The 230,686-nt window shown below is 44.6% G+C and carries 209 protein-coding genes, 6 tRNA genes, 2 pseudogenes and 2 riboswitches (2 of these 219 only partly in view); of the genes and pseudogenes, 75 read left to right on the top strand and 142 right to left on the bottom strand.

The genetic code is table 11. The features are described from left to right. Positions 1–566 carry the 3' portion of a LysE/ArgO family amino acid transporter gene (locus tag CVP04_RS07050; protein WP_100296794.1) on the top strand. 58 nt of this gene lie to the left of the window's left edge, so only the last 566 of its 624 coding nucleotides appear in the window; its start codon lies off the left edge, out of view; its stop codon occupies positions 564–566. 65 nt (positions 567–631) lie between these two features. Then, a complete protein-coding gene (gene parC, locus CVP04_RS07045) occupies positions 632–2,881 on the top strand; it encodes a DNA topoisomerase IV subunit A (RefSeq protein WP_100296793.1) in 2,250 nt (749 codons plus the stop codon). A gap of 54 nt (positions 2,882–2,935) precedes the next feature. Here the strand turns inward: parC and CVP04_RS07040 are convergent, their stop codons facing one another. Beyond that, positions 2,936–3,493 (bottom strand): YtfJ family protein, encoded by a 558-nt coding sequence (locus CVP04_RS07040; protein WP_100296792.1) that lies wholly within the window; start codon positions 3,491–3,493, stop codon positions 2,936–2,938. A gap of 138 nt (positions 3,494–3,631) precedes the next feature. Between CVP04_RS07040 and CVP04_RS07035 the strand changes: the two genes are divergently transcribed. Next, a complete protein-coding gene (locus CVP04_RS07035; protein WP_100296791.1) occupies positions 3,632–3,964 on the top strand; it encodes a zinc ribbon domain-containing protein YjdM in 333 nt (110 codons plus the stop codon). A 41-nt stretch (positions 3,965–4,005) separates the two neighbouring features. Here CVP04_RS07035 and CVP04_RS07030 read toward each other — a convergent pair whose 3' ends face one another. From CVP04_RS07030 to CVP04_RS07005, 6 genes are all read right to left on the bottom strand, one after another. Then, the gene (locus CVP04_RS07030) at positions 4,006–6,522 is read right to left on the bottom strand and encodes a TonB-dependent receptor (RefSeq protein ID WP_100296790.1); all 2,517 of its coding nucleotides are present in this window, start codon (positions 6,520–6,522) and stop codon (positions 4,006–4,008) included. Positions 6,523–6,743: 221 nt separating this feature from the next. Then, entirely contained in the window at positions 6,744–7,382 is a 639-nt protein-coding gene (locus CVP04_RS07025; protein ID WP_100296789.1) for an energy-coupling factor ABC transporter ATP-binding protein, read from the bottom strand. Further along, a complete protein-coding gene (locus CVP04_RS07020) occupies positions 7,379–8,029 on the bottom strand; it encodes an energy-coupling factor transporter transmembrane component T family protein (RefSeq protein ID WP_100296788.1) in 651 nt (216 codons plus the stop codon). The genes CVP04_RS07025 and CVP04_RS07020 overlap by 4 nt, the downstream gene beginning before the upstream one ends. Further along, a complete protein-coding gene (gene cbiM / locus CVP04_RS07015) occupies positions 8,026–8,634 on the bottom strand; it encodes a cobalt transporter CbiM (RefSeq protein WP_100296787.1) in 609 nt (202 codons plus the stop codon). The genes CVP04_RS07020 and cbiM overlap by 4 nt, the downstream gene beginning before the upstream one ends. After that, entirely contained in the window at positions 8,634–9,140 is a 507-nt protein-coding gene (locus tag CVP04_RS07010; protein ID WP_100296786.1) for a hypothetical protein, read from the bottom strand. Before CVP04_RS07010 ends, cbiM begins: the two co-directional genes overlap by 1 nt. Next, positions 9,140–9,829, bottom strand: coding sequence for a DUF4198 domain-containing protein (locus CVP04_RS07005; RefSeq protein ID WP_423738297.1), 690 nt, complete (start codon positions 9,827–9,829; stop codon positions 9,140–9,142). The genes CVP04_RS07010 and CVP04_RS07005 overlap by 1 nt, the downstream gene beginning before the upstream one ends. A gap of 77 nt (positions 9,830–9,906) precedes the next feature. Between CVP04_RS07005 and CVP04_RS07000 the strand changes: the two genes are divergently transcribed. After that, entirely contained in the window at positions 9,907–10,320 is a 414-nt protein-coding gene (locus tag CVP04_RS07000) for a Cd(II)/Pb(II)-responsive transcriptional regulator (RefSeq protein WP_100296784.1), read from the top strand. Positions 10,321–10,330: 10 nt separating this feature from the next. Here the strand turns inward: CVP04_RS07000 and CVP04_RS06995 are convergent, their stop codons facing one another. Genes CVP04_RS06995 through dsbC form a run of 4 tightly spaced genes read right to left on the bottom strand, consistent with a single transcriptional unit; the run spans position 10,331 to position 14,147 of the window. Next, complete coding sequence (locus CVP04_RS06995) at positions 10,331–11,020, bottom strand: 5'-methylthioadenosine/adenosylhomocysteine nucleosidase (protein ID WP_100296783.1); 690 nt, start codon at positions 11,018–11,020, stop codon at positions 10,331–10,333. Continuing rightward, entirely contained in the window at positions 11,020–11,691 is a 672-nt protein-coding gene (locus CVP04_RS06990) for a thiol:disulfide interchange protein DsbA/DsbL (protein ID WP_100296782.1), read from the bottom strand. Before CVP04_RS06990 ends, CVP04_RS06995 begins: the two co-directional genes overlap by 1 nt. Before the next feature lie 16 nt (positions 11,692–11,707). After that, positions 11,708–13,429, bottom strand: coding sequence for a single-stranded-DNA-specific exonuclease RecJ (gene recJ, locus CVP04_RS06985; protein ID WP_100296854.1), 1,722 nt, complete (start codon positions 13,427–13,429; stop codon positions 11,708–11,710). A 34-nt stretch (positions 13,430–13,463) separates the two neighbouring features. Continuing rightward, positions 13,464–14,147 (bottom strand): bifunctional protein-disulfide isomerase/oxidoreductase DsbC, encoded by a 684-nt coding sequence (dsbC, locus tag CVP04_RS06980; protein WP_100296853.1) that lies wholly within the window; start codon positions 14,145–14,147, stop codon positions 13,464–13,466. Positions 14,148–14,355: 208 nt separating this feature from the next. Here dsbC and prfB point away from each other — a divergent pair. From prfB to hypA, 3 genes are all read left to right on the top strand, one after another. Continuing rightward, positions 14,356–15,454 (top strand): peptide chain release factor 2 gene (gene prfB, locus CVP04_RS06975; protein ID WP_100296781.1). Its coding sequence is split into 2 segments (ribosomal slippage): positions 14,356–14,430 and positions 14,432–15,454, totalling 1,098 coding nucleotides; the frame shifts between segments, so codons are not numbered across the junction. A gap of 73 nt (positions 15,455–15,527) precedes the next feature. After that, a complete protein-coding gene (gene lysS, locus CVP04_RS06970; RefSeq protein ID WP_100296780.1) occupies positions 15,528–17,039 on the top strand; it encodes a lysine--tRNA ligase in 1,512 nt (503 codons plus the stop codon). Positions 17,040–17,098: 59 nt separating this feature from the next. Then, a complete protein-coding gene (hypA, locus tag CVP04_RS06965) occupies positions 17,099–17,440 on the top strand; it encodes a hydrogenase maturation nickel metallochaperone HypA (protein ID WP_100296779.1) in 342 nt (113 codons plus the stop codon). A 43-nt stretch (positions 17,441–17,483) separates the two neighbouring features. Here the strand turns inward: hypA and CVP04_RS06960 are convergent, their stop codons facing one another. Continuing rightward, positions 17,484–18,209: an MT-A70 family methyltransferase gene (locus CVP04_RS06960; RefSeq protein ID WP_100296778.1), complete on the bottom strand. Its 726-nt coding sequence runs from the start codon at positions 18,207–18,209 to the stop codon at positions 17,484–17,486. Between the two features lie 75 nt (positions 18,210–18,284). On the opposite strand from CVP04_RS06960, the gene CVP04_RS06955 reads away from it, so the two are divergent. Together CVP04_RS06955 and CVP04_RS06950 are read left to right on the top strand one after the other, a co-directional pair. Then, complete coding sequence (locus tag CVP04_RS06955; RefSeq protein WP_100296777.1) at positions 18,285–18,491, top strand: helix-turn-helix domain-containing protein; 207 nt, start codon at positions 18,285–18,287, stop codon at positions 18,489–18,491. Then, positions 18,492–19,112 carry a MunI family type II restriction endonuclease gene (locus tag CVP04_RS06950; RefSeq protein ID WP_100296776.1) on the top strand — a complete coding sequence of 207 codons (621 nt, stop codon included), beginning with the start codon at positions 18,492–18,494 and terminating at the stop codon, positions 19,110–19,112. It begins immediately after the preceding gene. A gap of 138 nt (positions 19,113–19,250) precedes the next feature. Here the strand turns inward: CVP04_RS06950 and fdhF are convergent, their stop codons facing one another. The 12 genes from fdhF to CVP04_RS06890 are packed head-to-tail and all read right to left on the bottom strand — an operon-like array spanning position 19,251 to position 32,683. Then, positions 19,251–21,404 carry a formate dehydrogenase subunit alpha gene (gene fdhF / locus CVP04_RS06945; protein ID WP_100296775.1) on the bottom strand — a complete coding sequence of 718 codons (2,154 nt, stop codon included), beginning with the start codon at positions 21,402–21,404 and terminating at the stop codon, positions 19,251–19,253. A gap of 45 nt (positions 21,405–21,449) precedes the next feature. Then, positions 21,450–21,911, bottom strand: coding sequence for a hydrogenase maturation peptidase HycI (hycI, locus tag CVP04_RS06940; protein ID WP_100296774.1), 462 nt, complete (start codon positions 21,909–21,911; stop codon positions 21,450–21,452). Further along, positions 21,901–22,308, bottom strand: a complete 408-nt coding sequence (locus tag CVP04_RS06935; protein WP_100296773.1) for a formate hydrogenlyase maturation HycH family protein — start codon at positions 22,306–22,308, stop codon at positions 21,901–21,903. Before CVP04_RS06935 ends, hycI begins: the two co-directional genes overlap by 11 nt. A 9-nt stretch (positions 22,309–22,317) precedes the next feature. Then, on the bottom strand, positions 22,318–23,094 hold the full coding sequence (locus tag CVP04_RS06930; protein WP_100296772.1) for an NADH-quinone oxidoreductase subunit B family protein: 777 nt from the start codon (positions 23,092–23,094) through the stop codon (positions 22,318–22,320). Further along, positions 23,091–23,663, bottom strand: coding sequence for a formate hydrogenlyase complex iron-sulfur subunit (locus tag CVP04_RS06925; protein ID WP_100296771.1), 573 nt, complete (start codon positions 23,661–23,663; stop codon positions 23,091–23,093). The genes CVP04_RS06930 and CVP04_RS06925 overlap by 4 nt, the downstream gene beginning before the upstream one ends. 11 nt (positions 23,664–23,674) lie before the next feature. Continuing rightward, positions 23,675–25,405 (bottom strand): hydrogenase large subunit, encoded by a 1,731-nt coding sequence (locus CVP04_RS06920; RefSeq protein WP_100296770.1) that lies wholly within the window; start codon positions 25,403–25,405, stop codon positions 23,675–23,677. A 16-nt stretch (positions 25,406–25,421) separates the two neighbouring features. Next, complete coding sequence (locus CVP04_RS06915; RefSeq protein WP_100296769.1) at positions 25,422–26,963, bottom strand: hydrogenase 4 subunit F; 1,542 nt, start codon at positions 26,961–26,963, stop codon at positions 25,422–25,424. A 4-nt stretch (positions 26,964–26,967) separates the two neighbouring features. Further along, the gene (hyfE, locus tag CVP04_RS06910) at positions 26,968–27,606 is read right to left on the bottom strand and encodes a hydrogenase 4 membrane subunit (protein WP_100296768.1); all 639 of its coding nucleotides are present in this window, start codon (positions 27,604–27,606) and stop codon (positions 26,968–26,970) included. A 9-nt stretch (positions 27,607–27,615) separates the two neighbouring features. After that, on the bottom strand, positions 27,616–29,052 hold the full coding sequence (locus CVP04_RS06905) for a hydrogenase 4 subunit D (protein WP_100296767.1): 1,437 nt from the start codon (positions 29,050–29,052) through the stop codon (positions 27,616–27,618). Between the two features lie 9 nt (positions 29,053–29,061). Beyond that, complete coding sequence (locus tag CVP04_RS06900; RefSeq protein ID WP_100296766.1) at positions 29,062–30,024, bottom strand: respiratory chain complex I subunit 1 family protein; 963 nt, start codon at positions 30,022–30,024, stop codon at positions 29,062–29,064. Between the two features lie 10 nt (positions 30,025–30,034). Next, the gene (gene hyfB / locus CVP04_RS06895; protein WP_100296765.1) at positions 30,035–32,056 is read right to left on the bottom strand and encodes a hydrogenase 4 subunit B; all 2,022 of its coding nucleotides are present in this window, start codon (positions 32,054–32,056) and stop codon (positions 30,035–30,037) included. A 27-nt stretch (positions 32,057–32,083) separates the two neighbouring features. Further along, complete coding sequence (locus CVP04_RS06890; RefSeq protein ID WP_100296764.1) at positions 32,084–32,683, bottom strand: 4Fe-4S dicluster domain-containing protein; 600 nt, start codon at positions 32,681–32,683, stop codon at positions 32,084–32,086. A gap of 354 nt (positions 32,684–33,037) precedes the next feature. On the opposite strand from CVP04_RS06890, the gene hybG reads away from it, so the two are divergent. Both hybG and hypF read left to right on the top strand, forming a co-directional pair. Then, the gene (hybG, locus tag CVP04_RS06885) at positions 33,038–33,313 is read left to right on the top strand and encodes a hydrogenase maturation factor HybG (protein WP_100296763.1); all 276 of its coding nucleotides are present in this window, start codon (positions 33,038–33,040) and stop codon (positions 33,311–33,313) included. A 9-nt stretch (positions 33,314–33,322) separates the two neighbouring features. After that, entirely contained in the window at positions 33,323–35,599 is a 2,277-nt protein-coding gene (gene hypF / locus CVP04_RS06880) for a carbamoyltransferase HypF (RefSeq protein WP_100296762.1), read from the top strand. Positions 35,600–35,632: 33 nt separating this feature from the next. Here the strand turns inward: hypF and CVP04_RS06875 are convergent, their stop codons facing one another. Beyond that, a complete protein-coding gene (locus CVP04_RS06875) occupies positions 35,633–36,631 on the bottom strand; it encodes a LacI family DNA-binding transcriptional regulator (RefSeq protein WP_100296761.1) in 999 nt (332 codons plus the stop codon). Between the two features lie 451 nt (positions 36,632–37,082). Here CVP04_RS06875 and CVP04_RS06870 point away from each other — a divergent pair, with 451 nt between their 5' ends. The 5 genes from CVP04_RS06870 (at position 37,083) to galK (ending at position 46,225) form a co-directional block, all read left to right on the top strand. Further along, positions 37,083–38,369, top strand: coding sequence for an MFS transporter (locus tag CVP04_RS06870; RefSeq protein ID WP_100296760.1), 1,287 nt, complete (start codon positions 37,083–37,085; stop codon positions 38,367–38,369). 24 nt (positions 38,370–38,393) lie between these two features. Next, positions 38,394–40,529: an alpha-galactosidase gene (locus CVP04_RS06865; protein WP_100296759.1), complete on the top strand. Its 2,136-nt coding sequence runs from the start codon at positions 38,394–38,396 to the stop codon at positions 40,527–40,529. An 84-nt stretch (positions 40,530–40,613) separates the two neighbouring features. Then, positions 40,614–43,619, top strand: a complete 3,006-nt coding sequence (locus tag CVP04_RS06860) for a glycoside hydrolase family 2 TIM barrel-domain containing protein (RefSeq protein WP_100296758.1) — start codon at positions 40,614–40,616, stop codon at positions 43,617–43,619. A 164-nt stretch (positions 43,620–43,783) separates the two neighbouring features. Then, positions 43,784–44,839, top strand: coding sequence for a UDP-glucose--hexose-1-phosphate uridylyltransferase (locus CVP04_RS06855; protein WP_100296757.1), 1,056 nt, complete (start codon positions 43,784–43,786; stop codon positions 44,837–44,839). Between the two features lie 231 nt (positions 44,840–45,070). Further along, the gene (galK, locus tag CVP04_RS06850; RefSeq protein WP_100296756.1) at positions 45,071–46,225 is read left to right on the top strand and encodes a galactokinase; all 1,155 of its coding nucleotides are present in this window, start codon (positions 45,071–45,073) and stop codon (positions 46,223–46,225) included. A 54-nt stretch (positions 46,226–46,279) separates the two neighbouring features. Here the strand turns inward: galK and hypE are convergent, their stop codons facing one another. The 3 genes from hypE to hypB are packed head-to-tail and all read right to left on the bottom strand — an operon-like array spanning position 46,280 to position 49,215. Next, the gene (gene hypE, locus CVP04_RS06845; RefSeq protein ID WP_100296755.1) at positions 46,280–47,293 is read right to left on the bottom strand and encodes a hydrogenase expression/formation protein HypE; all 1,014 of its coding nucleotides are present in this window, start codon (positions 47,291–47,293) and stop codon (positions 46,280–46,282) included. 5 nt (positions 47,294–47,298) lie between these two features. Beyond that, the gene (gene hypD / locus CVP04_RS06840) at positions 47,299–48,411 is read right to left on the bottom strand and encodes a hydrogenase formation protein HypD (protein ID WP_100296754.1); all 1,113 of its coding nucleotides are present in this window, start codon (positions 48,409–48,411) and stop codon (positions 47,299–47,301) included. Positions 48,412–48,423: 12 nt separating this feature from the next. Then, positions 48,424–49,215, bottom strand: a complete 792-nt coding sequence (gene hypB, locus CVP04_RS06835; protein ID WP_100296753.1) for a hydrogenase nickel incorporation protein HypB — start codon at positions 49,213–49,215, stop codon at positions 48,424–48,426. A 173-nt stretch (positions 49,216–49,388) separates the two neighbouring features. On the opposite strand from hypB, the gene CVP04_RS06830 reads away from it, so the two are divergent. The 3 genes from CVP04_RS06830 (at position 49,389) to rnb (ending at position 53,100) form a co-directional block, all read left to right on the top strand. After that, positions 49,389–50,144 carry a Nif3-like dinuclear metal center hexameric protein gene (locus CVP04_RS06830; protein WP_100296752.1) on the top strand — a complete coding sequence of 252 codons (756 nt, stop codon included), beginning with the start codon at positions 49,389–49,391 and terminating at the stop codon, positions 50,142–50,144. Positions 50,145–50,270: 126 nt separating this feature from the next. Continuing rightward, the gene (locus tag CVP04_RS06825; RefSeq protein WP_100296751.1) at positions 50,271–51,059 is read left to right on the top strand and encodes an enoyl-ACP reductase FabI; all 789 of its coding nucleotides are present in this window, start codon (positions 50,271–50,273) and stop codon (positions 51,057–51,059) included. A gap of 61 nt (positions 51,060–51,120) precedes the next feature. Beyond that, entirely contained in the window at positions 51,121–53,100 is a 1,980-nt protein-coding gene (gene rnb, locus CVP04_RS06820) for an exoribonuclease II (RefSeq protein ID WP_100296750.1), read from the top strand. Positions 53,101–53,159: 59 nt separating this feature from the next. Here the strand turns inward: rnb and miaB are convergent, their stop codons facing one another. Then, the gene (gene miaB / locus CVP04_RS06815) at positions 53,160–54,584 is read right to left on the bottom strand and encodes a tRNA (N6-isopentenyl adenosine(37)-C2)-methylthiotransferase MiaB (RefSeq protein ID WP_100296852.1); all 1,425 of its coding nucleotides are present in this window, start codon (positions 54,582–54,584) and stop codon (positions 53,160–53,162) included. A gap of 213 nt (positions 54,585–54,797) precedes the next feature. After that, entirely contained in the window at positions 54,798–55,364 is a 567-nt protein-coding gene (gene efp, locus CVP04_RS06810; RefSeq protein ID WP_007241760.1) for an elongation factor P, read from the bottom strand. Between the two features lie 35 nt (positions 55,365–55,399). On the opposite strand from efp, the gene epmB reads away from it, so the two are divergent. From epmB to CVP04_RS06795, 3 genes are all read left to right on the top strand, one after another. Continuing rightward, positions 55,400–56,425: an EF-P beta-lysylation protein EpmB gene (epmB, locus tag CVP04_RS06805; protein WP_100296851.1), complete on the top strand. Its 1,026-nt coding sequence runs from the start codon at positions 55,400–55,402 to the stop codon at positions 56,423–56,425. A gap of 171 nt (positions 56,426–56,596) precedes the next feature. Then, entirely contained in the window at positions 56,597–57,919 is a 1,323-nt protein-coding gene (gene oapA, locus CVP04_RS06800; RefSeq protein WP_423738296.1) for an opacity-associated protein OapA, read from the top strand. A 63-nt stretch (positions 57,920–57,982) separates the two neighbouring features. Continuing rightward, positions 57,983–58,372: an MliC family protein gene (locus tag CVP04_RS06795; protein ID WP_243385150.1), complete on the top strand. Its 390-nt coding sequence runs from the start codon at positions 57,983–57,985 to the stop codon at positions 58,370–58,372. Positions 58,373–58,462: 90 nt separating this feature from the next. Here CVP04_RS06795 and rdgC read toward each other — a convergent pair whose 3' ends face one another. Then, complete coding sequence (rdgC, locus tag CVP04_RS06790; protein WP_100296748.1) at positions 58,463–59,371, bottom strand: recombination-associated protein RdgC; 909 nt, start codon at positions 59,369–59,371, stop codon at positions 58,463–58,465. Positions 59,372–59,433: 62 nt separating this feature from the next. Between rdgC and proC the strand changes: the two genes are divergently transcribed. Genes proC through xerD form a run of 3 tightly spaced genes read left to right on the top strand, consistent with a single transcriptional unit; the run spans position 59,434 to position 62,323 of the window. Next, complete coding sequence (proC, locus tag CVP04_RS06785) at positions 59,434–60,249, top strand: pyrroline-5-carboxylate reductase (RefSeq protein WP_100296849.1); 816 nt, start codon at positions 59,434–59,436, stop codon at positions 60,247–60,249. A 17-nt stretch (positions 60,250–60,266) separates the two neighbouring features. Continuing rightward, entirely contained in the window at positions 60,267–61,427 is a 1,161-nt protein-coding gene (locus tag CVP04_RS06780) for a 3-phenylpropionate MFS transporter (RefSeq protein ID WP_100296747.1), read from the top strand. Between the two features lie 2 nt (positions 61,428–61,429). Further along, positions 61,430–62,323, top strand: coding sequence for a site-specific tyrosine recombinase XerD (gene xerD, locus CVP04_RS06775; protein ID WP_100296746.1), 894 nt, complete (start codon positions 61,430–61,432; stop codon positions 62,321–62,323). Between the two features lie 6 nt (positions 62,324–62,329). Here xerD and CVP04_RS06770 read toward each other — a convergent pair whose 3' ends face one another. The 12 genes and pseudogenes from CVP04_RS06770 to CVP04_RS06715 form a co-directional block, all read right to left on the bottom strand. Further along, a complete protein-coding gene (locus CVP04_RS06770) occupies positions 62,330–62,956 on the bottom strand; it encodes a 7-carboxy-7-deazaguanine synthase QueE (protein ID WP_423738295.1) in 627 nt (208 codons plus the stop codon). 1 nt (position 62,957) lies between these two features. Continuing rightward, positions 62,958–63,380 (bottom strand): 6-carboxytetrahydropterin synthase QueD, encoded by a 423-nt coding sequence (queD, locus tag CVP04_RS06765; protein ID WP_100296745.1) that lies wholly within the window; start codon positions 63,378–63,380, stop codon positions 62,958–62,960. Next, positions 63,373–64,059 carry a 7-cyano-7-deazaguanine synthase QueC gene (gene queC, locus CVP04_RS06760; protein ID WP_100296744.1) on the bottom strand — a complete coding sequence of 229 codons (687 nt, stop codon included), beginning with the start codon at positions 64,057–64,059 and terminating at the stop codon, positions 63,373–63,375. The genes queD and queC overlap by 8 nt, the downstream gene beginning before the upstream one ends. A gap of 1 nt (position 64,060) precedes the next feature. Then, positions 64,061–64,105, bottom strand: a riboswitch (PreQ1 riboswitch). Between the two features lie 88 nt (positions 64,106–64,193). After that, complete coding sequence (gene raiA, locus CVP04_RS06755) at positions 64,194–64,517, bottom strand: ribosome-associated translation inhibitor RaiA (RefSeq protein ID WP_100296743.1); 324 nt, start codon at positions 64,515–64,517, stop codon at positions 64,194–64,196. A gap of 265 nt (positions 64,518–64,782) precedes the next feature. Next, entirely contained in the window at positions 64,783–66,153 is a 1,371-nt protein-coding gene (locus CVP04_RS06750; protein WP_100296742.1) for an alanine/glycine:cation symporter family protein, read from the bottom strand. 104 nt (positions 66,154–66,257) lie between these two features. Next, positions 66,258–66,377: riboswitch (glycine riboswitch) on the bottom strand. A gap of 237 nt (positions 66,378–66,614) precedes the next feature. After that, positions 66,615–66,881, bottom strand: coding sequence for a GNAT family N-acetyltransferase (locus CVP04_RS06745; RefSeq protein WP_100296741.1), 267 nt, complete (start codon positions 66,879–66,881; stop codon positions 66,615–66,617). Further along, the gene (yacG, locus tag CVP04_RS06740) at positions 66,881–67,087 is read right to left on the bottom strand and encodes a DNA gyrase inhibitor YacG (protein ID WP_100296740.1); all 207 of its coding nucleotides are present in this window, start codon (positions 67,085–67,087) and stop codon (positions 66,881–66,883) included. Before yacG ends, CVP04_RS06745 begins: the two co-directional genes overlap by 1 nt. After that, on the bottom strand, positions 67,080–67,700 hold the full coding sequence (gene coaE, locus CVP04_RS06735) for a dephospho-CoA kinase (RefSeq protein ID WP_100296739.1): 621 nt from the start codon (positions 67,698–67,700) through the stop codon (positions 67,080–67,082). Before coaE ends, yacG begins: the two co-directional genes overlap by 8 nt. A gap of 14 nt (positions 67,701–67,714) precedes the next feature. After that, complete coding sequence (locus tag CVP04_RS06730) at positions 67,715–68,443, bottom strand: prepilin peptidase (RefSeq protein ID WP_100296738.1); 729 nt, start codon at positions 68,441–68,443, stop codon at positions 67,715–67,717. Then, complete coding sequence (locus CVP04_RS06725) at positions 68,440–69,660, bottom strand: type II secretion system F family protein (protein WP_100296737.1); 1,221 nt, start codon at positions 69,658–69,660, stop codon at positions 68,440–68,442. Before CVP04_RS06725 ends, CVP04_RS06730 begins: the two co-directional genes overlap by 4 nt. Positions 69,661–69,665: 5 nt before the next feature. After that, positions 69,666–71,088, bottom strand: a pseudogene (locus tag CVP04_RS06720) (GspE/PulE family protein). Between the two features lie 15 nt (positions 71,089–71,103). Then, positions 71,104–71,541: a pilin gene (locus tag CVP04_RS06715; protein ID WP_100296736.1), complete on the bottom strand. Its 438-nt coding sequence runs from the start codon at positions 71,539–71,541 to the stop codon at positions 71,104–71,106. Positions 71,542–71,662: 121 nt separating this feature from the next. Between CVP04_RS06715 and ampD the strand changes: the two genes are divergently transcribed. Then, entirely contained in the window at positions 71,663–72,217 is a 555-nt protein-coding gene (gene ampD / locus CVP04_RS06710; RefSeq protein WP_100296735.1) for a 1,6-anhydro-N-acetylmuramyl-L-alanine amidase AmpD, read from the top strand. A gap of 167 nt (positions 72,218–72,384) precedes the next feature. Here ampD and CVP04_RS06705 read toward each other — a convergent pair whose 3' ends face one another. Next, entirely contained in the window at positions 72,385–72,825 is a 441-nt protein-coding gene (locus tag CVP04_RS06705; protein ID WP_100296734.1) for a helix-turn-helix domain-containing protein, read from the bottom strand. 274 nt (positions 72,826–73,099) lie between these two features. On the opposite strand from CVP04_RS06705, the gene CVP04_RS06700 reads away from it, so the two are divergent. The 7 genes from CVP04_RS06700 (at position 73,100) to tadA (ending at position 84,119) form a co-directional block, all read left to right on the top strand. Beyond that, positions 73,100–79,066, top strand: coding sequence for a YadA-like family protein (locus CVP04_RS06700; protein WP_100296733.1), 5,967 nt, complete (start codon positions 73,100–73,102; stop codon positions 79,064–79,066). 660 nt (positions 79,067–79,726) lie between these two features. After that, a complete protein-coding gene (gene rppH, locus CVP04_RS06695) occupies positions 79,727–80,320 on the top strand; it encodes an RNA pyrophosphohydrolase (RefSeq protein ID WP_100296732.1) in 594 nt (197 codons plus the stop codon). Between the two features lie 2 nt (positions 80,321–80,322). Next, on the top strand, positions 80,323–81,114 hold the full coding sequence (locus tag CVP04_RS06690) for a sulfite exporter TauE/SafE family protein (RefSeq protein WP_100296731.1): 792 nt from the start codon (positions 80,323–80,325) through the stop codon (positions 81,112–81,114). A gap of 11 nt (positions 81,115–81,125) precedes the next feature. After that, complete coding sequence (gene lgt, locus CVP04_RS06685; RefSeq protein WP_100296730.1) at positions 81,126–81,935, top strand: prolipoprotein diacylglyceryl transferase; 810 nt, start codon at positions 81,126–81,128, stop codon at positions 81,933–81,935. Between the two features lie 6 nt (positions 81,936–81,941). Next, entirely contained in the window at positions 81,942–82,793 is an 852-nt protein-coding gene (locus CVP04_RS06680; protein ID WP_100296729.1) for a thymidylate synthase, read from the top strand. A gap of 3 nt (positions 82,794–82,796) precedes the next feature. Further along, complete coding sequence (locus tag CVP04_RS06675; protein ID WP_100296728.1) at positions 82,797–83,600, top strand: tetratricopeptide repeat protein; 804 nt, start codon at positions 82,797–82,799, stop codon at positions 83,598–83,600. Positions 83,601–83,630: 30 nt separating this feature from the next. Further along, positions 83,631–84,119, top strand: a complete 489-nt coding sequence (gene tadA, locus CVP04_RS06670) for a tRNA adenosine(34) deaminase TadA (protein ID WP_100296847.1) — start codon at positions 83,631–83,633, stop codon at positions 84,117–84,119. A 40-nt stretch (positions 84,120–84,159) separates the two neighbouring features. Here tadA and grpE read toward each other — a convergent pair whose 3' ends face one another. Continuing rightward, entirely contained in the window at positions 84,160–84,747 is a 588-nt protein-coding gene (gene grpE, locus CVP04_RS06665; protein ID WP_100296727.1) for a nucleotide exchange factor GrpE, read from the bottom strand. Positions 84,748–84,908: 161 nt separating this feature from the next. Here grpE and CVP04_RS06660 point away from each other — a divergent pair, with 161 nt between their 5' ends. Next, on the top strand, positions 84,909–85,826 hold the full coding sequence (locus CVP04_RS06660) for an NAD(+) kinase (protein ID WP_100296726.1): 918 nt from the start codon (positions 84,909–84,911) through the stop codon (positions 85,824–85,826). Between the two features lie 76 nt (positions 85,827–85,902). Next, positions 85,903–87,579 carry a DNA repair protein RecN gene (gene recN, locus CVP04_RS06655; RefSeq protein ID WP_100296725.1) on the top strand — a complete coding sequence of 559 codons (1,677 nt, stop codon included), beginning with the start codon at positions 85,903–85,905 and terminating at the stop codon, positions 87,577–87,579. Positions 87,580–87,690: 111 nt separating this feature from the next. Here the strand turns inward: recN and aroA are convergent, their stop codons facing one another. The 7 genes from aroA to serC all read right to left on the bottom strand — a co-directional run bounded on the left by aroA (position 87,691) and on the right by serC (position 92,725). After that, positions 87,691–88,998: a 3-phosphoshikimate 1-carboxyvinyltransferase gene (gene aroA / locus CVP04_RS06650; protein ID WP_100296724.1), complete on the bottom strand. Its 1,308-nt coding sequence runs from the start codon at positions 88,996–88,998 to the stop codon at positions 87,691–87,693. 47 nt (positions 88,999–89,045) lie between these two features. Beyond that, complete coding sequence (locus CVP04_RS06645; protein ID WP_100296723.1) at positions 89,046–89,345, bottom strand: nucleotidyltransferase family protein; 300 nt, start codon at positions 89,343–89,345, stop codon at positions 89,046–89,048. Next, the gene (locus CVP04_RS06640; protein ID WP_100296722.1) at positions 89,342–89,743 is read right to left on the bottom strand and encodes a nucleotidyltransferase substrate binding protein; all 402 of its coding nucleotides are present in this window, start codon (positions 89,741–89,743) and stop codon (positions 89,342–89,344) included. The genes CVP04_RS06645 and CVP04_RS06640 overlap by 4 nt, the downstream gene beginning before the upstream one ends. Before the next feature lie 2 nt (positions 89,744–89,745). Next, positions 89,746–90,840 carry a histidinol-phosphate transaminase gene (gene hisC / locus CVP04_RS06635; RefSeq protein ID WP_100296721.1) on the bottom strand — a complete coding sequence of 365 codons (1,095 nt, stop codon included), beginning with the start codon at positions 90,838–90,840 and terminating at the stop codon, positions 89,746–89,748. Positions 90,841–90,877: 37 nt separating this feature from the next. Beyond that, positions 90,878–91,294 (bottom strand): type II toxin-antitoxin system VapC family toxin, encoded by a 417-nt coding sequence (locus CVP04_RS06630; protein WP_100296720.1) that lies wholly within the window; start codon positions 91,292–91,294, stop codon positions 90,878–90,880. Beyond that, a complete protein-coding gene (locus CVP04_RS06625; protein WP_100296719.1) occupies positions 91,294–91,554 on the bottom strand; it encodes a type II toxin-antitoxin system Phd/YefM family antitoxin in 261 nt (86 codons plus the stop codon). The genes CVP04_RS06630 and CVP04_RS06625 overlap by 1 nt, the downstream gene beginning before the upstream one ends. Before the next feature lie 91 nt (positions 91,555–91,645). After that, positions 91,646–92,725, bottom strand: coding sequence for a 3-phosphoserine/phosphohydroxythreonine transaminase (serC, locus tag CVP04_RS06620; RefSeq protein ID WP_100296718.1), 1,080 nt, complete (start codon positions 92,723–92,725; stop codon positions 91,646–91,648). Between the two features lie 201 nt (positions 92,726–92,926). On the opposite strand from serC, the gene CVP04_RS06615 reads away from it, so the two are divergent. From CVP04_RS06615 to manA, 6 genes are all read left to right on the top strand, one after another. Then, a complete protein-coding gene (locus CVP04_RS06615; RefSeq protein ID WP_100296717.1) occupies positions 92,927–93,262 on the top strand; it encodes a DUF496 family protein in 336 nt (111 codons plus the stop codon). Between the two features lie 307 nt (positions 93,263–93,569). Further along, positions 93,570–94,544: a PTS mannose transporter subunit IIAB gene (gene manX / locus CVP04_RS06610; RefSeq protein ID WP_100296716.1), complete on the top strand. Its 975-nt coding sequence runs from the start codon at positions 93,570–93,572 to the stop codon at positions 94,542–94,544. Positions 94,545–94,555: 11 nt separating this feature from the next. Further along, positions 94,556–95,356: a PTS mannose/fructose/sorbose transporter subunit IIC gene (locus tag CVP04_RS06605; protein WP_100296715.1), complete on the top strand. Its 801-nt coding sequence runs from the start codon at positions 94,556–94,558 to the stop codon at positions 95,354–95,356. 13 nt (positions 95,357–95,369) lie between these two features. Continuing rightward, positions 95,370–96,206, top strand: a complete 837-nt coding sequence (locus CVP04_RS06600; protein ID WP_100296714.1) for a PTS mannose transporter subunit IID — start codon at positions 95,370–95,372, stop codon at positions 96,204–96,206. A 69-nt stretch (positions 96,207–96,275) separates the two neighbouring features. Then, positions 96,276–96,731 (top strand): DUF986 family protein, encoded by a 456-nt coding sequence (locus CVP04_RS06595; protein WP_100296713.1) that lies wholly within the window; start codon positions 96,276–96,278, stop codon positions 96,729–96,731. Between the two features lie 23 nt (positions 96,732–96,754). Continuing rightward, entirely contained in the window at positions 96,755–97,957 is a 1,203-nt protein-coding gene (gene manA / locus CVP04_RS06590; RefSeq protein ID WP_100296712.1) for a mannose-6-phosphate isomerase, class I, read from the top strand. Positions 97,958–98,240: 283 nt separating this feature from the next. Here the strand turns inward: manA and CVP04_RS06585 are convergent, their stop codons facing one another. Both CVP04_RS06585 and rnhA read right to left on the bottom strand, forming a co-directional pair. After that, the gene (locus CVP04_RS06585) at positions 98,241–98,447 is read right to left on the bottom strand and encodes a hypothetical protein (RefSeq protein WP_100296711.1); all 207 of its coding nucleotides are present in this window, start codon (positions 98,445–98,447) and stop codon (positions 98,241–98,243) included. A 200-nt stretch (positions 98,448–98,647) separates the two neighbouring features. Further along, a complete protein-coding gene (gene rnhA / locus CVP04_RS06580) occupies positions 98,648–99,118 on the bottom strand; it encodes a ribonuclease HI (RefSeq protein ID WP_100296846.1) in 471 nt (156 codons plus the stop codon). A gap of 80 nt (positions 99,119–99,198) precedes the next feature. Here rnhA and dnaQ point away from each other — a divergent pair, with 80 nt between their 5' ends. The 4 genes from dnaQ to yedE all read left to right on the top strand — a co-directional run bounded on the left by dnaQ (position 99,199) and on the right by yedE (position 101,420). Continuing rightward, positions 99,199–99,960, top strand: coding sequence for a DNA polymerase III subunit epsilon (dnaQ, locus tag CVP04_RS06575; protein ID WP_100296710.1), 762 nt, complete (start codon positions 99,199–99,201; stop codon positions 99,958–99,960). An 87-nt stretch (positions 99,961–100,047) separates the two neighbouring features. Continuing rightward, positions 100,048–100,124, top strand: a tRNA-Asp gene (locus CVP04_RS06570). A gap of 20 nt (positions 100,125–100,144) precedes the next feature. Then, positions 100,145–100,221, top strand: a tRNA-Asp gene (locus tag CVP04_RS06565). Between the two features lie 137 nt (positions 100,222–100,358). Then, positions 100,359–101,420: a YedE family putative selenium transporter gene (yedE, locus tag CVP04_RS06560; RefSeq protein ID WP_100296709.1), complete on the top strand. Its 1,062-nt coding sequence runs from the start codon at positions 100,359–100,361 to the stop codon at positions 101,418–101,420. Positions 101,421–101,489: 69 nt separating this feature from the next. Here the strand turns inward: yedE and CVP04_RS06555 are convergent, their stop codons facing one another. The 4 genes from CVP04_RS06555 to CVP04_RS06540 all read right to left on the bottom strand — a co-directional run bounded on the left by CVP04_RS06555 (position 101,490) and on the right by CVP04_RS06540 (position 106,000). After that, positions 101,490–102,188, bottom strand: coding sequence for a LutC/YkgG family protein (locus CVP04_RS06555; RefSeq protein WP_100296708.1), 699 nt, complete (start codon positions 102,186–102,188; stop codon positions 101,490–101,492). Then, entirely contained in the window at positions 102,188–103,600 is a 1,413-nt protein-coding gene (locus tag CVP04_RS06550; protein ID WP_100296707.1) for a LutB/LldF family L-lactate oxidation iron-sulfur protein, read from the bottom strand. Before CVP04_RS06550 ends, CVP04_RS06555 begins: the two co-directional genes overlap by 1 nt. A 1-nt stretch (position 103,601) precedes the next feature. Beyond that, positions 103,602–104,333, bottom strand: coding sequence for a (Fe-S)-binding protein (locus CVP04_RS06545; protein WP_100296706.1), 732 nt, complete (start codon positions 104,331–104,333; stop codon positions 103,602–103,604). 77 nt (positions 104,334–104,410) lie between these two features. Continuing rightward, positions 104,411–106,000, bottom strand: coding sequence for an L-lactate permease (locus tag CVP04_RS06540; RefSeq protein WP_100296705.1), 1,590 nt, complete (start codon positions 105,998–106,000; stop codon positions 104,411–104,413). A gap of 257 nt (positions 106,001–106,257) precedes the next feature. Here CVP04_RS06540 and der point away from each other — a divergent pair, with 257 nt between their 5' ends. Further along, complete coding sequence (der, locus tag CVP04_RS06535) at positions 106,258–107,781, top strand: ribosome biogenesis GTPase Der (protein WP_100296704.1); 1,524 nt, start codon at positions 106,258–106,260, stop codon at positions 107,779–107,781. A 296-nt stretch (positions 107,782–108,077) separates the two neighbouring features. Here the strand turns inward: der and CVP04_RS06530 are convergent. The 3 genes and pseudogenes from CVP04_RS06530 to CVP04_RS06520 all read right to left on the bottom strand — a co-directional run bounded on the left by CVP04_RS06530 (position 108,078) and on the right by CVP04_RS06520 (position 113,490). After that, positions 108,078–109,214: pseudogene (locus CVP04_RS06530) on the bottom strand (IS1595 family transposase). A 707-nt stretch (positions 109,215–109,921) separates the two neighbouring features. Further along, positions 109,922–113,152 carry a DNA methyltransferase family protein gene (locus CVP04_RS06525; protein WP_100296703.1) on the bottom strand — a complete coding sequence of 1,077 codons (3,231 nt, stop codon included), beginning with the start codon at positions 113,150–113,152 and terminating at the stop codon, positions 109,922–109,924. Beyond that, complete coding sequence (locus CVP04_RS06520; protein ID WP_100296702.1) at positions 113,152–113,490, bottom strand: helix-turn-helix domain-containing protein; 339 nt, start codon at positions 113,488–113,490, stop codon at positions 113,152–113,154. Before CVP04_RS06520 ends, CVP04_RS06525 begins: the two co-directional genes overlap by 1 nt. A gap of 161 nt (positions 113,491–113,651) precedes the next feature. Between CVP04_RS06520 and CVP04_RS06515 the strand changes: the two genes are divergently transcribed. Both CVP04_RS06515 and CVP04_RS06510 read left to right on the top strand, forming a co-directional pair. Then, complete coding sequence (locus CVP04_RS06515; protein ID WP_100296701.1) at positions 113,652–114,686, top strand: IS1595 family transposase; 1,035 nt, start codon at positions 113,652–113,654, stop codon at positions 114,684–114,686. Beyond that, complete coding sequence (locus CVP04_RS06510) at positions 114,686–115,120, top strand: DNA repair protein (protein WP_100296700.1); 435 nt, start codon at positions 114,686–114,688, stop codon at positions 115,118–115,120. The genes CVP04_RS06515 and CVP04_RS06510 overlap by 1 nt, the downstream gene beginning before the upstream one ends. Here the strand turns inward: CVP04_RS06510 and CVP04_RS06505 are convergent, their stop codons facing one another. The 33 genes from CVP04_RS06505 to trmJ form a co-directional block, all read right to left on the bottom strand. Next, entirely contained in the window at positions 115,121–115,534 is a 414-nt protein-coding gene (locus CVP04_RS06505; protein WP_100296699.1) for a transcriptional regulator, read from the bottom strand. It lies immediately after the preceding gene. 121 nt (positions 115,535–115,655) lie between these two features. After that, positions 115,656–116,813: a prephenate dehydratase gene (pheA, locus tag CVP04_RS06500; RefSeq protein WP_100296698.1), complete on the bottom strand. Its 1,158-nt coding sequence runs from the start codon at positions 116,811–116,813 to the stop codon at positions 115,656–115,658. Between the two features lie 127 nt (positions 116,814–116,940). Then, complete coding sequence (gene lpxC / locus CVP04_RS06495; protein WP_100296697.1) at positions 116,941–117,858, bottom strand: UDP-3-O-acyl-N-acetylglucosamine deacetylase; 918 nt, start codon at positions 117,856–117,858, stop codon at positions 116,941–116,943. A gap of 48 nt (positions 117,859–117,906) precedes the next feature. Then, positions 117,907–119,226 (bottom strand): cell division protein FtsZ, encoded by a 1,320-nt coding sequence (ftsZ, locus tag CVP04_RS06490; protein ID WP_100296696.1) that lies wholly within the window; start codon positions 119,224–119,226, stop codon positions 117,907–117,909. An 85-nt stretch (positions 119,227–119,311) separates the two neighbouring features. Then, positions 119,312–120,589 (bottom strand): cell division protein FtsA, encoded by a 1,278-nt coding sequence (ftsA, locus tag CVP04_RS06485; protein ID WP_100296695.1) that lies wholly within the window; start codon positions 120,587–120,589, stop codon positions 119,312–119,314. A 31-nt stretch (positions 120,590–120,620) separates the two neighbouring features. Continuing rightward, a complete protein-coding gene (locus CVP04_RS06480; RefSeq protein ID WP_100296694.1) occupies positions 120,621–121,388 on the bottom strand; it encodes a cell division protein FtsQ/DivIB in 768 nt (255 codons plus the stop codon). Beyond that, positions 121,388–122,314 (bottom strand): D-alanine--D-alanine ligase, encoded by a 927-nt coding sequence (locus tag CVP04_RS06475; protein WP_100296693.1) that lies wholly within the window; start codon positions 122,312–122,314, stop codon positions 121,388–121,390. The genes CVP04_RS06480 and CVP04_RS06475 overlap by 1 nt, the downstream gene beginning before the upstream one ends. Positions 122,315–122,324: 10 nt before the next feature. Further along, a complete protein-coding gene (murC, locus tag CVP04_RS06470) occupies positions 122,325–123,755 on the bottom strand; it encodes a UDP-N-acetylmuramate--L-alanine ligase (protein ID WP_100296692.1) in 1,431 nt (476 codons plus the stop codon). Between the two features lie 20 nt (positions 123,756–123,775). Next, positions 123,776–124,855 (bottom strand): undecaprenyldiphospho-muramoylpentapeptide beta-N-acetylglucosaminyltransferase, encoded by a 1,080-nt coding sequence (murG, locus tag CVP04_RS06465; RefSeq protein WP_100296691.1) that lies wholly within the window; start codon positions 124,853–124,855, stop codon positions 123,776–123,778. Further along, a complete protein-coding gene (gene ftsW / locus CVP04_RS06460; RefSeq protein WP_100296690.1) occupies positions 124,848–126,038 on the bottom strand; it encodes a putative lipid II flippase FtsW in 1,191 nt (396 codons plus the stop codon). Before ftsW ends, murG begins: the two co-directional genes overlap by 8 nt. Positions 126,039–126,048: 10 nt before the next feature. Next, on the bottom strand, positions 126,049–127,362 hold the full coding sequence (gene murD, locus CVP04_RS06455; RefSeq protein ID WP_100296689.1) for a UDP-N-acetylmuramoyl-L-alanine--D-glutamate ligase: 1,314 nt from the start codon (positions 127,360–127,362) through the stop codon (positions 126,049–126,051). A 9-nt stretch (positions 127,363–127,371) separates the two neighbouring features. Further along, a complete protein-coding gene (gene mraY, locus CVP04_RS06450; protein WP_100296688.1) occupies positions 127,372–128,454 on the bottom strand; it encodes a phospho-N-acetylmuramoyl-pentapeptide-transferase in 1,083 nt (360 codons plus the stop codon). Next, positions 128,448–129,830: a UDP-N-acetylmuramoyl-tripeptide--D-alanyl-D-alanine ligase gene (gene murF / locus CVP04_RS06445; protein WP_100296687.1), complete on the bottom strand. Its 1,383-nt coding sequence runs from the start codon at positions 129,828–129,830 to the stop codon at positions 128,448–128,450. The genes mraY and murF overlap by 7 nt, the downstream gene beginning before the upstream one ends. A 1-nt stretch (position 129,831) precedes the next feature. After that, entirely contained in the window at positions 129,832–131,313 is a 1,482-nt protein-coding gene (gene murE / locus CVP04_RS06440) for a UDP-N-acetylmuramoyl-L-alanyl-D-glutamate--2,6-diaminopimelate ligase (RefSeq protein ID WP_100296686.1), read from the bottom strand. A 23-nt stretch (positions 131,314–131,336) separates the two neighbouring features. Further along, positions 131,337–133,148 (bottom strand): peptidoglycan glycosyltransferase FtsI, encoded by a 1,812-nt coding sequence (ftsI, locus tag CVP04_RS06435; protein WP_100296685.1) that lies wholly within the window; start codon positions 133,146–133,148, stop codon positions 131,337–131,339. Between the two features lie 15 nt (positions 133,149–133,163). Continuing rightward, entirely contained in the window at positions 133,164–133,484 is a 321-nt protein-coding gene (gene ftsL, locus CVP04_RS06430; protein ID WP_100296684.1) for a cell division protein FtsL, read from the bottom strand. Then, positions 133,484–134,452 (bottom strand): 16S rRNA (cytosine(1402)-N(4))-methyltransferase RsmH, encoded by a 969-nt coding sequence (rsmH, locus tag CVP04_RS06425; protein WP_100296845.1) that lies wholly within the window; start codon positions 134,450–134,452, stop codon positions 133,484–133,486. Before rsmH ends, ftsL begins: the two co-directional genes overlap by 1 nt. A gap of 116 nt (positions 134,453–134,568) precedes the next feature. Continuing rightward, entirely contained in the window at positions 134,569–135,027 is a 459-nt protein-coding gene (mraZ, locus tag CVP04_RS06420; RefSeq protein ID WP_100296683.1) for a division/cell wall cluster transcriptional repressor MraZ, read from the bottom strand. 236 nt (positions 135,028–135,263) lie between these two features. Beyond that, complete coding sequence (locus CVP04_RS06415; RefSeq protein WP_100296682.1) at positions 135,264–136,772, bottom strand: carbon starvation CstA family protein; 1,509 nt, start codon at positions 136,770–136,772, stop codon at positions 135,264–135,266. Between the two features lie 130 nt (positions 136,773–136,902). Beyond that, positions 136,903–137,079 (bottom strand): DUF5363 domain-containing protein, encoded by a 177-nt coding sequence (locus CVP04_RS12240; RefSeq protein ID WP_165772778.1) that lies wholly within the window; start codon positions 137,077–137,079, stop codon positions 136,903–136,905. Further along, the gene (locus CVP04_RS06410) at positions 137,076–139,028 is read right to left on the bottom strand and encodes a tRNA(Met) cytidine acetyltransferase TmcA (RefSeq protein ID WP_100296844.1); all 1,953 of its coding nucleotides are present in this window, start codon (positions 139,026–139,028) and stop codon (positions 137,076–137,078) included. Before CVP04_RS06410 ends, CVP04_RS12240 begins: the two co-directional genes overlap by 4 nt. A gap of 29 nt (positions 139,029–139,057) precedes the next feature. Continuing rightward, positions 139,058–139,522, bottom strand: coding sequence for an rRNA maturation RNase YbeY (gene ybeY / locus CVP04_RS06405; protein ID WP_100296681.1), 465 nt, complete (start codon positions 139,520–139,522; stop codon positions 139,058–139,060). Between the two features lie 97 nt (positions 139,523–139,619). Beyond that, a complete protein-coding gene (locus CVP04_RS06400; RefSeq protein WP_207761619.1) occupies positions 139,620–140,144 on the bottom strand; it encodes a LysE family translocator in 525 nt (174 codons plus the stop codon). A gap of 3 nt (positions 140,145–140,147) precedes the next feature. Continuing rightward, a complete protein-coding gene (locus CVP04_RS06395) occupies positions 140,148–141,248 on the bottom strand; it encodes a PhoH family protein (protein WP_100296680.1) in 1,101 nt (366 codons plus the stop codon). A gap of 159 nt (positions 141,249–141,407) precedes the next feature. Continuing rightward, complete coding sequence (gene gshAB / locus CVP04_RS06390; protein WP_100296679.1) at positions 141,408–143,681, bottom strand: bifunctional glutamate--cysteine ligase GshA/glutathione synthetase GshB; 2,274 nt, start codon at positions 143,679–143,681, stop codon at positions 141,408–141,410. Between the two features lie 137 nt (positions 143,682–143,818). Next, positions 143,819–144,157, bottom strand: coding sequence for an ISC system 2Fe-2S type ferredoxin (fdx, locus tag CVP04_RS06385; RefSeq protein WP_100296678.1), 339 nt, complete (start codon positions 144,155–144,157; stop codon positions 143,819–143,821). A 10-nt stretch (positions 144,158–144,167) separates the two neighbouring features. Then, on the bottom strand, positions 144,168–146,027 hold the full coding sequence (gene hscA / locus CVP04_RS06380) for a Fe-S protein assembly chaperone HscA (protein ID WP_100296677.1): 1,860 nt from the start codon (positions 146,025–146,027) through the stop codon (positions 144,168–144,170). 11 nt (positions 146,028–146,038) lie between these two features. Then, entirely contained in the window at positions 146,039–146,551 is a 513-nt protein-coding gene (hscB, locus tag CVP04_RS06375) for a Fe-S protein assembly co-chaperone HscB (RefSeq protein WP_100296676.1), read from the bottom strand. Positions 146,552–146,563: 12 nt separating this feature from the next. After that, the gene (iscA, locus tag CVP04_RS06370; RefSeq protein WP_100296675.1) at positions 146,564–146,887 is read right to left on the bottom strand and encodes an iron-sulfur cluster assembly protein IscA; all 324 of its coding nucleotides are present in this window, start codon (positions 146,885–146,887) and stop codon (positions 146,564–146,566) included. Positions 146,888–146,981: 94 nt separating this feature from the next. Continuing rightward, positions 146,982–147,365 carry a Fe-S cluster assembly scaffold IscU gene (gene iscU, locus CVP04_RS06365; RefSeq protein WP_100296674.1) on the bottom strand — a complete coding sequence of 128 codons (384 nt, stop codon included), beginning with the start codon at positions 147,363–147,365 and terminating at the stop codon, positions 146,982–146,984. A gap of 45 nt (positions 147,366–147,410) precedes the next feature. Continuing rightward, positions 147,411–148,625 (bottom strand): IscS subfamily cysteine desulfurase, encoded by a 1,215-nt coding sequence (locus CVP04_RS06360; RefSeq protein ID WP_100296673.1) that lies wholly within the window; start codon positions 148,623–148,625, stop codon positions 147,411–147,413. A 48-nt stretch (positions 148,626–148,673) separates the two neighbouring features. Continuing rightward, complete coding sequence (gene iscR, locus CVP04_RS06355) at positions 148,674–149,132, bottom strand: Fe-S cluster assembly transcriptional regulator IscR (RefSeq protein WP_100296672.1); 459 nt, start codon at positions 149,130–149,132, stop codon at positions 148,674–148,676. A 75-nt stretch (positions 149,133–149,207) separates the two neighbouring features. Continuing rightward, positions 149,208–149,927 carry a tRNA (cytosine(32)/uridine(32)-2'-O)-methyltransferase TrmJ gene (gene trmJ, locus CVP04_RS06350; RefSeq protein ID WP_100296843.1) on the bottom strand — a complete coding sequence of 240 codons (720 nt, stop codon included), beginning with the start codon at positions 149,925–149,927 and terminating at the stop codon, positions 149,208–149,210. A gap of 162 nt (positions 149,928–150,089) precedes the next feature. On the opposite strand from trmJ, the gene suhB reads away from it, so the two are divergent. After that, positions 150,090–150,893: an inositol-1-monophosphatase gene (suhB, locus tag CVP04_RS06345; RefSeq protein ID WP_100296671.1), complete on the top strand. Its 804-nt coding sequence runs from the start codon at positions 150,090–150,092 to the stop codon at positions 150,891–150,893. 67 nt (positions 150,894–150,960) lie between these two features. Here suhB and cmoB read toward each other — a convergent pair whose 3' ends face one another. Continuing rightward, positions 150,961–151,926, bottom strand: coding sequence for a tRNA 5-methoxyuridine(34)/uridine 5-oxyacetic acid(34) synthase CmoB (gene cmoB / locus CVP04_RS06340; RefSeq protein WP_100296670.1), 966 nt, complete (start codon positions 151,924–151,926; stop codon positions 150,961–150,963). After that, positions 151,923–153,437, bottom strand: a complete 1,515-nt coding sequence (putP, locus tag CVP04_RS06335; RefSeq protein ID WP_100296669.1) for a sodium/proline symporter PutP — start codon at positions 153,435–153,437, stop codon at positions 151,923–151,925. Before putP ends, cmoB begins: the two co-directional genes overlap by 4 nt. A gap of 128 nt (positions 153,438–153,565) precedes the next feature. Between putP and rng the strand changes: the two genes are divergently transcribed. The 3 genes from rng (at position 153,566) to CVP04_RS06320 (ending at position 157,856) form a co-directional block, all read left to right on the top strand. Then, entirely contained in the window at positions 153,566–155,041 is a 1,476-nt protein-coding gene (gene rng / locus CVP04_RS06330; RefSeq protein WP_100296668.1) for a ribonuclease G, read from the top strand. Between the two features lie 78 nt (positions 155,042–155,119). Continuing rightward, positions 155,120–156,568, top strand: a complete 1,449-nt coding sequence (tldD, locus tag CVP04_RS06325; RefSeq protein WP_100296667.1) for a metalloprotease TldD — start codon at positions 155,120–155,122, stop codon at positions 156,566–156,568. 85 nt (positions 156,569–156,653) lie between these two features. After that, complete coding sequence (locus tag CVP04_RS06320) at positions 156,654–157,856, top strand: aspartate aminotransferase family protein (protein ID WP_100296666.1); 1,203 nt, start codon at positions 156,654–156,656, stop codon at positions 157,854–157,856. Positions 157,857–157,917: 61 nt separating this feature from the next. Here CVP04_RS06320 and cgtA read toward each other — a convergent pair whose 3' ends face one another. The 6 genes from cgtA to rplU form a co-directional block, all read right to left on the bottom strand. Beyond that, on the bottom strand, positions 157,918–159,090 hold the full coding sequence (gene cgtA / locus CVP04_RS06315) for an Obg family GTPase CgtA (RefSeq protein ID WP_100296665.1): 1,173 nt from the start codon (positions 159,088–159,090) through the stop codon (positions 157,918–157,920). Beyond that, positions 159,087–160,019, bottom strand: coding sequence for a DMT family transporter (locus tag CVP04_RS06310; RefSeq protein ID WP_100296664.1), 933 nt, complete (start codon positions 160,017–160,019; stop codon positions 159,087–159,089). Before CVP04_RS06310 ends, cgtA begins: the two co-directional genes overlap by 4 nt. A gap of 38 nt (positions 160,020–160,057) precedes the next feature. Next, positions 160,058–160,999, bottom strand: a complete 942-nt coding sequence (locus CVP04_RS06305; protein WP_100296663.1) for a DMT family transporter — start codon at positions 160,997–160,999, stop codon at positions 160,058–160,060. 9 nt (positions 161,000–161,008) lie between these two features. After that, positions 161,009–161,923 carry a DMT family transporter gene (locus tag CVP04_RS06300; protein ID WP_100296662.1) on the bottom strand — a complete coding sequence of 305 codons (915 nt, stop codon included), beginning with the start codon at positions 161,921–161,923 and terminating at the stop codon, positions 161,009–161,011. A gap of 192 nt (positions 161,924–162,115) precedes the next feature. After that, positions 162,116–162,373, bottom strand: coding sequence for a 50S ribosomal protein L27 (rpmA, locus tag CVP04_RS06295; RefSeq protein ID WP_100296661.1), 258 nt, complete (start codon positions 162,371–162,373; stop codon positions 162,116–162,118). Between the two features lie 20 nt (positions 162,374–162,393). Next, positions 162,394–162,705 (bottom strand): 50S ribosomal protein L21, encoded by a 312-nt coding sequence (rplU, locus tag CVP04_RS06290; RefSeq protein ID WP_078239528.1) that lies wholly within the window; start codon positions 162,703–162,705, stop codon positions 162,394–162,396. A 215-nt stretch (positions 162,706–162,920) separates the two neighbouring features. Here rplU and ispB point away from each other — a divergent pair, with 215 nt between their 5' ends. Together ispB and CVP04_RS06280 are read left to right on the top strand one after the other, a co-directional pair. Continuing rightward, positions 162,921–163,913, top strand: coding sequence for an octaprenyl diphosphate synthase (gene ispB / locus CVP04_RS06285; RefSeq protein ID WP_100296660.1), 993 nt, complete (start codon positions 162,921–162,923; stop codon positions 163,911–163,913). A 78-nt stretch (positions 163,914–163,991) separates the two neighbouring features. Then, positions 163,992–164,696 carry an epoxyqueuosine reductase QueH gene (locus CVP04_RS06280; RefSeq protein ID WP_100296659.1) on the top strand — a complete coding sequence of 235 codons (705 nt, stop codon included), beginning with the start codon at positions 163,992–163,994 and terminating at the stop codon, positions 164,694–164,696. A gap of 89 nt (positions 164,697–164,785) precedes the next feature. Here CVP04_RS06280 and CVP04_RS06275 read toward each other — a convergent pair whose 3' ends face one another. The 5 genes from CVP04_RS06275 to CVP04_RS06255 all read right to left on the bottom strand — a co-directional run bounded on the left by CVP04_RS06275 (position 164,786) and on the right by CVP04_RS06255 (position 173,469). Next, the gene (locus CVP04_RS06275; protein WP_100296658.1) at positions 164,786–166,246 is read right to left on the bottom strand and encodes a sucrose-specific PTS transporter subunit IIBC; all 1,461 of its coding nucleotides are present in this window, start codon (positions 166,244–166,246) and stop codon (positions 164,786–164,788) included. Between the two features lie 151 nt (positions 166,247–166,397). Further along, positions 166,398–168,254, bottom strand: a complete 1,857-nt coding sequence (locus CVP04_RS06270) for an ATP-binding protein (protein WP_100296657.1) — start codon at positions 168,252–168,254, stop codon at positions 166,398–166,400. Between the two features lie 145 nt (positions 168,255–168,399). Continuing rightward, positions 168,400–169,755, bottom strand: coding sequence for a glutathione-disulfide reductase (gene gorA, locus CVP04_RS06265; protein ID WP_100296656.1), 1,356 nt, complete (start codon positions 169,753–169,755; stop codon positions 168,400–168,402). Between the two features lie 93 nt (positions 169,756–169,848). Then, a complete protein-coding gene (locus tag CVP04_RS06260; RefSeq protein WP_100296655.1) occupies positions 169,849–170,694 on the bottom strand; it encodes a 23S rRNA (adenine(2030)-N(6))-methyltransferase RlmJ in 846 nt (281 codons plus the stop codon). A 126-nt stretch (positions 170,695–170,820) separates the two neighbouring features. After that, positions 170,821–173,469 carry a penicillin-binding protein 1A gene (locus CVP04_RS06255; RefSeq protein WP_100296654.1) on the bottom strand — a complete coding sequence of 883 codons (2,649 nt, stop codon included), beginning with the start codon at positions 173,467–173,469 and terminating at the stop codon, positions 170,821–170,823. A gap of 174 nt (positions 173,470–173,643) precedes the next feature. On the opposite strand from CVP04_RS06255, the gene CVP04_RS06250 reads away from it, so the two are divergent. The 8 genes from CVP04_RS06250 to CVP04_RS06215 all read left to right on the top strand — a co-directional run bounded on the left by CVP04_RS06250 (position 173,644) and on the right by CVP04_RS06215 (position 180,052). Continuing rightward, on the top strand, positions 173,644–174,426 hold the full coding sequence (locus CVP04_RS06250; protein ID WP_100296653.1) for a type IV pilus biogenesis protein PilM: 783 nt from the start codon (positions 173,644–173,646) through the stop codon (positions 174,424–174,426). Positions 174,427–174,441: 15 nt separating this feature from the next. Beyond that, complete coding sequence (locus CVP04_RS06245) at positions 174,442–174,972, top strand: PilN domain-containing protein (RefSeq protein ID WP_100296652.1); 531 nt, start codon at positions 174,442–174,444, stop codon at positions 174,970–174,972. Continuing rightward, positions 174,969–175,502: a hypothetical protein gene (locus tag CVP04_RS06240; RefSeq protein ID WP_100296651.1), complete on the top strand. Its 534-nt coding sequence runs from the start codon at positions 174,969–174,971 to the stop codon at positions 175,500–175,502. The genes CVP04_RS06245 and CVP04_RS06240 overlap by 4 nt, the downstream gene beginning before the upstream one ends. Positions 175,503–175,504: 2 nt before the next feature. Continuing rightward, positions 175,505–175,921 (top strand): pilus assembly protein PilP, encoded by a 417-nt coding sequence (locus tag CVP04_RS06235; protein WP_100296650.1) that lies wholly within the window; start codon positions 175,505–175,507, stop codon positions 175,919–175,921. Positions 175,922–175,943: 22 nt separating this feature from the next. Next, entirely contained in the window at positions 175,944–177,371 is a 1,428-nt protein-coding gene (locus tag CVP04_RS06230) for a type IV pilus secretin PilQ (RefSeq protein WP_100296649.1), read from the top strand. 191 nt (positions 177,372–177,562) lie between these two features. Further along, positions 177,563–178,090, top strand: coding sequence for a shikimate kinase AroK (gene aroK / locus CVP04_RS06225; RefSeq protein ID WP_100296648.1), 528 nt, complete (start codon positions 177,563–177,565; stop codon positions 178,088–178,090). A gap of 16 nt (positions 178,091–178,106) precedes the next feature. Next, positions 178,107–179,195 (top strand): 3-dehydroquinate synthase, encoded by a 1,089-nt coding sequence (aroB, locus tag CVP04_RS06220; protein WP_100296647.1) that lies wholly within the window; start codon positions 178,107–178,109, stop codon positions 179,193–179,195. Between the two features lie 5 nt (positions 179,196–179,200). Further along, complete coding sequence (locus CVP04_RS06215) at positions 179,201–180,052, top strand: Dam family site-specific DNA-(adenine-N6)-methyltransferase (RefSeq protein ID WP_100296646.1); 852 nt, start codon at positions 179,201–179,203, stop codon at positions 180,050–180,052. Between the two features lie 3 nt (positions 180,053–180,055). On the opposite strand, the gene CVP04_RS06210 is transcribed toward CVP04_RS06215, so the two are convergent. Then, positions 180,056–180,358, bottom strand: a complete 303-nt coding sequence (locus tag CVP04_RS06210) for a DciA family protein (RefSeq protein WP_100296645.1) — start codon at positions 180,356–180,358, stop codon at positions 180,056–180,058. A 103-nt stretch (positions 180,359–180,461) separates the two neighbouring features. Here CVP04_RS06210 and secM point away from each other — a divergent pair, with 103 nt between their 5' ends. From secM to mutT, 4 genes are all read left to right on the top strand, one after another. Beyond that, positions 180,462–180,773: a secA translation cis-regulator SecM gene (secM, locus tag CVP04_RS06205; protein ID WP_100296644.1), complete on the top strand. Its 312-nt coding sequence runs from the start codon at positions 180,462–180,464 to the stop codon at positions 180,771–180,773. Positions 180,774–180,848: 75 nt separating this feature from the next. Further along, positions 180,849–183,554 carry a preprotein translocase subunit SecA gene (secA, locus tag CVP04_RS06200; protein ID WP_100296643.1) on the top strand — a complete coding sequence of 902 codons (2,706 nt, stop codon included), beginning with the start codon at positions 180,849–180,851 and terminating at the stop codon, positions 183,552–183,554. A gap of 78 nt (positions 183,555–183,632) precedes the next feature. Then, complete coding sequence (locus CVP04_RS06195) at positions 183,633–185,003, top strand: glycosyltransferase family 9 protein (RefSeq protein ID WP_243385130.1); 1,371 nt, start codon at positions 183,633–183,635, stop codon at positions 185,001–185,003. Further along, positions 185,000–185,404, top strand: coding sequence for an 8-oxo-dGTP diphosphatase MutT (mutT, locus tag CVP04_RS06190; protein WP_100296642.1), 405 nt, complete (start codon positions 185,000–185,002; stop codon positions 185,402–185,404). Before CVP04_RS06195 ends, mutT begins: the two co-directional genes overlap by 4 nt. Here the strand turns inward: mutT and holA are convergent. From holA to purM, 16 genes are all read right to left on the bottom strand, one after another. Continuing rightward, entirely contained in the window at positions 185,401–186,438 is a 1,038-nt protein-coding gene (holA, locus tag CVP04_RS06185) for a DNA polymerase III subunit delta (RefSeq protein ID WP_100296641.1), read from the bottom strand. The two genes, mutT and holA, sit on opposite strands and share 4 nt — an antisense overlap. Next, on the bottom strand, positions 186,438–186,944 hold the full coding sequence (locus tag CVP04_RS06180) for an LPS-assembly lipoprotein LptE (RefSeq protein WP_100296640.1): 507 nt from the start codon (positions 186,942–186,944) through the stop codon (positions 186,438–186,440). Before CVP04_RS06180 ends, holA begins: the two co-directional genes overlap by 1 nt. Positions 186,945–186,997: 53 nt before the next feature. Further along, positions 186,998–189,580 carry a leucine--tRNA ligase gene (gene leuS, locus CVP04_RS06175; RefSeq protein ID WP_100296639.1) on the bottom strand — a complete coding sequence of 861 codons (2,583 nt, stop codon included), beginning with the start codon at positions 189,578–189,580 and terminating at the stop codon, positions 186,998–187,000. A gap of 121 nt (positions 189,581–189,701) precedes the next feature. After that, a complete protein-coding gene (locus CVP04_RS06170) occupies positions 189,702–190,106 on the bottom strand; it encodes a type II toxin-antitoxin system VapC family toxin (protein ID WP_100296638.1) in 405 nt (134 codons plus the stop codon). Continuing rightward, complete coding sequence (locus tag CVP04_RS06165) at positions 190,103–190,342, bottom strand: antitoxin (RefSeq protein WP_100296637.1); 240 nt, start codon at positions 190,340–190,342, stop codon at positions 190,103–190,105. Before CVP04_RS06165 ends, CVP04_RS06170 begins: the two co-directional genes overlap by 4 nt. A 171-nt stretch (positions 190,343–190,513) precedes the next feature. Then, positions 190,514–190,801 carry a heavy-metal-associated domain-containing protein gene (locus CVP04_RS06160; RefSeq protein ID WP_423738294.1) on the bottom strand — a complete coding sequence of 96 codons (288 nt, stop codon included), beginning with the start codon at positions 190,799–190,801 and terminating at the stop codon, positions 190,514–190,516. After that, positions 190,801–191,157, bottom strand: coding sequence for a hypothetical protein (locus CVP04_RS06155; RefSeq protein ID WP_100296636.1), 357 nt, complete (start codon positions 191,155–191,157; stop codon positions 190,801–190,803). Before CVP04_RS06155 ends, CVP04_RS06160 begins: the two co-directional genes overlap by 1 nt. Next, a complete protein-coding gene (locus tag CVP04_RS06150; protein WP_100296635.1) occupies positions 191,129–192,244 on the bottom strand; it encodes a transglutaminase-like domain-containing protein in 1,116 nt (371 codons plus the stop codon). Before CVP04_RS06150 ends, CVP04_RS06155 begins: the two co-directional genes overlap by 29 nt. A gap of 122 nt (positions 192,245–192,366) precedes the next feature. Continuing rightward, the gene (locus CVP04_RS06145) at positions 192,367–192,666 is read right to left on the bottom strand and encodes a HigA family addiction module antitoxin (protein WP_100296634.1); all 300 of its coding nucleotides are present in this window, start codon (positions 192,664–192,666) and stop codon (positions 192,367–192,369) included. Between the two features lie 321 nt (positions 192,667–192,987). Continuing rightward, positions 192,988–193,620: an HI_0552 family protein gene (locus CVP04_RS06140; protein WP_100296633.1), complete on the bottom strand. Its 633-nt coding sequence runs from the start codon at positions 193,618–193,620 to the stop codon at positions 192,988–192,990. 96 nt (positions 193,621–193,716) lie between these two features. Beyond that, on the bottom strand, positions 193,717–194,535 hold the full coding sequence (apaH, locus tag CVP04_RS06135; protein WP_100296632.1) for a bis(5'-nucleosyl)-tetraphosphatase (symmetrical) ApaH: 819 nt from the start codon (positions 194,533–194,535) through the stop codon (positions 193,717–193,719). Between the two features lie 3 nt (positions 194,536–194,538). Then, positions 194,539–195,405 carry a 16S rRNA (adenine(1518)-N(6)/adenine(1519)-N(6))-dimethyltransferase RsmA gene (gene rsmA / locus CVP04_RS06130; RefSeq protein WP_100296631.1) on the bottom strand — a complete coding sequence of 289 codons (867 nt, stop codon included), beginning with the start codon at positions 195,403–195,405 and terminating at the stop codon, positions 194,539–194,541. 211 nt (positions 195,406–195,616) lie between these two features. Beyond that, entirely contained in the window at positions 195,617–196,561 is a 945-nt protein-coding gene (locus CVP04_RS06125; RefSeq protein WP_100296630.1) for a peptidylprolyl isomerase, read from the bottom strand. A gap of 70 nt (positions 196,562–196,631) precedes the next feature. Next, complete coding sequence (gene pyrR / locus CVP04_RS06120; protein WP_100296629.1) at positions 196,632–197,171, bottom strand: bifunctional pyr operon transcriptional regulator/uracil phosphoribosyltransferase PyrR; 540 nt, start codon at positions 197,169–197,171, stop codon at positions 196,632–196,634. Positions 197,172–197,287: 116 nt separating this feature from the next. Continuing rightward, positions 197,288–197,926 (bottom strand): phosphoribosylglycinamide formyltransferase, encoded by a 639-nt coding sequence (gene purN / locus CVP04_RS06115; protein ID WP_100296628.1) that lies wholly within the window; start codon positions 197,924–197,926, stop codon positions 197,288–197,290. After that, a complete protein-coding gene (purM, locus tag CVP04_RS06110; protein ID WP_100296627.1) occupies positions 197,926–198,963 on the bottom strand; it encodes a phosphoribosylformylglycinamidine cyclo-ligase in 1,038 nt (345 codons plus the stop codon). The genes purN and purM overlap by 1 nt, the downstream gene beginning before the upstream one ends. A 229-nt stretch (positions 198,964–199,192) precedes the next feature. Between purM and CVP04_RS06105 the strand changes: the two genes are divergently transcribed. Then, the gene (locus CVP04_RS06105) at positions 199,193–199,660 is read left to right on the top strand and encodes a surface-adhesin E family protein (RefSeq protein ID WP_100296626.1); all 468 of its coding nucleotides are present in this window, start codon (positions 199,193–199,195) and stop codon (positions 199,658–199,660) included. 93 nt (positions 199,661–199,753) lie between these two features. On the opposite strand, the gene CVP04_RS06100 is transcribed toward CVP04_RS06105, so the two are convergent. The 5 genes from CVP04_RS06100 to CVP04_RS06080 form a co-directional block, all read right to left on the bottom strand. Beyond that, the gene (locus tag CVP04_RS06100; protein ID WP_100296625.1) at positions 199,754–200,476 is read right to left on the bottom strand and encodes a TerC family protein; all 723 of its coding nucleotides are present in this window, start codon (positions 200,474–200,476) and stop codon (positions 199,754–199,756) included. A gap of 70 nt (positions 200,477–200,546) precedes the next feature. Continuing rightward, positions 200,547–201,212: a DNA mismatch repair endonuclease MutH gene (mutH, locus tag CVP04_RS06095; protein ID WP_100296624.1), complete on the bottom strand. Its 666-nt coding sequence runs from the start codon at positions 201,210–201,212 to the stop codon at positions 200,547–200,549. Between the two features lie 10 nt (positions 201,213–201,222). Beyond that, complete coding sequence (locus CVP04_RS06090; RefSeq protein ID WP_100296623.1) at positions 201,223–201,762, bottom strand: methylated-DNA--[protein]-cysteine S-methyltransferase; 540 nt, start codon at positions 201,760–201,762, stop codon at positions 201,223–201,225. 65 nt (positions 201,763–201,827) lie between these two features. Continuing rightward, positions 201,828–203,246 carry an outer membrane protein transport protein gene (locus CVP04_RS06085; protein ID WP_100296622.1) on the bottom strand — a complete coding sequence of 473 codons (1,419 nt, stop codon included), beginning with the start codon at positions 203,244–203,246 and terminating at the stop codon, positions 201,828–201,830. A 215-nt stretch (positions 203,247–203,461) separates the two neighbouring features. Next, the gene (locus CVP04_RS06080; RefSeq protein WP_100296621.1) at positions 203,462–205,120 is read right to left on the bottom strand and encodes a putative transporter; all 1,659 of its coding nucleotides are present in this window, start codon (positions 205,118–205,120) and stop codon (positions 203,462–203,464) included. 199 nt (positions 205,121–205,319) lie between these two features. On the opposite strand from CVP04_RS06080, the gene CVP04_RS06075 reads away from it, so the two are divergent. Continuing rightward, complete coding sequence (locus CVP04_RS06075; protein WP_100296620.1) at positions 205,320–207,119, top strand: ABC transporter ATP-binding protein/permease; 1,800 nt, start codon at positions 205,320–205,322, stop codon at positions 207,117–207,119. A gap of 84 nt (positions 207,120–207,203) precedes the next feature. Here the strand turns inward: CVP04_RS06075 and CVP04_RS06070 are convergent, their stop codons facing one another. The 5 genes from CVP04_RS06070 to CVP04_RS06050 form a co-directional block, all read right to left on the bottom strand. Next, on the bottom strand, positions 207,204–208,553 hold the full coding sequence (locus tag CVP04_RS06070) for a patatin-like phospholipase family protein (protein WP_100296840.1): 1,350 nt from the start codon (positions 208,551–208,553) through the stop codon (positions 207,204–207,206). Between the two features lie 84 nt (positions 208,554–208,637). After that, on the bottom strand, positions 208,638–210,035 hold the full coding sequence (locus CVP04_RS06065; RefSeq protein WP_100296619.1) for an efflux transporter outer membrane subunit: 1,398 nt from the start codon (positions 210,033–210,035) through the stop codon (positions 208,638–208,640). Between the two features lie 15 nt (positions 210,036–210,050). Next, on the bottom strand, positions 210,051–211,178 hold the full coding sequence (locus CVP04_RS06060; protein WP_100296618.1) for an ABC transporter permease: 1,128 nt from the start codon (positions 211,176–211,178) through the stop codon (positions 210,051–210,053). 1 nt (position 211,179) lies between these two features. Next, positions 211,180–213,921 carry a ribosome-associated ATPase/putative transporter RbbA gene (rbbA, locus tag CVP04_RS06055; protein ID WP_100296617.1) on the bottom strand — a complete coding sequence of 914 codons (2,742 nt, stop codon included), beginning with the start codon at positions 213,919–213,921 and terminating at the stop codon, positions 211,180–211,182. 13 nt (positions 213,922–213,934) lie between these two features. Continuing rightward, positions 213,935–214,912, bottom strand: a complete 978-nt coding sequence (locus tag CVP04_RS06050; protein ID WP_423738293.1) for an HlyD family secretion protein — start codon at positions 214,910–214,912, stop codon at positions 213,935–213,937. A gap of 376 nt (positions 214,913–215,288) precedes the next feature. Here CVP04_RS06050 and CVP04_RS06045 point away from each other — a divergent pair, with 376 nt between their 5' ends. Continuing rightward, positions 215,289–215,843 carry a TetR/AcrR family transcriptional regulator gene (locus tag CVP04_RS06045; protein ID WP_243385121.1) on the top strand — a complete coding sequence of 185 codons (555 nt, stop codon included), beginning with the start codon at positions 215,289–215,291 and terminating at the stop codon, positions 215,841–215,843. Positions 215,844–215,994: 151 nt separating this feature from the next. On the opposite strand, the gene argH is transcribed toward CVP04_RS06045, so the two are convergent. The 3 genes from argH to argC all read right to left on the bottom strand — a co-directional run bounded on the left by argH (position 215,995) and on the right by argC (position 219,225). After that, positions 215,995–217,368, bottom strand: coding sequence for an argininosuccinate lyase (argH, locus tag CVP04_RS06040; protein ID WP_100296615.1), 1,374 nt, complete (start codon positions 217,366–217,368; stop codon positions 215,995–215,997). A gap of 66 nt (positions 217,369–217,434) precedes the next feature. Next, positions 217,435–218,208 (bottom strand): acetylglutamate kinase, encoded by a 774-nt coding sequence (gene argB, locus CVP04_RS06035; RefSeq protein WP_100296614.1) that lies wholly within the window; start codon positions 218,206–218,208, stop codon positions 217,435–217,437. 9 nt (positions 218,209–218,217) lie between these two features. Then, positions 218,218–219,225 carry an N-acetyl-gamma-glutamyl-phosphate reductase gene (gene argC / locus CVP04_RS06030; RefSeq protein ID WP_100296613.1) on the bottom strand — a complete coding sequence of 336 codons (1,008 nt, stop codon included), beginning with the start codon at positions 219,223–219,225 and terminating at the stop codon, positions 218,218–218,220. Positions 219,226–219,341: 116 nt separating this feature from the next. On the opposite strand from argC, the gene argE reads away from it, so the two are divergent. Further along, entirely contained in the window at positions 219,342–220,487 is a 1,146-nt protein-coding gene (gene argE / locus CVP04_RS06025; protein ID WP_100296612.1) for an acetylornithine deacetylase, read from the top strand. Between the two features lie 50 nt (positions 220,488–220,537). Here argE and CVP04_RS06020 read toward each other — a convergent pair whose 3' ends face one another. The 4 genes from CVP04_RS06020 to CVP04_RS06005 form a co-directional block, all read right to left on the bottom strand. Next, positions 220,538–221,317 (bottom strand): glycosyltransferase family 32 protein, encoded by a 780-nt coding sequence (locus CVP04_RS06020; RefSeq protein WP_423738292.1) that lies wholly within the window; start codon positions 221,315–221,317, stop codon positions 220,538–220,540. Between the two features lie 97 nt (positions 221,318–221,414). Beyond that, positions 221,415–221,490: transfer RNA gene (locus tag CVP04_RS06015), tRNA-Val, on the bottom strand. Between the two features lie 61 nt (positions 221,491–221,551). Then, positions 221,552–221,627, bottom strand: a tRNA-Val gene (locus tag CVP04_RS06010). A 38-nt stretch (positions 221,628–221,665) separates the two neighbouring features. Beyond that, positions 221,666–221,741: transfer RNA gene (locus CVP04_RS06005), tRNA-Val, on the bottom strand. A 172-nt stretch (positions 221,742–221,913) separates the two neighbouring features. Here CVP04_RS06005 and gltX point away from each other — a divergent pair. The 5 genes from gltX (at position 221,914) to CVP04_RS05980 (ending at position 227,549) form a co-directional block, all read left to right on the top strand. Continuing rightward, entirely contained in the window at positions 221,914–223,356 is a 1,443-nt protein-coding gene (gene gltX, locus CVP04_RS06000; RefSeq protein WP_100296610.1) for a glutamate--tRNA ligase, read from the top strand. Positions 223,357–223,433: 77 nt separating this feature from the next. Beyond that, positions 223,434–223,509, top strand: a tRNA-Ala gene (locus tag CVP04_RS05995). A gap of 197 nt (positions 223,510–223,706) precedes the next feature. After that, entirely contained in the window at positions 223,707–224,534 is an 828-nt protein-coding gene (locus CVP04_RS05990; RefSeq protein ID WP_100296609.1) for a class II glutamine amidotransferase, read from the top strand. Between the two features lie 324 nt (positions 224,535–224,858). Beyond that, positions 224,859–226,100 carry a serine/threonine transporter gene (locus CVP04_RS05985; RefSeq protein ID WP_100296838.1) on the top strand — a complete coding sequence of 414 codons (1,242 nt, stop codon included), beginning with the start codon at positions 224,859–224,861 and terminating at the stop codon, positions 226,098–226,100. An 84-nt stretch (positions 226,101–226,184) separates the two neighbouring features. Next, positions 226,185–227,549, top strand: coding sequence for an L-serine ammonia-lyase (locus tag CVP04_RS05980; protein WP_100296608.1), 1,365 nt, complete (start codon positions 226,185–226,187; stop codon positions 227,547–227,549). 57 nt (positions 227,550–227,606) lie between these two features. On the opposite strand, the gene dnaE is transcribed toward CVP04_RS05980, so the two are convergent. Then, positions 227,607–230,686, bottom strand: the 3' portion of a protein-coding gene (gene dnaE / locus CVP04_RS05975) for a DNA polymerase III subunit alpha (protein WP_100296607.1). The gene runs 397 nt beyond the window's last position; the window shows 3,080 of its 3,477 coding nt (coding positions 398–3,477); its start codon lies off the right edge, out of view; its stop codon occupies positions 227,607–227,609.

The raw sequence follows: 230,686 nt of genomic DNA, 5'->3' as shown, positions 1-230,686 counted from the left end.
CACAAAATGCCTTTGTATTAAAACAAGGTTTATTAAAACAGCACACATTTTGGATTGCGCTAACCTGTATTTTGTGTGATCTCGTGTTAATCGGCGCGGGCGTATTCGGCTTAGGCACATTAATCAGCGCCAATCCTATCGCAAGCGTCGCTTTAGCTTTGGTCGGAGCGCTCTTTTTATTGGTTTACGGCTTTCGAGCCTTCCGCTCCGCCTATAAAGGCAACGGCAATTTAGCGGTGGAAAAAACGCAAGAAAATAACACCGCACTTAAAGCCGTTTTATTAACTTTGGCAATCACCTTGCTCAATCCGCACGTTTATTTGGATACCGTCGTCATTATGGGCGGCATTGCCGGCACCTTGGCGCCGATGCAAAAAGGCTTATTTCTGATCGGCGCAATCACCACATCGACAATCTGGTTTTTTAGCCTCGCTTACGGCGCAAGATTACTGATTCCGTTATTCCAACGCCCGATTACTTGGCGGATTTTAGATATTCTCATCGGAATTATTATGTGGCTGATTGCAGGTAGCTTAGTGAGCTATGCCATAACCTTGAACGGATAAAATTTAACGAAAGGCAAATTTCGATTTGCACCGAACTAAAATAGTAACGATAAATAAAACAACCTATGACAAACGAAATTAACTATGAAGGCATTGAACAAATGCCGATTCGCCGCTTTACCGAAAGCGCGTATTTAAATTATTCGATGTACGTCATTATGGATCGCGCGTTGCCCTTTATCGGCGACGGGCTGAAACCCGTACAGCGTCGCATTATTTATGCGATGTCGGAATTGGGTTTGAACGCGACGGCGAAATATAAAAAATCCGCCAGAACCGTCGGGGACGTGTTGGGTAAATTTCATCCGCACGGCGACACTGCGTGCTATGAAGCGATGGTGCTAATGGCGCAACCTTTTTCCTATCGTTATCCGTTGGTTGACGGGCAAGGAAACTGGGGCGCACCGGATGATCCGAAATCCTTCGCGGCAATGCGTTATACGGAATCCCGCCTGTCTAAAATCTCGGAAATTTTATTGTCCGAACTTGGGCAAGGTACGGTGAATTATCAGCCGAATTTCGACGGCACCTTGGAAGAACCGCAATATTTACCGGCTCGCCTGCCGCATATTTTACTTAACGGAACCACCGGTATCGCCGTGGGTATGGCAACGGATATTCCGCCGCATAATATTAATGAAGTCGCCGACGCCGCTGTGATGTTGTTGGATAACCCGAAGGCAACTTTAGATGAATTAATGACCGCACTTCAAGGGCCGGATTATCCGACGGAAGCGGAAATCATTTCGCCGAAAGAGGAAATCCGCAAAATTTACGAACAAGGTCGCGGTTCGATCAAAATGCGCGCGGTGTGGAAAAAAGAGGACGGCGAGATTATTATCACCGCGCTTCCGCACCAATCTTCGCCGTCAAAAGTGATCGCGCAAATCGCCGATCAAATGACGGCGAAAAAATTACCGATGGTGGAAGATATTCGCGATGAAGCGGATCACGAAAATCCGGTCAGAATCGTGGTGGTGCCGCGTTCCAACCGCGTCGATACGGATGCGCTAATGGCGCATTTATTCGCCACCACCGATCTTGAAAAAAGCTATCGAGTGAATATGAATATGATCGGCTTGGACAACAAACCGGCAGTGAAAAACCTGATTCAAATTCTTACCGAATGGCTGGAATTTCGCCGCACCACCGTCACGCGCCGTTTGCAATATCGCTTGGATAAAGTATTGGCGCGTTTACATATTTTGCAAGGTTTAATGATCGCCTTTTTGAATATTGACGAAGTGATCGCTATTATTCGCAACGAAGATCAGCCGAAACAAGTGTTAATGGCGCGCTTTAATTTAAGCGACGAACAAGCGGAAGCCATTTTGAATTTGCGTTTGCGTCAGTTGGCAAAACTGGAAGAACACGAACTGCAAGCCGAACAAGACAAATTAGCCCAAGAACGACAAAGTTTAGAAGAATTATTAGGTTCGGCGCGTCGTTTAAATAATTTGATCAAAAAAGAAATCCAACAAGATGCGAAAACCTTCGCCTCACCACGTTTATCGCCGATTGTCGAGCGTGCGGAAGCCAAAGCTATTTCCGAAAGCGAAATGACACCGGCGGAACCGGTTACGGTGATTTTATCGGAAATGGGCTGGGTGCGTTGTGCTAAAGGTCACGACATTGACGTGCAGGGTTTAAATTATAAAGCGGGCGACAATTATCTCGCGCACGCTTACGGCAAAAGTAATCAACCGGCGGTCTTTATCGACAGCACGGGTCGCAGCTATGCCTTGGATCCGCTTTCTCTGCCTTCCGCCCGTTCGCAAGGCGAACCGCTGACCGGTAAATTGAGTTTACCTGCGGGCGCCGCCGTGGAACAAGTGTTAATCGAAAATGACGATCAAGCGCTGTTACTCGCCTCCGATGCCGGCTACGGATTTATTTGTAAATTCAGTGATCTCGTGGCGCGCAATAAAGCCGGAAAAGCCTTAATTTCCTTGCCGGAAAACGCCAAAGTGTTGCCGCCGTTAACGATTAAAAATTCCACCGCACTTTTAGTGGCGATTACCTCCGCCGGTCGAATGTTAATCTTCCCAGCGACGGACTTACCGGAGCTTGCCAAAGGTAAAGGCAATAAAATCATCACGATTCCGTCCGCTAATGCCAAAGCGCGGTCGGAATTATTGGTGAAATTGTTGTTGATTAGCGAAAATGCCGCGTTGGTATTCCATTCCGGTAAACGCAAAATCACGCTAAAACCGGAAGAACTGCAAAAATTCCGCGCCGAACGCGGACGCAAAGGCAGCCAACTGCCACGCGGTTTACACAGCGATGTGAAAATCGAAATCGTCGAACCGGAATAAAAAACAAATCCGCACCCAAAATTTTAAGCCTTGGGTGCGGCTCATTTCACGATATTATCGAATCAAGCCGCGCACTAAGCCAATCACCGTTTGAATCTCTTGCGGAGATAATTTGCCCTCTTTAACGAATTTCACCTTTCCGTTTTTATCCGTCACCACAATTAAACTATCTTTTTCTTTTAAATCCCACGCATTTTTCACCGCACTTTGCTGATCCAAAATCACTTGGCTGTGCGGATTCGCCTTTTTACCTTTTTCTGCGCTGCTTTTCACAAACATTCCCGTACCGACAAGGGCGTCATCCGCATTGATAATTGTGGTGGTTTGATAAACGGACGCATCAAATTTTTCCGCCCGAATCGCCTCCATTAAGGCTTCGTTTTTTTCTTTCACGCTACTGCGTCCCGCCATATGCTGAATCACGCGCACTTTGCCCGCCAACCCGCCGGATTGCCAAGGTTGATAAGTAATCTCTTGCCCTTTTAAAACCAACTCGCCCACTTGGTTCACCGCCACTTTAGGCAACGGCATTGCCGGCTGAATATTATGCGAAAAAGCATTTAGCGAAAAAAGTGCGGTGCAAATTCCCGCGAAGAAGTATGTTGTTTTCATTTTGATTCCTATTTATTTAACGAGTTTTTTATTCTACCGTACCCACTGTCCAAAACAGATCGGAACTGTCCGGTATTTTGGCAAAACGGCAATTTTTTGTTATACTTCGCGCCCAAATTAAGAAAGAAGGAAACCAAAATGGAACAAATGCCAACTTGCCCGCAATGTCAGGGCGAATATGTTTATCACGACAGCGTCAATTTCGTTTGTCCCGATTGCGGCAATGAATGGTCGGGCGATGAAGAAACCGAAAACCAAGAAAAAGTGTTTAAAGACAGCAACGGCAACATTTTACAAGACGGTGACTCCGTAATTTTAATCAAAGACTTAAAAGTAAAAGGATCGTCTATCGTGTTGAAAAAAGGCACGAAAGCAAAAAATATCCGTTTAGTTGACGGCGATCACGACGTGGATTGCAAAATCGACGGACAGAGCTTTTCACTTAAATCCGAATTTTTGAAAAAAGCGTAAAGCATAAAAAACGGACACTTCGGTGTCCGTTTTCTTTACTATTAAAATTTCATATCAAGCCCTAAGATAAAATTTCTGCCCGGTTGCGGAACATAAGGCAAGAAGGAATTATGGATATAGATTTTCTGATTAAGCAAGTTATTAATATGTAAGGAAATTCTATAATCTACACCGTTATATTGGTTATGATATGTCGCACCTAAATTCACTAAATGGTAGCCTTGTGTAGCATCTTCATAAACAGGGATTTTATCTAATTTTGCGCCCTCGACTTTATCTTCTCGATCATCTTCTTTTTCTTTCGTAAAGATCGATTCGGAGATTTTACTTTGCTTAAAGACGCGCGTATATTCAATAAAGCCACTCCAGTTTTCGTTAAATTGGCTATTAAGGCGAATACCTAATCTTGCCGGCGGTACACGTGCGGCATTACGGTTAGGACGCTGAATTTGCTCTCTGCCGACTACGGTATAATCGCATTCTTCTTCATCCCATTCATTAATGAAACATTTTTTTTCATAAATTTTATCGCCTAAAATAGTTGGCAATTTAAATAATCTACCACGCACATAATCACCGAATAAACTTACTTGATGTTCAGGCGTTATATGATAATTAATCTCACCTTCAATTCCTTGAAATTTCGCCTGAGATTGTAAATAACGGCGTACATATAAGTTACCGCTGCGGTATAAATTTTCATTATGGATATAATTTTTGAAACGGTTTTGATAAACGCTCAGTTTATAATCCAGCTTTTCACCGCTATGCGCTAAAGTAATCTCAATATTATTCGACCGCTCTTTGTTCAAATTTTTATTCCCATATTCAAAAGAGTTGGTCGCTAGATGTTTGCCGTAATAATAAAGTTCTTTTGCAGTTGGTAAACGTTCGTTATGCGATAAATTTAAAGCAATCGAATCCTCCGAGGTAAAATTCCATAATCCGGTCACGGAAGAAGAAAAAGCAGCTTGTTTATTCGTCGATAAATCCGGCTGTTCGCTACCCGGTTTATGATAAATTTTCAGTAATGTCGCATCGTAATTGATCGGAATACGCTGCTTCTCAAAACGTCCGGCGACCTCAAACATAAAATCTTTATAAATCCATTGTTCCAAGCCGAATAAACTCCATTGCTTCGTCGTATTTGCAACCAGCGGATTACGTTCGCTTATTTCACGTTCGCCGATGGTTGTCGGCACATCATCCAATCCCATCGGCGGCGCCAAACGTGCCACTTTTGTTTTTTGAAATTGATATTGCATTCCCCAACCCCCCGTCAGTGAGCCGAGCGGTTGATGATAGAACTCCACGCGGCCATTAAACCCACGGTTAGTAAATCTTGCTAACGGTTTTCCGAACAACGCTTGCGCATCTTTTTGCTTACGCGCTTTCAAAGATTCGTTATCATTCGGGCTGATATAAGCTTTGCCGTCGCCTTTTTCATCGTGATAATAATCCGCATAAGCCAAACTAAATTTCATCCGTTCGATTGCTTTTAGCGGATTTTTAATTTCTCCTTTCAAATCGACCCGTTTTGAAATCAAATCCACCCACGGCCCCGGCGAACTGTGATCGTGCTGATGTCCGTAAACATTATCGTGGCTGTGCGGTTTTGCCGAATCAACTTCCGTTCCGCAATGAAAATGGATCGTACTAATCAAATCGCTATCATCCATTAAATGCGGATAAGGCAGTAAATAATCGCGTCTTAAAACCGAATGTTTCTGCACATCATAAATATGCGCACTACAATTATCCAACATATGATTATGTCCCGGTAAGCCGTAACGATCTTGACGATGATTATAAGATACGCCGATATAACCGCGATCATTGATAAAGGATAAACCGACCGTACCAACCTTTGATCGTTGGTGTGTATCGGGCACAAATTTCAATGTTTCGCCTAAATTAATTCCCGGTACGCGATAATTATCCGAATGGCGCTGTAATCCTTCCAAACGTAAAGCGATATTTTTGTTTAATGCGAAACTGAAACCCACCGTGAGAGATTTTTCCTTGCTGACGCTATCCAAGCGCGAATAAATTTCACCTTCAACGCCTTTTTTCGGCATTTCCGCCAGAATCCGTTTATCCGCAACATTAATAATACCGGCTTGAGACGCGGTGGCATAAAGTAAGGTTTGCGGTCCACGGATCAATTCCACCCGCTGCGCCAATAACGTATCCGCCGCCACAGCGTGATCCGGCGAAATTGTTGACATATCGATCACATCGGAACCATTTTGTAAAATTTTAACGCGCACGCCTTCTTGCCCGCGAATAATCGGTGAACTCGCGCCACCACCGAAAGGATTGCTGTGCACACCAATTTCTCTTGATAATGCATTTCCCAAAGTGGCAGATGCTAAACTTAATTTTTCGCGCGACACAATTTGATCGCTTAAATTGATCGAATTTTCCACCGCACTTCCGGAAATCTTATCCATTTTCGATTCAACCGAAATTTCATCCAATACCACTTCTTGCCCATTCACGACATTAATTCCCATTCCTCCGAACAAAAGCAATGCCAACATATTTTTCTTATTCATTTTTTCCTCTTAAGAATACCACTTATTTTTCGACGAAAAATAATAAAGAAAAATAAAGCAAATTACAAATAAAAATAATTTTCAAATGTATAAAATGAAAAAAAATGACCTAAAAAATAAAAACTAATTTTTTGATGAAAAATTTTAGCTATAAATTTATCATTTACACAAAACAAAGAAGAAATTCAGCGGAATAACAAAGTAGTCAGCCAATCCGCCACTTAAAACTGCAAAGATAAATCCCTGTTCGGGTCAGTTAAGGTGCTAATAAAGACTTGATCGTGCGAAGCGATGATCATCGGTAAGGATAATTCGCGTAAAAGTGCGGTGAGTTTTGCGATATTTTTGGCGTCCAATCCGTTAGTCGGTTCGTCTAGCAATAACACTTGCGGTTGCATTGAGAGTACGCCGGCTAAGGCAGTGAAATTTTGTTCGCCGCCGGATAAGGTGTTGACGGAGCGATCTTTCAGGCGCGTAATATCTAAGCGTTCTAATTGACGCAAGGCGATGTCATAGGCTTGGTTTTTGTTTAAGCCTTGATTCAACGGGCCGAAAGCCACGTCATCCAAGACGGTCGGGCCGAATAATTGGTCGGCGGAATGTTGAAAGCAAATGCCGACGCGTCCGCCGCGTAGCGGAACAAAATCCCGTTCTTGCCGACAAAGTTGACCGAACCAGCGAATTTCGCCTTGAGCGTGCGGTACAAAACCGAGCAAGCTGTGTAATAACGTGGATTTGCCGCTACCGATGTCGCCTTGCAAAAACAAACGTTGCCGATCTTGTAAACAAAAAGACAAATCGGTAAAAATCGCTTGTTCGTTGCGGATAACCTGTAACTGATTGACGTCTAATATATTCATAGTGAATCGGATTTTATCTCATTCTCTCCGTCGTGCAAACGAAATCCGCGCGCTTTTAGCGCCATTTCGCTTCTTTCCGCTTTGATTAAGGCGTGAATAAGCAACAATGCGACGCGTTGCGCCGTGACAAATAAAGTGCGGCGATTGCATTTGGCTTGATAACCGCGTGCTTTCATTGCGATGTCCATTTTGCGATGCACCTCGCCAAGCACAGCAATATAGCGCAAGGTGAGCACAAACAGATGAATCAATTTTGCCGGCAACGGCAAGCGTCGGATACCTTGCAACAAAAGGACATCGTTCATTTTGAATAGAAAAAGCCAAATTATGCCAAGGATGGCATTCATTCGCAAACTGATCAGCCAAGCCAGTTCAATCCCTTGCGGATTAAGGTGAAAATGACCTTGATCAATTCGCCAACTTAAGGTTAACCAAATGCACAGGGTGAATAGGTTCAATTTTAACCAGCGTTTCAGATAACCGGTTACGGAAAGACAATGATGTCGCAATAAAAGAAAAAAAATGCTGAACGCCAGCGCATTAATCCCGACAAGCAGCGAACGCGAGGTCAATGCGCTGAGGAACAAGCTGATCAGAAAAATGTAAATCAGGCGAAAGTGCGGTTGAAAAAAATCAAGAAATTTCATTTTGTCGCACTTAACACCATTGGGTACATTTTTGCCAAGAGTAAAATCACGGCGACGCTAACTGCCGTATCGATCAAAAACACCGGAATATGCGAAATGATCAATAAGAAAATCAAATCTTGATAAGCTCTACCGCCGTCTAAGGTTAAAACCAAGGAAGCAAGAACTGCCGCGCCACCAACCCCGATAATTCCTGCCGCAACACCGGCAAGTAATTGCTTACGTCGATTATCCTCCACCATCCAACGGCGAAATAAATAATGCACCACAACAGCAGGCAGTGCCATTATGCACAGATTCACGCCTAACACGGCGAATCCGCCGAAAGAAAAAAATAACACTTGTAAAACCAACGCAATCAAAAATGCCGGAAAAACCGCCCAGCCGAGAAATAAACCCGCCATTCCGTTTAAAATCAAATGCACGCTGCCGATTCCCACGGGAACGTGAATGGTTCCCGCGACAAAAAACGCGGCGGCAAACAACGCGGTTAACGGTAATAGACTTTGCCGCATTGTGCGCAATCCGATTGCGATGCCCGACACGGCAAGCGCCGCGCCCGTAATAAGCGTCGGCGTATGTAATACCCCTTCCGATAAATGCATTATTGGTTATCCTTGTTCTGAGACGACTTATTTGAGCGCGACGTCCATAACGCCCACAAGCCGATAATGCCGAAAATATAACCGATTCCGCCGAGAATATCGTGTAGATACATTTTGTCTTTTAACCGCGCAATATCTTCGCGTACCAACATCAAGGCATTATCTTGGATTTGATCGTCTTTCGCTCGATCTGCGATCACCCGATCGGCAATCACCGAAGCCTTATGCCCTTCCGCGCCTTCGATGATTACTTTATAAACATAATCGCCGTTCGCCGGCAAAGAAAAGCGCCCGTCAAGATCAGTTTTGCCTTCGATCAGTTGTTGATCGTTTCCTTGTGGATGCGCTTCGATATAGGTTTCCGCCGCCGGCGTCATATCCGAATAATAGGCTTTCCCACTAATTCGACTGCCGTCGTATTGGGCGAACAAATACAAACTATGCGCCCAAAGGGATTGGGCGGAAAAAACGCCTAAAAGTGCGGTTAAAATAGCGAAAATTTTCATTATTTCACATCAAAAGTCAGTAAATATTCCACACTGCGTTCGGTATAATCCGGATTATCCGCCACTTTTTCGTCAAATTCCGCCCAAACTTTATTATAGCCTTTAACCGGCGTGAACGACGTAATACCTTTTTCATCGGTTAAATTAAACGGATGATCTTCGCCCAAGCCAAGTTTAATGCCTTGCGCGGGTTTTCCGTTCGCTAAAACTAAAATATCGAGCGGCTGTCCGGCTTTCGGTTCCGTCTGCGGGATCAATTCATATGCCATATCGTGTGCTTTAAAGGCTTGTTCGTCCCAAGTCAATATCGCCTTGCCCAATTTCACCGGATTCAAACTCAACACTGCTTCCGGCGCCTCTTGTTTGGTTTTTTCCACATATTTTCCGCTTGGCAATTTAGACCACACACCGTTATCAAAACGAATAAACACCAATGAGGTATCCGCTGCGTTAAAAGAAGCTTCACCCTGCTCAAATTGAATTTCCGCCGGACGTAATGCGCCTTGTTTATCCAACAAACGCACCGCTTTTAATTTTTCTTGCGGGTAGCTTTCCGTTTCTTCGTGGCCGAATTTCACCGTATAGCGATCGGCTTGCCCTTTCGCCGGTTCCAGCCAAACATTATGCGCATTTGCAAGGGTTGCGCCGAAAAGTGCAATCAAAATCAATGCGTTTTTTTTCATTTTTATTTTCTCCTTTTTATAATAATTGCACTTATGATAAAGTATGAAGTAACTTCAGAGTCAATAGAAAATTGAGTAAAAAAATGAAAATAGGTCAATTAGCCGACGTGGTCGGTTGCACGGTGGAAACCGTTCGATTTTATGAAAAACAAGGTTTATTAATGCCCGCCGAGCGCACCGCCGGCAATTTTCGTATTTACACCGACGAGCATTTAAAACGCCTGTCTTTTATTTGTTATTGTCGCAGTCTGGATATTTCTTTGAATGAAATCAAAATGTTACTCAATTTAGATAACGCGACGAAAGAACAAGAAAAAGAAATAAATGCGCTGTTGGATCGGCACATTAAAGAAATTGCCAAACGAATTCACGAATTGGATCATCTGCGTATTCAATTAATTCAGCTGAAAGGAAAATGTCACCGTTTTGAAAACGGCGACGATTTGATGAACACCCTATTACGCCACAGCGGGGTGAATTTTGTGCGGTTGAAATAAGCGGCGCGAATTATAAGCGCTTCAACATTTCCAACACCATTGCGGAAGATTGTTTTGCGGCAAGCGGCAAAAATTCTTCGAAAGACATTCCCGCTTCGCCGTCGCCGGCATCGGAAACGGCGCGCACCACCACAAAAGGCAGGTTAAACGCGTGGCAAACCTGTGCGATCGCGGCGGCTTCCATTTCGACGGCAATCACTTGCGGAAAATCCGCTTTAATGCGGGCGAGCGGCTCGCCGCCTTGAATAAAACTGTCGCCGGAACAAATTAAACCGTAATGTACTCGATTGCCTTGGCTTGCGGCAATTTCGGCGGCAAGTGCGGTCAATTTTTTGTCCGAAACGAAGGTCGGTGGACAAGCCGGCAACTGACCTTTGGCATAACCGAACGCGGTCACGTCCGCATCGTGATAAGCGGTTTCCGTAGAAATCACCACATCGCCGACGGCTAATCCTGCAGCAACCCCGCCCGCCGATCCCGTGTTAATCACCATATCCGGCGCAGCAATGTGCAATAATGCCGTAGTGCCCATTGCAGCGGCGACTTTCCCGATGCCGGATTGCAATAACGCCACGTCTTTATCGGCGATTCGCCCTTGATAAATCGTGCAGCTCGCCACTTGGGTAACCGTTTTATCTTGCATTAAATCCGCTAAAATTTCGACTTCTTGTGCCATAGCACCGACAATGCCAATTTTCATTATTTGTTCTCTTGCGATAGTTTATTAATTAAAAAATCCAACACGGCGAAACTGTAATCATCATTATATAAGGTGCTGGCGGTTAACACATATTTTCCGCCTACAATCACATAAGGATAGGTGAACACGCCGTAATCTTCCGTCATTTTGATCGCATCGCGCACCTGAACTCGCACGCCGACGGAATTGTATAATTTTTTGAATTCGTCAATGTTAACTTGTTGTTCCGCCAACCAATTCAATAAATTGGAAAATTTTTCCAATTCGACATAACGCGGCTTTTCGGAACTTTCGAACAACAACAAATCCGAAACAGCTTCTGCATTAAGCGCACGCAGGGTAAAGAAAATATTCGCCGTGGTATTCGCGCGTTCGGTGGCGACGGGATTTTCGCTGAATACCACTTTATCCGCGTTAATTTGGCTGTATAAACTCAAAATATCTTGCGCGACAGAGCAAACGCGGCAATCGTAATCAAAAAAGAATTGAATCGGAATTTTTTTATCTTGACGCGGCGGCAATGCGATGGGTTCTTCATAGGAAAAATAATCCCGCCCGTCTTCAAAACGTGAAATTTTGAGCGAAGGTTCGGGCGCGACATCCGCAGAATTGTCTGCCGAGGCAATTCCGCCGATACTCAATAACATAATGAAAAAGACTATCCGTCGCATTCGATTCACTCGCCCTTTAGTTGCTCATCGGTTCGATATAATCGACCAATAACTGCACGCTACGCTGTCCGCGGTATTCGTTCACGTCCAATTTATACGCTAATTTTGCGTTGCGCACCGATAAATCGGGATAATATCGCGTATCCACATTAAAGGCGATAGCGTCCAGCAGAGGTCCGCCCTGTTTCGGTTCCACCATCATTTTCAGGTGTTTTTCGCCCACTAAACGTTGCTGCAACACTTTAAATTCGCCGTCAAACATCGGTTCGGGAAAGGCTTGTCCCCAAGGCCCCGCCGATTTCAAGGTTTCCGCCGTTTGTAAGGTCATATTTTGCGGCGTTAATTCGCCGTCCGTCCAAATCACGCCACGCAGCTGTTCCTCATCCAACCATTCGCAAACGGTTTGATTAAAAATACGCTGAAAATCGCCGAAATTTTTCTCGTAAATACTCAATCCCGCCGCCATCGAATGACCGCCGAATTTCAAAATCATTTCCGGATAACGGGAATGAATACGTTCCAAGGCATCACGAATATGCAAGCCTTCGATGGAACGCGCCGAGCCTTTTAGCACGCCCTCTTGATCTTGGGCAAAGGCGATGACCGGACGATTAAAGCGATCTTTCAAGCGCGAAGCCAAAATGCCTAGCACGCCTTGGTGCCAGTCCGCCTGATAAAGTGCGATGCCCATCGGCAATTCTTGCTGAAGTGCGGTCAATTTTCGGCAAATTTCCAAGGCTTCCGCTTTCATTCCTTGTTCGATTTCTTTGCGGGTTTGATTTAAACCGTCCAGCTCCAGCGCCAAGGCGCGCGCGGTCGCCATATCCTCGGTTAACAACAATTCCACGCCGACGGACATATTATCCAACCGTCCCGCCGCATTTAAGCGCGGGCCGATAAAAAAGCCCAAATCCGTAGCACTGAATTGCGCAATATTGCGATTCGCCACTTCGGCTAAGGCACGAATACCGCAACAGCAATGTTCGGAACGAATTCGCTGTAAGCCCTGATAAGCAAGAATACGGTTATTTTGATCCAAGGGAACCACATCGGCAATGGTGCCGAGTGCGACTAAATCCAGCAATTCGGCAAGATTCGGCTGCGTTTGTCCGTCAAATGCACCGATTTCACGCAATTTCGCCCGCAGCGCTAACATTACATAAAACGCCACGCCGACGCCCGCCAAGGATTTGGACGGAAAGCCGCATTGCGCTAAGTTCGGATTCACAATCGCATCGGCGTTCGGCAAGGTGTCGGCGGGCAAATGGTGATCGGTAATGATCACGCTCACGCCGCGCGCTTTTAAAAAGGCTACGCCGTCAAAAGAAGATACGCCATTATCCACGGTGATTAATAATTCGACTTGCTTTTCCAAGGCGGCTTCGGCGACACCGACGCTTAATCCGTAACCTTGCTCGAATCGGTTCGGCACAAGATAATCCACATTGTGATAACCTAAACGTCGCAAAGCGGAAACGGTTAACGCCGTGCTGGTTGCGCCGTCCGCATCAAAATCGCCGACAATCACGATTTTTTGCTGCAATTTTCGCGCATTAAGCAATAAATTCACCGCACTTTCCATTCCGAGTAATAAATTCGGCGGTAACATCGCGGCTAAAGTGCGGTCTAATTGTTGCGTGTTTTTGACCTGCCGCGAACGGTACAAACGATCCAATAACGGATCGTCGCAAACGCGTTCGCCTTGCGGCACAATGCGACGTTGAATGACTTTATTCACCTGTTGACCTTCGTTTAATGCATTCAATCGCGTGTTATTCTTCCAATGCGCTTAATAATTTTTGCGGCTCCAAATAGCCGCCGATCACTTCGCCGTTTTGGGTGATAATGCTCGGCGTACCGCGTACACCGAATTGCAAGCCCAATTCATAATGTTTTTTCACGATTTGCGGAGTTTTCAATTCTTTCGGCGGATTGCCGTTTTCCGCTTCGTTCAAAGCAAACGCCGGATCTTTCGCCGTCCAAATGGCTTCCATTTGTTTCGCCGTGTTGTTATTCAAGCCGGCGCGCGGAAAGGCAAGATAACGCACCGTAATGCCTAAGTCATTGTATTCTTTGATTTGCTGATGTAATAAATGGCAATAATGGCAAGTAATATCCATAAACACGGTGACAACGTGTTTTTCATTTTTTGCCGGATAAACGATCATTTCTTTTTGATAAGAATTCAGTTTATCCGATAAAATTTTACCGGTTAAATCCACGGGGCCTTTGTCGGTCAATTCATAAAGCTGACCTTGTAAAACGTATTTGCCGTCTTCGGAAATATAAAACACACCTTCGTTACTGATGACGGTTTTCACACCTTTAATCGGAGAGGTTTGAATTTCAATATCGGACGCACCGAGTTTGCCGAGCTGCGTTTTAATCGTCGCGTCATCAGCAGAGGCGCAAAGGGCGATTAATGCGGCGGAAAGTGCGGTGATTATTTTTTTCATATTTAAAGTTCCTAATGTGTTCTCATTAAATTTGCCGGATTTTAGCATACTCCGACCTAACAAGCTAATCGGCGGAATATTTTTCAGCAATAGCAAAAAACAAACTTTAACGAATTCGGCGCCTTTCCGCATACGCCCGCCCTACCCAATTCCGCAAAAATAGCATATAATTCAACGTTTATGAGTATTAACGGAATAATGTAAGATTATGTTTGAAATTAATCCTGTCAAAAATAAAATCGACGATTTAGCTTCGCGCACCGATATTCTCAGGGGGTATCTTTGACTTTGACGCGAAAGTCGAACGATTAGAAGAAGTTAACGCCGAATTGGAACAACCGGACGTTTGGAACGAACCGGAAAAAGCACAAGCTTTAGGGAAAGAACGCGCAAGTTTGGAAATCGTCGTCAATACGATCAAAAACTTGGATCAAGGTTTGGACGATGTAGAAGGTTTGTTGGAACTTGCGGTTGAAGCAGAAGATGAAGACACCTTCAACGAAGCGGTCGCCGAACTTGAAGAATTAGAACATAAATTGGATGCGTTGGAATTTCGTCGAATGTTCAGCGGTCAACACGACGCGGCGGATTGCTATGTGGATTTACAAGCCGGCTCCGGCGGCACGGAAGCGCAAGACTGGACGGAAATGCTGCTGCGAATGTATTTGCGTTGGGCGGAAAGCAAAGGATTTAAAACGGAATTAATGGAAGTGTCCGACGGCGATGTCGCCGGCATTAAATCCGCCACCATACGCGTGAGCGGCGAATATGCCTTCGGCTGGCTGCGCACGGAAACCGGAATTCATCGCTTGGTACGCAAAAGCCCGTTCGATTCCAACAATCGCCGTCATACTTCGTTCAGCGCAGCCTTTGTTTATCCTGAAATTGACGACGATATCGATATCGACATCAATCCGGCGGATTTGCGCATTGACGTTTATCGCGCCTCCGGTGCCGGCGGTCAGCACGTTAACCGAACCGAAAGTGCGGTGCGAATTACGCATATTCCGAGCGGCATCGTCGTGCAATGTCAAAACGATCGTTCGCAGCACAAAAATAAAGATCAATGTATGAAACAGCTCAAAGCGAAGTTATACGAAATGGAGCTGCAAAAGAAAAACGCGGAAAAACAAGCGATGGAAGAAACCAAATCCGATATCGGTTGGGGAAGCCAAATTCGTTCTTATGTGCTGGATGATTCGCGTATTAAAGATTTACGCACCGGCGTGGAAAATCGCAACACCCAAGCGGTGTTAGACGGCGATTTGGATCGCTTTATCGAGGCCAGCCTTAAAGCCGGTTTATAGAATTATCAGGGCGCTCGCCCTTGATTTAACGTATAATGTATTCAATAAAATTTAATATTAAAAGGTAACAACAATGTCTGAACAACACAATCCAGAGCTTGATTTTCACGGTGAAATGGCGGTACGCCGTGAAAAATTAGCCGCATTACGTCAAAAAGGTAATGCTTTCCCGAACACTTTTCGTCGCGACGCCCTCGCGCAGGATTTGCACGCGCAATATGACGACGCGGACGGCGAAACCTTAAAAGCGCAAGAAATCGACGTGCGCGTCGCCGGTCGGATTATGACCCGCCGTGCAATGGGTAAAGCCACTTTTATTACCCTACAAGATATGAGCGGACGTATTCAACTTTACGTTGCGCGCGACAATTTGCCCGAAGGCGTTTATGCCGATGACGTAGGCAACTGGGATCTCGGTGACATCGTGGGCGTAAAAGGTACGCTATTTAAAACCAAAACCAACGAATTAACCGTCAAAGTACACGAAGTACAATTATTAACCAAAGCTTTGCGCCCGTTACCGGATAAATTCCACGGTTTATCGGATCAAGAAACCCGCTATCGTCAACGTTATTTAGATTTAATTTCTAACGAAGAATCTCGCCGCACTTTTATTATTCGTTCCAAAGTAATCGCCGGTATTCGTGAATATTTCATCAACAAAGGCTTTATCGAAGTGGAAACGCCGATGTTGCAAGTAATTCCGGGCGGCGCGGCGGCGCGTCCTTTCGTTACCCACCACAATGCCTTAGACATTGATATGTATCTGCGCATTGCGCCGGAACTTTATTTGAAACGTTTAGTGGTCGGCGGTTTCGAACGGGTTTTCGAACTCAACCGTAACTTCCGCAACGAAGGGGTGTCCGTTCGCCATAATCCGGAATTTACAATGATCGAATATTATCAAGCCTACGCGGATTACCACGATTTAATGGATAACACGGAAGAATTGTTGCGTAAATTGGCGTTGGATATTTTAGGCACCACCGTCGTGCCTTACGGCGAATACGAATTTGATTTCGGCAAACCGTTCGAGCGCATCACAATGCACGATGCCGTGCTAAAATACGGCGCGGACAAAGGTATCGTAAAAGAAGATTTATACGATTTGGATCGTGCAAAAGCGACGGCGCAAAAACTCGGCATCGAAGTACAAAAATCTTGGGGCTTGGGCAGCCTTGTTAATGCGATTTTCGAAGAAGTGGCAGAACATCACTTAATTCAACCGACCTTCTTAATGGCGCATCCGGCGGAAATTTCTCCGCTTGCTCGTCGTAACGACGAAAATCCGGACGTCACCGATCGTTTCGAACTCTTTATCGGCGGACGCGAAATCGGCAACGGTTTCTCCGAGCTTAATGACGCCGAAGATCAAGCGGAACGTTTTGACGCCCAAGTAGCGGCGAAAGAAGCAGGCGACGATGAAGCAATGTTTAAAGACGACGATTTCGTCACCGCACTTGAACACGGCTTACCGCCGACAGCCGGCGAAGGCTTGGGCATCGACCGTTTGGCAATGTTATTTGCAAACGCCGCGTCCATCCGCGATGTGATTTTATTCCCGGCAATGAAACACAAAGGTTAATCCGCGCAACTTAAATCGGCATTTTCCAATGCCGATTTTGCTTTTTAAGGAATCGCCCGATGCACGAAATGTCACTGTGCCAAAATATAATGGAAATTATCGAACAGCAATGTCAACGTCACCCGATTAAGGAAGTGACCGACATTTGGTTGGAAATCGGCGCGTTATCTTGCGTGGAACAAAGTGCGGTGGAATTTTGCTTTGAAATTATGCGCAAAGACACCCTTGCCGAAAATTGCCAACTGCATTTTATTCACCTACCCGCTCGCGCTTGGTGTTGGCAATGCCAAAAAGAAGTGGAAGTCGAAGCCTATCAAGACCGCTGCCCGATTTGCCAAAGCGTTCACCTCCAACGCCAAACCGGTACGGAATTTCGGATCAAAGAAATTGCGGTGAAATAAAAAATTTTAAATTCACCGCACTTTTATTTATTAAAAAATATTTTTACAACGTTTTATTTCCACAATTATTATATTCCTCTTGAGAAAGTATTTGTATTTCCGAATCCGGAATTTCCAATCCCCAATTATCCCAACCCACGTGATTTTTCCTAGCAAACAATTCGATTTTATTTTGCAACGGAAACATTTTTGTTATCCCTTCAATCACTTCTTTAGGTTTTTCACTGTGCGCGGTTCTTTTTATCGAAATAAGTTGTCGAATATTTCTTGCGCCGCGCGGACTGGGTATTCTGCCGTTTTTCTTTTTAAAGACTAAACACATTTCGGTTTGTGATAAAGTATATCGTCCCGGATTATGTATCATTTTATCCCATACGAATGCCACCGTCTTATATTCGAAACCCCAAGATTCGCCTAACGCTATCGCATTTCCCAAATGCGGCCCTGTCGTCCACATAAATAATAAACAATCGTCATTTGCTATCGATTCGACATTTAATTCTTTAAGTTCTTTTAATTTTAATGTCGGATATTTAAAATTTGCCGAACTAATAAATATTTCTTTTTCAAAATTAATGTTTTCGGATTTTATACTTGTTTTATCAAATTGCATTTTTCCGCCGTAATCCCAAGGCGGATCGGCATATATAATGTCATATTTACGTTCGGGTAAATGAGGATAAATTTCCTCCAGCGGATTGAGTTTTTTTCTTTTTTTCGCTTCCACATTGTAAATGGAATACCCGCTTATGTTGTTATTTTTTTGCATTAATCACTCCGATTGTTGCTTATAAACCGTTGTTGCATTGACAAAAAAATCCAAGAATTAAGTCTTGGAGGTTCTATGATTTTAGAAGATTTAGGTTTGCGAATCAAGCAACTTAGGGCTAGAGAAGGATTGAGTCAAGAATCTTTAGCGCTAAAAATCGGTATGGATAGAAGTTACCTTGCCTCGATTGAAGTCGGAGGAAGAAACGTATCGTTACTGAATTTAAAAAAACTGGCTGACGGATTAAACGTGAGTTTATCCGAGTTATTTGAGGATCTGTAAATGGCAAGTAACGAATTAAGAAAAAGATCAAATTGGCAGACAATAAGCGGACGTAAAGCGCTCAAAACGGAAGATATGTTTACAACGGCTCTGCAAAATGCATTGAATGCCGTTTATCCAGATCAGTTTGAGGTTATCTCTCACCCGAAAAATTTCACGACTATCTATTCCGAGCAACAACTTCCTCAGGATGTGTTAAATGAAATTTATAATGTCGATACCTCCAAATATCGTTGGGGTATTCGAATGGATTTCGCCATAAAAAATAAACTGAACGGCAAAACTTTATTCGGTGAAATAAAACGCCAAGACGGTTGGGTGGAAGAATTAGATCCCTCGGCAGGAAGAGGCAATGCGCACGAAAGAAGCTGTAAATATTTTACCCCCGGCATTCTTGATCTGTTGCGCAAGGAAAGTAAGATCGAATCACAAGATATCCTGCCGTTTTGGCTTGTACTTGTCGGTAATATCACCAGGGATCCCAAAAGAAACCGAGAAATCGCTTTTTGGTATAAAGGATATGAAAAAAATTTCTATATGTGGAGAAATACGGAAGATATCGGCAGTATGCTGGATTTCTTTGAAAATAATTTACTATCTTATCTTTGTGATCATAAATAACCCTAATGGGCTTTTAGAAAGGATGCATTTAATACGGCATCCTTTTTATTCGGCGTAATCGGTAAAATGATTAAAAACTGTACGCAAAAAAGATGCGCCATCCTCCGATAGCGCATTTTATTTGCAGAATTGCCGAAATTAAGCCACAAGTGCGGTGTGTTTTAAGCGATTTTTGAGTTTCGCATATTCGGTCACCACATAATGTTCCGCCCAATTTTGATCATCGATTTTTTCGATACGCACCGCGCTGTATTTATATTCCGGCGTTCTTGAGCCCGGATTTAAATGTTCGGCGGTAAGTTCGTTACATTTACCGATCCACCATTGGTACGTCATATAGCAAGCGCCTTTATTCGTTCTTGCACTGACGTCGGCGCGCGAAATGACTTTACCGCGCGAGGAGGCGATCCAAACCAGATCATTATTTTTAATACCCAGTTCGGCGGCGTCTTGATCATTCATTTGAACGAATCCCGGTTCGTCCGCCAATGCAGCTAAGGCGCGACAGTTACCTGTCATTGAACGACAGGAATAATGTCCGACTTCGCGCACGGTGGATAAAATCAATGGAAATTCTTCGCTGAGATCTTCCATCGGCGGCAACCAATCGCAGGCGAAGAAATCCGCTTTGCCGTTCGGACGGTCGAATATTTGTCCTTTGTACAAATATTGCGTGCCCTGATCTTCCGGACCTTCGTCATAGCAAGGCCATTGAATATACGCCAATCCTTCCATTTTTTCGTAAGTTGCGCCTTTATAAATCGGACACAAATTACGCAATTCATCCCAAATTTCTTTGGTATTATTGTAATGCATCGGATAGCCCATCGCCGTTGCCATTTCGCTGATGATTTGCCAGTCGTCTTTCACATCGCCCACCGGCTCCACCGCTTTATAGAAACGTTGGAAACCGCGGTCGGCGGCGCTGTACACGCCTTCGTGTTCGGCACACGAGGTCGCCGGGAAAATCACGTCCGCTTCGGCGGCGGTTTGGGTCATAAAAATATCTTGCACGATGATAAATTCCAGATCTCTGAAAGTTTGTTTCATCGCATTCAGATCCGGTTCGGTTTGCAAGGTATCTTCACCCATAATGTAGAAAGCTTTTAATTTTCCTTCTTTAACCGCGTGCGGCACTTCGCTTAACGGTACGCCCGGTTTTGGATTTAATTCCGCCACCCCCCAAGCTTTGGCAAATTTCGCCATTGCAACCGGATCATCCAAGCGTTGATAGCCCGGTAAGGTGTTGTATAACGCGCCCATATCGCAAGCGCCTTGAACGTTATTTTGTCCGCGAACCGGATTCACGCCCACATTCGGTTTACCTAAATTACCGGTCAACATTGCCAAACTCGCCAACGCACGCACGGTTTCCACCCCTTGACGGAATTGGCAAACGCCCATTCCCCAAAGGATCGTGGCGGTTTTCGCTTTCGCATAAGTGCGGGCGATTTCGCGTAACATTTCCGGTTCAATGCCCGTAATATGTCGGGTACTTTCCGGCGTATAATTTTTCACCACTTCATAGAAGGATTCAAAGTTTTCCGTATGTTCGTCAATGAATTTTTGATCTTGCAGATTTTCTTCCAAAATCACATTCATCATTGCATTTAAGAAAGCGACGTTACTGCCGTTTGCCAGCGGTGCATAAATATCGGCGATACGCGCGGTTTCGATTTTACGCGGATCACATACGATAATTTTTGCGCCTTTTTGTTTTGCGTGATTAATTCGTCTCGCCACAATCGGGTGAGAAGTGGAGGCGTTATAACCAAAAATAAACACGCATTCGGTATCTTCAATTTCAACGATTGAGTTGGACATTGCGCCGTTACCGACCGATTTGAGCAGACCTGCTACAGAAGGGCCGTGTCAAACGCGCGCACAACAGTCAACGTTGTTATTTCCTAATACCGCACGGGCAAATTTTTGCATTACATAGTTCACTTCGTTGCCCGGCCCGCGCGAAGAACCCGTCACCATAATAGATTCTTTACCGTATTTTTGTTGGATTTCCATTAAGCGTTTCGCAGAATACGAAATCGCCTCTTCCCAACTCACCGGAGTAAACGGCTCGCCGCGTTTATAGCGAATCATCGGCTGGGTTAAACGCGGTGTGAGAATTTTCGTATCGTGTACGAAATCCCATCCGTAATACCCTTTCAAACAAAGTTCGCCTTCGTTTGTTTTCCCGTTTGCGCCTTCCGCACCCACAATTTTGTTGTTTTCGACCAGCAGATTGATCTTACAACCGGACGCGCAATACGGACAGACAGTAATCACTTTTTTCATAATGAATGTCCTTATTATTTAAGCTAATACCCTATACGACTCATTTTACAACGCTGAAATTGTTGTAAAATCCCCCTGATTTTTTAAAAAATCATAAACATTTTGCACCGCACTTTTTACTTTTTCCGTCATCGGAAATGCGAAGGAAACAATGTCAGGTTGAATCCCCAAGAAAATCACTTGTTCGACATCTTCCTCCAACTGCTCGATTAAAAAATTAAGCGGTAAATTATGCGTGCTCATAAAAAACATTTCGGCGATACTTTCTTTATCAATCAAACGAATTTCGCCCGGCGCCAACGCCATATCCGCCGCATCCACGATTAACAGGCGTTTCGGTTTCAGTTCGCGCACAATGTGCGCGCTGTTTTCCGGTGCGGATCCGCCGTCAAGTGCGGTCCAATTTTCCAACGGATTTTCTTGCATTAATTGATAAAGCAACGGACCGGCACCATCATCGGCCATCATCGAATTGCCCACTGCCAGCATTACATTTTCATTTGTCATCGCGTCGTTTCACCATAATGTACATTACCGGTTCTTGCTGAATCGCCGCCAAGGCGTCCATTAAACAGCTCGCCCATTGTTGATGTTCCGCGCTGAAATTCGCGCGGTTGTCATCCAATGCTTTCGCTAATAAATTAACGTGGCTGCTGTCGATCATAATTTCGCCGAAACGAATTAATCCGACGAATTTGCGTTTCGCTTCGCCTTCGGCAAAACTTTCGACGAATTGTTGATAGCTTGCATAATCGCACACCAACAATTTTTTAAAGCAGTCGATTACGCCGACGTGATGCCCGATCGCGAGAGAGTAATACATTACTTGCTGCGCTTGCTCCGGCACTTGCTCTTCGTTTTCGACGAATCGTTGATTCAACAAATAAAAAATAACTTGCGACATTTGATTTCCTTATCCTGAAAACGGCAGGCTAATGGCGTGTAACCGATTTAAAATTTCGCTTAAACGCGGATCCCCTTCTCTTTCCAAATATTCGCCCAAACGCACGCCGAACGGAATATCCTGTTTTTCCGTCATCATTTGCATAAATTTGTCGGCTAAATCCCCGCCCTGACGATACCCCGCCAAACGGCGCGCTTCACGCTCAATGCTGACGCGTAAATCATAAGGAATGGTCGGGAAGCGCACTTGCGCCTGCACGTTCGGATCGGCTTTTTCTTGTTTGCCTTTTAATTTTTGATCCAACAAGCCCAACGCCATTGCAAAGCCGTAAATAGTCGCCGCCGGTGTCGGCGGGCAACCCGGAATATACACGTCGATCGGCACGATTTGATCGCTGCCGCCCCACACGCAATACAGATCGTGGAAAATCCCGCCGCCGCAACCGCAAGCGCCGTAAGAAATACAGATTTTCGGATCCGGCGCCGCTTGATAAGCGCGCATTGCCGGCGTGCGCATTGCCCGCGTTACCGCGCCGGTAAATAACAAAATATCGGCGTGACGCGGCGAAGCCACCACTTTAATCCCGAAACGTTCTGCGTCGAAAGTCGGTGTAATAGTGCTGAAAATTTCGATTTCGCACCCGTTGCAGCCGCCGCAGTCAACGCGATAAACATAAGCCGAACGTTGAATATCCTTCAATAAGGTTTGTTTCATTTTCGCCAGTTGTTCATCCACGCTGAACGGCGTAGAAATACCGTTTACCGGCATAGGAATTTGCGTATTCATTTTGATCCTCCGTTGTGCCGGAACATTGCGAGTTTTACGCGCATATGCGTTTCGATTTCTGCGGTTTTTTCCAAACTATTTTGACGTTTACAATCCGGACAAGTGTGCAACACCGCCAATTTTTGCGAAATTTGCGCAGGATCCACCGCACTTTGCCGCAATAATTCGATGGTATAATTGAGTTCTTTATCGGATGTAAACGGCTTGCCGCATTGTTGACAATTCGTCGTGCCGAAAGTGGTTTCTTGATACAAATCCTGTTTATTGCAAACCGATAATTCGAAATCTTGCGTTAACCGAATAGCTTTGGTCGGGCACACTTCTTCGCAGCGTCCGCAAAAAATACAGCGTCCTAAAAATAATGACCAAGTGCGTTCGCCGTTTTGCGTATCTGTGCGTAATGTCAAGGCATTTGCCGGACACGCCATTGTGCAGGCGCCGCACACGATACATTGCGCGGAATCCAATTCCGGTTTACCGCGAAAATCCGGATCCGTTTCATAGGGTTTAAACGGATATTTCGTGGTGGCGTCGCCGGTTTTAAATACTGTTTTAAGTAACTTAAACATTCTGCGCCTCCCTATTTCAACGGTGAATTTTTACGCTCGATGCCGTAACGTTCGATTTCTTTGTATTCGACGGTTTTGGCTTGGCGTTTGCGCACATCCACGACGGTCACGCGGTCGGTACAGGAATAACAAGGATCCACGCTGCCGATAATTAACGGCGCGTCGGAAACCGTGTTGCCGCGCAACATATAGCGCAACACCGGCCAGTTCGCATAAGTCGCCGCTCGACAGCGCCAACGGTATAATTTTTGGTTATCGCCCAACATTGACCAGTGAATATCCTCACCGCGCGGCGCTTCGGTAATGCCGAGAGCAAAACGACCCGGTTTGTAGGTGAAACCTTCCGCCAATAATTCACCGTTCGGTAGGTTATCCACCATATATTCGATAATGTTGATACTTTCGAACAATTCTTTAATGCGCACGGAAAGACGCGACATTACATCGCAATTTTGTTCGGTAAAAATGTCGAAAGGCACTTCGCCGTAACCGGAGAACGGATGCACTTTACGCACGTCGCGCGCAAAGCCGCTGCCGCGCACCATCGGCCCGACCGGACTGTAATCGCGCGCGATATTTTTTTCCAAGCGTCCGATATTTACCGTGCGTTGCTCGATATTCGGCGTGCTTAATAAAATATCGATCAAGCCTTTAGCGCCGTCGCGGATTTCGCGAATCAGTTTGATACATTCCTGACGTTGATGTTTCAACATATCGCGTCGCACGCCGCCAATTAGGTTAATGCCGTAGGTTTTGCGCGCACCGGTCAGAATTTCCGCTAAGGTCATTGATTTTTCGCGCACGCGGAAAAATTGCATAAAACCGGTATCAAAGCCGACAAAGTGGCTGGATAGCCCGATATTTAATAAATGGCTGTGTAAGCGTTCCACTTCCAACAAAATCGCGCGGATCCATTGCGCCCGTTGCGGCACTACAAGTCCCAAGGCGTTTTCTACGGAATTGGCATAGGCGACGCTATGGGTAAAGCCGCAGATTCCACACACGCGATCCGCTAAGAAAGTGACTTCATCATAACCCATTCGGGTTTCCGCCAATTTCTCCATTCCGCGATGCACATAGAATAAACGGTAATCCGCGTCGATAATATCTTCACCGTCCACAAACAAACGGAAATGTCCCGGTTCGTCGGAAGTAATATGCATCGGACCGATCGGTACGATTCGTGCTTCGCCTTTTTCATTGATGAATTCGTAAGTTTCCGTCGCTGTAGTCGGATCCGGACGTAAGCGATAATCCATCGAATCTTTGCGTAGCGGATGTAAATCGTCCGGCCAATCGTCCGGTAGCACTAAGCGGCGTTGATCCGGCAAGCCCACGGCTTTTAAACCGAACATATCGAACAGTTCCCGTTCGCCCCAAACGGCGGCAGGCACTTTCGGCGTTACGGACGGAAATTCTAAGGAAACCGGATCTACCAAGGCTTTAATCGTGACGAAGGTTTTAACTTCGCCTTCCATTGATAAAACGTAATACACCGCATAATTGCCGTGAATCGACCGTTCGTCATTACCGAAAACCAGCGGCAACCAGCCTTCGTGTTCGTAATAAAGATAGGCGACCACATCAGGCAACATATTGGTTTTTACGGTTAGCGTAACCTGATTCGGCGTGGACCATTCTTCATCTAAAAGCGTATGCGGAAATTTTGTGTGAACCGCTTCAATATAATTTTTACCAAGCATTCGGGTCGGATCGACCGTCGTATTTTTCGTTAATTCCATTTTCTCTCCCCCCGATTTACTGACCTAGGCTTTGCCAAGGTAATACCAACATTTCACCGAAAGACAGGTTTTCTTGTCCTAAAATAATGCCCACCGACGTTTTTAATAATTGCAAAATCGGCTCGCCGATATAAACCCCCATTGCCAGCAATAAAAGTAAATAAATCGCCAAGACGACCAATGAACTTTTATCGCTTTCGCCGATTTCAACGCCTTCCGTCGGTTTACCTAATACGGTTTTTAGCAGCATAGTGGTTAAACCCGCTAAGGCAATCGTTAAGAAAATTAAGCAAAGCACAGCTAATCCGACATTGCCCGAATAAATACCGGCAACCACAATGGCGAACTCACTGGCAAACATTCCGAACGGCGGCACGCCACCCAAAGCTAACGCGCCGCCGGCAAATAACACTGCAGTGATCGGTGACGCCACCCACATTCCGCGCACATTTTGAATATCACGCGAATGATATTTCAATAAAATATTGCCTGATGCGCAGAATAATAGGGCTTTCGCCAAACTGTGGGTAATGGTGTGCAATAAACCGGCAAACATTCCGATAGGACCGCCTAAGCCGAAGGCAAAGCCGATTAACCCCATATTTTCGATACTGTGGTAAGCCAATTTACGTTTAATATCGTGTTGCATAATAATGAAGAAAGACGCAATACCGGTGGATAACAATCCGAACACCAACAACAAGGTTTGCGGATAATCCGGTCCGACAGCTTTCGACACTAAAATGTAATAGCGTAACACTACCAACATTGCGCAATTTAATAACACGGCGGATAAAATCGCACTGACCGGACTCGGCGCTTCACTGTGCGCATCCGGCAACCAAGTATGCATCGGAAAAAGACCGCACTTCGTGCCGAAACCGATCAAAATAAACACGAATGCCAAATGCATTAACGTCGGATTGAGTCCTTGCGCTTGTTGATTGATTGCCGACCAGAAAATCGCTTGGCTCGGATCGCTCAATAAGGTGTTTGCATCGGAGAAGGTTAAAATCGTTCCGTATAAACCGAACGCCACCCCCACGGAGCAAATAATGATGTATTTCCACGCGGCTTCCAAGGCAGTGCGATGGGCATAAATTCCGACCAAAAACGCCGAGCTTAATGTGGTCGCTTCAATGCCGACCCACATTAAAATCACGTTGTTGGTGGTTACGGAAAGCAGCATTGTGAAGAAGAACAAATGCAAAAATCCGTGATATAAATGATTGCCTCGTTCATCCAAATGCCCGCGCGCCAATTCGGTGTTGATATAACCGACGGAATACACGCCCGCCAATACGCCGACAATACCGATTAAGCCGATAAAAATCGCCGATAACGCATCGATATAAATCCAATTATTCAAGGCGATTAAAGTGCCTTGCGATAACACGCCGGCGATCACTTTCATCGAAAAAATAAACAACAACACTAATCCGGTGAGATGAAGTGCGGTGCAAATTTTCGGATTTTTTAATTTGATCGTGGCAAAACAGGCAATCGAAACGCATAAAGGTGCGAGTAATAATGCATAGATCCAACCTAATTCAAACATAGCGTCACCCCTTCAATCCTGTCAGTTCTTTGGCATCCAACGTATTGATTTTTAAATAAATCTTATTTACCAATAACACCATAATAATCACTGCGAACAAGGCGTCCGTCGCAATGCCGATTTCCACCAGTTCCGGTGCTTTGTTGGCAAGCAAGGCAAGCGTTAAATGCGAGCCATTTTCCATTAAGCAATAACCGAATACTTGTTTGAGAATATTGCGTTGACTGACAATGCAAACCAATCCCAATAAGAAATGACCGAGAGAAACGGATAACACCGGTTTAAGCGATTCCGCCAAAGGCAGATTGATCGGGCTGACCACCCAATAGCACAACACCACGATAAGCGCGGTTATCGGAATCAACCACACGGCGTTTAGCCCGCTCGGCGTCGCGCTTTCGTTTAATTTTTTCGTGGCGTAAATCAAAATAGCGGGCACTAAAACCACTTTGGTAATAAATGCGCCGATCGACCACATATAAAGTTCGTGCGCTTGCATTTCGCCGGCAAGACAGAGAAATAACAACACCAACACGAGTGATTGTAACGCGTAGAATATTGCGGATTTTTTCGCCGTTTTCATCGCAATTACGCAAAGCGAGGTTAGAATCAATAATCCCGCCAAGGTATTAATCATCAACATAATTCCCCCTTAACCCAGCCACCACGCGGCAATCGCGCTCGAACAGACGGACATTACCATTAAAATCACTAACACGACGGTCATTGACAACGGTAACGGTTGGGCTTTCGCAACTTCATCGGACGGTTCACCGATCACGCATTGACCGAATTTATACAGCAACCAAACGAAGGTGCCGATACTTTCCAGCAAGGCGATGATCATCAACACAGTGATCCAGCCTGCGTCAGCTCCCAAAGCGAATCCGGCGGCAAATAACGGAAATTTGCTGAAAAATCCGTTAAACGGCGGCACACCGGCAATCGCCAAGGCGGCGATTCCGAAACCGACGCCGACAAGCGGCATTGTGCGCATAATGCCTTGTAAGCGCGGCATTATCCGTGTGCCTGTGGCATAACTGAGCGAACCGGCAACAAGGAAAAATAAGCTTTTCGCAAAGGCGTGGTTAAAAATGTAAGCGATGGCGGCAATAAAGGCGAGTTTAGATCCCAATGCTGCCAAGGATAACCCGATGAAAATATAAGAGAGCTGGGTAATGGTCGAATACGCCAATAAGCGTTTTAAATCCGTTTGCGGCAAATACATTAAAAAGCCGTAAATCAAGGTGATCATCGCCATTCCCATTCCGACTTCGCCGACAATGTGCGGAATTTCACCCGCCGACATTACGGCGCGAGCGAAAATATATACCCCGACTTTCACCATTGAGGCGGCGTGCAAATAAGCACTCACCGGTGTCGGTGCTTCCATTGCGTTCGGTAACCAAATTTGCATCGGTAATTGTGCCGATTTGCCCCAAGCGGCAAACATAACACCGAATAGCACGATGGTTTTGCTTGCCGGATCTAAGTGTTCTAATGCGGTAAGTGAGAATGTACCCGATTTGCTGAACAAAAAGGCGGCGGCAAGATATAAGCCGATAGCGCCGACGTGTGTGATGATCAAGGCTTTCATCGCCGAAGCCATTGCTTTCGGTGTTTGATAATAGCTGATCAATCCCCACGAACAAGCGCCGGTAATTTCAAAGAACAGCAACTGCCCGATTAAGGTGGAAGATAGCACCAAGCCCGCCATTGCACCGACGAAAACCAATAACAATGCATAAAAACGCGGCAAGCCGTTGTGCGGATGTTCGCGGTTTTTGTCGGTTAAATAGCCGCAAGAATAAAGAATAATCAAAAATCCGAGGGCGACCACCGCGAAGCAGATTAAGGTGCTGACCGCATCCAAGGTGACGCCGAAAATTACCGTTTGTCCGAATACCACCAGATCATAACTCAGGCTTGATTGACCGTTGGCATACCATTGTTGCGCTAATAATAGGCTGAACAGCGTAGCCACGGCGGCAATAACAACGGCAAGTTTGGCAAAGTGCGTTTTATTCGCACCGACCAACAACGCGCCGACAAAAGGCAACACGATTGTAATTAGAGCTAAAGATTCCATTTTTCCTCCTTACAATCCCGTGAGATAAAAAACGAACGCCAAGACGGAAATACCGAAACCGACGGCGGTAAAGCGACCTGCCAGCATAAATCTTGTACGCGCGACGCTATTTTCGATCACACACGCGATGACGTAGGCAATCAATAATTTCACGAAGAAGAAAACAACGCCGAAAATCACCGCACTTAGGCTGAGTTCCGCCGCAGCGCCGAAAGGAAACAACACGCTGACGAAAATCGCCGCGACCACCATTGATTTCAAGCTTAAGCCGATTTTGATTAAAGCGAGCGCCGGGCCGGAATATTCGGTCAACGGGCCTTCTTGTAATTCTTGTTCCGCTTCCGCCAAATCAAAGGGAATTTTGCCCATTTCGATAAACACGGCAAACGCGCTTGCGATTAACGCCATAATCGTCGCAACGGGATAGCTCCACGGTTGCGTTGCGAGTGTGGCACCAATCACGCCGAAATTGGTGGATCCGACGATTAACGCTACCACTAATAAGGCAAGCATTAACATCGGTTCGACCAACACGCCGAGGGTAACTTCGCGGCTTGCGCCCAAACCGGAGAAGGTGCTGTTGCTATCCAGTCCGGCAATGGAAAAGAAGAAACGAAATAAGGCGAATAGATAAATCGCGGTAATCAAATCGCCGCCTGCGCCGAAAGGTGAAGCCAAGGTGAATAACGGCAAGCTCATCGCAATCACCGCAACGCTGGCGATTAGCACATAAGGCATTACGTTTGAAACGAATCCCGCGTTGTCCGGCAAGACATTTTGCCGTTTCATTAATTTCGCAATGTCACGATAATCTTGTAAAATTCCCGGCCCGCGACGGGATTGAATACGCGCGCGAATCATTCGGGAAATACCGGAAAACAGTGGTGCTAATAACAGTAATAAAACCGCTTGTAGCACCGCCAAGCAAAACATTCCGGCGGAGGTTGCAACTTCTGAAGGTAATGTCATCATTCCGAACTCCTTACATCATCGCCGTGGTGAGTAACAATACGACCAACGCAATCACGAAATAGACGCAATAGACGCGGAAATCGCCGCCTTGTAACCATTGCAATTTTTCTGCAATGCGCGGAATCAACCGTCCTATCGGCATTGTGATCTGTTCTTCCCAAACCGGTTCTAATTTCGTTGCGCCGTTAACCGTCGCATTAATGCCTTTTTGTCCGAGCGGCGCCGGATCCAATAAGCGACGCAACGTATAAAGCGGTTTAAACATTGTGCGTAACGGACGCGTAAAGCTGCCCGCCGATGCCGCCATATCCGGTTCATAAGCATAACCGCACGCCCAAGGATTGCCCTTCGCCCGATCCGTAAGACGCGCTTTTTTCGTCATTGCATAATAAGCGAACGGCACCAAGAAGAAGGCGACCAACATAATGGTGATCATCGGTGTGGAAAGCGCGGTATAAGGTTTGTCGGAAGAAACCAGCAAGGTATTTTGCACCAACGGGAAGGATTCGCTATGTGAAAGTGCGGTAGAAATTTGCGCGATAATCGGGGTCACGACAGAGGCGCCAACGCCCAATAATACGCAGCAAAGCGCTAAGATCGCCATTGCCCAAACCATCGGTTTCGGCACTTCGCGGGCTTGCGCCGCTTTTTCGCTACGCGGCATTCCGCCGAAACTGATGCCATACACTTTCACGAAACACAAGGCGGCTAAGGCACCGGTCAACGCAAGCATAATAATGGCAATCGGGCCGGCGAGTTTTAAAGCGATATGTGATTCTTGGCTAAGTGAGAAAAGCGATTGATAAGTAAACCATTCGCTGACAAAACCGTTAAACGGCGGTAAGGCGGAAATCGCCATTGTGCCAATTAAGAAACAAAACGCGGTGTAAGGCATTAATTTGCCCAAGCCGCCCATTAAATCCATATCTTTGGTGTGCAGACGATACATAATCGAACCGGCGCCGAGGAATAATAATCCTTTGAATACGGCGTGGTTTAACAAATGGTACAATCCGCCGAGCAAGCCGACCACGGCAAGCACCGGATGATGAATCGCAATGCCGATCATTCCGACGCCGACGCCCATCATAATAATACCGACGTTTTCTACGGTGTGATATGCCAATAATTTTTTAATATCGTGTTCGGCAAGGGCATAAAGTACGCCGAGAACAGAAGATACCGCACCGAAACCTAAAACGATCACGCCGAACCATAAATTTGTCGCGCCGAGCAAATCGATTCCGACTTTAATGATACCGAAGATCCCGATTTTCACCATTACGCCGGACATTAATGCGGAAGCGTGCGACGGTGCCGCAGGGTGCGCTTTCGGCAACCAACCGTGTAACGGAATCATCCCTGCTTTTGCACCGAATCCGAGGAATGCGAGCATAAACACGGTAAATCCTAACGGGGAGGAAAGCTCGGTGTGTCGGAAGGCTTCAAATTCAAAGCTGTCTGCGTAGCAATAGAAAATGAAAAAGGCGATCATAATCAACACGGAACCGGCGTGTGCAATAAAGAAATATAATAAGCCGGCATTTACCGAATTATCGTCTTGTTCGGTTAACACAAGGAAATAAGACGCTAACGACATCATTTCAAAGAACACTAAGAAATAAAAGGCGTTATCACTGACCACCAAGGCAACCATTGAGGCGATAAAGATATTCATAAAAAAGCCCATTGTGCCGGCGCCTTTACCTTTGTATTCGCGAACATAGGAAAAGGAATAAAGTGCGGTCACAATAACCAATAAAGAAATCACACACACCATAAAGGCGGCAAGACCGTCTAAACGGATTGAAAATCGAGCAAATTCAAAAGGTGTGTGAAATACGTCAGTAACTGCATTGCTGCTCATTAGAACGGGGGCGCAGGCTAAAATGCCCAATGCTCCACCAATGATACCGGTCACGCCGGATATATTGATTGAAAGTTGTTCGTTTCGACTTACGCAAAGGGAAACAAACGCACCAACGATATAAATCAACAAGGCAGTGATGAGTAAGCTTATCGGATAACTCATAATTCACTCCATTGATTAAAAATCTCACTATTTCGGAATTGCCGGCGATGCGCTCATTGCCAATTCCCGTTTAGCTTGATTCGCTTGTTTGATACTTTCGTCACTAATTAAAAATAAGGTTTTTGTCGGACAGGTTTGCACGCAAGCGGGACCGTCCTCGCGGAAATAGCAAAGATCGCATTTCACCGCAACGGCTCTTACGCCTGGCTGCCACGCCAACATATTGTGTACGTCGGTATTATTCGGCGCAGTGCGAATATCGCGCGCTACTGCATCTTGAAAAGAAAAATGTTCGTAATAAGTCGGTGCATCCACCGGCGCGCTGCCGTGTTGCGTAATCGCACCGAACGGACAAGCAATCGCACAAAGTTTGCAACCGATACAAAGACTTTCGTTAAGTTGAATCGTTTGATTTTTATGCGTAATCGCGTGCACCGGGCATACCGTAGCACAAGGCGCGTCATCACAATGCCGGCATAAAATCGGCACGGTAATATCGTCGTTACGCATTACTTCCAAACGCGGATGAGATTGCAAGCCGAAGGCTTTATGAACTTCACTACAAGCAGCCATACAGGTGTTGCATCCAATGCATCCTTTAGGATCACCGATAACAAAACGGTTCATTCTCTCCCCCTTAATATATAGATATATACCAAAAAAATAACCACTCCGAGTGTAAGGATACTCCCAAAAAAAATTAAACCTCAAGAGAGAAAATTACGAATTTTTGATTGAGATCATAAATATTTTCATATTCAAAATTCGTGATCTAATTAAAGGTAAATAAATTTAATTTAATGCTAAAGAATCTTGTTTATTTTTAAAAAAATGTTAAACAAATCAAACCGTTGAATTTTCCATAAAATTTAAAATCCTTTAAATATCACCACGTTAATTTCTGTGATAAACTAATTCCACATAAAAAACCAAATAAATGTAACAAATTCGTCATCATTCGAATGTCGGTAAGGATTAATTATGTGTTTAGGTATTCCCGGACAAATCGTTCAAGTGGCGGACAGCGCTTTGCAGCTCGCTGTGGTGGATGTTTGCGGTGTGAAAAGAGAAGTCAACATTTCGCTAATTTGCGATGATGATCCCACCACATTGCTGGGCAAATGGGTATTGGTGCACGTCGGTTTTGCAATGACCGTTATTGACGAAGAAGAAGCCAAACAAACCCAAGAAGCCCTGATCGCAATGAGTCAACTGGAGCACGAAGTCGGTGATTTTCTGGGCTTAAATCAAAAATAAGGCGGCGTTATGCAAGAGATTGAATTGCGAATTAAAGGTAAAGTGCAAGGCGTCGGTTTTCGCCCTTTCGTTTGGTTGCTTGCCAACAAATATGCGCTCAAAGGCGATGTAAATAATGACGGGCAAGGCGTTTTAATTCGATTTTTTCAGCCGGAAAGCACCGCACTTGAACAATTTCTTGCCGATTTACAAAGCCAACTGCCGCCTTTGGCGCAAATTACGGAAATCATTCGTCGCGAACAAACGTGGCAGTCGGTGCCGAGCGAAGAATTTGTGATCCGCGAAAGCGAAAATAATGCAATGGATACGCAAATTATTGCCGACGCCGCCACCTGTCCGCATTGTCTCGCCGATTTGTTCGATCCCGCTAACCGCCGCTATCACTACCCTTTTACCAACTGCACCCATTGCGGCCCGCGTTTTACCATTATCAAGGCGATTCCTTACGATCGCAAAAATACTTCAATGGCATCATTTCCGTTTTGCCCGCAATGTGAAGCGGAATATAAAAATCCCGCCGATCGTCGTTTCCACGCCCAGCCGAACGCTTGCTCCCTTTGCGGACCGCATATTTGGTTAAGCGATCGTTGGCAAACGCTTGATGAAAACGAAGATGCGCTAAAACGCACCGCACTTTTATTGCAACAAGGCAAGATTATCGCAGTGAAAGGTATCGGCGGTTTTCATTTGGCTTGCGACGCAACCAATGCACAAATCGTGCTACAGCTGCGTCGGCGCAAACACAGACCGACCAAGCCTTTCGCCGTAATGGTGCCGAGTTTGGATTTTTTACGTTGCTTGACCGAACAAGAAATCGCGCAACTCACTTCCGCCGCCGCGCCGATTGTTTTGCTTAATCGAAATAAAGTGCCGAAAGTCGTGCCGGAAATCGCGCCTTATTTGCAAGAAATCGGCGTAATGTTGCCGAGTAATCCGTTGCAACATTTGTTATTGCGCGCCGTCAATCGCCCGTTGGTGATGACTTCCGCCAATCCGAGCGGACAACCGCCCGTGCTGGATAATGAAAGTGCGGTGAAAAAATTAGCCGATTTAGCCGATTTCTTTCTATGTCATAACCGCGATATTTTACAGCGCGCCGACGACAGCCTAATTCGCGTCGCCTTTGACGGCATCGAAACTTTACGACGCGCCAGAGGCTATGTGCCGGATGAAACCTCACTCGCGACGCCGAGCGAAACCAACGTGTTAGCGCTCGGTTCGGATCTGAAAAATACCTTTTGTTTATTACGCCGCAATAAAGCGGTGGTGAGCCAACATATCGGCGATACCTCAAACGAACCGGTTCAGCAACAACTGGTCGATAATATTGATCTGTTTCGCCAAATCTATCAATTCCAAGCGGACAAAATCGCAGTGGATGCGCATAGCGGTTATTTTTCCACTCAAACCGGTAAAGATCTCGCCGCGCAACTGAATTTGCCTTGTGTCGAAATTTTGCACCATCACGCCCATATCGTCAGCGTAATGGCGGAACATCACTGCAGCGAACCGGTAATCGGGCTGGCGCTGGACGGCATTGGAATGGGCGAAAACGGACAATTATGGGGCGGCGAATGTTTGTTGGTCGATTATCAACAATGTCACCATTTGGGCGGTTTACCTGCCGTCGCCTTGCCGGGCGGCGATCTTGCCGCGCAACAACCTTGGCGAAACTGGCTGGCGCATTTACAACAATTCGTGCCGCATTATCGAGAAATCTTAACCGAAACTTGCGTCGAGAAAGACTGGCAACTGCTTTCTGTCGCCGTCGAACGCGGGCTTAATTCGCCGAAAGCCTCCTCTGCCGGCAGACTTTTCGACGCCGTGGCTTACGGGCTTTACCTCATACACGATCGTTTGAGCTGGGAAGGCGAAGCAGCGTGTCGTTTGGAGGTTTTGGCGGAAAATTCAAGATTAAATCGTCATCTATTGGCGTATAAAAGTGCGGTGGAAATTCCGGTTAAAATGCCGTTGATCGGCAATCAACTGGATTTAAAAACCTTCTGGCAAACGTGGCTGAACTATCACGAAGATCGCGCGGAAAAAGCCTTCGCCTTTCATTATGCTTTAGCTCAAGGTTTCGCCGAACTCGCTGCGCAACAAGCGAAAATTCACCGATGCCGCACCATCGTACTTTCCGGCGGCGTAATGCACAATCAATTACTGCGCCGGTTATTAAAAGAAAATTTACGCGATTTTTGCGTCCTCAGCGCCCATCAATTTCCAATGGGCGACGGCGGATTAAGTTTAGGGCAAGCGGTAATTGCGGCACATCGCAAAACCTGATAACCGGCTTTTCTCTTGCCGAATCCTTTGCATTTAACAGGATGCCCGCACAACTAGTGGGCAATCCACATATTGTTTGCCCTTAGCCGTTCTGTCTTCAATCAAATGTAACGCCGCTTGTTCTCCCATTTCATAATGCGGAAGCTGCACCGTGGTTAATGGCGGCAAAAACAGCTCGGCAACGCCCACCATATTATCATAGCCCACTACTGCAACATCTTCAGGGATACGAAAACCGTGGCTTAACAGCAACTGATAAGCAAGCATTGCAATACGGTCGTTACCGCATACAATCACGTCGTAATCCAATTTTTTCCGGTTTTCGGCAAGCAATTTTTTCAGCGGATCGGCACCGCAGGTATATTCGTGCAGATCTTTCGGCATAAAAAATTGCTCTGGCATTTCATAATTTGGTTGCACAAACCACGCCTTTTCAAACCCGTTTTGACGTTCTTTAGCTGCAATCGCATTTTCAGGAATGTACAAGCAAAGCGGTTTTTTATAACCCTTCTCCACCAACAACTGTGTTAAGTTAAATTGCCCTTGAAAATCGTTGGGAATATAGCTTGCCACATTTAAATCTTCCGTAATGCAATTTGCCAACACAATCGGAAAATGAGCGAGTTTTGGCGGAATACGAATTCTGCTTAAACCGTTACGAGCAATAATAATCGCAGATGGTCGATGAGAAAGTAATGCATCAACCGCTTGCTCCACTTCATCGGGATCTTCTTCAAAGGTATTGATCACAAAAGATTGCCAGCCATATTTACGCACGGTTTGTTCAACCGCCAATAAAATCTCAACGGAAAATGGCGTTGTCGCTGTGCCGAGTGAGAGCACGCCAATGGTTTTGCCTGCCACGCCACGCATTTTTTGTGCAGAAATATCCGGCACATAGTTCAGCTGTTCTATGGCTTGTTTTACCTTTTGGTAGGTTTTTTCCGAAAGCTGTTCTGGGTTGTTGATGGCACGCGAAACGGTCATCAACGAAACCCCCGCTAATTTGGCTACGTCTTTAAGTGCGGTCATTTTTGTTCTGATTTAATTTCAATAAAATTCTAGGTTTTTGAATTTAAGATTTAGTCTATAACTGCATTTTTCAGCCTAGCACGGCAAAGCTGTACTAGGTTAATCATAAGTGAGCGACTTTGTCGCTCCTTTAAAGGTGGCAAAGCCACCAACTTATGGTTAACCGATTGCGACCGCAAGTCGCTGTCGGATAAAAAATGTATATATTACAACCATAAAAGATCAACATCCCAAATGTTATCGCTAACATTCCATTAAATTGTAGAGATCTTGTTAAAATTAACAACCTTTTCCTGTTTGCAAATCTAAAATTTGTGATCCACTTCACAAAACCTTAATGTTAAGCTTAACATTTGTGATTTAGTTCACATTTTCAGCATTTTTCGTTTGTTTATTAAAATTGATAACGTTAACATTCGCTCAATTTCTTACTGTTGACTTTGAGGTTTTTATGCAAGCAAAAGCACAAAATCAAGCCTACTACCTAACCAACCGTAATTATTTGGTGTTTAGTGGCTATTTCTTTGTTTACTTTTTCATTATGGCAACCTGCTATCCGTTTTTAGGGATTTGGCTAGGGGATATTAACGGTTTAAGCGGTGAAGAACGTGGCATTGTGTTTGCTTCAATGTCGTTTTTTGCCCTCTGCTTCCAACCGATTTTCGGTTATGTCACCGATAAATTAGGCGTGAAGAAACATCTACTTTGGGCGGTGGCTATCACACTCATTTTTTACGCACCATTCTTTATTTATGTATTTGCACCGTTGCTTAAAACTAATATTTGGCTAGGTGCGATTGCTGGCGGTATCTATATGGGCTTTGTGTTCTCAGGTGGTGCACCGGCTTCAGAAGCTTATATTGAACGCGTAAGTCGCCGTAGCAATTTTGAATATGGTCGTGCCCGTATGTTTGGAATGATTGGTTGGGCTATCTGTGCCTCTGTTGCAGGGATTTTATATAGCCGTGATCCTGAACTTGTATTCTGGTTAGGCTCTGGTGCATCAGTTGTCTTATTTGTGTTAATCGCACTTGCAAAACCTGAGCAAAATTCGACCGCTAGTGTGGTTTCACAACTTGGCGGAAACAAAAATCCAGTAAGTTTAAAACAAGCCTTTGCTCTCGCTAAATTACCACGTTTCTGGGCGTTATTAGCTTATGTTGTCGGTGTGGCTTGTACTTACGATATTTTCGACCAACAATTCGGTAATTTCTTCAACACCTTCTTCGACAGCAAAGAGCAAGGTATCGAAATGTTCGGTTATGTCACCACAATGGGCGAATTACTCAACGCGACCATTATGTTCTTCGTGCCACTTTTAATTAACCGTATCGGTGCAAAAAATGCGTTGTTAATTGCCGGCATTATTATGAGTATCCGCATTATTGGCTCATCTTACGCAACCCAAGCGTGGCACGTGGTAGTACTTAAAACCCTACATATGTTCGAAGTGCCGTTCTATCTCGTGGGCTTATTTAAATATATCGCTAACGTGTTTGAAGTGCATTTCTCAGCAACCATTTATATGGTGGCGTGCCAGTTCATCAAGCAAGTGGGCAATATGCTTGCCTCATCTATCGTGGGCAGTTGGTACGACAAAATCGGCTATCAAGAAACCTACTTTATCTTAGGCTGTATCGCACTTGGCTTTACCTTGCTATCCGTCTTCACTTTAACCGGCAAAATGTCGATTGCCGAACGCTATCAATTACAAAAACGCAATGTGCGTGGTATCTAATTAAATTTTATGAAGGAAAAGATTATGACTAACGTTATCCGTTTAACCAGCAACAAAAATGATTTAATCGTGATTGCAGACCAAAACCCGCGCATTGCTTATTGGGGCGCGCATTTAAACAGTTTTAACCCAGCGCATATCGAAAGTTTAGAAATGGGCGTAACCAACGGCGGTTTAGATATTCCTGTACACGTTTCGCTCGCAAGCGAAAACGGTCGTGGTTATTTTGAAAGCTCAAGCGTGGAAGGACACCGCAACGGGCAAAATTGGGCGCCGGTATTTAATGAAACCGGCGTACAACAAAACGGCAACCATGTGCTGATTAGTATGCTTGATAAATTGGCAGGATTGGAATTTATCAGCGAATTTGTGCTGGACGAAAACACCTCCGTACTCAAGACTCGCAATAAATTACGCAATTTAAACGAAGGCACATTTACGGTAAATCGTCTTGCGGTAACAATGCCGTTACCAGAATATGCCGATGAAGTTTGCAGTTTCTACGGGCGTTGGGTGCGTGAATTCCAACCAAACCGCCAAACGCTTAAACACGGCGGATTTATTCAAGAAAATCGTGTCGGACGTACTTCTCACGAATATCCGCCACAAATTATTGTAGGCGAAAACGGCTTTAAAGAACAAAGCGGTAGCGTATGGGGCTTCCATTTAGCGTGGAGCGGAAACCATCGTATTCGTGCCGATATCGATATTCGTGGTCGCCGTACCGTGCAACTTGAAGCCCTTTACTTCCCGGGCGAAATTCAAATCGAACAAAATGAAGAAGTCGCAACCCCTTGGGTTTACACCACTTTTGCCGAAAACGGTATGAATGAAATGAGCCAACAATTCCATGCTTATGTGCGCGAAAATTTGGTTCGCTTCCCGAAACACCACACCCGCCCGGTGCATTTAAATATTTGGGAAGGCGTTTATTTTGATCACAAACCGGATCACATTATCGCAATGGCAGAAAAATCGGCAGAAATGGGCGTGGAGCGTTTTATCATTGATGACGGTTGGTTTATCGGGCGTGATGATGATTTCGGCGGCTTGGGCGACTGGTATTTAGACGAGAAAAAATACCCGAACGGCTTAACCCCGATTATCGATAAAGTGAAATCGCTCGGTATGGAATTTGGTATTTGGGTTGAGCTGGAAATGGTGAATAAAAACAGCAATCTCTACCGTGCACACCCGGATTGGATGTTGCAAGTAGAAGGCTATGATCAACCTGAAGAGCGCAACCAATTTGCACTGGATTTATGCAATGAAGACGTGTTCAACTACCTTGTTGAGCGTATGGATTGGCTACTTGGCAACCACGACATCGACTACATCAAATGGGATATGAACCGCCGTTTAGTGCAACCTGCACACAACGGGCAAGCATCGCTTACCAAACAGACCGAAGCCCTTTACCGCCTATGCGATGTGCTTTGCGAAAAATATCCGAACGTGGAATTTGAAGCTTGCTCGTCAGGTGGCGGACGTATCGATTACGAAATTTTAAAACGCTCGCAACGTTTTTGGACATCGGACGATAACGACGCTCTTGAACGCCAAACCATTCAACGCGGGTTCAGCTATTTCTACCCGCCTGAAGTGATGGGCGCACATATCGGCGGTAAACATTGCCACACCACTTATCGTCAATTAGACGTGAATTTCCGTGGTTTAACCGCATTGTTCGGGCATATGGGCGTAGAGCTTGACCCAGTAAAAGAAGGCGAAGCAGAACGCAAAGGCTTTAGTAAATATATTGCGTTACACAAACAAATCCGCCCGTTATTACACAGCGGAAATGTCTTCCGCCTAGACCGCAAAGATCCTGCATCTTTGGTAAACGGCGTAGTGGCGCAAGACCAATCGCAAGCGGTGGTTTTAGTCAATCAACTTGCAATGTTAGATTATCTACAACAAGAAACCTTGCGTGTGCCATACCTTGCCAATGCTGATTATGCGGTGGAATTACTCGATATTCCAGAAACCTATAAACAAGGCAAACACGGGCATTTAATGAAAAAATTGCCGAACTGGTTGAATAATTTAATCAAAGGCGAGAAACTAGTGCTTAACGGTGAATGGCTGGCAAAAATCGGGCTTGCCATTCCAAACCTAGACCCAGCAACAGCGATGTTGTTGAAATTCACAAGGGTTTAAATTGTAGGGTGGGCTTCAGCCCACCTTTGCAGATATTAATTTTGCGGTGGGCTAAAGCCCACCCTATGCATTTCGGAGAACATTATGAACTTCGCAAATTTTTATCAAGATCCGACCGCTTTACGTTTAAACACAACCCCACATCACGCCTATTTTATTCCCTTCAAACAAGGGCAAAACGCAAACCAATTCGCGCGTGAAACGTCTGAATTTTTCCATTTATTAAACGGCGAGTGGGATTTCGCTTATTACACCAACGCAAACCAATGCCCTGAACTAGCTGAAATCACGTTCAACCACAAAATCCCAGTGCCGTCCAACTGGCAAAATCACGGTTTTGATCATCATCACTACACCAACATCAACTATCCGTTCCCCTTCGATCCGCCTTATGTACCGCAAAATAACCCTTGTGGCGTGTATCGTCGTCAGTTTCAGTTAGAGAAGAACGCGAATAAGCGTTATTTGCTCAACTTTGAAGGCGTGGACAGCTGTTTGTATCTTTATGTGAACCGTCAGTTTGTCGGTTTCGGGCAAATCAGCCACAGCACCAATGAATTTGATGTCACGGATTATCTGCAATCAGGTGAAAATGAGATCATTGTGCAGGTGCTGAAATGGTGCGTAGGCAGTTATTTGGAAGATCAGGATAAATTCAGAATGTCGGGGATTTTCCGTGATGTTTATCTGCTTGAGCGTGAGCAAAATTATCTGCAAGATTTCTTTATTCAAACAGAATTATCTGATGATCTTACTCAAGCGAAATTAACGGTTTCGCCAAAATTTTTAAACGAAAATCAGCCGAACCACTATCAACTGTTTGATCCAAAAGGCAATTTAATTGCCGAACAACAAAGCGAAAATCTAGCGTTAAACCTTGAAAATATCACCCTTTGGAATGCAGAAAATCCGCAACTTTACCGCCTTGAAATGCGTTACGGCGAGGAAGTGATTTCACAACATATCGGTTTACGCAAAATTGAAGTAAAAGACGGTGTGTTGTTATTTAACGGTGAAGCTATTAAATTTAAAGGCGTAAACCGCCACGACAGCGATCCGAAAACAGGCTATGCAATCAGCTATGAGCAAGCCTTAACCGATTTGCGTTTGATGAAAGAACACAACATTAACGCTATTCGTACGGCACATTATCCGAACGCCCCTTGGTTTAGCGAATTGTGTGATTTATACGGCTTTTATCTAATTGGCGAAAGCGATATTGAAGCACACGGTGCGTCAATGCAATATGTTGCCCAGCCTGAACAGAGCATTTTCTTAAATGTGCCGAAAATTAACGAAAATGAGCGTATTTTACGAGATACTGTGGATAACTTCTGCTATTTTGCTCGCCACCCTGATTATAAAAATGCGATTTTAGACCGCACTTTTGCCAATGTGGAGCGAGATAAAAACCGCACTTCCGCGGTGATTTGGTCATTGGGCAATGAGAGCGGATACGGCGAGAATTTTGAAGCGGCGGCTGCGTGGATTAAGCAGCGTGATCCGAGCCGTTTGGTACATTATGAAAGCTCGATTTACCAACATTCCGCCCACAAAAATGACTTGAGCAATTTGGATTTTTACAGCCTGATGTACGGCTCAACGGAAGATATTGATACCTACTTCAGCCAACCGCAAAGCAAGCCGTTTATTCTGTGCGAATACAGTCACGCAATGGGTAATTCCAACGGTGATTTGGAAGACTATTTCCAAAAATTCCAGCAATATCAAGGGGCTTGTGGCGGTTTTATTTGGGAATGGTGCGACCACGCCCCTTATCTGCCGGACGGTTTAGGGCGTTTGGGCTACGGCGGTGATTTTGGCGAAACACCACACGACGGCAATTTCTGTATGGACGGCTTGGTTTCACCACTTCGCCAGCCGCACAGCAATTTGCTAGAGCTGAAAAACGTCAATCGCCCTGTGCGTGCAACGCTGAAAAACGGCAAAGTTGAGCTAACCAATATGCTTGATTTCACCGATTTAGCTGACATTTTGGACGTGCATTATCAATTCAGCGAAAATGGCAAGCCAGTGCAACAAGGCGTGTTAAGCGTGAAATGTCCGCCGAAACAGACCGCACTTTTAGATTTAGAACTGCCTGAAAATAACGGCAGTTTGTGGCTGTTGGATTTAACTTATGTGCAAAAATCGGCACAGGCTTTAACGATGGAAAATCATCCGCTCGGTTTTGACCAAATTCAGTTGTTTGAAAGCACAATGCTTAAACCGCAAATGGCAGAACAAACCGAGCAACATTGGACGGTAACCGAAACCGATTGCAAAATTTTGTTGAGATCTGACCGCTTGCAATATGAATTTGATAAGCAAAAAGGGATTTTCAGCCAGCTTTCCGCCAACGGCAAAGCCATTATCGAACAACCTTTGGATTTCAACATTTGGCGAGCACCAACAGATAACGACCGTTTAATCCGTGAACATTGGCAGAACGCAGGTTATCACGATTGCTACACCAGAGCTTATCAAGTGAGCCTTAAACAACAGGCGGACGGCATTGATATTCACGCTAAATGCGGCATTGTGGCGACCAGCAAATCCCGAATTTTGAGCTTAGAGGTGCATTATCACATTGATTTATTCGGCAATATCAAGGTGAAAATTTTTGGCGAAAAAGCAGCACACCTGCCGTATTTGCCACGTTTCGGCGTGCGTTTTACGCTTCCGAAAACTGATGACGAGTTGGAGTATTTCGGCTACGGCGAGCTGGAAAGTTATGTCGATAAACATTGGGCAAGCAAGCTTGGTATTTATCACACCACGGCAAACGCCAACTTTGTGGATTACTTCAAACCGCAAGAAAACGGCAGCCATTGGGGTTGTCATTATCTGCAATATCAGGGTTTAACAATAACGGCAAACCAACCATTTAGCTTTAATCTTTCGCCTTATTCGCAAGAAGAATTAACCCGGAAATTGCACCATTATGAGCTACAAGAAAGCCCGCACAATCTGCTTTGTGTGGATTATATGATGAGCGGCATCGGTACAAACTCTTGCGGCCCGAATTTGAAGGAAGAATATCGAATGAATGAAGAGCGGTTTGAGTGGGAATTTATGATTAATCTTTAACTGATAGCGCCCGACTCTTCCGGATGCTGAAAAGGTAGGCACTCGACATAGTCGAGCGCCATCGTGATATTCAACTCCACAAAATTTGTGATCCATTTCACACACAGATTTGACTAAATTTACTATACTCCACGAGATTTAAAATATTTGCGAGGAATACTCCAATGAGTGAAAAATTTAATATCAGCGACCATCCGCATCGTCGCTACAACCCCCTTAAAGATGAATGGATTTTAGTTTCCCCTCACCGTGCGAAACGCCCTTGGAGCGGACAGGTGGATAAAGCCGAAGTGGCACAACTGCCGAGCTATGATGAAAAATGTTTCCTCTGCCCGACTAACACCCGCGTTTCAGGCGATGTAAATCCTGACTACAAAGGCACTTACGTTTTCGCCAACGACTTTGCTGCCCTAATGCAAGATACGCCAGACGCTCCTGAATCGAACAATCCGCTATTTAAAATTATGGGCGTTCGTGGTTTGGCGCGTGTGATCTGCTTCTCGCCTGATCACAGCAAAACCTTGCCTGAACTACCTGTTGAGAAAATTCGCGGCGTGGTGGATACGTGGAACGAGCAAATCAACGAATTAAGCGAAACTTACCTTTGGGTGCAAGCCTTTGAAAATAAAGGGGCAATGATGGGCTGTTCTCAGCCGCATCCGCACGGTCAAATTTGGGCAAATTCCTTTCTGCCGAATGAAATTGCGACCAAAGATAAAAATCTCAAAAATTATTACGATCATCACGGCACAAACCTACTTTTAGACTACGCTCAAGCAGAACAGAAAGACGGCACCAGAACCGTGGTGGAAACAGAGCATTGGCTGGCGGTTGTGCCATATTGGGCGGCGTGGCCATTCGAAACGATTTTAATGCCGAAACAACGCCATATTCGCCGAATGAATGAGTTGACTGAGGCAGAAAAAGATGATTTAGCGGTGGCGATTAAACAGCTCACTTGCCGTTACGACAATCTGTTTGAAGCCTCTTTTCCTTACTCAATGGGCTGGCATTTCGCCCCGTTCTTTAAAGATGGACGTGATATTGAGCATTGGCAGCTACACGCCTATTTCTACCCGCCGTTATTACGTTCAGCAACGGTGCGAAAATTTATGGTCGGCTATGAAATGCTTGCCGAGGCACAACGCGATTTGACCCCTGAACAAGCCGCGGAAAAATTAAATGCAGTAAGTGCAGATGTGCATTATAAGCAACGCTAACCCTCTCCCTGATAAAAATTCTGAACGAATTTTTATCTGTCCCAATACTCGCTTCGCTCGCTCCTTTGGAGCCGTTGGCAAAGCCAACGTTCAAACGCAAGCGTTTGTCCCGCAAGCGGGCGAGGGTAAAATCACTCTCTCCCACAAGTGGGAGAGAGACAGCTAAAAATTGCGAAGGCAATTTTTAGCAGAGAGAGGGCAAATTAAATAGAAGCAAAAGGAAGATACACTATGACCCCAATCGAACTTTCCCAACAACAATTTGAACAACATTTTGGCTATAAACCACAACAAACCGTTTTCGCACCGGGGCGTGTCAATATCATTGGCGAACATACTGACTACAATGACGGCTTTGTAATGCCGTGTGCGATTAACTACGGAATGGCGGTGAGTTTTACCAAACGAGACGACAGCATTTGGCGAGTATTTGCGATTGATATTAACCAAACTGATGCGTTTGACGTCAAAAAAGAAATCCCACAAAGCGAAGACAAATGGAAAAACTATGTGCGTGGCGTGGTGAAATATGTGCAAGAAAAATGCCCTGAATTTGTGCAAGGGGTTGATATTGCAATGACCAGCGATGTGCCAATGTCATCAGGCTTAAGCTCATCTGCAGCACTTGAAATTTCGATTGGTAAAACTTGCCAAGTGTTAGGCGATTTACCACTTTCCCTTGCTGAAATTGCGTTAATCGGGCAACGTGCAGAAAATAAATTTGTCGGTGCGAACTGCGGCAATATGGATCAACTCACTTCTGCATTAGGGCAGAAAGATCACTTAGTGCGTATTGACTGCCGTAGCCTTGAGATCGAACCAACGCCTGTGCCACAAGGCTATTCGATTGCAATCATCAATTCCAATGTGAAGCACGATTTAGTGACAGGCGAATACAACAGCCGCCGCCAAGAATGCGAATTTGCAGCAGGATTCTTTGGTGTAAAAGCATTGCGTGATGTTACTCCGGAGCAATTTATTGAGCGTGCGGAAGAGTTACAACAAGCCAATGAACTCGCCTATAAACGTGCGAAACACGTCATCAGCGAAAACCATCGCGTACTGGAAGCGGTGGAAGCACTTAAAGCCGGCGATATGCAAAAATTAGGCGTGTTAATGGGCGAATCGCACGATTCAATGCGTGATGATTTTGAAATTACCATTCCGGAAATTGATTATTTAGTCGAACTCGCACAAGTTGCTATCGGCAAAAATGGCGGTGCGAGAATGACTGGCGGCGGCTTTGGTGGCTGTATTGTCTGCTTAGTGCCAAATGACAAAGTGGAAGAGTTGCGTAAACTCATTGCGGAAAACTACCAAAAACAAACAGGTATTAAAGAAAGTTTTTACCTTTGTTCTGCAAGTGACGGGGTGAGAGTTATTTAATTTGCTACCATAGACAACAATGCGCCGAAAACTATCGGCGCATTATTTTTCAAGTTAACAAATCCGTGGGAGCGGTTCGTTGGTCGGGAGATCGAGCAAACGGCTTTGTCCGAAAATCCCAACGGAGCGAACTTTGCCGTCCGGTGTCACTTCGCCGATAACGGCGGCATTTTCACCGAGCGGATGACGGCGAAGTGCGGTCAATATTGCCTCGGTTTGTGCGGGTTCCGCGACAATCACCAATTTGCCTTCATTAGCAAAGTTTAATGCTTCCAAACCTAACAATTCGCAAATACCGCGCACTTCTTGTCGAATCGGCAACGCATTTTCTTCAATCCGAATCCCTAAACGCTGCGCTTGAGCGAATTCGTGCAACACGGCATTCACACCGCCGCGGGTTGCGTCACGCACAGCTTTAACGCCGGTAAAAGGACGCAATAGATCAATTAACGGCGTCAACACGGCGCAATCGCTATGTAAATTCGTTTGAATACCTAAATTCTCGCGTAGATTCAAAATGGTCGCACCGTGATCGCCCAAGGTGCCGCTGACAATGATGTGGTCTCCGGCACGAATCTGATGAACGCCCCAATCCAAACGATTCGGAATCACACCGATTCCGCTGGTGTTAATAAAGATTTTATCCGCCGCACCTTTTTGTACCACTTTCGTATCACCGGTCACGACACGAATATTCGCCTCACGACAGGTTTGCGCCATCGATTGAATAATTTGCTTTAATTCGTGTAGCGGCAATCCTTCTTCCAAAATAAAGCCGCAAGACAAAAATTGCGGAATTGCGCCGCACACCGCCACATCGTTCGCCGTACCGCACACCGCAAGTTTACCGATATTTCCGCCCGGAAAAAAGATCGGGTCGATCACAAAACTGTCCGTACTAAAAGACAGCTGCGTTCCTTGCGTGGCAAGATCTGCTAGCGGCAAACGCGCTTGATCTTCGCCCTGGGCTAAAATCGGGTTATCAAAGGCTTCGACAAAATAATCCCGTATCAATCGCTGCATTGCCGCACCACCGTTGCCGTGCGCCATTGTAATAAAATCCGTCATTGTTATTATTCCCGTCGATATTGATAATACGCCGCGCACGCGCCTTCGGAGGAAACCATTAAGGCGCCGTAGGCATTATCCGGATTGCATTTAACCGCAAACAGCGGGCAATCTTTCGGTTTGCATTTGCCAACAAGCACGTCGCCGCAGCGCGAATTCGGATCATCGGCGACTTGTTGCGGCGTGCTGTTAAAATAAATTTCCGCGTCAAAATGACAGTAAGCTTCCGTCAATTCCACGCCGGACTCCTCTATTTCGCCCAAGCCGCGCCATTCGCTGCGCGCTTTCAAGCGAAACACTTCGCTCATTGCTTGTTGCGCCAAGCGGTTTCCATCGGACTGCACAATGCGTTTGTATTGATTTTCTACTTCACAGCGCCGTTCGACAAATTGCGTAACCAACATTACGATAGCCTGCAAAATATCCAAGGGCTCAAAACCGGTGATGACAAAAGGTTTATGATAGGTTTGGCAAAGATTTTGATACGGCGTCGAGCCGATAACCATACTGACGTGACCGGGCGCGATAAAACCGTCGATTTGAACCTGTTCTTGCGCCAGCAAACTATGTAGCGTCGGAATAATGGTGATATTTTGGCACACCACAAAAAAATTCGACACCTGCTGTTTTCTCGCTTGTTGCAAGGTAATCGCCGCACTCGGCATTGTGGTTTCGAAACCCAAGGAAAAGAACACCACGTTTTTATCCGGATTATTTAACGCGATATTTAACGCATCCAGCGGCGAATACACAATTCGCACATCCGCTCCTTTCGCTTTAGCTTCCAACAAAGAGCCCTTCCGCCCACGCACACGCATTGCATCGCCGAAAGTACAGAAGATCACGTTGTCGCGCTCGGCGATTTCAATGCAGACGTCGATTCGCCCCATCGGCAACACGCAAACCGGACAACCCGGCCCGTGAATAAATTCGATACTTTCGGGTAACAGTTTATCCAAGCCGAATTTAAAAATCGTGTGCGTGTGTCCGCCGCACACTTCCATTAAATAAAGCGGATTTTGCTTGGTAAAGTGCGGTAGTTTTTGCATTAGTTTATGCAAATGCCCGACTAAATCTCTCGCTAATTTCGGATCACGAAATTCATCAACAAACTGCATTTTGTCAATCCTTTATGCGCGCAACCAATCCAGCCATTGCGCCAAACCTTCGCCGGTGGTCGCGGAAAGTTGAATCACTCGAATATTCGGATTCACTTGTTTGGCATATGCCAGACATTTTTCCACGTCAAAATTTAAATACGGCAATAAATCGATTTTATTGAGAATCATCAATTCGGCGGCGGCAAACATATGCGGATATTTCAACGGCTTATCTTCGCCTTCCGTCACGGACAAAATCACCACTTTGGCTTTTTCGCCGAGATCAAATTCCGACGGACAAACCAAGTTGCCGACATTTTCGATAAACAACAAACTGTTTTCTTGCGGACGAAGTTTCACCAACGCTTGCCCGATCATTTGCGCATCCAAATGGCAGCCTTTTCCCGTGTTCACCTGAATCGCCGGTACGCCGGTGGCGCGAATACGATCCGCGTCATTTTCGGTTTGCTGATCGCCTTCGATCACATAGCAAGGCAATTCGCCTTTCAACGCGTTCAAGGTTGTGGTTAACAAGGTGGTTTTGCCCGAACCGGGGCTGGAAACTAAATTTAATGCGAGAATATGGTGTTTTTCGAACAAAGTGCGGTTAATTTGCGCTAATTGATTATTTTTGCCTAGCACGTCTTGTTCGACTTTCAGTAAACGTTTCGCGCTTTCGTCCTCATTTGAGGCGCCGGAATGAAAAACGGAATGAGAAAAATTCGGTAATTTGACCGCACTTTGCGCGGCATTATCGTGAGTATGCGGCAATTCGCCGATGCGTGTTTGTTCCGGATGTCCGCAACCGCAAGTGGTACACATAATAATCTCCCTATTTCGGCTGATTATCAGAAAAATCAATGACCTTATTGTAAAAGTATTTCCGTTGAAATTCAAAAACTAATGCGAGGTATTTTGCCCGAATTACCGTCTTTCAGACTGTTTTGTGTTACCATAAGTCGCCACAAAAAAACCTTTTGTCAGCGGGGAAAATTATGAATCATCTACAACTGGAACAGATTATTAATCAAAAACTCAACAGCCACGCCATTAGCGATTATGCGCCGAACGGATTGCAAATCGAAGGCTCGGAAAATATTGGCAAAATCATCACCGGCGTCACTGCCTGCCAAGCGTTAATCGATTACGCCGTCGAACAAAATGCCGACGCAATATTGGTTCACCACGGCTATTTTTGGAAAAATGAAAATCCTTGCCTGCGCGGAATGAAAGGCAAACGTATCAAAACCTTGCAGGTGAATAACATCAATTTATACGCCTATCATTTACCCTTGGACGTTCACCCTCAATTAGGCAATAACGCGCAACTCGCCGCACGTTTAGGCATTAAAGATCTGCAACCGCTGGAAGCGCAACCGAACAGTATTCCCGTTTACGGCACCTTATCCGAACCATTGACGGCACAACAACTCGGCGCGCGAATCGAACAAGTATTACAACGCAAACCTTTAATTTGCAGCGAAAATGCACCGCACTTTATCCGCACCGTCGGCATTTGCACCGGCGGCGGCCAAGGTTATATTGATCTCGCTGCGACACAAGGTATCGACGCCTTTATCAGCGGCGAAGTATCCGAGCAAACCGTACATTCTGCGCGCGAACAAGGTATTCATTTTTTTGCCGCCGGACACCACGCCACGGAGCGCTACGGCGTGCAAGCGCTCGGCGAATGGTTGGCGGCGGAATTCGGCTTACAGGTCGAATTTAAAGATATTGATAATCCGGCATAAAAGCCAAAATGCGGTCGAATTCGCGAAAGGTCTGCTTTGTGTTCAAAGGATTTTTAGCTTATACTACGCACAATTTTTAACACCGTTCCGCGCAATTCGGCGGATGAATAAAATAGGAATCACACAATGAGTTTTTTAACAGGTAAACGCATTTTAATCACAGGTTTAGCCAGCAACCGTTCTATCGCTTACGGTATCGCCGCCGCAATGAAACGCCAAGGCGCGGAGCTTGCTTTCACCTATTTAAACGATAAATTAAAAGGTCGAGTGGAAGAATTTGCCAAAGAATTCGGCTCGGACATCGTTCTTCCGTTGGATGTTGCAACCGATGAAAGCATTACGGAATGTTTCGCGCAATTAAAACAACATTGGGAAACCTTCGACGGTTTCGTCCACGCCATTGCCTTTGCGCCGGGCGATCAATTAGACGGCGACTACGTTAACGCCGCAACTCGCGACGGTTATCGCATTGCACACGACATCAGCGCATACAGCTTTGTAGCAATGGCGCAAGCCGCTCGCCCGATGTTAAACCCGAATGCCGCATTATTAACCTTAAGCTATTTGGGTGCGGAACGTGCGATTCCGAACTATAACGTAATGTGTTTGGCAAAAGCTTCCTTAGAAGCCGCAACCCGCGTAATGGCGGCGGATTTAGGCAAAGACGGTATTCGCGTCAACGCGATTTCCGCCGGCCCGATTCGCACTTTAGCGGCATCCGGCATTAAAAACTTTAAGAAAATGTTGGCGACCTTCGAAAACACGGCGCCGTTACGTCGCACCGTCAGCATTGACGATGTGGGTAATTCCGCCGCATTTTTATGTTCGGATCTCGCTTCCGGCGTAACCGGTGAAATTTTACACGTTGACGCCGGTTTCAGCATTACGGCGATGAGCGAATTAGGCGCGGAATAATTTCCGCATTGATTATTCGGGCAGGCGCGACGTCTGCCCTTTTGTATTTCTAAGATAAAATATGTTTCAAAATAATCCGTTACTTTCTCAATTAAAACAACAAATCCGCGACAGTAAACCACACGTCGAAGGCGTGGTTAAAGGGTCGGATAAAGCGTTCGGCTTTTTAGAAACCGATAAAAAAAGCTATTTCCTGCCGCCGCCGGCGATGAAAAAAGTAATGCACGGTGACAAAATCAAAGCGGTGATCGAAACCGTGGGCGACAAAGAACAAGCAGAACCGGAAGAATTAATCGAGCCGATGCTCACTCGTTTTCTTGCTAAAGTGCGGTTTAATAAAGACAAGAAATTACAAGTTTTGGTTGATCATCCGCAAATTAATCAGCCGATCGGCGCCAATCAGGCGAATAAATTAAAAGAAGAATTGCAAGAAGGCGACTGGGTGGTCGCGCAGTTAAAAACTCATCCGCTGCGTGACGATCGTTTCTTTTTCGCTCAAATCACCGATTTAATTTGTCGTGCGGACGATGAATTCGCGCCTTGGTGGGTCACATTGGCGCGCCACGAACAATCGCGTTATCCCGTTGCCGGCGCAGAAGATTATCCGATGTTGGATCAACAACCGCGCGATGATCTCACCGATCTGCATTTCGTCACTATCGACAGCGAAAGCACGCAAGATATGGACGATGCTTTGTTTATTGAGCCTATCGAAACCGCGGGCAGCCAAACCGGTTGGCGTTTAGTGGTGGCGATCGCCGATCCAACCGCCTATATCGCACCGGATTCGCAAATCGAACAAGACGCGAAACAACGTTGCTTTACTAATTATCTACCGGGTTTTAATATTCCGATGTTGCCGCGTGAGTTATCCGACGAACGCTGTTCGTTAATGGAAAACGAAACTCGACCGGCATTAGTGTGTTATATCGAAACGGATTTGCAAGGCAATATCACGGCGAAACCACGTTTTGTTTGCGCTTCTATTCGTTCGAAAGCGAAATTGGCGTATAACAAGGTTTCCGATTATTTGGAAGGACAAGCCGACGCGTGGCAACCGGAAAATACCGAAACGGCAACGCAAATTCAACGCTTGCACCAATTCACCCTTGCTCGCATTGAATGGCGTAAAACCCATTCGTTGTTGTTCAAAGAAAAACCGGATTATTCCTTTGTGTTAGCAGAAAACGGCAAAGTTGCGGACATTAAAGCGGAACATCGTCGTATCGCCAACCAAATCGTCGAAGAATCAATGATTATTGCCAATATTTGCGCAGCGCAATATTTAGCGGAAACGGCAAAGTGCGGTATTTTTAACACGCATTCCGGTTTCGACAAAAAATTCTTAGAAAATGCCCGTCAATTTTTATTGGCAAATTTGGCGAACGATGAAAATCGCGCCGAATTGGAAGAACGTTATTCCGTGGAAAATCTTTCGACATTAGAAGGTTATTGCCGGATGCGTCACGATATCGAACCTTTTAACAGTGATTTTCTTGAATTGCGTTTACGCCGTTTCTTAACTTTTGCCGAATTTAAAGCGGAATTAGCGCCGCACTTTGGCTTAGGTCTTTCCGGCTACGCCACTTGGACATCGCCGATTCGTAAATATTCCGATATGGTGAATCACCGCTTGATCAAAGCCTCTTTAACCACGCAAGTCTATGAAAAACCGCAAGAAGCGGTGCTCGCCCGCTTGCAAGAAGCGCGTCGCCAAAATCGCTTGGTTGAACGCGATATTGCCGATTGGTTATATTGTCGTTATTTGGCTGATAAAGTGGAAATAAATACCGAGTTCGAGGCGGAAGTGCAAGACGTAATGCGCGGCGGATTACGCGTGCAATTATTAGAAAACGGCGCCTCCGTATTCGTACCGGCATCCAACTTGCACGCCAATAAAGAAGAAATGGCGGTGAATAGCGACGAAATCGCCTTATATATCAACGGCGAACGCAAATACAAAATCGGTGACATCGTGAAGGTGCGATTAACCGAAGTGAAAGAAGAAACGCGCAGTATTATTGCCGATATTCTGATTTAAGCTAAAAAAGAAGGGAAATATCGACTATTTCCCTTCTTTCGTTTCATTAGTTCGATCGACTAGCCGCCATAACGTCCGACGCCTAATTCATCTTCTTTACGCGTGCGATTCATCACGGCTTTCGGCGATTGTACTACGCGCAATCCCATTTGATCTTCGGTACGCACCACTTCGCCGCGTAAGGAATTGGTAAACACGTCGGTAATTTTAATATCGACGAATTTGCCGATCATATCGGGCGAACCGATAAAGTTCACGATACGATTCGTTTCGGTTCGACCGGTCAATTCCATAATGTCTTTTTTCGACGGACCTTCGACCAAAACGCGCTGTTCAGTGCCCAACATTGCACGGCTGAATTGTGCCGCTTGGTTGTTAATGCGCTGTTGTAATAAATACAAACGCTGTTTCTTTTCTTCTTCGGATACATCATCCGGCATATCCGCCGCCGGCGTACCGGGACGTGCCGAATAAATAAAGCTGAAACTCATATCGAAATTCACTTGTGCAATTAAATTCATTGTATCCTCGAAATCCTGTTCGGTTTCACCCGGAAAGCCGACGATAAAATCCGAACTAATCTGAATTTCCGGCCGCACTTTACGCAATTTGCGGATAATGGATTTATATTCAAGCGCCGTATGACCTCGTTTCATCATATTCAACACACGATCCGAGCCGCTTTGCACCGGCAAATGCAAGAAACTAACCAATTCCGGCGTATCTGCATATACATCAATAATATCATCGGTAAATTCAATCGGATGGCTGGTCGTAAAACGCAAGCGATCAATACCGTCAATCGCCGCTACTAAACGCAACAATTCGGCAAAAGTACAAATCCCACCATCGTGCGTCGGTCCGCGATAGGCGTTCACGTTTTGACCTAATAAATTCACCTCGCGCACACCCTGTTCCGCTAATTGCGCAATTTCAAACAATACGTCATCAAGCGGACGACTGACTTCCTCGCCGCGCGTATAAGGCACAACGCAATAAGTACAATATTTATTACAACCTTCCATAATCGACACAAACGCCGTCGGACCTTCCGCTTTCGGTTCCGGCAACCGGTCGAATTTTTCGATTTCAGGGAAACTCACGTCCACTACAGAACTTTTCCCGCCGCGAATTTGGTTAATCATTTCAGGCAAACGATGCAACGTTTGCGGCCCGAAAATAATATCCACATAAGGCGCACGAGTGCGAATATGCTCGCCTTCTTGCGACGCCACACAACCGCCGACACCAATCACCAAGGCCGGATTCTTTTTCTTCAACTCTTTCCAACGACCTAATTGATGAAACACTTTTTCTTGCGCTTTTTCACGAATCGAACAAGTGTTTAACAACAAAACATCCGCTTCTTCCGGCACTTCGGTAAGTTCCAAACCGTGCGTGCTGTTTAATAAATCCGCCATTTTAGAACTGTCATATTCATTCATCTGACAGCCCCAAGTTTTGATATGTAATTTCTGAGTCATATTTCGATTTAAATTCATTAGCCTATAAAAAATTAGTTGGCTATTTTACAGTCTTGCGCTAACTGTGGCTAGTTAAAATGAGATTTTCTTTTGTATTTAACTCATTGTAGGGAGTTTTTTTATTTTCCCAAAAATAAGCGAGGTGAACAGACAAGGAATTTAAATAAATTAAAGCCGGCAATAAAACCGGCTTTTTAATAAAAAATATGTGAATTATTTTACCCGAGAAACATATTCGCCGGAACGAGTATCTACTTTGATCACTTCGCCGATTTGGACGAATAGAGGGACTTTTACCACTGCGCCGGTGCTTAATGTTGCCGGTTTGCCGCCGGTTCCTGCGGTGTCACCTTTTAGACCCGGATCGGTGTCAATGATTTCTAATTCTACAAAGTTCGGTGGTGTAATAGAGATAGGCGCGCCGTTCCATAAGGTGACGATACAATCCGCTTGATCCAACAACCATTTTTCCGCATCGCCCACGGCTTTTGCGTCCGCGGAGTATTGCTCAAATGTTTCCGGATGCATAAAATACCAGAACGCATCGTCTTTGTAAGAATAGGTTAAGTTTAGATCCATTACGTCAGCAGCTTCGACGGAAGTACCTGATTTAAAGTTAACGTCTAACACTTTGCCTGAAATTAATTTACGAATACGCGTGCGCGTAAAAGCTTGACCTTTACCTGGTTTCACAAATTCGTTTTCAACGATGACGCAAGGTTCGCCGTCTTGCATAAATTTTAGACCCGGTTTGAAATCACTGGTAGTATATGTAGCCATATTATCCTCAAAATAAAAAGAGATTGTTTTTAAAAGTGTCTATTTTAACCCGAAATATCCCGATTAGAGAAGAACAAATTCAACGAGAAAGTTGGACGGATTATCTCGCCGAGGCGGTTTCCGATCCGAAACAGTTACTCGCGCTCCTTGATTTAGAAGAAAAAAACTTTACGGAAGATATACTTGCGCGTCGTTTATTTCCTTTGCGTGTACCGCGTCCTTTCATCGAAAAAATGCAAAAAGGTGATCCGAATGATCCGCTTTTCTTACAAGTAATGGCGGCAAAAGAAGAATTTATAAGTGCGGTCGGTTTTAGCAAAGATCCGTTGGACGAACAACACAACCCGGCGCCGAATATTTTGCATAAATACCAAAATCGACTGTTATTAATGGTTAAAAACAGCTGTGCGGTTAATTGCCGCTATTGTTTCCGTCGGCATTTTCCTTATGCGCAAAATAAAGGCAATAAAGAAAATTGGCAAAAAGCATTGGATTACATTGCACAGCATCCGGAAATCGAAGAAGTGATTTTTTCCGGCGGCGATCCGTTAATGGCAAAAGATCACGAATTGGATTGGTTGATAAAACAGCTGGAAAACATACCGCACTTACAACGTTTACGCATTCATACGCGCCTACCCGTTGTGATTCCGCAGCGCATTACGTCGCAATTTTGCGATTTACTCAAAAACAGCCGTTTGCAAATATTGTTAGTGACGCACATTAATCACCCGAACGAAATCGATGATCATTTGGCGCAAGCGATGTTTGCGCTTAAACGGGCGAATGTCGTTTTGTTGAATCAATCCGTTTTGCTCAAAAATATTAATGATAATGCACAAATTCTAAAAACCCTGAGTGACAAATTATTTCAAATCGGCATTTTGCCTTATTACTTACATTTGTTGGATAAAGTGGAAGGCGCCAGCCATTTTTACCTTGATGACCAACAAGCATTAAAAATTTACAAAGAATTACAAAGCATTACTTCGGGTTATTTAGTGCCGAAACTGGCGCGCGAAATTGCCGGCGAAACGAATAAAACTTTGTATTCGTCATAGGAAAATCGCAAAAGATCCTTTAAAATAAACAATGTTTTGACCGCACTTTTAAAGTGCATTTATTTTCCTGTTAGTATTTAAGGTATTATCGTGACAACTGAACAACAAAAACCGGTAAACGGAACCGAAAACAATCCGGCGCAAAGCGAGTTGGATTTAGGCTTTAATCAAATGGAACCTATTACACCGAAAAAACCGGTCACGCCGGAACCGTCATTTTTTAATAAAGCGAAAGATCTATTTAGCCGCAAAGAAAATCCCGAACCGCAATTCAACGTGCGTAAAGAGCCGACTTTCGGTGACGCGCCGATTAACACAAATGAAAATGTAACGAGCGAGCCGGTTATCACAACAGCGGCAACCGCGACGCCGATTGTCAATGAGGTTAATAGCAATATCGAGGCGATTCAACCGGAAGAAACAAAAGCGGATGAAATCAATCCGACCGAAGAACCGATTACAGTACAAGAAACGGAAAAAGACGCGCCGGCACAAACACAACACAGCACGACAGATTTGAAAAAACCGGAAAATTGGGCGATTTTACAAGCCTTACCACCGAAATACCGTCGTATTTTTATTGCCTTATTATTGGCAATTTTGGCATTAATCCTTATTTCTTGGTTGAAACCGAGCACGGATACCGTTCAATCTTTCGAGCAAAACAGTAATGCGATTCCGACTCAATTCCAATCGCTTGATCAAAGTCAACCGGTGGAAAATTCCGTGTTGGATAATTTAAATAATCCGCAAAATGTACAAACGGAAAATAACGCAACCGACGCAACACAACAAAATCTTACGACGGAAACGCCTGAACAAAATGCGCTGCAACCTAATGCATTAGCTCAAACGAACGAACAAGCCAATGCCCAAGGAGAAAAAGCAAACCTAGCTGAAACAAACAAACCGGCTGAAACAAACAAACCGATTGAAACGCCGGTCGTGCGTGAAAAACCGGCAGTCGAAAAACCGGTTATCGCCGAAAAACCTAAAGCTGCTGAAAAACCACAAACAGTTGAAAAATCACCGGTGGCAGAAAAACCGAAAGCTGCGAGCAAACCTGTCGTAACGGAAAAACCGAAGGCGGTGGAAAAAGTAAGCGCGCAAGATAAACCGAAAACCGTAGAACAAAAAGCACCGGCTATAAAAGTGCAAAAAACGCAAGGTGCTCCGGTTGTTGAAGCCAAACCTGCCGGTACGTCAACAGCGAAAAATACAGAAAGTGCAGTGACAAAATCCGTCAACAGTAAAACGTTAACCGTGCCGCAAGGCGTGTCCTTAATGCAAGTGTTCCGCGACAACAATCTGAATATTTCGGATGTGAACGCAATGACAAAAGCCAACGGCGCCGGCAATGCGTTAAGCAGTTTTAAACCGGGCGATAAAGTTCAAGTGTCGCTTAACGCACAAGGCAGAGTGAACGAATTGCGTTTATCCAACGGCGCACGTTTTATTCGTCAAGCAGACGGCACTTATCAATACAAAAAATAAACCGTGACACGGCGGGATAACCGCCGTTATCGGATCAATTTACCCATTTAAGAAGGGAATGCTATGCTAAAAACCGGATTGCTATTTTTCACTACATTGACGCTTGTCGCTTGCGCCGATCAGGTTATGCTTTCGCCGGTCAGCAAACCGACGACCGTTAAAAATTCACCGGCGATAGAAAAATCGACGCAGCAAGGCAAAGCAATCCGCTATCTTTGTAAGGATGATAAAGAAGTGCGTGTCGTCCGTTCAATGAAAAGCAAAAAAAGAAAATTGAATACCGTTAACATCACATTCGAACAAAACACGCAAAAACTCACGCAAGCGATTTCCGAAAGCGGTCAAAAATACACCAACATTCATTGGCATTGGATCGAACGTAATGAATTCGCCACACTAACCAATGCCGTAGGCGATATTTTAGCGGAACAATGTGTTGCACAAAAACCTTAAAAAAGGCATAGCACAAAAATTCAAAAAGACGCAAATTGCGTCTTTTTTATTGGGTGTAATAGCTAAAATCGTTACGAAAAATGACGTTTTTTATAACAGCTCTTTTTCTCCGCCGAATTCGTGCAATAAATTTTCCGTCAATTTCGCCAATATACCGGTCATTAACACAAAATCCGCGTCAAAACGTTGGGCAATATCTTCTTTCAAAATATCGTCGTTTTTCTCCCGCACTTGATCAGCGAATTTTAACCGTTTTAACGAACAATCTTCGTTTAACACAAAACTTAAATGTTCATCCCATTCCAAAGCCAATTTCGTGATACATTTTCCCGCTTGCAGTAACGACAAAATTTCTTCGCTTTCTAACGATTGTCGTTTACAGCGAATCACCGCATTATCTTGGCTACCGCATAATTCGGCATCCTCTAACGCCGTAAGCCATTGCGGAATATGATCATTACTAATCCAATCGCTCATTACCAAGGTCGGATCATTTGCAAAGCTCAACGGCACCACGGGCAAAGATCCTAAAGATTTGCGCAATAATGCCAAAATATCTTCCGCTTGCTTACTTGACGCGCTATCCACATAAATCAAATCGGCTTCGCTATCGATCCAAATCGCCGTTTGACGATTTTTACTGAACGCGCGAGGCAAAAGCGCGGCGATCACATCGTCTTTCAACGCCTGTTTTTCCGTTTTCTTTAATTTGCGCTGTTCTTTTTCTTCCAATTCGGCGATTCGCCCTTCTAATTCGCGATTTACCACCTGCGCCGGCAGGATTTTTTCTTCTTTATGCGCAAGCAATAAGATTTGTTTTCCTACGGCAAAATAAAGTAATTCGCTGCCGCGCAACGGATTCGTCCAGCCGAATTTACTCATATCCGATTGCGCACAAGGGTGAAATTCGCATTGTTGTAACTGTTGTTGTAATTGCGCCGGCGACCAATCCAAACTTTTTGTCAGGCGATAAATCATCGCATTTTTAAACCAAATCATAGTCGTTCCTCAAAATTATGCGGTACAATGTGCGCTATTGTAACTTATTCGAGAACAAAAATATGCAACATAAATCAATTACCTTTATCGGCGGCGGAAATATGGCGCAAGCGATTATTTTCGGCTTGTTAAAACAAGGCTATCCGGCACAACTTATTACCGTTTGCGATCCGAATCCTGAAAAACTCGCATTATTCGCCGCACAAGGCGTGCAAATCGGCGAAGATAATTTAAGCGCCGCACAAAAGGCGGAAGTGGTGTTATTGGCGGTGAAACCGCAAGTCATCGCCGACGTTTGCCAAGGATTAAGTGCGGTGGATTTTAACGATAAATTAGTGATTTCTATTGCGGCGGCGATTTCCGTTGCAAGATTGCACGAACTATTGCCGAGCGCCGGCAATATCGTGCGCGTAATGCCGAATACGCCGGCGTTGGTTTCTTGCGGAATGGCGGGATTATTTGCCGAAAGCCACGTTTCCGAGGCATTAAAAAGCTTCGCGCAAAACTTGCTGAACGCCGTCGGCGAAACCTGTTGGGTAGAAAACGAAACGGATATGCATTTAGTCACTGCGGCATCAGGTAGCAGTCCGGCTTATTTTTTCCTCTTTATGGAAGCAATGCAACAAGCCTTAACTCAAACCGGTTTGCCGGAAGAAACAAGCCGCTTATTAATTCAACAATCCGCCCTTGGTGCGGCGAAAATGACGGTGGAAAATCCGACGACACCGTTAAGTTTATTACGTCAAAACGTGACGTCGAAAGGCGGTACCACCGCTGCAGCATTGGCGGTTTTTAACGAAGAAAATTTATCCGCCACCGTCGAACGCGCCATTCAAGCTTGCGTACAACGTTCGCAAGAAATGGAAAAATTATTTTAAGCACAGGGTTAATTTAGATGAATATTTCGGCGTTTAACTGGCTGGCGCTCAGTTTTTTCGGTTATTACTGCGCTTACGGCGTATTTGTGCCTTTTTTTCCCGTTTGGCTGAAAGCGCAACATTACGGCGCCGAAAGTATCGGTTTGATTATCGCTTCCTCTTATTTATTCCGTTTTCTCGGCGGTATTTTCTTTTCGGCGAGCATTAAACGCGCGCACCATTTGCTTATCGCTTTACGCAGCGTCGCCTTGCTCAGCGCCTTGGTGATGGCGGCAATCGGCTTCAGTGCGCAGAATTTTCCGCTACTTTGTCTTGCCGTTTGGTTATTCGCAACGTTAAACGCCGCCGGAATGCCTTTAAGCGATACGCTTGCCGCTACTTGGCAGCAACAAATCGGATTGGATTACGGCAAAGTCCGTTTAATCGGTTCCGCCGCTTTTGTGGTGGGCGTCACCTGTTTCGGCTATCTTATCGGCTTATTCGGCGATCATACGATTATTTGGATTTTGACCGCACTTTTATGCTGCTACGCCGCCGTGCAAACGCTTTCGCCGAATCCTCCGCCGCGAGATTCCGCGGAAAGTGCGGTGATTTCTTCCGTCGGTTTTCTCGATTTATTAAAAAATCCGACCACATTACGCCTATTTATCGCTATTTCCTTAATTCAAGGTTCGCACGCCGCGTATTACGCCTACAGCGTACTTTATTGGACGGAATTAGGCTTTTCCGTTCAAACCACCAGTTTATTATGGGGATTAAGCGTCGTTGCCGAAATTTTATTATTCTTTTTTTCCACACGATTATTTAAACATTGGAAAGTCAGCTCGCTGTTTTATCTTGCCGCCGTCGCCGCAACCCTGCGCTGGGCGGTGCTAAGCGAAACGCAGAATTTATGGCTTATCGCCGCCGTGCAAACATTACACGCCTTCACTTATGCCGCCGGACATTATGCCACGGTTCGCTATATCACCACCCAACCGCAAAATACGATCGCCAAATTACAAGGGCTATATAACGGTTTGTCCGGCTGCGCGGCGGTTGCGCTGTTGACCGCGCTTTCCGGCGTGTTATACCCGATTTCCCCGCAAATCACCTTTTTAACGATGATGTGCATTGCCCTTGCCGCACTCTTTGTGATTCCGCGTCACGTTGACGCCTTTTTGATTCGGAGAAAATAAGCGTGAAAGATACCGCACTTGTGGAACTATTTCTAAACGATTTATGGCTGGAAAAAGGCTTGTCCGAAAACACCGTTCAGTCCTATCGATTGGATTTAACCGCAGTATGTCATTGGTTGGAAAAAAATAATTTGTCCTTAATTCAAGCGGATGCCGTTGACTTGCAAACCTTTCTCGGCGAACGTTTACAACAAGGTTACAAAGCGACCAGTACGGCAAGATTGCTCAGCGCACTGCGCAAATTGTTTCAATATTTATATCGCGAAAAATATCGCGGCGACGACCCAAGCGCAATTCTCAGCTCGCCGAAATTGCCGTCGCGCTTGCCGAAATATTTGACCGAGCAACAAGTGACGACTTTAATGAACACGCCGAATACAGATATTCCGTTAGAACTGCGCGATAAAGCGATGTTGGAATTGCTGTATGCCACCGGTTTGCGCGTGACGGAATTGGTCTCGCTCGGCATTGACAGCTTAAATCTCAATCAAGGCGTGGTGCGCGTCATCGGTAAAGGCAATAAAGAACGCATTGTGCCGATGGGCGAAGAAGCCGCCTATTGGGTGCGCCAATTTATTTTATACGGGCGTGCCGCGCTGTTGGACGGGCAAAGTTCCGACGTATTATTTCCCAGCCGATTGGGTGTGCAGATGACGCGCCAAACCTTTTGGCACCGAATTAAACATTACGCCGTTCTTGCCGAAATTGATTGCGATGCGTTGTCGCCGCACGTTTTGCGCCACGCTTTCGCCACCCATTTGGTCAATCACGGCGCGGATTTGCGCGTGGTGCAAATGCTGCTCGGACACAGCGATTTATCCACCACGCAAATTTACACGCACGTTGCGAAAGAACGCTTAAAACATTTGCACGAACGTTATCATCCGCGCGGATAATGGCAATTATTCAATCCCGATTAACTTGTGGGTTTGCAAGCTCAAACGCCACAAGGGTTTATCCCGCCGCGTATTCAACAAGCCGAGTTGCGTAATCACGTCGAGCAAATTCATTTCGCCGTTGATTTCGCAAGGCGATAGATAATAATTTGTCGCGCGAATGTGCGTTTCTACCCATTGGCAAAAATCCACGACATTTTCATCCGCCACAATGCGAACCTCGTCCGCCGCCGTAATATGGCGTCGGCGATATTGTTCCCAATAGGCGCGTTTCGGGCTGACGGCGATATAATCGATTTGCGGCGGCACGTTTTTCAAGCCGTTGGTTTCTATTGCCAGAAAATAACCCTCGGCTTTTAATGCCGCTAAAAGTGCGGTCAATTTCGGCTGAATTGTCGGCTCGCCGCCGGTAATGATAATATTCTTCGCCGAAAACGACCGCACTTTTTGCAAAATTCGGCTCAACGGCAAGCGCTCAAATTGATTAAAATTCGTATCACACCAAGGACAAGCCAAATTACATTTGCCGAAACGGATGAAAATACAAGACATTCCGGTGTTCGCACCCTCGCCTTGCAAGCTTTCGAAGATTTCGACGATAGGATAAATCGGCTCCTTAAGCGCCGTCGGAATGTTATTCTTCACGGTATTCACAAAAAGAGGTCGGTGTTTCCCATAAACGCACGGCGGAAATCGGTAATATCGGTTTTAAACGATTAAAGATAAAACGCGCCATTTCCTCCGCCGTAGTACGTGTCGGAATACCGAAGGTTTTCGATTGAAGCTCGGTTAATAACGCAGCAATTTTACATTCGCGCTCGCTGGTGGTGTCGTAAATAAAAGCGTGATCCATCGGATCTAAAATCTGCTGTTTGACAATTTGTTTCACATCCGCAAAATCAATCACCATTCCTTTTTTCGCGCCGGAGGAATGTAATTCGCCTTGCACTTCCACTTGTAATTTATAGGTATGTCCGTGCAAGTTTTGGCATTTTCCGTCGTGTCCGTCCAACAAGTGCGCCATATCAAAACTGAATTCTTTCGAAACTTTAAACATTTTTCACCGCACTTTTTTGTTGTAAATATTCATTTAAGCCTTTTTCACGCAAAACACAACTCGGACATTCGCCGCAACCGCCTTCCACGCCTTGATAACAAGTGTGCGTGCGGTTGCGAATATAATCTAATGCGCCCAATTCGTCCGCCAGCGCCCAAGTTTGCGCCTTGGTTAAATACATCAACGGCGTGCGCAAATTAAAGGCGTAATCCATCGCTAAATTTAACGTCACGTTCATTGATTTGATAAACACATCGCGGCAATCGGGATAGCCGCTGAAATCCGTTTCGCACACGCCGGTGATAATATCGCGAATACCCTGCCCTTTGGCATAAATAGCGGTGTAGAGCAAAAACAGCGCATTGCGCCCATCGACGAAAGTATTCGGCAAGCCGTTTTGTGCGGTTTTAATTTCTGCGCCCTCGTCCATTAAGGCATTTGACGTGATCGTTTTGATCACGGAAGTATCAATAATCGTCTGTTTAACGCCCAGATCCTGTGCAATTTGCGCCGCTTTTTCCAGTTCAATGGAATGGCGCTGACCGTATTGAAAGGTAATGGTTTCGACGTTTTCCACGCCGTAATCGGCAATGGCTTGAATCAAACAAGTGGTGGAATCTTGTCCGCCGGAGAAAATCACGATCGCTTTGCGATCGCCTTTGGGATTAATTGTATTCATAGGTTTCCTAGTTTTTTAGCGTGGGAGGGTTACGAACCACGGAATAATCGGAGCGATTATTTTACAATAAACTCTTGCGCCGACAAAGAAAAAAGCCCGTCGAAAAACGGGCTTAGTAAAAAGTTAAGAACGAATTATTCCGTAAAGGAATCTTTCAAACGCTCATCGGCGCGGCGCGCTTCGCCTTTATGTTGCAATTTATTCAGTTGTTTTTCTAATTTTTCTTCAACCTCATTAATGGCTTTGTACATATCTTCGGATTCGCTGCTGGCGAATAAATCACCGAGCGGCGTACCGATTGAAGCTTCCACCGAGAAACCTTTCGGCACTTTATTTAAAATGAAATGCGGATTAATTAATTGAGTCTGCCATTTACCTAACTTAGCAAGTCTTTCTTCAACGTGCGCGCGAATTGCAGGGGTAATTTCCATTTGTTTACTTGTGATATTTAGAGTCATAGCATTTACCTCTTTTATGTAATGATGAGTATCTCTACTCCGATGAAAATCCTTTAATGATAAAATAGCCCTGCTGCCCGCACATTTCAAGGCTTTTATACGGATTTTTATAAGAAAAACTCAAAAGTATGATCTAGGTAGAAAATTTGCAAAGAAAGGCTTTTCTTTTGGAGAAAACTTGCTATTATGGGAAAGTTTTGTAACAAAAGGGTTGCTTGTCTAAGACAAACAACCCTTTGTTTTTATTTCGAATTTCGACCGCACTTTAAGCAAGTTCTTCGTCGTTATCCTTATGGGTTAAACGCAAACGGTTGAAATAATCTTTGGTTTCGCTGATTACCACATTACGCAAACCGACCAAGGCGATAAGGTTCGGGAACGCCATTAAGCCGTTGACGATATCCGCCAAAATCCAAATTAAATCCAAATGAAGGAATGCGCCGCAGCCAACTAAGAAAATAAAGGTTAAACGATATAATTTAATGCCTTTAATGCCGACTAAGTAAACGAAACAGCGTTCGCCGTAATAGCACCAACCTAAAATCGTCGTGAAGGCGAAAAATAATAATCCCACCGTCACAATCGTTGCGCCGATGCTACTTCCCAATCCTTGCGAAAAGGCATAGTTTGTTGCCGCCGCACCTGCCATTCCCGATTGCCACGCGCCGGTCAACACTAAAACGATACCGGTCATCGAGCAGACGATAATGGTATCTAAAAAGGTTCCGGTCATTGAAATTAAACCTTGGCGCACCGGTTCTTTGGTTTGCGCCGCAGCGGCGGCAATCGGTGCGCTCCCTAAGCCGGATTCGTTGGAGAAAATCCCGCGCGCCACACCGGATTGAATCGCTTTCATTACCGTATAACCCAAAGCACCACCTAGCGCTGCTTCCGGATTAAAAGCACTGTGAATAATCAACGCAATCGCATCCGGCACACGTTGCCAGTTCAAAACGATAATCACAACGGAAGTGGCTACATATAAAATCGCCATAAAAGGGACGATTACGGATGATACCGTTGCAATGCGTTTTACGCCGCCTAATATGATTAACGCGACTAAAAGGGTCATCACCGCCGCGCTTAACACCACCGGCACGCTGAACGTATCGTGCATTGCGTGCGTAATCGCCTGAATTTGCGGGAAAGTCCCGATGCCGAAAAACGCCACCAACACGCCGCATACGGCAAAAATTTTCGCTAACCACGTTAAACCTAAGCCGCGTTCAATATAATACATCGGGCCGCCCGCCATAAAGCCTTGTTTATCGCGCACGCGATATTTTACTGCAAGCAAACATTCGGCATACTTTGTTGCCATTCCGAGCAACGCAACCAGCCACATCCAAAACATTGCGCCCGGTCCGCCGGCTTGCACTGCAGTCGCTACGCCGACGATATTCCCGGTGCCGATAGTCGCCGCCAAGGCGGTACAAAGCGCGGCGAATGCCGATACATCGCCTTTTTTGTTGCCTTGTTCTTTTTTAAATAAATACACCAAGGCGCGTGGCAAATGCACGATTTGAATAAATCCGAGTCGAAGGGTTAAATATAATCCGGTTCCGGATAATAAGATTAATAGGGGCGGTCCCCAAATAAACGAATTGATTGATGATAGAATCGATTCTAACGACATTGAAATTTCCTCGTAAAAAATAACGGTTTACAAGGAGGCGAAAAGAGTTTGGCGAATAAATAAAATAAGCGTCGCAGGCAAAATGCGCCGCATCACCTTAAGATTCTCTTGCCCCTGTCCTTTTGCCTGAGCGTTTCAAAAACAGTGAAAAAATCACCGCTCTTTTGCGCCTTCGGCGTCCATTTCGTGCTTATCACACATTGGATCTCTCCAAGGGTTCGTCCAGTAACAGTCCTCGCTAATCACATTAGCACCTGAAAGATTTTACCTCGTCGGTGCAGGGTCGATTCCCTACTCTCCAGCTACCTTCATCCGAACTTGCTTTTATTTGCATAAAAGTGCGGTAGATTTTAGCAAGATAAATCGACAATCTCAATCGCCGAAACGGAATTTTCCTTATACTTAATGAAAAACGGGCGACTTCAAGCCGCCCGTTCTTTGTTAATATCTCGGATAAAAGACTATGCCTTTTCCCTTTCCAGTTTTTTCGCAATATAGCTGCAGCTTGCCACTACGTTTAATTGTTCGGCACGAACAAAATCGCGCAATTCGCGATAAAGTTTGTCCGCAATGCCTTGACCGCGCAATGAATCCGATACATACGTGTGATTCGCATTGATCGTATGCGCATTGACAAACTCATAGGTTAATTCGGCAATTTTACACCCTTGTTCATCCGCTAAAAAAAATTCGCCGCCGCCGGCGTGACGTTGATGTTGAATTTGCATTAATGTTTACTCCAATCTTCGCCGAAATCTTCGCTCGCCGCGAAATCGGCGGTTTCGCAAGGAATAGCTTTTTCTTCGTTCGCCCATTCGCCTAAATCAATCAGTTGGCAGCGTTTGCTGCAAAAAGGGCGATAAGGGCTTTCCGCCGACCAAATCACTGCTTTGCGACAAACCGGACAAGGCACTTCAAGTATTTCTTCAGTCATTATACTGTTCCGCAAGTTGTAAATAATGTTGATGTAATTCTAGCACTTTTTGCCGCAAAATTTCTAAGGAATCCGTGAGATCGGCATTGTTATCGACGATATCGTCGGCAACACGCAAACGTTCTTCTCGACCGACCTGCGCCGCCATAATATTTTTGATCAATTCGAGCTTATTTTTATCCCGCCGAGCGGCGCGTAAAAGCTGAGTTTCCGGCAGAACATCCACCACCAAAATGCGCTGACAAAGTGCGGTCAATTTATTTTCGATTAATAGCGGCACCACCCAAAGCACATAAGGATAAGATTGCGCCCGTAAGCGAGCCTGCATTTCCTCGCGAATTGCCGGATGCAACAAATCGTTCAGCCAATTTTTTTGCGCTTCGTCATTAAACACCCATTCGCGCAAGCGAGCTCGGTTCAATTCGCCGTTTTCCAGCAACACCTCGTCACCGAAATTCTCGGCAATTTGCGCTAATAACGGCGAACCTTTCGCCACCACTTCGCGCGCCACAATATCCGCGTCAATCACCGGCACGCCTAATTCGGCGAACAAATCCGCAACGGTGCTTTTTCCGCTGCCGATTCCGCCGGTTAATCCTACAATATAAGTCATCGTGTTATTACAATTCAGGGAAAAGATAGGTTATTTTCGCATATCAAATTATACAAAAACAACGCCAATCCGCCGAAACACAAAAAAGGCGCAAAGGGCAAATAACCGTCGGCGCGCCGCAATTCGCCAATGAATCCGCCGACGCAAAGCAAACCGAGCGCCGCCATACAGCCGATAAATACCAATAAAGGCAACTGCTGTGCAGGTAAGAAAGCGCCTAAACCGAGCATTAACCAATAATCGCCGCGTCCCAAAGCTTCTTTGCCGTAATAAAATTTTGCCGCATAGTACAAGCCATAAAACGCCGCGAATCCGCAAAATGCGCTTTGCAAACGGGCACTGAGTTCCAGCTCGCTTGTCGGCAAAAAAGCGCCGAGTAATCCCAATGCGAATAATTGTTGGCACAATGCGGGCGAAATTAAGCGATAAAGCCCGTCAATCAAGGCGATCGTCAATAATAATGAGATATAACAGCCGACCCAAAGTGCGGTCGATTTTTCGATAAAAATAAGATCACATAAGCCGAACAGCAAGGCAAAGCCGTAAAAATAAAGGTAAAAACCACCGCACTTTTTGCTTATTAATGCGGATTGTGCGACGTTAAACGGCAAAGGAAAATGCGGAAAACATTCTTGAAATCCGGCATAAACTTGCTGAGAAACTCGCTGCGCAAAGCCGGAAACGTAATAATAAACCGCACACCCCGCCAGTGCCCCGAAAAATAATGCGGCAAGAAAATTCATTGAATCATCGCTCCCATATTAAAAATCGGCAGATACATTCCCAACATAATGACACCGATTACGCCGCCGATAATCACCATAAGCAGCGGTTCCAATAACTGCGACAGAAGATCCGCTTGGTGATCCAAACGGCGTTGATAATCATCGGCGATATATTGCAACATAGGAACTAATTTGCCGCTTTTCTCGCCGATTTGTAGCATTTGTTGTCCTTGACGCGGAAATAACGTCGTGCCGACGGATTCGGAAAAGGCATAGCCTTGTTGAATTCGCCGTAAAATCAATTCGATTTCATCCGTCAACACCCAATCCCCTTGTAACGACTCGATTTTGCCATAGGTTTTCGGCGGCAAAAACGAAAGTAATGCCTGATTTAACGGAATGCCGGAATGCAACATCAAATGCAAACTTCGGCTGAATCCTACAATGCGAGACAAGTGTTGAATGGTGCCGATAATCGGCAAGGCGGCAATCAATTTATGTTTCCAACGATTCAAACGGATCGAGCGACGTAAGCGTAAACGGAGGAAATACAAAGTTAAGCCGATTATTGCAATAATATGGAAAAAATACTGCTGCAATCCTTCGGACAAAATTAACAGCCCCTCGGTAATCGCCGGTAATTGCGCATTATTACCTTGATACATTTCAGCAAAACGCGGCACGACAAAAAGCAATAACAATGCCGTAAGCAGCAAGGAAACACCTAGCACGATAACGGGATAAAACAGGATTTTTTGCAATTTTCGTTGTAAAGCCAAGGCTTGCTGACGATATGCCGCGATTCGCTCGCAAACCTGCGGTAATTTGCCGCTTAACTCGCCGATTTTGATTAATTGTCGTTCTTGATAACTGAAATATTTGCCTTGTTTTTCCAAAGATTGCGAAAACGACAAACCGCTTTCAAGATCCGCAATCAGGGCATTAATCCATTGATATAAAGCTAAATTTTCGCAGTTTTGTAACAAAATGCGTAATCCTTCTTTTAACGGAATCGCCGAATCCAGCATTGTCGCCAGCTGCGTAATCAACGCATTCACATCGGTCTTTTTCACCTGTGCGGAGAATGACCAATTTCGGGATAATTTCAGTTGATTAAATCCCTGCCGTAATAATGTTTGTTGTGCCGCTTCAAGACTTCCCGCCACTAGCAAGCCTTGCTGTTTTCGCCCGAATCGATCCGTCGCTTTCCAATGATATGATTTCGATTTCGTCATTTTATCTATTCCGCCGCGCCATAAGATTGTCCCAAAACCCGCCGAATTTCCGCTAAATCCGTCACATTTTGTCGTATTTTTTCTTCTGCGGCGGCAAATAAATCGGCAAAATCCGTTTGTTTGATAGGTAATTTTTCCGCCTTGCAAATTCGGTCGTAAAAGCTGATAAACGCCGGTTCGACCTTTATAACCTTGAAAACAATCGCAATGCGTCGGATTATGCTGCGCGCATTTTTTTCGAATCAAACGCTGGGCAATCACCAGCAACAAGCTGTTATCGATTTCCCCTTGAGAAATGCCGAGCTGTCGCAAACGCGTGACGGCGGAAACGGCGTCGTTGGTGTGTAGCGTCGAAAGCACCAAATGTCCGGTTTGTGCGGCGCGCAATGCCATTGCGGCACTTTCCTCGTCACGAATTTCACCCAGCATAATAATATCGGGATCTTGACGCAAAAAGGTGCGCAACAAACGAGCAAAATCCAATCCGATCGCCGTATTTACTTGTGTTTGAATAATGCCGTCGAGTTCGATTTCAATGGGATCTTCCGCCGTCATAATGTGTTTTTCTTTGTCGTTCAGACGTTCAAATGCGGTGTAAAGCGTAATACTTTTTCCGCTTCCCGTCGGGCCGGTGACTAAAATTAATCCCTGCGGTTGCGCAAGTGCTCGTTCGAATTCCGCTTGCTGTTGCGCAGTCATCCCCAATTCGACGAAACTTTGCGTCGTAGGTTTATTTTGTTGCAAACGCAACACCGCTTTTTCCCCGAAGGAAGTCGGCAAGGTGGAAAGGCGAAAATCCAAAATATCGGAAAAGGCGGTTTTAAAATAAAATCGTCCGTCTTGCGGTAAGCGGGTTTCGCTAATATCCAATTTCGCCAAAAGTTTCAGGCGGGAAAGTAGTCTATTAGCAAACGAAGGCGGGAATCGCGGCTGTAATTGCAATACGCCGTCAATACGAAAACGAATTTGTAAACCGTTTTGCTGCGGTTCCAAATGAATATCCGAAGCTTTTTTCGCCAAAGCGGATTCGAATAGCTGATCCAACAGGCGAATCACCGGTTCGTCGGAGTGTTCCGCTTTTGCCGCCGGTTCGGCTTGTTCCTCCGCGCTATAAAATAGTTGCGTCGGTTCTTCGATTTGATTTTGCGGCGATAAAGATTGCAATAATTCCTTTAAATACGCCTCGTCGAGCAACACCGGCTCCACCACTTTCCCGCTTAAAAACGAAAAGGTTTCGCAGGCGGCAAGGTTATTCAGGCTTGCAATGCCGAGCCATAACGTCGTGTCGTTTTCTTGCACGGGAAGCGCGAAATAACGCAATAACAACGCATTTTGCAGGCGATTTTGTTGCCATAAGTGCGGTGTAATTTCGAATGTTTTTCCGTCCGTCGTCATAACGATCGGCTGCGATTCGCCCGAATAACTCATCCCGCCTCCCGCTGGTTATTTACAAAAGCCCGCCGGAAAAAGCGCTGCATTTTCGCCGCAATTCGCCGACCAACTGACGCCTTTGGAGGTGTCGCCTTCCGCCGCCAATTCATAGGAAATATTTTCCAGCGCGCCTTTGCCGACCACGGTAATCGTTCCGGCTTGCACATTGACGGATTTCACATATTTCCCGCGTTCGCCGCCGGCGGCTTGAATACCGTTTACTCCGGCGGAACAACTTTCTTTGCCGTTTTTATTGTAAATACAAAGCTCGACTTCCGAACGATAAGGCGCCGAGGCTTGTAAAAGTTCGGAGATTGCCGCTTTTTTGGTATAATTTTGATAAGAAGGAATAGCGATCGTGGCGAGAATAGCGACGATTGCAATAACGATCATCAATTCGATCAAGGTAAAACCTTTTTCGACCGATGATAAAACAGGTTGGGTTTTCATAATGTTTCCTTTTGGTTAAACTCGTTGATGCCATAACGGCATTGCCAGTATGTAACAGGAAAAAACAAAGCGAAAATCCACCGCACTTTTTTCACGATCCGGATCGCAAAAATAATATTTTATGACCACAAAACAACACAAAATTCGACAAGGTTGGCTAGAAAATACGCGAAAAATTCATTCGCCGCATTTTGACGCCCGCCCTTGCGCCGAAGATATTTCACTTTTGGTGATTCATTACATCAGCCTACCGCCGGAAGAATTCGGCGGCGGCTATATCGACGATTTTTTCTGCGGCAAACTTGATCCGAACGAACATCCTTATTTTGCAGAAATCTATCAAATCCGCGTTTCGGCACATTGCTTAATCGAACGCACAGGCAGAATCACGCAATATGTCGGCTTTAACGAACGCGCGTGGCACGCGGGTCTTTCGATGTTCCAAGGACGCGAAAAATGCAACGATTTTTCTATCGGAATCGAACTGGAAGGCAGTAACGAACAACCTTTTACCGACGAACAATACGCCGCACTTATCAAACTCACGCGCGATATAATGCGACATTACCCGCAAATTACGCGCGATCGCATCGTCGGACACAACGATATCGCCCCCGGTCGAAAAATCGATCCCGGTCAATATTTTGATTGGCAACGTTATTTATCGGCGGTTTAATGCTAGAAGGATATTATTTAATATCCTTTCAGACTGATGACAAAAAACATCCTCTTCGCAGAAAAAGACATTTACACCATATTTTGCTTGGCGTTAAGCGAAAATGTAATCATCACAACAAAAAATTCGGAGAAAAACAAAAATAGACGAGATAAAAGAGAGGAAAATTAACGACTTTCTTTCAACAACGCGACAATATCTTTTAACGCACTGATTTCATTATCTTTTTGTGCAATAATACGATTTAACAAGGTTTCTTTTTCGACAAGATTTTTCTCGGCGAAGGCGAGGGATTCTTGAGCGTGGGAAAGGGCGAGTTTTAAGCGTTCGATTTCAATCATATAATCCGATTCGCGGCTGCCTTGAAAAACCGATCCTAAAGGCGATTCGATTTGGAAACAAACATTTTTCTCTCCGCTGGTCAACAAACCCACAATATCAATATCCAGCACCTGCGCGATTTGCTCCAATTTGTCCCAATACAGTTTCACCTCGCCGCGCTCGATTTTAGCATAACCGTTTAGCGACATATTCAATTTTTCCGCCATTTGCTCTTGCGACCAATCTTTCGCTTCACGCAATTTACGGATTTTCTCATTTACTTCCATTTTTCCCCGCCTATTTTCATACCCACTAAATCAACACCCATACACCCTAATAAGGTGCCTTATATTGCCTGCCGGTTTCTACAATCACAATGATACATTTTATATCATTAGCATAGGCTTTAAAAGAGCTATATTCGCAATACCACCCTAATCACCGACGCGCACCGTGGGGACGAATCGCAATTCGAACTATGGATATTTCGCTGAAATTTATGTCGTTCGGTTCAAAAGTGCGGTGGATTTTTCATACATTTTATACAAGAGGAAACAAACAATGAAACAACTACTGCTTTCCGTCAGCATTGCTGCGGCGCTTTCCGGCGGTGCTTGGGCAACGCCGATTTCTATGGAAGGGATTGCCACTTCGCCGAATGCGGTCGCAATCGGTTCTAACAGCTATTCCACGGCGGTGGACGGCGTGGCTTACGGGCAAGGCGCCGTCGCAACGGGGGATAATTTCGACCGTGACGATTTCAAACAAAAACTCGACGAAAATAAAGCGGCGGTAGACGCCGTTAACAACAAACAAGCGGACATTAATAATAAAAACAACCAGCTCGATGCCGCTAAGGATGCGATCAAATCCTTAAATGATCAAATCGCCGATCTCACCAAACAACAAAAAGACGTTGCCGATAAAATCAAGAAAAAAGACGAATTGACCAATCAAAAAAGCAACCTAACCAACGATGTGAACAACGCTCAAAATACCTTTAACAACGCCCAAACGGAACTGGATAAAATTTTAAGCAAAGGCACGAATCTTTATTTAAACTTTACCGACGTATTAAACAGCCTTAACTGGGACGTATTAAAAGATACTTCAAAAACCGAACAACAACGGGTGCAAACCGTTGCTTCCGAATTACAAGGCAAAATCGAAACTAATTTCGCCGACTTCGCCGGTCGTTATACCGCAAGCCAATATGAAGGCATTGTGCAGGGTTATATTAACCGTCAGGCAAGTTATCAGGGGAGTTATGAGTTTTTAGCGGAGAATACGGGGAGTGTGGCGTTTGGGCTTTCTGACTTAGTTATAAGCAACAGTAGCGTATCAAGTTGGGGCATATTTTCTAAAGATCTTTTAAATATGGAAAATAAGTATTTTCTAAATAATAAAAATTATTTATTTAATCAGTTATTTTTTACTAGCCCACTAAATGAAACTAGCTATATTGATGGCTATGATGATATTTCAAAATATATGTCATTCAAAAATAGTTCTGTAGGTATTAATAATGGAGATTTTTATTTAAATAGCTGGATAAATTTAAGTAAATCAATTTCATCAGATAAATTATTACAACTTAGATTATATTATGCAGATCCGACTAAAATTTTGAGTTCCGATTATCAAAAATTACTTAACTCTAATGTTTTGATTGCGGAAAGTAGAAAACAATTAAAAGTAGATAATAAAATCGATCTTTTTCAACTCCTTTCTTTAGAAATAAATGTACAATCAAACATAAATTTAGGCTCGACATTTGTCTCATCTTATAATGCTGCCGCTAAAAAAAACTATTCCGGTACTGAAAAAATCCTCTATAACCTGAAAGGTATGAAAAGTGATACCGATGTAGTACAACTTCATACACACGACAGTAATATTGCAATTATCACTAAAATCAAAGATTATACTGCCTCTAATCAAAATTTAATTACTACTGCCGATATTGATACCTTTACCAAATACTACCAAGTATTAAAAGATTACAATGCCCAAATCGACTGGAACTTCACCGAATCCGCTATTAACTTAACGGAATACCGCAAAAGTTTAGATAAAGTCTTGGCGTATAACGAAAAAATCGATCAATTTTTAAAACTGAATCAATCTATTATCGAAGAACGTAAAAAAACCGATGCGGATGCCGATAAAATTCACCGTGAAACCTTGCAGTTAATGAACCTCAAAGCGGAAATCCTCGACGGCACAAACGATATGACCAACTTTATGGCGGGGATTGAGCTGCAATATAACGATGAATGGGCAAACTACTACCTCTTCTACGGTAAAGAGGAAGCGGATAAATATATCAAACGGATTAACGCCGAGTTAAAACTTTATGATCCGAATGATGAAATCGTGGTTGCCACAACGGATGAAGCAAAAAGAATTCAAAAGGCGTATGACGACGCTAAAGCGGATTTGGATAAAAAACAAAAAGCTTTGGACGATATTAACAAACAAATCGCCGATTTAACCTTAACGCCGAGCGAAACCGCCACCGATGAAACCAAACGGGCGAAAGAGCAAGAGCTTGCCGACCGTGAAGCGGATAAAGCCCGCCTTGAAGAAGAAATTAAAAACGGCAAAACCGAATTGGATAAACTCAAAGAGGAATTGGCGAAAACCGACTTAAAAGAGCTTGGAACGCGTTCGCAAGCTTATGGTTCCGAAGCCTTTGCTTCCGGTATAGATTCCCTTGCCGTCGGAACCCAAGCCACTGCTACCGGCGATAATTCCATTGCCGTAGGTCGCGAAAGCAGCGCAACGGCAACCGACGCTATCGCAATCGGTCGTAAAAGCACGGTTTCAAACGCAAAATCCATTGCCCTCGGTGCGGAAAATACCGTCAGCGGTGAGAAATCTATCGCTATCGGTTACGGACATACTGTCAGCGGTGATCGCTCGACCGCAATCGGTGACCCGAATGTGGTTAGCGGCAACGATGTTTTCGTCGGCGGTAACAACAATACGGTCGCTTCTAATAATGTGATGGTGGTCGGTAATAATGTCGATGTCGGCGAAGGTTTTGACAATGCCGTAGTGTTAGGTAACAACTCCACCGTCGGCACAGCCAATCCGACGGCAAGCATCGTGCTTAGAGGCACGACTTACAACTTTGCAGGTATCACGCCGAGTTCTGTCGTTAGCGTCGGTGCAAGCGGCAGTGAACGCCAAATCACCAATGTCGCCGCCGGTCGAATTTCCGCCACCTCAACGGATGCAATTAACGGTTCGCAATTACACGCTTTAGCGGATGCGATTGAGAACTTACAAGCCCAAGGTGCGACAACAATTACAGCGGGAGACAATATCACCGTAAGCGGCAGCCCGACCACAGGTTATACCATTAGCGCAACCGCCGGCACGGACACCAACACCCAAGCCACTGTAACCGCAGGCACCGGCGTCACCGTAGATAACACAGGAAGAAATGACGACGGCACGATTAACTATGTGGTTAGCGCAACGGGTACGACGATTACTGCCGGTAATAACGTAACGGTTAGCGGTAATGCAACGGACGGTTACACCATTAACGCCACGGATACTGACACCAACACCCAAGCGACCGTAACCGCAGGCACCGGCGTCACCGTGGATAACACTGGAAGAAACGACGACGGCACAATTAACTATGTAGTGAGTGCGAACGGCACGACGATTACTGCCGGTAATAACGTAACGGTTAGCGGTAATGCAACGGACGGTTACACCATTAACGCCACGGATACTGACACCAACACCCAAGCGACTGTAACCGCAGGCACCGGCGTCACCGTAGATAACACAGGAAGAAATGACGACGGCACAATTAACTATGTAGTGAGTGCGAACGGCACGACGATTACTGCCGGTAATAACGTAACGGTTAGCGGTAATGCAACGGACGGTTACACCATTAACGCCACGGATACTGACACCAACACCCAAGCGACCGTAACCGCAGGCACCGGCGTCACCGTGGATAACACAGGAAGAAACGACGACGGCACAATTAACTATGTGGTCAGCGCAACAGGTACGACGATTACTGCCGGTAATAACGTAACGGTTAGCGGTAATGCAACGGACGGTTACACCATTAATTCAACGGATACCAATACCCAAGCGACCGTAACCGCAGGCACCGGCGTCACCGTAGATAACACAGGAAGAAACGACGATGGCACGATTAATTATGTGGTCAGCGCAACAGGTACGACGATTACTGCCGGCGATAACGTAACGGTTAGCGGCAATGCAACGGACGGTTATACCATTAACGCTAAGGATACCCAAGCGACCGTAACCGCAGGCACCGGCGTGACTGTGGACAGCACAGGAAGAAACGATGACGGCACGATTAATTATGTGGTCAGCGCAACGGGTACGAAAATTACCGCCGGCGAGAACGTGACGGTTAGCGGTAATGCAATCGACGGTTATACCATTAATGCCATCGCAACGACGGATACCAATACCCAAAGCACTTCTAGCGCAGGTAAAGGGATTAGTTTGAATACCACGGATAACGACGACGGTACAAAAAACTATGAGATTTCGGCGAAAATCGGCGGCGGTTTGGCATTTGACGCCAACGGCAATATCGTCAATGACGTAAAAATTACCGCCGGCAGCAATATTCAAGTGACCGGTGACGCTACAAGCGGCTATACCATTTCCGCAACCAACACCGACACAAGAAATACCACCAGCGCCGATACCACGAAGGGGATCACGGTTACGGAAGAAACAAACGATGACGGTACGACTAACTACAAAATTGCAGCGAAAGTAGGTGAAGGTTTGAAATTTGATGATAACGGCAATATCGCCAGCACGGTGAAAATTACTGCCGGTAATGACAATGTCACCATAGGCGGAAACCTTACCGACGGTTTCACGATTTCGGCGAAAGATACCAACACCCAAAGCACTACTGACGCAGGACTAGGGGTTAGCGTTACCACAACGGACAATGACGACGGTACGAAAAATTACACTGTTGCAGCCAAATTGGGCGAAGGTTTGGCGTTTGACGACGACGGCAAAATCGCCAACACAGTGAAAATCACCGCCGGCAACGACAATGTCTCCGTAGGCGGAAACCTTACCGACGGTTTCACGATTTCGGCGAAAGATACCAACACCCAAAGCACCACCGACGCCGGAAAAGGGGTTAGCGTTACTGCAACGGACAACGATGACGGTACGAAAAATTACACTGTTGCAGCCAAATTGGGCGAAGGTTTAACATTTGACGATGAAAACAATATCGCCAGCACAGTGAAAATCACCGCAGGTAACGATAATGTTACCGTAGGCGGAAATCTTACCGACGGTTTCACTATTTCGGCGAAAGATACCAACACCCAAAGCACTACCGATGCCGGGAAAGGGGTTAGCGTTACCACAACGGATAATGACGACGGTACGAAAAATTACACTGTTGCAGCCAAATTGGGCGAAGGTTTGGCGTTTGACGACGACGGCAAAATCGCCAACACGGTGAAAATCACCGCCGGTAACGATAATGTTACCGTAGGCGGAAATCTTACCGACGGTTTTACTATTTCGACAACGGATACCAATACCCAAAGCACTACTGACGCAGGACTAGGGGTTAGCGTTACCACAACGGATAATGACGACGGTACGAAAAATTATACTGTTGCAGCCAAATTGGGCGAAGGTTTGGCCTTTGACGACGACGGAAAAATCGCCAACACGGTGAAAATCACCGCCGGCAATGAAAACGTCACTGTGAACGGAAATCTTACCGACGGCTTCGAAATTTCGGCGACGGATACCAACACTAAAACAGCTGTAACCGGAACCAAGGGCGTAACCGTTACTTCAACTATCGATGATTCCGATACAAGCAGAAGTTATGAAGTGGGAATTAATGCGGGCGAAGGGTTACGCATTAATACAAGCGGTGCATTAGATGTGGAAGGCGTCACAACTGCTACGGACGACGGCAAAATCGTTAAACGTCGCAGTTTAAACGATGCGGTTGTAGTAACCGGTGACAATAGAAACATCAGCACCAAAACCACGGAAGGCAATTCGGTTCAAGTGGTATTAGCGAATGATTTAAACGTCAACAGCGTAACCACCGGCAATGTATCGATTTCCAACAACGGCATAAATGCAGGAAATAGAATTATCGCTAACGTTGCGCCGGGCGCAATCAACGCTACGTCAACGGATGCTGTCAACGGTTCTCAACTGCACGCTACCAACCTCCGTTTAGATAATGTTGAATATAAACTGGGCGATTTCAATAAACGCGCGCAAAAAGGTATTGCCGCAGCTGCCGCTATGGGTATTCTGCCGCAACCGACTTTGCCGGGCAAATCAATGCTCACTGCGGCAACCACTTCCTATCGCAGCGAACAAGCCCTCGCCGTCGGCTATTCTCGTTTATCCGACAACGCCAAACATATCATTAAGATCAGCGGATCTTCCAATATGAGCGGCAAAAAAGATGTTATCTTCGGCGCGGCATACGGCTACCAGTGGTAAAAAATTTAGGGCGAACTTAAATTCGCCCTAAAAACATCACCAAAAACACCGCACTTCGGCGGTGTTTTTATTTACTGTCCAAGGAATTTTTATAAAACCGTTCAAAAAACAACCACACTTTAGTTCCTGATGAATGATCTGTTCCTAATTTCCGAAAATAAGCTCTATCCTATTGAAAAATAAAGAAAAATAATCTTATATCAAAAATAGGGAAATAACGAATTTTTCTTTCCTGAAGTTATCCTCCGAGACAATCACAATTTTATCCACAGAAATTCTGAATAACTCACAAGCGGTATAAAAAACAAACGATGCCCTTTTGCTGCTTTCGATATTGCTTTTTTTCTCAACATTTTCCGTTATAAAAATCACCGCCTTATTTTGTCTTTTTGCTTAGTGATAAAAATTTATTCGATTCGGTTTGTTTTTAGTAAACTTATTGAATTACGGGCTATTTTTTGTGTTTAATTCGATTTATTTTCCATTTATTCGCAAATTATCCACAGCCGTATGCACAATTTTTTCTTTGTTCGCCGACATTTTCACAATTTCAGGGACTTTTCCCGCGAAAATCAAGATTAGCGGTTGTGAAAAATGTCGGAGTATGAAACAATTCCAAGTTATCAATAAAATTTAAAACTGAAATTAAGGTGAACGATAGTGATCGATTTCGATGGCTACCGTCCGAATGTGGGCATTGTAATTTGTAACCGCAAAGGACAAGTGCTGTGGGCAAAGCGGTACGGGCAAAATTCTTGGCAATTTCCGCAAGGCGGCATTAATGATAATGAAAGCGCCGAGCAAGCGATGTACCGCGAATTATTCGAAGAAGTCGGGTTAACGCCGAAAGACGTCAAAATTTTGTATGCGTCGAAACAATGGTTGCGCTATAAATTGCCGAAACGCTTGTTGCGCTATGACAGCAAGCCCGTGTGTATCGGGCAAAAACAACGTTGGTTTTTATTACAACTTATTTCGGATGAAAAAAATATCAATATGCAATGCAGCAAATCGCCGGAATTCGACGGTTGGCGTTGGGTCAGCTTTTGGTATCCCGTGCGTCAAGTGGTGTCGTTTAAAAAGGACGTTTATCGCAAAGCGATGAAGGAATTTGCCGGCGTGTTATTTGATCCGACAAAACCGCAACTTTCTGTTTCGAATGAAACAAACTCGGGCGCGAAACCGGCTTATTCGGCAAAAAAATCAAACTCGCACAAACATCAAAAACGTTTTTCCAATAAATCAAGAGGCTAAAAATGCTAACCTTTTTTCTTATTTGTTTAGCCGTCGGCGCGGTCGTCGGTTTTCTTGCCGGATTGTTCGGCATCGGTGGCGGTTTGGTGATCGTCCCTGTTTTAGTCTATTTGCTACCGATGATCGGCGTGCCGGATCAAGCGTTGATGTCCGCCGCGTTAGGCACTTCCTTCGCCACCATTGTTATCACCGGATTTTCCTCTGCCCAGCGCCATCACAAACTCGGCAACATTGTGTGGAGCGCGGTCAAAATTTTGGCGCCGGTGATTATGATTTCCACCTTTATTTCAGGCTTGTTTATCGGTAAATTGGATAAAAGCATTGCCAGCAAGCTTTTTGCCTGTTTAGTCGTGTACTTGGCGATAAAAATGGCGTTATCGGTCAAACCGAAAAAAGTGGTGAAAAAACTCACCGCACTTTCTTCGGTTATCGGCGGCATTTTGATCGGTATCGCCTCCAGTGCGGCGGGTATCGGCGGCGGCGGGTTTATCGTGCCGTTTTTGAACTCGCGCGGTATCGAAATGAAAAAAGCCATCGGTTCATCGGCATTTTGCGGAATGTTATTGGGCGTGTCGGGAATGTTCAGTTTTATTATCGGCGGTTGGAATGTGCCGAATATGCCGGCTTATTCTTTAGGTTATGTATATTTACCGGCGGTCGTCGGCATTACGCTGACTTCGTTTTTCACCTCGAAAGTCGGTGCGACCACCACCACGAAATTACCGGTTCCGACCCTTAAGCGCTATTTTGCCTTAATGTTGATCGTGATTGCGATCGATATGTTAATTAAATAAAAAGGAAAATTATGAATTCTGAGTTTTTGGCTTTCCCGCAATTCGATCCGGTGATTTTTCAACTGGGCCCGATCGGTTTGCGTTGGTACGGTTTAATGTATCTTATCGGCTTTATTTTCGCCCGTTGGCTTGCCGTGCGCCGCGCCGCACAGCCGAATAGCGGTTGGACGACCGAGCAAGTGGATAACTTGCTTTTTAACGGTTTTCTCGGCGTGTTTTTAGGCGGACGAATCGGCTATGTGATGTTCTATCAATTCGATTATTTCCTACAGGATCCGCTTTATTTATTCCGCGTGTGGGAAGGCGGGATGTCTTTCCACGGCGGTTTAATCGGAGTGATTTTGTCAATGATCATCACTTCCCGCTTGCAACGCCGCGGTTTCTGGAAAACCGCCGATTTCGTCGCGCCATTGATTCCTTTCGGATTAGGAATGGGACGTATCGGCAATTTTATTAACGACGAACTTTGGGGACGCGTCACCGATGTATCTTGGGCGGTTTTATTCCCGTCCGGCGGCTTTTTGCCGCGCCACCCGTCGCAGCTTTATGAAGCCTTTTTAGAAGGTTTGGTGCTGTTTTTTATTTTAAACCTCTTTATTAAAAAACCGCGCCCGACCGGTTCCGTCGCCGGCTTGTTCTTGTTCTGCTACGGCGTGTTCCGTTTTATCGTCGAATTTTTCCGCGAACCGGACGCCCAATTAGGCTTATATTTCGGGCAACATATTTCAATGGGACAAATTTTATCGCTGCCGATGATCCTTATCGGTTTGCTGATCATTGCCGTCGCTTATCAAAGTGCGGTTAAAAAACAGAAAGGTTAATGAGTTATGCGCCAATATTTGGATTTATGTCAACGTATTATCGATCAAGGCACTTGGATTGAAAACGAACGCACGGGCAAACGTTGTTTAACCGTGATTAACGCGGATTTAACTTATGATGTGGCAAATAATGCCTTTCCGCTAATCACTACGCGGAAAAGTTATTGGAAAGCCGCCATCGCCGAATTTTTAGGCTATATTCGCGGTTATGATAACGCGGCGGATTTTCGCCGTTTGGGCACCAAAACTTGGGATGCCAACGCCAATGAAAACAGCGCGTGGTTAAATAATCCGCACCGCAAAGGTACGGACGATATGGGACGCGTTTATGGCGTGCAAGGTCGTGCGTGGCGCAAACCGAACGGCGAAACCGTCGATCAGCTGCGTAAAATCGTTAATAACCTGAAAAACGGTATTGATGATCGCGGTGAAATTATGACCTTTTTTAACCCCGGCGAAATCGATTTAGGCTGTTTGCGCCCTTGTATGCACACGCATACTTTTTCTTTGTTGGGCGATACCCTTTATCTCACCAGTTATCAGCGTTCTTGCGATGTGCCTTTGGGCTTAAATTTCAATCAAATTCAAGTATTTACCTTTTTGGCGTTAATGGCGCAAATTACCGGTAAAAAACCGGGTTTGGCGTTTCATAAAATCGTCAATGCGCATATTTATGAAGATCAGTTGGAATTAATGCGCGACGTGCAACTGAAACGCGAGCCGTTTCCTTCGCCTAAACTTGAAATTAATCCGGAGATTAAATCCTTAGAAGACTTAGAAACTTGGGTGACAATGGACGATTTCAACGTGGTCGGTTATCAATGTCACGAGGCGATTAAATATCCGTTTTCGGTGTAATTTATGAAAAAAATCACTTATTCTCTTTTTCTTATCAGCGCGCTGTTCGGCGCTAACGTTTGGGCGCAATACAGCGCGGAAACCGATGTCGCTACCTTGCAGCAAGCCGCCGAACAAGGCGACGCCGAAGCGCAATTCTATCTCGGCGTAAGTTATGATAACAAACAGGATTACGCCAATGCGTTGCATTGGTATAACCTTGCCGCGCGCCAAGAAATGCCCGCCGCGCAATTCAATTTAGGTTATATGTACGAATTGGGTCAGGGCGTCGAACAAAGCTATCACACTGCGGTAAAATTTTATAAATCGGCTGCGGAACAACATCTTCCGCAAGCGCAATATCAGCTAGCGCATATGTATATGGAAGGCAAAGGACTGCGCCAAGACGTGAATATTGCGATGACGTGGTTGGAAAACGCAGCCGAAGCCGGCTATCCGGCGGCGCAGTACGATTTGGCGATGCATTATTATAAAGGGTTGAATTTCAAACAAGATTACGCTAAAGCGTTGCAATGGTTTAACAAAGCCGGCGAACAAAATTACGCACGCGCGCAATTCAGTTTGGGATTAATGTACCAAACCGGCACGGGCGTGCAACAAAGCGATGCAAAAGCACTGGATTGGTACGGCAAAGCGGCGGCACAAAACTATGCGCCGGCACAACTCAATTTAGGCGCGCTATACGAGCAAGGCAAAGGCGTGAAGGTCGATTTGCCGAAAGCTAAAAAACTTTACGGCGATGCTTGTGATAACGGCGATCAACGCGGCTGCGATTACTATAAAGATCTCAATCAGAAAGGAATCTAAAAAGTGCGGTCGGATTTTGATCTGGAAATGATGCGCTATGCCTTGGAATTATCCAAAAAAGCCGAAATGATCGGTGAAATTCCGGTCGGTGCGGTGCTGGTTGACGAACAAGGCGAGATTCTCGGCGAAGGCTGGAATCAATCCATTTTAAATTCGGATCCCACGGCACACGCCGAGATTATCGCACTACGCAACGCCGGTAAAAAAATCGGTAATTATCGCTTATTAAATACTACGCTATATGTCACTTTGGAACCCTGCACAATGTGCGCCGGTGCGATTTTACACAGCAGAATCAAACGCTTAGTATTCGGCGCTGCGGATTATAAAACCGGTGCGGTGGGTTCGCGTTTTCATTTTTTCGACGATTACAAAATGAATCACGTTTTAGAAATCAGCGGCGGGATTTTGCAAGAAGAATGTAGTCGTCAACTAAGTGCGTTTTTCCAAAAAAGACGCGAGCAGCAAAAAGCGGAAAAACAACGGAAAGCGCTTGATAGCGCCTCTGCCGAGAGATAAAAAAACAGACGGTTGCCCGTCTGTTTTTTATTTTTTATCTTTATGCGGCAACCATTACCATCGCCGGTCTGATCACACGACCGTTCAACAAATAACCTTTTTGTAGCACAACGGTGATTTGATTGGTTTCAAAACCTTCCGTCGGTTGCATCGAAATCGCTTGGTGCAATTCCGGATTAAACACCTCGCCCACCGCACCGACCGGCTCGACACCGAAGCGGGCCACGGTTGACAATAAACCTTTTAAGGTCAATTCAACACCGTCAATCAAGCCTTTCACGCCTTCATCTTCTAAATTTGCCGGCGTAGTCAACGCGCGTTCCAAATTATCAATGGTTTCCAATAAGTCTTTGGAAAATTTTTCTAAGGCGAATTTATGCGCTTTTTCAACGTCTTGTTCGGCACGACGACGAATATTATCCATTTCCGCACGCGTGCGCAGTAAAATATCCTGCTCTTTTTTCGCCGTTTCCGCTAATTGTTCTTCCAATTCTTGTACGCGGGCAATCGCTTCTTCCAACGCATCGGTTTCTTGAGCCGTTTCCGCGGCGGGTTCTTGCTGCGCTTCGTCCGCTAGAGCTTGAGTTTCCGCTTCCGGAAGATCCTGTTTTTGTTCTTGTTCTGACATTACGTTACTCCATTTTTTTAAATCATTTCTATTGTAGCAAAAAACGCAAAAATAACCACATCCCTCGCGATGATCTGGTAACTGCCGAGGTTTATGTGTAATATAAGCACTAATTTTATGAATTCAAGTGCGGTCATTTTTACGCATAAAACGGAACTATTATGGCTTCATCCACCTTGCTCGACAACAACGCGTTGCATATTTCTTTCCACACCATCGGCTTAGTCGGAAAACCGCGAAATGACGTGAATATGCAAATGCATAAAAACGTCTTTCAATGGTTGACGGAAAAAGGCTATCAAGTTTTGGTGGAAAAAGAAATCGGCGAACGGCTTCATCTACCTACGCATCATCTTGCCGATTTGGAAGAAATCGGTCGTTTGGCACAACTGGCAATCGTCATCGGCGGTGACGGAAATATGCTGGGACGCGCGCGTATTTTAGCCAAATACGACATTGCCCTTATCGGCATTAACCGCGGAAATTTAGGATTTTTGACCGATATCGATCCGAAAAACGCCTACGCGCAATTAGAAGCTTGCTTAGAAAACGGCGAATTTTTCGTCGAGGAACGTTTTATGCTGGAAGCGACAATCGAACGCAACGGCGAAATTATCGCCCAAAGCAATGCCGTGAACGAAGCGGTTATTCACCCGGCGAAAATCGCCCATATGATCGACTTTCACGTTTATATCAATGATAAATTCGCCTTTTCACAGCGTTCCGACGGCTTAATTATTTCTACGCCGACCGGTTCCACCGCTTATTCCTTATCCGCCGGCGGCCCGATTTTAACCCCGCAACTAAATGCGATTGCGCTGGTTCCGATGTTCCCGCATACGCTTTCTTCGCGCCCCTTGGTAATCGACGGCGATAGTAAAATTTCGATTCGTTTCGCCGAATACAATACTTCGCAGTTGGAAGTCGGTTGCGACAGCCAAATTGCCCTCACCTTCACGCCGGACGATGTGGTGCATATTTATAAAAGCAGCCACAAACTTCGCTTGCTGCATTTAAAAAATTATAATTATTACAATGTGTTAAGCTCAAAATTAGGCTGGTTGAAAAATTTATCATAAAAAATAAACAAAAAAATCTTTACTGTATAAAAAAACAGTTTATACTGATATAAAATACAGTAAAGAGGATTTTGTTATGCTCACCCAATTAACCATTAATAACTTTGCTATCGTTCAACGTTCCGATATTGAATTTAATCGCGGAATGTCCGTCATTACCGGTGAAACCGGTGCGGGAAAATCCATTGCGATTGATGCATTGGGATTATGTTTAGGGCAACGAACCGAAGCGGCGATGCTGCGCGAGGGACAAGATCGCGCCGAAATCTGCGCCACCTTTTATATTGAACCATCCTCTCCCGCCGCGCTTTGGCTACAAGCGCACGAATTGCAGGATCTCGATTCTGCGGAGAACTGTATTTTACGACGTGTTATTAATGCGGACGGACGCTCCAAAGCATTTATTAATAATACGCCGGTTTCCGCCGCACAGCTGAAAGAACTCGGACAATATATAATTCAAATTAACGGGCAGCACGCGTCTCAACAATTACTGAAAAGCGATTTTCAACTGCAATTATTAGATAATTTTTGCGCCCATTCCGATTTGTTAAAAACAATGCAAGAAACTTACCGCACTTGGAAAGCTTTGCGTCACCAAGTGGAGACATTTCAACAACGCTGCGCGGAAAACGAGGCGAAAAAACAGCTTCTACAATACCAAACCGACGAATTGGATTTGTTTAATTTAAAAGAAAACGAATATGCTGAGTTGGAAGAAACCCATAATCGCTTATCGAACAGCGAAACTTTGACTTCACTTTCACAATCCGCATTACAGCTTTTAAGCGAAAACGAAAGCGTGAGTATCGATTCCTTATTGTATAAAGCGACGCAATATATCGACGAACTCACTGAATTGGATTCGCGTTATGCCGACGTGCAAACAATGCTGCAAGAGGCGTTGATTCAAATTCAAGAGGCGGATTCCGAAATCCGTCATTTAAGCGCGCATATCGAACAAGATCCGATGTTATTGCAAGAAACCGAGCAACGTATGGCACAAGCGCTTCAACTTGCTCGAAAACATAACGTGAAACCGGCGGAATTGGTCGAATTACATAAAACCCTCAAACGCGAACTGCAAACACTCAACGAATTTTCAGATAGCGAACAGGAATTATTAGCGCAAGAACAAAATGCTTATGCCTTAATGCTGGAAAGCGCCAAAGCGCTTCATCTCAGCCGCCGCCAAGGTGCGGAAAAATTGGCGAAGCAAGTTACCAAATCAATTAAACAATTAGCAATGGAAAATGCCGAATTTTCCGTATTGTTAGAAACCGACAATAATAAAGTTAGCGCAAACGGTAGTGACGGCGTGCAATTTAATTTACGCAGTAATTTAGGGCAATCCTCACAACCTTTAGCAAAGGTCGCTTCGGGCGGCGAGCTTTCTCGAATCGCATTGGCATTGCAAGTATTAACTTCCGATAAAACAGCCGTGCCGACATTAATTTTTGACGAAGTGGACGTTGGGATCAGCGGTGCGACCGCTAGCGTTGTGGGTAAACTATTGCGTAGTTTAGGACAAAAATGCCAAGTGATTTGTATTACTCACTTGCCACAAGTGGCTTGCCAAGGGAATCATCATTTCCTTGTAGCGAAACAAACGGTAAACGGTAAAACCGAAACGAAAATCACCGCACTTTCCGCGCAACAACGAGTTAAAGCCTTAGCGAAATTATTGGGCGGCAGCACTATTACGGAAACCGCGCTTGCCAATGCACAAGAAATGTTGGAATTGGTTTCTTAATTGAAACGACTAAAAGGATTTCAGGGTATGATTTCCATACTATATGAAATCAATCCAATGATGAGTATGCCGATAACAACAATTATCGGCATAATTTGACGGATAGCGTAATTATTCAACCGTTGGAGATACGGCGATCTTTTCAAACTCCGCAAAATACGTCGGGAAGGTTTTTGCGGTGCATTTTGGATCTAAAATGGTGACTTCTGTGTTTGATAATGCAATTAGTGAGAAACACATCGCCATTCGGTGATCGTTGTAAGTTTCGATCTCAGCGTGCTTAAACTGTGCTAAATCAAGCGGTTGAATGCGAATAAAATCTTCGCCCTCTTCCACCGCTGCCCCGACTTTACGCAATTCTGTTGCCATTGCGGTTAAGCGATCCGTTTCTTTTACTCGCCAGTTATAGATATTGCGGATCACCGTTTCCCCTCTAGCAAAAAGTGCGGTGGTCGCAATCGTCATTGCGGCATCGGGGATATGGTTCATATCCATATCAATGCCTTTGAGTTCACCTCTTTCTGCTTGAATAAAATCGTCGCCCCAAGTGATTTTTGCGCCCATTTTTTCCAACACATCGGCAAACAAGCGGTCACCTTGAATGGAATTTTTACCAATTCCCGTGACTTTCACTTTGCCTTTAATTGCCCCAGCAGCAAGGAAATAAGAAGCCGAAGAGGCATCGCCTTCCACTAAATATTTTTGTGGCGAAACATAAGATTGATTGCCTTTTACCAAGAACGTTTGGTAGTTGTTGTTTTGAACGCTTACGCCGAAATCTTTCATCATCGCAAGGGTAATATCGATATAAGGTTTTGAGACCAGATCACCGATGATTTCAATCTCCATATCCCCTTCCGCCAACGGTGCAGCCATTAAAAGTGCGGTTAAGAATTGGGAAGAAATCGAGCCGTCAATTTGAATTTTTCCGCCTTGAATACCTGTGTTACGAATCGCAATCGGCGGATAGCCCTCGTTTTCCAAATATTGCACTTTTGCGCCAGCCTGCAAAAGTGCATCGACCAAATGCTTAATCGGGCGTTCTTTCATTCGTGGCTCGCCCGTTAAAATCACTTCCGCTTCACTCTGCCCTTTTAAACAAAGTGCCGCAGCCAACGGACGCATTGCCGTGCCGGCATTACCTAAAAAGAGCGACAAGCCGTTTTGCCATTGGAACGCACCTCCGACACCTTCAACGGTGCAAACGGTTTTATCTTCGGAAAGCTGATAATTCACGCCCAAGGCTTTTAACGCATTAAGCATATGGCGAATATCATCGCTGTCTAATAAATTGGTGACCTGCGTTGTGCCTTTTGCAAGTGCTGCAAGCAACAACGCACGGTTAGAAAGGCTCTTCGAGCCGGGTAAATTGATTTCGCCTGAAACTTGAGCGATCGGGGAAAGAGTGAGTTTTTCCATAATGTTGTGTCCGAAATGGTAAAAAATAAAGCGGAACTCACCGCTTGTTATTGAATAATAATGTATTGTTGTTGAATGATTTGTTTGAAATTATCGCTGGTTATCGCCCAATCAACAATATCGACTTTATAAGGTAAATCCGATTCCGAAAATGCTTCGACTAAATTAGCGTGTTCCAATAAGCTTAACGGCTTTTCAGTAATGATGGCTAAATCTAAATCGGAATAAGGTTTTTCTGTGCCTTTTACTCTAGAACCAAACGCCCAGACAGGTACATTTGGTACAAATGTTTGCAAAATAGCTTTAACGATTTCCAACTCTTCCGATTTTATTTTTAACGCATTCATTTTAATCTACTTGCTAATTGTTCTTGCAAAAATTGAGCTTCCGTAAGAAATGCAGGAATCCCCGCCACAACAGCAATCGCCGTTGCTTCGTCATAAGTGTGGCTAGTACGGCTTCGCATATCTCTATACTGCTTCCAATTTGTCCAGTTGCCTTGCAATAAGCCAAATTCATTACCTGTACGAATTAAGTCTTGAAAGGTCATTGTATCCAGCTCTTGCGGATTAGGCACAATACTTTCTAAGTAACGCTTCAGCATTTTATGGCTTAATTCATAAGTAAATTCAAAACGCTGAATTAAGCCATCGCGAATTTGCAAATCGGAAATATCGCTTTCATAGCGAATAAGCCCTTCTTCTAATCGAAATATAGCATTATTGAGCGGTGTAATATCAAGCATAACTAACCCAACACCTTCAAAAGCGCGGTGAAAAATTTATCATTTTCGTGCGGAAGACCAATACTCACACGCAGATGATTTGGCATTCCGTAGCCGGCGATTGGACGGACGATAACGCCTTCGCGCAATAATGCATCATAAATCGGTTGAGCCGGTCGTTTAAAGTTAATGGTGATAAAGTTACCTTTAGACGGGATATATTCCAATCCGTGCTGCTGGCAAAATGCTTCATAGCGTGCCATTTCTGTGCGGTTGTTTTCCGCCACTTTTGCTACAAAAGCATCATCTTTCATCACTGCTACGGCTGAAACCAACGCCAACACATTGCAGTTAAACGGCTGGCGAACACGGTTAAGCAGATCGGCAACTTCGGGATTTGATACCGCATAACCGATACGCAAGCCCGCCAATCCATAGGCTTTAGAAAGAGAACGAGAGATAATTAAATTAGGGTATTTTTGCAAAAGTTCGAACGAATCTAACCGCTCTTTTGCATCGGTAAATTCGGTATAAGCCTCATCAAGCACGACTAGAACACGTTCTGGCACTTGGTTTAAGAAATTATCCACTTCCGCTTCCGTTAAAAAATTCCCTGTCGGGTTGTTTGGATTGGCGATATAAATTAGCTTGGTTTTGTCGTTAATCGCCTTTAAGAAGCCGTCTAAATCGTGCCCCCAATCTTTGGCTGGAATTTCGCGTGCTACAGCGTTAATCGCTTTTGTTACCAACGGGTAAACAATAAAAGCGTATTGCGAGTAGATGATTTCATCTTTTTCGCCGGCAAAAGTGTGTGCGAAAAGCTCTAACAAATCGTTTGATCCGTTGCCGAGCGTGATTTGGTTTGGTTGCACGCCGAATTTTTGTGAAATCGCTTGTTTTAACTCAAAACCGTTCGCGTCAGGATAGCGAGTTAAGTTATCAAGCTGAGCTTGAATCGCTTTTTTCGCACTTTCTGGGAAACCAAATGGGTTTTCATTGGAGGCAAGTTTTACGATGTTGGTAATACCAAGCTCGCGTTCAAGTTCTTCAATCGGTTTGCCTGCTTGATATGGAGAAAGGGATTTTATGCCTTCGTTGGCGATATTGATGTATTGCATATTTTGTCCTTATCTGATCGCTTAAAAGCGGTAATTTTTATTGAAACGGATTAAATAATTTTACGCCTAAACGTTCGAAGTCAGCAGCATTTGGGGTAACTAATGTTAAATTATGCTGGATCGCGGTCGCGGCAATCCAAGCATCATTTTCAGGTGAACGATCAGGAATATGTAATTTGGCACAGATCTTTGCGGTTTCGGCGTCAATGGAGAAAATTTTGTTTTTGAAACTCGGTATTACCGTGATCTCAAACCAGTTTCTTAAACGTTTACCTTGTTCAATATCTCTACGTTCCATTGACAAAATACCCCGCTCTAATTCCATAAATACGACGAAATTCGTGTATATATCCTCTTTATTTATGCTCGCAAGCCAATCAACCACACCTTGATTGGCTTTTCCTAAAAGAATTTTGCGCGTTTCACTGATCACGTTCGTATCAAATAAATACATTAGAACTCCACTGGTCTGCGTTGCGCTTTGCTTCTCGGCGGAATTTCAAGTTCAATTTCGCCCACAAGCGGATCAGTTGGCGTTAACGCCTCTAACGCACTTTTAAATTCAGGTTTAGCTTTTTTACTGTTTTCGTATTCTTGATAACTCATCAACACAAAAGCCGGTTCACCTCGGTTAGTAATAATCACAGGTTCAATCATTGCCGATTTTTGGGCTTTGCTGAGATGTTGATTAAATTCACGGCTGGTTATAATCATAGCAACCTCCCAAGATTGTAGTGAAGTAACTACAATGTAAATCTTTTTCATCTTAAAAGCAAGAAAGGGCGGAATATTCCCGCCCTAAAGATTATTTATTTTCCGCTTCAAATTTTTGCATAAAGGCAATCAAGGCTTGCACGCCTTCGATCGGCATTGCATTGTAGATTGAAGCGCGCATTCCACCGAGCACCTTATGTCCTTTAAGGGCTTGTAAGCCGGCTGCCGTAGCTTCGGCGACAAATTTTGCATTAAGTTCGTCATCGCCGGTGGTGAATGTCACGTTCATTAAAGAGCGGTTGTTTTTTGCGACGTTATTTTGATAAAAGTCGCTTTGATCCAAATAGGCATAAAGCAAAGCCGCTTTTTCTCGGTTGCGTTTTGCCATTGCTGTCACACCACCGGTGGCAAGCAAGTGTTTGAACACGAGCGAACATAAATACCACGCGAAAGTCGGCGGGGTGTTGATCATCGAGTCGCTTTTACTTTGAACTTCATAGTTCCAAATGCTCGGCGTTTCTTTGCGCGCATTGCCGATTAAATCTTCGCGCACAATCACGATAGTAATACCCGCCGGCCCGAGATTTTTCTGTGCGCCGGCATAAATCACACCGAATTGATTCACATCGATTTCGCGAGAAAGAATATTGGACGACATATCCGCCACCAACACCGCATCGCCCACATTCGGTACGTCAAAAATTTCCACGCCGCTGATAGTTTCGTTCGGGCAGTAATGCACATAATCATATTGTTCGGCAACGTCGCTGAAATCCAAATTGCCGGTTTCCAATTTGCCGTCCTTGAGAATATTCACTTCTTCCACGTCGGTGAATAAACGCGCTTCTTTTGCGGCGGTGGACGACCAATGTCCGCTAGTGAGATATAAGGCTTTGCCCTTATTGTTCGCCAAATTCATCGGAAGCGCAGCGAATTGTCCGCGTGCACCACCTTGTAAAAATAAGATTTTGTAATTATCGGGAATATGATACAACTCGCGGAAGTCTTTATCCGCTTGCGTAATTAATTCCATAAAAAGTTTACCGCGGTGGCTCACTTCCATTACGGAGGTTTGCTGCTCTTGCCAATTCAATAACTCACGTTGAGCTTGTTCTAAAACCGCCTTCGGCATCATTGCCGGACCGGCGCTGAAATTAAATACGTTTGACATTTTTCACTTCCTGATTTTACTGAATATAAAGAAACTAATCGGTTAGTTTTATCACCTCAAGCTAAGGTAATCAACGAATTTTACGCGATTCCGGCATTTTTTTGATTTTATTCGGAAAAATACACTGAATACTTTGACGAAATCGGTAAAAAAGACTACATTAATCAAATCGTCGAGATTATTAGTTCGGAGTTAAAAATTATGGAAAACATCAACAAGCAATCCTTCCAAGACGTTTTAGAGTATGTGCGTATGTATCGTTTAAAAAACAGATTATTGCGGGATATGGACGATAACAATCGTAAAATCCGCGACAACCAAAAACGCGTATTGTTATTGGATAACTTAAATCAATATATCCGTGACGATATGAGTATCGAAGACGTTCGTGCAATTATTGAAAATATGCGCGATGACTATGAAACCCGCGTTGACGATTACACGATTCGTAATGCGGAATTATCTAAACAACGTCGTGAAATCAGTAGCAAAATGAAAGAACAGAAAAAAGCGCACGCAGAATTACTTAAAAAATAACGGTGTCGCGATAAGAACGAAGAAAGTGCGGTAGAAAATAAATTATTTTTCACCGCACTTTTTTTATCGGAATAAAGCGTATTCTGAGCAAAACACGAAATAAATAAAAAAATTGGAGTTTTATTTTTAAAATGATAAAAAATAAATATCACTCCAGCACTTATCTTCGTTGAATTTACACATAAACTTGATTTGAATCACAATTTCTTGATATTACCAAGCAAAATTCGTGACACAAATCACATTATATTGGAGTAAATTCCTTTATAATTCATCCTCACCATTGTTTATTAATTAAGGAGTTCGTATGACTATTGCGATCATCATCGCCACTCACGGGGTTGCGGCGGAACAACTGCTCAAAACCACGGAAATGTTGATTGGTGAGCAAGAAAACGTTGCCGTCATTGATTTTATTCCGGGTGAAAACGCGGAAACGATTATGGCGAAATACCAAGAAAAACTTGCAACAAGCTTATCTCATTGCGATGAAGTATTATTCTTAGTCGATACTTGGGGCGGCAGTCCGTTTAATGCGGCAAACCGCGTGTCGGAAGGTAAGGATAATATGGATATTGTGACCGGCGTGAATGTGCCTATGTTGGTGGAAACCTTTATGGCACGCGACGACGGCCCGAGTCTGCAAGAATTAGTAGCGATTGCGTTGGAAACCGGTCGTACCGGCGTGCGCGCATTAAAATATCAAGAACCGGAAGAAGCGCCTGCCGCACCTGTCGCTCAAGCGCAAGCCGCAGCGCAACCGTCCGTCGTGACGAATAAAGAAGGTCATCTTGTTATCGGTTTGGCGCGTATCGACGATCGCTTGATTCACGGTCAAGTAGCAACTCGTTGGACGAAAGAAAGTCGCGTAAGCCGTATTATTGTAGTGAACGACGACGTATCGAAAGACAGCGTGCGTTCCACAATGTTAAAAAGCGTAGCACCTCCGGGCGTGACTGCGCACGTTGTTGACGTGGATAAAATGATTCGCGTATATAACAACCCTGAATATGCGGACGAACGCGTGATGTTACTTTTCACCAATCCGACCGACGTACTCAAATTATTGAACGCCGGCGTGGAAATGAAATCAATCAACATCGGCGGTATCGCTTATAAAGAAGGCAAAAAAATGATCACTAGCGCCGTTGCCGTCGATGAACGCGATATTGAAGCATTTAAAGCGATCGATGCCCTCGGCGTAGAACTTGACGTGCGTAAAGTCTCAAATGATACCCGTCAATATATGATGGATTTATTAAAGAAAAATAATCTTATTTAAGGATTTTTATTATGGAAATTTCAACATTACAAGTCGTGCTTGTATTTATTGTCGCCTGTATTTCCGGTATGGGTTCTATTCTTGACGAGTTTCAAACTCACCGTCCGTTAATCGCTTGTACCTTAATCGGTCTGGTTTTGGGCGATATTAAAACCGGCATTATCGTCGGCGGTTCTTTGGAATTATTAGCCCTCGGTTGGATGAATATCGGTGCGGCATTGGCGCCGGATGCAGCGTTAGCCTCCGTGATTTCGACCATTTTGGTTATCGTCGGCGGACAAGAAATTACCACCGGTATCGCGATCGCCATTCCGCTTGCAGCAGCAGGTCAAGTATTAACTTATGTGGTGCGTGCGATTACCGTCGGTTTCCAACACGCGGCGGATAAATCCATTCAAGACGGTAATTTAAACCGTTTGGATTGGATCCACTGCAGCGCCTTATTATTACAAGCGATGCGTATCGCGATTCCAGCCCTTGTCGTTGCGTTGACAGCGGGAACCGACGTCGTGCAATCAATGTTAAACGCGATTCCTGAAGTGGTTACGACAGGTCTTAAAATCGCCGGCGGTATTATCGCCGTGGTCGGTTACGCAATGGTTATCAATATGATGCGCGCCGGTCACTTAATGCCGTTTTTCTATGCCGGTTTCGTTATCGCGGCGTTCACGGATTTCAACCTTGTCGCATTGGGCGTATTAGGCGCGATTATGGCGGCGATTTATATCCAAGTTCACCCTAAATACAATCAAAGCAAAGTGGTGCAAGTGGTTGCGCAAAGCAATAATGACCTTGATAACAGATTAGATTAATAGGAATAATAAGATGACAACAGAAATTAAAAAAGTCACGCAAAGTGATTTAAATGCAGTGGTTTTGCGTTCTAACCTTTTCCAAGGATCTTGGAACTTCGAACGGATGCAAGCCTTAGGTTTCGCTTATGCTATGGTGCCGGTCATCAAACGTTTATATCCGGATCCGAATTCGCAAGAACGTAAAGACGCGATTAAACGCCATTTGGAATTCTTCAATACACAACCTTTCGTTGCCGCGCCGGTCTTGGGCGTGACTATCGCAATGGAAGAAGAGCGTGCTAACGGTAAAGAAATCGACGATGCGGCAATCAATGGTATCAAAGTCGGTCTTATGGGCCCGTTGGCAGGTGTGGGCGACCCGATTTATTGGGGTACGGCACGTCCGGTTTTTGCCGCGTTGGGTGCGGGTCTTGCGCTTAGCGGAAGTATCTTAGGTCCGCTTCTATTCTTCGTATTATTTAACTTAGTGCGTTTGGCAACCCGTTATTACGGCGTGACTTACGGCTATAAAAAAGGCTTAAACGTCGTTCAAGATATGAGCGGCGGTTTATTACAAAAATTAACCGAAGGCGCATCGATTCTCGGTTTGTTCATTATGGGCGCACTGGTGCAAAAATGGACAAGTATCAACGTGCCGCTAGTAGTTTCCGTAATTGAAAAGCAAGACGGTACGGTCGAAACCACCACAGTACAAAGCATTTTAGACAGCTTAATGCCCGGCTTATTACCGCTTGTCTTTACCTTTGCTTGTATGTGGTTGTTGCGTAACCGTGTTAATGCGTTGATGATTATCGTCGGTATTTTCGTGATCGGTATTCTCGGCGCGTGGACAGGTATCCTTGCCTAAGCTATAATTCTCTTCATCTTCGGGTGGGCGCTTGCCCACCTTTTTTCGCTTAAATAATAGATATGAACTATGGTTGATACACTACTTCTTATCGGTATTGCTCTGTTTTTTCTTTATGCTTTTTATGATCAATTCGGAATGGACAAATTAAAAGGAAAAACAAAATTAAAAGTGCGGTTAAAAAAACGCGCAAAAATCGATGCGCTGATTTTTATCGGTTTAATCATTATTATCCTATATCAAACTTACGCCAATATTAGCCCGATTACGCTTTATTTATTGGCTACCGCGATTATTCTCAGTCTCTATATGGCGTTTATTCGCTCACCTGAACTCATTTTAAAAGAAACGGGATTTTTCTACGAAAATATTTTTATTCAATATGAAAAAATCGACGCGCTGAATCTTGCCGATAATCATATTTTAGTTATCGATCTCAAAAACGGAAAACGCTTGATCGCACCGCTACAAAATCCACAGGATCAAGAAAGCGTCGTGGCGTTTTTCGGCGGCTATAAAAAATAAAATAATTGATTTAGAGGAAAAAAATGAAACGAATTTATAAACTCAACGGCTGCTTACAGCATTATGTCTGGGGCGGTGAAGATTATCTGCCGGATTTACTCGGCATTGAAAAACAACCGAATCAACATTATGCGGAATGGTGGCTAGGCGCACACAGCTCCGCACCTTCAATGCTGGAAATCAATGATACGCAACAACCGTTAAATGCATTTTTAGCGCAAAATCCCACCGCACTTGGCGATGAAAGTCGCGCGGTTTTCGGCACGGAATTACCTTATTTGCTGAAAATTCTTGATGTCAAACAACCGCTTTCCATTCAGTTGCACCCGACAAAACAACAAGCGGAACAAGGTTTCGCCCGTGAAAATGCCGAAGGAATCGATTTAAAAGACAGCAAACGCACATATAAAGACAACAACCACAAACCGGAAATGATGATTGCGCTATCCGATTTCTGGCTATTGCACGGGTTTAAAGCCAAAGCGGATATTCTCGCCGATTTGCAAGCGCGCCCGTCGTTACATACCTTGGCGGAAAAATTACAAACCCAAGATCCGCACGCCTTTTACGCCGATATTATGCAAGCCGACCAAGCGCAACTTTCCGCGTGGTTAATGCCGATTGTCGAAGCAAATCAAGTGCGGTATAAAAATCAGCAATTATCCTTAAATAATCCGGATTATTGGGTGCTTTACACCTTGGACGCAATGCAAATTTCAGCGGAAAAATTGGATGCGGGATTAATTTGTTTTTATTTATTCAATATCGTCAACATTAAAGAAGGCAAAGGAATTTATCAAGACGCTGGTATTCCTCACGCCTATTTACGCGGGCAAAATATCGAATTGATGGCGTGTTCCGACAACGTTGTACGCGGCGGATTAACGCCGAAATATGTGGATATTCCGGAATTATTAAAAATCATCGATTGCCGCGAAATCGTGCCGGAAATTATTCCGTCCGCCGAAAATCGCAAAATCTTCACTTATCCGACGCCGGCAAAAGATTTCGCCTTAACCCATATTCAATATGAACCGGCGGAATCCGCGCAACTTCACGCCGCAAATGCGGAAATTTTATTGGTAATGGATGGCGAACTAAAAATTTCGACGAATTCCACCGCACTTTGCTTAAAACAAGGCGAATCGGCATTTATCTGCGCCGATACCGATTACCGAATCGAAGGCGCCCGCCAAGGTTATGCAGTGATTGCACGCTTGCCTTAATGTATTATGCGTGAAAAGAAAGGATGTTATTCAAATAACAATTTGATTTTACTAGGGCGGGCGCATTGTTCCGCTCCTACCGAATTTTACTTGTAAAGCGGATTTATGATCGATTTAACTTATTAAAATGGGAATATTTTATATGGAATGTTTGAAATACGTTCTATGGGAAAATTGCAAGCCTAGCGGAACGTCAATAGCGTTCAGTGCGTTCTTACATAATAAACAAAAATCCCGCCTAGAATTATAAATACGATTAATCCGATTGAAAGTGCCGACATAATTAATCTCCCACTAATAAGATTGAGTAAACTAAAGCAATTATCGTTGTCATAAACAGCAATACCAATTCTTCCGTTGTGATTTCTGCGTGCCCTGTCAAACCGGCAAAGAAACTCACGCAAGTGGTAACCGCCATTCCAACGAAAAAATTTGTCGAAACATCTTTTTGCTTACTATTCAAAAAAGGTTTTCGCTTTTTCTTTATCATAATAACATTTCCTATTTGAGCCGTATAAAAATTTAATCTTCCGAACCGAATTTCGGCGCTATGATTATTGTTACTGATTTCAAAAACTAAGACAAAAAATTACCGCTCTTTTTACGATCTTGATCGCAAAAATGAGAAATTCGGGCATAAAAACTAAGATAGTGTTTACTACAACCTACTTCTTTTTCTCGCATCAAGATTTATTTCGTTTCCGGTTGATAGCCGGTATCTTCTAAATTCGGACTTTCGGCGCCTTGTTTTGCCAGTTGATCGCAAATTTCATTTTCCGGATGTCCGCTATGCCCTTTTACCCAATGCCAGCAAATTTGATGTTTTTGCACCGCTTCATCAAGGCGAACCCATAGATCTTGGTTTTTCACCGGTTTGCCCGCACTGGTTTTCCACGCGTTTTTCTTCCAGTTAAAAATCCATTTGGTAATCCCGTCTTGCATATATTGGCTATCGCTGTACAACGCCACCGCACAAGGTTCTTTCAAGCAATTCAGCGCTTCAATCACCGCAAGTAATTCCATTCGGTTATTAGTGGTCAATTTATAGCCTTTGGAAAGCCGTTTTTCGTGCGATTTATAACGCAATACCGCGCCGATCCCACCCGCCCCCGGATTGCCCAAACAGGAGCCATCGGTAAAAATTTCAATCTGTTTTTGCATAATCAATGAATTAACGCTACTCATTTTCTTTAAATGAGGCGATAATACCTTAAAACCATTCGAATATATAGCAAAACAAAATGACTATCGAAATAAACACTAATCGCCAAATCATACTGGATACGGAAACCACAGGGATGAACCAGTTCGGCGCTCATTATGAAGGACATTGTATTATCGAAATCGGCGCGGTCGAAATGATTAACCGCCGTTACACGGGACGCAAATTGCACCTTTATATTAAACCGGATCGCGCCGTTGATCCCGATGCGATTAAAGTGCACGGCATTACGGATGAAATGTTGGCGGATAAACCGAGTTTCGCCGCCGTTGCGGATGAATTTATCGAGTTCATTAAAGGTGCCGAGCTGCTGATCCATAATGCGCCCTTCGACGTCGGTTTTATGGATTATGAATTCAGAAAACATCATATTAATGTGAAGACCGATGAAATCTGTTTAGTGACCGATACGTTACAAATGGCGCGGCAAATGTATCCCGGCAAGCGTAATAGCTTAGACGCACTGTGTGATCGTTTGCATATCGATAACAGTAAACGAACGTTGCACGGCGCGTTACTGGATGCGGAGATTTTAGGCGACGTTTATCTTGCGATGACCGGCGGGCAAACTAGTCTCTTTGATGACAGCGAACCTGAGATTATTCCACAAGAAATGTTTTCGAGCGTACAAAGTGCGGTGGTTATTTCGCAAGAATTAAAAGTGTTAAAACCCAGCGATGAAGAATGGCAAGCGCACCTTGATTATTTGAAATTAATTAATAAAAAAAGCAAAGATAATTGCCTGTGGGATAAACAACCCCAAGCGGAAACCGTGCATTAGCGTTCATTGATTAATCAACCGAACAATAATGCGGAAAAATCCCTTGACGAAGATAACATTCGCGATTATTATGCATTCCACCTGTGCGGAGTGGTAGTTCAGCTGGTTAGAATACCTGCCTGTCACGCAGGGGGTCGCGGGTTCGAGTCCCGTCCATTCCGCCAATTTTTAACTCCTTATTAACGGAGCGGTAGTTCAGCTGGTTAGAATACCTGCCTGTCACGCAGGGGGTCGCGGGTTCGAGTCCCGTCCGTTCCGCCAATTTTTTTGATAAAGTTCAAAGATTTGTTAGAAGCACCTTTTTTCGGTGCTTTTTTGTTTTATAATTCCTTCTGTTTTTTAGTTCTTAAAAACACTCACAATTTGTCTTTAATTCTTGATATCACAAAGGTCCGATTATGAAAATATTTACTTGGCCTGTGGTTGCAGGTGCTGCACTTGGTATCATTGCTCCACTTCTAACCTACAACGGCAATCCCGGCAATATGGGCTTCTGCGCAGCCTGTTTTTTACGCGACACTTCCGGTGCATTAGGCTTACATCGCGCAGCTCCTCTTCAATATATTCGACCCGAACTCATCGGTTTGGTTTTTGGTGCGTTAGTCAGCGCCTTATTTGCCAAAGAATTTAAACCGCGCGGTGGTTCTGCGCCGATTACGCGTATCGTGCTCGGTTTCTTTGCGATGATCGGTGCACTCACATTTTTAGGTTGCCCTTGGCGCGCCTATTTGCGCTTAGGCGGTGGAGACTTAACGGCAATCGCCGGTATCGTCGGATTATTTGTCGGTGTGTTGGGCGGGATCTTTTTTGTTAATCGCGGCTTTTCCCTCGGCAAATCTCGCGAACAAAGCACGGCTTCCGGTCTTGTTCCGATCCTTTTCACGCTGGTTCTTTTCCTCTTTTTAATTACAAAATTCAGCTTCGGTGAAAATCTTGCGATTTTCTTCTCAGAAAAAGGTCCGGCAGCACAACACGCCAATCTTTGGCTATCGCTTGGAGCGGGATTATTCCTCGGCGTGTTAATGCAAAAATCGCGTTTTTGTTCTATCGGCGCTTTTCGAAATGTCGTGTTATTCCGCGACTATCATTTATTAAACGGCGTCATCGCTTTGGTGGTATTTGCCGGATTAACCAATTTGGTGCTCGGACAATTCCACTTAGGCTTTGAAAAACAACCTATCGCCCATAACCAGTACCTATGGAATTTCTTAGGTATGGCATTGTGCGGACTTTGTTTTTCCTTGGGCGGAGGTTGTCCGGGCAAACAATTAGTTCACCTTGGCGAGGGAAATAACGATTCGGCGTTATTTATTTTAGGGATGTTACTCGGCGCAGCTGGTGCGCATAATTTCGCGTTGGCGGCATCCGGCAACGGTATTACGCAATTTACCCCTTATGCCTTAGCTTTAGGCTTTATTTTCTGTCTTTATATCGGTTTAACCAATAAATCGGCGCAATAACGCATTAGAGCGAATGAAATATAAAAAAATCCGAGGTTATACGCCTCGGATCTTTTATTTAAGCGGATGTTATAAATCATCAATGACGATATAAACTTTTGTTGTCGGACCGTGTACGCCGACGACTTTCACCAATTCAATATCCGCCGTCGAACTTGGACCGGAGATAATGTTAATACAAGAAGGCATTCTTTCACCCGCTTGCGCTTTTTTGTGCAGAATACTCGCTAATTGCGCCACACGCGGCAATACGGTACTTTTTCTAACCACAACGATAGATTTTTCCGGCAATAAACTGACCGCGCGACCTTTGTCTTTGTCGGAGAAAAGTACGATCCCGCCGGATTCCGCCAAGCCGTATTCGGCATAAACGATACCGATATTCGCTTGTTCGGATCTCGCTAAATTTTCACCGCACTTTTCGCTATCCCAAATATAGCTATCGTAATGATTGCGCACAACCGACGTAATACCCAATGCTTCCAAACGCGCATCATTATTCAGCACAATCTTTCCGCCGCCGTATTTTTCGCACGCGGCGAGAACGGCTTGCTGAATATCCGCTTCCTTTGTTTCAATCACATCGACCGCCATTACTTTGGCAAAATCGACAAATTCCTGACAACGTTGCGCCAAGCTTAAATCGGTCAAACGCGTAGTGGGATAATCATTCAAACGAGGCGGCAACGGATCAGGCGTTAAACGACGGGCTCTGCCCATTTTCTGCGCCAATTTATCCAGAAAATTTTCTCTGTTTTGTACGTCCATTATTTATCACCTCTGTTATTAAACCATTCTCTAAAGCTTTGTCCTTCCGCTTGAGGTAAATCGCGCGCTTTCGTCCATTCCGCCAAGGCGCCGATTTGCACTGGCGCTTTGCCGTTTTTGATCAGTTTACCCGCGACTTTCGCACCGATATTCACCCCGACTTTCCATAAATTCGGATGAGAGTTGGCAAAATTAAAACCGAAAATCGATAAGCGCTCGGCAGTCGGCGTCATTCCGTTTTGGGCGATATGCTCGCGATGTTTTAAAATAAGTTGCGCCAACGGAATTTTTACCGGACAAACGGAGTTACACGCCGTACATAACGAACAGGCGTAAGGTAATTCTTTAAATTCCTCATAACCGCCTAATAACGGTGAAATCACCGATCCGATCGGACCCGGATAAATAGAACCGTAGCCGTGACCACCGATTTGACGATATGCCGGACAAGTATTAAGGCAAGCGCCACAACGGATACAACGCAACACTTCCTGAAATTCGCTTTGCAAAATTTTCGAGCGACCGTTATCTACAATCACTAAATGGAATTCTTCCGGCCCGTCCGTTTCACCTTCTACACGCGGACCGGTTAGCCAAGTATTATAACCGGTCAATTTCGCGCCGACCGCACTACGTGCTAGCATTGTGATAAGCACGTCCACTTCTTCAAATGTAGGTGCAATGCGCTCCATTCCCATTACGGCGATGTGGGTTTTCGGTACGGTTGTGGCTAAACGTAAATTCCCTTCGTTGGTCACCAAACAAATGCTGCCGGTTTCCGGTACGGCGAAATTACAGCCGCTAATGCCGATATCCGCTTCTAAAAAATCCTGACGAATTTTTTGCCGAATAAACAACGTCATCGCTTCCGGCGTTTCCGGCCCGTCATAACCGAGTTTTTCGTGTAATACTTTGCGAATTTGGTAACGATCTTTATGAATCGCCGGCACCACGATATGAGATGGTTTATCGCCCGCCACTTGTAAAATATATTCGCCCAAATCCGTTTCAACCACTTGAATGCCTTCCGCTTCTAAAACGTGATTCATCCCGATTTCTTCGGTCACCATTGATTTGGATTTTACAATTTTTTTCGCGTTCTTTTCTAAAGCAACTTTGCGAATATATTCCGTCGCCTGTTCCGCGGTTTCGGCAAAAAAGACTTTGCCGCCGTTTTCCGTCACTTTTTCACTTAATTGATAAAGATAGGCATCTAAATTCGCCAAAACGTGATTACGAATTTGTTTTGCCGAATCACGCCATTCTTCCCAATGACCTAACTCGTCCACCATTTTTTGCCGATTCGTGCCGATACGTTCTTGCGCCATTACAATGGCTTTACGCATAATGTCATTGTGAATTTGCTCGTCAACGCGAACTTTAAATGCAAGATTACTGGTTTTTAACGACATTTTATTTTCCCTCCTGCATTAATACTTCCGCGATGTGCATTACTTTGATTTTGCGCCCTTCGCGACTTAGACGCCCACCGATATTCAGTAAGCAACTCACGTCCGCACCGATTAAATAATCCGGCTCGACTTCGGCGATATGTTCCACTTTTTCGGAAACCATTTCGCCGGAAATTTCCGCCATTTTGACTGAAAACGTACCGCCGAAACCGCAACAGGTTTGTTGGTTATGAATCGGCAATAATTGCAATCCTTTGACGTTTTGTAGCAGCGTTAAAGGCTCGTTCACAATGCCTAATTTGCGTGAAAGGCTGCAAGAAGGGTGATATACCGCTTTGCCGGTTAATTGCGCACCAACATTGGTAACACCGAGTTTATTGACGATAAAATCCGTTAAATCATAAAAACGATCTGCCACTTTTTTGGCGCGTACCGCCCATTCCATCTCGCCGAAACGCTCGAAATATTCCGGATAATTTTTAATCGCATACACGCAAGAGCCGGCAGGTGCGACGATAGGATAATCATTGACTTCAAAGGTTTGCACCAAATTTTTCATTCCTGCTAATGCCTGTTTGGTATAACCGCTGTTAATCGCAGGTTGTCCGCAACAGCCTTGTTTTTCTAAAAAAACGATATGACATCCGAGCTTTTCTAACAATAGCACGCTATTTTTGGCTACCCCTGCTTTAACCACATCGGCAATACAGGTAACGTAAAAATTCACGTTCATAACTACTCCAACTGTTATTCAAAAAATAATGTCGAGTATAAATCTTCTTATACTCGACGGAAATACATTGACGATACTTAATACAACATCGGGATAACCGTTAACGCCACCACCGCAGCGATAATGCCATAAACAATCATCGGCACGACGGTTTTCTTAATAATCGCCCCTTCTTGATTATTAATATTCAATACGGAACTCACTGCGACGATATTATTGATACACACCATATTCCCCATCGCACCACCGACGGATTGCAATGCAAGCACTAATGTCGCCGATAATCCGGTAATTTCTGCCGTCGATAGCTGTACGCTGCCGAAAGTTAAATTCGAAACCGTATTCGAACCGGAGAAGAATGCACCGACCGCACCGAGGAAAGAGGCAAAGATCGTCCAATATTCGCCGGTAGCCTCGGCAAAACTTTTACCGATAATTTTCACCATTGAATTATCACCGCCGACCAGCATTAAATTCACCATAATTAATGCGCCGACTAAGGCAAAGAACGGATTTTTCGTTTGTTTGAAACTACCGACAAAAATATCTTTCGTTTTGCTACCCGACACGGCGAAAACCGGAATCGCGATTAAAACCGTCACCACAAAAGGAATCAATGCCGGCACATAAAGTAATTTATAGCTTGCGTTAATTGAGGTGTCGAAAATATTTTTCAGGCTGAAAATTAATCCTTGACTGACTTCAAAGGTTCCCAAAGAACCTAGTTGAACACTCATCCAAGTGGTCGCGTCGTTCATCATCGCTTTGAACGGTAATTGTTGCAAACGCGTTACGATTAAAATGGCAATTAATAAACCGGTCGGGAAAAGCGCTTTCGCCACCTCGCCGAATGTTGTGGTTTTATTGTCTAAAGTATTTTCAACCTTCGCCAAACCGATACCTTTGTTGGCAAAGAAAATGGAAGCCAACAAACCGATCGCACCGCCCACTAAAGCCGGAAATTCATAGTTTACTTGCGCCAACAAGAAATAAGGAATGACGCAAGAAAAAATAGACAAATAAATAAAGCCTAAATTTTGGCGAATTTCTTTTCCGCTGACAATAAAGCGTAATGCCATAAGCGGAATAACAATAGCAGCAAAAGAGTGAATCAACGCAGTCATCGAACCGATTTCAAGAATTTGACTCTCCGCCAAATTTAACGGACCGAAACCGAACCACGTCGGTGTACCTACCGCACCGAAAGAAACCGGCACGGAGTTCATCACCAACGCTAACATCGCCACTCTCAAGGCAGGAAAGCCCAAACCGACTAAAATCGGTGCGGCAATCGCCGCCGGCGTACCGAAGCCGCTCGCGCCTTCAATCATAAAGGCAAATGCCCAGCCGATAATCATTAATTGCGCAACAGGATTCGGGTTAATCGTACCGAGCCATTTACGCAAAGTATCCGTCGCACCGGAAATTTCTGAAAAGCGATTAAATAAAATCGCACCGAAAATCACGGTAATCGGCGTTTGCACCGCCACAATCGCTGAGGCGATATTGGCGCTGACCGTTGAAATATCCGTACCGAAAAAAACAAGCTGAATCATCAATACCACAACGGCAATCCAAGGCAATGCCACATAAGACGGCAATGCATTACGTTTAACCATTAAATAAATTAATAGCACGATAGGAAAAATACTAAGAAAGAGCGCCATAAAACCTACTCCGTATAAAGCAAATATTCAAATGATGATAAAATCACACAAAACAGGCGGTTATTCTATTTCACAATCTACATTAACGTAAAAACTTTGTTAAGAATTTATGATAAAGATCACAATATTTTTTAACACTAACTTAAAATTTATACAAATTAGATCAATTTTTAATTAATGACAAAATCCGATATAATACGCGCAACAGTTAAATGCTAAATAGCTTAATGCTATTTAACCCAATTAAAGAGGTTTTTATGACAACGCCCGTAGTTGCGCTTGTCGGTCGTCCTAATGTAGGAAAATCGACGTTATTCAATCGTTTAACCCGAACTCGCGACGCCCTTGTGGCGGATTTTCCGGGGTTAACCCGCGATCGTAAATACGGTCAAGCAAATATCGCCGGTTATGATTTTATCGTGATTGATACCGGTGGTATCGACGGTACGGAGGAAGGCGTCGAGGAGAAAATGGCGGAACAATCGCTGTTGGCGATTGAAGAAGCGGATGTAGTGCTGTTTTTAGTAGATGCGCGCGCCGGATTGACTGCCGCGGATATCGGCATCGCGCATTATTTGCGCCAACGCCAAAATAAGACCACCGTTTTGGTCGCCAATAAAACCGACGGCATTGATGCCGATTCGCACTGCGCCGAATTTTATCAATTAGGTTTGGGTGAAATTGCGCAAATCGCGGCATCGCAAGGACGGGGCGTAACCGCATTGATGGAACAAGTTCTAGCGCCGCTTGCCGCACAGCTTGATGAAAATGCAACGGAAAGTGCGGTGGAAAATTCGGAAGAAAATGACAGCACGGACGAATGGGATCGCGAATTTGATTTCACTAACGAAGAAGATACCGATTTATTAGACGAAGCGCTGGAAGAAGAAACCGCACTTGAAGATAAGAATATCAAAATCGCCATTGTCGGACGTCCGAACGTCGGAAAATCCACTTTAACCAATCGAATTTTGGGCGAAGATCGCGTCGTGGTTTACGACTTGCCGGGCACGACGCGCGATAGTATCTATATTCCAATGGAACGCGACGGGCAACATTACACCATTATCGACACTGCCGGCGTGCGCAAACGCGGCAAAGTACACCTCGCGGTGGAAAAATTTTCTGTAATTAAAACTTTACAAGCTATTCAGGACGCCAATGTCGTGCTATTAACCATTGACGCGCGCGAAGGTATTTCCGATCAGGATCTGTCTCTCCTCGGTTTTATTTTAAACGCCGGACGTTCGCTTGTCATCGTTGTCAACAAATGGGACGGTTTGGATCAAGAAATCAAGGATCGAGTAAAATCCGAACTGGATCGCCGTTTAGATTTTATTGATTTCGCACGCGTACATTTTATTTCCGCATTACACGGCAGCGGCGTAGGCAACTTATTCGAATCCGTGCGTGAAGCTTATGCCTGTGCGACACAAAAAATGACCACTTCAATGCTCACCCGTATTCTGCAAATGGCAACGGACGAGCACCAACCGCCGATGATGGGCGGACGTCGCATTAAGCTGAAATATGCTCATCCGGGTGGTTATAATCCGCCGATTATCGTAATTCACGGCAATCAAATCGAGCGCCTGCCGGATAGTTATAAGCGATATTTATCGAATTATTATCGCCGAAGCTTGAAAATCGTCGGCTCGCCGATTCGTCTTTTATTCCAAGAAGGCAACAACCCGTTTGCCGGAAAACGCAATAAATTGACCCCGACGCAATTACGCAAACGTAAACGTTTAATGAAATTTATCAAAAAGTCGAAAAAATAATTGCACGAAGCTGCGATGAAAAGATAAATATAAGAAAGTGCGGTGAAATTTGTAAAAAAATCGGTATTATGTAGCAGTTGCACAAAACCCGAGATTTAATCTTAACCGCAGTAAAATTTCTGATGCCCTTAGCTCCAAAAACAGAGTTAAGGGCATTTCTTTTATCGTATTTTAGCTGATTTTTCCACACATTACACAAAATTTCCTTACCACAGACGTAGCCAATCCGCTCAACCTTACCAAAGGTAAGCTGATTTTCCTGTACTTAAATTTCAGTTAGCTTTGCAGTTAAAAAACTAAGCAGCCAACAGTTCTTGCTCGTATCTCATTCGTTCATTGAGGTTTTTAAAGTAAGCTTGGGAAATTTCTTCGGGACTGAAAGCTGTCATACCGATAAGCTCTTGCGAGCGATGATTACCTTGCCAATAGCCTACCCATTCTCTTAGTGGTAATACCCATAAGCAACGTTTAAGAATATCACTAAATAGGTCACCATTAGATTTTTGGCGGTTATCTGACATAAACGCTGCTTGGTTGGCGTAATGTAGGGCATATTTATTATCGCATTTATGATGTACACCACGATGTAAATCACGGAAACGAGCGTTAAAGGATTCGGCTAAATTGTTATTGATGCCTTTTGCACTGTAACATTCTTTATGATTAACACTCCAGCGAGTGTAATGGAAATCTAACCCCTTATAGGCTGCATTTTCATCACACATAATATCGCTACTTTGTTTCACGAATTGATGATTTAATGCCAAAACGGTCTTGGCATTTTCAGTATAGTCCATTGCCACAATGGTTCTATTTGAACCCCATAGATTTTCATCATTAGAAGCACGTTGATTTAAGCTGATGATGCAACGTTTAGTCGGTCTGAATTTTGGAAATTTCCGTCCTTTTTTATCGGCTTTTTGTTTCTGTTTATGGGCGTTTTTAGCGAAGTTAGTTGGACGTAATTTGAAATTAATCCACGCACCGTCTTCGTGAATTTCCCCTTGCAATGGCGTTAAATCACGAGTTTTGAATAGGGATTCACGCAGTTTATGGCAAAGGACAAATGCTGTCTTATAGCTGATATTAAGATGACGGCTCATTGTTATTGCCGAAATCCCTTTGACTTCATTCGCAAATAATAAAATGGCTGCCAAAATATCAACGAAAGGCAATTTATGAAAAGCAAATGCGGTATTAGTCGTAATATAGAAATGACGTTGGCAATGTTTGCAACACCAACGTTTACGAGATTGAAGAAAATAAGCATTGTGGCGGATTCCGCAATGTGGACATACTACGTCCATAATATCGTTAGAATTTCCTCAACGATTGGCTTTTAAAAGTTGAAAGGCTTCATCTTCACTTAAACGAAAGATTTGTTTGAGATTTAAATTTTTAGATTTGCTTGAAAGCAGATAATGCTGCGCCATAAGTATTCCTTGTGTGTACAAGGTACTCAAAGCTAAACGCTAGACACAAAAAATCGCCCACCTGAATGTTCAGGTCGGCTCAAAGCGTTTTTAGTTGTGAGCTTCGGATACTGAACACACCAAATACTGGCATAAAAACATATAGATGAACTCTCATTGAATAAACGCAAAGTAAGGTTAATTTCGCCTTCATCAATTTATAAGCCATAAGGATTATATTGAGTTATCTATCCTTGCAAGCAAGTCTAAATGAATATATTTGCAAGCGATTTGTTTAAAATATAGCGAGATTTATATCAAAAATAACATCATTTTGTCAAAATGTGCCATTTATGCCAGTCCATATAAAATAAAAGATAACTTATTGCTAGATTTGAGAGTTTCTTTTTATTATGTAGGTTGAATTGCACTTATATTCTAAATGGGAAATAAGTGATTTGCCAGCTCAAATCTAATCTTCTACAATTTAGGGCAATAAGGTGTAATTTTTTTAGTATAGCGAAACTTTTTTATTAAGAATTTACGCTATTTTGCTGCAAAATCAAGACACTGGTGTTTCAATTGTATGCTGATGATAAAACAACCTTTTAAAAACTTAGTTTTAAGGTCTTAACTCGGTTTAATTTATTCACAGCATACTTTTTGAAACACCTCCAGATTTTATATAAATTTAGAATGTGAATTTAATTTTTACCCACATATTGATGTCAAATAGAATCGCACAATTTCAAGTATAATTCTTCTATTCTTGATATTCCTTCTTCATAATTTATTTTCTTTACAGTCAATTCTTGAGCTAATTTTGCTATTTCGTATTGAATTGGATTTTTGCGGTTGAATTTAGGTAATTTTATTTCAAAATTTATACTATAAGATCTTCCACTGAAAGTGAATTTGAAATATTTATTAATTATGTCGGTATTTAAAATTCCGCATAAATAATATGCCTCTTCTTCCGTTATTTCCTCGCCGTTCTTATCCATTGATATATAAGGGGCATGTTTTGCTGGAATAGGCAAAATTTTCTCTCCCCATGGAGTTTCCTGTTCGATAACAACACTCGCACACATATTTGTATTATCTCGAAAAACAACTTTATATGGAGAGAATGTGTAATTACCAACCTTGGATAAAGAATAAAAATCATTTCCCATGGAAATCATCAAACTTCTTTTAGATTGTTTTTCTATTAAATTCTTATTAATTATTAAATAATTAGCTAATAATTCACTTTCTTTAACCAAATTTTCTAATGATGTTGATTGCCGACTGTTATTTTCATAAGGAAATATACAATAGTTATTAGACTTTAATATCTCAAAAGGTTTAATAAATGGGCTTTTTATTACTGGTTTTATATATTTTGTTTCAAGTTCAAATTTATAATTGCTGTCATTTTTGTAAACTGAATTTTTGAATTCAGAGTTTCTAAAATAAAAAGTGTTTTTACTGGTTCTTTTCTCAGGTTCAATGAAGTAAACCTCAGCAGGTGTAAACTCAACACCACTCCTAGCTTTATAATCTGAATTTCCTGAAATTAACTTTAGCTTCCTTAAAATTGTATAATCTCTTTCAGGGAGTAAAGTAAATCCCGTTCTATTTTCACTTAATTGATAAGCCATTCCATCTTTAATTTGAAAGAAATCTTTTACTTTTTCAAATGTGTGAAATCTATTTACTTCTGTGATTTTTACATTAGTTTTTTTATAGAATAAATTTATAGGAATCCCATTTGAGTAATCTACATGATTTTTTTCATAAAAATATGTCATAAATTTTTCAGTAGTTACAATAAAAGGATTTCCAGCATTAGACCAATCATCTATTTCACTTAAATACATTCTACTATCATCAGATAAATAAAAATTTCTGAAGCCAGCATAAGAATCTTGAGTCATAATTGTTTTTGGCATTAAGAATGCAAGTAAGCCTTTATTTGTTAGCCATTTATCTGATGTGACATTTGCAATTAAAGCACATAAATTAAGTGATATAGCCCCCATATAACTTTGACCTGAGAATAATTTTCTATCAATACACAAACTCTTGATCTTTTCAGCATAATTTTGGGGTAAAAATTCCCATTTTACCCAAGGTGGGTTACCTAAAATTAGATCCATCTCTTTAATTCTTGCAATTAGCATAAAGTTTGATGTAATTCTAATCCAAATGCCGTCCCATTCATTTTTATGTAACTCAACTAATTTACTTGACAATATTTTTATACTTTCTTGAATCTTTTTATTGATAGAGTTTTTGTCTATATTTTCAATAATTTGATGGTATAATAAATTAGGGTCTTCAGCTTCTACTGTTGTTTGTAAACGATACATTCTTTCAAAAAAAGAACTGCTTTCAACAAAATCACAAGGAAAAATGATATTAAAATTCCCTTGTTTAGTTTCTACGGTATATGTATAACAAGCTATATTATCAAGTTCAATTTTTTGTGGTATATTAGCCGAATCACCAAGATAGACAGGGATTTCTATTTTTTGATCGTCAATTAATGGTCTTATAGCCAAAAAATAACTAACTCTTGCAGTTAAAACTGATAGTGGATTTAAATCAATACCATATACACTTGATAATATTCTAAATAATAACTCTTGTTTTTCTTTTATAGTTAAACTATATAATTCGTGTTTATCTAATATCGATTTTATTAATGATATTAAAAATACCCCACTTCCACAACATGGATCTATAGCTTTCCAAGATTCTTTGTTTAGTTTCTCAAGTGAACGAGATACAACATGATCAGCCATCCAAGATGGAGTGAAATATTCTCCTAAACTATGTCTAATTTCATTCGGCATTATTTCCATATATAAATCTTTAAAAATATCTATCGTCTGAAATTCATAAGTAAAATTTGAACTTGAATAAAACTCTAACTCTTTAATTATATTTTTTATACTATTGTATATTTTTTGATTCCATTGGTTTTTATCTGAATACCAAGAATAGAAATCACCTTCTAGTAAGTTTCTAATTCCACCACTAGAAAAAACATATCCATCTTCAAGCTTCTCCATAAAACGCTGTAATTTAATAGAATCAATAATGCTAAGATCTGAGAAAAACTTAACATCTTCACTAAACGAAAGAGTTTGAATGACTTTACACGCTATTAATTTCACAATTATCGCATAAGATGTTTGAAGAACATAGAGAGCCTGATATTCTTTTTCATTATTATCAATGTTATCACTAAATATTTCTGATAGTTTTTTTCTTCTCTTCTCTATATCTTGATTTTGACCTTTATCAGACTCAGATAATCTAAACAAAACTTGCCATTCTTCCATTAGCATTTCTGTTTTTTGTGTTTTATGAGTGCAAATGGCATCATATAAACTATTTGATAAATTTTGTGTTATATGTGATGTGGATTTAAAGTCAGATACTATATTTTTCGGTGAAAATTGCTTTGAACCCACATTGATTAATGACTGAATAATTCTATCCAAATCCTTTACTTCTATTGTTGAAAATGCAGTATTTTTTATTTCATCACCAATAAAATATAAATACGCAATTTTCTTTCCGTTTGTTACCAAGCCTTGATAACTACTCCCAGATTCATTATGTATTTGTTTCAAATAATCTTTTGTTTGTGAGATAGCATTTTTTTGATCTTTTTCGCTTGTTAATTTATCAATTGATTTATACTCAATAACTAATCCATTTGATATAGCATCAACTCTTCCTAAAAATTTATGTCTAAAAAAATTCTTTCCGCTTTCTTTATGAAAGATTATTTCTTTTTCAAAAAAACTCTTTATTAGATAATGTAAATTATTTTCAAAAATAGAAGCGATTGTAGCTTCTGTTTCCGCTTTATTAATTTGCTTTATAATTGATGTTAAAGTTTCAGATAGTTTTACTTGATATTCACCGCTACCAAGTTTTCTAAGAATGCTCGTTGAATACATTAATTAACCTTGTTTAATTTATTGATTTCTTGAAATGAAATAGAAAATGAATTTTGAAGATTTTCAGGCATTTTGCGGTAATCTGCGATCAGTTGTTTTTCCTGTTCCGACATTTCATTTCGTATTATCGTTTGAAACATTTCACCTTCACCACTTACAAGCCAGTTCAAATTCACTCCTGCTTTAGCAATGGCAGCCATTCCTTCTGCATTAGGTTCACGTTCACCGCCAACATAACCTTGTAGTGTGCGATAAGCGATTCCTGTATGTTCTGCAAAATCTTTAATTTTCCAATTTTTTGCTTCACAAACTTGTCTGAGTCTTTCTGATATGCACATTTGAGCGTCCTATTTTCAATATTAGATTGACAAATATCGCAAATGAGCGTATATTTGACATTATATAGAGCGTATTTTATCACGTTTGAGCGTGTTTTAAATCCTCCTATAACACAATTTTTCAGCAAGTAAAACCTTTTAATATAACTTAGATAATTGCAATGGCTCAACACTTCCTTTTAACCAGCAAAGCTCGAACGCTTTCACCCATCCAGATAGCTCGTCTATCTGATGGCGAAGCGTTTTCGATGCTTTGCGGTATCCGCTGGGGAAGTGAAAAGAACGTCGTGTGTCCAAAATGCGGTGTGCAACATCAAGCCTACTTTATCTCTACTCGCAAGCAGTGGCGATGCAAACATTGCAGACACACGTTTAGCATTACGTCAGGGACAATTTTTGCAAACCATAAGTTGCCAATTCAAACCTATTTATTCGCTATTGCCTTATTTGTCAATGCAGTTAAGGGAATTTCAGCCTGTCAGCTCTCTCGAGATTTAAACGTGCAGTACAAAACCGCTTTTACCTTATCACATAAAATCCGAGAAAGCCTGATTGTACAACGTGAACTTTTCCCATTATCAGGCGAAATCCATATTGATGGTACTTACGTGCATTCCGCTCCACGTCCAAAGAATAAGAAAGCAGACCGAGTAGATAGACGCTTAAAAGAAAATGCCAATCCCAATAAACGTGGCGTACTGGTTATGCGTGAACGTTACACTGAACAGGACACTTTGTCTAATCCGCAACTAGTCGGTGCAAAGAGAACCATCACGTTTCCTATTTTGTCAGAAAACACGGAATCCGTGAAGAAATTGGCTACTGCATATATTGAGCCAAACAGCCGTATTCATACCGATGAAAACAGTGCTTATGATGAATTGATAGTGGATTACGACTTACAACGTGTGAACCATCAAAAAGAATATCGTAGTGATGAAGGGATTACCAATAACCTTGCCGAAAGTTACTTTGCACGTTTCAAACGTATGTATTACGGACAAGTTCATAAAATGAGTAATATCTACCTTGATAACTACGCAAACGAAATAGCCTATCGTGAAGATACTCGCAAACTGGATAATTTAACCATTTTCAATGATGTGACCAGTAAATGCCTCAGCACATCATCAGATAATGCTTGGAAAGGCTACTGGCAAGGCAACCATAGGCAAGTAGAAAGACTGGTAATGTAATGGCAAAGAAAATCTATTTAAGTCAAATTCAGGCAAAAATTGACCGCTTGCAACGTGAACGTAAGCAAGTGCTAGAACATCTTGCTTTGGTGGAGAGTAAGCTTGATAAACTACAAGCAGCCATTGAGGTTATGCAAGAAGAAGCCCTAACTGATGAATACAATACGGAGCTTTATACCTACCGCACTTATCAGCATCGTTTCAAGGGAAAACTACGCCAAATGGTGCTTGCTGAAATGAAAGTAAAACCAAATCATTACTTTACTGTTAATGAATTAACGGAACTTGTCCTTATTCGAGATAAACAAGACCCCATCATTCAACCGCAACATACTGTTTCAGTGCGTGGTGCATTGAAGCATTGGCTTAATAAAGGCGTAGTAGAACGAGTAGCATTAAAAGCAAATGATGTGCGGTGGAGATTGAAAATATAACTACATTGCCTTCAAACGCCAATAACACGTTTTCCCTTCTACCTTTTTCTCAACCAATGAATGTTTAACAAGATGGTTTAGTGTGCTATGCATTGTTTGCAAGTGTAAGCGCGGCACACCATTATCAATAGGCTGGTTATCTAATTTCAATGCTTGAAGGGTAATTTCATTTGTATGAAACCATTTTTCAGGTTGCTTTTTAAGGATATGCGCCACTAATTGGCATGGAGACGACTGAAAGCGTACATTGCGAGATTTCTTGCTTAATAAAAAATCTGAATCTCTTGCGTGATTTAGCGCAGTTCGATAGTCTAAAATTTTCTGATTTAACCCCTTTATCTTAGCTTCAAATTCAGCCCTTTCTTGTTCTGCAAGGGAAATTTCTTCAATCAATAACTTTTCTAACGCATTCATTTTTTCTTACCTTTAAATTACAATGAGATAAGAAAAATGTAGCAAAAACACTTAGTTAAATCTTTGTGCAACTGCTACACAATACCGAAAAAAATCACCGCACTTTGTTTTATTCGCCGTTTTAAACCTTAGCCGGTTTGACGATTTCGCTCGGATAGCAGCCGAGCACTTTTAGGAAATTACTGTATTGTTTTAATTCCTCGAATGCCGCCTGAGTATCCGGATTGTTGATATTCGCTTCCACTTCCAAATAGAACATTTCTTCCCAAGGCTTGCCGTAAATCGGGCGCGATTCCAATTTGGTCATATTGATGTTGTGCTTTTTAAACACTAATAACGCATCCACCAAAGAACCGGCTTGTTGCGAGGTGGTCATTAACAATAAGGTCTTCGTATGAATTTGCGGAGAAACTACCACCGGATTTTTCGCAATCACAATAAATCGCGTGATATTGTTTTCTTGGTTGGCAATGCCAGATTTCAATACGGTCAGTCCGTATAATTTTCCACCGTCTTCATTGCCTAATGCGGCGATATTCGGTTTGTTCAAGCTTGAAACCAACTGCATTGCGTGCGAGCTGCTTTCACAATATTCAATATGAACGCGATCCAACTCACGAATAAATTGGCTGCATTGTTGAATGACTTGCGGGTGGCTATATAAGGTATCGATTTGCGATAAATCTTCTTGCCCGTTCACCAACACGCAATGTTTGATTGGATAAGCCAATTCGCCGACCAATGAAAGTTCGGTGTGTTGTAATAAATCATACACTTCGTTAATTGCGCCGGACGTAGTATTTTCAAGCGGTAAGACACCGTAATCCGCTTCGCCGCTTTGCACTTTTTCAAAGATTTGTTCAAAAGAGCTACAGCTGATTTCGATAAGCTGTTCCTGATAACGAGTCGCATAATTCCGTGCGGCAAGATGAGAATAAGAACCGCGTTTACCTAAGAAGGCGATATGAATATCGCGTTCGCGCTGTTCGTTCAGCTTCTTTTGTAAATAAACTTGCTGCGTTAATACCGAGTCTTCAATAATTTTTTGGAAGATTTGAGTAATATATTGCGGTTCTAATTGATAATTTTCATTTTCGGCAAAGCGAACGAGTTCTTGCAATAATTGCTGTTCGCGTTCCACATCACGCAATGCTTTTTGCGTCACTTCCTTACTACGCACGACATCAAATGCCAAACGGTGCCGTTCGGATAATAATTTCAGTAAATTACGATCAATTTGCGTAATTTGTTGACGAATTTCGGTTAAATCAAGCGCCATATTGCCGTCCTAGTTACTACACCTATAATCAAAAACATCCCAAAATTACACCGCACTTTAGGAAGAAATTCATAATAAAAAAGCTATATTTCGCCGAAATATAGCTTTTTTCGGTATTAAAACCGAATTAAATAAAGACTTGAGTTTGCGCAGTATAACCTTGCGGCACTTGCGCTTTATCGTCAAAGGTCACGAATTCCCAAGCTTCTTGGTTCGCCAATAAAGCACGGAGCAATTTGTTGTTTAAACCGTGCCCTGATTTATAGGCTTTGAAATCACCGATGATATTGTGACCCGCCATATATAAATCGCCGATTGCATCCAACATTTTATGGCGTACCAATTCGTCTTTAAAACGTAAACCGTCTTCGTTTAAAATACGGTAATCGTCTAATACGATGGCGTTATCCAAGCTACCGCCCAAAGCCAAACCTTGCGCTTGAAGATATTCGATATCTTTCATAAAACCGAAGGTTCTTGCGCGGCTGATTTGTTGTACGAACGCTTGCGCGGAAAAATCCATTACATAATTTCGCACGTTTTTGCTAATCGCAGGATGTTCGAAATCAATCGTAAAGTTTAAACGGAAACCGTTATAAGGTCGAAATTCCGCCCATTTGTCACCGTCTTCTACGCGAATCGGCTGTTTCACGCGAATAAATTTTTTCGCAGCATTTTGTTCTTCAATGCCGGCATCGAGCAATAAGTAGATAAACGGGCTAGCACTACCGTCCATAATCGGAATTTCAGGCGCATCCACTTCGATAATAACGTTATCGATTCCCAATCCCGCCAACGCAGCATTTAAGTGTTCGACCGTGGAAATGCGCACGCCTTCTTCATTAACTAAACAAGTACAAAGCATTGTGTCGCGAACCGCATTGGCATTCGCCGGAAAAGTAACCGGCGGATTCAAATCGGTACGGCAATAAATGACACCTGTATTCGCCATTGCAGGGCGCAGAGTCAGGGTCACTTTATTACCGCTATGTAATCCCACACCGGTAACTTTAATGCTTTGTTTCAATGTTCTTTGTTTTATCATAATTTTTCTCTTAACTTATTGTTAAACAACAAGATTTATCCTTGCGGACTATTTTTCCGAATTACGCATAAACTGAGCTGCGTTGAACAGATTCTCATCCTTTTTAAGAGTTGTCAATCTTTCCGTAATCGGCGTATCCAAAATATTACGATCCGCTAAATTTGCCGGACGATTCGGCGCCGGCTCTTGCGCTTGATGCGCATAAGGATTCGCCTGATTACCGTATTGTCCGAAAGCCGACGTATTCGGTTTCATTGCCGGTTGAGCCGTCGGTTGTTGAGCAAGACCTTGTGTTCTCGGCATAATTTGAATATCCGGCGTTTCCAAATCACCGATACCGGTCGCAACGATAGTAACACGAATTTCATCTTCCATTTCAGGCACTAACGTCGTCCCGACCACAACGGTCGCTTCATCGGAAGCAAACGCTCGAATGATGTCGCCCACTGCATTAAATTCATCCAAACCGAGATTAAAACCGGCGGTAATATTAACCAATACGCCCTTAGCACCGGATAAATCCACATCTTCCAACAACGGGCTGGCAACCGCGTCTTGCGCCGCTTTTTCCGCACGACCGTCTCCTGCGGAACCTTCCGCAATACCGGAACCCATCATCGCACGTCCCATTTCGGACATTACCGTGCGAACGTCCGCAAAGTCAACGTTAATCATTCCCGGCGAAGTAATCATATCGGAAATACCGGTTACCGCATTACGCAAAATATCGTTCGCGGCGGCAAACGCTTGAATTAAGGTGACGTTTTTGCCCAATACCTTCAACAATTTTTCATTCGGTATAATAATTAGAGAGTCAACGTGCTTAGAAAGTTCCTTAATTCCCATTTCGGCGAATTGCATCCGTTTTTTACCTTCAAAGGAAAACGGTTTGGTCACGACGGCAACAGTTAAAATACCCAATTCTTTCGCGATCTGCGCAACAATCGGTGCGGCTCCGGTTCCCGTACCGCCCCCCATACCGGCAGCAATAAACACCATATCCGCGCCTTCCAACATTGCCCGAATCGCATCTTGATCGTCTTCCGCCGCTTTGCGTCCTACATTCGGATTGGCTCCTGCCCCCAAACCTTTGGTTGTCGCGCCGCCGATTTGAACCGTTTGTTGTACGTTACTTTTACGCAAAGCTTGCGCATCGGTATTCACCGCATAGAAAATGATTCTGCCGTGTTCATCATCCGGTGTCGGGTAACTCAATTCATCGGTACCGATTAATGTGCCGCCAATATCGTTTTTCACCATATTGGCAACCATATGATTGACGGCATTTCCGCCGCCGCCGCCGACACCAACAACTTTGATGAGAGCTCCGCCCATATCACCAAGATCGTAATCAACTGGTTCAAACATATTTATTCTCCGTCAATGCCAATTTCCAAACCGGCACAAAATTAAAACCTAAATTACTCTTATTGTAGATTAAAAATTGAAATTCTCAAAATTCTGCGCGCACTTTATTCGCAATATTTTTCATCGCCGAGGTAAAAGACCGCCAAAAACCGTCATTACCGCTGCCGTTATCATTAATCGGACTCTCGTCTTCATTGCTGTGATTATATTGTAGCAATCCGATAACCGTCGAATATTGCGGTTTATTCACATAATCTGTCAAACCGGTAATATTTAACGGACTACCGATACGCACTTGCGTACCGAAAACATTGGCGGCGCATTGCTTTAAATCTTCGATTTGAGCTCCCCCGCCGGTAATCACGACACCGGCGATAAGTTCCAATTTCATTTGTTTATTTTCCAACTCGTATTTGAGTTGATTCAATTCGTATTTCACCAAATTCAATAATTCGGTATAACGCCCGCAAGTCGCTTTAGATAATTCTTCTTTGGTTAACATACGCGGTGCGCGCCCGCCGATGCCTACGACTTCGATTTTCTTATCCGGATTCGCACTCGGCGGATTCAAGGCGCTACCGTAGTTAATTTTAATGGCTTCCGCTTCCACTCTTGAGGTCGCACAATAATATGCGATGTCATCCGTTACGCGATTACCTGCGTAAGGAATCACTTTACTGAATCTCAATGCACCGTCGGTATAGACCACAATGTCCATCGTGCCGGCACCGAAATCGATCAAGCACACGCCTAAGTCTTTTTCGTCGTCCGTTAACACGGAATAACCGGATGCTACGCCGGAAAATACGATTTTATCTACTTTTAATTTACAGCGTTCCACCGCTTTTTTCAGATTATTCAACCAATCTTGATGACAAGCGATCAAATGCGCTTGCGCTTTTAAACGCACGCCTTGCAAACCGAGCGGATCTTTAATATTCATTTGTTTATCCACGGCATATTCTTGCGGAATAATATGCAATAAAGATAAACCTTCGCCCATTCGCACGGAACTTGCCGTATGCATTGCGGAATCAATTTCGTCTTGGGTCACTTCACCGTCGGCAATAGGGACGAAACCGCTTTCGTTCAGGCTTTGAATATGCTCGCCGGTAATAGCCAAAGTCACACTGATGATTTGGCAGTCGGCAACGGATTCCGCCGCTTCAATCGCGCGTTGAATGGAGGTGACCACAGCGCTTAAATCGGTAATACTGCCTTTATCAATACCTTTCGACGGACAACTTCCGACGCCCAGCACGTTCACCACGCCGTCCGGCAATACTTCACCGACAACCGCGACGACTTTAGAAGTGCCGACTTCCAACCCTACAATAGTTTTCGATTCCACAATTTTAGCCATTTTATAACTTCACAATATTCTTTTATTAGCGCTAGTCGGCATCCACCATACCCACGGCGGCACCAACACCATATCTTAAATCCACATAAGACAGTTTTTTATTTTCGGGAACTTCAATTTGCGGATAAATCGTCGCAAAACGATCCAACTTTTCTTTCCAATCGCCGCGACCCAATTTCAATTTAACGTCATTATCCAAAACCACTTGCCAAGATCCTCGCGCATCAATGGCGACAGCCTTTAGCACCAAGCCTTTCGATTTCAAATCCTGATAAATTTTATTCCAAGCGTCCAAAACCACCGCACTTTGGTAATCCGGCCCTGCCAAGCGAGGCAAATTTTGTTCTTTTACCTTCTCCGACGGTAATGTAAACACCACACCTTCGCGTGATAAATAATCGGTTTCATTCCAAACCGCCACAGGATAATGTTCGGCGACCCAAATACTCAAACGATCCGGCCAGATTTTCCGCACCACCGCACTTTTAACCCACGGCATCGTTTGAATTTGTTCTCGCACCAAGTCGATATCTTGTCCGAAAAAACCTTTTAAATCGCCCATTTTCAACAAGGTATCACGCACATCGGCATCCGTCGTAAATGTGGGCGAACCGACAAGCGCAAAGGCGCTAATCGGGCGACTATCTAACTTTTCCAGCCATTCCTGCCAGTTTGAATAAACATAAAACGCCAGTCCTAGGCATAATAACACAAACAGCGGCTTTATTTGCATAAAAACGCCGGATTTTTGCGCCCCCGCCCGGATTCCTTGCGTGGTTTTATGCCGTAATAACTTCATTACGCGCTCAACTCCAAGATTTTCACGACAAGCTGTTCAAAAGAATAACCGACCGTTGCCGCCGATTTCGGGAATAAGCTATGGCTTGTCATTCCCGGATTAGTATTTACTTCCACCAAGCGGAATTCGCCGTTTCCGTTCATCATCACGTCAATACGGCTCCAACCGCGGCAACCGACCGCATCATAAGCGCGTTTTACCAATTCTTTTAATTCCTGCTCGCGTTCATCGCTTAAACCGGACGGGCAAAAATATTGCGTATTATCGGAAATATATTTGGCGTTATAATCATAAAATTCGCCTTCCGGCACGATTTTAATCGACGGTAACACTTCGCTATCCAATACCGGCACGGTAAATTCATCCCCTGCCAACCATTCTTCGATTAAAACGGTTTCATCGTGATTTAACGCAATTTCCACCGCACTTTTTAGTTCTTCGACGGCTTTCACTTTGGTTAACCCGACGCTTGAACCTTCCAAAGACGGCTTAACCATTAACGGCAATCCCAATTTTTCGACAACATCCGCCGGATTTAGTTCGGCAAAGGTGCTGCGCGTCACAATCACCATATCCGCCACCGGCAAACCGAAAGCTTTCCATAACATTTTGGTGCGCATTTTATCCATTGTCAGTGCCGATGCCATTACGCCGCAGCCGGTGTAAGGCATACCGATTTGTTCCAACAAGCCTTGCATTGTGCCATCTTCGCCGCCGCGTCCATGCAAGATATTAAACACGCGATCGAAACCTTGCTCTTTTAAGGTCGCCACAGGAAAAGTTTTCGGATCGATGGGATGTGCGTCAAATCCTTGATTTTTTAACGCATTTAGCACCGCACTTCCGGAGTTTAGCGACACTTCGCGTTCTGCGGACGTGCCGCCCAATAATACGGCGATTTTTTGTTGTTTTAACGGTTTACTCATTGCTTACTTCCTATTCTTTTGTCCACACTTCCGCTAATTGACGGGATAATTTGCTCACATTTCCCGCACCTTGCGCTAAAATCAAATCGCCGTCTTGTACAATTTGATCCAAAATTTCCGCTAATTGGCTGTGATCCGCCACAAAAATCGGATCCACTTTGCCTAAATTACGAATCGAACGACACAACGAACGGCTGTCCGCGCCGGCAATCGGCGCTTCGCCCGCCGCATAAACATCCAGCATAATTAAACAATCCACTTGGGATAACACGCGCACGAAATCATCGAACAAATCGCGGGTTCTCGAATAACGATGCGGTTGGAAAATCATCACGATTCGCTTGTTTTCCCAGCCTTTGCGTGCTGCATCAATGGTCACGCCCACTTCGGTCGGGTGGTGTCCGTAATCGTCCACCAACATTACTTTACCGTTCGGACGAATAAATTCACCCAGCTGATCAAAACGACGTCCCGCGCCTTGGAAATCCGCCAACGCAGCTAAAATAGCCTCATCGCCGATACCTTCTTCTTTCGCCACCGCTAACGCCGCCGTCGCATTTAACGCATTATGTTTGCCCGGCACGTTTAACAACACGTCAATGCGTTTTCCGGCCGGAGTCACCACCGTATAATGCCCTTGAAAACCGGTTTGTTGATAATCTTCAATCCGATAATCGGCGTGTTCGCTAAAGCCGTATGTCACCACTTGGCGACCGACTTGCGGGATCAGTTCGTGCAAAACCGGATCATCCGCACATAGCACCGCTAATCCGTAAAACGGTAAATTATGTAAGAAATTCACATAGGTTTGTTTCATTTCTTCAAAATCACCGTGATAAGTATCCATATGATCCGGTTCTATATTCGTGACCACGGAAACCATCGGTTGCAAATGTAAAAACGACGCGTCGCTTTCATCGGCTTCGGCGATTAAATAACGGCTGCAACCTAAATGCGCATTAGTACCTGCCGATTTGACCAAACCGCCGTTTACAAAGGTCGGGTCTAATCCTGCTTGCGCATAAATCATTGAAATCATTGCAGTTGTAGTAGTTTTTCCGTGCGTACCCGCCACGGCGATACCGTGTCTGAAACGCATAATTTCCGCCAGCATTTGCGCTCGTTGAATCACCGGAATACGTTTTTGATGCGCCGCAACTACTTCTAAATTATCATTTTTGATTGCGCTGGATACCACCACGACACTAGCACCTTCCACATTCGAGGCTTCGTGAGAAAAATACACTTTCGCCCCCAATGAAATTAAACGATTTGTCACCGCACTTTCCGCAATATCGGAACCGGTCACCACATAACCCTCGTTTAACAATACTTCCGCGATACCGCCCATTCCGGCACCGCCGATACCGACAAAATGGATCTGTTTTACCCGTCGCATTTCCGGCACGGTTTGTCTGACTCTTTCTTGAAAAGCTTTCATTTGTCTATCCCCAAATTCGATTATTTCGCCGCTTCCGCCACCACGTCCGCAACACGCTGTGCAGACAACGGAGCCGCCATTTCTTTCGCCTTGATCGCCATAGCTAATAATTTCTCACGATCCAAACGATTTAATAATTCTACCAACGCATCCGCAGTTAAATCTTTTTGTTGAATGATTTCCGCCGCGCCGACATCCGCCAAATATTTCGCGTTTAAATATTGCTGCTGATCTTTATGTTGGAACGGCACGAAAATCGCCGGCGTCCCCACCGCCGCCAATTCGCACACCGTCAACGCACCGGAACGACAAATCACAATATCCGCCCACGCATAAGCTTCCGCCATATCATCAATAAATTCGGTGACGGTGACATCCGCCTTCGGCGCATAAAGTGCGGTGATATTTTCAACGGATCCGGCGCCAACTTGATGACGAACCTGTAATTTATCGCCCAAGCGTTCGACCACTTGCGGCATTACTAAATTCAATACTCTGGCGCCCTGACTACCGCCGACCACCAACACCTTCAATTTCCCTTCTCTTCCGGCAAATCGCGTTTGCGGCGCCGGCATTGCAAATAAATCTTGTCTGACCGGATTGCCCACCACTTCGGCATTGGCAAAGGCTGTCGGAAAAGCTTGCAACACGCGCGCAGCGATTTTCGCCAACCAACTGTTGGTTAAACCGGCGACGGCATTTTGTTCGTGCAAAATAATCGGCACGCCGCACAATTTCGCCGCAATACCGCCCGGCCCCGAAACATAACCGCCCATTCCCAACACAGCATTCGGTTGATAGCGACGAATAATTTTTCGCGCCTGCATTACCGCACGGAAAATGGCAAAGGGCGCAGCTAATAAGGCTTTAATGCCCTTACCGCGCAAGCCTGAAATTTGAATAAATTCGATAGGAATGCCGTGTTTAGGCACAAGCTGCGCTTCCATTCGATCTTTTGTTCCCAGCCAACAGATTTCCCAACCTTGTTGCTGTAAACAGCGCGCAACGGCAATTGCCGGAAAAACGTGTCCGCCGGTGCCGCCCGCCATTACTAATAATTTCTTTTTGGTTTCCTTAGTCACAATTTTATCCTTAATCATCCCGCAAGCGCGCCTGACCGCCACGCATTAAACGGTTTTCGTGATCAATACGCAATAATACGCCGATCGTTACGGACATAATAATTAAACTTGAACCGCCGTAACTGACCAACGGGAAAGTTAACCCTTTGGTCGGCAATAATCCCAACGCCATACCTAAATTGACAAAGCCTTGGAAAAAAATCCAGAAACTGATACCAAAGGCAAAAAAACCTTTAAAGCGTTGTTCCAATAATAAGGATTCGCGTCCGATTTTCATTGCGCGGAAAATCAATAACGCCAACAAAATCACCACAGTCAGAATACCGATAAAGCCGAATTCTTCGCCGATCACCGCCATTACGAAGTCGGTATGCGCTTCCGGCAGATATTCTAATTTTTGAATCGAATTACCCAATCCTTCACCGGTAAATTCGCCGCGCCCGAACGCCATTAACGAGTTGGAAAGCTGGAACCCCGTGCCGTAAGGGTCTTGGAAGGGATCCATAAAGCCGGTTAAACGTTTTAAGCGGTATGCCGACGATACCGCCAATATCAAAATCAATCCGACGCCGCAGCCGCCTAACGCCACGAATTGCCAGAAGTTTGCGCCGGTAATAAATAATAAACCGAAGGTGATCACAAAAAGCACCACCGTACTTCCCAAATCCGGCTGCAACAACAATAATCCGCCGAGCACCCCCATTACGATCATCGGTTTAAAGGCACTGAGTTTGCGGCTGCGTACTTCGTCATAACGGCGGGTAAAATAGCTCGCCAAGAAACAAGTCAGCGCCAATTTTGCAAATTCCGCCGGTTGGAAATTGAAGAAAACCAATGAGATCCAACGTCGTGCGCCGTTGATTTTGGAACCGATTCCCGGTACAAGTACCAAAACTAAGAGAAATACCGCTGCCCAAAATAAATAGGCGTGCCATTTTTCCCAGCTTTCCATTGAAATTTGCAAACAGAAATAGCAGGCAAATAGTGAAACTACGACATAACCGGCGTCACGCTTGGCAAAATAAAAGGGATCGTTGAACAAGCGCGTACCGACGGGAATCGACGCCGACGAAACGGCAACCAGACCGACTAATAATAGAATAATAAACAACCATATCAGCGCACGATCATACAATAAATTGCTCGGCGCTAATGTAGTCCAACGTTCATAATAGGCTTTCAGCGTTTCGGTAAATTGCATTGATCCGACTCTAACTTAATTTTGCCAAACGGGTAAATTCTTCCCCGCGTTTTTCAAAGGAGGCGAACTGATCCAAACTGGCGCACGCCGGCGATAATAACACCATATCGCCCGATTTTAACAACGGACGTAGGCTTTCAATGGCTTGCTCCATTGTATCGAACAAGTGACTTTGCGCCGATAATGCCGCCAATGCAGCACCATCTTGACCAAAGCAATAGCAATAGAAATTCGGTTTATCAATCAATTTTTGTAGTTCGGAAAAATCCGCGCCTTTGCCATCGCCGCCGAGCAATAAATATAGATTACCCTCTAAATGTAAACCGGTTAACGCAGCAACCGTACTGCCGACGTTGGTGGCTTTAGAATCATTAATCCAACGCACGCCGTTGCTAAAATGCGCTAATTGGAAACGGTGATCCAATCCGCCGAACTCGCGAAGTGCGGTGCGAATTCCGTCTAAATTCACTCCGACCGCTTGCGCCAAGGCAATGGACGCCAAAGCATTCATATAATTGTGACGTCCGCTTAATTTCACTTCGGCGCAAGGTAAAATCACTTCATCACGCCACATTAAAAATTGCTGACCATTCTCGGTTTTCAACCAATAATCCGCATTGTGTTCACCGAAAGACACCTGTTGCTGCGCACTTTGTTTGCCGTCTTCGCGCGTGAGCGGATCTTCCGCGTTCACCACGGCTACGCGGCTGTTTTGGTAAATTTTAAGTTTGGCTTGGCGATAATCTTCCAAATCCACATAGCGATTCATATGATCTTCGGTCACGTTTAACACGGTCGCTGCCGCAGCTTTCAAACTATAGGTGGTTTCAAGTTGGAAACTGGATAATTCCAACACATAAAGATCATAATCTTGCTCCAATAAAGATAATGCCGGAATACCGATATTTCCGCCCATTCCGACTTTTATGCCCGCCGCTTTCGCCATTTCGGTCACAAGCGTGGTCACGGTACTTTTGCCGTTCGAACCGGTAATTGCAATAATAGGTTTATTTGCCGCGCGGCAAAATAATTCAATATCACCGACCACTTCGACGCCTGCTTGAAGTGCGGTCTGAATTTCAGGTGTTTTTACCGCCAAGCCCGGACTAATCACAATCATCTCGCTTTCCAACAGCCATTGCTGATTTAATCCGCCGGTATGCAACGGAATATTTTTATCCAATAATTCCGCGCCCGCCGGTTTCGCCCGCGTATCGATGACACGCACGTTGGCGCCTTGCGCAGTTAGAAAATCGACGCAAGATAGACCGGTTTTACCTAATCCGATGACACAAATCGTTTTATTTTGATATTGATTATTCATATTTTCGCCTTAACGCAATTTCAACGTAACCAAACCGAGCAACACTAACATTAACGAAATAATCCAAAAACGGATAATCACGCGCGGCTCCGGCCAGCCTTTCAGTTCGAAATGGTGATGAATCGGCGCCATTCGGAAAATACGTTGTTTGCGCAATTTATAAGAGCCCACTTGCAAAATCACTGAAACGGTTTCCATTACAAACACGCCGCCCATAATCACCAATAAAAATTCTTGACGAACCAATACCGCCACGACGCCTAACGCACCACCAAGCGCTAAGGAACCCACATCGCCCATAAACACTTGCGCGGGATAGGTGTTAAACCATAAGAAACCTAAACCGGCGCCGACGATAGCGGTACAAAATACCACCAATTCGGAGGTAAATTTAATATAAGGAATGTAAAGATATTTCGACCATTCGATATTGCCCGTCGCCCACGCGATTAATGCGAAAGCACCGGCAACAAATACGGTCGGCATTATCGCCAAGCCGTCCAAACCGTCGGTTAAGTTCACCGCGTTACTGGTACCGACGATAACAAAATACGCCAACACAATATAAAACAGCCCTAATTGCGGCATAATTTCTTTGAAAAACGGCACAACAAGGCGGGTAGCATCGGTATCTTTTCCCACGGCGTACATTCCGAAAACGGCGACTAATGCGATTACCGACAACCAGAAATACTTCCAGCGCGCAATTAATCCGTCGGTATTTTTCCGCGTGATTTTACGATAATCGTCCACAAAACCGACCGCACCGTAACCGAATAACACCAGCAAACTGAACCAAATATACGGATTCGCCAAATTCGCCCATAATAATGTGCTGACGCCGATAGCAAATAGGATCATTATACCGCCCATTGTCGGCGTGCCTTTTTTGCTTAAATGACTTTCCGGCCCGTCATTGCGCACTTCTTGACCGAATTTTAGGATTTGTAAACGGCGGATGACTTTCGGCCCGATCCATAACGACAATAAAAGTGCGGTCAATAATGCCATAATTGCGCGCACCGTAATGTATGAAACGACATTGAAACCGGTATAAAATTGTTGGAGATACTCGGCAAGCCAGACTAACATAATAAATGATCCTTAAGTGTATTAATCACATCTTCCATTTTCATCCGACGTGATCCTTTTGCTAAAAGTACGACTTTTTGATTTTCTTTTAATTTCTGCTGAATTTGAGAAAGTACGAATGCACTGAGTTCCTGTTTATCGGTAAAATGTTTTCCGTGACACAAAGAGGAAATCACCGCACTTTCTTCACCAAAACTTACCACCAAGTCTAAATTCGCCGCTTTGGCGAATTCCGCGACTTGTTGATGGCAAATTTGACTATTTTCCCCCAATTCCGCCATATCGCCAACAACTAAAATGCGAAAAGCGCGATATTTTTGTAAAACATTGATCGCCGATTGTAAAGAATCGACGTTGGCGTTGTAAGTATCGTCTAACAACAACAGATTTTCGCAAGGTTGAATCGGGAATAAACGCCCTTTTACTTGAGATTTATGTTCCAACCCTTGTTTCACCTCATTTAACGTCGCCCCGACGCTTATTGCCAATGCCGCCGCCGCCAATGCGTTACTCACATTATGTTCACCCAAATACGGCAAATTAATCGCAATTTGTCCTTGCGGACTGTGTAGCGTAAAAGTCGAACCGGTTTCCGTCAGCTGAACATTATCGGCATAAAAATCCGCTTGCGAATTCGTCGCAGAAAACGACCGCACTTGATGTTCGCCGATTTCTTTGCGCCATTGATCTAAATAATGGCAATTCAAATTAACGATCGCCGTGCCTTTTTCGTTTAAACCGCGATAAATTTCGCCTTTCGCTTGCGCCACGCCTTCAATGCTACCGAAACCTTCCAAATGCGCCGCGGCGACGTTATTCACCAAAGCAACGTCAGGCCGAACCAAATCCGTCGTATAAGCGATTTCACCAATATGATTCGCGCCCAATTCAATCACTGCAAATTGATGTTGTTCGGTTAAGCGCAATAACGTCAACGGTACGCCGATGTCGTTATTAAAATTCCCGTTGGTAAACAAAACCGCGTCGGAATTGACCGCACTTTGTTGCAAAATCGCCGCCGTCATTTCTTTCACCGTAGTTTTTCCCGACGAACCGGTCATCGCCACCGTTTTTGGGCTCAATTCGGCTTTCAGCCATTTTGCTAATTGCCCCAAAGCAAAGCGCGTATCCGCAACAATTAATTGCGGCACATTTATATCGCATTGATGATCCGTCACCACCGCAACACAACCTTGTTCAACCGCTTGCGCAAGATAAGCGTGCGCATCAAATTTCTCACCTTTTAAGGCGAAAAATAAGCCGTTTGCCGTATTCTGACGCGTGTCCGTGCTAACATTTTCCACTTCGACATTTTCATCGCCGATAAGTCGTGCGGCTAAAATTTCCGCCAAACGTTTTGTTGATAATTTAATCATTTTAATCACTTAAATATTGTTTCACCGTTTCCTGATCGGAAAAATGGTGTTTGGTCGTGCCGATAATTTGATAATCTTCGTGCCCTTTACCGGCAATTAAAATTACGTCATTTTCCACCGCACTTTGAACTGCCGTTCGAATAGCTTGGGCGCGGCTGTGAATCACTTGCACTTCAGTCGGACGGGTAAAACCGGCGATAATATCTTGCATAATTTGTTTCGGATCTTCGGTGCGCGGATTATCATCCGTCGCAATCACCACATCGGCAAAACTTTCGGCAATCGCTGCCATTAACGGGCGTTTACCGCGATCGCGATCACCACCGCAGCCGAAAATACACCAAAGTTTGCCTTGGCAATGCACACGCGCCGCTTGCAAGGCTTTTTCCAACGCATCAGGCGTATGGGCATAATCCACGATCGCCGTCGGTTTATGCGCTTGCGTGAGCATTTCCATTCGCCCGCACACGCCGCGTAATTGCGAAACCGTTGCAATTAACCGCTCTAAAGGATAACCCAAGGTTAATAAAGTGGCTAACACTAACAATAAATTGCCGACGTTAAACGCCCCGATAAGCGGGCTGTGTAATACGCCGTTTCCCCAACTTGATTCAAATTCAATGGTTGCGCCTTTGCCGTGAAAAGAAAGTGCGGTGGATTTCAGCCAATTTTTGGTCGTCGCTTGATAATTCGGATCGCAACTCACCGCCACTACGTTGTGATCCTGCGTGCAAAGCTCCGTCAGCCATTGCAACCCGATCGGGTCATCCGCATTAATAATTTTATGCTGCGTATCCAATTCACAAAATAAACGTTTTTTTGCCGCCGCGTAATTTTCCATTGTGTGATGATAATCCAAATGATCGCGGCTTAAATTGGTAAAAATCGCTGCGGCAAAACGCAAAGCTTCCACGCGATGTTGCACCAATCCGTGCGAGGACACTTCGATTGCGGCGAAATCTGCGCCTTGTCGAGTAAAATCATCCAACGATGCTTGAATTTCCAAGGCGGAACCCGTGGTATTCGCCGCTTCTTTCACTTGTCCGAACAAACCGTTGCCGATTGTGCCCATTACCGCGCTGGTGCGCCCTAGAATTTGCGTCCATTGTGCCAATAATTGCGCAACGGTGGTTTTTCCGTTGGTGCCGGTCACGCCGACCAACGTTAAACGATGCGAAGGATGATGATAAAAGCGTGCGGAAATTTCGGATAAATGTTGCGGTAATTGATAATATGCCACAAGCGGAATTTTTCCTTCGAAACGAACCTGCAAATGCTCGGCTGCCGAATCCGCTTCAAAAAGCACCGCACTTGCGCCATTTGCAATCGCTTGCGGAATGTAACGGCGCCCGTCGGTTTGATGACCTTTTACGGCAACGAAAAGACAGCCAGTCTTTACAGAGCGGCTGTCTAAAGTCATTGCGTTCAATTCCACTTTTTCGGGCAAGTCTTTCAGCCCGAAAAGTGCGGTTAATTCTTGCATAATTTTATCCTTTTCATTGCGGATTAATTGGCTTTTTCTTCTTTCTTATCGCCCAAACGAACGGTTCGTTTCGCCACTTTGTCTTGTTCAACACCATCCGGCGGAACATTATTTGCGCGTAACGCATAGCTCATAATGCTGGAGAATACCGGCGCCGAAACCGCACCGCCGTAATATTGTCCCGCTTTCGGATCGTTAATTAGAACGATTAACGCATAACGCGGATCGCTAATCGGCGCGACACCGGCGGTATAAGCGATATATTTATCCACATAACGCCCGTTTTCCAATTTTTTCGCCGTACCGGTTTTCACCCCGACGCGATAACCTTCCACCATCGCCCGTTTATTTTTAATCGCGACTTTTTCCATCATATTCACCACTTCACGCGTAGTTTTTTCCGGAAAGACGCGATTGCCGATCACCGGCGGATCCACTTTGGTAATGGAAAGCGGACGATAAATACCGAAACTACCCAGCGTGACATAAGCGCGCGCGATTTGTAACGGTGTGGCGTTAATCCCGTAACCATACGCCACGTTAGCACGTTCGATATCCGCCCAACGTTTACGATTGGCGTTTAATAAACCGGATTGTTCGCCGATTAAGCCCAAATCCGTCGGCTTGCCTAAACCGGCGTTTTGATAGGTTTCCATTAATGCGTTCGGCGGCATACGCAAAGCCAAACGGCTCACCCCGCGGTTACTGGAATTTTCCAAAATTTGATCCAAGGTTTGTTTGTCGCGTGGTGCCACGTCTTTAATTTCGTGTCCGTTTAACACTAACGGCCCGGTGTTAATCACTTCGTCACGATGCGCTGCACCACGTTGAAGTGCGGTCAAAACTACAAAAGGTTTTACCGTCGAACCCGGTTCGAACGTATCGGTAATCGCGCGGTTACGCATTAAATCCGCTTTCGTGCCGACACGGTTATTCGGGTTGTAAGAAGGCGCATTTGCCATCGCCAACACTTCGCCGGTTCGAATATCCACTAAAACCGCCGTACCGGATTCCGCTTTATTTTCCGCAACCGCTTTTTTAATTTCGCGATAAACCATTGATTGCAGTTTTTCATCGATACTCAAAGTCACATCGTGCGCGTCGTATTTCTTCACATCGGCAATGTCTTCCACCACATTGCCGTATTTATCTTTACGATAAGTACGCGAACCGGATTTGCCCACCAATAAAGAGTTAAAACTTTTTTCAATGCCTTCGATGCCTTCGCCGTCAATATTGGTGTAACCGATTAAATGCGCGGTTTCCTCTACGCGCGGATAAAAACGGCGTGCTTCGGTTTTCAGTTCCAACCCTTTAATTTTAAGTTGGCTGATATATTCGCCTACGGTCGGCGACACTTGACGAGCTAAATAAACGAAACGTGAAGACGGATTTTTCTCAACTCGTTTGACCAAATTGCTATGCGAAACGCCCAATACTTCCGCCAAGGCTTTCCAACGTTCTTTATCAGCAAGGGAATTTTTATCGAATATCACTTTCGGATCGGCGACAACCGAATACATCGGCACACTGACCGATAATAATTGCCCATTGCGATCCAAAATGGAACCGCGCACGGATAAAATTTCTTGTTTACGCAAAGAACGATTATCCGCTTCACCGATTAAAGGATCGGAATTAATCACTTGAATATAAGTAGCACGCGCGATAAGGGCACTTAAACCGAATAAAACAACCGCAATCGCCCAATAGAAACGACCGCGTAAAAAGCTGGTTTCATAAGAAATTTTCGGTTTATTGCGTTTAACGGCACTACCGGCGTTGACGTTTCGCTTATTTTTATTGGTATTTTTCTTATTATTAAATTTAATCATCGAAACACCTCGATTCTATTCTAAAATCAGCACTTCTTGGTCGGGAGAAACGGCTTTCATTTTTAATTTTCCTGCAGCAAAGGCTTCAATCCGCGTGTTATCGCTTCGTGTGGCTTCTTCCAATTTCAGATTTAAAAATTCATCTTCCAAGGCTTGATGTTGCAAAACCAATTCGTTTTTTTCCGCCACTAAGCCGCGCGTTTGGTGCGTAATCCAAATAGTACCCAATGCAGTTGCCACCACGCTCAGCATTAGGATCATCGCTAATTTATTCGCGGAAAACTGATCTTCCAAGATAATCTGTTGTAGCGGGTAACGTTCCGAATTATCCAACATTATGCAACCCTCTCGGCAACGCGCAACACGGCGCTACGCGAACGCGGATTGCGTTCGATTTCGGCTTCGCTCGGCATAATCGCTTTACCGATTGTTTTCAACGTGCGATTACGATTGATTTGATCTTCGCGCAACGGAAGCCCTTTCGGAATATCTTCGCCTTTGCTTTGTTTGCGCATAAAATGTTTTACGGTGCGATCTTCCAAAGAATGAAAACTGATCACCGACAATCTGCCTTGCGGTGCTAAAACCCTTAATGCGGCTGTGAGTACGCGATCAAGCTCGTCCAATTCGGCGTTAATAAAAATACGAATAGCCTGAAAACTGCGGGTTGCCGGATGTTTATGCTTATCTTTAAAAGGGACGGATTGGGCGATTAATTCCGCTAATTGTAAGGTTCGACTAAGCGGTTCGGTACCATTTTGCACCGCACTTTTGTTGTAATTGACAATCGCTTGCGCAATGCGTTTGGCAAAACGTTCTTCACCGAAGGTTTTTAAGACCCACGCCAAATCGGATTCGGACACTTGCTGTAACCATTGCGCTGCGGAAAGCCCTTGCGTCGTGTCCATTCGCATATCTAAGGGGCCGTCTTTCATAAAGCTGAATCCACGTTCCGCTTCGTCCAGCTGCGGCGATGACACGCCGAGATCTAATAAAATACCGTCGATTTTGCCGACCAAACCGAGCTTTTCGCAGATTTCCGCAATCGCCGAAAAGCTATTATGTTCGATATGAAAACGCGGATCTTGAATTTGTTGCGCCGCTTCAATGGCTTTAGGATCACGATCGATTGCAATAAGCCGAGCGTCGCCGGTTAGTTGGGAAAGGATTAAACGCGAATGACCGCCGCGCCCGAAAGTACCGTCAATATAAATCCCGTTTTCTTTCAACGCCAAACCGTCAACCGCTTCGTGCAATAAAACGGTCATATGTTCAGGTGAGGAAAACGAATTCTGCGCGTTCATAATCATTAATAAAAGAATAAAAAAATAATGTAATTTAAGGAAGATAAGGCGGTGTACTAGGTACACCGCTTATCTTTGCTAGTGCCGCTGTTCTTTTTTGGAAAGCAATCTTTCTCTTATACCGACAGCGTAATTAATTCCGGTGATGAAGCAAGCTCGCCGCTTGCGCCCAACGCCATATCTTGTTCGATTTGCGCTTGCCATTCCGCTTCGCTCCAAATCTCGAATTTATTTAATTGCCCGACCAACATAATACTTTTTTCTAATTTTGCGTGTTGGCGTAACGGAGCGCTAATTAAAATTCGACCGGCATTATCTAATTCACATTCCGTCGCATAGCCGAGCATTACGCGTTGTACGCTACGTTGCATCGGTTCGAAATTCGATAAATTCAGTAATTTTTGTTCGATAATTTCCCATTCGTTCAACGGATAAAGCAACAAACAAGGTTGCCGAATATCCACCGTACAAACCATTTGTCCTTGATTTTTTTCCAATATTTCGGGACGATAACGGGTCGGGATCGCAATGCGACCCTTTGAATCCAAATTTACCGAAGATGCGCCGCGAAACATAGGTTTCCTTTCAAAGGAGTCAATGAGTAAAAATTTATCTTGATAAAGGATGTTTTTAAGCAAAATTCTCCACAAAACACCACTTTTTACCACTTCAGATAAGTTTATTATTAGTTCGGATAACTTGCAAGCGGTTTAACTCCTTAATAACGTAAAGTTTTGTATATTCTTTCGGACAAAAATAAAGCCGCTTCGTGATATTGAAGCGGCTTTACGGATAAAAGAACCGAGATCGACTAGCTTTCGTTGCCTTCGTCTTTCGCCATCGGTTTCAGCAATTTAAAGAATGCCAAGACGGAAACGACCGTGCAAACGATACCGCCCCAAACGGATAAATCATAGCTGAATCCTAAGCCGATTTTCGCGTTCAGAATAAAAGTTGAGCAGACTAATGTCATAAAGATCGCAGGAATCGTCGCAATCCAGTGGAATTTGCCGTTACGATATAAGAACGCTGCGCCGACCCACAAAGTCACCATTGCGGTCGTTTGGTTCGCCCAACCGAAATAACGCCATAGTAACGAGAAGTCAATAGTGGATACATAATATCCGATCGCAAAAAGCGGAATCGCAATGGTTAAACGTTTAACGATATTACGTTGATCATATTTGAAGAAATCGGCAATTAATAAACGTGCCGCACGGAACGCCGTATCACCGGAGGTAATCGGTAAGACGACCACACCTAACACTGCTAAAATACCGCCGAATAAACCTAACATTCCGATCGCAGAATCATATACCACTTTCGCCGGCGTACCGATTTTGATGGCTTCCGCTAAAGAGGCTTGATCATTATAGAAACTTAAGCCGACCATACACCAAATCAATGCGATAATCCCTTCGCCGATCATTGCGCCGTAGAAAATAAAACGACCTTCTTTTTCATTTTCGGTACAACGCGCCATTAACGGCGATTGCGTGGCGTGGAAGCCGGAAATCGCGCCGCACGCAATGGTGACGAACAAAATCGGCCAAATCGGTGTGCCATCCGGATGCATATTTTTGAAGAAATCCAAGAAACCGACATCCGAGCCGACGGTTCTAAAGAACGGAATACCTTCAAAGAATAAACCGAACAACATTCCGCAAGTCATAAATAACAATAACGCACCGAAAAACGGATAGATACGACCGATAATTTTATCAATCGGCACTAATGTCGCGACGATGTAATACACAAAAATAATGGTCGTCCAAATCGCTAAGATATTCGTTTTTTCAACGCCCGCTTCGTCATTCACCGCTGCGGCACCGACGGAGCCGGAGGTCATCAGTTCGTTGGTAATGTTAGTCAATAAGGAAGCCGGACTTGCTACAAATACGACACCGACCAATAAAAGCAGTAAAATCGCCAACACATTCATAAAATGTTTTGCCGGCGCGCCTAAATATTTCCCCGCCAAATACGGAATATTCGCCCCGCCGTTACGAATACTTAACATCCCGGTTAAATAATCGTGCACCGCACCGGCAAAAATACAACCGAAAACAATCCATAACATCGCCACAGGTCCGTACAACGCCCCAAGAATCGGGCCGAAAATCGGACCGGTTCCGGCAATATTTAACAACTGGATCAACCAAATTTTTTTCTTGGTCATCGGCACGTAGTCAACGCCGTCTTGCTTTGTGTAGGCGGGCGTTTCACGTTTCGGGTTTACCACGAAAACCTTCTCTACTACCTTGCTGTAGATAAAATAACCGGCAAGCAGTAAAGCGATACAAAAAAGAAACCATAACATAATCGTTACCTATTAAAAAAACACGTTACTTTACCGTTCGTAAAGCACACCTATTTTATTGAGTTGTTATATTTAAGTAAACCGAACGTATCTCGTCCGACGAAAAAACACCCATAAAAAGTGAGGGCGATCACATTTTTCGCGCTTTTTCGCTTGTTTTTTGAGCGGGCTTATCCGTGGCGTTTTCATCGAACTTGACAACCGGCACACAGCTGCGACAAGCACCTTGATCGATGCCTAATTCTTTGCAAAATTGATCATATTTCGCTAAGGCTTTTTTAAACCAACCTTTTTTCGTTTCACTCATTTTTCACCTCCTTCGATGCAATCAAATAATAAAAGCGTTTTATATTTTTGCAACATTTTCTTTACTTCTTCGCGATAACTTTGTAGCTGATTTTTTCGTCCGCCAAAAAGTGTTGCCGTTTGTTGTTTATTCGTCAAATAATCACACAACAACGGACAATTTTGTTGATCCGCAAGATGTACCAAACGCCGAATCGCCGGTAGCGCTGCCGAGAGCGTGAGGTGAAAATCGGCAAAATAACGTAAGGTTTGCAGATCATCGTCATTTAAGGCGAAATCTATCGGATGCTGTGCAATCTTCGCCGCAAGCGGATGAAAGGACAAGGACAAATTTCGCGCGAAACGTGCCTGTAGCGATTGGCAAAAGGCTTTGCCGTTTTCGCTTAAGGGATAAAGCGCCAAGGCGGAATAACAACCGCTGCTCGCCTCTCTGGTTTCGGCAAAATGCACCAAATTAAACCCGCACTTTTGCCAAAAATTCGCTAGTTCTTCCGTATAACCGAAACTGACCGATAAAAAATCCGTCTTTGCTTCCCGCTGTACTTTTTTAATTAATTGCCGCCCGATGCCTTTGCCTTGCCAATTCGTTTGTACGGCAATGCGCGAAACGCGCAAAGACGTTAAGCGACAGGCTTGTTCCGCCGTATAACAAAATGCCAATAACTGCGCGGCTAAATTGCCTTTCGGTCGTCGCGTTCCGCGGCAAATATCTCGAATCAAGGCTTGATCTTGCATCCCGCCTTCTTCCGTCGCCCAAACCGCGCCGACAATGCCCTCTTGCGATAAAGCGAGTTGAAAATGTTGTTTGCGAGCATCCAATAAACGGCGTAAATCCAAAGGCGCGGTGCGATAATGAGCGGCGGTCAATAAGGCGTAAAAATCGTCGATATATCGAATCACTTCCTGTTGTGTCGCGGATTTCAGGAATAACTTTGCGTTGGAATGATAAATCGGCGGTGTAATACGATCTTCCGCATTAAGCAGCAATAATTCGTCGATAAAGGTTTCAATCGCGTCATCCGAGCGCCAACGCAGCGGCTGCGTCAATTCAAAATGCTGAAAAGTGCGGTGTAATTTTCGTTTAAATTTTAGCTCGAAGCCGCGCCCGGTGCCTTCGTAACAGTGAATCGTGGTGCTAAATACAATGTGTTTAAAAGATTGCGAAAAGGTTTCCAATAACGCCAAGGGAATCATTGCGGCTTCGTCCACAAACAACCAATCTTGCGCATAAATCATCGGATCGCGTCGTAATAAAGCGGCTAGCTCGTCGGGCGCGATAAATTCCACATCGCGTCGGATAAAATCATTCAAAATATTGACCGCACTTTTATTCGGCGCGGTTAAGAAAATGCGTGCGTTTAACCGATTCGCCAGCAAGCCCAGTAGCGCGGATTTTCCCCGCCCGCGTTTTGCCGTTAAAAAATAAATTTCTGCTTCTTGGCGCAAGATTTGACGAATAATCCGTTCTTGTTGAGCGGTAGGTGGTGAAATAGATGAAATTTCTTGTGCAAAAACCACCGCACTTTTTTGCGATGGTCTTGCTTGTGAAAATTCGTTTTGATTTAAACGCGGAAAGCCGTATTGTTGTACAAGCCGTTGTAATCTTTGCACAAAATTCGGCGTACAAATCGGCTCGGATTCCCCGCTCCAGCGTAAGCTGTCGGCATCTTTTTGCTGCGCAAGTCCTTGCCAATCTGCTAACAAAATACTGAGCGTACCGCCTGCTTTTAGAGTTCCCGCCGCAATCGCCAAAGCTTCGCAATGAAACCCGTTGCGGCAATCGAAAATAATCTCGTCGAATTCTTGCCCTAACAAGTTCCGCACGGCAGAAATAGACTGAAACAACACATCGCCCGTCGGTTTTTCCGCGCCAATCCAAAGAAGATGCGGCGGTAATAAATTCGCCTCAAGGTTTTGTGCAAGCACGAATTGCAAACGGCGAGGCAACATTTCGGCGGATTTCATTTCCATTCGAAGGCTTATTTTTCCGCCGCGTAAGGATCTTCAAAACCGAGGGAAAGCATAATCTCCGTTTCCAAACTTTCCATTTCTTCGGCTTCTTCGTCGTCGATATGATCATAACCGAGCAAATGCAAACTGCCGTGCACAACCATATGCGCCCAGTGCGCGAGCGTCGGTTTACCTTGCTCCGCAGCCTCCCGTTCGACCACTTGGCGGCAAATCACCAAATCGCCCAACAGCGGCAATTCCACTTCTTCCGGACATTCGAAAGGAAAAGACAACACATTGGTCGGCTTGTCTTTGCCGCGATAAGTGAGATTCAAATGATGACTTTCCGCTTCGTCCACAATGCGAACCGTCATTTCCGGTTCCATATTTTCCGCGCGCACCGCGGCATTCGCCCATTGTTGAATTTGTTGCTCGGTGGGTAAATTCGCCGTATCTTGCGAGGCGATTTGTAAATCGATTATCACATTTTTCATTCTTCTTCCTTAACTTGAAATCACTTTAATGCCTAAGCCGACCATCACCATTCCTAACACGCGATCGATCCAATGCCCCATTTTCTGAAATTGTTTGTTAACGCGCGGAATGGAGAGCAAAAAGGCGACAGAAGCAAACCACGCGAATTGTAAATAACCCGTAAACGGCTAATTGCCACAAAGGCATCGAAGGCGAGAGAACCACGGTGAACACCGAGACGAAATAAACCGGCGCTTTCGGGTTTAACACGTTACAAAGAAAGCCTTTCCAAAGGGTTTTGAGACCGCTTTCGCTTTTTACCTCGATTTTTTCAATCACCGTAACTTCTTTATTCGCTTTTGCTTTTAAGCCTTTGTAACCGAGATAAATTAAATACGCGCCGCCGACGATTTTAATCAAAATCAGCAACCAAGACGCGGAAGCGATCACCACGGCAAGCCCTAACACCGAATATAAAATATGCACGCCCAAGCCCAATGCGACGCCCAAGGCGCAAATAATGCCCGCACGTCGCCCGCGACTTAAGGTTTGTTGCGACACATAAATAAAATCCGGCCCCGGCGACATCGCCGCTAAAATATGAATGCCGGTAATAATTAAAAATCCGTGCCAAAATTCCATTGTTTACTCCTCTGTTTTTGTTATTTCTGTGTGAAATTTTTCCGCTTTACGTTGTTCGGCAAGTTGACGGCGACGATTTTCGTCCTCGATTTCCCATTTTTCATAGGCTTGCACCACTTTCGCCACCACCGGATGACGCACGATATCTTTGCTGTCGAAATAGTTAAAACTCAATTCCGGCACATTTTCCAACACTTCGATGGCGTGGCGTAACCCCGATTTTTGGCTACGCGGCAAGTCGATTTGGGTAATGTCGCCGGTAATCACCGCTTTGGAATTAAACCCGATTCGGGTCAAAAACATTTTCATTTGCTCCACGGTGGTGTTTTGGCTTTCGTCCAAAATAATAAAACTGTCGTTTAAAGTGCGCCCGCGCATATAAGCCAACGGCGCGATTTCGATCACATTGCGCTCCATTAATTTTTGCACTTTTTCAAAGCCGAGCATTTCAAATAACGCGTCATAAAGCGGGCGCAGATAAGGCTCGATTTTTTGCCCTAAATCTCCGGGTAAAAAGCCCAATTTTTCGCCGGCTTCCACCGCCGGACGGGTTAACAACACGCGGCGCACTTCTTGACGTTCCAAGGCTTCCACCGCGGCGGCAACCGCTAAAAAGGTTTTTCCGGTACCCGCCGGCCCGATACCGAAACTAATATCGTGGGTTAAAATATGGTGTAAATACTCGATCTGATTTTTCCCGCGCGGTTTGATCACGCCGCGTTTGGTTTTAATCGTGGTGCTGTAAACTTGGCTTTCTTCGCGTTCGCTTTCCGCTTTTTCCGCCGATTGTTGCAACAACATTCGGCTTTCTTGAATCGCCATATGCACGTCGGATAAATCCAATTCTTTGATTTTGCCACGAATCGGCGCGGTGTCTAAATATAATTGTTGAATTAATTTGACCGCACTTTTGATTAAACCGAGGTGATGCGGTTTGCTTTCTTCATCCTGCGATTGCACCGAAAAACTAAAATTCCGACGGGAAATAATTAAATTGAATTCTTTTTCGATTAATTGAAGATTTTCGTCAAACGCGCCGCAAAGCGATTGTAAACGGGCGTTATCTTGCGGTTCTAAGGTAAATTCCTGTTGCGCAATTTGCATTAAATGGTTTCCTTATTTGAGACGACGATAATTTTTGGCAGGCGTTAAACGCCAAGCAAAAACTGAGCGAGGATAATTATAGAACGGTTTGAGAAAAAAGTGCGGTGAATTTCACGACTTTTTTATTCGTCGCATAAATTCACCGCACTTTCATCGGGATTAGCGGATTTCAGGGAATAACATTTTGATGACGTTCTGCGTTAAACGGCGAGATTTACCCGCGTAAGGGAAAATGTGCATCATCATCATCGGGTTAAAGTTCGCTTCAATCACGCCCCAAGAACCGAGATGCGATTCCGCCGGTCGGGTGAGATCCGGAATAATCAGATCCACACCGCACACCGCCGCGCCCATCGCTTTGGTAATTCCCACGGCGATTTGTTTATAACTTTCGTGCATTTCGTCAGTCATATCAATGCTATCGCCGCCGGTGCTAATATTGGAATTAGCGCGCAGTTGTACGCTTTGCCCTTTCGCCGGTACGCTATCCACGGTTAAACCTTGTTCTTTCAGTTGCAACCGTTCGATATCGCCCAAGGCGATTTTTTTCAACGGCGTGCGGCTGCCGTCACCGCGCAGCGGATGATCGTTTTTCATCGCTACTAATTGCGCCACCGTGTGTTCGCCATCGCCGATCACATTCGCCGGCACGCGCAATAATACGGCAAGCGTTTCATCGCCCAGCACGAAAAAGCGATATTCGGTGCCGACCAAATAATCTTCCACCATAATTTCTTTATCTTCACGGAAGGCGATTTCCACCGCTTTGGCGAAATCCTCCCGATTGGCAACGCCTTGTTGGAAAATCGTGATGCCTAACCCGTAATTGGTGGATTTCGGTTTAATCACTACGGCACGCCCTTCAAACAAGGCATAAGAAGCCACTGCTTGTTCCGCCGAGGTAAACTCTACGCTTTGCGGAATATTAAAACCGGCTTTTTGCAGCACTTTTTTGGTGACTACTTTGTTTTCCATAATCAACGGCGAAATATAGCTGTCGTGCGAGGTCATATTACCGTTTTTGACATATTCGATGTGATCGCCGAATTGCAAGCAAAGGAACTGATCGTTCTCGTCCAAAATCTCGGTTTTGATGCCTTTTTGAATTAAATCGAACAATAACGCTTGGGTGGATAATTCCATATTATCGAACGCCGTCAGCGCATAAAAACGCTCGAAAGCTTGCGCTTTGTAGCGTTGCGCCAATTCTGCCCCCAGTTGTTGATAACCGCCTGCTTGTTCGATGGCTTGCACCAAGCGTCCGCACAAGGTTTGTGCCGGATCGGCGAATTGGGCTAGTTTTTCCGTCACGATGTCAACGATTTCCGTCGGCGCATTAATTTCGTTCAACATTGCCAATAAACGATTTAAAATTTCTTCGCCTTCTTGACGATATGCCGTTTGCGATAACGGGTGTTCGAACGCCACTTCTGCTAATCTCGCTTTACCTAATTCGACGCCTTGCTGATCGGCGGTTTCATCCAGCCAAATCATTAACAACACGAAATAACGAATAAATTCCGCATCTTTTAAGCCGATGCCGTAAGGTTCGAACGGGTTTAAATCGAATAATCTGAATTCTAAATATTGAATACCGTTTTGTAGCAATTCGCGCGCTTTTTTCGCGCCGCGTAAACGCACGTTGGAGTAGAATTCTTTTTCGGCGATTAATTTACCGCTTGCCACCCAATGTTCTAAGGTTTCGACGTATTTTTCTACGCTATCGAAAGACACCACAATTTCCGGCGCATTCACATAACCGTATCGACTGGAGCGCAGGCTGCGCACATATTGTCCCAACTGTAAAGGCGAACCGTCTTTGAAATAATCGGCGTCAACCGTCGGCGTGGCGGATAATAAATACAGTAAAATCCATTGGTAACGCAAAAAGTTTTTCGCCATTTTCAGATATAAATCGTTCTGAAAAGCGACCGCACTTTGGTATTCGGTTTGGGCGTTAAATAAGGTGCGGATCAGTTCGGCATCAAGCTGAAAGTTATAATGAATGCCGCTGACCATTTGTTTGTTTTTGCCGTAAGATTCCACCAAATGCTCGCGATACGCCACATCTTCCGGATTATCCAACTGCGCCACTTTGATCTGATCGGCGCTCGGCAAGCCCGCCGGCATACTCAACGGGAAGATATATTCGTTTTCCGGCAAAGATCGCAACACTACTTGATGAATGGCAGAAAGCCAACGTAAGCTGTCTTCCGGTTTCTTATTCGGCGGCGTGATCAATTCCAACTGACTTTCGGCGAAGTCCGTTTGGATATAAGGATGATAAGAACGATTACCGAAGACCTTCGGGTGTTCGGTCGTCACCACCGAACCGTCGGCGTGTACGCGCTGGCTTTCTTTTTCAATTCCGAAAGAGCCTTGTTGAAATAATAAACCGAGCCGGTTGCGTTTAATCGTTTGTTGGATTTTCATAAAATTTCCTTAGCACTCATCGCGAGGGTATATCTCACTCATTATTCAAGGCTATTATTGAAAAGGCAAATAATAAATTTATATGTATTAGACGATTTGACTATAAATAACAAAAGCCTGAAACCTCAGGCTCGTAATCAATGTTCTTCTCTGGCGTGATTTAAGCTGTATTTCGGAATTTCGACCACAAGATCTTCTTTCCCGATTCGGCATTGGCAGCTTAAGCGGCTGTCCACTTCCAAGCCCCAAGCTTTATCCAACATATCGTCTTCTTCGTCGGTGCTTTCGTTTAGGCTGTCGAATCCTTCGCGCACAATGACGTGGCAAGTGGTGCAGGCACAAGATTTATCGCAGGCGTGTTCGATTTCCACGCCGGCTTCCAACGCTACGTCCAATAAATTATCGCCCTCGACGGCATCCACCACCATACCTTCCGGACATAAGGTTTCGTGAGGTAAAAAAATCACTTTCGCCATATATTTTCCCTTAAATTTTTTCAATATCCTGAACGGAATGACCGGACAACGCTCGGCGAACGGATTGATCCATTCGACGCGCGGCAAATTCTTGCGTTGCTTGATCCAACGCTTTAATGCCTTGTTTAATCGCTAAGGCATCCTCTTGTTTCGCCAAATCTTCCAGCGAAACTAACGCATTTTTGACCGCACTTAATTCCTGATCATTTAATAAATTTTCATCTTCACGCAACGCCGAACGCACGCTTTCGATCACGCGCGCCGCTTCCACTCGTTGTTCCGCCAATAAACGCGCTTGAATATCTTGTTTAGCGTTTTCCATTGAAGATTTCAACATTGTGGTAATTTCGTCGTCGGTTAAACCGTATGAAGGTTTCACTTGAATCGAAGATTGCACGCCGGTGGATTTTTCCATTGCCGTTACGCTTAATAAGCCGTCGGCGTCCACTTGATAAGTCACGCGAATATGCGCCGCACCCGCCGCCATTGCCGGAATACCGCGCAAAGTGAAACGCGCCAAGGAACGGCAATCCGCCACCATTTCTCGCTCGCCTTGCACGATATGCACCGTCATCGCGGTTTGTCCGTCTTTAAACGTGGTGAATTCTTGCGCGCGCGCCACCGGAATCATGGTATTACGCGGAATAATTTTTTCCACCAAGCCGCCCATCGTTTCGATGCCTAAAGACAGCGGAATCACATCTAACAGTAACATTTCCGCATCCGGTTTATTGCCGGCTAAAATATCCGCTTGAATCGCCGCGCCAAGGGCGACCACTTTATCCGGATCGATAGCGGTGAGCGGTTGACGACCGAAAAATTCGCCCACTTGTTCGCGCACATAAGGCACGCGCGTCGAACCGCCGACCATTACCACTTCCAGCACATCTTCCGCACGAATGCCCGCGTCTTTCAACGCGCGACGACAAGCTAATAAAGAACGTTTTACCAGCGGTTGAATTAAAGCGTCAAATTGTGATTTTTCCAATTCACCTTGCCAGTCTTTAAAAGTCAAAGCTACGCGCTGGTCTTGGCTTAATTTCACTTTCGCCGCATTTGCCGCTTCAAGCAATTTGCGTTGTTCTTGCGCGTTTTCCGGTTGTTGACCGGATTGTCGAATCACCCAGTCGGCAATGCAATGATCAAAATCATCGCCGCCTAACGCCGTATCGCCGCCGGTCGCCAACACTTCAAATACGCCTTTCGATAAACGCAAAACGGAAATATCAAAGGTGCCGCCGCCGAGATCATAAACGGCAATCACACCTTCTTGTCCGCTATCCAAACCGTAGGCAATCGCCGCCGCCGTCGGTTCGTTCAATAAACGTAACACGTTTAAACCGGCTAATTTCGCGGCGTCTTTGGTACTTTGTCGCTGGGCGTCGTCAAAATATGCAGGAACTGTGATCACCGCACCGGAAAGTTCGCCGCCTAAACGTTGTTCGGCAAGTGCGGTCAGTTTTTTCAAAATTTCTGCCGACACTTCAATCGGGCTTTTCAGTCCTTGCGCCGTTTGCAATAAAGGCAAGCCGTTTTCCGTTTGCGCAAAAATATAAGGCAAAGTCGGATAACGTTGTTGCACGTCCGCCAAGGAGCGCCCGATTAAACGTTTCACCGAAATAATCGTATTATGCGGATCCGCTGCCGCCAATTCGCCTGCTTCGTAGCCGACAATAACTTCGCCGTTCGCTTGAAAATTCACAATGGAGGGGGTTAAAGGGCGATCTTGCGCGTCGGGCAAAATATCCGCCGTTCCGCTGCGAACGGTGGCGACAAGGGAGTTTGTTGTGCCTAAATCGATGCCTATCGCTAATTTTTGTTGATGCGGCGCCGCGCTTTGACCGGGTTCGGCGATTTGCAGTAATGCCATAATTATTCTCTTTAAAAATCCGTTAAATCTTCTTCAATGCGTTCAATATCCGCCGTGAGTTTTTTAATAAAACGTAGTTTATCCGTCAAATTTCGGGCTTGCTGCCATTGTTGCGCGGAAAGTGCGGTGGATAATTGCGTTAAAATATCCTGATAAGATTGATCGATCTGTTGGGAAAATGCGCTTAATTCGTCAAGATCTTGCTGTTGTTCGATGTGTTCCAGTTGTTCGCGCCAGTCCATTTGTTGCATTAAAAACGCCATATCTCGGTTGGTCTGTTCTTCTTGTTCGCCGAGCGCCAAAGCGATAATGCAATCTGCGCGCGAGATCGGATCTTTCAACAGTTGCAAAGCATCATTGATTTCCGCCGATTTTTGCATTGCCAAACGCTGTTCTTGCGCCGAACATTGCGCGAAATTATCCGGATGCAAGGATCTTTGCAATGCCAAATAACGCGCGGAAAGTTGCGCTTGATCCAAAGAAAAATCCACCGGCAGATCAAATAAACTAAAAGGATTCGCCATTTTTCTTCTCGATTATACGTTAAAACTTTCGCCACAACCGCATTGATCTTTGACGTTCGGGTTGCTGAATTTGAAACCTTCGTTTAATCCTTCTTTGACGAAATCCAGTTGCGTGCCGTCTAAATAAACCAAGCTTTTGCTATCCACGATCACTTTCACGCCGTCTTGTTCGAACACTTGATCGTCTTCATTCAATACATCGACGAATTCCAACACATACGCCAAGCCGGAACAGCCTGATGTTTTAATGCCGAGACGTAAACCGATTCCCTTACCGCGGTTGGCTAAGAAGGTTCTTACCCGATTTGCCGCGCTTTCGCTTAATGTAATCGCCATTTAAACTCCAAAAAATAATTTATTTTTGTGAGCGAAACCTTTTTCGCTCGAAATAAAAAGGTTATCGGGCGAAAAAATTTCGCCCTTCGAATCATTATTCGCCTTTTTTGGCTTTGTAGTCGGCAATCGCCGCTTTAATTGCGTCTTCCGCTAAAATAGAACAGTGAATTTTCACCGGCGGCAATTCCAATTCTTCCGCAATTTGGCTGTTTTTGATCGCTTGCGCTTCATCCAAAGATTTGCCTTTCACCCATTCGGTGATAAGCGAGCTGGAGGCAATCGCCGAGCCGCAGCCGTAAGTTTTAAATTTCGCGTCTTCGATAATGCCGCTGTCGTTCACTTTAATTTGCAACTGCATTACGTCGCCGCACGCCGGTGCGCCGACCATTCCGCTGCCGACGCTCGGATCTTTTTTATCAAACGAACCGACATTACGCGGATTCTCATAATGATCGATGACTTTTTCGCTATATGCCATTTTTTGTTCCTCTGTTAATCATTATTATTCGGTATTCAGACCGAATTAGTGGTGCGTCCATTCGATCGAGTTTAAATCGACGCCTTCTTTATACATATCCCAAAGCGGTGATAATTCGCGTAATTTTTCCACCGCACTTTTCACTAAATTAATGGTGTAATCGATTTCTTCCTGTGTGGTGTAACGCCCTAAAGTGAAACGAATCGAGCTGTGCGCGAGTTCGTCGTTTAAGCCTAAGGCGCGTAACACATAAGAAGGCTCCAAACTCGCCGAGGTACAGGCGGAACCGGAGGATACCGCAATATCACGCAACGCCATCATTAAACTTTCGCCTTCCACATAGTTAAAGCTGATGTTTAAATTGTTATCCACACGATGTTCGAGCGAACCGTTGACATAGGTTTCTTCAATATCTTTCAAGCCGTTGTACAAGCTATCGCGCAAGGCTTTTAAGCGCGGCATTTCCATCACCATTTCTTCTTTGCAAATGCGGTACGCCTCGCCCATTCCGACGATTTGGTGCACCGGCAATGTGCCCGAACGCATTCCGCGCTCGTGACCGCCGCCGTGAATAATCGCTTCCAAACGAATACGCGGTTTGCGACGCACATATAACGCGCCGATACCTTTCGGCCCGTATAATTTGTGGCTGGACATCGACATTAAATCCACTTTCAATTCGGCTAAATTAATCGGCAATTTGCCGACGCTTTGCGTAGCGTCAACGTGGAAAACCACTTTACGTTCGCGGCAGATTTCGCCGATTTGCGCAATATCTTGAATTACGCCGATTTCGTTATTAACGTGCATAATCGATACTAAAATCGTGTCTTCGCGAATAGCGGATTTTAGTTCGTCCAAATCGATCAAGCCGTCAGATTTCGGGTTTAAATAAGTCACTTCGAAACCTTCGCGTTCTAATTGGCGACAAGTATCCAACACGGCTTTGTGTTCGGTTTTGCAGGTAATCAAATGTTTACCTTTGGTTTGATAAAAATGCGCTGCGCCTTTAATCGCCAAATTGTCCGCTTCCGTTGCGCCGGAGGTGAAAATAATCTCGCGACTGTCCGCGCCGATTAAATCGGCGATATGATTACGCGCCACATCCACCGCTTCTTCCGCTTGCCAACCGAATTTGTGCGAACGGGACGCCGGATTGCCGAATGTGCCGTCAATGGTTAAATATTCCATCATTTTCTTGGCAACGCGTTCGTCCACCGGACAAGTCGCCGCATAGTCTAAATATATTGGTAATTTCATTTCTCACTCCTAAAAATTCTTGCTTTTTTCACCGCACTTTTGTTTGCGTTATTCGCCGATCATCACCAGATTGTTGAAATCTTCGTGGCTATGTTTATGTTGCCCTTGTTGTTTGCTGACTAGTTCGGCTAAGGTAATATCGTTCAAAAAATCTTCAATTCGCTGACTGAGTTGTTCCCACAAGGAATGGGTTAAGCATTGCGTACCGCCTTGACAATCGCCCTGCCCTAAACAGCGGGTGACGGAAATGTTTTCGTTCACGGCGGCAATAATCATTCCGATGGAAATTTTATCGGTCGGCAAGCCGAGTTGATACCCGCCACCGGGCCCGCGCACGCTTTTAACCAAGCCGTGACGACGCAATTTGGCAAATAGTTGTTCTAGATAAGAAAGGGAAATATGCTGTCTGTCGGAAATATCCGCCAAACTGACCGGTCCGGTTTCGGCATTTAATGCAATATCCAAAATGGCGGTTACTGCATAGCGACCTTTTGACGTAAGTTTCATTTTCTACTTTCCTTTTATTGTTTCTGTAATTGGGCTTGTTGACTATATTACATAACCAACTAAATTAGTCAACTATTATTCCGACGAATCTAATCTTTTTTCCACCGCACTTAACATTCCCATTAGAATATTCAGTTCGTTTTTTTCGATTCCCGTGCGGTGATACAAACGTCTTAATTTCGGTATAACCGCTTGATTTTGAATAAATCCCAGCCGGCGATAAAGCCGCTCGGTTCGGGCGAAAAAATAATCGGTTTCTTGCGCACTCGCTAATTCAACGGCGGGTAAAGTCTCTCGTTGTTCCGTAGCTAAATACGCGGTGCGTAACTCGTAACAAATAATTTGTACCGCCATCGCTAAATTCAAGGAGGAATAATCGGGATTTGCCGGAATGGTTAAATGATAGCGGCATTTTAATAATTCCTCGTTGGTCAAACCGCTGCGTTCGCGCCCGAAAACGATCGCCACGGTTTGATTGGCGGCGGCTATTTCAAGCGTTTTTTGCGCACATTCACGCGGTTCGATTAACGTATTTTGCAAATGACGCAAACGCGCGCTGGTGCCGATCACCAACGCACAATCCGCCACGGCGTCGGAAAAACTGTCGAAAATGACCGCACTTTTCACCACATCTTCGGCGCCCGCAGAAAGCGCCAAGGCTTGTTCGTCAATCCCTTGCTTCGGCGCCACCAAACATAATCGGGTCAATCCCATTGTTTTCATCGCGCGCGCCGCCGAGCCGATATTGCCGCTGTGCGAGGTTTCCACCAGTACGATTTTAATATTTTCTAGCATTTCCATATTATCCGACTTCAATTTGTGGATATGATAACACAATACCCTTGGTTTTTAGTCGGAAATATTAAAATTTTCCGTAATCTTTGCGTTTTTCTCGCTTTTTGACCAAAATTTCACTATAATCGGCGCTCGAATTTGTTCTTTAAATCCGGTGAAACTATGAATCCAATGTTAAATATCGCTATTCGTGCGGCGCGAAAAGCGGGCAATGTTGTTGCTAAAGGTTATGAACGTCGCGATGAAATTCAAACTCTCAGCAAAGGTACAAACGATTTTGTGACCAATATTGATAAAGCGGCGGAAAGCGCCATTATCGAAGTGATTAAAAAATCTTATCCCGATCACACTATTATCGCGGAAGAAAGCGGCGCGTTAGAAGGAAAAGAAAGCGATATTCAATGGATCATCGATCCGCTGGACGGCACGACCAATTTCGTCAAAGGCTTGCCTCACTTCTCCATTTCCATTGCCATTCGCGTGAAAGGACGCACCGAAGTCGGTGTGGTTTACGATCCGATCCGTAACGAACTCTTTACCGCCATTCGCGGCGAAGGCGCCAAATTAAACGAAATGCGTTTGCGCATTGAAAATAAACGCGAATTACAAGGTTGCGTATTGGCGACCGGTTTTCCGTTCAAGAAAACCGCATTAATGCCGCTTCAATTTGCAATGATGAACAGCTTAACCTCAGATGTCGCCGACTTCCGTCGCACCGGTTCCGCCGCCTTAGATTTATGCTACACCGCAGCAGGTCGCGTTGACGGCTATTTCGAAATGGGCGTAAAAGCGTGGGACATCGCCGCCGGCGATCTAATCGCGCGCGAAGCCGGCTGTTTAGTCAGCGATTTCAACGGCGGACATTCCTATTTAACCGCCGGTCATCTCGTCGCCGCCGCACCGCGTTTAGTAAAAGAAATCTTAAATAAAATTCAACCTTGCCTAAACGGCGAATTTAAAGGTTAATCGACTTTCTTATATGGAAAAGGCAATCTTGTTGATTGCCTTTGTTATTTTTAACTCGCCGAATTTTTTATTTGTTCGCTAAAATCACCGCTCTTTTCGGTGCGGGGTAGCCTTCGATGGTTCTGCTGTGATCCGTCGGGTCAAGAAAATCGATTAAACTTTCGTTTTCCAGCCAATCGGTTTTGCGCTGTTCTTCTAAGGTCGTCGGTGCGACATCGACGCAACGCACGTTATTGAAACCGCATTTTTCCAACCAATTAATCAGCGCTGCGACGGAAGGAATGAAATACACGTTTTTCATTTTTGCATAGCGATCCGCCGGCACGAGAACCGTATTTGCATCGCCGTCCACCACTAAGGTTTCTAGCACTAATTCGCCGCCTTTTGTTAGTTGATTTTTTAATTGGGTTAAATGATCCAGCGGCGATTTGCGATGATATAACACGCCCATTGAAAATACCGTATCGAACACGCCCAAAGGTTGCATTGCTTCAATGCCGAGCGGAATCAAATGAGCGCGTTGATCGTTATTCAATAATTTCCGCACCGCTTCGAATTGGCATAAGAACAGTTCCGTCGGATCGATACCGACCACTATTTTTGCACCTTCGCCGACCATTCGCCACATATGATAACCGCTGCCGCAGCCCACATCTAAAATCAGGCGATCTTGTAGCGGCGCCAAATGCGGCAATACGCGTTCCCATTTAAAATCCGAGCGCCATTCGCAATCAATGTGAATGCCGTGCAGATGATAAGGTCCTTTGCGCCAAGGCATTAATTGTTTGAGGTGATAAATGACACGTTGTCGTTCGCCGTCTGCGAGCGGAAAATCCGACTCGGATTTGACCGCACTTTTTAAATCGATTCGATCTGCGTTTAAGTGCGGTAGAAAATCCACGACTTTTGCCCATTTCGCATAATCGCCGTGAGTTTGTTTTTCCCAATTTTTAAGCTGTAACGGCAAGGTTTCTAACCACGCGGACAATTCCGTCGTGGCGATTTGCCGATAAAAGGGACGAAAATCGATCATAGCGCCTCTTTGTATGCTTTTTTCGCTTGTTCAAAGGTATCCAGCACGTTTTGTTCCGGCTTCGGCGAAAGCAGCGACACCAGCACGATCACTACGCAAGCTAAACCGAATCCCGGAATCATTTCATAGACTTGATGCCATTGGCTGCTTTGCGGAATGATTTCCTTCCAGCTAAACACAATAATTGCGCCGGTTAACATTCCCGCCATTGCTGCACTTGAGGTCATACGTTTCCAAAATAGCGAGAATAATACCACCGGCCCGAATGCGCTGCCGAATCCCGCCCACGCGAATTGAACCAACAATAACACTTTGCTGTTTTCGTCTTGTGCGATCCAAATGGCAATGGCAGCGATGACCAACACCATTACACGACCGAGCCAAACTAATTCTTTTTCCGAGGCTTTCGGGCGAATAAAACCTTTATAAAAATCTTCGGTGATCGCACTGGATGAAATCAATAATTGGCAACTTAAGGTACTCATTACCGCGGCTAAAATTGCGGAAAGCAACACGCCGGCAATCCACGGATTAAATAAAAGTTTCGCCAATTCGATGAAGACTTGTTCCGGTTCGTGATTGACTGCCGCCGCGACTTGCGGATTCGCGTAGAAATAAGCGATACCGAAAAAGCCGATGCCCATTGCGCCGGCTAAACATAAAATCATCCACGTGATACTGATACGACGCGCGCTGTTTAAGGATTTCACGCTGTCCGCCGCCATAAAACGCGCTAAAATGTGTGGTTGTCCGAAATAGCCTAATCCCCACGCGGCAAGGCTTAATAAACCGAGTGTAGTCGTACCGTTAAAAATATCAGTGAAATCTTTCTGAGCAGCGGCTTCCGCTTGTGCCAATACGGCGTTGAATTCGCCCGTTCCGCCGAGCGTAATAATGACCATTACCGGCGTTAAAATTAAGGCGAAAATCATTAATGTGGCTTGAATGGTATCCGTCCAGCTCACGGCTAAAAATCCGCCGATAAAGGTATAAGCGATGGTCGCCAAGGCGCCGTACCAAAGTGCGGTCGAATAATCGATAGAAAATAAATTTTGGAATAATTTCGCACCCGCCACCACGCCGGAGGCGCAATAAATAGTGAAGAAAACCAAAATAATGCTCGCCGAGACAATTTTTAACAGGTGATGTTCCGTGCCGAAACGGTTATGGAAATATTCCGGTAACGTCAAAGAATTATTATTAAATTCGGTATAAACCCGCAAACGTCCGGCGACAAGCAACCAGTTGAAATAGGCGCCGACGGTTAAACCGATTGCAATCCAACCTTCTACCAAACCCGCCAAATAAACCGCACCGGGTAAACCCATTAACAACCAGCCCGACATATCGGACGCGCCCGCCGACATTGCGGTAACGAAACTGCCCAAACGGCGACCGCCGAGAATATAATCGGATAAATTGTTGGTGTAATAATATGCCCATACGCCGATCAGCAACATACCTAAAATATATACGACAAATGTAATTATTGTCGGATCCAATCCAAACATTATGACCTCACAATGGCTCTTTTATGCTTAAAAATTTGAGAAAGGTCACATTTTACCTTATTTACTACTATTATTCTATTTTCCTTTTCGCTAGACTAACCGGCAATATCAGTTTTAGGTCAGTTATTATGGAATCAGTCGAATTATTAGTGAACGTCACGCCGAACGAAACTCGTATCGCGCTCGTGGACACAGGGATTTTAAAAGAAGTTCATATCGAACGTCAGGCAAAAAGAGGGATTGTCGGTAACATTTATAAAGGTCGCGTCACCCGCGTGTTACCAGGGATGCAATCGGCATTTGTGGACATCGGTTTGGAAAAAGCTGCATTTTTGCACGCCTCCGACATTGTTTCGCACACCGAATGCGTGGATGAAAACGAAAAGAAACAGTTTATCGTGAAAGACATCGCCGAATTGGTGCGCGAAGGGCAAGATATTGTCGTGCAAGTGGTGAAAGATCCCTTAGGCACCAAGGGCGCACGTTTAACTACGGACATCACGCTACCTTCGCGTTATTTGGTGTTTATGCCGGAAAACAGCCACGTCGGCGTATCGCAACGGATCGAAAGCGAAGAAGAACGCGGGCGATTAAAAGAATTGGTGCTTCCCTTTTGTGACGAATTAGGCGGTTTTATTATTCGCACGGCGGCGGAAGGTGCAACGGAAGAAGATTTGAAACAAGACGCTGATTTTCTCAAACGCTTGTGGCGCAAAGTAATGGAGCGTCGCGGCAAATATCCGACCCGTTCGATGCTGTACGGCGAATTGGCGCTGACGCAACGAGTTTTACGCGATTTTATCGGGGCGGGATTAGAAAAAATCCGCATCGACTCGAAGTTGTGTTTCAACGAAGTCAAACAGTTCACCGAAGAATTTATGCCGACTTTAACGGATAAATTGGTGCTGTATTCGGGCAATCAACCGCTGTTTGACGTCTATGGCGTCGAATCGGCAATTCAAACCGCTTTGGATACGCGGGTGAATTTGAAATCCGGCGGCTATTTAATTATCGAACAAACCGAAGCGATGACCACCATCGATATTAATACCGGCGCATTCGTCGGGCATCGTAATTTGGAAGAAACCATTTTCAACACCAATATCGAAGCCACCAAAGCCATTGCGCAACAGCTTCAACTGCGCAATTTAGGCGGGATTATCATCATCGACTTTATTGATATGCAAACAGAAGAACACCGTAGTCGCGTGTTGGAATCCTTACAGGAAGCCTTATCCAAAGATCGCGTTAAAACCAACGTCAACGGCTTTACGCAGCTGGGTTTGGTGGAAATGACGCGCAAACGCACACGCGAAAGTTTGGAGCACGTTTTATGCGGCGAATGTCCGGCTTGTAAAGGGCGCGGACGGGTTAAAACCGTGGAAACCGTTTGTTACGAAATTATGCGGGAAATCATTCGCGTCCATCATTTATTCGCCAGCGAGCAATTTGTGGTTTACGCCTCAAGAGCCGTCGCCGATTATTTGATTAACGAAGAAAGTCACGGCTTGGTTGCCGAATTGGAGGTCTTTATCGGCAAACAAATTCAAATTAAAACCGAAGTTTTCTATAATCAGGAACAATTCGACGTCGTTGTGATGTAAAATACGAAAAAAATCACCGCACTTTTATATTCAACAAAAGGACGCTGCGGCGTCCTTATTTATTAAATCGAGAAAAAGATGTTAAACCAAGTGACCCAATCCTTATTAGCGCCCGGCAATTTGTCCGAACGCGAACTCGCTAACGTTTTCGATATTCTTTCCCATCGTAATATCGATTACGCCGATCTCTATTTTCAACACAGCCAAGATGAAAATTGGGTGCTGGAAGATCGCATTATTAAAGAAGGCGGTTTCCATATTGATCGCGGCGTCGGCGTACGTGCTGTCAGCGGCGAAAAAACCGGTTTCGCCTATTCGGATCAAATCAGCCTTGCAGGTTTGCAACAATGTGCGCAAGCGGCGAAAGGTATCGCTCAACCGCAACAAGGCAACATTATCACGCCAGCGCAATTTAATGCGGTACATCCCGTTTTGCGCTATCAGCCAATCAATCCGCTCGACAGTTTAAGTAAAGCGCAAAAAATCGAGTTGCTGCATTTGGTGGATAACACCGCTCGCGCAGAAGATCCGCGCGTCAGCCAAGTATCGGCGAGTATCAGTTCCGTTTATGAAGAAATTTTAGTTGCCGCTACCGACGGCACGTTTGCCGCCGATATTCGCCCGTTAGTCCGCCTGTCGGTTTCCGTGTTAGTGGAACAAGACGGCAAGCGTGAGCGCGGCAGCGCCGGTTGCGGCGGACGATTCGGCTTGGATTGGTTCTTACAACCTTATCAAGGCGAAATTCGTGCGGTTTATTTTGCCAAAGAAGCCGTTCGCCAAGCCTTAGTCAACTTAAACGCCGTTGCCGCGCCCGCCGGTTCAATGCCGGTGATTTTGGGCGCCGGTTGGCCGGGCGTATTATTACACGAAGCCGTCGGACACGGGTTAGAAGGCGATTTTAATCGCAAAGAAAGCTCATTGTTCAGCGGTAAAATCGGCGAATTGGTCACTTCGCCGCTTTGCACGATTGTGGATGACGGCACGCTCGCGGATCGTCGCGGTTCCCTCACCATTGATGACGAAGGCGTGCCCGGTCAATATAACGTATTGATTAAAGACGGCGTTTTACAAGGTTATATGCAAGATAAAATGAATGCGCGTTTAATGGGCGTGGCGCCGACCGGCAACGGACGCCGCGAATCTTACGCCCATTTACCGATGCCGCGAATGACCAACACTTATATGTTAGCGGGACAAAGCCGCTTCGAAGATTTAATCGCCTCCGTAGATCACGGCATTTTTGCACCGCACTTCGGCGGCGGACAAGTGGATATTACTTCCGGAAAATTCGTGTTTTCCACTTCGGAAGCCTATTTAATCGAAAAAGGCAAAATCACCAAACCGGTGAAAGGCGCAACCTTAATCGGCAGCGGCATTGAAGTTATGCAAAATGTATCAATGGTTGCGGATAATCCCGAATTGGATCACGGTGTCGGCGTGTGCGGCAAAGAGGGACAAAGCGTGCCGGTGGGCGTCGGTCAGCCGGCATTAAAAATCGATCGCATTACCGTCGGTGGGACACAATAATTTTGAATTTTTATTCATTTATTTGACTAGATATTCATTTAGGATTATGCTGTGAAAAACAATTCGCAATAGAAGGACAATGCAAATGACACAATATACCCGCCAAACCTTTAACGAAGTAATGATTCAAAATTATGCGCCCGCCGATTTTATTCCGGTCAGGGGCAAAGGTTGTCGTGTTTGGGATCAAACGGGACGCGAATACATCGATTTTACCAGCGGGATTGCCGTCAACGCGTTGGGACATTGTCCTGACGAACTGATTGAGGTGCTAAAAAGCCAAGGCGAAACCCTCTGGCATTCCAGCAACTGGTTTACCAGCGAACCTACATTAGCGCTAGCAACTAAATTAACCGAAAAAACCTTCGCCGATCGCGTAATGTTCGTCAATTCGGGTGCCGAAGCCAACGAAGCCGCGCTAAAACTGGCGCGTCGTTATGCGGTGGATCATTTCGGAGCGCAAAAAAGCAAAATTATTTCCTTTAAACAAAGTTTTCACGGCAGAACCTTATTCACCGTCAGTGTCGGCGGTCAAGCCAAATATTCAGACGGATTCGGCCCGAAGCCCGCCGATATCGTTCACGTGCCTTTTAATGATTTAGCGGCGGTGAAAGCGGTTATCGATGATCACACTTGCGCAGTGATCGTAGAACCGATTCAAGGCGAAAGCGGGGTTCAACCGGCGACACAAGAATTTTTGCAAGGATTACGCCAATTATGCGACGAAAATAATGCGCTGTTAATTTTCGACGAAGTTCAAACCGGCGTCAGCCGCACCGGTTATTTTTACGCCTATATGAAATATGGCGTGACACCGGACATCCTCACTTCCGCCAAAGCCTTGGCGAACGGTTTCCCGATCGGCGCGATGATGACAACCCACGACATCGCCGCCAGCTTCTCACCGGGCGTGCACGGCACAACCTTCGGCGGCAACCCGTTGGCTTGCGCCATTGCCTCGAAAGTGGTGGATATTTTATCCGCGCCGGAATTTCTCGCCGAAGTAAACCGCACTTCACAGCAATTTATCGGCGAATTGGCAAAAATGAACGAAAAATATGGACTATTTAAACAAATTCGCGGCGAAGGATTATTAATCGGCGCGGAACTTGTCGAACAATACGCCGGAAAAGCCGCCGAATTTGTTAAAAAAGCAGCGGACAAAGGGTTAATGATCTTGGTTGCAGGTCCAAATGTGCTACGTTTTGCCCCAGCCTTAAATATTTCGCAAACGGAACTGGCGGAAGGATTAAAACGATTGGAAAGCGTTTTTGCCGAAATCGACTAATTATCTGAATAATAAAGAAAAAGTGCGGTGATTTTTACCGCACTTTTAGCTTTTAGCCGAATTAAGGCTTGTAGATAATTTCCACGCCTTCTTCATCTTCTTCCGACCAATCATCCCAATCGTCGTCATCTTCATCATCAAAATGTTCGGCGAGTTGTTCTTGGTGATAGTCATCCCATTTGAATTTCACTTCGGTTTCTTTTTCAATCGGGCTTTCTTCTTGACGCGGATTGGCTTCAATGAAGTCCATAATGTCGCGACAAAGTGGTGCGACGTTTTTGCCGGTAACGGCGGAAATCAAATAATAATCCTCTTCCCACCCTAACCGTTCGGCAATTTCTTTTGCACGGGTTTCGGCTTCTTCGTCGCTCATCGTATCAATTTTATTGAACACCAACCAGCGCGGTTTGTCCGCTAATTTTTCGCTGTATTGATACAATTCCGTTTCAATAATCGCCACATTATCCGCCGGATCCGTTTCATCGATCGGCGCAATATCCACCAAATGAATCAATACGCGACAACGTTCCAAATGTTTTAAGAAACGAATACCCAGTCCCGCACCTTCGGACGCCCCTTCGATCAAGCCCGGTATATCGGCGATCACGAAACTGCGATTGGCATCGACGCGCGCAACGCCGAGGCTTGGCACTAAGGTGGTGAACGGATAATCCGCCACTTTCGGTTTTGCCGCCGAAACGGCACGGATAAAGGTGGATTTGCCCGCATTCGGTAAGCCCAACATTCCCACATCCGCCAATAACATTAATTCCAGTTGTAAATCACGTTTTTCGCCCGGTGTGCCGTTGGTTTTTTGACGCGGCGCGCGATTTACGGAAGATTTAAACCGTGTGTTGCCTAAACCGTGGTAACCGCCTTTCGCAATCAGCATTTTGGCGCCGTGTTTGGTTAAATCGCCTAACACTTCTTTGGTGTCGTTATCAATCGCGCGCGTGCCCACCGGTACGCGTAAGGTAATATCTTTGCCGCGACGTCCCGTACAATCGGAGCTGCGTCCGTTTTCACCGCGTTCGGCAGCAAAGCGTTTTTCAAAACGGTAATCGATTAACGTATTTAAATTTTCATCGGCAATCAAATACACATCGCCGCCATCACCGCCGTCACCGCCGTCCGGCCCGCCTTTCGGGATGTATTTTTCCCGTCGGAAACTGATACATCCGTTACCGCCGTCACCCGCTTCTACGCGAATTAAGGCTTCATCAATAAATTTCATTTTGTCTCCTCATTGTTATTCTTGATTAATTTGTGTCCGATTGCCGATAATATAGTTCCCGCAACGACAATCAATGCGCCGATATAACTGAGTAAATTCATATCCGGCGCTGCAAATAAATTCGGGTAAAGGTTGTGTCCGATAATGGAAAAAATCATCGTAAAAATCGGTAATAAAATCGTCACGACGCTCACTTTAGACGCTTCCCAATGCTTAAGCGCTTCCCCATAAGCACCATAGCCGATTAAGGTATTTAAACAACAAAAAATAAAACAACCTAAAGCAAAGCCGTTTAGAGCGTAAAATTGCGTCGGTTGCGCAAAAGGTGTTAATAAAAGCGCGCAGCCGAGATAAATAATGCATAAAATTTGTTGCGAGCTGAACGTTTCCGACAACATTTTTTGGCTAATGCCGTAAAGCACCCAGATTACCGCCGCCATTGCGCCGATAACTATACCATAAGCGTATGCGCCTAATTGTAAAATTTCGTCAAAATGATCATTAAAGAACGCAACTAATCCGATAATCAATAAAGCGAAACCGATTTTTTGGTGGATTGCAAATTTTTCTCGAAAAATCACAACACCGCATAATATCATCGTAAAGGGCGCGAGTTGCCATAAAACTTGGTTCGTCGTCGGTGAAATATAATGTAAGGCATAGCTGAATAAAAAGAAATTCACTGCCAATCCGATGGCGCCAAGCACGCAAAACATTTTCAAGCGGCGGCTTAGTGCGGTTAATTTCGGCAATTTTCCGCTTAAACGCAATACAATGAATAATACTAATCCGGCGATCATAAAGCGAAACCATACCAAGGTCTGCGCGTCCATCGCAACCAATACCTGTTTTACCGCAATCGGTAGCGCGCCCCACATAGCGCTTGCCAATAAAGCTAAAGAAAATCCGAGCATAGGTTTTTGTTTCATCGTCATTATCCTTGTAAAATCCACCGCACTTTATGCAATCACGACCGTGTTTTTTTCCGATATTTCGTGCCGATAAGTTTATGCCCGATCGCAGAAGTCATCGCGCCGAATACCACGATAAATGCGCCCAAATAGCTCAATGAATTTAATTCGGGCGCAGAAAAATGTGCCGGCGAAAGGTGGTGTGCAATATGGGAAAATAAAATGGTGAAAAGCGGTACCAACGTAATCACCACGCTCACCTTCGCCACATCCCAGCGATTTAAGGCTTCGGCATAAGCACCGTATCCGACTAATGTATTAAGGCAACAATAAATAAAGCAGGCTAAGGTGAACCCGCTCAAATTTCGGATTTGCTCGAATTCGGCAAAAGGTGTAAATAACAATGCGCAACCAAAATAGATCAGTAACAAAACTTGTTGACTGCTGAATCGGCGTAACATTATTTTTTGCGCCAAGCCGTAAGCTACCCAAATAAACGCCGCACTTACGCTCAATATGACACCGATAAAATAAGCATTCATTCCGCCGACCAGATCTTTGACGCGATCGTTAAAAAATAAGCCTAAACCGATAATCAAAATCGCTAAGCCGATTTTTTGGTGAAACCCTAATTTTTCTTTAAAGATTACCACGCCGCACAATAACATCATAAAAGAAGACAAGTGAATAAAAATTTGCGCGACCGAAGGCTCGATAAAGCGAAGCGAGGAATTAAATAATGAAAAGTTACCAGCAAGTCCGATTGTACCGAGCACCGCCAATCCCACATAATAGCGATTGAATTGCGCGAATTTCGGCAATTTTTTACTGAATCCGAGCAATAAAAATAAGGCGCTGCTCGCCACCACAAAACGATACCAGACGATCGTTTGCGTGTTCATCGCGGTTAGCACTTGTTTTAAGGCAAGCGGTAACGATCCCCACGCCATCGTGCAAGTTAAGGCGAAAAGAAATCCTAATACCGGCTGTTGTTTCATTTTATCTTCCTATTTTTTGATAAATTTATGTCCTAGGGCGGAGAAAAGCGCGCCCGATACGACAAAAATCGCGCCGCAATAGCTGATCCAATTTAATTCGACCGGTGAAAAATACGTCGGGCTAATCATTACCGCCAAATGGGAAAAAATTAGCGTGAATACCGGTATTTGGGTCAAAATCGCACTGACTTTCGAAATATCCCAACGATTTAACGCTTCGGCATAGCAACCGTAAGCAATAATGGTATTAACACCGGAAAGCAATAAACAAACCAGTTGAAAACCGTCCAAGGCGGAAATTTGCGGAATATCCGCAATCGGCGTGAAAACTAACGCGCAACCGATATAAATCATCAATAAGATTTGCTGCGAACTGAATTTTGCCAATAATAATTTTTGTGAAATCGCATAGATCACCCAGACAAAGCTGGAAGAAACCATTAAAATCACGCCTTTAGAATACACATTCAGCTGTAAAAAATCATCAAAGCGTTCGTTAAAAAAGAGAATTAACCCGAAACTTAAGACCGCCAAACCGATTTTTTGGTGCAATCCCATTTTTTCTTTGAACAGTAATACGCCGACGATAAGCATAATAAAGGAAGAAAGCGGGCTTAATACTTGGCTGGTTGTCGGCGGAATATATTTTAACGCCAAATTATATAAGAAAAAATTCACCGCTAAACCGGCGATACCTAACGTTAATAACAGAACGTCTCTCCGGCTAAACTTATGCAAGCGCGGAATTTTGCCGCCGATACCCAATAATATCAACAATCCGACGGCGGCAAGAGCGAAACGATACCACACCGAAGTTTCGACATCCATTACTTTCACGACTTGTTGAACGAATATCGGCAGACTACTCCACATAAACGCAGCCGTTAAACCCAGTAAAAAGCCGATTAAAGGTTGTTGTTTCATCAGTATCTACCTTATGGCTGAAATCCCGCCATCCATAGCGAATAATTAATTAGGTGAGACATAATCTCATTTTGCTCGGAACAACGCATAGTCTCTCGATTCGGTGCGGTTCCGCGTGTTGAAACATAGGTATTCTTCAATAAAAAAAGCCTCACAAGACTGTGAGGCATTTTATTCTTAAGTTGAAAGGAATTAGTCGGCAATAATACTTACATATTTACGACTTTTTTCACCTTTCACTTCAAATTTTACTTTACCGTCAGCCGTTGCGAATAAAGTGTGGTCTTTACCCATACCAACGTTTGTGCCCGCGTGGAATTTCGTACCACGTTGACGAACAATGATGCTACCTGCTAATACGGATTCGCCGCCGAAACGTTTAACACCAAGGCGTTTAGCTTCAGAATCACGACCGTTACGAGTTGAACCACCAGCTTTTTTAGTTGCCATCTTCTATAACTCCTCTGAAATTATGCTTGAATCCCAGTGATTTTCACTTCTGTGAACCACTGACGATGACCTTGTTGTTTACGACTGTGTTTACGACGACGGAATTTAACGATTTTAACTTTATCGCCACGACCGTGTGCAACCACTTCAGCCACTACTTTACCGCCGGCAACAACCGGGGCACCGATTTTAACATCTTCACCGTTAACGACCATTAACACTGAGTCAAACTCAACCGTTTCACCGGTTGCCACTTCAAGTTTTTCTAAACGAACTACTTGACCTTCGCTGACACGGTGTTGTTTACCGCCACTTTGAAAAACTGCGTACATAAATACTCCGCTATACATCGTGCCTATATGTTAATCCATTCGGCACATAAAAATTCATATAAATAGGTCGCAAATTCTACGGAAAAAACGTGCCGATAGCAAGAACTTATTTGCGATAAAATAAAAAAATTCCGATTTTTCACAGTTTGATTTCAGAAACCGAAGAAAATCGGGTAAAATCAACCGCACTTTCAGTTGATTAATGAACGAATACAATGGCAGAAAAGATAAACTTAACGGATATGAAAACCATCCAATCCCTGATTAATGCGGATATGCAAAAAGTGAATGCGGAAATTTTAGCGCAATTAAATTCCGACGTCGCGTTAATCAATCAACTCGGCTATTACATTATTCAAAGCGGCGGTAAACGCATTCGTCCGATGATTGCGTTGCTTGCGGCGCGCGCCTTAGGGCATCAAGGCGACGAACAAATCACTTGCGCCGCCTTTATCGAATTCATCCATACGGCGACGCTATTGCACGACGATGTAGTGGACGAATCGGATATGCGTCGCGGTAATCCGACGGCAAACGCCGAATTCGGCAATGCCGCCAGCGTATTGGTCGGCGATTTCATTTATACGCGTGCCTTTCAGTTAATGACGAAGTTGAATTCGTTAAAAGTCTTGCAAGTGATGTCCGACGCCACCAATGTAATCGCAGAAGGCGAAGTGCAACAGCTGATGAACGTGAATGATCCGAACACTACGGAAGAAAATTATATGCGTGTCATCTACAGCAAAACCGCGCGTTTATTCGAAGTGGCGACCCAATGCGCCGCCATTGTGGCAAATGCGGACGCACAACAAGAAAAAGCGCTGCAAGATTACGGTCGCTATTTGGGCACGGCATTTCAGTTGGTGGATGACGTTTTGGATTACAGCGCCAATGCGCAAGCTTTAGGTAAAAATGTGGGTGACGATTTGGCGGAAGGCAAACCGACCTTGCCGTTACTTCACGCAATGCATCAAGGCAATCCGGCACAATCCGCACTGATTCGCGATGCCATAGAACAAGGCGGAAAACGTGAAATTTTGGATCAAGTTCTTGCCATTATGGAAGAACATCATTCGTTAGATTACGCAATGCAACGCGCGAAACAAGAAGCGCAAAAAGCCGTTGATGCCATTGCATTTTTACCGGAAAGCGATTATAAACAAGCCCTTGTTTCATTGGCTTATTTATCCGTCGATCGCCAATATTAACCTTTTGATTAATACGACAAAAACGGGAATTACGCACGGCATAATTTCCGTTTTATTCTTTTTTTTAACGGAACTTTTATGATAGAAACTGAAAACTCACGAATTAAAAAAACGCGTAAAGGCAAAGATCCTAACGCGCCTTTCGTCAGACAAAAATTAATTCTGCCGAATGGTTACAATAAGTTATTGCTGCATACTTGCTGTGCGCCTTGTTCCGGCGAGATTATTCAGGCGGTAATGGCGTCCGATGTGGAATTTACCATTTATTTTTATAACCCGAACATTCATCCGCAGAAAGAATATTTAATCCGCAAAGATGAAAACAAGCGTTTTGCCGATAAAAACGGCATTCCTTTCGTGGATGCGGATTACGATCGGCAAAATTGGTTCGAACGCACGCAAGGATTGGAAAACGAACCGGAGCGCGGCAAACGCTGCACGGTTTGCTTTGATATGCGTTTGGAACGCACTGCATTATACGCACACGAAAACGGTTTTCCGCTGTTTGCCACCAGCTTAGGCATTTCTCGCTGGAAAAATATGGAACAAGTATATGATTGCGGTCGCCGCGCCGCCGCGCGCTACGATGACGTAATGTTTTGGGATTTCAACTGGCGTAAAGACGGCGGCTCCGCCCGTTCGGACAAATTACGTAAAGAAGAAGGATTCTATAAACAAGAATATTGCGGCTGCGTATATTCGTTACGCGATGCCAATAAATGGCGGGAAGAAACCGGTCGGCAAAAAATCGAAATCGGCAAAGTGTTTTATAGTCTTGACTAAAACGAACAGCTATCGACAAAAAACGCTATCCAAAAAGACCGCACTTTTGCAAGTGCGGTCTTTTTTCATTGTTTTTAACTCAAGATCAATTAAGCTTTCACTTGCGCTCTTTTAACCATAATGACGGAAAGCGTGAAGGCAACGACGAAAGAAATCAACATACCGATGCTGTACATTGCCAAGCTATCCGGTTTAATGGACGGAATACCTAAGAAACCGGCGGCGCCTAAGGCTTGCGCTTTTACGTTAAAGAAGGCGATAAATGCGCTGGATAAACCGGAACCGATCATTGCTGCTAAGAAGGCTTGACGATAACGTAAGTTCACCCCGAACATTGCCGGTTCGGTAATACCTAACAACGCCGATACGCCGGAAGGAATCGCCAAACCGCGCACTTTCGGATCTTTCATTGCAAACGCCACGCCCAAACAAGCCGCGCCTTGTGCAATATTAGACATTGCCGCGATCGGGAAGATAAATGTTCCGCCGGATAACGACATATTGGATAATAATTGAGTTTCCACCGCGATAAAGGTTTGGTGCATACCGGTGATTACGATCGGTGCGTAGAAAGTACCGAACACGCCGCCGCCGATAAAGCCTAAAGTATCGTATAACCAAGTTAAACCGCGAGTGATTAAATCCCCTGCTTCACGACCTAAAGGCCCGATGATAGTAAAGGCTAATAAACCGGCGATAAATAACGAGAAAAGCGGTGTCACCAAGTTATCTAAATAAGACGGGACGAATTTGCGGAAGGTTTTTTCCAAGGTCGCCAACACCCACGCGGAAACCAAGGTCGGAATCACGGTGCCTTGATAACCGACTTTTTCGATCTCCAAGCCGAGTACGTTCCAGTAAGTGATTTTACCTTGCGCTGCGGTTAAGGCATAGTTCCAACCGTCTGCCAATGCAGGGTGAACCAACAACATCCCTAATGCCGCACCTAAGAACGGATTTCCGCCGAATTTACGCGTCGCGGAGAAACCGAGCAACACCGGCAAAAACACAAACGGCGCATTCGCGATCGTATTAATAAAATCTACCAAGTCGGAATATTGCGGAAATTTGTCCACCACGGAAAAACCGCTGATTGCCGCACCGGCATCGCGCAGTTCTTGCGGAACATCCCAGAAGAAACCTTGCGCGGTCAGCATACTGTGAATACCCATCAACAAACCGCCGGCAACGATAGCCGGAATAATCGGCACGAAAATATCCGCTAAACCTTTCACGATTTGCATTAGGAAATTTTGTTTTTCCGCACTTGCCGCCGCTACTTCGTTTTTGGTCATATCGCCCATATTCAATAAGCTCGACATTTCCGCGTGAACCTTATTCACCGTACCGGAACCGAAAATAATTTGATACTGACCGGAAACGGAAAATTGACCTTTCACGCCTTCGATATTTTCGATCGCTTCTTTGTCAACTTTTCCTTCGTCTTTTAACACAATGCGCAATCTCGTCGCACAATGGGCCAAGGCACTAATATTTTCTTTGCCGCCAAGTTTTTCTATCACTTGTTGCGCAATCTTAGGGAAGTTCATAGAGGTTCTCCTGAGGTTGTTAACTAAATTAGCGGAATTCTAACTAAAACGGTTAAGCGAGACCAGCTAAATCGGTAAAAATTCGCTATTTTTATGATCAAGTTCTAAAAATTCGCATATTTTTTCTACCGCATTGATCCAAACGGTGTATTCACCCGCCTTGTCCGTCAAGCCATTGCAACAAATTCTCCGTATCCGTCGCCCAATTTCGCTCCAATAGATTAATCCATTGATCAATATTTTCCGCCCATTCGGGATCTTCATCATTTTGTGCTTCGGCAGCAATTAATTGAAGTCGTTTTAATCCCACCGACGCCGCCGCGCCTTTCATTTTATGCGCAACGGAGGCAACCGCCGATTTGCCTTTCGGATCTTGTTGATAAGCACGATATGCCGACAACAATTCGTTCATATAATCAGGCATCATTTGCTGAAATAATAAGACGTTTTTCTTCACAAATTCCACGCCTAGCATTTCAATGAGCTGCGCGAGCATCGTCACGTCAAAATCATCGTTTTCTTGTTCGTCGCGCACAGCGAACGTACTCACCGGTGTCGAGAGTTCCTCACCGAAATATTCCGCCAAACAATGGGTTAACTCATCTAACGAAAGCGGCTTGCGCAATACGTCGTCCATTCCCTTGCGACGATATTCGTTTTTATCTTGCATCACATTCGCCGTCAGTGCGATAAGCGGCGGCAAGAAATCATATATGCCGTTTTCATAATTCTGCCGTAGTCGTGCGGCAATATCAAAACCGGACATATCCGGCAACTGAATATCAAGCAACAACAGATCGTAATAATTATGCTCGAATTTTTCGATCGCCTCACGTCCGGTCATCGCCACATCCACGAAATAGCCGAGTTTTTCCAAAATAGATTTGGCAACAATGACGTTTACTTCAATGTCTTCAACCAGCAAAATACTCAATGTCAACGGAATGTTATTGCGTGCTTCCAACGGTTTTTCCACTTCTTCGGCGTGCAAAGTCAAGGTAAAGGTCGAACCTTTTCCGACTTCGCTACTCACAGTCAAATCACCGCCCATTAGATTCGCGATAATTTTCGACACCGCCAAACCGATCCCGCTGCCCGCCGGCTTATTCTCGCCGGATTGCACTTGATAATACATCGTAAAGATTTTATCCAGCTCCATCGGTGCAATACCAATACCCGTATCCGACAACGAAAACGAATAGGTTTGCGGCGAAATTCGTTTCACCGTTAAACGAATTTCACCCTCGGCGGTAAATTTCACCGCGTTACCGATTAAATTCCATAAAACCTGACTTAACCTCGCGTTATCCAACATTAGCCAATTCGGCAAATTTTCTTCCGCTTCAAGGGAAAAACGCAAATGACGTTGTTCCGCCATTAACGTGGCGAAATTAGTAATATCGCTTAAAAAGCTTTGGAAATCCGTTTCTTTGCGATTTAATTCGATCTTTTGCGCATCTATTTTTTCTAAATCGATAATATCGCTGAAAATATGTCCGAGAGAAATGGCACTGACATTGATAGTTTTCAGATAGTTTCGTTGCTGTTCACTAAGTTGCCCGTCCAACAAAATACGACTTAATCCGATAATACCGTTTAACGGCGTGCGAAGTTCGTGGCTAATGGTAGTCATTAATGCGGTTTTGTCGCGATTATTTTGTTCGAGATGATTTAACGCGTCGGAAAGTTTATTTTCGGCTAAAATACGCTCGGACACTTCGGTGCGCAAACTGCTGACCAAATTCGCCAAATCAATACGAGATTTTTCCAATTTTTCCACCAACAAGGTGAAAAAATAAATCACAAACGGCGCGGAAATAAGACCAAAAATCACCGAACGAATCACATCGCTCCAATAAATTGTTCCGAACACGCAAAAACTGACTAAAATTTGCGTACAAAGCGCAAGCACCGCCAAAATACACACGCCCAACAGGGAAAAACGGATGCGTCCCAGCCGAATCACCCAATCCACATAGCGCTGCGCAAAATGTTTAAAATTCTTCATAACATCATTAATCCGCGTAATTTCTTTGCTTTCTATTATTGTTAAACCAGCGTGAAAAGACAACTAAAAAACAGCAAAAAAAAGTGCGGTCAAAAATTTTTATTTTTCCGACCGCACTTTAGGTTTGTTAGTTTTTATTTGCGAATTAACGCATTGTGACGAATTCTTCCGAACCGGTCGGGTGAATAGCGACGGTGTTATCAAAATCCGCTTTGGTTGCGCCCATTTTAATCGCCACCGCAAAGCCTTGGATCATTTCGTCCACGCCGAAACCGATACCGTGTAAACCGACGATTTTTTCCTCTTTACCGACGCAAACCAGTTTCATTCGGCAAGGTTGGCGATGTGAGGTTACGGCACTGTACATCGGCGTAAATGAGGATTTATACACTTTCACGTTTTCCGCGCCGTATTGTTCGACGGCTTTCGGCTCGGTTAAACCGATGGTGCCGATCGGCGGATGACTGAACACCACGGTCGGCACTAAGTTATAGTCCAAATGCTCGGTCGGTTTGTTGTTGAACAAACGTTCGGACAGACGACGCCCAGCCGCCACTGCAACCGGTGTTAATTCGATACCGCCTTCGATAATATCGCCGACCGCATAAATACCTTTGACATTAGTGTTTTGATATTTATCGGTTTTTACGAAACCGCGCGCATTGGTTTCCACACCCGCTGCCGCTAAATTAAGTTTATCGGTATTCGGCTCGCGACCGATCGCCCAAATCAGCGTATCGACGATTTGTTCGCATCCGTCTTGCAATTTTAAGGTTAAGGAACCGTCGGCATTTTTCACTACTTCTTGCGGAACGGCTTGGGTATGTAATTGAATACCGTCTTGCGCGATCACTTCTAAAAGCGTATCCACAATTAACGGATCAAAATTACGCAACGGTGCGTGTTGGCGCACGAATAAATGGGTTTCCACTCCGAAACTGTTCATCACGCCGGCAAGTTCCACCGCAATATAACCCGCACCGACAACGGCAACACGTTTCGGCAGCGCGTTTAATGCAAATACGCCGTCGGAATCAATACCGTATTCCGCGCCTTTAATCGCCGGACGGCTCGGACGCCCGCCGGTGGCGATCAAAATATGATCGGCGGTGATTTGTTCGCCGTTCACTTCTACGGTGTTGGCATTAACGAATTTGGCAAAACCTTGAATCACATCCACATTATTTTTCGCCAATACATTGTTGTATGAGGTATGAATACGTCCGATATAAGCTTGACGATTTTCCACCAATTTCGCGAAATCGAATCGATTCACCGTTACGTCAAAACCGTAATCCGGCGCATATAAATTTAACGCCTCCGCCACTTGTGCGCCGTACCACATCACTTTTTTCGGTACACAGCCCACATTCACGCAGGTTCCGCCCAAGGCTTTTCCTTCAATAATCGCGCATTTTTTACCGTAGCTCGCCGCACGGTTAATCGACGCAATCCCGCCGCTACCGCCGCCGATTGCCAAATAGTCATAATGTTTTGTCATCCTAGCCTCCCGCTTAATTAAATTTGCCCTATTCTGCCCAAAACCGCACGGAAATACAAAGCGGCAAGGGTAATTAATTTAATCGGTATTTTCTTACTCCGGCGTAATCCATTTCACCGACCAACTTCCAGTGCCTTCCGGCACTAAAGTGCGGGTTAAATCCGGTAAGATTTTTTTCATTTGCGCTTCCAACGTCCAAGGCGGATTAATCACAATCATTCCGCTGGCGGTCATTCCGCGTTGAGCGGAATCCGGTCGCACCGCCAATTCAATCTGTAAAATCTTACGAATGCCCGTTTCTTCCAATCCTTTGATCATTCGTTTCACTTGCTGACGCAGCACCACGGGATACCAAATCGCATAAGTGCCCGTTGCGAAACGCTTATAGCCTTCTTCAATCGCACTCACCACCAAATCGTAATCTTCTTTCAGTTCATAAGGCGGATCGATTAATACCAGCCCGCGACGTTCTTTCGGCGGCAAAGTGGCTTTAAGTTGCTGAAAACCGTTATCACGTTTTGTGGTGACGTTTTCGAATTCTTTAAAATTATTGCGCAGCAACGGATAATCCGTCGGATGTAATTCCGTCAGTAACGCACGATCTTGCGGACGTAACATTGTCGCCGCAATTAACGGTGAACCGGCGTAATAACGTAATTCTTTACCGCCATAATTTAATTTTTTGATGATAGCAATATAGCGCGCTACTTCTTCCGGCAAATCGGTTTTGCCCCAAAGCCGACCGATGCCTTCTTCAAATTCACCGGTTTTTTCCGCTTCTTGGCTTAACAAACGATATTGCCCGACGCCCGCGTGCGTATCCAAATAATAAAAACCTTTTTCTTTTTGTTTTAAACTTTCGATGATTAACATTAACACGATATGTTTCAACACATCGGCGTGATTGCCTGCGTGAAAACTGTGACGATAACTCAGCATAAATTTGCCTTTTGTAAAATAATTAAAAAAACAGACCGCACTTTAAAAGTGCGGTACTTTTTTGTAAAGATTCGGGAAAATGCGCAAGCGTATTTCGCTTCGCCCTCTTACCACGGAATACAAAAATCAGAATAATTCTTGGCGTTCGAACGGTTTTGCCGCCGGTGCGCCGCCGCTATTGCTACTGCTGCCTTGATTATTCAATTCGTTCGAACGGCGTTGTAATTCCGGCGGAACATAATAGCCTTTCTCCGGATTATAACCATCCACCGAATAGCCGCGCTCCACCACATAGGCTTTTTTCGGTTCCGTTCCTTTGATGAAATATTCCGTTAATCCGCCGTCGCTCGACAATAAACCGGAGCCGCTATGAATACGTTTTTCCACGATATTCGGCGGTAAATCCAAAGTACGTTCCGGAATATCGCTCAGGCTGGTTTTCATATAGGTAATCCACGCTGGCATTGCAGTTTGTGCACCGGCTTCGCCGCGACCGAGATTGCGTTTATTATCATCAAACCCGACATACACCGCTGTGGTGACATTGGCGCCGAATCCGGCATACCACGCCACTTTGGAATTATTGGTCGTACCGGTTTTGCCGCCGATGTCTCGGCGTTTAAACTCGTTCGCCATTCGCCAGCTAGTGCCTTTCCAGCCCAAACCTTTTTCACCGTAAACTGCCGTGGTCAAGGCGCTACGAATTAAAAACGCCAATTCGCCACTAATCACGCGCGGTGCATATTGCACTTGCGATTCGCCGGTTTTGGCATCCGCCATAAAATCCACCGCACTTTCGTCTAATTTGCCGCCGGTCGCGTTCAATTCCGGAATGTCCGCTTCCTCTTCCGAATCCGCACCTTCGTCAATCACTTCGCTATTATTCGCCGCGTCGGTATTCGCCGGTGGTACGCTTTCCGCATTTTTAAAGGCATCCAATTTTTCGGTTTCGTCATAAACCACCGGAATATCATTACAGGTGATACAAGCGATTTTCGGGTTGGCGACAAATAATTCTTTGCCCGTATTATCTAAGATTTTTTCGATTAAATACGGATCGATCAAAAAGCCGCCGTTATCAAACACCGCATAAGCACGCGCCATTTCCAACGGCGTAAAAGACGCCGCACCCAGCGCCAAGGCTTCGCTGGCGAAATATTGGTCGCGTTTAAAGCCGAAACGTTGTAAAAATTCCGCCGTAAAGCCGATACCCGCCATTTGCATTGCGCGGATAGCGATCATATTTTTCGATTGCCCTAAGCCGACACGCAAACGCATCGGGCCGTCATAACGATTCGGCGAGTTTTTCGGCGACCACACCGCTTGTCCCGGTTTTTTAATCACAATCGGCGAATCTTGCAACACGCTGGATAAGGTTAAACCTTTTTCCAATGCGGCGGCATAAATAAAGGGCTTAATCGAGGATCCCACTTGCACCAAAGATTGGGTCGCACGGTTAAATTTACTTTGTTCGAAACTAAATCCGCCGACAATCGCCTCTATTGCACCGTTATCGCTATTTAACGACACTAAGGCGGAATTTACTTCCGGAATTTGTCCTAACGCCCATTCGCCGTTACTGCGTTGACGCAGCCAAATTTGTTCCCCTGCTTTCGGCTGTTTTTTGCCAGCCCAAGTCATCGCCGCGGCGGATAAATTCGCTTTATCGCCGTTTGCTAATAACACTTCCGCACCGTTTTTACCGACAGCCAACACAGCAGCCGGAACAAAAGGTTCGGAATTCGGTAATTTTCTTAAGAAATCAATGATTTTTTCATTATCCCACGCGCTTTCGTTCTTTTTCCATAATGCCGCGCCGCCGCGATAACCGTGGCGCATATCATAGGCAATCAAATTATTACGTAAGGCTTTTTGCGCTTCCGCTTGATCTTTGGATAAAATCGTGGTGTACACTTTATAACCGCTGTTGTAGGCTTGTTCTTCACCGAAACGTTTCACCATTTCCTGACGCACCATTTCCGTCACATAATCGGCACGAAATTCTAGCTGCGAACCGTGATAAGCAGCGATGATCGGCTCTTTCAATGCGGCATCATATTCCGCTTTGTCGATATATTTCATTTCCAACATTCGACCTAATACCACATTGCGACGTTCTTCCGCGCGTTTTAACGAATAAAGCGGATTCATTGTCGAAGGCGCTTTCGGCAAGCCGGCAATCACGGCAATTTCCGACAAACTGAGTTGATCCAAATCTTTGCCGAAATAGGTTTTCGCCGCCGCCGTCACGCCGTAAGCGCGATAACCCAAATAAATTTTATTTAAATAGAGTTCGAGAATTTCATCTTTTGTCAGCGTGTTTTCGATTTCAATGGCTAAAATCGCTTCTTTCGCTTTACGAATAATATTTTTCTCCGGCGTTAAGAAAAAGTTTCGCGCTAATTGCTGGGTAATGGTACTCGCCCCTTGCGACGCACCGCCTTTGCTGATCGCCACCGCTACCGCGCGCGCAATGCCCACCGGATCCAAACCGTGATGCTCATAAAAACGGCTGTCTTCCGTCGCTAATATAGCGTCAATCAGTTTTTTCGGCACATTCGCCTGTTTCACCGGAATACGACGTTGCTCGCCGACTTCACCGATTAGCTTGCCGTCGGCGGTATAAATTTGCATCGGTTGTTGCAGTTCGACGTTTTTCAGCGAATCCACATTCGGTAAATCCGCTTTCAGTTGAACGTAAAAAATCCCGACAACCACACACCCCAATATAATCAATGTCAATAGCGTACTAAATATTAATTTTGCGATCCGCATCGTAAAATTCTCTCTTGTCTAATGCAAAATGGAAAAAAGTCAGAAAAACTGCCTACCTGTCTAAATTATAAAAATCGGCATAAATTTATTCTATCACCGATAAGTATAAAGATTCGCGCCGTAAATCAAAAGCTAAATATCTCATTTCGAATGTAAAGATAAGGTAAAGAAACGATGTTAAGTCTCGCGCAAAAAGCAAAATCCGTTCTCCAAATCGGCGTGCACAACACGGCGGAATATCGGGAATTCGTCTGGTTCGATGGGCAAAATACGCCGAATTTTCTGTCTATTCGCTCGGATGCAACCGTCAATCCGTTAATGCAAATTCAGCAAAGGCTCGATTTAAGCCGAGGTAAAACCGAGCTTAAATTCGTCAGTTCGATTTCGCCTCATCACATTTGGACAAAATCGCTGGTTTTACCGCAACAATTAAGCGCGCAAGAATGTGAACGGCAATGTCGATTCATTCTACAAAACGAATTGCCCGCGCCCTTGGAACAAGTATGGTTCGATTACAGCAGCGAACCGCTTGCCCAAGGCGTGCAACTGAATATTTTTGCCATAATGAAACATATCGCACAGGCGCATATTCAATCTTTTCAGCCGTTGAAAATCACGATTTTAGACAGCGCCGCGCACGCTGTTTTGCGTGCATTTCGTTATTTGCTCGACGCGCCGGATGACGCGGTTTTTCTCTATCAAGACGAAACCTTTTGTCTTGCGGTGCAAGAAAAACATCGTCAAATTCGCGTATTACAACAAACGGAGCCGAATTCCACCGCACTTTTCGCGCGTTTTTGTCAACATTATGACGAAACGCCGCCGCAGGTTTATGTTTACGCGAAGGATTCCGCCCAAAGTGCGGTCGATAAAACGTGGAAAATCATCGAAACCGATTTGCCGTTTATCGCGTTAGGCAATGCGCTGTGGCAGCAAGATTTGCTGCAACGCGCCTAATTTCGGTAAATCACAATGCGCGTTCATATTAATTTACTACCTTGGCGGCAACAGCAGCATTCCGCACGACTCAAACGCTTGTGTATTCGCCTTGCGTTCACGATCGGCATCGCGCTTGCGCTGTGTTTTCCGCTTGATTACGCCGCAATGCAGCTGCGCGACGACATTGCGCAACAGCAGGCGAAACGACAAAAAACGGAAACGGAACTCAATCAAATCACGCAACAAATCAATCGATTAAGGCAACATAGCGAACGCCATAGCGCCTCACAGCCTATCGACAACGAAATGTTATTGCAATTTATGACGTTATTGAACGATTTGCCTTTTAGTCAAGGAGAATTGCAATCTCTTGAAGCGGAAGAACAAGGAATTTCTATGAAAGGTACGGCGCAGACTCAAGCGGAATTCGAACGAGTTCATCAATTTTTAACCCGAAGCGAGTTGTTCCGCGCGGTGAAATTAAACCGTTTCGCGCCGCAACGCGAGGAATTTTATTTTGAATTTCAAATAGATATAAACAATAACAAGGACGCACAACAATGAAATTACAACGGCTGACTCACCCGCAACATTCCTTTGGAAAATTAGCGGATCTTAGTGTGTGGCAACAAAGCGGGCTGTTTTGTCTGATATTGTGCCTGATTTTAACCTTGCCGCTAAAAGATTGGCTACAGCTGAACGCGCGTGTTCAACAACTTCGCGAAGAAAACGAGAATAAAGTCGAACAGCTTACCCATCAACAAAAGATTCTTGCCACGCTGCGTAAACATTCGGAAAACGGCGAATTTACCGCGGAAAGTGCGGCGAAAATTGCCGCCGTAAATCAATATATTCGTGAGCTTTTGCCGCACCATTTATCTGTTTTGCATAATCAATGGGAAATGCGCCAATCTCCGCAACTCAGTTTGCATCTTCAAGGCAATTTCACCGATTTTTCCGCATTTTTCACCGCACTTTTACAGAAAGATACGCAGCTTGATATTTTACGACTGGCGATTTATCGCACGGATAACGAACATTTCGCCTCAATTCAAGCGGAAATCTCACTGCAACTTGCTTTTAACGAGGAATAATAATGATATCGAACGCAAAACCGCTCGTAATGTTATTTATCGGCACAGTGCTTTCCACAAGCTACGCCGCCGATCCATTCGACAAAACACAGCGTCAAATCGCACCGGCAGTTCAAGTAGCCGCACAACAGGAAAATGCGCCGAACAATGTCGCCGCTGATTGTCATTCGAGCGCGCCAGCCTTGGCGCCGGACACGCCCTTTGCGCAATTAAATATCGTCGGCGCCATAACGGAAAAAGACAATACCCGAATTTTATTAATGGATCCGCAACAAAGCTTAATTATTGCTAACCAAGGGGATTTGGTTGGGCAGGAAAAAATAAAAATCGACCGTATTACGCTCAACAACTTGAGTATCATCCGTTGGACACAGGACACAACCTGTCGCCATTTCGAATCCGTCACGATTAAATTTTAACAAACGCAAAAGGTAAATATCGATGAAATTAACGTTCTTTTCGCTCAAGTGCGGTCTGTTTTTCGCATTATTTTTCAGTTTTGCCTTTGCGCAAGAAAATCCGCCTCAAGAAAAAACAACACCTGATAATGAAACGAAAATCAACAAGATCTTTTCCGTTCGTTTGAAACAAGCACCGCTCGTAGCGACTTTACAACAACTGGCACTGGCGCAAAATCTCGATCTGATTATTAATGACGAATTGGAAGGCACACTATCCTTACAACTTAAAAATACCGATATGGATCAATTATTGCGCGCGGTGGCAAAAATCAAACGGCTGGATTTATGGCAGGAAAACGGCATTTATTACCTGAATAAATTCGCAGAGGATAATCCGGCGAAATTTGCGATGCCGATGGAATTGCCCGCAGCCTCCGTCGATGCCGCCTTTTCCGCCGCGGACAGCACGCCGAAATTAATCAGCGAGTCGATCAAATTATACTATGCCAAAGCCTCGGAAGTGATGAAATCCCTTACTGCGGGCAGCGGTTCTCTGCTTTCGCCGGAAGGCAGTATCGCCTTTGACGATCGCAGCAATTTATTGCTGATTCAAGACGATAAAAACAGCTTGCGCCGAATTAAACGCTTAATCGCCGAAATGGATAAACCTATTGAGCAAATCGCCATTGAAGCGCGAATCGTCACTATCAGCGATGAAAATTTAAAAGAATTGGGCGTGCGTTGGGGGATGTTTAATCCTACGGCAGAAAGTCATAAAGTCAGCGGCAGTTTAGCGGCGAACGGCTTTAATAATATTGCGGATCAGCTTAACGTTAATTTCGCCGCAACCAACACACCGGCGGGCTCCGTCGCCCTGCAAATCGCAAAAATCAACGGACGATTATTGGATCTGGAACTGACCGCACTCGAACGCGAAAATAATGTGGAAATTATAGCCAGTCCGCGCTTGCTCACCACCAATAAAAAAAGCGCCAGCATCAAGCAAGGGACGGAAATTCCGTATATCGTCAACAATAACAAAAACGACACGCAATCCGTCGAATTTCGCGAAGCGGTGCTCGGATTAGAGGTGACGCCGCATATTTCCAAAGACAATACTATTTTGTTGGATTTAATCGTCAGCCAAAATTCGCCCGGCAGCCGCGTGTCTTACGGTCAAAACGAAGTGGTTTCTATCGATAAACAAGAAATCAACACGCAAGTTTTCGCCCGAGACGGAGAGACCATTGTGTTGGGCGGCGTGTTTCACGACACGATCAGCAAAGGCGTCGATAAAGTCCCTTTGCTCGGCGACATTCCCGTGGTAAAAAAATTATTCAGCAAGGAAAGCGAACGGCATCAAAAACGCGAATTGGTAATTTTCGTCACGCCGCATATTTTGAAACAAGGCAAAATGACTGCGCCGCCGAAAACCGCCGAAACAGCGAAAAAAACGGCGGCAAAATAGACCGCACTTTGCTTTTTAGCGGGAATATCGGAAATAAATTCCGATTGAAGGTTGAAAAAGGTGCCGATTTATTGCGATAATCTCAATTATTTTTTGGGTGATCTTTTACGCGCGTCTTTTTTATTTGCGACGCTTATTTTCTTGAGGAAAAGATCAATTATTTTTAATTATGAAAGAAGAATAAACGAGAAATGGCAGAAAAACGTAATATTTTCTTGGTGGGACCTATGGGCGCGGGGAAAAGCACCATCGGTCGTCAGTTGGCTCAACTTTTAGGAATGGACTTTATTGACAGCGATAATGAAATCGAACAGCGCGCCGGAGCAGACATCAGTTGGATCTTTGATGTGGAAGGCGAAGCGGGTTTCAGAAAACGCGAAGAACGCATTATTAACGAATTAACCCAAAAGCAAGGCATTGTGCTTTCCACCGGTGGCGGCGCCGTATTATCAAAAGAAAACCGCAATCATTTATCCGCGCGCGGCATCGTGATTTATTTGGAAACGACGGTTGAAAAACAATTCCAACGCACGCAACGCGATAAAAAACGTCCGTTATTGCAGGACGTAGAGGATCCGCGTCAAGTTTTGGAAGATTTGGCGAAAATTCGTAACCCTTTGTATCAGGAAGTGGCGGATATCACCTTGCCGACCGATGAACAAAGCGCAAAAGTAATGGCGACGCAAATCGTTGATTTAATAGAAAATTTCAACGGTTAATTAAAAAGGAAAAATTATGTTGTGTGTGAATGTCGAACTTAAAGAACGTCGCTACCCGATTCATATCGGCGCGGGATTATTATCCGATAACAGCGTTTATCCGCTAAAATCCGGCGACAAAGTGATGATTGTGACTAATCCGACCGTCGCACAACATTATTTATCCCAAGTCACCGATACTTTGGAAAAAATCGGTTGCACGGTGAAAAACGTGCAACTTCCCGACGGCGAACAATATAAAACTCTTGATTCTTTGAACCTGATTTTCACCGCACTTTTGCGTGAAAATTACGGTCGCGATGCAACCATCGTCGCACTCGGCGGCGGTGTAATCGGCGATGTTGCCGGCTATGCGGCGGCAAGCTATCAGCGCGGTGTGCGTTTTATTCAAATCCCGACCACATTGCTTGCGCAAGTGGATTCTTCCGTCGGCGGCAAAACTGCGGTCAATCACGAATTGGGGAAAAATATGATCGGTGCGTTTTACCAACCTTGCACCGTGATTATCGATACCTTAACCCTTAATACGCTACCGAAACGCGAAGTCAACGCAGGCCTTGCGGAAGTGATTAAATACGGCGCGATTTTGGATTATCCGTTTTTTGAATGGCTAGAACAGCATATCGACGCATTAGTCGCCTTAGATCAGGAGAAATTACAACAATGTATCGCACGCTGCTGCCAAATTAAAGCGGACGTTGTGGCGCGTGACGAAACGGAAAAAGGCGATCGCGCATTGCTTAATTTGGGTCACACCTTCGGACACGCCATTGAAACGCACCTCGGCTATGGAAATTGGCTGCACGGTGAGGCTGTCGCCGCCGGTTCGATGATGGCGGCGGTGTTGTCCGAAATGTTAGGCGATCTTTCGGCGCAAGAAGCCGCGCGCTTGGAAAAATTACTGGTGCGCGCCAATTTACCGACCGTTTCGCCGGATACAATGCAACCGGAAGATTATCTACCGCATATGATGCGGGATAAAAAAGTCTTAGCCGGCAAATTACGTCTTATCTTATTGAAATCCTTGGGACAAGCTTATGTTGCAACGGATACCGATCAAGATAAAGTGCTTGCCGCCATTCGTCGTTGCACGCAAACCGACTAGCGTCAATGCAGCGCCGTCCTTCGATAAAATCCGTTCAAAAGCACCGCCCTTTTTTAAAATGGGCGGGCGGTAAGTTTCGTTTAACCGAAGAAATTACCAAATGTTTTCCGAAGAAAAAACGATGTCTTATCGAACCTTTCGTGGGCGCGGGTTCGGTGTTCTTAAACAGCTCGTTCGAGCGCTATATTCTTGCCGACATCAATCCGGACTTAATCAATCTGTTTAATATCGTAAAACAAGACGTTGATCATTATATCGACGCTTGTAAAACCGTATTTTTTCATCCGCAAGCCAACACCGAAGCCTATTATTACGCGCAGCGGGAACAATTCAACCGCTCCGTCAACAGCTTCGAACGCTCCGTATTATTTCTCTATTTAAACCGGTTCGGGTTTAACGGGCTATGTCGCTACAACTCGAAAAATGAATTTAACGTACCCTTCGGCAGTTATAAAAAGCATTATTTTCCCGAAATCGAGTTGCGTTATTTTTCCGCCAAAGCGCAAAGTGCGGTGTTTATTTGTGCGGATTTTCAAGAAGTGTTCAAACTGGCGGACAAACAATCCGTCATTTATTGCGATCCGCCTTACGCACCGATTAGACAAGAAACCAATTTTACCGGCTATGCGGGCAACGAATTTTCTTTGATACATCAAACGACATTGGCGGAATTGGCGAAAAAAACCGCGACGGAACGCAATATTCCGGTGATTATTTCAAATCACGATACGCAATTTACCCGTGCCATTTATCAAGGCGCCAAGGTAAAACGCTTGAAAGTGCAGCGTTCGATCAGTCAATCTTCGGCGAAACGGATTAAAGTGAACGAACTGATCGCCTCGTTCACGGGGAAATAAAGGCTAAAACGCCGGATTAACCTTAATATTCAATGCACTAATTTGCGGGTAAAGTTTATTGATGCGCGCCAAAAGTTCTTGTTGCTTGAATAACAATCCCTGACGCACCGTGGCATTTGCCGCTTCAATGGATAAAATGCCGTTTTCCATTCCGATCACGCGATAAAGCCCGTGAAAATCATCCGGAAAAACTTGTTGTATTTGTTCGTTCAAATTATAAATAAACAACCCTTTTTGCATAAATCGTCCCAAAGAAGAATGTTGCAAAACTTCTTGGACGTTCACCGCTTTTTTATATCGTTTCATCTTGTTTTCCGCTTTTTTAACCCAATATGTTCAATGTTTATAAGACATTATGGCGGATTTCCGCTACAATAGTCGGCAATTTAATGGAATTCTATATATAACGATGATTTTACACAAAGGCAAACAAAATTTTTGGTCGCAATTCTTTCTCAGTCTTATTGCGATCTTTGCTTTGCCTGCCGTTCAAGGATTAGACACCCCGACAATCGGTCGCGAAAATTATCCGAACGAACAACGTCAAACCCAATCCCAAGCGCAACAAACCGTTAAGCAAACACGACAAATCGTCGCACCGCAACCGGAATTGCGCGGATTTTCTCATCCCGTTATTATTCTTGCACAAAATACACCGCACTTTTACGGCGCGCGTTATTATGTGCAAGCGCCGATTCGCGCCGGTCCGCACGCTGCCTAAAATAAGCCTTATTTTCCATTTGCCGTTTTATATTCGAACGGCGTTTGATTCATTTTATTTTAGAAAAGAAAAACTATGTTAAGCACTATTGTTACCAAAATTTTCGGCAGTCGTAACGACCGCATTTTACGTCGATTAAACAAACAAATCGTCAAAATCAATAAACTCGAACCGCAATTCGAAGCCCTAAGCGATGAAGAATTAAAAGCTAAAACCGCGGAATTTCGCGAAAGACTACAAAACGGCGAAAAATTAGAGGCATTGTTACCCGAAGCTTTCGCCACCGTGCGCGAAGCGAGCAAACGCGTACTTGGAATGCGTCCTTTCGACGTGCAATTAATCGGCGGTATGGTATTGAATAACCGCTGTATCGCGGAAATGCGCACCGGTGAAGGGAAAACATTAACCGCCACTTTGCCTTGCTATCTCAACGCATTAAGCGGAAAAGGCGTTCACGTCGTGACTGTGAACGATTATTTGGCACGCCGCGATGCGGAAACCAACCGCCCGCTGTTTGAATTTTTAGGAATGACCGTCGGCGTCAACGTTCCCGGTTTACCGCCGGAAGAAAAACGCGCCGCTTATGCTGCGGACATTACTTACGCCACCAACAGCGAATTAGGTTTCGACTATTTACGCGATAACTTGGCGCACTCGGCGCAAGATCGTTTCCAACGCAATTTACATTATGCGTTAGTGGACGAAGTGGATTCCATTTTGATCGACGAAGCGCGTACTCCGTTGATTATTTCCGGCCCGGCGGAGGACAGCTCGGAGCTTTATATTGCAATGGATAAATTGATTCCGAATTTAATCAAGCAAGATAAAGAAGATACCGAAGAATACCAAGGCGACGGCGATTACACCTTGGATCTAAAAACCAAACAAGCCTACCTCACCGAACGCGGTCAGGAAAAAATCGAGCAATGGTTAATTAAACAAGGTTTGATGAAAGACAACGAATCGCTTTATTCGCCGTCAAAAATTACCTTGTTGCACCACGTTTACGCCGCATTGCGCGCACATACCTTGTTTGAACGCGATGTGGATTACATTGTGAAAGACGGCGAAATCGTGATCGTGGACGAACATACCGGACGTACAATGGCGGGACGTCGTTGGTCGGACGGTTTGCATCAAGCGCTCGAAGCCAAAGAAGGCGTGCAAATTCAAAACGAAAACCAAACCGTTGCGTCGATTACTTATCAAAACTATTTCCGTCTATACGAAAAATTAGCCGGTATGACCGGTACGGCGGATACCGAAGCCTTTGAATTTCAACAAATTTACGGTTTGGAAACCATCGTAATTCCGACCAATCGTCCGATGATCCGCGACGATCGCACCGATGTAATGTTTGAAAACGAGCAATATAAATTCAATGCCATTATCGATGACATTAAAGATTGTATCGCGCGTAATCAACCGGTGTTAGTCGGGACGATTTCCATTGAAAAATCCGAGTTGCTATCCGACGCGCTGAATAAAGCGGGCATTAAACACAATGTGTTGAACGCGAAATTCCACGAGCAAGAAGCGGAAATCGTCGCAAACGCCGGTTATCCGGGCGCAGTAACTATCGCCACCAATATGGCGGGACGCGGTACGGATATCGTGTTGGGCGGTAACTGGAAAGCGGAAGCGGCGAAGTTAGACAATCCGACCGAAGCGCAAATCGAAGAAATCAAAGCCGAATGGCAAAAACGTCACGACATTGTGAAACAAGCCGGCGGTTTGCATATTATCGGTACGGAACGCCACGAATCCCGTCGTATCGACAACCAATTACGCGGTCGTTCCGGACGTCAAGGCGACCCGGGTTCTTCTCGTTTTTATCTTTCTTTGGAAGATGCCTTAATGCGCATTTATCTGAATGAAGGTAAATTAAATATGATGCGCAAAGCTTTCAGCACGCCGGGTGAAGCGATGGAATCCAAATTGTTAGCGAAAGTTATCGCCTCTGCGCAAGCGAAAGTGGAAACCCATAACTTCGACGGACGTAAAAACTTGTTGGAATTCGATGATGTGGCAAACGATCAACGTCACGCGATTTACGAACAACGTAATGTCTTGTTAGATAACGACGATATTTCCGATACTATCGACGTGATCCGTCAAGACGTCTTTAACGCGGTGATCGATCAATATATTCCGCCGCAATCTTTGGAAGAAATGTGGGATGTGCCGGCGTTGGAACAACGTTTAAAACAAGACTTTGCGCTAGATTTACCGGTTGCGCATTGGTTGGAAGAAAACAATGCGTTGCACGAAGAAACCTTACGCGAACGTATCGTCGAAGCTGCGACGGAAGAATATAAACGCAAAGAAGGCTTGGTCGGCGCGGAAACAATGCGGAATTTCGAAAAAGGCGTGATGTTGCAAACCTTGGACGAACTTTGGAAAGAACACCTTGCGGCAATGGATCATTTACGTCGCGGTATTCATTTACGCGGTTATGCACAAAAAGATCCTAAACAAGAGTATAAAAAAGAATCCTTCCAAATGTTTACCGATATGTTGGATGCCTTGAAACTGAACGTGGTCACAACATTAAGCCGCGTACAAATTCGCACGCAAGAAGAAATCGCCGAAGCGGAACAAGCGCGTCGTGAGGCGGCACAACGTGAACAGGCAACAATGCAATATCACGCACAGGGCGAAGAACAAGGCGAAGCCGATATGCCGCACAGTGAGCGAAAAATCGGTCGAAACGAGCCTTGTCCTTGCGGTTCGGGCAAAAAATATAAACATTGCCACGGCAGTCGAGTAAAACAAGCTTAATCATTTCAAACAAAGCGCGGTGAAAATTTTAAAAATTTCGACCGCGCTTTTTTAACGCTATCACGACAAATGACGACAATGACGAACAATCACGACATTTCCGATCTTTATCGGCGCGCGCAAATGCTGATTGCGCAACAAGCGGATGAACAAGCGTGCGCCTTGTTGCAGCAAATTCTACTTATTTATCCCGATGATCAAGATTGCTTGTCGCTGTTAACCGATCTGTTACTGAAAAATGAGGCGTTATTGCCGAACTTTGCCGCACAAGGCGACGCGGTTTATCGTTTTAACTTATTACACAGTCTGCAAAATCGCGCTTCAAGCCGAACGGAAATGTTGAATGTTCTACGTTTATACGATCAATTTCTAATTGATTATCCCGAACGGTTTGTTGCTTATCATAATCGCGCGGAATTATTAAAACAGCTCGGTTTATACGAATTGGCGCTGCGTGATACAGAACATTGCCTTTCCCATTTGCCGAATTTTGCAATGGCTTGGTGCAATAAAGCCTTTTTACTCAATGCATTAGGGCGTTACCAAGAAGGTTGGCAATGTTATGAATGGCGTTGGAAAACCGATGTGGCGACCTTTCAAGATCCCGGTTGGCCGATTCCGCGTTGGCAAGGCGAGGATATCGGGCAAAATAAACTATTGATTTATGCGGAACAAGGTCTCGGCGATAATATTCAGTTTGTGCGTTATGCTTTGGAAGCCAAACGACGCGGAATGAATGTCGTGGTGGTCAATCACAGCCCGTTGGAAAATCTGCTTAATTACAATCTCGAATTACACGGCGTGCCTTATGCAGCCAATAATTCGGCGATCGGCGGGTTAACCTGCTATGTGTCGATGATGAGCCTGCCGCATTATTTCGCCACAACATTGGATAACATTCCTTATCCGAACGCCTATTTACAAGCACAACCGACATTTATCGAAAAATGGAAATCCGCTTTGCCGTCCGGCGAAAAACTTAAAATCGGCGTGGTGTGGCAAGGTTCCGATAAACATTTGCGCAATCATCAGCGCAGTTTAAATTTTTCACATTTTCAACCGCTCTTTTCGCTGCCGGCGGAATTTCATTGCTTACAAAAAACGATTTCGCCCGATGATGTCGAGCGTAGTCAGCGATACCCGAATTTGCATTTGTGGTCGCAACATATTGACGATTTTTCCGATACGGCGGGGCTTATCGAGCAAATGGATTTGGCGATTTCCGTGGATACGTCGGTGGCGCATTTGGCGGCTGCAATGGGCAAACCGACGTGGATTTTACTCAGTTATCATCCGGATTTTCGTTGGCTCTTGCAACGCGAAGATAGCCCTTGGTATCACAGCGTGCGTTTATTCCGCCAATCCGGAGACTATCAATGGACGTACATTTTAGATAAACTGTATCGAGCCTTAGTACAAAAAATACAACAACGAGAACAAACACAATGACAAAACCTATAATTCAAGTTGCGGCGGGTATTATTCGCAACGAATTCGGGCAAATTTATCTCACGCAGCGGCTGGAAGGACAGGATTTCGCCCAGTCTCTTGAATTTCCCGGTGGAAAAGTGGAGGCGCACGAATCGCCGGAACAGGCACTAATGCGCGAGTTGGAAGAAGAAATCGGCATTCATACCCTAAGTGCGGTCATTTTCGAGCGATTTTTATTTGAATATCCGCATAAAATCATTCAATTTCATTTTTATTTAGTAGAACAATGGATCGGTGAACCTTTCGGACGCGAAGGGCAAGAAGGCACTTGGATCGCACAGAGCGAGTTGGATGCGGGGTTATTTCCGCCGGCGAATGCGAAACTGATTCAACGGTTATTGGCGGAAACAGAAAGTTAACGACTGATTTTTGCCGCTAAATCCGAGAGTTGTTGCCAAACATTATCGTCGAATGTTTGTTTGGCTTGTCGTTCTAAATCCGCAAGTTGTTGAATAATCGAATAAAGTTGACGATAAGTAAAACGATGAATCGCTTGTAAAAAAATCGGTCGGCGGTTTTGCCATACTTTGAGTTTATCGAATTGTTCACGCAATCGCGCCGTCGATAAGGGTTCATCGATACTATTCGGGCGTTGCGCCGGTTGGGTTAAACTTAAGATCGTCATCAATTCGCGCTGTAAAGTGCGCAGCAAAATAATCGGCTGCATATCTTCTGCGCGCAATCCGGCTAAAATGCGCTCCGCCCGCTGCCCTTTCCCTTCCAAAAGTGCGTCAATCCATTGATAAGGCGTAAATACGGAAGATTGCTCCACCACATTTTTCACTCTGGCATAAGTCAATTTATTATCCGGATGCAATAACGCCAACAGCTGTAATACTTGCTTTAACGCCAATAAATTATTTTCGTAGCTGTAACACAATAGCTGCACCGCGTCATCATCAATCGCGAGCGACATTTTTTTCGCGCGGTTGATAATCCAGCGCGGCAGTTGATCTGCCGTCGGCGTTTGACAATTCACTAAAATCGCATTGGGTTCATATTGATTTGCGCTGATGAACCACTCTTGCTTTTCCATCGGTTTGGTTAATTTGGCAAGTTGCAAAATCAGTAAAACGTCGGGATGTAATAATTTCACCAATTCGAGCAATCTGTCTTGCAAAAGTGCGGTCAAATTTTCGGGTAAAGTGAGAAGAATAATTTGGCGGGTGAAAAATAATCCCATTGATTGAACGCCTTCGAATAAGGCGTTCCAATCCGTCGAGTTATCCACCGTGATGTCCGTTTTTTCATCGAATTGCTGAGAAAAAGCGCTATGACAAACGGCGTCTCGGCTTTCCGCTAACAATAGCGGGTCTTGCCCGACCAAATAATAGACCGACGCCAATCTATTATTGAGCGAATCGCCGAGTTGCTCCGTGAAAATGCGGTTCATTATTTGCTTTTTTGCACTTGATATTGTAACGCAACCATTTTTGAGATGAGCTGACGCGCCGCTTGTTCGCGCATATCGTTTCGAATCACCTCTTTTTCCGCCGATTTCGCTAACGCCGCGCGCGAGTTGTCAAAAAACGTGCGGTTCACTTGCGCCGAAATCGGATAGCTTTGTTGATTCGGCAATTTCACCGTCGCTTCAACTTCCAAAATCAACACTTTTTCCGCTTCGCGTCCGCGTTTAAAAATTGATGCGACTTTATCGGATGTCGTCACTTTATTAATGCGTAGCGTCGCAACGTCCGCGGCAGAATCCACCAGATTAATATTATTCAGCTGTAATTGCTTACGCATTGCCATTGACATCGGGCTATAAGGATCGCTGCTTTCGAATGTCAATGTTTTCAATTCGTTAGGAATCAATTCGCCGTTTTGAAAATGAAATCCGCAAGCGGTTAAGGCAAAAAACATTGCACCTAAAAACAGGGTTTTGATTTGTTTGAACATAATGAATTCCTTAAATTTTAGGGCGTAAACGCACGCCCTAGATTTTATTTCGATTATTTCGCCACAAAGCTAAATAATTTACCCGGTACATAAATGGTTTTGACCACAGTTAATCCGTCTAAGAATTTTTGCACGTTTTCATCCGCCAACGCCACTTGTTTAATGCCCTCTTCCGGCATATTCGCAGGCACAGTGATTTTTGCCCGCACTTTGCCGTTGACTTGCACCACAACCAATTTTTCATCATCGATCATTGCGCTTTCATCCGCTTGCACCCAAGGCGCGAAATCAATGCTTTGTTCATTACCCAAATCTTTCCATAATTGGAAACAGACGTGCGGAGTAATCGGATAAAGCATACGCACCACGGCGCTTAGGGCTTCCGCCATTACCGCACGATCTTGTTCGTCGGCAAGCGGCGCTTTGGTCAATTTGTTCATTAACTCCATTACCGCCGCAATCGCCGTATTGAAGGTTTGACGGCGACCGATGTCGTCGCTCACTTTCGCAATGGTTTTGTGCACATCACGGCGTAAAGCTTTTTGTTCGCTTGAAAGTGCGGTCGGATTGACAGCAGTTTGTGCCGGATTTTTGTTGTATTCGAACACCAAATTCCATAAACGACGTAAGAAACGGTTTGCGCCTTCTACGCCGGATTCTTGCCATTCCAAAGTCATTTCCGCAGGAGAGGCGAACATCATAAACAAACGCACGGTATCCGCACCGTATTTTTCCACCATTTCTTGCGGGTCGATACCGTTGTTTTTGGATTTCGACATTTTGGTCATTCCGCTGTGAACCAGCTCGTGCCCCTCGTCATCAAAGGCTTTAACGATACGTCCTTTTTCATCACGCTCAAGGGTCACTTTAGTCGGGCTTACCCAAATACGTTCGTTGGTCGGGCTGGTGTAATAGAACGCATCCGCCAACACCATACCTTGACATAATAATTTTTTGGTCGGCTCGTCCGAGGTCACAAATCCTGCATCACGCAACAATTTGTGGAAGAAACGGAAATAAAGTAAGTGCATTGTGGCGTGTTCGATACCGCCGATATATTGATCCACCGGCAACCAATAATTGGCTTCGTCACTGTCTAACATTGCGGTTTGGTGTTGCGGCGAAGTGTAACGCGCGTAATACCAAGAGGATTCCATAAAGGTATCGAAAGTATCGGTTTCTTTTAACGCCGGTGCGCCTTTATAAGTGGTTTTCGCCCAATTCGGATCCGCTTTAATCGGGCTTTTCACGCCGTCCATCACCACATCTTCAGGCAGAACGATCGGTAAATCTTCCAATGGTGCAGGAACGACATCGCCGTTTTCCAAAGTCAACATCGGAATCGGTGCGCCCCAATAACGTTGACGAGAAACGCCCCAGTCACGCAAGCGGTAATTTACTTGGCGTTTGCCCACACCCATTTTTTCCAATTTATCCGCAATGCCGTTAAAGGTCGCGTTAAAATCCAAGCCGTTAAATTCATCGGAATTAATGGTGATACCGTATTCCGTATAAGCCTGTTTAGAAATATCCAATTCGGAACCGTCCGCCGGCGTAATCACCGGATTAATCGGTAAATTGTATTTTTGCGCAAATTCATAGTCACGTTGATCGTGCGCAGGAACCGCCATTACCGCGCCGGTACCGTAGTGCATTAATACGAAATTCGCCACCCAAATCGGTACGGATTTGCCGGTAATCGGGTGAACGGCGTAAAGACCGGTCGGCATTCCTTTTTTCTCCATTGTGGCAAGCTCCGCTTCCGCCACTTTGGTGCTTTTCGCTTCTTGAATAAACGCCGCCAATTCAGGATTATTTTTCGCCGCACTTTCCGCTAACGGATGCCCCGCCGCCACCGCAACATAAGACACGCCGTAGAAAGTATCGGGACGCGTGGTATAAACGGACAAGGTTTCATCACGGTTTTCCACTTTAAAGGTGATTTCCACCCCTTCGGAACGACCGATCCAGTTACGCTGCATCGTTTTCACCATATCCGGCCATTCAGGTAAGCTATCCAACCCGCCTAATAATTGTTCGGCATAATCGGTGATTTTAATAAACCATTGCGGAATTTCTTTTTGTTCCACCGGCGTATCGCAACGCCAGCAACAACCTTCGTGTACCTGCTCGTTAGCAAGTACGGTTTCATCATTCGGACACCAGTTCACCGTCGAAGTTTTTTTGTACACCAAGCCTTTTTTATACAACTCGGTAAAGAACCATTGTTCCCATTTATAATATTCCGGACGGCAAGTGGTCACTTCACGATCCCAGTCAAACCCGAAGCCCAAAATTTTGAGCTGATTTTTCATATAATCGATATTTTCATAGGTCCATTTTGCCGGTGCGGTTTTATTTTTCACCGCAGCGCCTTCCGCCGGCAAACCGAAGGCATCCCAGCCCATCGGCTGCAATACGTTTTTACCGTTCATACGTTGATAACGGGAAACCACATCGCCGATAGTGTAGTTACGAACGTGTCCCATATGTAAACGACCGGACGGATAAGGGAACATCGATAAGCAATAATATTTCTCTTTAGACGGATCTTTCACCGCTTTAAACGTTTTATTTTCAGCCCAGAATTTTTGCACTTCCGGCTCAATTAAATCGGGACGGTATTGTTCTTGCATAGTTTTACCTTTTGATGAAAAAAGTGACCGCACTTCGGATAAATCCACTTAAAATACGGCATAAATTTGAAATAGAAAATGTGGTATAGGATAGCGTAAAATGAGGGAAATTGATAGGGAATTATTCTGCCCAATCTTGCCAATTTAATACGGAAATTCGTTTAAACTCTTTTATATTATGCGTAACTAATATTGCGTTACAAGACAACGCGTGACAAGCAATCCATAAATCATTTCCGCCGATTTGCGTGCCTTGTCGTTTCAATTTGTTCGCCCATTCGCCATAATACTCACAAGTTTTAGCATTAGGGTAAAGTACGGAAATTCGTTGCAATAAGCGCGCAATAGTCGCTAATGCGCGTTCCGGATTATTACTACCGTTTGCACCTTTCAACAATTCAGCATAAGTCACAAAACTCATCACCAGTTGATCTTGCGAATTTAGTTTTGCAATTCGTTCTGCTACGGTTATCGGTTTATTTTTCATTAAATAAATCAATATATTCGTATCAAGCATATAAATCATAGAGACTCCCTCTCTTGTGGCGGTGCAATATCTCTATCTTCTAACGCGCTAATAAAACTTTCGTCAAAATCATCAAACAAAGCAAGAAACTCAAGATCCGCTTTAGGTTTGATCGGACGTAAAATAATATCATCATTTTCTCCGCGGAGAATTTCAACGGTATCCACATCTAAACGAAAATCGAAAGGAATACGAACTGCTTGGCTATTTCCGCTTTGAAATACTCTTGTCATCATAGCAAACTCCGATATATACAATTATAACTTAAATATATACTAAGCGTATGCTTAGAAAATAGCAACGTCTTTTTAGAAAGGAAATTTTTGCTCGACAGCAACTTATGGCGCTAGCGGTTCTCAGCCGCTCGATTTATTGCAAAGTGCGGTCGTTTTCACATTATTTTTAAGCTACTCCGTTTCAGTGATTTCGGCGGTATAATGTAATTTTTCGATAGCGTCGATTAATCGTTGATTATTCAGTGAATTCAACGCGATAACGTTGACCGAATGGGATTTTATATCCGCTTTGGTTGAGATCACTCCTTCTATCATTCGCAATTCTTTGTTCACCAAATAGGCGCAAAGTTGGCACGTCATTTCCGGAATTTGAAGTTTTAGGTGTTTTTCCGTTTCCGCCGCAGCGAACCCGCTATATGAAAGCAACAAAAGCGCCGACATAATCAATCTGTTAAACATTATTCCTCCAAAAACCAAGGTAATATTGTGGGATAAAACAAGAAAAATAAAATAACGATAAAGGTTATACCGTATAAAACCATTAAGCCGTTACGCGAAATATACTTCGTGCAAAGAATTTTCTTAGAAAAAAACAGTAACCATACGCCGTAAGCAAATATGCCCAATGACAAAATCAACATTGGTATACGCAAGAAATCAAGTTGATCCAAACGCACCAACCAAACGGACGATACGCCGAATAACAAATAAATCAGCGGCGCAATGCAGCATAATGTTGACATAACCGCTGCAAAAACAGCGGTTACACATAGCGCGATAATACGATTATTGTAATTTTTTAGAGATAAATTCATATTTAAATTCTTTCGGTTCAAAGAAATTTAACGGATCTCCACCGACTTCCGCATAAGGATAGCCGAAATTGTTTAATTCCGTCATTACTCCGGCGGGATAAAGTTCAAAATCGCGCGCATAATTGAAACCGACCCAGTTCATTTCCCAATTACCGAACAAATAATCGGCGACGGCAAGCGTATCCTGATCATCAACGGCTTTTTTCTCCGCTAAGCGCATTTTCGCCACATCGGCGCTATCGACTGGCACCCAGCCGAATCCCGCTAAATAAAATTCCGCGCGACAATGTTGACCGCCGCTGACATTGGCGACACCGTTTTCATCCGCGCTACCGAATGCGCCCTTGGAATATTGCTGCATTTTCGGCGCCGCCCCTAAACGCACGCCGAACACTTCTCTGGCGGGAATATTCACCGCACGCGCCAATGCGACAAAGACCGAATTAATATCGGTACACTTCCCTTTAAGCACGCCTGTGGTTAAGATTTTTTCCACATCACCGTCACCACAACCCAATACGGAATTATCCCGTTCCATATTTTGCACAATCCATTGATGAATTAATTCGGCTTTTTTCAACGGATTAGTTTCGTTACCGACGATTTTGTCCGCGTATTCCTTAACAATACCGTCCGTTTTAATATGCGCGGTCGGTTGTAAATATTGTTGAACGTCAACGGAATAATGAATGGTTTCGGGCGGTGTATAATCCGCCAACAGACCGGATTTTTTCACTTCACGATCTTTGGTTAAAATCACTAAAGTCACTTTCAAATCGCGTTTATCGGCATTTTCATCCCAACGTGCGAACAAAGTTTTCGCGCCATAAGTATTATTTTCCGTCACATAGGCTTGTTGATAATTCCCTTCGAATCGAACGAATTTCACCGTTTGGTATTCATTATTAAACGGCAACGGAACCCATAGTTTCGTCTCGCCTTTCGAGCCTTGCGGCGCGACCAAATCAAAAGTTTCGGTTAATTCGTAAGTATGCGAATCGGTATGATAATCGGAATAATGTTGTGCAACGGAAGGCAAAGTGAAAAGCGCACCGAAAAGTGCGGTGAAAAAAAGCGGTTTTTTCATAGATTAATCCTTTAAGTATAAACAGAACTTGTCATATAACTTTGTTAATGCCGAACAGATAACGGACATCACCTTTCCAGCATAACGGAAAAAGAGGAAAAAGCAATCTTATAAATAAAATATTATGAGTTATAAACGACTTGCCCGAATTCAAACCGCTTAACCAAAGGCACGGTGCGTTTTTGCTTTAATTGCCAAACATCATAATTAGTCTGTAAAGAAAGCCATAATCTTGCCGTACTGATACCGGCATCTTCTAACGCTAAAGCTAAATTTGCGGTCATAGGTGTTTTAGCATTAATTACCCTTGATAACATTTCGCGAGAAAATCCTAAATGTTCGGCGAGATCTTTGATTTTAATATTGTTCGGTTCAATAAAACCGTCATACAAAATTTCACCCGGATGTGATGGTTTACGCATTCTTTTCTCCTAATGATAATCTTCGTAATTCAAAATATAAGCATCACCATTGATAAATTTAATCATAAAGGTTACTTAATATTAGAGCGTGTTGATCTTTTAAGAACAAAATTCATATTAAATTAAACTTGTTATCCGACAGCGACCATAGGTCGCAATCGGTTAATTATAAGTTGGCGGCTTTGCCACCATAAAATGAGCGGCAAAGCCGCTTACTTATGATTAACCTAGTACGGCTTTGCCGTGCTAGGATAAAAAAGTAGTATTTTTTGCTTAAATACCAAACTCAAAAGATCAACAAGTCCTAAGCTAACAAATATATTAACAATGACATTTTTCATACAACGGCATCAATTCCTCTATCGTCTGCACAATAAACGCCACCGTATCGATCCGATCGATCTCCGCTTTTTCGATATTTTTACCAATGCAATAAAAACTGTTTTCATCTTTAAGCTGTAAATCTTGTTCCGAAAGTGTTTTTACCAAAGGAAAATCCGCATATTCGCTTTCATCGCCTTGCCAAAGTTCAAAATCTTGATAACGGTTAAAATCAAAATTTTCCAGCCATTGATTATATTGCGGAAGTCGAATCTGCGAGCGATCCGCTCTATAGCAATGCCAATCCAAGCAAACTTGTAAGCGACGGCGATTTAAAATCACCGACAAAATCGCGGCGGAATTTTTGTTAAATTCATATTTAAAATAAGCGAAAAAATGCGCCCGCACTTGCCAACCGTTGCACCATTTTTCAATGTGCGGTTCGGCAAAAGGCGCGCCCAGTCGGTTTGATACGGCAAGAATGGTGCGTTTCCAATTTTCCCATTCCCGTTTGTAATCCGCTTTAATTTGCGGGATGGTTTCCGGTGCGAACTTTTTCAGTTGGGAAAATTGAAAAAAAGGAATGTTAAATAGCTCACAGGATTGAGCGGTAATGTAATCTAATTGAGACATTAGTTTTCCTGATTTATTTAAGATAAAGGGTGGCAAAGCCACCCACCTATAAGTAACCGATTACGACGAAGTCGTTGTCGGATCATAGTATAAAAATTAATAATTTTTCACCGCACTTTGGCTGAAATACTGCCTATCTTCCCAGCGCAACATTGTCATTCGATTGCCCCAAACGCAACCGGTATCCAGTGCGTAAATATTTTCCGGCGTCGGCGTATCCACCAAACTCGCCCAATGCCCGAAAACTAGATTTTGCGTTTTAAACAGCGGATTATCCGAATTAAACCAAGGTGTAAGTTCCGGCGGTGCTTGGTCAACGGGCGCTTTGCAGGCGAAATCCAAGCGATGATCAAGATAACAAAAACGCATACGCGTGAATACGTTAATGCTGTAACGTAAGCGCTCTAAGCCTTGTAGTTCCGGCGACCAGCGATCAGGCAGGCTGTCATACATATTGCTGATTAAATAATGATAATCGCCCTGTTGTAATTCCTGTTCCACTTCTTTGGCGCAGGCTTTTGCCGTGGCGAGATCCCAATCGGGCGAAATGCCGGCGTGGGTCATCACGAAATCCGATTCTTCGTTATACACCAACAAAGGTTGGTGACGTAGCCAGTTAATTAATTCGGCAAAATCCGGCGCGTTGAAAATGGCATCGACCCGATCTTTCGGTTTGACTTTTTTAATCCCAAGTGCGGTGGAAATTAAATGCAAATCGTGATTACCCAATACGGTTTGTGCCGAATCGCCAAGCGATTTCACCAAACGCAAACATTCCAGCGATTTATCGCCGCGCGCCACTAAATCGCCGGTTAAATAAAGTTTGTCTTGATTCGGATCGAATTGAACTTTATCTAACAATAGCTGTAATTCGTCATAACAGCCTTGCAAATCGCCGACTAAATAAGTTGCCATAATTTATTCCGTTTCGTTATCCGCTATTTCATCACGATTCGTATCCGCCGGCGGATTATCCGCAAGCCAGTTGGCAAGACGGGCATAATCGGCAATGGATAAATTCTCGGCCCGCGCATTAAGATCGATACCAAGTGCGGTCAAATTTTCCGCAGAAAATAAGGTGGAAAGTGCGTTGCGTAAGGTTTTGCGACGCTGATTGAACGCTTGCGTAGTTACGCGATTAAGCCAATATAAATCCTTCACCGGATGCGGTAAGACGCTATGCGGAATTAAACGCACCACGGCGGAATCCACTTTCGGCGCCGGTTTAAACGAGCTCGGCGGTACTTCTAAGACGGGCATTACTTGGCAAAAATATTGCGCCATAATGGTTAAGCGTCCGTAAGCTTTGCTGTTCGGCGCGGCGCATAGGCGTTTCACCACTTCTTTTTGCAACATAAAATGCATATCTTGAATGATGTGATGATATTTGAATAAATGGAACATCAACGGCGTCGAAATGTTATAAGGCAAATTGCCGAATACGCGCAATTTTTGATTTTTCTCCGCCAATTTTTCATCCGTATAGAGTCGTTCGAAATCAAATTGCATTGCGTCGGTTTCGATGACGTTAAGTTTTTGATGTAAAAACGAATGATGACGTAAACGTTCGGCAAGATCGCGATCCAGCTCCACCACGGTTAAACGATCGACTTTTTCGGCAACAGGTTCGGTTAATGCGCCTAACCCCGGTCCGATTTCAACTAAAAATTGATCTTTTTGCGGATAAATCGCCGCAACAATGCCGTAAATCACGCTCTCATCGTGTAAAAAGTTTTGTCCGAAACGCTTACGCGCGGTATGGCCTAAATGTCTGTTTGAATTCATCAAATATCTACCTTATGGTTGAAACCCCGCCATTTACGGCGGATAATTTAATTGGAAGAGGCGTAACCTCTTCCAATTCAGGGCAACACATAGGGTCTCGCTCTTGTGATGCTCTGTGTGTTGAAACATATTTGCTCAATAAAATAAAAAAATTTGCCGTTATTATAAAACAAAATCCCGACATTTGCGTCGGGATTTCACAAGCTTTCGCTTAGTTAAAATATTTTACGTCAGCGTGTTTACGCAAGGCGCTCACCCAGTCTTTCGACGCTTCTTTTAATTGCTTGTTGACGATTTCTTCGTAAGCTTTTTGCATATAGGCTTCTTGCGTTCTATCGCCCTCGCGCGTATCCGTCACTTCCAAAATATGCCAGCCGAATTCCGTTTTAAACGGTGCGGAAATCGTGCCTTTTTTAGTGGTTTGGATTGCTTTGGCAAAAGGTTCTACATAAGCTTCCGGAAAGGAGAAGCCTAAATTCCCGCCGTTCGCACCGGATAAATAATCTTTCGAATATTGTAACGCCGCTTGTTCAAACGTGGTTTTGCCGGATTGAATATCCGCACGAATTTGGCTCAGTTGCGCTTTAGCTTGGGCATCATTTAATAGCGGATTTAATTTCAACAAAATATGACGAGTTTGATATTCGGTTCCGGTCACTTTCTTTTCAGTGCCTTTTTCTCTCGCTTGTTGCAACATTTTTTGTCCTAATTCCTGCACTTCTTCGCGGGAAATATCGACGCTTTTACCAATCGCTTGGTTGCGCACCTCGGACATTAACAACTGATTAGCAATTTGTTGGCGATAACGTTGATAGCTGATACCTTGATAATCCAACGCATCCAATAATTGCCCGAAAGTTAAGCCGTTTTGCGCCGCAATTCCTTCGATAATGCGATCTACTTGCGCATAATTGACTTTTACGCCGGATTCTTTAATCGCTTGGTTAACCAAAATATCGTCAATAATCGAATTCAACGCTGCTTGACGATTGACCTCGCTATTCGCTTTTTTGCCTAATGCACGTTTTACCTGACTTTCCAAAATCGGCGCGCCGTTTACCGTAGCGACCACACGTTCCGCCGCTTGTGCACCGGTTGAGAAGGCGAATAATCCGAGAATGCCGAACAACACGGCTCTTAAATGAGATGCTTTCATACTTATTCCGTTATTAAGTTAAAAATCACGATACTTAGAGTGTTAATTTACCAAAAGGTTCAGGATTTTATTAAGAAAGTAGCGCCACTTCATAACAATTATCAAATTTCATCGTGCGCACTTGAATTTTCTCGTTGCGACTGGTCGGCACATTTTTGCCCACATAATCGGCGCGAATCGGCAATTCGCGATGACCGCGATCGACAAAAATCACCAATTCCACTTTTGCCGCCCGTCCGAAATCGATTAACGCATCCAGCGCCGCGCGAATGGTTCTGCCGGTGAATAAAACGTCATCGATTAAAATCACGGTTTTATTTTGGATGCTGATGTAATGCGATGCGCCGCTATATATCGGCGATTGACTTTGCGGCTCGACATATTCCAAATCGTCTCTATAAAAAGTAATATCCAAGTCGATGGAAGGCAATTCCGTGCCGGTTAAATCGGTAATTTTACGTTTGATTAATTCGGCGATTTCCGCGCCGCGACGTTTAACGCCGACAATCACTAAATCGTTTAAATCTTGGTGTTTTTCAATAATTTCGTGTGCAATGCGTGAAATGGTGCGAATAAATTGTCCTTCATCAATGATGATTTTTTCAACCATAATCCTATCCTACAAAACAATAAAAAAATTTTTCGCTACTATATCAAAAATCGACACAAAAATATGCTTAATTTTCACCGCACTTGACATAAAAAAATCTCAGTCGAAACTGAGATTTATTCCGTGGCATAACCGTTTTCCGGCAAAATTTGATGATCTAAATAAGCGCGGCCGTCAAGGCACGTCAGGCGATCTTGCGCCAGCCATTTAATCACCAAAGGATACAGCTGAATTTCCTGCGCTTTTACCCGTTCTTCCACGTCTTCAACGTCATCGTCGGGAAAAATAGGCACTTTCGCTTGTACGATCACCGCGCCGCCATCCACTTCTTCATTGACGAAATGCACGGTGGTGCCGTGTTCGGTTTCACCTGCTGCCATTGCCCGACGATAAGTATCCAACCCCGGATATTTCGGCAGCAAGGAAGGATGAACATTGACGATTCGCCCTTCAAAGCGACGAATAAATGCGGGCGTTAGAATTTTCATATAGCCCGCTAATATAATAAAATCCGCCTGTAAGGATTGAATATAGTCGCCGATCGCCGCATCCATCGCAACATTGTCCGCATAATCGCGACGCAAAAAAACTTGCGTAGAAATACCCGCACTTTTCGCGCGCTGCAAACCGAAAGCATCGGCTTTATTGCTGATCACCGCGCTGATTTGCGCCGGCACGAAACCGCCGGCGCAAGCGTCGATGATCGCTTGCAAATTCAATCCTTGACCGGAAATTAAAACGACAATTTTCTTCATTAGCGAATAACGACTTGCTGCTCGCCTTCCGCCGCGTGATCAATATGACCGATAACCCACGCGTTTTCGCCCGCTTGGTGCAATAAGCCCAATGCGGTTTCCACATCTTCTTGCGGTAAGGCGATAATCATCCCCACGCCGCAGTTAAAAGTGCGGTACATTTCATAGGTGTCGATATTGCCTTTTTCCTGCAACCATTTAAATACCGGCTGCCATTCCCAGCTTTTCTCATCGATCACAGCTTTTACCGAAGGCGGTAAAACGCGCGGGATATTTTCCCAGAAACCGCCGCCGGTTAAGTGCGCAATAGCGTGTACGTCCGCGTGTTTAATTAATTGCAAGACGGATTTTACATAAATTTTTGTCGGCGCAAGCACTTGATCCGCCAATAATTTTCCGTCTAACATTTCTTCGGCGGGATTCGCACCGGCAACGTCGATGACTTTACGAATCAAAGAATAACCGTTTGAATGAGGCCCGCTGGAACCTAACGCGATTAATGCATCGCCCGCTTTTACACGATTACCGTCGATGATTTCCGATTTTTCCACCACACCGACGCAAAAACCGGCTAAATCGTAATCACCCGCGTGATACATTCCCGGCATTTCCGCCGTTTCGCCGCCGACCAAGGCGCAACCGGATTGTTCGCAACCGTTGGCGATACCTTTGATCACGCTTGCGGCGACATCCACGTCCAATTTGCCCGTTGCGTAATAATCTAAGAAAAACAAAGGTTCCGCACCTTGCACGACCAAATCGTTGACACACATTGCGACCAAATCGATCCCGATCGTATCGTGTTTATTCAAATCAATCGCCAAACGCAATTTGGTTCCGACACCGTCGGTTCCCGAAACCAAAATCGGTTCTTTATATTTACTCGGCAATGCACATAATGCGCCGAATCCGCCAAGACCGCCGATCACTTCCGGACGCGCGGTACGTTTTACATCGGCTTTAATTTTTTCGACCAATGCATTGCCCGCATTAATATCTACGCCGGCGTCTTTATAACTTAATGATGGTTTACTCACGATTGCTGTTTCCTATTTAATTACCCAAATATTACGGTCGGTTATTGTAGCACGGCAAAGCAATCGTTTGCGATAAATTTATAACAATAGAAATAATTTTTTCCGTTTCGCAAAATCGACGAAAATCAAGCGGAATTTTCCGTGTAAAAGCCTGCATTTCAATTAGATATTCGCGGCAAAATATGCCACAATAAGATAACCTTGATAATAAAGGTTTAAGGAGTTCAAAATGAAAAAACTAGGTTTAGCGCTCAGTGTCATCTTTTTAACTGCTTGTACCACGCAACCCGTTCAACCGCCGCCGGATGTCAAACTCACACCGCCGAAAATCACCAAAGCCGGTTACGTTAAGCTGGCGCAAGATGCGGAATATTACGTCGATAGCGCTTCCATTTGGCAAGACAACGAGGACAAGCGATTAATTCATTTTGATGCGGTCATCAACTCGGATAAAGGATTATTCGTTTACAAAGACAAACCGGAACTTTACGCCAAATCTTTGCGTCAATATAAAATCTTAAATTGCGAAAGTCTCCGGCTCACCCAAGTGAGAACCGATTACTATACGGAATTTTGGGGTGAAGGCACGCGCGCGGCACCGAAACGTCAACAAAAATATACCGTGACGCTGCAAAAAAATTCATCGCTTTATATTTTAAGCCAAGTGATTTGTGCCAATATGTATCGAAGTTGGTAATGTGACAAAAGGCGAAAATAGCCTTTTATCAACACGATGATTCATAGCAAAAGTGCGGTTATTTCACCGCACTTTTTTATTGAGAGCATTAAATTAAGGTTTGGCAATCAAACGTTTACGCATTTTGATATTGATCATTTCCACCACAACGGAGAAGCCCATTGCGAAATAAATGTAGCCTTTCGGAATGTGGAAATCTAGACTTTCGCCGATTAACGCTACGCCGACCAAAATCAGGAAAGACAGCGCCAATACTTTTAACGTCGGATGACTTTCGACAAAATCGCCGATCGGTTTCGCCGCCAACATCATCACCAACACCGCTAAAATAATGGCGATAATCATTACTTCGATCTGGCTGACCATTCCCACGGCGGTAATCACGGAATCCAGCGAGAACACGATATCCAACACGGCGATTTGCGCTAAGATGCTGAAAAAATTCGCTTTTTTCACCGCACTTTGTTCTCCGCTCTCTTCCGGTGTCATTGCGTGGTGAATTTCGTGCGTACTCTTGGCGACTAAGAATAAACCGCCGATTAATAAAATCAAATCGCGACCGGAGATTTCTTGTTCGAACGCAACGAATAAAGGTGCGGTTAATTTCATCAACCAAGAAAGCGACAGCAATAATAAAATCCGCGTGCCCATTGCCAAACCCAAACCGAGAATACGTCCGGATTGGCGTTGTTGTTCGGGTAAACGTCCGACTAAAATGCTGATAAAAATAATATTATCGATACCAAGTACAATTTCTAACGAGGTCAAGGTAAGTAAGGCAATCCACGCCTCCGGACTTGCCATCCAATCAAACATAATTAAAGTTCCTTAAATTAAAAGCGGTGTCAAATCATATCGGGTTATATAAGAAATGAAAAGCGAGAAATTACCTTTGCGCTAAAAATTGTTGCAAGATTTCGCCGGTAAATTCTTTACGCAAATAAAAACCGAGCGGTAAGGTGTCGATAATTTGTCCGTTTTTGCCGATTCCTTTGGTTAGCGCTTTGCTGTTGGCGCCTTTCGGTCGCAGTTGTAACACTTCGCCCAAGCGCGCGTTAATCCGGTCGATTTGCCCAAGCACGATATAATCCATTAATTCTTCCCAATCTTGTTTTAGACGACGTTCTTGTTCGGCGCTCGGTTGCCACAAAATCGGTGCGCCGATACGGCGTTCGTGCAAGGGAATATGCCGTTCGCCTTCAATGGGAATCCACAACACTTTGGAAAGTTTATGCCGAACGTGCGAATGTTCCCAAATAATGCCGCTGTTTTGAATTAAAGGCGCAAGGCTGACAAAAGTGGTTTCCAACGGTTTGCCTTGGGCGTTAATCGGGATTGTTTTCAGTTCAATGCCTAAATGGGCGAAATCTTGCTCTGCTTTGCTGCCCGCCGCTGCGCCCAAAGCGGTTTCGATTAACATCCCTACCCAGCCTTTGTCGCGTTTCAAATCGGGCGGCACACTGAGGCGTAATTCGGCGGCTAATTCGCCGAAGGTTAATCCGGCAATGGATTGGGCGCGATCGAGCAACTCGTTTTCTGTTATCGGAGTCATAAAAGTGCGGTCAGTTTTGGTATTTTTTTAATAATTTTTGTTTCACAAATTCCACGCCTTTGTCCGCATAACTCACGCCTTCCAACTGCAATAATGCGCGTTTCATCGGTAGTCCGCCGCCGAAACCGGTAAGCTGTTTTTGTTTTCCCAACACGCGATGGCAAGGAATGATAATACTGATCGGATTGCGTCCCACCGCACCGCCGACGGCACGCACGGCGTTCGGGTTATCAATCTGTGCCGCCAACTCGCCATAGCTGCTGAATTGTCCGTATCGAATGCGACGCAGTGCATCCCAAATCCGTTGTTGAAACGGCGTACCTTGCGGATTAAGCGGAATATCGTGAAAATCTTCCTTTTCACCGTTAAAATAACGGGTCAATGCGGCTTTTACCTGCAAAAAGAGCGGTAGATTTTCATTAAGTTTCCATTTCGGATTCGGCGCCATTTGCTCCAACTCGCAATCCAAATGGGTTAATTGATCATTTTGTCCGATCATCAATAACCGTCCGACCGGCGATTGATAATAGCAATAATAAATATCCGTCATCGTGATTTCCTCAAAAAAATAAGCCTATCCGAAGATAGGCTTATTATCCGACAAATTGCGTCAAATTAGAAACTGTAATTAACGTTTAATCCGTAAAGATTCGCACGCGCGCGGGATTCGTAATCGGCTTTCACCACCACTAAACCGCCGGCGATATTTTGCGTTTCGGTAAATTTAAGTTTTTTACCGCGTAAATGTGCAAAGCCGAAATCGACGGATAAATCCGGTGTGAATTTATAGGTCGCACCAAGGCTGTACCAAGTACGATCCGTATCCGGAATGGATGCGCTCGAATTTTCGCCTGCGGCGGATTCATCATATGCGATACCGGCGCGTAGGGCTAATTTGTCGTTCACATCATAAGTCGCACCTAATGCAATGCGTGACGTATCGGTATATTTTTCATCTTTATGGAAAGCCAAACCGCCGTTTGCCAAAGTGCCGTCTTCATAAGTCGCGTGTAAGCTTTGTAAGCGGCTCCATTTTGTGTATTTATAGCTATAGTGCATTGCGAATTTATCGGTTAATTGGTGGAAACCGGAGACTTCGACATAATCAGGTAAATTTAAAGTTAAACCGCCTCTTCCTACGTGAGCGCGAGTGCCGTAAGGCAAGTAACTGACCGCGGTATTGTCTTTAAAATCAATATCGATTTTAGAATGATATGCCACGCCGATACGGTTACGTTCGTTAAATTCATACACGGCGCCCACATTCCAACCGAAGCCCCACGCGTTTTTGTCTTGCAGATGCGTCAACACCGTATCTGCATCCACTTGCGCGCCTAAAGCGCCTAAACGCGACATTAAACCAGTTGACGGAATGCCCGCAGCGGCAACGTTACGCGCGATTTTCGCTTGAAGTTGAGAATCCGTGGCAATGTTGTTAATCGCCGTGTCTAAAATTCCCGCATTACGCGCCACTTTCGCTTTGGCATAAACTGCGTTCACGCCCGCACCAAAGCTTAATCCTTGGGTGACACGATATGAACCGCTTAAGTTTAAGTTCACCGCGCTCAATTCGGTTTTTCCGCCGAATACGCCGGCGGCATAATCGCTTTCGTATTCGCTTTTTAAGCCGAAGTTAACGTTCATTCCGCCGCCGATAGCGAATTTATCATTAATCGGTGCGACAAAATACATATTCGGCACAAGCGAACCCGGCACGACGCTTTCTTTATTCGCGCTTTCTTTCGCCGCTTCCACGCCGACCACGCTCGCCGTAACATCGCCCGACATACGGATTTTCGAATGAACATATACGCCGCCGGCGGTGAATTGTTTGGTTTTGAATAAGCTCATTAACGCCGGATTGGTCGCCACCACGCCGGCATTATCCGCAATCGCCGCTTCACCGGCATACGCACGACCCAAACCACTGGTCGAAACTTCCGCTAATTGGAACGCCGCCGCCTGAACGCCGCCCGCAGCCATTAATAATGCGGAAGAAAGAAAAATTTTAGTAAAGAAATTCGTTTTTTTCATTATGTGCTAACCTTTGTAATTTGCAGTGTCTTAATAAAAATCCGTTGGATTGTAAAGGAAAGCGAAACGGCAACGCAAACTAAATTAAGTTCCCAAGATAGTCGTCAGACCAGTGATTTTTCGACGCCGTTAATAAATAATGCAAAAAAATAACCGCACTTTCGGCAATAGGCGCAAAAGTGCGGTCATATTTTTTCAGATTTTCGTTCTATTCGTTACAAGAACGTCCACAGCAAAATGGCAAGAAGTTGCGGTGAAATAATCCGTAAGAACATTACTAACGGATAAACCGTGGCGTAAGATAACGCCGCCGCGCCGCTGTCTTCTTTAATCGCATTGGCAAAGGCTAATGCCGGCGGATCCGTCATCGAACCGGCAAGTAAACCGCACAGGGTCAAATAGTTTAATTTGACATATAAGCGCGCGATTACGCCGGTAATGATTAACGGAATTAAGGTGATTAATACACCGTATCCCATCCATTCCAAACCTGCGCCGTTAACCAAGGTATCCACAAAGTTTCCGCCGGATTTCAAACCCACGACAGCAAGGAACAGCACGATACCGATTTCACGCAATGCCAAGTTGGCGCTCGGCGGCATAAACCAGTAAAGTTTTCCGATACTTCCGATTCGGGCTAAAATCAACGCTACCACTAACGGGCCGCCCGCCAAGCCGAGTTTTAACGCCACCGGGAAGCCGGGAATGTAGAACGGAATAGAGCCTAACAATACACCCAAGCCGATCCCGATAAATACCGGCAACATTTGAACGTGTTGCAATTTTTGTTGTGCGTTCCCGATGATTGCAATGGCGTTACCGATCACATCGCTGCGTCCCACAACGTGTAACACGTCCCCGAATTGTAAAGAAGTGTTCGCCGTCGGCACCAATTCAACCCCAGCACGATTTAAGCGTGCAATTACCACGCCGTATTTTTGGTGAATCCCCAAAGATTTGATTTTTTTACCCAATACTTTTTCGTTGGTCACCACAATACGTTCGGAACGTAAATCGCCGCGCAAGGTTGCGGTCGGCAAATCACTTTCTTCGCCGATGACGATACGCATTTTATTTAACGCCGAGGCTTCGCCCACTAAATGCAGCAAATCGTTAAGGAAAATCTGCGTGTCCGCATTTGGGACGCTAACGTGTTCATCCCGTTTTAAACGGGAACAAACCACATCTTTATCTTCAAAACCCGGAATATCAATTAAACGTAACCCATCCAAGTTGACATTAGTGACTTTCACAGTCATTGAGCGCAAACTTTCTTTGTCTTGTCCGCTGTCTTTTTGGAAGTTTTCCGCTTCTTCATCTACTTTAATTTTGAAGAACAAACGAATCAGCCACATTGTCAACAAAATACCGCAAATCCCGAAAGGATAAGCCACCGCATACGCCATCCCCATTGTGCCGGTAGTTTGCGACATTCCCAATTCGGCAAGAATTTGTTGTCCCGCACCTAATGCCGGCGTATTAGTAACCGCACCGGAATAAATACCTAAAATAATATCCAACGGAATATCGGCGACTTTGTACAACACAATCACGCTTGCCGCACCGAGCACGACGATCAACACCGCCAAGCCGTTTAATTTTAAGCCCGATTGACGTAGGGAGGAGAAGAACCCCGGCCCCACTTGGATCCCTATAGTATAAACGAAAAGAATCAAGCCGAATTCTTGAATGAAATGCAGCGTATGCGCATCCAGCTTCACACCGTATTCATTCATAAAATGGGCGACGATGATCCCACCGAAGAGTACGCCGCCGATGCCGAGCCCCACTCCTCGAATCTTCCAGTGACCGATCCACAGCCCGATGACTGCAACCAGCGCCAGAAGACTTATCGTGATAGCAATATCACTCATAGTTACCTCTAATAAATTAAAAAAAGACTGTGCGCGATTATAGCAATCTCCTTTTTCAAAAAACCATTAAAATCTAAAAAATTGAATGCTTATCACATTTTTCTTGATTAATATGCAGTTTTTTTTAACAATATTTGAACAAGTTTTTAAATCGGGCTATTTATCGTTGAATAAATAGCCTTTTATTCGGAATATCTTTATGAGTTGGTCGGAAGAATTACTTACATCCTTATTGTGGATCATCAAAAGTTTGGCGATTACCGCCGTTGTTTTTTCGCTCGTACTTTGTATTTTGGTGCGTACAACCCGTTGGGGACATCAATTCTGGTTGTTGGCGCAAAGCTATATTTCGCCGAAACAAGGACTGCGCCCGATAAGCTATTTTCTGGTGATCGTTTTCTTTAATTTATTATCCGTGCGCTTGGATATTTTGTTTTCCAACTGGTACAACGCAATGTACAGCGCGCTGCAGGAAATGAATGCCGCCGTCTTCTGGCAACAAATGATTCTTTTCTCCGCCTTGGCGACGGTACACGTCATAAACGTGTTGCTTACTTATTATTTAACCCAACGTTTCACCATTCAATGGCGCATTCGGTTAAACGCGGATATGTTGGACAAATGGACGACGGATCAGGCGTATTACAAAACGCATTTTTTGCCGAACCAACTGGATAACCCCGATCAACGTATTCAACAAGACGTGCAATCTTATGTGTCGTCCTCATTAGGTTTTGCTACCGGCGTAATTTCATCTTCTGTGTCGCTTGTCGCTTTCACCTTGATTTTATGGGATCTATCCGGCCCGATGACGATCGGCGGCATTGAAATTCCGCATATGATGGTATTTCTTGTCTTTATTTATGTTCTGATCAGCAGCGTGTTAGCCTTCAAAATCGGACGTCCGTTGATTTCCTTAAACTTCGCCAACGAACGCCTGAACGCCAATTATCGTTACGCCCTAATGAGATTGAAAGAATACGCCGAAAGCATCGCTTTTTATCGCGGTGAAAAAATGGAAAAATCGGCGCTATTACGCCAATTCGATTCGATTATTAAAAATATTTGGCAAATTGTTTACCGCACTTTAAAGCTATCGGGTTTTAACTTAGTGGTGTCGCAAGTTTCCGTGATTTTCCCGTTTATTATTCAAGCCACCCGCTATTTCAGCCAACAAATTAAATTGGGCGATTTAATTCAAACCGCCCAAGCGTTCGGCAAGGTGCAGAGTGCGTTGTCGTTTTATCGTAATTCTTATGACGATTTCACTGCTTATCGTGCCGTATTGGATCGTTTGACCGGTTTCCACACAGCAATTAACGCAGCAAATCAACCGAGCAATGTTACAATGTGTGATAGTGCGGATCAGGTTGTGTTCAAACATCTCAATATCAAAACGCCCGACGGTACGACGCTAATTCAAGATTTGAATCTCACCTTATTGCGCGGCACATCTTTGTTGATTCAAGGGCAATCCGGCGTAGGAAAAACCACCTTATTGCGCACCGTTGCAGGCTTGTGGCCTTATTCGGAAGGTTCGGTCACGCGCGCGCAAAATAGCGCGCTGTTTTTATCGCAACGCCCATATTTGCCGCAAGGACGCTTAATCGATGCGTTGTATTATCCCGATGTCACACCGTCGCAACCGGATTTAGCCGCCGCCGAACAGGTGATTCGTCAAGTGAACTTAGGTCATTTAGCGGATAAATTGATGCAAGAAAGCGACTGGAGCGCCACTTTATCTCTCGGCGAACAACAACGCCTTGCCTTTGCCAGATTGTTGTTGCATAAACCTGCCGTCGCCTTTTTAGACGAAGCCACGGCGAGTATGGATGAAGGATTGGAAGATGCAATGTATCGCTTATTAAAACAAGCGCTGCCGGACACGACGATTATCAGCGTAGGACATCGCTCCACCTTACATTCTCATCATCAACAACATTTACGCATTCACGCGGATAAAAGTTGGGAATTAATCGAAAACGGCAATTTGTCATAAACCGAAGTGCGGTCAAAAATTGCCTAAAAATCGCGTATGTTTCTTCCGCATACGCGATTTTTTTGTTCATCGACAAGTCTTATCTTACTGTAAAATTTTCAGAATCTCCTGATATTCTTTCGAATTTTGCAACAAAATATTTGCCGCGCGTTTTAGTTTATTCACATCCGAGTGCGGCAAATAAAACGAAGTGCTGATATTCAATACGTCTTTTTTCAATTCCGATTCGGGTAGATCTTTCAAGCCTAAACTGACAAAATGCATATTGACCCGTTTATTCATCGGCATTTTGCTCATAAACGTATTCCATTCATCGGTAAATTCGCGAAAACGGCGCAACGTAGTTTGCGTGTTGCGATCAATCGGCACGTTAATCACCGTGTTGATCACATAAGCCGTGGCGGGCACATCCGCCGATTTATCAATTTCATTGGTCACTTCGTTTTGCGCATTAATATTGATAACAATAATCCGCTTTAATCCCGATTCCAGCGTTTTTTTATGCATTAATTCCGGTCCGGCGACATCATAAATATCTACCAATCCGGCAAGTCCGAGATTATCCGTTAACCCGCCGTCCACCAAATGAATATAAGGGCGCTCGGCGCTGTTTTGGTATAAGGATAAAATTTTCTGCAATTCGGCAATATTTTTCGCACGTTGGCTTTCGTCTTTATTTGCCGAGGCAATCACTAAATCCAATTCTTGCATCGAAAAACGGCAATTTCCCGCATTGTTATTCAAGGTCAACGGACTGAATACCAAAGGCACGGCGCTGGATGCCGCGACTGCGCGAGCGATAGGTAAATCGCTTAGATTCAGACATAAGCCGTCAAAAAATTCTTGCGTAAAGGCGATTCGCTGCCCCACATTCATATCCGTGGCGCTAATCACGGCAAAAGGCCCTTTACGATTTTTCGCCAAATCACCGAAGGTTTTGCCTTTATACAACGCAAGATCAAACTGTTCTTGCAGCAAATCGCCGCGCCCGAACTGCGGCGAAGTTAAACGCGGCAAATTAGAAAAGGAGAAAACCTGACTAATCACTTCGCTTTGAAAATTTTTCTTCAGAAAATTATCTTCGAATTTCGGCACTACATCGCTGCCCTGCAAGGAAAAATAGGTCGCCAGCACCGAACCGCCGGACACACCGTACACCATATCAATATTATCCAACAAACTGCCGCCTTTTTGACTACGACGGATCCGAGTGTTTTTAAAGCTTTCCAACACGCCATAACCTAAGGCGGCGGCACGGCTTCCGCCACCGGAAAACATTAAGATGATCAGATTTTCATCCGCCGACACTACGGCGTTTTTAGTGCGATAGCCGCTGTCGAGCCGAATATGATTAATGGTTTCTACCGGTTGATATTCCACCAAACTGCTACAGGCGGACAATAACGCGCAACATAAAATAATTAATTTTTTCATTGTATTAATCCGGATAAAAAGTGCGGTGGAATTTTTCGCTGTTTTTATAACGACAAAGACCACCGCACTTGTAAACATAAGGCGTTAAGGCTGCCAACCGCCACCTAAAGATTTATATAAATTCACCAAATTTTGCGCCCTTGCCAAACGAGATTGAATAATTTGCTCTTGATAATTTAACGCCGAAATTTGCGCGCGTAGCGCGATGTCTAAGGTTTTTTCGCCGTGTTTAAACAACGCCTGCGCATCGCTCGCTTGTTTTTGCGCCTGAGCATAGGCTTTTTGTAGCAATCGGGTTTGATTGTTCAAACCGTATTGAAGTTGATAAGCGCTATCCACTTCGCCCAACGCAGTGAGCAAAGTTTTATCGTATTGAATCAGCGCCGCTTTCAAACGCGCATCCGCCGCATCGATATTCGCCGCAATACGTCCGTTGGTGAAAATCGGCAGCTGCACGCCAATGTTGAACAAGCTGCCCAAACCTGAAATCGGCGACAGATCATTATTCAACACCACGCGCCCGCCTTGCCCGATAAAGGTCATATCGAAACGCGGATATAAATCGGCTTTCGCCGAAGCTAGTTTCGCCATATAGGCTTCGATTTGTCGCGCGCCGGCGCGAATATCCGGACGGCGTTCCAATAAATCGCCGGGTTGTTGTCCGCTCGGCGCGGCAGGAATTCGCGCCAGCGGATCGGCGTTTTTCACCAGACGAAATCCTTGCGGCGTTTGTCCGAGCAACACGGCGATATTACGTTGATAGCTGTCCGCTTGTGCGGTTAATGTGGCTTGTTTCGCCTGCAATGCAGAAATTTGACCGTTGATTTCATTAATTTCATATGCCGTCGCTTGTCCGGCATCAAAACGACCTTGGATATAACGTTGTAGTTGTTGCAAGGTATAAACATTGCGTTTTATCACCGCACTTTGTTGATCGACGGCATAAATTTTAAAGTAATTTTCCGCAATTTGAGCGGCGACCAACAGCTGCGCCGCATAAACCTGTTCTTGATAGCCTAAGGTAACCGCTTCCGCCGCCTGCGCGTCACTACGTTTTTGTCCGAAAAAATCCGGTTCCCAAGAAGCAATAATACCACCGGATAAGGAACGCGTTCTGGACACGGAAGAATTCGTCATTCCGGTATCCACATTGCTAATCCCACCGCCGACGGCTCCCGCCGCACCAAGCGAAGGACCGCGATCCGCTTCCGCCGCACGGCTGTTTGCCTGCGCTTCTTTTAAACGAGCTTGCACGTTTGCGATATCAAGATTTGCCGCCAATCCTCGTTCAATCAAGGCGTTGAGTTGCGGATCTTGCCAATTACGCCACCATTGTGCGATTTCCGTACTCCCCTTCGTCGCTTGAGTACGTTCGAATTCACTTGGCAAAGTCACGCCCGAACGCGCGTCGATTTCCGTGTTGCTACAAGCGCTCAATACGACAAGCAACATCGCCGTTGCGATTAATTTTATTCTTTTCATTATTCGATTCCTTTGTTATCCCTGTCTTGACAGCATTGATTTGAATTGGATTAACGCCAACGTTAAAAATACAATGCCGATTGCGATCATTTCGACCAATTTATCCCATACCAGCTCAAAACCGGCGCCACGGAACAATACGTCTTGCGCATAAGAACCCAGCAAGGTCGTCGGTGAAAAACGCGTAATTTGTTGCGCTAATTCCGGCATATTTTCAATCGGCGAATTGGTGCCGGAAAGTAAATACATCACCACATAAACCGGAATACATAACAAACCGAATTGCGGCATTGTCGGCGCGATAATCGCCAACAAAATTCCCAATGAGGAAATGGAAAATAAAAAAGTGATCACGCCCAAGGCGAATAACGGCAAGGACTCCAATGCGATCGGGACTTGCAACACGCCGCGAACAATCAACAGCAACGACAACATCGCCACGCACAATAACACGAAACCGTTGGCTAAAATTTTCGATACGGCGATTTCACCGGAACCGACGGGCATTACTAATAAATGCTCGATAGTGCCGCGTTCCCGTTCACGGATCACCGCCGCGCCCACTAACAATAACACCAGCAAATTCAAGTTACCGACGATTTGCATTGTGCCCATAAACCATCGGCTGGAGTAGTTCGGGTTATACAGCACGTTAATCGTGGTATCGAGCGGGTAAAATTGCGCGAGATTCGCAGATTTCATAAATTGATTAATTTCGGCGCTAAAGGTTTGATTGATATAAGACGCACCGATATTCGCTTGCGTCATTGCCGTGGCATCCACCAGCAACTGAATATGTGGCGCCTGCCCTTTTAGCATATCTCGTTCATAGTTCGGCGGAATATCCACCACAAAAGTGTATTGTCCTAAGTCCATTGCGCGATCGATTTGATTGTACGGAATTTCTTCCACTTTTCTGAAATTCGGCGGAATCAAACTGTCTCGCAAGCGATAAGATAATGTGGAATGGTCGTTATCCACCACCGCCACCGCCGCATTTTTCACTTCGGTGGTCGGCATATTGGCGATCGTCATCAGCGCAACGGAAAACATATATACAATTAAAATCATCAGCACCGGATCGGTAAATAAGCTACGCAATTCTTTTGCCGAAAGATAAGCGACATTTTTAAACCAACGCATATTATTTCTCCTGTTTTTTCAGGAAACGGGAAGCCAGCAGAAGATAAACGGAGTAAATCGTCACCAGCGCCAAATAACTTTGTAGAAAATCCGTAAATCCAAGCCCTTTGGTAAAACCGCCGAGACTGATTAGCTGGAACCACGCCCCCGGAAAAATATGTGCAAGTAGGTAAACGTTCGGCGCTAATGTTGCCGTCGGATACATCATTCCGGAGAAATTCATCGTCGGCACCATAATCAATATTGCCGTAGCAAACAGTGCCGCAACTTGCGATTTAACAAAACAAGACACCAGTAATCCGAAACCGGTTGATGCGCAAATCACCAACACAGCACCGAAGAACATCGCCCACATCGAGCCTTTAATCGGCACACCGAACACCATAATTGCCATCCAAACCAGCACTAAATAGCTCATAAAAGAGAGCAAAATATAAGGCAGCTGTTTTCCGAATAGAAATTGCAACGGCGTCGCCGGCGAGCCGTATAAATTCATAATCGAGCCGATTTCTTTTTCGCGCACCACGCCGAGTGCGGTCATCATCGAAGGCACCATCATCATTGCCAACATAATTATGCCCGGTGTCATCGCAAAAATACTTTTAAAATCCTGATTATAGACAAAACGAGTTTCTAATATTCCTGTATCCGGAACACTCATTCCGCGATCGCGCAAGGTATCTTTAATATATTGCCCGATCACGCCGGTGGCGGAACCTTTCAGATTTTCCGCCGTCGCCGGAAACGCACCGTCAATAAACAGCCCGACTTCCGGTTTTTGTCCGTTCAACAGATTACGTCCGAAATCGGCGGGAATTTCAATCACCAACTTCACTTGCGCGCTTTGCAACACGCGATTGATCTCGCTGACCGAATAAATCGGTTCTTGCTTAATAAAATAAGGCGAGCCGCTGAAATATTCGGTAAACTTGCGGCTTTCCGAGGTATTATCGTGATCCAATACGGTAAATTTCATCGGGTTAATATCAAAGGAAATGCTAGACGCCATTGCCAACAACATTACCGTCGGGCCGCCGAGCGCGAAAAACAGGCGAATTTTATCGCGCATTAATTCTTTTCCTTCACGCACGGCAAACGTCCAAACCATTGCAAACCACGCCCAAAATCCCGTCGGCGGTGCGGAATTATGCTGCGGTTGCCGTTCGTTTTCTTGCACGCGTTCAGTTTGCGGCGCGGTAATATCGTCCGCTTGTTCTTCCAAATAAATGATGAACGCTTCTTCCAAGGTATCGGCACCTTTGCCGATCCGCAATTCTTCCGGCGTACCCACGCCTAAAACTCGTCCGCGATGCATAAAGGAAATGCGATCGCAGCGCGCCGCTTCGTTCATAAAATGCGTCGTGACGAAAATGGTGATTTTATCTTCGCGCGACAATTTAATCAGATATTCCCAAAACATATCGCGCGCCGCCGGATCTACGCCGGAGGTCGGTTCGTCCAGAATCAACACTTCGGGTTTGTGCAAACACGCCGCTGCAAGCTGCAAACGCTGGCGAATACCTAGCGGCAAAGACGCCGGCGTTTCGTCCGCCAGATTCGTTAAATGAAATTGCTCCATTGCGGAATGGACATAATGATTCCATTCTTTTTTGTCGATTTGATACAGTTTAGCGTGCAATTCCAGATTCTGCCGCACGCTTAATTCTTCATATAATGAAAAGGCTTGCGACATATAACCGACTTTTTTGCGCGTTTCGATATTACTGGCATCCACCGGCTGTCCGAGCAATTCCGCCGTTCCTTCCGTCGCATCCAGCAAACCGGTCAACATTTTCATCGTGGTGGATTTACCACAACCGTTGGAGCCCAAGAAACCGAAAATTTCTCCTCTCGGAATGGTAAAACTGACGTGATCCACCGAAACAAATTCGCCGAATTTTTTGGTCAATCCCTCCGCGCGCATTGCCGGAGGTTCGTTCGGATCAACGTGAAACGGCGGAATCACCAAACCGTTCTCCGCGCCGCGTTTTTCCGGCGGTAATAATTTAATATAGGCGCCTTCTAAGGTATCGCTGCCGGTTTGCTGCATTATTTGTTTGGTCGGCGCATTGGCGATCAATTTGCCGTCATCCATCGCCAGCAAATATTCAAAATGCTCCGCTTCGTCAATATATGCTGTCGCGACAATCACCGTCATTCCTTCGGTTTCCCGACGCAAATCGTCCACCAACGACCAAAATTGACGACGGGAAAGCGGATCCACACCGGTGGTCGGTTCATCCAAAATCAGTAAATCCGGACTATGTACCAAGGCGCAGCATAAACTTAATTTTTGTTTCATCCCGCCGGAAAGCTTTCCCGCCGCACGTTCGGCAAAAGGCAATAATCCCGTAGCTTTCAGCAAACGTGTGATTCGCGCTTGTCGCTGTTCTTTAGGCAAACCGAACAGGCGTGCGTGGAAATCGATATTTTCATAAATAGATAAGGTCGGATATAAATTTTTCCCCAACCCCTGTGGCATAAACGCCACTTGATAAGATAAATTTTTACGCGCTTGTTTTTGCGAAACGTCTTGCCCGAAAACCGAAACTTTTCCTGTTTGCAGAATTTTCACTCCCGCAATCACGGAAAGCAGCGTCGATTTTCCTACACCGTCCGGCCCGATCAACCCGACGCTGACGCCTTTCGGGATCTGTAACGACACGTCGGTTAGCGCCTTCGTTTTACCGTAAGCGTGATTCAAATGCTCAACCGACACGGCAATATTATTCAGTTCCGTCATAACCGACTACCCATTATTCCGTTTGCGGCAGTTTCACCGCAAGAAATGCCGGCCATTGTGCCTGCGGATCATATTTCACATAGCCTAGTGCGGTCATTCCGCCTTTTAATAGAGACTGATGTTGCTTCGCCACTTCCGTCGGCACTTGCAATTTGATTTTAAACATTAATTTCGCCCGCTCTTCCGCCGTTTCCACCGATTTCGGCGTAAATTGCGCTTCCGAGGCGACATAGGTGATATTTGCAGGAAATACCGCCTTGATTCCGTCCACCACAATACGCGCTTCATCGCCGATTCTTACCCGATTGGATTGCGCGGAAGGCAAAAACACATTGATATACACATCGTTTAAATCCAATATGCTGACCACTTTTCCGCCTGCGGCGAGCACATTTCCCGCATCGGCGATTTTATATTCCACTCTGCCGGCAATCGGCGATTTAATCAACATATCCGCGCGCATATCCGCCGCTTGCGCAATTTGGCTTTCCGCTTGCGTAATCGCGGCTTGCGCTTCCGCATTCGCCGCACTTGCCGCGCTCACCGCCGCAACTGCCGCTTGATACGCCGCTTGGCGACGTTCCACTTCGGTATCGGAAACCAAATTATTGCGTTTTAATTTCTTCGCATTATTCCATTCCAATTCGGCAATGCGCAGTTGTTGCTGATAAGATTCGATTTCCGCGCGGCTCCGTTGCATTGCTTCCGTCGCTCGTTGCTTTTGCGCTTCGGCGAAACTTAATTGTGCGGCGATTTGCGTGTCGGAAAGTTGCGCCAAGGGCTGATCTTTTTCCACCTTATCCCCTTCGCGCACAAATACGGTTTCGACCCGCCCCGCATATAATGTCGCCACGTCAATACGATCCAGCTCCAAACGCCCGTTCACCACGGAAATCCCCTCTAGTGTTTCACCGTTCCCATACATTTTCCAATACCCGACACCCGCTGCGATCGCAATAATAGGTAAGATGATCCATAGTTTTTTCATCATAACTCCCGAATAAATGCCTCAATAAACTAGAGCGTGTTGATCTTTTTAAGAACAAAATTCATACTAAATTATGGCTTTTTATCCGACAGCGACCATAGGTCGCAATCGGTTAATTATAAGTTGGTGGCTTTGCCACCATAAAATGAGCGGCAAAGCCGCTTACTTATGATTAACCTAGTACGGCTTTGCCGTGCTAGGATAAAAAAGTAGCATTTTTTGACTAAATACCACACTCAAAAGATCAACAAGTCCTAAAATTAGTTTAGAAAATGCCTCCAAAATTCGCAATCATCAAAAAGCAATGAAATATTGCTTAAGCATATAAAATTAGTTATTTTGTTGCTTAACTAAAGTAAAAAATGAAAAGGGATCCATAATGTTGAATAAAAACGATATTCGCGTAATTAAAACCGGTAAAAATATCAGTGAAAGTTTTCTCGCTTTGCTCAATCAAAAAGATTTCGACGAAATCACCGTGCAAGATATTTTAGATCGCGCGCAAATCAATCGAACCACTTTTTATAAACATTACGCCGGCAAAAACGAGCTTGCCAAACAGCTCATCGAAGAATTTAAACAACGCGTCTTTTTACCTTTGGTGGAGAAGCGTTTCACTCAATCCAGTATGGAATTTACCCAAAAATTCGCGCCAGTATTATTGGAGAATAAAGAAAAAATCCGCTTATTGTGGAAAATCGAAACGCCGAAAATTCATTTGAAACAAGATATGTATTTGTTAATTAAAGAAAAATATATTGAAAATATGCGCAATGAAAACTTAGCGGAATTTGTCGATATCGAATTTCAAGGGCATATGTACGCCTCTTTCGCTTTGGCGGCGTTGAGTTTCACATTAAGTTGCGATAAGCCTTTGGATCCGCTTTTGCTACTGGAAAATATGCGAATGTTGTTTGAGAAAACGATTTTATAGTGCATTTTTTGCCGAAAGTGCGGTGAAAAAACTCGCCGATTTTTCACCGCACTTAATGATATGTGAAAAGCAAATTAAATTCCGCCGTAGAACATAAAAAAACGGGCGAAGAAGCATTTTCTTCGCCCGTTTATTTTCCGTAACCTTTCGGTTATTTTAATCGTTCTTTGGCTGCCGCAATAGCTTCCGCTACGCGCAACGGCGATACGCCGCCTTTGGCACAACGTTTATCCAAACAAGATTGCAATGAAAGAATTTCATACACATCATCGCCCACCACGTCGCTGAATTGGCGGAATTCATCCAAAGTTAAATCTTCCAAGCCTTTTTGTACTTTAATCGCGTAAACCACGGTTTCGCCGACGATATGGTGCGAATCGCGGAACGGTACGCCTTTCGCCACTAAGTAATCCGCCAATTCCGTCGCATTGGAATAACCTTTCAACGCCGCTTCTTTCGTGCGTTCCACGTTCACTTTAATGCCGTCTAACACAAATGTCGCCATTCCCAAGCAATCCTGCCAAGTATCCAACGCGTCGAAAATGCCTTCTTTATCTTCTTGCATATCTTTGTTATACGCCAACGGCAAGCCTTTCACCGTCATCAACATTCCGGTCAATGCGCCGACGACTCGTCCCGCTTTACCGCGAATCAACTCGCAGGCGTCGGGATTTTTTTTCTGCGGCATTAAAGAAGATCCGGAAGTCACGCGATCGGAAAGTTCGACGAAATCCGCTTCGCCGCTGTTAAAAATAATCATATCTTCGGCAAAACGCGATAAATGCACCATACTTAACGACGCGGTGGAAAGCAATTCGATAATATGATCGCGATCCGATACGCTGTCCAAGCTGTTGCGCGTCGCGGCGGCAAAATCCAGATCTTGCGCCAAGCGTTCGCGATCAACCGCATATGCCGTTCCCGCCAAAGCGCCGCTGCCCAACGGACAGGTATTCATTCGTTGATACGCATCGCTTAAACGGCTGTAATCGCGATCCAGCATTTCCACATACGCCATACACCAATGGGCGAAACTGATCGGTTGCGCCCGTTGCAAATGGGTGTAGCCCGGCATTACGGCATCTTGATTTTTCTCCGCCGTTTCCACTAATTTCGCTTGCAATTCGCGCACGTTTTCTTGTAATTCCAATACGCGACGTTTGCACCACATTTTAATATCCAACGCCACTTGGTCGTTACGACTACGCCCCGTGTGCAATTTTTTACCTAAACTGCCGACTTTATCGATCAGTTTACTTTCCACCCAACTGTGAATGTCCTCCGCATCGTCTTGCAAAATCGCTTGCGGATTCGACCGCACTTCGACCAATAAATCTTGCAACGCGATTTCCAGCCGTTGTTGTTCTTCTTGTGTTAATACGCCGACGCTGACCAAGGCTTTCGACCAACCGATCGAGCCTTCGATGTCTTGTTCCGCCAAACGATAATCGAAACGCAACGAGTCGTTAAAATCTTTAAAACGCTTGTCCGCCGCTTGAGTAAAACGTCCGCCCCAAAGTGCCATAATGTCTGTTTTCCTTATATTGAAATCAAAACGGCGGACTTTCGCCCGCCCGCTAAAAGAGTAATTCTACGGATTAATTCTCGTACCGATTATCTCACCGCCGAAAAGTGCGGTCAATTTTTCCGGATGTTTCCAGTTTGCAATGTCCACGCCGCAATTTAAAATTTTTGCCGCATCCAACGCCGCATTTACTTTGACGATCATTCCGTCGGTAATCACGCCGTCTTCAATCAGGCGATCGATTTGTGCGCCGTTGAGTTGAGGAATTAATTGTTTCTCCGCATTTAATACGCCGTCCACATCCGACAACATTACCAAATCCGCGTTAATCAATGCGGCAATCGCCGTCGCCGCTTGGTCGGCGTTAACATTCATCAAACGTCCTTCATCATCCACGGCGATGGAACTAATAATCGGTAAAAACGCCTCGCCCAACAAATTGTCCAACAACGCCGGATTTTTCGCCACCACCGTAGCAACGTGCCCTAAATCGGGATCAAACGACGCAGCGCTGGTTAAATTACCGTCCGCCAAACACAAGCCGACCGGATTCAGTTGAAATTTTGCCGCTTGAGCGACAAGGGTTTTATTGGCGATTCCCGCTAACGCACCGACGATAATATCGATTTGATCACTCGGCGTAACGCGCAAACCGTTTTTCTTTTTTACCGGCAAATTCAGGCGTTTCATTAAATCATCCACCAAGCAACCGCCGCCGTGCACGATTAATAGCGGACGAGCGAAATTTTTTTGATAATCCGCCAAAGCGGTAAACAAATTCTCCATTGCCGCCGGTGTATCTAGCAGCACACCGCCTAATTTAATCACTAAAGGTTTCATTGTTTATCCTTAAATTAAACCGAGGGTTTCGTCGAAACCATAACGAATATTCGCGCATTGCACCGCTTGTGCCGCTGCGCCCTTCAATAAATTATCTTCCGCGCCGACGATGATAATATAACCGTTTTTGCTGGCGAAACCGATATCGCAATACGGTGTAAATTCCACCGCTTTAATGCTCGGCAAACCTTGATCATACACGCGCACTAAAGGTTTATTCGCATAATACCCTTCGTATGCTGCGCGAATTTGCGTGTCATTCACGTTATCCTTTAATTTCGCCGTGATCGTCGCCAAAATACCGCGTTTAAAATTGCCTAAGTGCGGTGTGAAAATCACTTCCGTGCCCAAATGCGTGGCGATTTCCGGTTGATGACGGTGATTAAACACGCCGTAAGCATTCAAACTTACCTCGCAAAAACTGGATGTCAATGAGGCTTTACGTCCCGCACCGCTTACGCCGCTGACCGCATTGATAATCGGTAAATGGGTCAAATCTAACAAATCCTGCTCAATCAAAGGTTTTAAGCTGAGTTGCGAAACCGTCGGATAACAACCGGCGACCGCTACCAAATCGGTTTCTTTGATTGCCTCGGCATTCCATTCCGCCAAGCCATATACCGCCGTTGCCAATAATTCCGGATATGAATGCTCAAAGCCGTAATATTGCGGGTAGAAATCCGCTTGATTTACACGAAACGCACCAGATAAATCAAACACTTTACAATTATTTCGCAAAAAAATCGGAGCGAGGTTATGGCTGACTTCGTGCGCCGTGGCGAGGAAAACCAAATCATTGGCTTGCGCTAAACGTGTTAAATCTTCCTCCAAGGGTTGCAGCGGTAAATCCACAATTCGTTTGAGTTGCGGATAAAGCGACGAGAGCGATTTTCCCGCGTCTTGGCTGCCGGCGGAAACATATAATCCGTTTAATTCGAATGCCGGATGTAATGCGAGAATTCGGGCTAATTCCGCGCCGGTATAACCGCTTGCGCCGATAATAATTGCTTTCTGCATATAACGTTGTGCCTTATAATAACGATAATAATAAAATTCAAACCTGATTAATTATGCTATTATTGTGCATAATTAATCACAAAGCAAGGTTTATTTATAAATAGGATCAAGAATAAATGAAAAAACTACCGCACTTTTTGGATATGTATTCTCAGTTAATTGCGTTGCCGACGATAAGTCATATCGAACCGGCGTTTGATCAATCGAATAAAGCGCTGATTGAATTGCTTGCGGATTGGCTGCAAACCTTGGGATTCAAAACCGATATTATCGCCGTGCCGAACAGCCGGCAGAAATTTAATTTATTGGCGACTTACGGCGAAGGAGAAGGCGGTTTGTTGCTTGCCGGTCATACGGATACCGTTCCCTTTGATGAAAATCGGTGGAATTCCGATCCTTTCGAATTGCTGGAAAAAGACGGCAAATTTTACGGCTTAGGCACGGCGGATATGAAAGGATTTTTCGCTTTCGTACTGGAGGCGATTCGCCAAATCGATTTAACGCGCTTAACCAAACCGTTGCGCATTCTTGCCACTGCCGATGAAGAAACCACTATGTTAGGCACGCGTACTTTTATTCAGCATACGCACATTCGTCCCGATTGCGCCATTATCGGCGAACCGACTTCGCTAAAACCGGTGCGCGCGCATAAAGGTCATATCGGCGAAGCTATTCGTATTACGGGCAAAAGCGGACATTCCAGCGATCCCGATAAAGGCATTAACGCTATCGAATTAATGCACAAAGCCACCGGCTATTTAATGCAAATGCGCGATGAGTTAAAGCAAAAATATCATCATCCGGCGTTCGATATTCCTTATCCGACAATGAATCTCGGCGTAATTCACGGCGGCGACGCGGTCAATCGCATTTGCGGATGTTGCGAATTGCAGTTCGATATTCGTCCGTTACCGCATATGCGTTTGGAAGATTTAAACGAAATGTTGCAGGAAAAATTGGCGCCGATGTTCGAGCGCTGGGGCGATTTGATTAGCATTCGCTCGCTACACGAAGCCACACCGGGCTACGAATGCGAACATTCGGCGCAAATCGTGCAAGTGGTCGAGAAATTATTAGGCGAAAAATGCGAAGCGGTGAATTACTGCACGGAAGCGCCGTTTATTCAACAGCTTTGTCCGACGCTCGTCCTCGGTCCCGGTTCAATCGAACAGGCACATCAGCCGAATGAGTTTTTATCGGCGGAGTTTATTAATCCGACTATCGCATTATTAAGTAAACTGATCGATAATTTCTGTCGATAAAATAAAAAGTGCGGTAAATTTTCTCTTTATTTTTACCGCACTTCATTGAATTATTTCAATAAATCTTCGTTTTTTGCGTGATTCCACTTGCCACGCTTTTTATCCATATATTGAAAATATTCATTGGTAAATGTTCCTTGCGAACAAGTTAACTTATCTCGGCGACTATTTATTTGCTTACCTTCTAATGCCATATTTAATGTTGTAGGTCCGGTCAGGCTAAAGACACCTCCATCAATACGACGATTTTCAATATTATCAATGATAATATCCAACGTATCTTTTAAAAATGTACTACCTTTTTCCGCGGCTAAAAAGAAATTCGTATATTTATCCCGGCGAGTAATCACAACTTCAGTATCTTCTGATTGAATAATAGAAGATAAAGACCAAACTAAATGGCCGTCAATATCCATATAAACGCCGCCTTCATTATATAAAGTGAAAACCCGCCAAAAATCAGCCTGCGCAGCACCATCAGTTAATTGACTATAAGCCTTATAAGTCCGCTCATCAGCATTTGCTTTAATATATTCCGCCCGTTCTTCCGTGCTAACATAACGATAATCATATGCAGCCGATAAAAGACGATTGAATAAGTAATTACAATAAATCGGCAAGGTTACTTTATTACTATAATTAGTTTGCCAAATTACCGGATTGATTTTCTGTTGATGAATTAACTTTTTTCTTGCCGGACTAAATTCAGGAATAGTGAAACGTTTTTTAGGAAATAAAAAATGGAAAGGATAACTCAATATTTTTACAATATTTCCCAATAAACGGGTGAGACCATTAGAAATTAAAATAAAGTTCTGATTTTCAATCATTTTATATGCCATAACGATAAAATATAAATGATACTTTAGCATTTTATAAACAAATAACAATAGCGTAAATAAAAAGAAGTATTTATAATATATATAGTGGTGGGCGATACCGGTCTCGAACCAGTGACCCCCTCCTTGTAAGGGAGGTGCTCTCCCAACTGAGCTAATCGCCCGACAGACTGCCTTACGGCTTATCGGATTCGGCATAACCGAATGGGAAGCTAAACTGAAGAGTGGTGGGCGATACCGGTCTCGAACCAGTGACCCCCTCCTTGTAAGGGAGGTGCTCTCCCAACTGAGCTAATCGCCCTCGTCAGTTTAAGCATTCAACGTAAAGCACTTGGAAAGTGGTGGGCGATACCGGTCTCGAACCAGTGACCCCCTCCTTGTAAGGGAGGTGCTCTCCCAACTGAGCTAATCGCCCTTACGTTGTGGAGTGGCATTATAAATATTCTCCGAATACAGTCAATAGATTTTTACGTTTTTTTGCTTGATTGTCGCAAAAATAGGCATAAATCGATATTTCTTGTTAGGAATTCACGCAAGACATAGTACAATACGCCTCGTTTATTTTGCTAAAAATAAGGTTAATTAGAATGAAATTAGAATCTTTATTCGATTTGGATCCAAATGTCAAAGTGCGCACTCGTTTCGCGCCAAGCCCGACCGGATATTTGCACGTCGGCGGGGCAAGAACCGCATTATATTCTTGGCTTTATGCCAAACACAATCAAGGCGAATTTGTGTTGCGTATTGAAGATACCGATTTAGAGCGCTCCACGCCGGAAGCTACTCAAGCGATTTTGGAAGGAATGGAATGGTTAAATTTAGCTTGGGAACACGGTCCTTATTATCAAACCAAACGTTTTGATCGATACAATCAAGTGATCGATCAAATGCTTGAACAAGGGTTGGCATATCGTTGTTATTGTTCGAAAGAACGCTTGGAAGAATTACGTCATCATCAAGAGCAAAACAAAGAAAAACCGCGTTATGACCGTCATTGTTTAGGCGATCACAGCCATTCGGAAAACGAACCGCACGTTGTGCGTTTCAAAAATCCGACCGAAGGTTCCGTTGTGTTTGAAGATGCGGTACGCGGTCGTATCGAAATCAGCAACGGAGAATTGGACGATTTGATTATTCGCCGCACGGACGGTTCACCGACGTATAATTTCTGCGTAGTCGTCGATGACTGGGATATGGGCATCACGCACGTTGTTCGTGGTGAAGATCACATTAACAATACGCCTCGCCAAATCAACATTTTACAAGCGCTCGGCGCGCCGATCCCGACTTACGCGCACGTTTCGATGATTTTGGGCGACGACGGTCAGAAATTATCCAAACGCCACGGCGCAGTCAGCGTAATGCAATATCGCGACGACGGCTATTTGCCGGAAGCCTTGGTGAATTATCTTGTTCGCCTAGGCTGGGGACACGGCGATCAAGAAATCTTCAGCCGTGAAGAAATGATCGAACTGTTCGATTTACATTCCGTCAGCAAATCCGCAAGCGCATTTAATACTGAAAAACTTCTTTGGTTAAACCACCATTATATTCGCGAATTACCGGCGGATTATGTGGCGAAACATTTGCAATGGCATTACCAAAACCAAGGCATCGATATTTCTCAAGGCCCAAGTTTAAGCGAAATCGTCACAATGTTGGCGGAACGTTGCAAAACCTTGAAAGAAATGGCGAGCGCCAGCCGTTATTTCTTTGAAGAATTCGATGCTTATGACGAAAGTGCGGTGAAAAAACACTTTAAATCCGCCGCCGTCGAACCGCTACAAAAAGTAAAAGAAAAATTGACCGCACTTTCCGTTTGGGATTTGCACGGCACGCACGAAGCCATCGAGCAAACCGCTGCCGAACTTGAAATCGGAATGGGCAAAGTCGGAATGCCGTTACGCGTCGCCGTTACCGGTGCGGGACAATCGCCGTCGATGGACGTCACCTTAGTAGGTATCGGACGTGAACGCACTTTAGCTCGCATTCAAAAGGCAATCGAGTTTATCCAATCACAAAACGCTTAATATTTAATCTTCCGACACAATATTTACGAATTAGTGTTGACAGCCTTAACGGCGGAATTTATCATTACCGCCATTACGGGGATATAGCTCAGTTGGGAGAGCGCTTGAATGGCATTCAAGAGGTCGTCGGTTCGATCCCGATTATCTCCACCAAATTTTAAACCTCATCTCCGGATGAGGTTTTTCATTTTTATCACCGCACTTTTTCCCTCATTACCCGCCGAAACAAATAGCCATAAGTTATTTAATGTAATCTTTTAATCTAAAAGTTATATTGAATTTCCGCCGATTATCGTGTTAAATCAATGACAGAAAAATAAGGTTTAATTTTTAGACGGATAAACTATTTTATGTGCCAATTATTAGGAATGAACTGCAACACACCGACGGACATTGTGTTTTCTTTTGAAGGCTTTCGCCGCCGCGCCGGCTTAACCGACAGCCATTCGGACGGTTTTGGGATAGCATTTTTCGAAGGAAAAGGCGTGCGGATCTTCCGCGACAATCGTCCGGGACATTCCTCACCGATTGCCGATTGTGTGAAACAATACAATATAAAATCCTTAAACGTGATCGCACATATTCGCAAAGCGACTCAAGGCGAAGTGAATATTGAAAATACCCACCCGTTTATTCGCGAAATTTGGGGCGAAAATTGGGTGTTCGCGCATAATGGTAATTTGACCGACTTGCCGGATATGTCGGAAAGTTTTTGCCAACCGATCGGCTCGACGGATTCGGAAACCGCCTTTTGTTATATGGCGGAACAGCTGAAAAATCGTTTTCGCAAAAAACCGACGGAACAAGAAATTTTTACCGCTATTCAAGACATTACCGCCGAACTCGCCGATAAAGGTACGTTTAACTTTATTTTATCCAACGGCGAATGGATGATCGCCCATTGTTCGACGAATCTGCACTACCTCACACGCCAAGCGCCTTTCGGTAAAGCACGGCGGATTGATGATGACGGTGTGATTGATTTTCGCGATCATACGAAAGAAGGTGACAAAGTTACTATTATCGCCACGTTCCCGCTCACTAAAGACGAAGTTTGGACCAAAATGGAACACGGCGGCTTCGTCTTGTTTAAAGAAGGGGACAAAATTGCCGAAGTGATCGGCACGCCGAAACAACTACCTGACGACGGCACGCTCGGTTGTGCGCAAGCGGCATAACGCCAATAATAATGCTGCCAAAAGTGCGGTGAAAAAATAAGAAAAACAGCGGATTCATCAACGCTGTTTTTTCTTTTTTGTTAGTTAAATAACAGCGTTTCTCAGTTAATTTATAATGTTAAAAATAAGTAAACAACCTATCATTCTTTAATCAACCTCATTATAAAAATTCGATCATTCTCACAAATCAAATATCTTTATTTGAAATCCGCTCATAATACGCATAATATTCCGCACGAAAGTGGTGTTTTCCTTATGAATCACGTCATTTTCAATAAAAGCAAAAATAAAATCCTAAAAACAAACAAAATTGTGGGGACTTCTATGTCTAAAAATACATCTATAAAATGGAACAAATTCGATCTTTTATGGGCGTTAAATTTATTCGGTACGGCTGTGGGCGCCGGCGTTTTATTTTTACCGATTAACGCCGGAATGGGTGGTTTCTGGCCGTTGGTTGTAATGGCAATTCTTGTAGGTCCGATGACCTTTTTAGCCCACCGCGCCCTCTCGCGTTTCGTGCTTTCTTCTTCCGTACCGGGCAGCGACATTACCGATGTGGTTGAAGAACATTTCGGCAAAAATGCCGGTAAATTGATTACCCTACTCTACTTTTTTGCCATTTTCCCGATTTTATTGATTTACGGCAACGGTATCACCAATACGGTGGATTCCTTCATCGTCAACCAACTTGGTTTAGCTTCGCCAAATCGCGCCTTACTATCTTTCGTATTGATCGCGTCACTCATTTCGGTAATGTTAATGGACGAAAAAATTATGTTAAAAATCACCGAGTTATTAGTCTATCCGTTGGTTTTAATTTTATTCGCCTTATCCATTTATTTAATTCCCGAATGGAATACTTCAATGCTGCACGAAATGCCGACGGCACAAGGATTTATCACCACATTATGGATAACCATTCCGGTTTTAGTGTTTTCTTTTAACCATTCGCCGGCAATTTCTTCCTTTTCCCAATCGCAACAACGCCAATACAAAGATTTGGAATTAACCGAAAAACACGCCGGTCACACCCTCAAAGGCACGGCGACTATTTTACTGGTTTTCGTAATGTTCTTTGTTTTTAGCTGCGTATTAACCTTAACGCCGCAAGAATTAACCTTAGCAAAAAGTCAAAATATCAGTATTTTGTCATTCTTAGCCAATAAATTCGACAATCCTTATATTTCCTATTTAGGCCCGTTCGTTGCATTTTTAGCGATTACAAGTTCCTTCTTCGGGCATTATTTAGGCGCAAAAGAAGGTTTGGAAGGGCTTTTCATTAAAATGCGTGATGACAAAAAAATCAATCGCAAAAAATTGAATTATTTGACCGCACTTTTCTTCTTGTTCACACTTTGGGGCGTGGCAATTATTAATCCGAGTATTTTAGGCTTAATCGAATCTTTCGGCGGTCCGATTATCGCGGCAATCCTCTTTATTATGCCGATGTACGCTATTCGTAAAATTCCGGCAATGCAACGTTATCAAGGTCAATTCAGTAACGTTTTCGTCACCGTAATGGGATTAATCGCCATTTCCGCAGTGATCTATGGTTTATTCTAGAAATTAATGTAGAATAGCGCCCTTTTTCATAATAACAATATTCAGCCCTTTAATTTAAAGGGCTTTTACCATAACGAGAAAAATATGATTAGCGTTTTTGATATGTTTAAAATCGGGATCGGACCGTCCAGTTCGCACACCGTCGGACCGATGAAAGCCGGTAAACAATTTATTGATGATTTAATTCGGCAAAACCTGTTCGATTCCGTCACCGAGTTAAAAGTTGATGTGTACGGCTCGCTCTCTATGACCGGACAGGGACACAATACCGATATTGCAATAATTATGGGACTCGCCGGCTATCTGCCGCATAATGTGGATATTGATTTGATTCCGCATTTTATTTCCGAAGTAAAACGCACCGCACTTTTACCGCTTAATCAAGGTGAAAAAACGGTGAAATTCGATTTTTCCCAAAATATGATCTTTCATAAAACCTTCTTACCTTTGCACGAAAACGGAATGACCCTCAGCGCATTGGCTGGCGATAAAACGATTTATCAACAAACCTATTATTCTATCGGCGGCGGTTTTATTGTTGATGAAACACATTTTCACCAAGAAGAAAAACAACCCGTCAGCGTGCCTTATCCCTATCGAAATTCGGCGGATATTCTTCATCATTGTCAAGAAAACGGCTTGGCGCTTTCCAGCGTAATGTTACAAAATGAAATTGCTTTGCACGGAAAAGAAGCGCTCAGTTCACATTTACAACAAGTTTGGCAAACGATGAGCACCTGCATCGCGCACGGAATCAACACGGAAGGTTTATTGCCCGGTCCATTAAAAGTGCCGCGCCGCGCCGCCACGCTTTATCGAATGTTACAGGCAAATAACGGATTGTCAAACGATCCAATGAAAGTGATTGATTGGGTGAATATGTTCGCTCTCGCCGTCAACGAAGAAAACGCCGCCGGTGGGCGCGTCGTCACCGCACCGACCAACGGCGCCTGCGGCATTATCCCGGCAGTTTTAGCCTATTACGAAAAATTTATTTCACCGCTCACACCGGAAATTATCGAACGCTATTTACTGGCGTGCGGAATGATCGGATCGCTCTATAAAATGAATGCCTCCATTTCCGGCGCTGAAGTCGGCTGCCAAGGCGAGGTCGGCGTTGCTTGCTCAATGGCAGCGGCAGGTTTGGCAGAAATCTTAGGTGGCAGTCCGGAACAAGTGTGCACCGCCGCAGAAATTGCAATGGAACACAACTTAGGGCTTACCTGCGACCCGGTCGGCGGACAAGTTCAAGTCCCTTGCATCGAACGCAACGCCATCGCCTCGGTAAAAGCGATTAACGCCAGCAGAATGGCACTCCGCCGCACCACCATCCCACGCGTCAGCTTAGACAAAGTGATCGAAACAATGTACGAAACCGGCAAAGATATGAACGCCAAATACCGCGAAACCTCACAAGGCGGCTTGGCAGTGAAAGTGGTTTGCTCGTAGTCGGAATGAAACAAAGGGAAGTAAGGTTCCCTTTGTTTCTATTCACCATCTATTAAACTATTCAAACTCCAATTCCACCGCACTTTCGCCCAGCATTTCGATGAGAGTGGTTAAGAGTTCGTCCGTCGGGTTAATTGACCATTGTACGCCAAAGCGTAGTAATGCGCGACCTTGCGGGCTTTGGTAATAGATATTAATCGGTAATGAGCCGCCGCTGTAAGGACTGAGGGTTGTTTTTAATTGTTTGATAAACGCAGCGGTTATTTGCTCTTGCGATAAACTGAGCGCGAGGCTTTTGGCGTAGCGGCTGCGGGCTTCGTCTAACGTCATTAAATCACGCACGGACATTTTTAGTCCTTGGGAGAAATCGTCGAAACTCACTTGTCCGGAGACGATGATGACGCTGTCTTTTTGTAATTTATCGCCGAATCGTTCGAGTGATTCGCCAAATAAGGTGATGTCTAAACGTCCTGAGCGATCGTCTAAGGTTGCGATGCCGAGGCGATTTCCTTTTTTCGTCACGGCGAAACGCGAATTGACTACTAAGCCGCTGGCGGTGCTGATTTGCCCGCGATAATTCGGCACCAGATCTTTTAAACGCGTTGAGCTGTAATGGGATAATTCTTTTAAATAACGACTTATCGGATGACTGCTTAAATATAACCCTAAGGTTTCTCGCTCGCCGTCTAAAACTTGTTTTTCCGTCCAGCGCGGCGTGTTGGCGTAGGCATTTTCCACGTCTTCCGGACTTTCCGTTAATACACCGAACATATCCGCTTGTCCGATAGCTTCGTCTTTAGCGTGTTGATCGGAGGCGCGCAAGGCGTCTTCCAAATTTTTCGATAATGCCGCGCGATGTGGGCCTAATTTATCGAATGCACCGGACATAATCAGGCTTTCAAAGGTGCGTCGATTAATTCGTTTTAAGTCCACTCTGGCGCATAAATCAAAGAGATCTTTAAAAATGCCGCCTTGTTCGCGTGCGGAAACCAAGGCTTCGATCGGGCCTTCGCCGACGCCTTTAATCGCGCCGATACCATAGACGATTTCGCCGTTGTCGTTCACGCTGAAATGATGTTTTCCGGTGTTAATATCCGGCGGTACAACCGTTAAGCCCATTCGCAGACATTCGTCGTAAAGTCCGACGATTTTATCGGTATTATCCATTTCCGAAGTCATTACCGCCGCCATAAATTCCGCCGGATAATGGGCTTTCAGCCATAAAGTTTGGTAAGACACCAAAGCATAAGCCGCCGAGTGCGATTTGTTAAAGCCATAGCCGGCAAATTTTTCCACCAAGTCGAAAATTTTCATCGCCAGCTCGCCTTTAATGCCGTTTTTCTCGGCGCCTTCTTGGAATACGGAACGTTGTTTCGCCATTTCTTCCGGTTTTTTCTTACCCATTGCACGACGCAACAAATCCGCGCCGCCCAACGTATAACCCGCCAGCACTTGCGCGATTTGCATTACTTGTTCTTGATACAAAATAATGCCGTAGGTCGGTTCTAAAATCGGTTGTAATGAGATATGTTGATATTCCGCATCGGGATAAGAAATTTCCTCTTCGCCGTGTTTACGACGAATAAAGTTATCCACCATACCGGATTGCAAAGGCCCCGGACGGAACAACGCCACCAACGCGATGATGTCCTCAAAACAGTCCGGTTTCAGACGTTTGATCAGATCCTTCATCCCGCGCGATTCTAGCTGGAATACCGCAGTAGTTTCCGAATTGAGCAACAAAGCGAAAGATTGCGGATCGTCCAGCGGAATTCGACTAATATCGACCAAGGGTTTGCCTTCTTTACTTAATCGTGCGTTGATCATATCCAACGCCCATTTAATAATGGTTAACGTCCGCAAACCTAAGAAGTCGAACTTCACCAAACCGGCATATTCCACATCATTTTTATCAAAATGCGTCACCGGATGCTTACCTTCGCTATCGCAATAAAGCGGCGAGAAATCCGTAATCAAACTCGGCGAAATTACCACACCGCCGGCGTGTTTCCCCGCATTACGCGTCACCCCTTCCAGCTTGCGTGCCATATCAATCAGCGCTTTTACTTCCTCATCGCTATCGTAAATCTCCGGTAAACGCGGCTCTGCTTCAAAAGCCTTCGCCAAGGTCATTCCCGGATCCGGCGGAACCAGTTTGGAAATACGATCCACAAAGCCGTAAGGATGCCCAAGCACGCGCCCTACATCACGAATTACCGCTTTTGCAGCCATTGTTCCGAAGGTAATAATTTGCGAAACCGCGCCTCGCCCGTAAGTTTCCGCAACGTGTTCGATCACGCGATCGCGCCCGTCCATACAGAAATCCACGTCGAAATCGGGCATTGACACCCGTTCCGGATTTAAGAAACGTTCGAATAGTAAATCGAATTCCAAAGGATCCAAATCGGTGATTTTTAATGCGTATGCCACCAAGGATCCCGCACCGGAACCACGCCCCGGCCCGACCGGAATATCATTATCCTTCGACCATTGGATAAACTCCATTACGATCAAGAAATAGCCCGGAAAGCCCATTTGGTTAATCACGTTTAACTCGACTTGCAGACGCTCGTCATATTCCGCACGTTTTTCCGACCGCACTTTTTCGTCCGGAAAGAGAAAAATCAAGCGTTCTTCCAATCCTTCTTTGGCTTTTTTAACTAAATAATCTTCCGTGCTTAATTCACCGGTCGGAAATTTCGGTAGGAAATACTCGCCTAAGCGAATCGTCACATTACAACGTTGCGCGATAAGTACGCTGTTCTCCAAGGCGGAAGGAATATCGGCGAATAGCTCACACATTTCTTGCTCGGAACGAAAATATTGCTGTTCGCTGTATAATTTAGGACGTTTCGGATCATCTAAGGTATAACTGTCGTGAATCGCCACGCGAATTTCGTGCGCCTCAAAATCCTCTTTTTGCAAAAAACAAACATCATTTGTCGCCACCACCGGCAAATTTTTTTCTTGCGCAAGCGCGAGTGCCGCTTGGATATAACTTTCTTCTTCGCTGCGTCCGGTACGCGTGAGGGTCAAATAAAAATGATCGGAAAAATAAGTTTGATAAAAATGCACCGCACTTTCTACATCCGCCGCGCTATTTTTCAATAATTTTTTGCCCACATCGCCGTTGCGCC

It is taken from the genome of Caviibacterium pharyngocola (genome assembly GCF_002795405.1).
Taxonomy (GTDB): domain Bacteria; phylum Pseudomonadota; class Gammaproteobacteria; order Enterobacterales; family Pasteurellaceae; genus Caviibacterium; species Caviibacterium pharyngocola.
Note: the sequence above shows the minus strand (reverse complement) of the source record. Positions and strands in the feature narration are given on the sequence as shown.

Coding starts and splice junctions, on each gene's coding strand:
- rbbA (WP_100296617.1), bottom strand. CDS start 213,921: ATGACGGAACTGAATAATATTGCCGTGTCGGTTGAGCATTTGAATCAC.
- CVP04_RS06905 (WP_100296767.1), bottom strand. CDS start 29,052: ATGGAATCTTTAGCTCTAATTACAATCGTGTTGCCTTTTGTCGGCGCG.
- CVP04_RS06105 (WP_100296626.1), top strand. CDS start 199,193: ATGAAAAAACTAGGTTTAGCGCTCAGTGTCATCTTTTTAACTGCTTGT.
- leuS (WP_100296639.1), bottom strand. CDS start 189,580: ATGCAAGAACAATACCGTCCCGATTTAATTGAGCCGGAAGTGCAAAAA.
- recN (WP_100296725.1), top strand. CDS start 85,903: ATGCTCACCCAATTAACCATTAATAACTTTGCTATCGTTCAACGTTCC.
- hypD (WP_100296754.1), bottom strand. CDS start 48,411: ATGCAGTTTGTTGATGAATTTCGTGATCCGAAATTAGCGAGAGATTTA.
- CVP04_RS06160 (WP_423738294.1), bottom strand. CDS start 190,801: ATGTTTAACAGATTGATTATGTCGGCGCTTTTGTTGCTTTCATATAGC.
- CVP04_RS06080 (WP_100296621.1), bottom strand. CDS start 205,120: ATGAGTGATATTGCTATCACGATAAGTCTTCTGGCGCTGGTTGCAGTC.
- pyrR (WP_100296629.1), bottom strand. CDS start 197,171: ATGGTTGAAAAAATCATCATTGATGAAGGACAATTTATTCGCACCATT.
- CVP04_RS06990 (WP_100296782.1), bottom strand. CDS start 11,691: ATGCGACGGATAGTCTTTTTCATTATGTTATTGAGTATCGGCGGAATT.
- CVP04_RS06700 (WP_100296733.1), top strand. CDS start 73,100: ATGAAACAACTACTGCTTTCCGTCAGCATTGCTGCGGCGCTTTCCGGC.
- rsmA (WP_100296631.1), bottom strand. CDS start 195,405: ATGAATTCAAACAGACATTTAGGCCATACCGCGCGTAAGCGTTTCGGA.
- tldD (WP_100296667.1), top strand. CDS start 155,120: ATGTTAAACCAAGTGACCCAATCCTTATTAGCGCCCGGCAATTTGTCC.
- gltX (WP_100296610.1), top strand. CDS start 221,914: ATGAAATTAGAATCTTTATTCGATTTGGATCCAAATGTCAAAGTGCGC.
- hypF (WP_100296762.1), top strand. CDS start 33,323: ATGCAAGAGATTGAATTGCGAATTAAAGGTAAAGTGCAAGGCGTCGGT.
- oapA (WP_423738296.1), top strand. CDS start 56,597: ATGGAACCTATTACACCGAAAAAACCGGTCACGCCGGAACCGTCATTT.
- hycI (WP_100296774.1), bottom strand. CDS start 21,911: ATGACAAATGAAAATGTAATGCTGGCAGTGGGCAATTCGATGATGGCC.
- CVP04_RS06270 (WP_100296657.1), bottom strand. CDS start 168,254: ATGAAGAATTTTAAACATTTTGCGCAGCGCTATGTGGATTGGGTGATT.
- CVP04_RS07000 (WP_100296784.1), top strand. CDS start 9,907: ATGAAAATAGGTCAATTAGCCGACGTGGTCGGTTGCACGGTGGAAACC.
- CVP04_RS12240 (WP_165772778.1), bottom strand. CDS start 137,079: ATGAGTGAAACGAAAAAAGGTTGGTTTAAAAAAGCCTTAGCGAAATAT.
- CVP04_RS06795 (WP_243385150.1), top strand. CDS start 57,983: ATGCTAAAAACCGGATTGCTATTTTTCACTACATTGACGCTTGTCGCT.
- CVP04_RS06060 (WP_100296618.1), bottom strand. CDS start 211,178: ATGCGTTGGTTTAAAAATGTCGCTTATCTTTCGGCAAAAGAATTGCGT.
- CVP04_RS06520 (WP_100296702.1), bottom strand. CDS start 113,490: ATGTGCATATCAGAAAGACTCAGACAAGTTTGTGAAGCAAAAAATTGG.
- mutH (WP_100296624.1), bottom strand. CDS start 201,212: ATGACTCCGATAACAGAAAACGAGTTGCTCGATCGCGCCCAATCCATT.
- rdgC (WP_100296748.1), bottom strand. CDS start 59,371: ATGATTTGGTTTAAAAATGCGATGATTTATCGCCTGACAAAAAGTTTG.
- CVP04_RS06395 (WP_100296680.1), bottom strand. CDS start 141,248: ATGCAAATTGCGCAACAGGAATTTACCTTAGAACCGCAAGATAACGCC.
- mutT (WP_100296642.1), top strand. CDS start 185,000: ATGACAAAACCTATAATTCAAGTTGCGGCGGGTATTATTCGCAACGAA.
- hypE (WP_100296755.1), bottom strand. CDS start 47,293: ATGACGGATTTTATTACAATGGCGCACGGCAACGGTGGTGCGGCAATG.
- CVP04_RS06280 (WP_100296659.1), top strand. CDS start 163,992: ATGATAGAAACTGAAAACTCACGAATTAAAAAAACGCGTAAAGGCAAA.
- CVP04_RS06400 (WP_207761619.1), bottom strand. CDS start 140,144: ATGGAATTTTGGCACGGATTTTTAATTATTACCGGCATTCATATTTTA.
- der (WP_100296704.1), top strand. CDS start 106,258: ATGACAACGCCCGTAGTTGCGCTTGTCGGTCGTCCTAATGTAGGAAAA.
- hypA (WP_100296779.1), top strand. CDS start 17,099: ATGCACGAAATGTCACTGTGCCAAAATATAATGGAAATTATCGAACAG.
- yedE (WP_100296709.1), top strand. CDS start 100,359: ATGAAAATATTTACTTGGCCTGTGGTTGCAGGTGCTGCACTTGGTATC.
- raiA (WP_100296743.1), bottom strand. CDS start 64,517: ATGACTCTAAATATCACAAGTAAACAAATGGAAATTACCCCTGCAATT.
- CVP04_RS06865 (WP_100296759.1), top strand. CDS start 38,394: ATGACTAACGTTATCCGTTTAACCAGCAACAAAAATGATTTAATCGTG.
- CVP04_RS06605 (WP_100296715.1), top strand. CDS start 94,556: ATGGAAATTTCAACATTACAAGTCGTGCTTGTATTTATTGTCGCCTGT.
- hisC (WP_100296721.1), bottom strand. CDS start 90,840: ATGCAATACATCAATATCGCCAACGAAGGCATAAAATCCCTTTCTCCA.
- rnhA (WP_100296846.1), bottom strand. CDS start 99,118: ATGCAAAAACAGATTGAAATTTTTACCGATGGCTCCTGTTTGGGCAAT.
- pheA (WP_100296698.1), bottom strand. CDS start 116,813: ATGGCGCTTGATTTAACCGAAATTCGTCAACAAATTACGCAAATTGAT.
- CVP04_RS06950 (WP_100296776.1), top strand. CDS start 18,492: ATGGCAAGTAACGAATTAAGAAAAAGATCAAATTGGCAGACAATAAGC.
- manA (WP_100296712.1), top strand. CDS start 96,755: ATGAAACGAATTTATAAACTCAACGGCTGCTTACAGCATTATGTCTGG.
- CVP04_RS07035 (WP_100296791.1), top strand. CDS start 3,632: ATGGAACAAATGCCAACTTGCCCGCAATGTCAGGGCGAATATGTTTAT.
- CVP04_RS06920 (WP_100296770.1), bottom strand. CDS start 25,405: ATGGAATTAACGAAAAATACGACGGTCGATCCGACCCGAATGCTTGGT.
- CVP04_RS05985 (WP_100296838.1), top strand. CDS start 224,859: ATGTCTAAAAATACATCTATAAAATGGAACAAATTCGATCTTTTATGG.
- CVP04_RS06630 (WP_100296720.1), bottom strand. CDS start 91,294: ATGTATTTATTTGATACGAACGTGATCAGTGAAACGCGCAAAATTCTT.
- CVP04_RS06320 (WP_100296666.1), top strand. CDS start 156,654: ATGACACAATATACCCGCCAAACCTTTAACGAAGTAATGATTCAAAAT.
- trmJ (WP_100296843.1), bottom strand. CDS start 149,927: ATGCTAGAAAATATTAAAATCGTACTGGTGGAAACCTCGCACAGCGGC.
- CVP04_RS06070 (WP_100296840.1), bottom strand. CDS start 208,553: ATGAAAAAATTAATTATTTTATGTTGCGCGTTATTGTCCGCCTGTAGC.
- argC (WP_100296613.1), bottom strand. CDS start 219,225: ATGCAGAAAGCAATTATTATCGGCGCAAGCGGTTATACCGGCGCGGAA.
- CVP04_RS06935 (WP_100296773.1), bottom strand. CDS start 22,308: ATGTCGCAAGTTATTTTTTATTTGTTGAATCAACGATTCGTCGAAAAC.
- lysS (WP_100296780.1), top strand. CDS start 15,528: ATGTCTGAACAACACAATCCAGAGCTTGATTTTCACGGTGAAATGGCG.
- yacG (WP_100296740.1), bottom strand. CDS start 67,087: ATGACTGAAGAAATACTTGAAGTGCCTTGTCCGGTTTGTCGCAAAGCA.
- hyfB (WP_100296765.1), bottom strand. CDS start 32,056: ATGAGTTATCCGATAAGCTTACTCATCACTGCCTTGTTGATTTATATC.
- CVP04_RS06255 (WP_100296654.1), bottom strand. CDS start 173,469: ATGCGGATCGCAAAATTAATATTTAGTACGCTATTGACATTGATTATA.
- CVP04_RS06180 (WP_100296640.1), bottom strand. CDS start 186,944: ATGTTCAAACAAATCAAAACCCTGTTTTTAGGTGCAATGTTTTTTGCC.
- rpmA (WP_100296661.1), bottom strand. CDS start 162,373: ATGGCAACTAAAAAAGCTGGTGGTTCAACTCGTAACGGTCGTGATTCT.
- CVP04_RS06900 (WP_100296766.1), bottom strand. CDS start 30,024: ATGATGACATTACCTTCAGAAGTTGCAACCTCCGCCGGAATGTTTTGC.
- argH (WP_100296615.1), bottom strand. CDS start 217,368: ATGGCACTTTGGGGCGGACGTTTTACTCAAGCGGCGGACAAGCGTTTT.
- queD (WP_100296745.1), bottom strand. CDS start 63,380: ATGTTTAAAGTTTCGAAAGAATTCAGTTTTGATATGGCGCACTTGTTG.
- CVP04_RS06195 (WP_243385130.1), top strand. CDS start 183,633: ATGACGAACAATCACGACATTTCCGATCTTTATCGGCGCGCGCAAATG.
- aroA (WP_100296724.1), bottom strand. CDS start 88,998: ATGGAAAAACTCACTCTTTCCCCGATCGCTCAAGTTTCAGGCGAAATC.
- CVP04_RS05980 (WP_100296608.1), top strand. CDS start 226,185: ATGATTAGCGTTTTTGATATGTTTAAAATCGGGATCGGACCGTCCAGT.
- cbiM (WP_100296787.1), bottom strand. CDS start 8,634: ATGCATTTATCGGAAGGGGTATTACATACGCCGACGCTTATTACGGGC.
- CVP04_RS06310 (WP_100296664.1), bottom strand. CDS start 160,019: ATGAAACAAAAACCTATGCTCGGATTTTCTTTAGCTTTATTGGCAAGC.
- hybG (WP_100296763.1), top strand. CDS start 33,038: ATGTGTTTAGGTATTCCCGGACAAATCGTTCAAGTGGCGGACAGCGCT.
- cmoB (WP_100296670.1), bottom strand. CDS start 151,926: ATGATCGATTTTCGTCCCTTTTATCGGCAAATCGCCACGACGGAATTG.
- CVP04_RS06715 (WP_100296736.1), bottom strand. CDS start 71,541: ATGAAAACCCAACCTGTTTTATCATCGGTCGAAAAAGGTTTTACCTTG.
- dsbC (WP_100296853.1), bottom strand. CDS start 14,147: ATGAAAAAAATAATCACCGCACTTTCCGCCGCATTAATCGCCCTTTGC.
- CVP04_RS05990 (WP_100296609.1), top strand. CDS start 223,707: ATGTGCCAATTATTAGGAATGAACTGCAACACACCGACGGACATTGTG.
- CVP04_RS06275 (WP_100296658.1), bottom strand. CDS start 166,246: ATGAACTTCCCTAAGATTGCGCAACAAGTGATAGAAAAACTTGGCGGC.
- efp (WP_007241760.1), bottom strand. CDS start 55,364: ATGGCTACATATACTACCAGTGATTTCAAACCGGGTCTAAAATTTATG.
- CVP04_RS06210 (WP_100296645.1), bottom strand. CDS start 180,358: ATGAAACGATATAAAAAAGCGGTGAACGTCCAAGAAGTTTTGCAACAT.
- CVP04_RS06595 (WP_100296713.1), top strand. CDS start 96,276: ATGGTTGATACACTACTTCTTATCGGTATTGCTCTGTTTTTTCTTTAT.
- miaB (WP_100296852.1), bottom strand. CDS start 54,584: ATGACTCAGAAATTACATATCAAAACTTGGGGCTGTCAGATGAATGAA.
- CVP04_RS06680 (WP_100296729.1), top strand. CDS start 81,942: ATGCGCCAATATTTGGATTTATGTCAACGTATTATCGATCAAGGCACT.
- CVP04_RS06170 (WP_100296638.1), bottom strand. CDS start 190,106: ATGATTTATATGCTTGATACGAATATATTGATTTATTTAATGAAAAAT.
- cgtA (WP_100296665.1), bottom strand. CDS start 159,090: ATGAAATTTATTGATGAAGCCTTAATTCGCGTAGAAGCGGGTGACGGC.
- hyfE (WP_100296768.1), bottom strand. CDS start 27,606: ATGTTGATGATTAATACCTTGGCGGGATTATTGATTCTAACCTCGCTT.
- iscR (WP_100296672.1), bottom strand. CDS start 149,132: ATGAAACTTACGTCAAAAGGTCGCTATGCAGTAACCGCCATTTTGGAT.
- CVP04_RS06955 (WP_100296777.1), top strand. CDS start 18,285: ATGATTTTAGAAGATTTAGGTTTGCGAATCAAGCAACTTAGGGCTAGA.
- CVP04_RS07020 (WP_100296788.1), bottom strand. CDS start 8,029: ATGAAATTTCTTGATTTTTTTCAACCGCACTTTCGCCTGATTTACATT.
- CVP04_RS06540 (WP_100296705.1), bottom strand. CDS start 106,000: ATGGCGCTCTTTCTTAGTATTTTTCCTATCGTGCTATTAATTTATTTA.
- CVP04_RS06725 (WP_100296737.1), bottom strand. CDS start 69,660: ATGACGAAATCGAAATCATATCATTGGAAAGCGACGGATCGATTCGGG.
- CVP04_RS06075 (WP_100296620.1), top strand. CDS start 205,320: ATGAGTTGGTCGGAAGAATTACTTACATCCTTATTGTGGATCATCAAA.
- ftsW (WP_100296690.1), bottom strand. CDS start 126,038: ATGCAATTTACCGAAACGCTGAAAGCCTATTATGAACGTTGGACTACA.
- CVP04_RS06705 (WP_100296734.1), bottom strand. CDS start 72,825: ATGGAAGTAAATGAGAAAATCCGTAAATTGCGTGAAGCGAAAGATTGG.
- coaE (WP_100296739.1), bottom strand. CDS start 67,700: ATGACTTATATTGTAGGATTAACCGGCGGAATCGGCAGCGGAAAAAGC.
- aroB (WP_100296647.1), top strand. CDS start 178,107: ATGTTGTGTGTGAATGTCGAACTTAAAGAACGTCGCTACCCGATTCAT.
- CVP04_RS06150 (WP_100296635.1), bottom strand. CDS start 192,244: ATGAAAAAACCGCTTTTTTTCACCGCACTTTTCGGTGCGCTTTTCACT.
- putP (WP_100296669.1), bottom strand. CDS start 153,437: ATGTTTGGATTGGATCCGACAATAATTACATTTGTCGTATATATTTTA.
- CVP04_RS06145 (WP_100296634.1), bottom strand. CDS start 192,666: ATGCGTAAACCATCACATCCGGGTGAAATTTTGTATGACGGTTTTATT.
- rsmH (WP_100296845.1), bottom strand. CDS start 134,452: ATGAACGCGCAGAATTCGTTTTCCTCACCTGAACATATGACCGTTTTA.
- rnb (WP_100296750.1), top strand. CDS start 51,121: ATGTTTCAAAATAATCCGTTACTTTCTCAATTAAAACAACAAATCCGC.
- purN (WP_100296628.1), bottom strand. CDS start 197,926: ATGAAGAAAATTGTCGTTTTAATTTCCGGTCAAGGATTGAATTTGCAA.
- CVP04_RS06140 (WP_100296633.1), bottom strand. CDS start 193,620: ATGTCTCAATTAGATTACATTACCGCTCAATCCTGTGAGCTATTTAAC.
- CVP04_RS06660 (WP_100296726.1), top strand. CDS start 84,909: ATGGCTTCATCCACCTTGCTCGACAACAACGCGTTGCATATTTCTTTC.
- CVP04_RS06645 (WP_100296723.1), bottom strand. CDS start 89,345: ATGAATGCGTTAAAAATAAAATCGGAAGAGTTGGAAATCGTTAAAGCT.
- argE (WP_100296612.1), top strand. CDS start 219,342: ATGAAAAAACTACCGCACTTTTTGGATATGTATTCTCAGTTAATTGCG.
- serC (WP_100296718.1), bottom strand. CDS start 92,725: ATGTCAAACGTATTTAATTTCAGCGCCGGTCCGGCAATGATGCCGAAG.
- CVP04_RS06745 (WP_100296741.1), bottom strand. CDS start 66,881: ATGCAAATTCAACATCAACGTCACGCCGGCGGCGGCGAATTTTTTTTA.
- CVP04_RS06085 (WP_100296622.1), bottom strand. CDS start 203,246: ATGAAAAAAACGAATTTCTTTACTAAAATTTTTCTTTCTTCCGCATTA.
- holA (WP_100296641.1), bottom strand. CDS start 186,438: ATGAACCGCATTTTCACGGAGCAACTCGGCGATTCGCTCAATAATAGA.
- ftsZ (WP_100296696.1), bottom strand. CDS start 119,226: ATGTTTGAACCAGTTGATTACGATCTTGGTGATATGGGCGGAGCTCTC.
- aroK (WP_100296648.1), top strand. CDS start 177,563: ATGGCAGAAAAACGTAATATTTTCTTGGTGGGACCTATGGGCGCGGGG.
- CVP04_RS06550 (WP_100296707.1), bottom strand. CDS start 103,600: ATGTCGTTAAAAACCAGTAATCTTGCATTTAAAGTTCGCGTTGACGAG.
- ampD (WP_100296735.1), top strand. CDS start 71,663: ATGACCACAAAACAACACAAAATTCGACAAGGTTGGCTAGAAAATACG.
- apaH (WP_100296632.1), bottom strand. CDS start 194,535: ATGGCAACTTATTTAGTCGGCGATTTGCAAGGCTGTTATGACGAATTA.
- hypB (WP_100296753.1), bottom strand. CDS start 49,215: ATGTGTACCACTTGCGGTTGCGGACATCCGGAACAAACACGCATCGGC.
- CVP04_RS06215 (WP_100296646.1), top strand. CDS start 179,201: ATGCAGCGCCGTCCTTCGATAAAATCCGTTCAAAAGCACCGCCCTTTT.
- rng (WP_100296668.1), top strand. CDS start 153,566: ATGGAATCAGTCGAATTATTAGTGAACGTCACGCCGAACGAAACTCGT.
- CVP04_RS06245 (WP_100296652.1), top strand. CDS start 174,442: ATGCGCGTTCATATTAATTTACTACCTTGGCGGCAACAGCAGCATTCC.
- secA (WP_100296643.1), top strand. CDS start 180,849: ATGTTAAGCACTATTGTTACCAAAATTTTCGGCAGTCGTAACGACCGC.
- CVP04_RS06625 (WP_100296719.1), bottom strand. CDS start 91,554: ATGATTATAACCAGCCGTGAATTTAATCAACATCTCAGCAAAGCCCAA.
- CVP04_RS06020 (WP_423738292.1), bottom strand. CDS start 221,317: ATGATTGAAAATCAGAACTTTATTTTAATTTCTAATGGTCTCACCCGT.
- CVP04_RS06525 (WP_100296703.1), bottom strand. CDS start 113,152: ATGTATTCAACGAGCATTCTTAGAAAACTTGGTAGCGGTGAATATCAA.
- manX (WP_100296716.1), top strand. CDS start 93,570: ATGACTATTGCGATCATCATCGCCACTCACGGGGTTGCGGCGGAACAA.
- CVP04_RS06065 (WP_100296619.1), bottom strand. CDS start 210,035: ATGAAAAGAATAAAATTAATCGCAACGGCGATGTTGCTTGTCGTATTG.
- murD (WP_100296689.1), bottom strand. CDS start 127,362: ATGAATAATCAATATCAAAATAAAACGATTTGTGTCATCGGATTAGGT.
- murF (WP_100296687.1), bottom strand. CDS start 129,830: ATGATTAAATTATCAACAAAACGTTTGGCGGAAATTTTAGCCGCACGA.
- galK (WP_100296756.1), top strand. CDS start 45,071: ATGACCCCAATCGAACTTTCCCAACAACAATTTGAACAACATTTTGGC.
- CVP04_RS06475 (WP_100296693.1), bottom strand. CDS start 122,314: ATGAGTAAACCGTTAAAACAACAAAAAATCGCCGTATTATTGGGCGGC.
- CVP04_RS06410 (WP_100296844.1), bottom strand. CDS start 139,028: ATGTTGCCTCGCCGTTTGCAATTCGTGCTTGCACAAAACCTTGAGGCG.
- grpE (WP_100296727.1), bottom strand. CDS start 84,747: ATGTCAGAACAAGAACAAAAACAGGATCTTCCGGAAGCGGAAACTCAA.
- CVP04_RS06230 (WP_100296649.1), top strand. CDS start 175,944: ATGAAATTAACGTTCTTTTCGCTCAAGTGCGGTCTGTTTTTCGCATTA.
- CVP04_RS06690 (WP_100296731.1), top strand. CDS start 80,323: ATGCTAACCTTTTTTCTTATTTGTTTAGCCGTCGGCGCGGTCGTCGGT.
- ftsI (WP_100296685.1), bottom strand. CDS start 133,148: ATGATTAAATTTAATAATAAGAAAAATACCAATAAAAATAAGCGAAAC.
- CVP04_RS06750 (WP_100296742.1), bottom strand. CDS start 66,153: ATGTCGTTAGAATCGATTCTATCATCAATCAATTCGTTTATTTGGGGA.
- CVP04_RS06260 (WP_100296655.1), bottom strand. CDS start 170,694: ATGCTGAGTTATCGTCACAGTTTTCACGCAGGCAATCACGCCGATGTG.
- argB (WP_100296614.1), bottom strand. CDS start 218,208: ATGAAACCTTTAGTGATTAAATTAGGCGGTGTGCTGCTAGATACACCG.
- CVP04_RS06505 (WP_100296699.1), bottom strand. CDS start 115,534: ATGAATGCGTTAGAAAAGTTATTGATTGAAGAAATTTCCCTTGCAGAA.
- CVP04_RS06860 (WP_100296758.1), top strand. CDS start 40,614: ATGAACTTCGCAAATTTTTATCAAGATCCGACCGCTTTACGTTTAAAC.
- CVP04_RS06890 (WP_100296764.1), bottom strand. CDS start 32,683: ATGAACCGTTTTGTTATCGGTGATCCTAAAGGATGCATTGGATGCAAC.
- CVP04_RS06240 (WP_100296651.1), top strand. CDS start 174,969: ATGAAATTACAACGGCTGACTCACCCGCAACATTCCTTTGGAAAATTA.
- CVP04_RS06555 (WP_100296708.1), bottom strand. CDS start 102,188: ATGGACGTACAAAACAGAGAAAATTTTCTGGATAAATTGGCGCAGAAA.
- CVP04_RS06675 (WP_100296728.1), top strand. CDS start 82,797: ATGAAAAAAATCACTTATTCTCTTTTTCTTATCAGCGCGCTGTTCGGC.
- lgt (WP_100296730.1), top strand. CDS start 81,126: ATGAATTCTGAGTTTTTGGCTTTCCCGCAATTCGATCCGGTGATTTTT.
- CVP04_RS06235 (WP_100296650.1), top strand. CDS start 175,505: ATGATATCGAACGCAAAACCGCTCGTAATGTTATTTATCGGCACAGTG.
- CVP04_RS06875 (WP_100296761.1), bottom strand. CDS start 36,631: ATGACCGCACTTAAAGACGTAGCCAAATTAGCGGGGGTTTCGTTGATG.
- CVP04_RS07040 (WP_100296792.1), bottom strand. CDS start 3,493: ATGAAAACAACATACTTCTTCGCGGGAATTTGCACCGCACTTTTTTCG.
- gshAB (WP_100296679.1), bottom strand. CDS start 143,681: ATGAAAATCCAACAAACGATTAAACGCAACCGGCTCGGTTTATTATTT.
- ftsA (WP_100296695.1), bottom strand. CDS start 120,589: ATGGCTAAAATTGTGGAATCGAAAACTATTGTAGGGTTGGAAGTCGGC.
- CVP04_RS06825 (WP_100296751.1), top strand. CDS start 50,271: ATGAGTTTTTTAACAGGTAAACGCATTTTAATCACAGGTTTAGCCAGC.
- hscA (WP_100296677.1), bottom strand. CDS start 146,027: ATGGCATTACTGCAAATCGCCGAACCCGGTCAAAGCGCGGCGCCGCAT.
- queC (WP_100296744.1), bottom strand. CDS start 64,059: ATGAATACAATTAATCCCAAAGGCGATCGCAAAGCGATCGTGATTTTC.
- hscB (WP_100296676.1), bottom strand. CDS start 146,551: ATGGCGAATCCTTTTAGTTTATTTGATCTGCCGGTGGATTTTTCTTTG.
- CVP04_RS06125 (WP_100296630.1), bottom strand. CDS start 196,561: ATGAAAGCATCTCATTTAAGAGCCGTGTTGTTCGGCATTCTCGGATTA.
- CVP04_RS06830 (WP_100296752.1), top strand. CDS start 49,389: ATGAATCATCTACAACTGGAACAGATTATTAATCAAAAACTCAACAGC.
- parC (WP_100296793.1), top strand. CDS start 632: ATGACAAACGAAATTAACTATGAAGGCATTGAACAAATGCCGATTCGC.
- murE (WP_100296686.1), bottom strand. CDS start 131,313: ATGCAAGAATTAACCGCACTTTTCGGGCTGAAAGACTTGCCCGAAAAA.
- CVP04_RS06780 (WP_100296747.1), top strand. CDS start 60,267: ATGAATATTTCGGCGTTTAACTGGCTGGCGCTCAGTTTTTTCGGTTAT.
- CVP04_RS06585 (WP_100296711.1), bottom strand. CDS start 98,447: ATGATAAAGAAAAAGCGAAAACCTTTTTTGAATAGTAAGCAAAAAGAT.
- gorA (WP_100296656.1), bottom strand. CDS start 169,755: ATGACAAAACATTATGACTATTTGGCAATCGGCGGCGGTAGCGGCGGG.
- proC (WP_100296849.1), top strand. CDS start 59,434: ATGCAACATAAATCAATTACCTTTATCGGCGGCGGAAATATGGCGCAA.
- CVP04_RS06100 (WP_100296625.1), bottom strand. CDS start 200,476: ATGTTTGATTGGATGGCAAGTCCGGAGGCGTGGATTGCCTTACTTACC.
- CVP04_RS07010 (WP_100296786.1), bottom strand. CDS start 9,140: ATGAAAATTTTCGCTATTTTAACCGCACTTTTAGGCGTTTTTTCCGCC.
- CVP04_RS06730 (WP_100296738.1), bottom strand. CDS start 68,443: ATGAATTTTCTTGCCGCATTATTTTTCGGGGCACTGGCGGGGTGTGCG.
- CVP04_RS06515 (WP_100296701.1), top strand. CDS start 113,652: ATGGCTCAACACTTCCTTTTAACCAGCAAAGCTCGAACGCTTTCACCC.
- CVP04_RS06960 (WP_100296778.1), bottom strand. CDS start 18,209: ATGCAAAAAAATAACAACATAAGCGGGTATTCCATTTACAATGTGGAA.
- CVP04_RS06915 (WP_100296769.1), bottom strand. CDS start 26,963: ATGTTTGAATTAGGTTGGATCTATGCATTATTACTCGCACCTTTATGC.
- CVP04_RS06995 (WP_100296783.1), bottom strand. CDS start 11,020: ATGAAAATTGGCATTGTCGGTGCTATGGCACAAGAAGTCGAAATTTTA.
- CVP04_RS06155 (WP_100296636.1), bottom strand. CDS start 191,157: ATGAATTTATCTCTAAAAAATTACAATAATCGTATTATCGCGCTATGT.
- CVP04_RS06545 (WP_100296706.1), bottom strand. CDS start 104,333: ATGAACGTGAATTTTTACGTTACCTGTATTGCCGATGTGGTTAAAGCA.
- CVP04_RS06930 (WP_100296772.1), bottom strand. CDS start 23,094: ATGAATACGCAAATTCCTATGCCGGTAAACGGTATTTCTACGCCGTTC.
- iscA (WP_100296675.1), bottom strand. CDS start 146,887: ATGGCGATTACATTAAGCGAAAGCGCGGCAAATCGGGTAAGAACCTTC.
- secM (WP_100296644.1), top strand. CDS start 180,462: ATGATTTTACACAAAGGCAAACAAAATTTTTGGTCGCAATTCTTTCTC.
- CVP04_RS06305 (WP_100296663.1), bottom strand. CDS start 160,999: ATGAAACAACAGCCGGTATTAGGATTTCTTTTCGCCTTAACTTGCACG.
- CVP04_RS06360 (WP_100296673.1), bottom strand. CDS start 148,625: ATGAAATTACCAATATATTTAGACTATGCGGCGACTTGTCCGGTGGAC.
- dnaQ (WP_100296710.1), top strand. CDS start 99,199: ATGACTATCGAAATAAACACTAATCGCCAAATCATACTGGATACGGAA.
- CVP04_RS07030 (WP_100296790.1), bottom strand. CDS start 6,522: ATGAATAAGAAAAATATGTTGGCATTGCTTTTGTTCGGAGGAATGGGA.
- mraZ (WP_100296683.1), bottom strand. CDS start 135,027: ATGTTTCGCGGCGCATCTTCGGTAAATTTGGATTCAAAGGGTCGCATT.
- mraY (WP_100296688.1), bottom strand. CDS start 128,454: ATGTTAGTCTGGCTTGCCGAGTATCTCCAACAATTTTATACCGGTTTC.
- CVP04_RS06045 (WP_243385121.1), top strand. CDS start 215,289: ATGTTGAATAAAAACGATATTCGCGTAATTAAAACCGGTAAAAATATC.
- CVP04_RS06925 (WP_100296771.1), bottom strand. CDS start 23,663: ATGTTTAAGTTACTTAAAACAGTATTTAAAACCGGCGACGCCACCACG.
- rplU (WP_078239528.1), bottom strand. CDS start 162,705: ATGTACGCAGTTTTTCAAAGTGGCGGTAAACAACACCGTGTCAGCGAA.
- CVP04_RS06480 (WP_100296694.1), bottom strand. CDS start 121,388: ATGAAGTTATTACGGCATAAAACCACGCAAGGAATCCGGGCGGGGGCG.
- CVP04_RS06870 (WP_100296760.1), top strand. CDS start 37,083: ATGCAAGCAAAAGCACAAAATCAAGCCTACTACCTAACCAACCGTAAT.
- CVP04_RS06600 (WP_100296714.1), top strand. CDS start 95,370: ATGACAACAGAAATTAAAAAAGTCACGCAAAGTGATTTAAATGCAGTG.
- CVP04_RS06250 (WP_100296653.1), top strand. CDS start 173,644: ATGTTAAGTCTCGCGCAAAAAGCAAAATCCGTTCTCCAAATCGGCGTG.
- murG (WP_100296691.1), bottom strand. CDS start 124,855: ATGATTAAGGATAAAATTGTGACTAAGGAAACCAAAAAGAAATTATTA.
- CVP04_RS07025 (WP_100296789.1), bottom strand. CDS start 7,382: ATGAATATATTAGACGTCAATCAGTTACAGGTTATCCGCAACGAACAA.
- fdx (WP_100296678.1), bottom strand. CDS start 144,157: ATGGCGAAAGTGATTTTTTTACCTCACGAAACCTTATGTCCGGAAGGT.
- CVP04_RS06855 (WP_100296757.1), top strand. CDS start 43,784: ATGAGTGAAAAATTTAATATCAGCGACCATCCGCATCGTCGCTACAAC.
- CVP04_RS06510 (WP_100296700.1), top strand. CDS start 114,686: ATGGCAAAGAAAATCTATTTAAGTCAAATTCAGGCAAAAATTGACCGC.
- CVP04_RS06050 (WP_423738293.1), bottom strand. CDS start 214,912: ATGATGAAAAAACTATGGATCATCTTACCTATTATTGCGATCGCAGCG.
- CVP04_RS06615 (WP_100296717.1), top strand. CDS start 92,927: ATGGAAAACATCAACAAGCAATCCTTCCAAGACGTTTTAGAGTATGTG.
- ftsL (WP_100296684.1), bottom strand. CDS start 133,484: ATGTTGGATAATTCGGAACGTTACCCGCTACAACAGATTATCTTGGAA.
- CVP04_RS06415 (WP_100296682.1), bottom strand. CDS start 136,772: ATGTTATGGTTTCTTTTTTGTATCGCTTTACTGCTTGCCGGTTATTTT.
- ybeY (WP_100296681.1), bottom strand. CDS start 139,522: ATGAAAAATGTGATAATCGATTTACAAATCGCCTCGCAAGATACGGCG.
- murC (WP_100296692.1), bottom strand. CDS start 123,755: ATGAAAGCTTTTCAAGAAAGAGTCAGACAAACCGTGCCGGAAATGCGA.
- lpxC (WP_100296697.1), bottom strand. CDS start 117,858: ATGATAAAACAAAGAACATTGAAACAAAGCATTAAAGTTACCGGTGTG.
- ispB (WP_100296660.1), top strand. CDS start 162,921: ATGGCAGAAAAGATAAACTTAACGGATATGAAAACCATCCAATCCCTG.
- CVP04_RS06165 (WP_100296637.1), bottom strand. CDS start 190,342: ATGATGACAAGAGTATTTCAAAGCGGAAATAGCCAAGCAGTTCGTATT.
- CVP04_RS06640 (WP_100296722.1), bottom strand. CDS start 89,743: ATGCTTGATATTACACCGCTCAATAATGCTATATTTCGATTAGAAGAA.
- suhB (WP_100296671.1), top strand. CDS start 150,090: ATGAATCCAATGTTAAATATCGCTATTCGTGCGGCGCGAAAAGCGGGC.
- iscU (WP_100296674.1), bottom strand. CDS start 147,365: ATGGCATATAGCGAAAAAGTCATCGATCATTATGAGAATCCGCGTAAT.
- CVP04_RS06090 (WP_100296623.1), bottom strand. CDS start 201,762: ATGACGGATATTTATTATTGCTATTATCAATCGCCGGTCGGACGGTTA.
- tadA (WP_100296847.1), top strand. CDS start 83,631: ATGCGCTATGCCTTGGAATTATCCAAAAAAGCCGAAATGATCGGTGAA.
- CVP04_RS06300 (WP_100296662.1), bottom strand. CDS start 161,923: ATGAAACAACAACCTTTAATCGGCTTTTTACTGGGTTTAACGGCTGCG.